Origin of the sequence: Bradyrhizobium algeriense (genome assembly GCF_003062295.1) — a bacterium.
Lineage (GTDB): Bacteria > Pseudomonadota > Alphaproteobacteria > Rhizobiales > Xanthobacteraceae > Bradyrhizobium > Bradyrhizobium algeriense.
This window is the reverse complement of the sequence record NZ_PYCN01000003.1, coordinates 456,123-686,808: the sequence shown is the minus strand read 5'-3', so window position 1 is coordinate 686,808 and position 230,686 is coordinate 456,123. Positions and strand designations below refer to the sequence as shown.

Here is a 230,686-nt window from a genome sequence, read left to right as displayed (position 1 = left end):
AACAATGTGAAGGTGCGACGTGCCGTGCTTGCGGCGCTGAGCCAGGAAGACTACATGCGCGCGCTGGTCGGTGACGATACCGCGCTCTGGAAGCCGCTGCCGGGGTTCTTCACGCCGGACACCCCGCTGTACACGGAGGAGGGTGGCGAGATCCTGAAGGGTAAGCGCGATCTCGCAATGGCCAAGAAGCTGCTGGCCGAGAGCGGCTATTCAGGCCAGCCGGTCACCTGCGTTGTGGCGCAGGATCAACCGATCACCAAGGCGCAGGGCGATGTCACCGCCGATCTGTTGAAGCAAATCGGAATGAATGTTGACTTCGTTGCGACCGATTGGGGCACGGTGGGCTCCCGCCGCGCGCAGAAAACGCCGCCGGGCCAGGGCGGCTGGGGGATGTTTCATACCTGGCACGCCGGCGCGGACTGCATCAGTCCCGCCGCCTACAACGCCATTCGCGGCACTGGCGACAAGGCGTGGTTTGGCTGGCCCACGAGCGAGGCCGTGGAAAAGGAAGTCACGGCATGGTTCGATGCCAAAAATCTCGATGAGGAGAAGACCGCGGTCAAGCGCCTCAACAAGGCGGCGATGGAGGACGTGGTCTACGCGCCGACCGGCTTCTTCCTGAGCTACACGGCGTGGCGCAAAAACGTCTCCGGTATCGCCAAGGGGCCGCTGCCCTTCTTCTGGGGCGTGTCGAAGACCGCATGACGGCGCAGTAAACCCACATGGTCTCGTATATCCTTCGGCGCGTTCTCTCGACCTTGCCCGTGATGGGGATCGTCGCGCTGTTCGTCTTCAGTCTGCTCTACATCGCGCCGGGCGATCCGGCCGCGGTGATTGCAGGCGACCAGGCGAGCCCGGCCGACGTTGAGCGCATACGCCAGGGCCTCGGCCTCGACCGGCCGTTTCTGATCCAGTTCGGGAGCTGGCTCTGGCATATCCTGCATGGCGATCTCGGCACCTCGATCTTCACCAACCTGCCGGTCTCCGCGATGATCGCGCAGCGCATCGAGCCGACATTCTCGCTGATGGCGATTACGCTCGTTCTGACCATCCTTGTCGCGGTGCCGCTCGGCGTGGCGGCGGCGTGGAAGGCGGGAAGCTGGATCGACCGCACTATCATGGCGTTTGCCGTGTTCGCCTTCTCGCTTCCGGTCTTTGTTGTCGGATACGTCCTTGCCTATGTGTTCGCGCTGCAGTTCGAATGGCTTCCCGTGCAAGGCTACACGCCGCTTGCAAGAGGCTTCTGGCCATGGCTGCAGAACCTGATCCTGCCGGCATTTGCCCTCGGCACCGTCTACATCGCGCTGATCGCGCGCATTACCCGGGCCTCTATGCTCGAGGTGCTGCAGCAGGATTATGTCCGCACCGCCCGCGCCAAAGGCCTCGGGCAGCGCAACATCCTGTTCGTTCACGCGCTGAAGAACGCAGCCGTTCCGATCGTGACGGTGATCGGTATCGGCATTGCGCTACTGATCGGCGGCGCGGTGGTGACCGAAAGCGTGTTCGCCATCCCCGGCCTTGGCCGGCTCACGATCGACGCGATCCTGCGCCGCGATTATCCGGTCATCCAGGGCATCGTGCTGCTGTTCAGCTTCCTCTATGTGCTCGTCAACCTGATGGTCGACGTCACCTACACCCTGGTCGATCCGAGGATCCGCTATTGAGCATCTCCACGACAAGCACGGCACCGGTGCCGCCGGGCCTCGTCATTGCGCCGCAACTGCCGGACCTGCTGCTGCAGGTGGCCATCCGGCGCGGTGTGTTCGGCTTCCTGCGCGGTCATCCAACGGTTGCGATCGGCGGCGCCTTGCTGCTCTGTCTCGTCTTGATCGGGATCTTCGCGCCCTGGCTTGGGACCGTCGACCCGACCGCGCTCGCGCCTGCCAAGCGCACGCGCCTGCCTTCCGCCGATTTCTGGTTCGGCACCGACCTGCTCGGCCGCGACATCTATTCACGCGTGCTCTACGGGGCACGGGTCTCGCTCACCGTGGGCTTGTCGGTAGCCATACTGTCCTCACTCGCCGGTCTCGCTATTGGCCTGGTTTCGGGGTTCGTGCGATGGGCGGACAGCATCCTGATGCGGTTCATGGACGGGCTGATGTCGATCCCGCCGATTTTGCTGGCCGTCGCACTGATGGCGCTGACACGCGCGAGTGTCGGCAACGTCATCCTGGCCATCACGATTGCCGAAGTCCCGCGCGTCTCGCGGCTGGTGCGCAGTGTCGTGCTGTCGCTGCGCGAGCAGCCCTATGTGGACGCCGCTACGGCCTCGGGCACGCGAACGCCGATGGTCATCCTGCGCCACATCCTGCCCAACACGCTGGCGCCGATGCTGGTCCAGGCAACCTATATCTGCGCCAGCGCCATGATCGTGGAGTCGATCCTCTCTTTCATCGGCGCCGGCACGCCACCCACCATTCCGTCCTGGGGCAACATCATGGCCGAGGGCAGGGCGCTCTGGCAGGTCAAGCCTTACATCGTGTTCTTTCCCGCCGCGTTCCTGTCCGTCACCGTGCTCGCCGTCAACCTGCTTGGCGATGGCCTGCGTGATGCGCTCGATCCGCGAATGGCCAAGAGTCTCTGATCCGATGGCATTGCTCGAAGTCGAAAATCTGCAGACTCATTTCCGTACCCCCGAGGGCATCAACCGCGCCGTCGACGGCGTCTCCTTCCACGTCAACGAAGGCGAGACGCTGGCCATCGTCGGTGAATCCGGTTGCGGCAAGTCGGTCACTTCGATGTCGCTGATGCGACTGATCGCCGAGCCGCCGGGCAAGATCGCGGGTTCTATCCGCTTCCAGGGCAAGGATCTGCTGCAACTCTCCGAACGCGAGATGCGCGCCATTCGCGGCAACGACATTTCGATGATCTTCCAGGAACCGATGACGAGCCTGAACCCGGTGCTGACGGTCGGCCGTCAGATCGGCGAGACGCTGCGGATGCATCAGGGGCTCGACAAGCAGGCGGCAGAAGCGCGCGCCATCGAGATGCTGACATTGGTCGGCATCCCGGAGCCGGTGCGGCGCGTGCGCGAATACCCGCATCAGCTTTCCGGCGGCATGCGGCAGCGCGTAATGATCGCCATGGCGCTCGCCTGCAACCCAAAACTCCTGATCGCCGACGAGCCGACCACGGCGCTTGACGTCACGATCCAGGCGCAAATCCTGCAGCTGATGCTCGACCTCAAGCGCCGCGTTGGCGCGGCGATCGTCCTGATCACCCACGATCTCGGCGTGGTCGCTGAAATCGCCGAGCGCGTCATGGTGATGTATGCCGGCCGCAAGGTCGAGGAGGCGCCGGTCGCCGAGTTGTTCCGCTCGCCCCGTCATCCCTATACGCAGGGGCTGCTTGGCGCGGTGCCCAAGCTCGGCTCCTCGCTAACAGGCGCGGCGCGGCGGCTCGCCGAAATCCCCGGCCAGGTACCCAGCCTCAAGGGGCGGATCGAGGGCTGCGTCTTTGCCGGCCGATGTTCGCTGGCGACCGATCTTTGCCGGCAGGTCGCCCCGGGCCTCGAAGAGAAAGGGCCCCGCCACATCGCCGCCTGTCATTACGCGCGCAAGGAGGCGGCCGCGGCATGAGCGCCCCACTGCTCCAGGTCAACGACCTCAAGAAGCATTTTCCGGTCCGTGGCGGCCTGTTCAGCCGCAAGTCCAACTGGGTCTATGCCGTGGACGGCGTGTCCTTTGAGGTCGAGCGTGGCGAGACGTTGTCTCTCGTCGGCGAATCCGGCTGCGGCAAGTCGACGGTCGGCCGGGCCATCCTTCGGCTGTTCGACATCACCGCCGGCCAGGTGGTGCTGGATGGCCAGCGGATCGACGATCTTTCACCCGGCGGCTTGCGCAGCATGCGCCGCCGCGTGCAGGTGGTGTTCCAGGATCCGTTCTCCAGCCTCAACCCGCGCATGCGCGTCCGCGACATCCTGGCCGAGCCGATCCGCAATTTCGGCCTCGCGAAATCTTCCGCCGAACTCGAGGCGAAGGTTGCGGCGCTGATGGACACCGTGCGGCTGCCGCGCGACGCGCTGGGCCGCCGGCCTCATGAATTCTCGGGCGGCCAGCGCCAGCGCATCGGCATCGCCCGGGCGCTTGCCGCGGAACCCGAACTGATCGTCTGCGACGAGGCGGTCTCGGCGCTCGACGTCTCCGTCAAGGCGCAAATCGTCAACCTGCTACAGGATCTGCAGCGCGAGTTCGGCCTCGCGCTGCTCTTCATCAGCCACGATCTGGCTGTTGTCGAGCACATGACACACCGCGTTGCCGTCATGTATCTCGGCAAGATCGTCGAGATGGCGCCCAGGCAGCAAATCTTCACCGCGCCGAGGCATCCCTACACCAGGGCGCTGCTATCGGCCGTTCCGGTGCCGGAGCCCGGGGCCATTCGCAACCCGATTATCCTGAAGGGCGACGTGCCAAGCCCGATCAATCCGCCCAGCGGTTGCCGCTTCCACACCAGGTGTCCATACGTGTTCGATCGCTGCCGGACGGAAGAGCCGCAGCTTCGGTCAGTCGAAAGTGGGCAATGGGTAGCGTGTCATCTCAAGATGCTGCCGGAAGCGCCGGGGCCCGCTCACTGATCCCGTGTTGCGATGCTCGCCAACCTACTTCGTGCCATAGGCACGGTCGCCGGCGTCGCCGAGACCCGGCACGATGTAGGCGTTGCCGTCCAGTCCCTGGTCGATCGCCGCGAGCCAGATCGGAACATCCGGGTGAATGCCGCGCATGCGCTCGACGCCTTCCGGCGCGCCGATCAGACATACCAGTCGAATGTCGTTGGCACCACGCTCTTTCAGCCGGTCGACCGCGGCGACGGCGGAGTTCGCCGTTGCCAGCACCGGCGAGATCACGATCACCAGCCGCTCGTGCAGATCGCTCGGCGCCTTGAAGAAGTATTCCACGGCGGTGAAGGTTTCCGGCTCGCGGTAAAGGCCGATATGCGCGATCCGCGCGGTCGGCACCAGATCGAGCATGCCATCCGCAAAGGTCACGCCGGCACGCAGCACCGGCGCGAACACCAGCTTCTTGCCTGCGATCTGCGGCGACTTCATATGCGCAAGCGGCGTTTCGATTTCGATATCGGCCAGCGGCAGATCCCGGGTGACTTCGTAACAAAGCAGCATCCCGATCTCCTTGAGGAGTTCGCGAAACGACTTGGTTGAAATGTCTTTCTTCCGCAGCAGCGTCAGCTTGTGCTGCACCAGTGGATGCCTAACGATTGTAACGCCGTCCATTTTCTCTGACCTCGGATCTAGAAAACCGTACCGTCGCTGATGACTTTCACTGGAGGCGACGCGTCGGGGCGGCGTTCGCGCGCCAGCCGTCGGCCCGCAGCCCACGTGCCGCCTTCCAGAATTTTCGCCAGCGGCATCGACGTGGCATCGCGTCCAAGCCGCTGCCGCAGACCATCGGCCACGCGGTCGAGCAGCGCCACCGTCAGCGCCCGCCATTCCACGACCAACTGTGACGATACCTCGTGTTCTTGCTGGGCTGCTGCTGCATCGCGAAATGCGAGCACGCCGGTATCGATGAACAGTCCGCCGTTGCGATATTCGGCAAGGCCGGTCAGGCCATCGATATCGGTCACGCTGATGCCGGATGTCTGCAGCGGTTCGATGAGAGAGTATGCCAGCCATTGCGAGAGCTTGTGCAGCGGCACCAGGCCATTGGTCGCATCCGCCGTCGTCAACGCTGGATGCCTCCAGCAATCGCCGAGCGCGATCCCGCCCAGCGTCAGCCGCGACGGCCAGATCGGTCCGAGTTGTTGCAGCAGTTCCGTTAAGATCGTCGGGGCGGGCAGGTTTCCACCCTCCGCCAGCATCACAAGCCGGTCGAACAGGCCACCGGGCCGCGGCATGTCGCGGCTGCCGAATATTTCCGGTTTCGAGGCCACCAGCCGGCCCAGGCGACGCAACAGGTCAGCGCGGCCGTCCATCCCGACCAGCGGATTGGCATCCGAGACCTGCATGCCGCGTTCGAGGTCGGCAACGCCAAGATTCGCGAGCACGCCGGCATCGACGCGCAAGGGCTCAAGCGGGGCTGCCGAGAATGCGCCACCCTTGAACATGGCAAGGCTGGCCAGCCCCAAGCCTTCCGAACGGCCGATGGCCGATCCGGTTTTTGGATCGCGATAGCGCCACGATGGACCGGCGCCGGCATCAAGGAAGACGCTGACGATGGCCAGATCGAATTCGGCCCGGGCGCGGGCCGCGCGATCGGACCAGCCGGTCCGGTCGGCGATAGCAGCCCAGCGATTATCCCCATTGGTGACGAAGTGCCGCCAGCGCGAATGAAACGGCACGTCGAACGAAGGGTAGGCGTTGCGCGTCGTTTCCAGCACCAGATCGACCGCGCCGTCCATGCGGTCGAGGTCGATGCGGAAGTTCGGAAGCCTGTCTTCAAGGCCGATGGCGAGCATGCGGTGCGCGCGCTCGCGGACGGCCTTCGCGCTCAACAACGTCAAAGCGGCTGACGTCTCTGAATTTGCCGGGGACAAGGCCGCCGCCTCTCTCAATATTTTTCGAGCGGACGGCCGACCGGATTGTCCGGATCTTGCAACGGCTCGGGCGTGTAGTAACCGGCGGCTTTCTTCGCCGCGATTTCCACATACGCGTCAGCCGGCACGAGATCATCTGGAAGCGCTATGCGCTCCACGATTTCGATGCCCTGGCCGGTCAGCGCGTCGTGCTTCATGTCGCTCATGGAAACGAAGCGGTCGATCCGCTTGAGGCCGAGCCAGTGCACCACGTCCGGCATCAGTTGCTGGAAGCGGGCGTCCTGCACGCCGGCGACGCATTCGGTACGCTCGAAATACTGGGCGGCGGCGTCGCCGCCTTCCTGGCGCTTGCGGGCGTTATAGACGAGAAATTTTGTCACTTCACCGAGCGCGCGGCCTTCCTTGCGATTGTAGATGATGATGCCGAGCCCGCCGCTTTGGCCTGCACGCGCGCATTCCTCGATGCCGTGAATCAGGTAGGGACGGCAGGTGCAGATGTCAGAACCAAACACGTCGGAGCCGTTGCATTCATCATGCACGCGGCAGGTTATCTTGGTGGAGTGGTTCGGCAGTTTGCTGACGTCGCCGAACAGATAGGCTGTGGTGCCGCCGATCGGCGGCAGAAAGACATGCAAATCGGGCCGGGTCACCAGTTCCGGAAACATGCCGGCGGTCTGTTCGAACAGTTGTCGGCGCAGATTGTTCTCGGTGGTTGCGAAGCGCGCCGCCAGGCCGGGCAGATACCAGACCGGGTCGATCGCGATCTTGACCACGGAGACGCTGCCATTCTTGTGCACGACCTCGCCATCCTGCCTGAGCCGTCCAGCCTCGATCGCTGCCTGCAGCTCGGGTAGATCAAGACGGGCACGCGTGATGGCAATACTCGGACGGATGTCGATGCCCTCGGTGATCTCGCTCGCGAAGGTCTCCGCGGCGAGATGTCCCCATGGATCGAGCGAGACGATCCGCTGCGGCTCGGTCCATTGCGGAAACGGCCCGATCGTTTCAGCAGGGTGGGTATTGGTGAGGTCAGGGCGTCGGATCGGGTCGAGGGCGCCGGACGAGACGGCGAGCGCGCGATAGACCGAATAGGAGCCGCCGTGGGTGCCGATCACGTTGCGGTCCTGCGGGCGCGACACCGTGCCGATCACCGGTCCGCGTTCGCGCGCGCTGGTTGCGCCCCAGGCGATCGGGAATTTAAGCTTGGCACCCGGTGCCGGGTGCGACGTAATGCGAATATGATCAATCCGATTGGAACGAGTCATCGCCACGAACCCTGAAACGGCGACGGCCCGCCTAAATAGACGGGCCTGGTCACCAACATCAAAATCTCAGCAGCGGTTGCGGCTGAGACAGTAATATAGTCAGATTTTGAGCAAATACAACGGCGATTTGAAGCCGGTCACGTTAGGATACACCAGCCGTTAACCCCCGCGGTGCGGGAGGGCCGCGCGGCCGGTTCTTGCGCCCGCGGGTCATCGGCTAAAAACGAGATCGGGAATCGGGACTATTCGTCGTGTGCTTGACGTGCGGGATCAAGCACGTTCGCACGGCCCGAACGACAACCTGTCGTTTCGTTGAGCGATCGTCGTCGCATCAAAACTGCCGCTCGCGGTGACAAGCAGAAACGCAGAACTGGCGTGCGTCACGCGGACTGTCTCTGGAATTGACTTCGCGTGAACCAAAACTTTAACTGCCGACGTCGATCGAGCCGGAAAAGATTCCGAGCTCCGCGGACTGCTTCATTTTCATGCAAGCGCCGCCTTAAATGGAAGCATCCAGAAAGTTGTCCATGCGCGTCATCAACGTTGCCGCCGCCCAGTTGGGCCCAATCCAGAAAGCGGAAAGCCGCGAAGCCGTCGTCAAGCGCATGATCGCGCTGATGGACGAAGCCAAGGCGAAGGGCGCCGATCTGATCGTCTATCCGGAGCTCGCGCTCACCACGTTCTTTCCGCGCTGGTACATGGAGGATCGGGCCGAGGTCGACACCTGGTTCGAGCGCGAGATGCCGAATGCGGCGACAAGGCCTTTGTTTGAGCGGGCCGCCCACCACGGGATGGCAATGAATTTTGGCTATGCCGAACTGACGCCGGACGGGCATTATTTCAACACCTGCATCCTCACCGACAAATCCGCGAAAATTGTCGGCAAGTACCGCAAGGTTCATCTGCCCGGCCATTCGGAATTCGACACGAAACGCGCGTTCCAGCATCTGGAGAAGCGCTACTTCGAGCCGGGCGATCTCGGCTTCAACGTCTGGCGCGCGCTCGGCGGCATCTTCGGCATGGCGGTCTGCAACGACCGGCGCTGGCCGGAGACCTATCGCGTGATGGGCCTGCAAGGCGTCGAGATGGTGCTGATCGGCTACAACACGCCATCGGTCAATGCCGAGAAGATCGAGGAGGGGCCAGAGAAGCGGCTGTTCCACAACCGGCTCTCCGCGCAGGCCGGCGCCTACCAGAACTCGACCTGGGTCGTAAGCGTCGCCAAGGCCGGCGTTGAGGACGGCCACCCCTTGATCGGCGGCAGCCTGATCGTCGATCCGGACGGCGAGATCGTTGTCGAGGCCAGGACCGAAGAGGACGAGCTGCTGGTTCACCCCTGCGATCTCGACGCCACCATCTTCGGCAAGAACACGATCTTCAATTTCGCGCTGCACCGCCGCATTGAGCATTACGGCCTGATCACCAGTCGCACCGGCGCGGTGTCGCCTCCGGAAAACTAGATGTCCGGTATCTCCTTCCGCGAACTTGCCCCCCACGACCGGTACAAGCTGCTGTGTGGGGTCGTGGTGCCGCGGCCGATCGCGCTGGTCACGACGCTCGACGAGAACGGCAGCGTCAACGCGGCTCCGTTCAGCTTCTTCAACGTCTTCTCCGAAGATCCGCCGTTGGTGGTGCTCGGCCTGCAGCACAAGGCGGATTTCAGCCCAAAGGACACCACGCGCAACATCCACCGCAGCGGTCAGTTCGTCGTGCATTTGGTGGACGAGGCGCTGGCCACAACCATGAACGACTGCGCGATCGACTTTCCCTCCGGTGACAGCGAAGTAGAGGCGACGGGGCTAAAGACATTGCCGTCGATCGATATCGCGGTGCCGCGATTGGCCGCGGCGCCTTTCGCGCTCGAATGCCGGCAGCATGTCGCGCTCGCTTTCGGGCCCGGCCGTGAGCTTCTCGTCGGTGAGGTGCTGCGCCTGCACGCGCGTGAGGGCCTGATCGACCAGGAAAAGATGTATGTCGATTTCGATGCCTACCAGCCGATCGGCCGCTTGTTCGGCAATCTCTACGCCGCCCAGCGCGATACCTTTACGCTGGCGCGCGAAAGCCACGCGCAATGGCTGTCGCGCAACGGAGCGGCCGAAACGTCCGACCAAAATCAGTGATGCGAGAACTGCACGGTGCCCAGTGCCATGGTCACAGCCGCCTGGGTCGGGTCGATCACGGGAATCCCGAGCGCCTGCTCCAGCGGCCGGCGATGACGCGCCATGCCGGCACAGCCCATCACGATGGCGCCGGATCCGTCTTCGTCCTTGAGCGCGCGTCCAACCTCGATCATCTTCGCGAGCGTTCCTTCGCCCGACGCGGTCTCCGCCACGCTCATGTTGAGCGGCCGTTCTCTGGTCAGGCGATCCATCAGACCCATCTGCCTGAGGTAACGGACATGGCGGCGGATCGAACGCTGCGCGATCGCAATGACGCCGAAGGTTTCAGCGCGCGCGAGCGCCGTCAGCACGCCGCATTCGGCGATGCCGAACACGGGCCGATCGGTGGCTTCTCGGCAGACGTGCAGGCCCGGATCGCTGTAGCAGGCGATGACAAAGGCGGCCGAATGGTTGTCACCTTCGACGAGGCGGCGCAGCGGCATCGCCACGCCATCGACGTCGGCCTGGCTTTCGATCCCGTAGGGGCCTTCAGTCAGCGTCTCGCAGACAATCTCCGGTCCGCCTTCAAAGCCAAGCGGCTTCAAGGCTTGCTCCAGCCCTTGTGTGACGAGCTGGTTGGAGTTGGGATTGATGACGAGAATGCGTGGCCGGGACATGGTATTTTCCTGCGGGATGATGCGTCGGTTGATACCGCGAGACCGGCGCGCAACAAGACGACAATGGAGGCAATGACCATGCCATCCAGTGATGCATGGTCCACTGTCTGCCGCGAAAGCGCAAGGGAGGGTGACGGCACGATCTGTGCTTTTATCCGGTGAATGCAAGACTTGGAATTCAAGACTTAGGATTCAGGACTCAATAGTTGGAGAGTTTGCCATGACCGAGCCGGCCTACGACCTTCTCATTCGCGGCGGACGCGTCGCAACCGCAAGCGACGTATTCGAGGCCGACGTCGCCATTTCCGGTGAAACGATCGTCGCCGTCGGCCGCGGGCTGCCGGGCGCGCGGCGGGAGATCGACGCGCGGGGCAAGCTGGTGCTGCCCGGCGGTGTCGACAGCCACGCCCATATCGAACAGCTTTCGGCTGCGGGCATCGTGAACGCCGACACGTTCGAGAGCGCGACCGTCTCGGCAGCCTTCGGCGGCACCACCACCGTGATTCCGTTTGCGGCCCAGCATGTCGGCATGAAACTGCCCCAGGTGCTGGAGGAGTATCACGCGCTCGCGAGAAAGGGCGCCGTGATCGACTATGCCTTTCACATGATCATCGCCGATCCGACCAGGGAAACGTTGGAAAATGATTTGCCGGCGCTGATCAAGCAGGGCCATGGCTCGATCAAGATCTTCATGACCTATGATCGCCTGAAGATCGACGACGAACCGCTGCTCGACATTCTGCTTGCGGCGCGCGACGGCGGCGCGATGCTGTGTGCGCATGCCGAGAACCACGGGATTATCTCCTGGATGGTGAAGCGGCTGCTGGCGCGCGGCTATACCGATCCAAAATATCACGCCATCAGCCACGCCCGCGTCTCGGAAGCGGAGGCCTTCAACCGGCTGATCGGCATGGCCGCGCTGATCGACCAGCCGATCATGATTTTTCACGTCTCAACGGCGGAAGGCGCCAAGGTGATCCGCGATGCGCGCGGGCAGGGACTGAAGGTGTTCGCGGAGACCTGCCCGCAGTATCTTTTTCTTACCGCCGATGATCTCGACAAGCCCGGCGTGGATGGGGCGAAATGGATGTGTAGCCCGCCGCCGCGGCGCGCCGCCGACCAGGAAGCGCTGTGGCAGGCGCTTGCGCTCGGTGATCTCCAGACTGTTTCATCCGATCACGCGCCGTACCGGTTCGATGAGACTGGCAAACTGCGCGCCGGCCCCAATCCCAATTTCAAGCAAGTAGCGAACGGCCTGCCCGGGCTAGAGGTACGGTTGCCGCTGCTGTTCGACGCCATGGTGTCCGGCGGCCGCCTAGGGCTCGAAAAGTTCGTCGAACTGACCGCGACTGCGCCGGCGAAGATCTACAATCTGCATCCGCGCAAGGGCTCGATCGCGGTTGGCGCCGATGCTGACATCGCGATCTGGGACCCGCAGCGAGAGGTCACGCTGAGCGACGCCATGATGCATGATCTGGCGGGCTATACGCCCTTCGCCGGCCGCAAGCTGCGGGGCTGGCCGGTTACGGTGCTGTCGCGCGGGCGCGTCATCGTGGCAGACGGCAAACGGTCGGTCGAAGCAGGCTCGGGCCGCTTCCTTCCGCGCGCAGGAGGCGAGGCGGCGAAACCGACCGGGCGCCTGATGCCGGACATGGATCCCGAGCAGAATTTCGGCGCGACCCTGCTGTGATCCATCCGCCGCGACGTGTTCGGATTGAGCGATGAGAATCCTTGTCTTCGGCGGCACCGGTTTCGTCGGACTCAATATCGCTTCGGCACTGCTGTCACGCGGTCACGCGGTCACAGTGTTCGACCGCGCCGGCTTGCCGCCTGACGCAAAGAAGGATTTTACCTCTCACGGCAATCGACTGACGGCTATCCAGGGCGACGTCACGGATAGTCAAGCCGTGGAGGGCGTGATCGCCGCGGGTTATGACGCCATCATTCTGGGGGCCGCGATCACCGCCGGACCGGCACGCGAGGCGAGCGATCCCGAGACCATTTTGCGGGTAAACCTGCTGGCTCAGACGCCGATCCTGATCGCGGCGCGAAGCAGCGGTGCTAAACGCATCATCAATCTGTCGTCCGCGGCAGCTTACGGCGCGAGCGCATTCCGGAACGTGCTGCTCGATGAAGAAACTCCCTGCGATCCGGCCTCACTCTATGCCATCACCAAATTCGCTTCCGAGAAGGTCGCGGCGCGCCTGGCCGGGCTCTGGCAACAGGAGATCATCAGCGTGCGGCTGAGCGCTGTGTTCGGGCCGTGGGAGCGAAGCAACGACGTGCGCGACACGCCGAGCCCGCAAGTGCAGATTCTGGCCGCGATGCAAGAGGGATATGAGGCCGTTCTATCGCGTCCGGGCGTCAGGGACTGGATCTATGCCGTGGATGTCGCGGAAGCGGTGACATTGCTGATCGAGGCTGCGAGGCCAAAGCATCAGCTCTACAACATTTCAACCGGCATGGAATGGTCGGCGTTGCAATGGGGCCGGGAGCTTGCCGCGTTGCACCCGGGCTTCATTTGTCGGCTGACGGATGCCGGTGAGGTGGCAACGGTCGACCTGCATAGTCCGGCCGACCGGGCGCCGCTGTCGGTCGCGCGCATGGAAGAGGAGTTCGGCTGGCGCGCGCGGTTCGGCTGCGCTGACTCGGTTGCCGATCTGAGCCGTTGGTGGACCGGGCATCGAGGGGAAATTTGACATGAGACTGGCAGGGCGGACCGCGATTGTGACCGGCGCCGGCTCCGGCATCGGCCGGGCCAGCGCAGTGCTTTTTGCGAACGAAGGCGCCTTTGTTGCGCTGGTCGATCGCGATCGCGCGGGCTTGCAGGAGACGCTGGCGGCGATCGAGGGCGCGAAAGGCGAAGCATCGCTGCATGTCGGCGATGTCGGCGAGGCCGATTTCGCGAAGGATACCGTGGCCGATGTTATGGCGCGGCGTGGCCGGTTGGATGTGCTGATGGCCGCCGCAGGGTTTTCCTGCGGGGGCACGGTGCTGACCACCGACCCCGCCGATTGGGATGCGGTGTTCCGTACCAACGTCGGCGGCACCTGGCTTTGGTCGCGTGCGGCGGTGCCCGAGATGCAGCGGCAGGGCAGCGGCTCGATCATCACGCTCGCATCGCAGCTCGCGATCGCCGGCGGTAAGGGCAACAGCGCCTATATCGCTGCGAAGGGGGCGATCATCAGCCTGACCCGGACAATGGCGCTCGATTTCGCCACGGACGGCATCCGCGTCAATGCGATTGCGCCGGGCGCCATCGACACACCGATGCTGCGGCGCAGTTTTGCCCGTCACGCCGATCCCGAGCCGGTGCGCGAAGCGTCGCGCAACCGCCACGCCATGAAACGGTTTGGAAGGGCCGAGGAGGTGGCCGAGTCCGCGCTGCATCTTGCCAGCGATGCGTCATCCTTTACGACCGGCACCGTGATGGTGGTCGATGGCGGTTGGCTCGCGGCATGAACAGCGCCCTTATCGCTCTCGAAGCCCAGGTTCGCGCCGATCTTGCCAAGACCGCGCATCCGAATGCCGCGTGGCTTACGCCAAAACTCGGGCCGGACGACAGGCCGGCGCTGGACGTGCTCGTGGTGGGCGCTGGACAGTCGGGGCTCGCGACGGCGTTCGGGTTGATGCGCTCGCAAGTAAGCAACATCCTCGTGCTCGACAAATCCGAGGAGGGAAACGAAGGGCCATGGCTGACCTATGCCCGGATGCACACGCTGCGCAGTCCGAAGCATTTCACCGGGCCTGATCTTGATATCCCGAGCCTGACCTACCAGTCCTGGCACGAGGTGCGCTTCGGCGAGCAGGATTGGCGGAATCTCGACCTGATTTCGCGCGAGCTTTGGGCGGAATATCTGCTCTGGTTCAGGCGCGTCTTGGATCTGCCGGTGCGCAATGGTTGCGAGGTCATCGATATCGCGCCGGCGGCCGGTGGATTGCTCGCGGCGAAGGTACAGACCGCTGTTGGCATCGACATTGTCTTTGCGCGCAAGATCGTGCTGGCGACGGGGCAGGAAGGCATGGGCGACTGGACCGTCCCGGAGCCGCTGCGCCATCTGCCGTCGCAGCTTTGCGCGCACGCGGCGCAGCCGATCGACTTCGCGTCATTGCGCGGCAAGCGGGTTGCGGTGATCGGTGCCGGCGCCTCGGCCTTCGACAATGCCGCCGCAGCATTGGAAGCAGGCGCGGCCGGGGTGGATCTGTTCTGCCGCAGGGCGGAGATCCAGGTGATCCAGCCCTACCGTTGGCTCACCTTCCGTGGCTTCCTTCGGCATTTCTGCGATCTGGATGATGCCTGGCGCTGGCGCTTCATGCGCGCCGTTCTGGAGATGCGCGAGGGTTTCCCGCAGGCGACCTACGATCGTTGTGCCCGCCATCCCAATTTTCGCCTGCAGGAGGGCGCGCCGATCGGCGCCGCCAGGGAAACCGCTCATGGCGTCGAATTGCAGACGCCACGGGGCGAGTTCGCAGCCGACTTCGTGATTTGCGGCACCGGGATCGACATGAATTTTGCAGGCCGGCCCGAGCTGCGAAACTGCGCTGCCAACATCGCGACCTGGGCCGACCGCTACCAGCCGCCGCCGGACGAGCGCAGTCCGCGCCTCGGACGCTTTCCCTATCTCGCTGACGACTACGCGCTGATGGAGCGCGCCGCCGGCGAAACACCCTGGATTGCGGACATCCATGTCTTCGCGATTGCCTCCACCATGAGCTTCGGCGCTTCGGGCTCATCGATCAATGCGATGACCACGGCGGTGCCGAAACTCATGCATGGGTTGACACGCGGCCTGTTTCGCGCGGACATCGAGCGGCACTGGGCTTCGTTCAGGGCATATGACGTTCCACAGGCCGTCGTCGCGCGGCGAACACCGGTTGCAGGCGAGGAACGGTGAACGTTTTCGATGTCGCTGAGAAGCTTGGCTCATACCTACCATGCTTGTTTCTCCGGCGGTGTCCGGTTGGCATATCCCTTGCTTTAAGTTGATGTTCTCATTCAGAAAATAAACTCGGAAAAACAGGGAATAAGTTCGATGAGCGTTACAGGATCCAAGCGTCTGCTTACGGTGGTTGCCTCCATCGCGTTCTCACTGGCGGCTGGATCGGTGCAGGCGCAAACACGTTCTGAAACGTTGCGCTACGTGACCGGAGCATCCGTCAATACGCTCGACCCGAATATCCCGGGGTCGACCCGCGAAGCTTTTGCGGTGAGCCTGAGCACCTACGACCGGCTGGTTTCCTTCGGCCGCAAACAACTCAACGGCAAATGGGTGTTTGATCTCGGCAAGATCACAGGCGAGCTTGCGGAATCCTACGAAGTCAGCCCGGACGGGTTGAAGATGACATTTCGCCTGCGCAAGGACGCCAAGTTCCAGGACGGCACGCCGGTGACGGCGGAAGACGTCAAATGGTCGCTTGACCGGGTCGTCACGGCGCCGGTCCTCGGCAAGGCGCAATTGCTCACGGGATCGATGACATCGGCCGACCAGTTCAAGGTGATCGATCCCCTGACCATCGAGGTGACGCTGCCGAAGCCGGACAAGCTTGCGCTTCCCAATCTCGCCACCGTCTATCCCATCATCTTCAACTCCAAGGTCGCCAAGGCCCATGCGACGGCGGACGATCCCTGGGCATTGGCATGGTTGAAGGAGAACACGGCCGGCAGCGGGGCTTACAAGATCGAGACCTTCAAGCCGGGTGAACAGGTCATCATGGCGCGCAACGAGGCCTGGAATCGCGGTACGCCCGATAAGTCGGCGTTCTTCAAGCGCGTCATCGTGCAGTCGGTGCCGGAGCCGGCGACACGCGCCAATCTGGTCGAACGCGGTGACGCCGATATCGTCGTCGACCTGCAGGCAAGTGATGTCCAGTCGCTCGAGGCAAAGGGCAAGCTGAAGGTGATCTCGACGCCACAGTACAATTCCGTCACCTTCGTTTCGATGAACAACCAGATCCCGCCCTTCGACAACGTCAATGTGCGTCGCGCCATCGCCTTTGCATTGCCCTACGACGACATGTTCAAGGCGGCGCTGTTCGGCCGCGGGTCGCCGCTGTTCGGCGCAACATGGGCGGAAGGCAAGCCCACGAGCGGCGCCTATCCGATCGCGCAGCCGGTCAAGCTCGACCTCGAGAAGGCCAAGGAATACCTGAAGGCGGCAGGCATGCCCGACGGCTTCTCGACCACGTTCAGCTTCAATGTCGGCCAGGCCTCGACCGCCGAGCCGATGGCTGCCCTGGTGAAGGAATCGCTCGCCAAGATCGGCATCAAGATCGATATCCAGAAGCTGCCGGACGCGCAGATGTCGACGCAGATCAATGAGAAGAAGCTTCCCTTCTTCACCGAGGGCATCGTCGCCTGGCTGCCGTCGACCGACTATTTCTACCGCAACTTCTACACCGGTAATCAGCGTTGGAATTACTCATCGATCAACAATCCGGAACTGGCGGAGATCGCGCAGAAGGCCCGTTTCGAACCCGATGCCGCCAAGTATGAGGAAGACGGTAAAAAGCTGAACGCCATCCATTTCAGCGAAATACCGCAGATACCGCTCTGGCAGCCCAGCCAGGACGCCGTGATGGCGTCCTCGGTCGAAGGCTACACCTACCAGTTCCACCGCCAGGTCGATTACCGCGATCTCAATCGCAAGTAACGGGGTAGGTCAGATGGCGGCGTTTGGAGCAACGGTGATACGGGCGGGCAGGCGCTTCCTGTCCTCGCTGCCGGCGCTCTTTGGCGTGCTCGTCTTCACCTTCCTCTTGATGCGGGTGCTGCCGGGCGATCCGGCGGTGTTTTTTGCTTCCGGGCCCAATGCCGGCAAGGAGGAGATCGAGGTTATCCGCAAGCAGATGGGGCTCAACAAGCCGGTGCCGGAACAACTGATGCTGTATCTGTATGATGTCGGCAGCGGGAATCTCGGAAGATCGATGATGACCGGGCAGTTGGTCACCAAAGATCTCCGCGAGCGGCTGCCGGCCTCGCTGGAGCTCACCTTCACGGCGCTGCTGATCGCGTTGCTGTCGGCGGTGCCGCTCGGTGTGCTGGCCGCCCTGAGGCCGGGCTCCGTCATCGATCACGGCGTGCGGTTTTTCTGCGCGCTCGGCGTCTGCGTGCCGACGTTCGTTTCGGGCCTGTTGCTGATCTATGTCTTCTATTACTTGCTCGGGCTCGCGCCTGATCCGACCGGCCGGGTCGATATCTTTGCGTCACTGCCGCCAAGGCGGACCGGTTTCCTGCTGATCGACTTCCTGCTCGCAGGCGATTTCGATGGATGGTGGGCCGCTTTCAGGCAACTGATTTTGCCGGCGCTGAGCATGGCGCTGTTCGTGGTGGCACCGCTGGCGCGCATCACGCGGGCCTCGATGCTGGTCTCGCTGGGCAGTGATTTCGTGCGCACCGCGCGTTCCGTGGGGCTTCCGTGGTGGCGGGTCGTCGTTACCTATGCGTTGCGCAACGCCATCCTGCCGGTCATCACTATCGCAGGCATCGTGTTCTCGACCATGCTCGGCGCCAATGTCCTGGTGGAGAAGGTGTTCTCCTGGCCGGGCGTCGCTTCCTACGCGCTCGACGCGCTGCTTTCTTCCGATTATGCGCCGGTACAGGGGTTTGTGCTGCTGATGGCGACCGTGTTCGTGATCGTCAATCTGCTGGTGGATATTCTTTATGGCATCGCCGATCCGCGGGTGACAATCGGATGACCAGTGCGACGCTTCGCCATGCCGGCTGGATTTTGCGCGGCAACCCGCTCACCGCTGTTGCCGCTGCCGGCGTCTTCCTGCTCGCGCTGATCGCCATTTTCGGGCCGTGGATCGTGCCGTACGATCCGATCGTCTCGAACGTGTCGCAGGCCCTGATGCCGCCGAGCGCGGCGCACATCGCCGGCACCGATCAACTCGGCCGCGACGTGTTCAGCCGCCTTATCGTCGCGGCCCGGCTCGATCTCGCCATTGCCCTCTCGGCGGTCGGAATCTCCTTTGCCATCGGCGCCGTCATCGGCGCGATCTGCGGCTATACCGGTGGCCGTCTCGATCGCGGCGTCGGTCGCTTCGTCGACGTCGTGATGGCCTTTCCGCTGTTCGTGCTGGCAATGGCGATGGTCGCCGCACTCGGTAATCGGGTCGAGAATATCGTCATCGCGACCGCCATTATCAATCTGCCGTTCTACATCCGCTTTGCGCGGGCGGAGGTGAATGTCCGTCGCAATGTCGGCTGGGTCGAAGCGGCGCGCGCCTGCGGCGACAGCCACCTTTCGGTCGTGCTGCGCTTCCTGCTGCCGAACGTGCTGCCGGCTATGGCGGTGCAAATATCGCTCAATCTCGGCTGGGCGATCCTCAATGCTGCCGGACTTTCCTTTATCGGCCTCGGCGTCAAACCGCCGACACCGGAATGGGGCATCATGGTTGCGGAAGGCGCGCGCTTCATTTCCACCGGCAAATGGTGGCTGGTCGCCTTTCCAGGCCTGGCGCTGATGCTGACGGTGCTGTGTTTCAATCTCCTCGGCGACGGGGTGCGCGATATTCTCGACCCCCGCATGCGAACATGACCCCATCGCTGCTGGCATTGAGCGACCTGCACGTCACCTTCTCGACGCGGCGAGGCCTTGTCGAGGCGGTACGTGGCGTCACGCTGTCGCTCGGCGAGGGCGAGATGCTCGGTCTCGTCGGCGAGAGCGGCTCGGGCAAGTCCGTCACCGGTTTTGCGATCACGCGGCTGCTTGATACGGCCGGGCGGATCACGGCCGGCAATATCCGGTTTCGCGGACAGGACATCACGAAGATATCGGGCGGTGATTTCCGCCATCTGCACGGCGCGGCGATGGCGATGATCTTCCAGAACCCGCGTGCGGCGCTCAATCCGATCCGTGCCGTCGGGGACCAGATCGCCGATGCGATTACGGCCCATAAACGAATGCCCCGGGATGAAGCGCGCGCGCAGGCGCTGGAGCTGCTGCGTGCCGTACAAATTCGCGATCCCGAAAAGCGGATGGCCGCTTACCCGCACGAACTCTCCGGCGGCATGTGCCAGCGCGTGATGATCGCCATGGCGATTTCCTGTAACCCGGCGCTCTTGATCGCCGACGAGCCGACCACCGGCCTCGACGTCACGACGCAAAAGGTCGTGATGGACCTTCTGACCGGGATTGCGGCCGAGCGCGGCATGGCGACCATCCTGATCACCCATGACCTCGGTCTCGCCGCCCGTTACTGTCGCCGCGTCGTGGTGATGGAGCAGGGCCGGTTGGTCGAGGAGGCCGAGCCGAAGGCTCTCTTTCACGCGCCACAGCACCCTTACTCCAAACGTCTGGTGGCGGCTTCGCCCACCGCGAGTTCGCGGATCGCGGACCTGGTGCCGGAAGAGGAGAGGGGGCGGCAAATTGCGGTGCCCGTCGTGCCCCGGGCGCTGCCGGCGCCGGGTACACCGCCGCTGCTGGAAGTGCAGAAACTCGCCAAGCGGTTCGATGAGGGTGCCGCGGCGGTGGCAGACTTTTCCATGACGATCAGCGCCGGCGAGAGCGTCGGTCTGGTCGGCGAATCCGGTTCCGGCAAGAGCACGACGTCGCGCATCATCTGCCGGCTGATCGATCCGAGCGAGGGGGAGATCGCGTTCGAGGGACAGTCGATCGGCCATATCCCGGCCCGCGATTTTCACCGATCGCCGTTCCGCAAGGATATCCAGATCGTCTTTCAGGATCCGAATGACAGCCTCAATCCGCGGTTCACTGCCTTTGACTGCATCGCCCATCCGCTGCTGCGGCTCGGCGGCATGCGCGCAGGTGACGCCTTGCGGCAGCGGGTGGAGGAGTGCGCGCAGCGCGTCGGACTGGGAATCGAATTGCTGACGCGCTTCCCGCATCAACTCTCGGGCGGCCAGAAGGCCCGCGTCGGCATCGCCCGCGCCATCGCCTGCCGTCCGCGCCTCTTGGTGCTGGACGAGCCGACAGCCGCGCTCGACGTCTCGGTGCAGGCGGTCGTGTTGCAACTGCTCGACCGGTTGCGGCGTGAGGATGACCTGGCCTTCCTCTTTGTCAGCCACGATCTCAACGTCGTTCGCATGATGTGCGATCGCACCATCGTTCTGCAAAACGGCCGCATCGTCGAACAGGGCGAAAGCCGGGCGATGTTCGACAATCCGAAAACCGCCTACACACGCGAGCTGGTCGAAGCCGTGCCGAATATCGAGCCAAAATTAGCTGCGTTCGCAACCTGATATCATTGACGGGCGCGACGGCTGCAATGAGCCGCTTGCGCTCGATCGGTTGCAGTGGCTTTCCGCTGCGTCCAATGGAAGCCAGCGCCAAGTTTCGAATGATTACAAATTATGCAGTCCGAGTTAAAAAGGCGGCAGATGGCACCGTGCTGCTCAATCGAATAGGGCAGTAGCGCTGTCGCGATTGGAGTGCGCCGCGACGATGCGCTGCATCATGTCGACGAATGCGGCTTGCTCCCTTTCACTTAAATTATCGAGCGTGGCGCGGTGCGCGGACCGCGCCGAGGCTTCGATCTTTGCCAGAAGCGCCGCTCCCGCCGGCGTCAATTTACAGAGCCGCGCGCGGCGGTCCTCGTCATCTACGGCTCTCTCGACGAAATTGCGGGCGGCCAGTCGCTTGAGCGCTCCGGTCGTCGTCGTCCTGTCCAGTGCGATATCGGCCGCCAATGTGGTCTGATCGGCGGTTTTTCGCACTGCGAGCGCCGAAAGCAGGCTGTATTGCAGTGGCGTGATCTCGAATTCGCCGCACGCTTCCTGGAACAGCGCGACATGGATCTGATGCAGCCGCCGGATCAGAAATCCCGGCCGTTGTGACAGCGGCCAGGGGCGGTGCTTCGTCTCGCCGCGACGCTTTTTTGCCTTCCGCAATGCACTCTCCCAGCCTCGGAACATCAGCGCGAATAGCTCGATTCGATCGACTTCGCCACGGCTGGATCATGGCATGAAGTTTGCTCTTGTAAAATACGAAGTATGCTTCGTATTCTGATGCGCGCGGTGACCAACTCCGCCGGCGAGGACACAGAGGAGATCTTTCATGGCTATCAGCGCAACCTTCGACCAGCTTCTGCGCGGCGGCCGCGTGATCTGCCCGGCCTCCGGCATCGATGGGATCAGGGACGTCGCCATTCGCAACGGCAAGATCGCCGCCGTGCAACAGGACATCCTGCCGACCAGCGCCAAAGAGGTCATCGACGTGACCGGCAAGCTGGTATTGCCCGGACTCATCGATACGCACGCGCATGTCTATCAGTATGTCACCGGCCGCTTCGGCATGAATGCCGACATGGTGGGCGTTCAGTCCGGTGTGACGACGTTGGTCGATCAGGGTGGTCCGTCCTGCATGACGCTGCCCGGCTTTCGGCATTTCGTCGCCGAGCCCGCGAAGTCGCGCGTTTATGCCTTCCTGTCGGCTTACCTTGTGGGCGGGCTCGAGGGCCATTATTATCCGCAACTCTATAGTCCCGAAGGTGTCGATATCGATGCCACGGTGAAGGCAGCGACGGCCAATCTCGACATTGTTCGCGGCATCAAGGCCCATGCGGAGATCGGCGGCTTCGCGCGTTGGGGCATTCGCGTCATCGAAATGGCGGCCGAGATCGGACGCCGCGCCGATCTGCCGGTCTATGTGCATTTCGGTCAGCTTTGGGGCCTGCCCGAAAGCGGCACCAATGGCGAAGATGTCGACACTATCCTGGAGCGCGTGATCCCCTTGCTGCGGGAGGGCGACGTGCTGGCGCATCCGTTCACGCGCCATCCTGGCGGCTTCGTCAACCGCGAAGGTGAAGTGCATCCCGTGATTCAGGCGGCGCTCGATCGCGGCCTGAAGGTCGACGTCGGTCACGGCAGCCATTTCTCCTATCGTCTCGCGAAGAAGGCGCTCGCCGCCGGCATCGTTCCCACCACGCTCGGCGCGGACATTCACGGTTACAACACCCACGTGCCTGCGCCTGCCGGCACGCCGGAGCAGCACGAGGACGACGAGAACCATCCCTTCGCCGGCCAGGCCAAGTTCAGCCTCGTTCAGGCCATGAGCTCGATGATGGCGCTCGGCCTCACGCTCGAACAGGTCGTGCCGATGGTCACCTCCAATCCAGCCAGGATGCTCGGCCGTGCTGAAGAAATCGGCGCCCTCAGGATTGGCAGCGACGCCGACGTCTCTGTGATCGGAGAGCGAACCGGACGATTTGTTCTTCGCGACAACGAGAACAATGAAGTCGTCGCCGAGCGCCTGCTGCAGCCCGCGTTCTGTCTGCGCGCCGGCACGCGATACGACGCGGTGGCGCCAATTCTGCCGCAGGCCGTTGCGGCGTAGGGAGGTCAGCGTCAGTTCGATCGGGGAGAACGTCACCGTGCGCAATGAGCGCGAGTTTCCTTCAGCAGGCGGACCGGGCGCCGGACAAGGCGTCGGCGCGCGCCTGCCGCGAAAGGAAGACGATCGGCTGATGCGCGGCCGCGGTCAGTTCGTGGCCGATATTCGCCTCGCCGGGCTGCAGGACGTCGCTTTTGTGCGCAGCCCTTTGGCGCATGCGCTGATCCGCGGCATCCATGTGCCCGAGCGCTATCGCGCCAACGTCTTTACCGCGGCGGATCTGGCCGGCGTCAATCCGATCCGTGCGGTATCTGGGCTGCCGGGATTCAAGATTTCCGAGCAACCGGTGCTTGCCACCGGCAAGGTTCGCCAGGTCGGCGAACTCGTCGCCATGTGCGTGGCGCCGACGCGTGCCGAAGCCGAGGACATTGCGGCGGCGGTGACGCTCGATCTCGAAGAGCTTCCTGCCGTCCATGACATGCTGAGAGCGCGGGAGCCGGGTTCGGCTCTGGTGCACGAGCATTGGGGCGATAATGTTTTTCTCGAAACCAATTTCGAGGTCGACATCTCCAGGGCGTTCGATGCGCCGATCAAGGTGTCGCGAGAAATATCGACCGCGCGGCAGTGCATGTCGCCGCTCGAAGGGCGTGGTGTGGTCGCGACCTTCGATTACCGTCTCGATCAGCTCACGCTCTATTCCTCGGCCCAGATGCCGCACATCACGCGCAGCGGGCTTGCCGAGTGCCTCGGCATGGAGCAGGGCCGAATCCGCATTGTTTCGCCTGACGTCGGCGGCGGCTTCGGACACAAGGGCATCCTGCTGCCGGAAGAAGTCTGCCTTTCCTGGCTGACGATGCATCGCGGCCATCCGGTGCGCTGGACCGAGGATCGCCGCGAGCATCTCACCGCCAGCTCCAATTGCCGCGAGCACCACTACAAGATCACCGTCTATGCCGATCGCGACGGACGGCTGCGGGGCATCGACTGCGAAGCGACCGTCGATTCCGGCGCTTACTCGTCCTATCCGTTCTCGGCGTGCCTCGAGGCGGCGCAGGTCGCCAGCATTCTGCCAGGACCTTATTTGATGCCGGCCTATCGCTGCCGGACGTTTTCGGTCGCCACCAACAAGTGTCCGATCCTGCCTTATCGCGGCGTAGCGCGCACCGGCGTCTGTTTTGCACTTGAATTGATGCTCGATCTGGTCGCGGCGGAGGCGGGGCTGGAGCCGGGCGAGGTCCGCCTGCGCAATCTAGTGCAGCCCGAGCAGATGCCGTTCGACAACATCACCAACAAGCACTTCGACAGCGGCAATTATCCGGAGGCGATGCGGCGCGCTCTGGCGTCCGTCGACGTCGATGGCGTGCGTGCGCGTCAGCGCAAGGGCGAAGCAGACGGGCGACGGATCGGCGTCGGCGTCTCGATCTATTGCGAGCAGGCCGCCCATGGCACGTCGGTCTACTCCGGCTGGGGCATTCCGATGGTGCCCGGTCACGAACAGGCCTCCGCACGGCTGACGCCGGACGGCGGCCTTGAACTCCGCGTCGGCGTGCATTCGCACGGGCAGGGCATGGAGACGACGCTGGCGCAGGTCGCCCACGAGATGCTGGGCGTCGACGTCGCCAAGGTGCGCATCATCCTCGGCGACACAGCGATGACGCCGTATTCGACCGGCACCTGGGGCTCGCGTTCGATGGTGATGGCGGGCGGCGCGGTTGCAACAGCATGCCGCGAGCTGGGTGAGCGCGCCAGACGCATCGGTGCCAAGCTGTTGCAGCACGATCCGGCCGCAGTGGTGCTGCAGAACGGCGAAGTGCGCGGCGTCAACGGCAGCGTCGCCTTGAAGGAAATCGCGCACACTTGGTATCGCCGGCCGCAGGATCTGCCTGCTGACGTCGATCCCGGTGGGCTGGAGGTCACGGCAGGCTACAAGCCGCAGCGCGATACCGGAACCTTCAGCTATGCCGCCCATGCCGCGGTCGTTGCGGTCGATGCGGATCTCGGAGAGGTCGAAATCCTCGATTACGTTATCGTCGAAGACGGCGGTGTTCTCGTCAATCCGATGGTGGTGGACGGCCAGATCTATGGCGGCCTGGCCCAGGGCATCGGGACCGCGCTGTACGAGGAGATGCCGTTCGATGCGTCCGGCCAGCCGCTGGCGACGACGCTTGCCGACTATCTGCTGCCCGGACCCACCGAAGTGCCGGCGCCGCGTCTCGATCACATGGAGACGCCGTCTCCCTATACCCAGTTCGGCGTGAAGGGCATCGGCGAGGGCGGCGCCATCGCGCCGCCGGCCGCGATTGCCAACGCCGTCAACGACGCGCTGCGGCCGCTTGGCGTGGAGCTGATGCAGTCGCCGATTACGCCATTTCGCGTCGTCGAGGCGGTTCTGGCCGCGCGCGACGCAGAAAGGCCGGCGGCATGAAACCGGCGCCTTTCGGCTACCAACGTCCACGCGACCTGCAGGCGGCGCTTGCCGTGCTCGGCGAGGCCAAAACTTCCGCCAAGATCATGGCCGGCGGCCAGTCGCTTGGTCCCATGCTCAATCTGCGGCTGGTGGAGCCGCAGTTGATCGTCGACATCACCGGTCTTGCCGAGCTCAAGCAGGTTGAGCGTCGCGGCGACGAACTCGTGCTCGGGGCCTGTGTTACCCACGCCGATATCGAGGACGGACGCATTCCCGACGTCACGCGCGGCGCCATGCAGCGCGTGGCTGCTAATATCGCCTACCGCGCCGTGCGCAATCGTGGCACGGTTGGCGGATCGCTCAGCCACGCCGATCCCGCGGCAGACTGGGTATCGGCGCTGTCGGCGCTGGGAGCACGATTGACGCTGCGAAGCCGCGCGGGTGCGCGCATGGTGGCGATGGAGGATTTCATCGTCGGCGCGCTCGAATCTGCGCTGCGCGATGGCGAGATCGTCGAGACCATTCACGTCCCGGCGATGCCGGCATCGGCGCATTGGGGCTACGCCAAGAGTTGTCGCAAGACAGGCGAATTCGCGCATGCGATCGGGGCGATCCTGATCGATCCGAGCGCCGCATCGGCCCGCGTCGTGATCGGCGCGATCGATTCCGCGCCGATCGTCATAACCAACGCTGCAGAGCTGTTTGGCGGACGCATTGCCGGCGACTACAAGGATCGCTTCGACGTGCGTGTAGCTGACGTCCTCCTGGCAAAGGCCGGCGTATCGAGCGCGGCGCATCGGCATATTCATGTGAGCGTGCTCAAGCGCGCGGTCAGTGAGGCCGCCGCATGAGCATGATCGCACTCACCGTAAATCGGCGCGCCGTGCAGGTATCGGCGGAGCCGCGCACCAATCTCGCGGATTTTGTCCGTGAAAAACTCGACCTGACCGGTACGCATCTCGGTTGCGAACACGGCGTCTGCGGGGCATGCACGGTGCTGCTCGACGGCGTCCCGGCGCGCTCGTGCATCACCTATGCGGTGGCCTGCGAGGGAGCTGAGGTCACCACGATCGAAGGGCTCGACGACGACAGCGTTACGACAGAACTTCGGGCGGCCTTCACCCGCGAGCATGCATTGCAATGCGGCTACTGCACGCCGGGAATGCTGGTTTCGGCGCGTGATCTTGTGCTGCGCCTGCCGCAAGCCGACGAGCGCCTGATCCGTGTCGGATTGAGCGGCAATCTGTGCCGGTGCACCGGCTATGTCGGTATCGTGCGTGCGGTCAAGTCTGTGATCGAAGCGCGGCGCGCCCGCGATATCGCGCCGATGCCGGACGGAGGGCGAAAGATCCTGGGTCCCGTCGGCTCAGATCGAAGCGACGCAGACCGGACCGAACGCATGCGGCCGGTCGAAAGCGAACCAACGTCGCCGGAGGCGGTCGGTTCGGTCGCCTCGATTCCGGATTTCACCCCCGCCACCGTCCTGGAGCAGCAGTTCAGCGTCGCGCACCCGCCCGAGCAAGTGTTTGCGATGTTCGACGACATCGCGGCCGTCGCGGCATGCCTTCCCGGCGCGTCGTTGACGGCGCCGCCGAAGCCGGAGTGCGTCGAGGGCGCCATCCGTGTCAGGATTGGCCCGATCGCCGCGACGTTCCAGGGCGCCGCGCGCGTCGAGCGAAGCCCCACCGATATGTCCGGCCGCATCGTCGGCATCGGCAACGACCGGCGCAGCCGGTCTTCGACGCAGGGCGAAATCCGCTATCGGCTGGTGCCGATCGAGCAGGGGACGCGTGTCGATCTTTCTATCGGATACACGCTGACGGGCATGCTGGCGCAGGTCGGGAGGCCGGGGCTGGTGCGTGACCTCGCGGCGCGATTGATCTCGGAGTTCGCCGGCAATCTCGATCGTCGGCTGTCGGGTGCGTCACCGGGCGACGCCACAGCGGTCGAACTGAATGGAATGGCGCTTGCTTTCGGCCTTTTGCGCGCGCGGCTCGCGAGTTGGGTCGGTCGTTTCTTGTCCAAAAAGGGTGGAGCGACGTGATGGATCGGATTTTCCGCGCGATGCGGAAACGACGAAGTTTGAACTGCGGACAGATGAACAGCGTGAGATTGGAGAACCAAATGACACGGACTTTCAGAATTGTTCCGGCTATTGCGCTGGCGGCTGCCTTGCTGGGTGGTGCGGCCGAGGCTCAGACCATCAAGATCGGCGTGAACGAGCCCCTTACGGGCGCGTTCGCCGCTTCCGGCACCTACGTCGTCAACGGCGCCAAGATCGCTGCCGATGAGATCAACGCAAAGGGTGGCATTCTCGGCAAGAAACTCGAACTCGTGATCGAGGACAACAAGAGCAATCCGACGGAGGCGGCCGCCGTCGCCGAAAAGCTGATCACGAGCGACAAGGTGCCGGTGCTGATGGGGGCGTGGGGTTCGAGCCTGACGCTTGCCGTGATGCCCAAGCTGATGGAATACGAAGTCCCGATGGTGGTCGAGACCTCCTCGTCGGGCAAGATCACCACGACCGGCAATCCCTACATCTTCCGCATCTCGCCGCCGTCGGCGATCGAGGCTGCGGCGTTCAAGGGGATCGTCGACAAGCTTGAATTAAAGAAGGTCGATTTCCTGATCATCAATAACGATTGGGGGCGCGGCACCGCTGAGGATTTCAGCAAGATGATGAAGGAAAAGGGGATTGCGGTCGGGACCGTGGAGACCATGGATCAGGGCGCCCAGGATATGAGTGCGCAGCTTTCCAAGCTGAAGGGGACCGATTCCGAAACCATCATCGTGACTACGGCGGTGGACCAGCTCACGTTGATCTTCAAGCAGGCGGCAGCCCTGGGCCTCAAGAAGCGCATCATCACCACCGGGGGCTCGCAGAATCCGGACCAGATCATCGCGCAGGCGGGGGCCGCCGCCAACGGCACCATGCACCTGACGACCTTCCTGCCCTGGTTCCCCGACAAGACGCCGAACCCGGAGGCGACCAACTACTTCATCGCCGAATGGAAGAAGCGCGGCTTCGACTTTGCCGGCTGCACCGAGAGTTTTCGTGGCTATGACGGCATTCGCACCGCGGCAGCCGCGATCGAGAAGGCGGGCAAAGCGGAGCCTGCAGCGATCAAGGCGGCGCTGTGGGACATCAAGATCAAGGGCCTGAACGGCGACATCGTGTTCCGCAAATCCGGCCCCGAAGGCAAGGAGAGCGGTCAGAGCCAGCCCAATGTCTATCTGATCGAAATCACCGACGGCAAGATCGGCATGAAGACGCTCTGACGTCACGTTACTGATGGCGAGGTCGCGGCGAGCCGCGGACCTCGCCGGCATCAGGATATCTGGGAGCCACCTTGAGCGAATTTCTGCAACATCTGATCAACATGCTGGTGCTCGGCGGCACCTACGCGCTGCTGGGGATCGGGCTGACGCTGATCTTCGGCATCATGAACGTCGTGAACTTCACGCATGGGGTGCTGTATACGTTCGGCGCCTACATCATGTTCATCGTGGTGCATCAGCTCGGAGTTAACTTCTTTCTGGCGTTGCCGCTCGCCGTTGTCGCCGGCTGGCTACTTGGCGCGGCGATCGAGCTGACCTTGCTGCGGCCGCTGCGCGGCTCCGATATCGACACGACCATGCTGGTCATGATCGGCGCCTGGATCGCGATGCAGTCCGGCGCTCTGTGGATCTGGGGCGGCGTGGCGAAATCGGTGACGGCGCCGTTCCCCGAGGCGCCGCTGGTGCTGGGCCCGGTCTCGGTGTCCTGGTTGCGGCTGTTCGTGCTCGCCGCGGCGGCGATGCTGATCGTCGTCACCTATCTCCTGATCAACAGAACAAAACTCGGCTGCGCGATGCGGGCGACGTTCCAGGATCAGGACACCGCCTCGCTGATGGGCGTCAACGTCGATCTGATCTACACCTCGACGTTTGCGATCGGTTCGAGCCTTGCAGCCGCGGCGGGGGCGCTGCTTGGTCCGGTCTACGTCATTTTCCCGCAAATGGGCGATCTCGCCGCCGTCAAGGCATTCGCGATCGTGATCCTCGGCGGGCTCGGCAATATCACCGGCGCGGTCATTGGCGGCTTCATTCTGGCATTGGCGGAGGAACTGGGCGCCGGCTATGTTTCATCGGGATACCGCGACGCCATGGGCTTTTTGATCATTATCGCGGTTCTGATCTTCAAGCCGACCGGACTTTTCGCGCGCTCGGAGCGCGTCGGATGAAGTCAGCGGTCGCCATTCTCGCGGTCGTCGCGTTTGCATCGGTGCCGCTGTGGCTGCGCGATCCGTATCTCATGAACGCGCTGATCACGACCGGGATCTTTATCATCGGCGCGATGAGCCTCAATCTTCTGCTTGGGTTCACCGGCCAGCTCAGCCTCGGTCATATCGCATTCTTCGGCATTGGCGCCTATGTCAGCGCATTGACGTCGCTTGGCTTCGACGCCGGCTTGCCGTTCGGATTCCGCATCGTTCACGAGCCCTGGCCGCCGATCGTCGGTTTTGCACTGGCAATCTTCGTCGCTGGATTGTGCGGATATCTCGTTGGGCTGCTGTCGTTTCGTGTGCGCGGCGCCTATTTCGTGATCGTGACGATTTCCTTTGCCGAAGTGGTCCGCCTGGTGGCGCTGAATTGGGTCGAGCTGACGCAGGGTCCGCTGGCGCTGACCAACATTCCCTCGATTACGATCGGATTGCCGGGTCTCGGAGATCTGACGCTGCGCACCAAGCTGCAGAACTACTATCTCGTGCTTGCCGTCGCGGTTGTCACCTATCTGCTGATCTCGCGTCTGGTCCATTCGCATTTCGGCCGTGCCATGCGCGGGCTGATGGAAAACGAAACGTTGGCGGTATCGGTCGGCATCGACGTGACAAAGACGCTCACGCTGGCAGCGGTGATCTCGGCAGGGATCGCAGGCGCGGCCGGCAGCCTCTACGCACACTATATCCGCATCATCGATCCCGAAGTATTCGCCTTCATCAATACCGTGACGATGGTGATCATGGTCATCACCGGCGGCAAGGGGTCGCTCGCCGGTCCTGTGGTCGGTGGCATGATCTTCGGACTGCTGCCGGTATTCCTGCGCCCGATCATGGCGCCGGAGGCGCAATGGATCGCCTATGGCGGCGTGCTGATCGTCATCCTGTTCGTATTGCCGCGCGGGATCGTGCCATCGCTGGCGCAACGGTTTGCGAAACCGAGGAAACGGATCGAAACGGTTGCCCCGGTCGCTTTCTCCGAACGTGACGCCAAGGAGCATGCGTGATGACAGCTCCAGCGACAGCATTGAGGGTAGAAAAGGTTGCCGTGCACTTCGGGGGACTCGTTGCGCTCTCGGACATGAACTTTACGGTCGGCGAGGGCGAGATCGTCAGCCTGATCGGGCCTAACGGCGCCGGCAAGACGACGGCATTCAACGTCGTTACCGGCTTCCTGGATCCAACCCATGGCGCCGTGAGCTATCGCGGGACGGCGCTCAATGGATTGAAGCCGCATCAGATCGCTGGCCTGGGGCTGATCCGCACCTTCCAGCGCACCAGCGTGTTTCCGAACGACACCGTTTACGACAATCTGCTGGTCGGGCTGCATCGCCAGGGCAGGGTGAGCCTGCTCGAGGCCATTCTGGGCCTGCCGCGCGCCCGGTCGTCGCAGCGGCGTTTGCGCGAACGGGCCAGCGAGCTCGTCGAATGGGTTGGCCTCGAACGCCGCGCCCACGATCTTGCGGGATCACTGTCCTACGGCGAGCAGCGACTTGTCGGCGTGGCGCTGGCGCTGGCAGCGGAGCCGTCGATGCTGCTGCTCGACGAGCCGGTCTCCGGCATGAACGCTTCGGAAACGCACACCTTCGTGCAATTGGTCCGCAACATCCGCGACCGCGGCGTCACCATCCTGCTTGTCGAGCACGACATGCCGATGGTGATGAGCGTCTCGGATCGCATAGTGGTGCTGAACTACGGCCGGATCATTGCCGAGGGCTCGCCGGACGTGATCCGGAACGACCCGGCCGTCATCGAGGCCTATCTCGGGCAGGGAGCGACACGTGCTTGAGATCCGCGACATGGTGTGTGGCTATGGCGGCGTCACGGCGTTGCGCGGCATTTCGCTGGAGGTCAAGGCCGGGCAGCTCGTCGCCCTGATCGGCGCCAACGGCGCCGGCAAAAGCACCACGTTGCGCGCGATCTCCGGGCTGGTCGCGCCGCGTTCCGGATCAATGCTGTTCGAGGGCAAGGACATTGCGGGCGCCAGGCCGCCGCGCGTCGTGGCCAGCGGGATCGCGCATTGTCCGGAAGGACGGCGGGTATTTCCACACATGACGGTCGAGGAAAATCTCGACATGGGTGCCTATCTACGCACCAAATCCGCGGAGATATCGGAGGACCGCGCTCGGATCTACGCCGAGTTTCCACGCCTTGCCGAACGGAGAAAACAGGCTGCCGGCACCTTGTCGGGCGGCGAGCAACAAATGCTGGCGATCGGTCGGGCCCTGATGTCGCGCCCTCGCTTGATCATGTTCGACGAGCCTTCCCTTGGGCTCGCGCCCAACATCGTCGAGCGAACCTTTGCGATCATCCGCGGCATCCGCGATGCCGGGACGACGGTACTGCTGGTGGAGCAGAACGCGTTTGCGGCGCTCGATATGTGCGACTACGCCTATCTGCTGGAAGGCGGCCGCATCGTTCTGTCCGGGCCGGGCGCCGATATGATTGAGAACGAGCACGTGCGGAAGGCCTATCTTGGCGGATGAGCGGCCCGAAACGGCGGCGTTGTCAGGCGACGGGCAATGGATGCCGGTCTGCGGGCTTAGCCAGCTGATTTCGCAAACAATCGTCTGCGTCCGCGTGACCGGCGTCGATTTGATCCTGATCTGGAGCGAAGGACGCGTGGTCGCCTGCGAACGGATCTGCCCGCACGAACAGGCGGACCTCAGTCTCGGACACTTGTCGGGAGGACGCTTGTTCTGTCCCCGTCACGCGGCTTCGTTCGATCTCCGTAATGGCCGGATTTCCTACGGCTGGCCGAGCCGGCCGTTGCGGCTATACCCGGTCCGCATCAGTGACGATCAGATCTGGATCGATGCTGCAGCGATCAAGTCGCCGGCGACCTAGCCGACGAGCTTCCGGGCGATTTCGACAAGCGCGCCGTCAGGCCGCCGCAGTTCGCTGAGGATACTGAAATGGTCCGCGCCTTCGATCGGGAAAAGCTTGCCCGGTGCGTGCGCGGCCACGCGCGCTTCGTGAAGCTTGATTGAATCGAAAACCAGCGCCGGAAGTTCGGCCGTGCCGTAGGCGATGTCGAGCCGCTTGTGGACGGCGGGCAGGCGAAGCGGCGAAAGTCGTGCGATTTCCTGGTCGGTCAGCTTCAGCGCGTTGTTGAGCCCCGTGTCGCGGATGGGTGCAAGATCATACACGCCGGAAATCGCCAGGCCCGCGGTGACGCGCGGATGATCGAGCGCCATTGCGACGAGGTGAGCGCCCGCCGACCAGCCCGAGAGCACGACGGGCCCGGAGATGCCGTATGACGCGCCGTTTTGGGTCAGCCAATCGAGTGACCGGGATATCTCTGTCACGATCTCCGTCAGTGACGTGTCCGGGGCCAGCGAATATCCGGGAATGGCAACCGACCAGCCATGGGCCGCGACGCCTTCGACCAGCATGGCAAACAACTCGCGCGAATTGCGCTGCCAGTAACCGCCGTGCAGGAACACCAGGCAGGGGGCTGTCTTGTCGGCGGCTGGATAGAGATCGATCTTCGTCTTTTCGCGGTCGCCATACGGCATATCCAGAAATGATTTGCGGCTGGCGCGCAGCGCTTCGGACATTTGGTTTCTTTCCGCGATCAGCGCTGCGCTATTCTTTACCGCCGCATTGTTATCATATGCAGCGTCGCGCTCCGCTTGGGAAAGCGTGGCCCAGTTCAGTCGGGGATCGAGCGGTCCATTTTTCGTCGCCGAGATATCAGTCACGCACATCACTCCTGCAGAAACAAAGCGTTCGTTGTCATTCAAGTCGCCAAGCGACGACCACCAGTATATTGGCACTGCCAATCCCCGCAATCGAAAGAAGAACGAACGACCAAGAGCGCCTCCAGGTCTTCGAATAGTTGTGGGCACACGGTAGTCGGGGGAGCTTGCCGCCGGTCGTTCTCCCAAAGTAAAGATCAAATTGTAGATCGGCGTGCTGCCGCATTGGGCAGGCCGCGATTTCCATTAGTCGCCCTTATACGTGGCATTTTAACTTCCGATTTTACAATCCGATTTCTCCGTCGCTACGTTTCATCATCAACACGGCCGCGAAACGAACGAGCCGGTTGGATGAGCAGGCTGGTCCATCAACCCGCGGACGGAGAGAACGATGTCTAGTGATGACAATGGTGACGCGAAAGGCGCTTTGCCCAAGCTTCCGGCGAAGAAGAAAGGCATTTCAAGACGCGCCGTTCTCAAGGCCGGTGCGGCTGTAACTGGCGCAGCAATCGGCTCCGACGCTATCGGCGGCTTTCCGACGATCTGGGCGCAGGAGATCAAGGACATCGAATTGCGGCATGTCGGCGTCTCCTATTCGGTAGTCAAGGCGATCGGGGACCAGGCTGCAAAAGACCTCGGCTTCAAGGTCACGATGCAGAACCTGGACACGTCGGCGGCGATCAACCGTTTCATCAGCCAGCCCGACTCGGTCGACATCGCCGACCTCGAGGGATGGCAGGCCAAGCTCGCCGCCAAGCGCGGCGTGATCCAGGGCATCGAGGTCAAGAAGATCAAGGAATTCGACAACATCCTGCCGATCTTCACCAAAGGCGAGATCGATGGTCACAAAATTCCGCGGCAGGGCATTTCTCCCTATGAGGCGATGTATATCGCAAAGCCCAACGCAACCGAGCTGCATGATGGCGTCACCGAATGGGCGACCTTCCTGCCGCAAGTCTATAACGCGGACTCGATCGGCTATCGCCCCGATCTCGTCGGTCACGAGGTGACCGAGTGGAAGGATTTGATCGACCCGAAATTCAAAGGCAAGGCGGCGATCCTGGATGTCCCGGCGATCGGCATCATGGACGCTGCGCTCTGCTTCGAAAGCGCTGGCCTGATCAAGTACGGCAACAAAGGCAACATGACGAAGGAGGAGATCGATTTCACCTGCAACAAGCTGATCGAGCTGAAAAAGGCGGGCCAGTTCCGCGCGACCTGGACCACTTTCGACCAGTCCGTGCAGTTGATGGCCGCAGGCGAGGTCGTGATCCAGTCGATGTGGTCACCGGCGGTGGCTGCCGTCCGCGTCAAGGAGATCCCTTGCGTCTACGCGCCGGTCAACGTCAAGAACGGCAAGGAAGGCTATCGCGGCTGGTGCAACGGCATGGGCCTGATGAAGCACCTGTCCGGCAAGAAGCTCGACGCCGCCTACGAATATCTCAACTGGTATCTGTCTGGCTGGCAGGGCGGTTTCGTCGGCCGTTACGGTTACTACAGCCCGGTGCCGTCGACGGCCAAGAAGTTCCTGACCGCGGCGGAGTGGGACTTCTGGTACGACGGCAAGCCCGCGCCCTCTGTCATCAACGATCCCTATGGCGTGCCGATGGAGAAGGCCGGCACCAAACGGGACGGCGGTTCGTTCCTCGACCGGGTCAAGAACATCTCCTGCTGGAACACGCTGATGGATGAAGCGGCCTACATGAACAAACGCTGGAACGATTTCAAGATCGCCTGAGGCGAACTGGCCTGCCGGCGCCGGACGGGCGTCGGCAGGCCGCAAAATGCCGTTCCGGGAGATCCAGAATGAAGTCCAGTCAGGCCAGGTGATGCAGCGACCAAATTTGAGTGCATGGCTGTACGTGACGCCGCTGATGCTGGTGCTGGTCCCGTTTTTCCTGCTGCCGACCCTTGTCGTGCTGGTCGCGAGCTTCTTCGAGACCGATGGCTTCGGTGGCTTGTTGCCGACGTTTACGCTTTCGAACTACGTCGACGTGCTCACATCGATGCAGACGTTCCTTTTGTATGTGACGACGCTCAAATTTGCGATCCTGACCTGGCTTTTCACGCTGATCATCGGCTTCCTGGTCGCCTATTTTCTCGTCTTCCACGTCAAGAACCAGCTGCTTGCGATCGGCCTGTTTCTGGTCTGCACGATCCCGTTCTGGACCTCGAACATCATCCGGATGATTTCCTGGATTCCGCTGCTGGGAAAGGAAGGGCTGGTCAACTCGACGCTGCTCGGCATCGGTGTGATCCGGGAGCCCCTTGAAGTGCTGCTCTATTCCGGGCTCGCGGTCGTGATCGCCTATGTGCACCAGCTGACCATCTTCATGGTGGTGCCGATCTTCAATTCGCTGGCGCGCATCGACAAGCGCGTGGTGGAGGCGGCGCTCGACGCCGGCGCCAGCCGGCTCGATGTGATGCGCTACATCATCATTCCGATGTCGAAAAGCGGTATTGCGCTCGGATCGACCTTCGTGATCTCGATCGTGATGGGTGACTTCTTCGTGGTGAAGGTGATGTCCGGCGGCGGGTCCGCCTCGGTAGTCAGCGCGTTTTACGAAAATGTCGGCGTGCTGCAATACCCGATCGCAGCGGCGAGCGCCGTGCTGCTCACCCTCGTTCTCATTGTCATGATGGCCCTGATCCTGCGCGTCGTCGATATCCGCCGGGAGATCACGCAATGACGGTCGCTCTCGGCGAGACGGATATGCCCATGATCAGAACCCGGCGTATTTCCGCGGTCGCGCGCGGCGATCGCCGCCCCTGGACCTTCTACGCGCTCGCGGCTGTTTTCACGCTCTACGTCGCCGCCCTCTACGGCCCGATGGTCTGCATCTACATCCTGTCGTTCCAGGATATCCGTGGCGGGCTGGTGTTTCCGATGAAGGGTCATTCGCTGCACTGGTTCATCGATCTGTTCACGCAGGTGCGCACCGGCGACGTCAAGGGATCGTTCGATCGCTCGATCAAGCTTGCGGCACTGGTCACGGTGATCACGCTCGTGGTCTCGCTGATGGCGGGACTGGCGTTTCGTCGCCGCTTTTTCGGCGACACGGTCGTGTTTTACCTGATGATCGGCAGCCTTGTGGCGCCCGGGCTGGTGCTCGGCCTCGGCGTTGGCCTGTTGTTTCAGTGGGTCGGTATCAGCCCGAGCTGGTACACCTCCGCGCTCGGCGCGCAATTGTCCTGGACGCTGCCGTTTGGAGTGCTTGTGATGTTCGCTGTGATGTCCCGCTTCAACAGCGTGTGGGAGGAGGCGGCGCGGGATCTCGGAGCCACCCGCTGGCAAACCATCAGGCTGGTGGTGATTCCCGTGCTGGCGCCGGGCCTTGTCGCGGTCGCGTTGTTTGGCTTCACGCTGTCTTATGACGAATTCGCCCGCACGCTGCAGACCTCTGGTTCGCTCAATACCCTGCCGCTTGAGATATGGAGCATGACGCTCAACGTGACTTCGCCGTCGCTATACGCGCTCGGCACGGTCACCACGATCGTATCGTTCATCATCATCGGTGCCTGCATCGGCGCCATCATTTTCATCAACAAGCGCCGCGGCGTGCGCGCGACAGGTCATTGAGGTTCTTGGAATGCGCGCGGGCGCCGGCGATATCGAATTGGCAGGTCTCTGCAAGAACTATGACGGCGTCACCAACGTGGTCGACGGCGTCAATCTCAGGATTCCCGACGGCGCCTATTGCTGCTTTCTCGGGCCTTCCGGCTGCGGCAAGACGACGATCCTGCGGATGATTGCCGGCCACGAGGAGCCGACCACGGGCGAGATCGTGATCGGCGGCGAGAATGTCGCAGGAATGGCGCCGGTCGAGCGGCGCACCGCGATGATGTTCCAGTCTTACGCGCTGTTTCCGCACCTCACCGTCCGCGACAACATCGCATTTGCGCTGCGGGTGCGCGGGCAGTCGAAGGCCGAGCGCTACAAGGCCGCCGACCGGATGATGGAAAAGGTGCGCCTGACTGAACTGGCGGACCGGTTGCCGGCCAATCTGTCGGGCGGCCAGCAGCAACGCGTGGCGCTGGCGCGCGCGGCGATCACCGAGCCGCGGGTGCTGCTGCTCGACGAGCCGCTGTCTGCACTGGACGAGCAGCTTCGGGTGCAGATGCGGCAGGAGCTGCGGCGAATGCAGCGCGAGCTTGGGATCACCTTCATTCACGTCACCCACACCCAGCTCGAGGCGATTGCGCTCGCCGACATCGTCGTGGTGATGGAAAAAGGCAAGATCAAGCAATCGGGTCCGGCGCGCGACGTCTACGCCTATCCGCGCGACCGCTATGTTGCGGAGTTCCTGGGCGGGCAGAATGTGTTGTCTGGCAAGGTCGAGAAGGTCGGCGAGGGGCTCGTGGTGCTGTCGCAGCCGAACCGCAGCGGAATTCAGGTCCGGCTGGGTGCCGAGGCCAGGGTAGCCGTCGGCGACCGCATCGATCTGGCGGTGCGGCGCGACGATATCGAACTGGTGCGCGCCGATGCCGGCAGTCCCGGCGATGGCGCGACGGCGCTGCCGAGCCGGGTGACCGCGATCGAATATCAGGGCTCGTTCGTCAAGGTGATGCTCGACACGGTGCCCGACGAGGATTTTGTCGCCTACGTTCCGGAACGAATTTTTTTCCGCGATCCCTTCAATGTCGGCGATGTGCTGCTGGCCACCTGGTCGGCGGGCCGCGCCCGTGTTCTCGCCTGATGTCACTCATGACGGGAGGTCACCCATGATAGTCAGTTTTACGCTCAACGGCCGGTCGCGGACGGTTGACATCGAGCCGTCGACGCTGGTCGCCGATCTGCTGCGCGAGAGCCTGAACCTGACGGGGACCCATGTCGGGTGCGATACCAGCCAATGCGGCGCCTGTGTCGTGCTGTTCAACGGCGAGGCGGTAAAGAGCTGCACCTTGCTCGCGCCGATGCTCGACGGAGGCACGCTGACGACGATCGAAGGCCTGTCAGGGCCGGGCGGTTCGAACGCGCTGCATCCGATGCAGCAAGCGTTTCATCAAAATCATGGCCTGCAATGCGGCTTCTGTACGCCGGGCATGGTGATAACGGCGGTGGCGCTGGCGACGAAAAATCCAACGCCCACCGAAGTCGAGGTTCGCCACGGCCTCGAGGGCAATATCTGCCGCTGCACTGGCTATCAGAACATCGTGGCGTCGGTGCTGGCTGGGGCTGCCGCCATGCATGCGTCGGGAAGCGGAGAATAGCCATGTCGAACGTGATCGGAATTGGGGCTGCACCGCGCCGCAAGGAAGACTTTCGCTTTCTGACCGGCCGCGGCAATTACGTCGCCGACATCAAGCGGGCCGACATGGCGTTCGGTGTGTTCATTCGTTCTCCGCATGGCCATGCGGCGATCCGTGGCATCGACAAGGCGCCCGCACTGGCGCTGCCGGGCGTCGAGGCCGTGTTGACCGGCGACGATGTCGCGTCCGAAGGACTCGGTTCGCTGCCTTGCGGCTGGGGCATTCATGGCTCGGACGGCCTGCCGATGAAGGAGCCGGCGTTTCCGATGCTGGCGCAGGGCAAGGTGCGCTTCGTCGGCGACATGGTCGCCTTTGTGGTTGCCGATACGCTGGAGCTCGCGCGCGCGGCGGCGGAAGCGGTGGTCGTTGATTATGAGGTGCTTCCATCCGTCGTCGGCGTGCTCGAAGCCGTTCGTCCGGGCGCGCCGCAACTGTTCGACGACGTTCCCAACAATCTCTGCTGCGATTGGGAGCTTGGCGACAAGGCCGCCGTCGCGACGGCGTTCAAGAAGGCCGCGCATGTGGCGCGTCTCAGCCTCGTCAACAATCGGCTGATCGGTAATCCGATGGAACCGCGCGCGGCAGTCGCCGAGTACAACGGCGGGACCGGCCATCATACGCTGTGGACCACGAGCCAGTTTCCGCATGTGGTGCGGTTCCTGATGAGCGCCCTGGTGCTCAAGATTCCCGAGCAGAAAATGCGCGTGGTGGCGCCCGATGTGGGCGGCGGCTTTGGCGTCAAGCAATTCCACTACGGCGAGGAGGCCGTGATCACCTGGGCGGCGAAGCGAGTCGGCCGTCCCATCAAATGGGTGGCGGACCGTACCGAGGGCTTCATCTCGGACCGGCACGGCCGGGATCACGTCACCGAGGCCGAACTGGCGCTGGACGAGAATGGAAAATTCCTCGCGCTGAAAGTCGCCACATTGGCCAACATGGGTGGCTATCTCTCCACCTTCGGCCCCAACATCCCGACCAATCTCTATGCGCCATTGTTGAGCGGCGTCTACACGACGCCTGCGATCTATTGCAACGTGAAGGTGGTCTTCACCAACACGGTGCCGGTCGATGCCTATCGCGGCGCCGGGCGGCCGGAAGCGACGTTCGTGGTCGAGCGGCTGGTGGATGTGGCGGCCAAGGAAATGGGCATCGATCGCGTCGAATTGCGTCGGCGCAATATCATTGCCAAGGAATCCTATCCGTATCAGACGCCCGTGCTCGTCGAATATGATTCCGGCGATCCGATGGGCTGCCTCGAAGGCGCGCTCGCGGCAGCGGATGTTGCCGGCTTTGCAGAACGCAAGGCAGCGTCGGAACGTGACGGCAAGTTCCGCGGCCTCGGGTATTCGACCTATGTCGAGGCCTGCGGCCTCGCGCCGTCGCGCTTTGCCGGACGCCTCGGTGCCCGTGGCGGTCTCTACGAAAGCGCCACCGTCCGGGTGCATCCGACCGGGCAGGTGACGGTGCTGATCGGTACCCATAATCACGGGCAGGGGCATGAGACCACCTTCGCGCAGATCGTGTCGGAGAAGCTCGGCGTCGCCTTCGACAATGTCGACATCGTGTTCGGCGATACCGACCGCGTGCAGTTTGGCATGGGTACCTACGGCTCGCGATCGCTGGTCGTCGGCGGCGCCGCGCTCTCGAAGGCGAGTGACAAGGTGGTCCTGAAGGGCAAGAAGATTGCGGCGCACCTGCTCGAGGCCAGCGAGCACGACATTCAGTTCGAGGCCGGGGTGTTTTCGGTTGCGGGCACCGACCGCAGCAAGACATTCCAGGAAATCGCAGGCGCTGCCTATGTGCCGCACGACTATCCGCTCGAAATTCTCGAGCCTGGGCTGGAGGAGCAGGCCTATTACGATCCGGTCAATTTCACCTATCCAGGCGGCTGTCACATCGCCGAAGTTGAAATCGATCCGGAGACGGGGATCGTGACGCTGGAGAAATACACCGCGGTCGACGACGTCGGCACCGTCATTAACCCGATGATTGTCGAAGGCCAGTTGCACGGCGGCATCGTTCAGGGCGTCGGCCAGGCGTTGTACGAAAACGCCGTCTATGACGACGTCTCGGGGCAGCTGCTGTCAGGCTCGCTGATGGATTACACCATGCCGCGCGCCGATCACCTGCCGAATATGACGATCAAGACCCACTCCACACTTTGCACGCACACCCCGATGGGCGTGAAAGGATGTGGCGAGGTCGGCACCATCGGGTCACCGGCGGCCGTTATCAACTCCGTCGTCGACGCGCTGTCGCATCTCGGCGTTCTTCACGTCGACATGCCGGCGACGCCGAACCGGATCTGGCGTGTCATTCAGAACGCCGCGATGCCGCGCGCCGCAGAGTAGGAGGAGGCGAAGATGAGGTCATTTTCATTTCACAGGCCAACCACCCTTTATGAAATGTCGGCGCTGCTAGGCGGTGTTGCCGACAGCACGCCGCTGGCCGGCGGGATGACGTTGCTGCCGACCATCAAGCAGCGGTTGGCGGCGCCGGCGGCGCTGATCGACCTGTCGAAGATCCCGCAGCTATCCGGAATTTCGGCTCAAGGCGACAGCCTGACGATCGGCGCGATGACCCGCCATGTCGATGTTGCGGAGTCGGAATTGGTTCGCAGCAGGATACCGCTGCTTGCCAGCCTCGCGGCCGGCATCGGCGATCCCGCGGTTCGCAACCGCGGCACGATCGGCGGCTCGGTCGCCAATAACGATCCCTCGGCCGATTATCCGGCCGCGGTGCTCGCGCTCGATGCGACGGTTGTGACCGACCGCCGGGAGATCGCCGCCGACGTGTTCTTCCGGGGACTGTTCGAAACGGCACTGGATCCGGGCGAGATCATCACCGCCTTGCGCTTCCCGGTGCCGTCCGCCGGGGGCTATGCCAAATTCAAATCGCCGGCGTCGCGCTATGCGGTGGTCGGCGTGTGTGTCGCGAAGAAGGCCGGAAAGGTCCGGGTCGCAGTAACCGGGGCGGGACCGGGCGTGTTTCGTGTCGCCGCAATGGAAGCCGCGCTGGAGCGCGCGTTTACGCCAGACGCGGTCGCCGCGATCAAGCTGGGTGCTGAAAACCTGAGTTCCGATATCCACGCGGATGCGGAATACCGCGCCCATCTCGTGACCGTCATGGCGAAGAAGGCCGTGGTGTCAGCTCTTCAAGCATCGTGAGGCGCGCGGTGAAAGCAGAAAGCGTCCGCGCCGGCGGTGTCGTTGAGGCGAATGAATTGGCCAGGCTCTCGGCTGTTGAATTGCTGGAGGGTTATCGCACGAGACGGTTCACGCCGCGCGACGTCATCGAGGACGTGATCTCAGCGCTGGATGCGACCCATGCTTCCTGCAATGTGGTCGTGACCCCGGCATACGAACAGGCGCGCGCCGCCGCGGACCGCGCCACGGCGGCCTGGTCCTCCGGACAGCCACAGGGCAAATTGACCGGCGTGCCCGTCAGCATCAAGGATCTCGTCTATGTCGCCGGGCTACCGGCGCTTGGCGGCGCGCCTGCCAACAAGGATCTGGTGCCGAGTGTCGATGCGGCGGCGGTTTCGGCGCTCCAATTGGCGGGCGCGATCGTCACCTGCAAGACCACCACCTGCGAGTCCGGTTACAAATTGACCGCCGACAGCCCGGTGTCCGGCATTACCCGCAACCCCTGGAACCGCGATCGGACCAGCGGCGGATCGAGCGGCGGCGCCGCCGCTTCGATCGCCGCCGGATGCGGCCCGCTTGCGATCGGCACCGATGGTGTCGGCTCGATCCGAGTTCCGTCCGCTTTCTGTGGCGTGGTCGGTATCAAGCCGACCTTCGGACTGGTCCCGAGATCGCCCGGCTTTTCGCCACCGTCATGGGCTTCGTTGGCGCACACCGGCCCAATCGCGCGCACGGTTGCCGACGCAGCCCTTCTTCTGGAGACGGTTGCGATTCACGATCTGCGCGATGCCGCCAGTCTGCCGGTGCCGGCGCGGCGCTTCGACGCGACACCGGCGAAGCTCGACGGGATCAGGATCGCCAGCAGCGCCGACTTCGGCTATGCGGCGGTGGCCCCTGATGTTCGCACGGCATTTCGCTCGGCGGTTGAGGCGCTCGGTTCACTTGGCGCCAGCATCGTTCCCGATTGCGTTCAGTTTGAACCTGATATGCTCGAGCGGATCCTGAAACCGATCGCTTATACCGAGCAGGCGGCGGCCGTCTCGGCCCGCGGTGCCGATGCTCTGGTGGCCTCCGACAGCGACTACCGCGATGTGGTGGCGAAGGGCGCTTCCTATAGCGGCATTGACTATGTCGAGGCCGGCTATCGCCGCAACAGCCTGCGCATGTCGTTCCTGGAAATATTCTCCAAGGTCGATGCGATCGTCACCCCGACGGTCGCGGTGACGGCGTTTCCTGCGGGCGCGCTCGGCGTCGACGCGATCGACGGCGTCACCGTCGACCGCCATCTAGGTTGGTCGCCGTTCTCTTGGCCGATAAATCTGACCGGGCTGCCGGCTGCCACGATTCCCTGCGGCTTCGACGCCGAGGGGCTTCCGATCGGGCTTCAGATTATTGCGCCGTGGCTCGACGAGGGCTTGATTGTGCGTATCGCTGCCGCGTTCGAGTCCGCGCGGCCCTGGAGCCAGTTTCGTCCCCGCATGTCCTGACCGGGGTTCGTCGCTGTCGATGGTGGATAAAGGCAGCTCCTTGCCCAGCAGGACCTCGTCGTCGAGATTGAGATAGTGCGCCAGATAGTCGTGCAGGGCGCTCGCGGCCTTTGACGTCGCCGTCGGCGATTTATACAGCAGAAGATCGACCTTCGGCAGCGGCGGCAGGCCCTCATTGCTGCCGATCTCGCGCATGTTGCGTACCAGCGCGGAGCGGCCGAGGACGGTGACCGCCATGCCGGCGAAAGCGGCGGCCTGCAAACCGCCGACGCTCGGACTGACGCAGGCAATGCGCCATCGCAGCCTTGAGGCTTCCAGCCGCTCGATCGCATGGTCGCGAAAGATATTGCCCGGCGGCAGCAGCGCGAGCGGGATCGGCTTTTCGTTATGCGCCGTGGATTGCTCCCCAGTCATCCAGATCAATTGCTCCTGCCGTACCACCTGTCCGCCGGTGAAATCGTTCATGCGGGTCACCAGCGCGATATCGACCTCGCCGCGTTTCACGCATCCGACAAGTGGTGTCGAGAGTGAGCAGTTCAGCTCCAGTTGAACGCGCGGAAAGGCCTTGCGGAAAATCCTCAGGATCGAGGGAAGCATGAAGGCGGCATAGAGGTCGGGGGTGCCGAGCACGACGTGACCTTCAATGTCCGGAGAAGCGAGTTGCGACAACATTTCGTCGTGAAATCCGACGATCGATCGCGCGTAACTCAGCACCGTCTCGCCTTCCGCCGTCAGAAACAACCGGCGGCCTTCGTGGATGAAGATCGCCTTTCCAGTGAGCTCCTCCAGCCGTTGTAGCTGAAGGGTAATCGCGGGCTGGGTGCGGCCGAGCCGCCGTGCGGTCTCGGTGATACTGCCGGTTTCGACGACCGACATCAGCGAGCGCAGCATGCGTATGTCCAGGTTGATCAGGTTCATGGCGATGCTCGCTATGTAGGCAGAATGGCAACATGCAATTTTTGTGCTTGGAAACGTGAGTACGGCGCCGGTGCCAATAAAAGAGGCGTGGCGTCTGCGCAGCCCGATGCAGCGAGAATAAGTTCTTTCAATCGGCTGGATGCAGGCGCGTGCACTGAGCGGTCAAAGCGGGGACAAGCCTGTTGCAATTTCGGCTAGTTGGGCGTGCGCATGTTGGCGGCTCATCTCATTAAGAGAACAAGATAAATTATTGAAATATCAAGACTATCGTTTTTCCGTCGGCCCCACGATGGATTGAAGCGAGAGTTTAGGTTTTTCAATTAGATAGAAGGCGGCGTGCACGACGTGTGCACCGAGAGATCAAGGAAAATCTCAGTACAGCCAACATGCGCCGGCGCCGGCCTTCGCAGAACCGGCCTGTTTGGCTGGTCGTATGATCGCAGGAAGCCCGACGAGTGATTGGCTGTCGCCGGACCCCTGGGCTCCCTTGCGCAAACGCTTCGCGTTTGTCGCAGGCAATGACGAAGCCTACTTGCCAAACTTCTCGTGCAACAGCGGCCATAGCCGGTCCGGCTTGAACGGGGTTGCCGTAAAGCGGATGTCGGTGGCGTTGGCAATGGCGTTGCCGAGCGCGGCGGCGACCGGGTTGTACGGGCTTTCGCTCATCGATTTGGCGCCCATCGGCCCCAGGGTGTCCGACGTGTCGGCGAAGAGCACTTCGGTGCGGGGAATGTCCGCAAAGGACGGCAGATGATAGTCGCGGAATTTGGGATTGATGACCCGGCCGTTGTCGTCGATCACCATTTCCTCGTAGAGCGTCGCACCCAGCGATTGAGCGACCCCGCCCTCGACCTGGCCGCGGCACTGCATCGGATTGGCGACACGGCCGGCATCGGCGGCCTGCACGCTCTTCAGGATCTTGAGTTCGCCGGTGTATTTATTCACGGCGACGCGAAAGCCCTGTACATTGAAGGCAACGGAACGCGGCGTGCCTGACGAATTGCCGCTGGCACTGAGGACCTTGCCACGCGAGTGCGCGGAGGCAGCGAGCTGGGCAAAAGGAGTGCGGCGTCCGGCACAGACAGTGGCATGGCTGTCGAGGGTGCACGTATCAGGGTTTTCGCCCGACAACGACGCCGCGAATTGCTTCAGCTGGCCGGCCAGCGCTTCGGCCGCAGCCTGTGTCGCGCGCCCGGCGACGAAGGTCCCGGCGCTGCCATAGGCGCCGGTGTCGTGGCCGCCGTGTGCGGTGTCGGATTGCAAGAGACGGATACGATCGACGGTCGTCGCCAGCGCGGACGCGGCGATCTGGCGATGCACGGTGCTGGTGCCATTGCCGAATTCGGCGGTGCCGACCGTGAGGTCGAAGCCGCCGTCATCCCGCAGCGAGATGCTGCAATCGGCGAAATGACCGGCCGGCGGCACGGTGTCGATCATGGTCAGCGCGATGCCGTCCCCGGTCAACCAGTCCGCGGAGAGCGAAGGCGGCGGCGCCTCGGCGGCCATCGCGCGCTCGACCAGATCGAGGCATTGATCGAGGCCGTAGCTGCCATAGAGCACATCGTGATACTCGGATTCCGGCGGCGACAACGTGGGATCGCCGGGTTTGACGACATTGCGGCGCCGCATCTCGAACGGACTGATGCGGAGCTGCTTTGCCAGTTCGTCGATCGCGGCCTCGACCGCGATCAGGGTTTGCGGCAGGCCATAGCCGCGAAAGGCTCCCGCGGGTACGGTGTTGGTATAGGCGGCGACGCCGTCGACCTTCTTGTTCGGGCAGTTATAGACGCCGATGCATTTGCCGACCGAATGAAACAGCACCGGGCCGGCGTGGTTGCCATAGGCCCCGGTGTTCGAGAGGACGTCGAGCTGCAGCGCCGTCAGTTTGCCGTCCTTGTCAGCACCCGCCTTCACGGTGACCTGCATCGGATGCCGCGTCGAGGTCGCGATGAATTGTTCTTCCCGCGTCAGTTCGAATTTGACGAGGCGGCCGGTCTTGAGCGCTGCGAGCGCAAGAATGTCCTCGACGAACATTTCCTGCTTGCCGCCGAACCCGCCGCCGACGCGTTCACAGAACACCCGCACCTTGTCGGGCGGGAGACGGAAGAGGTCGGCCAGCGTACGCCGCGTCAGGAATGGTACCTGCGTGCTGGAGCGGACATTGAGGATTCCATCGGCATCGACCCAGGCAAGGCCGCCATGGGTTTCCAGCGCCGCATGCTGGACCCGCTGGGTCGTGAAAGTACCTTCATAGGTGACAGCGGCCTGCGCAAGCGCGCCCGCGACATCGCCAAATTCGCCATGGATTTCCGCCACGATATTGCGGCCTGCGTTCGCGACGCGGTTTGCCGGCGTCTTGTCGCCGTGAATCACAGGGGCGCCCGGCGTGATGGCGGCTGTGGGATTGATCACCGCCGGCAGGATTTCGTATGCGACGTCGAGTTGCCGGCAGCCTTCCTCCGCGGCGGCTTCGGTCTCGGCGATCACGGCGGCGACCTTCTGCCCGATAAAGCGGACCACATTATCGAGCACATGGGTGTCGTCCGGATCCATCCAGTCCCACTCGTGCCGCGCGGTCGAGAACAGGCGGTCCGGCGCGTCTTCAAACGTCAGTACCGAGTGCACGCCGGGAACGTCGAGCGACGCACGCTTGTCGATCGAGATGATCTTCGCGTGCGGATGCGGCGAACGCAGAATCTTGATGTGCAGCAGTCCTTCCGGCGCAACATCGAACGTATAGCGCGCTGCGCCGTGCACCACCTGCGGTCCGGCGGGGGCAGGGAGGCTGCGGCCGAATGCGGTGCCTGCGGCGGCGTCTTCGATGTTGTTCCTGCCGTTCAGCGCATCCTCGATCGAGCGATAGCCGGTGCAACGACAGATATTGCCTTTCAGCGAAGCACCGAGGTCCTGCCGCTGCGCCTGGTTCAGGGATGCGCAGGTCAGGATCATGCCGGATGTGCAGAACCCGCATTGAAACCCCTGCGCATCCAGAAACGCCTGTTGCATCGGATGGGTGCCGCCATCCGGCGCAAAGCCTTCGATCGTCGTCACGGCGTGACCGTCGGCGCGGAAGGCCGGGATCAGGCAACTATGCACCGGCTCGCCGTCGATCAGCACGGTGCAGGCGCCGCAGTCGCCGGCGTCGCAGCCCTTCTTGACGCCGAAATGGCCGAGTTCGCGCAGGAACGTGCGCAGGCATTGGCCGGGTTGCGGCGCTTGCGAAAACTCCTTGCCGTTGATCTGGAACGTCATGCTTATGCCGTGCCCTGCAATTCGACGCGGATCTCTTCCGCGAGCCGCAGCGTCATATGCTTGCGCCATAATGGCTTGCCGTGAACGTCGCTATGGTAGAGGTCGTCGGCAATGCGCTGCAAAATCGTTTCGCGCAATTCCTTGCCGTTCGGGATTCCCGCGAAGGACAATCGAACAGGCCGCTTGGTCGATGCCGTAATCGTCAGCGCCAATCCGCCGTCGCTGGTCACGCCGCCGATCAGCAGCGCCGCCGAGCGGCCCACCGGCGTCAGCGAAATCTGGCGGAACGCCGAACGCCGCCTCAAGGCCGCGAGCGGGATATCAATCTGCCGCAACAGATCACCCGGCGCGAGCACGTTGCGCTGGTCGCCGGTGACGAATTCGGCGACGGGAATTTTCCACTCGCCGCCACTGGCCTGCCAGACCATGCAGACACCGTCGAGCGCCGAGGTCAGCGAGATCATCGGTCCCGCCGGCAGCGACATGCAGATGTTGCCGCCGATGGTGGCCGTCTTCCAGATCTTGAAGGAGGCGAGAAACGCGCGGCAGCACTGGTTGATCAGCGGCGAGGCGATCCATTCCGGCGGAGAGGCTAGCGCATCGAGCTGCGCCACCGTGCAGGTCGCCGCGATTGAAAGCTGGGTCTCGCCGATGGTCAGCGCCGGCCATTTCAGGTCGGTCAGATCGATCAGCCGCTTCAGATGGGTCTGCGGTTCCGAGAACAACCAGGTTCCGCCGGCGAGCCAAGCATCGCCTGCCGTCCAAACGGGCAATTGATCCCGCGTCGTCGGATGGGCAACCTCCGCAATGGTGTTCAGGTCCATGGATACGGTAACGCTTTCAAGTAGATGCATCTCCGACTATGAAGTCTTGCAAGTCCAGCGCCAAATTGCCATTCGGGTTGGGACGGTCCTTGCAAGATAGTCCTTGCAAGAGGATGGCATTCGCAACCGCGCCTTCGCAAATCAGGTGGCATTATGGACCAAACGCAGGCGATCTGGATCAGGGATCCCCTTTCCATTCTCGCTGACGGTGCCGAGCGCGGTCTCGTGGTCCGCGGCGGCAGGATCATCGAACTGGTGCCGCGCGGCCGGGAGCCGGTGACGGCAGATGCCGTCGCCTACGACGCCGGTACCCATGTCGTACTGCCGGGGTTGATCAATACCCACCATCATTTCTACCAGACGCTGACGCGGGCACTTCCGGCGGCGCTCGACCGCGAGCTGTTCCCGTGGTTACAGGCACTCTATCCGGTCTGGGCGCGGCTGACGCCGGAATCGCTCCATTTGGGTGCCACCGTAGCGATGTCGGAACTGCTGCTGTCGGGCTGCACCACCACGACCGATCACCATTATGTGTTTCCGGCCGGGCTTGAGGACGCCGTCGACATCGAGGTCGCCGCCGCGCAGCGGCTCGGCATCCGCGTGCTGCTGACGCGCGGCTCGATGAACCGCTCGCGGAAGGATGGCGGGCTGCCGCCCGACAGCGTGGTGCAGGACGAGGACACGATTTTGGCTGACAGCGAACGCGTGGTGGCAAAACACCACCAGCGCGGCGAGGATGCGATGACGCAGATCGCGCTGGCGCCGTGCTCGCCGTTCTCAGTGACGACCTCGCTGATGTGCGCGACCGCTACACTTGCCGACAAGCTCGATGTCCGCTTGCATACGCATCTGGCCGAGACCGAGGACGAAAACAGGTTCTGCGAGCAGATGCATGGCTGCCGCCCGCTGGATTATCTCGAACAATGCGGCTGGCTAAACGCACGAACCTGGCTTGCCCACGGCATCTTCTTCAATTCCGACGAGATGAAGCGGCTCGGCAAGGCCAAGACCGCTATCAGCCATTGCGCCTGCAGCAACCAGATCCTGGCGTCGGGCTGCTGCCCGGTCTGCGAGATGGAGGAGGCGGGGGTTTCGATCGGGCTCGGCGTTGACGGCTCGGCGTCGAACGATGAGTCCAACCTGATGCAGGAAGTCCGCGCTGCCTTCCTGCTGCAACGGGCACGCTACGGCGTCGGACGTGTCAGCCACAAGGACGCGCTGCGCTGGGCCACCAGGGGCTCGGCGGCCTGCATCGGGCGGCCCGAGCTCGGCGAAATCGCGGTCGGGAAGGCCGCCGATCTCGCGCTGTTCAAGCTCGACGAACTGCGTTTCTCCGGCCATGGCGACCCCTTGGCCGCACTGGTGCTATCCGGTGCGCATCGTGCCGATCGGGTGATGGTCGGCGGACGCTGGGTGGTGGCGGATGGAGCGATCCCAGGTCTCGACCTGTCAGACCTGATCCGCCGCCACAGCGCCGCCGCGCGCGCGATGCATCAGGGGTAAGGATTCCCCGATGTGCCATTGCACATCTGAGGCCTGCCCCAAAAGGCGCATCCGGGAATGACGAGCAGAGATTTGCGACGGTCGATTTCCAACTAGATCTTGCGTTTTCGGATGGAGCGAGGCCCCATTCCTACTTTGCATGGGGTTGTTTTCGTAATTTTTCTGTCCGTCGAAGCGATCCGACCTCTCCCCGCAAAAGGGCGGAGAGAGGTAAGAGCGACGGGCCGTCCTACTTCCCGGGAATCTTCTCGTCGATGCCCTTCACGTAAAAATTCATGCCGAGCACCTGGCCGTCGTCGAGATGAGTGCCGCCCTTGCATTCGACTTCCTTGCCGTCCTGGCCGACGATCGGGCATTTGAACGGCTGCAGCTTGCCTTCGATGATGGCAGCTTCGGTCTCCATCGCCAGCTTCTTCACGTCGTCGGGCATGTTGGTGTAGGGCGCCATCACGACGAGCTTGCTCTTCAGGCCGCCCCAGAAATCTTCCGACTTCCAGGTGCCGTCGAGCTCAGCCTTGACGCGCTGGATGTAGTAGGGGCCCCAATTGTTCATGGTCGAGGTGAGCTGCGCCTTCGGTCCGAACTTGATCATTTCAGAATCCTGGCCGAACGCCAGCTTGCCGCGCTCGGCGGCGACCTGCATCGCGGCAGGGCTGTCGGTGTGCTGCATGATGATGTCGGCGCCCTGGTCGATCAGCGCTTTGGCGGCGTCGGCCTCCTTGCCGGGATCGAACCAGGTGTTGGCCCATATGATTTTGACCTTGATGTTGGGGTTGATCGTCTGTGCGCCGAGCATGGTGGCGTTGATGCCGGAGATCACCTCGGGAATCGGGAACGAGGCGATATAGCCGAGCACGCCGGACTTCGACATCTTGGCGGCGATGATGCCCTGGATGTAGCGGCCCTCATAGAATCGCCCCGAATAGGTCGACATGTTCTTGTCGCGCTTGTAGCCGGTGGCGTGCTCGAAATGCACGTTCGGATACTTCTTGGCGACCTTCAGCGTCGGCTCCATGTAGCCGAACGACGTGGTGAAGATCAGCTTGTTGCCGGCGCGTGCCAGTTGCTCGATCGAACGCTCGGAGTCCGGGCCTTCGCTGACGTTCTCGAGGAACGTGGTTTCGACCTTGTCGCCGAACTCCTTGAGCATCTCAAGGCGTCCAAGGTCGTGCTGGTAGGTCCAGCCGAGATCGCCGACCGGTCCGATATAGATGAATCCAACCTTGAGTTTGTCGGCGGCAGAAGCGCCGAACAGGCTTGCCCCGGTAACGAGCATCGCTGCGGTCGCCGCGATGAGAATCTTTTTCATGGAACTCTCCGTTTTACTGACGGGTGGACAGGTCTCTCCGATGCGCGGCGCCCCGTCGCGCGCGCTTCGGGCATGTTACCGGTCGGGCACGAACACGGTCCCGAGCGCCGCAGGCGCGGTCGAGCCACCGGTTCGTGCACGTGAAATCAGGACAAGGACAATGACGGTCGCCAGATACGGCAATGCCGACATCAATTGCGAGGGAACGCCGACGCCCCAGCCTTGCGCATGAAGCTGCAGGATCGTCACCGCGCCGAACAGATAGGCACCGATTACCAAGCGGCCCGGCAGCCATGACGCGAACACGACCAGCGCCAGCGCAATCCATCCGCGCCCGGCCGTCATGCCTGGAATGAAGAACGGGGTGTAGGCGAGCGGCAGATAGGCGCCGGCGAGGCCTGCGCAAGCGCCGCCGAACATCACCGCGAACATCCGGATCCTGAGCACGGGATAACCGAGCGCGTGCGCGGAAGCGTGATTGTCGCCTGCGGCCCGCAGGATCAGGCCGGCCCGTGTCCTGTAAAGGAAGAACCAGACGCCGGCGACCAGTGCCAGCGAGAGGTATACGAAGGCGTCCTCGCCGAACAAGATACGCCCGATCAGCGGGATATCGGTGAGGCCGGGAATATAAAGATGCGGCGCCAGCGAAATCTTTTCGCCGACGAAGCGGGAGCCGATCAGGCCGGAAAGGCCGATGCCGAGAATGGTCAGTGCCAAGCCGGTGGCGACCTGGTTGACCGCCAGTCCCAACGTCATCAGCGCGAAGATCAGCGACATCAGCACGCCAGCGACGATGCCGCACAGCGCGCCGATGATGACCGAGCCGGAGAGCCAGGCGCCGCCGAAGCCGCAGGCCGCGCCGACGATCATCATGCCCTCGACGCCGAGGTTGAGCACGCCGGAGCGTTCGGTCACGAGCTCGCCGGTCGCAGCCAGCAGCAGCGGCGTGGAGGCCGCCAGCACCGCAAGGATGATGGCCTCAATGAGCCCCACTGGACACCTTTGGCGACGCGAAAATGAGCTTGAACCGGTAGAGGATGAGGGAATCGCAGGCGAGTACGTAGAACAGCAGAATGCCCTGGAAGACCTTGGTGACATCCAACGGAATTTTCATTGCGATCTGCGCCTGCTCGCCGCCGATGAAGGTGAGCGCCAGGAAAAGTCCTGCAATTAGTATTCCAGCCGGGTTCAGCCGTCCCAGGAACGCGACGATGATCGCGGTGAAACCGTAGCCGGGCGAGATCCCGGGCTGCAGATGCCCGACGGGACCTGCGACCTCGATGATCCCGGCAAGGCCTGCCAGCGCGCCTGAAATCGCGAAGGTCAGCAGGATCAACTGGTTGGAGTTGAAACCACCGAAGCGCGCGGCGCGCGGGGCGGCGCCGACGACGCGGATTTCAAAGCCCTTGATGGTTTTGCCGAGCAGCACCGCACCTGCGGCGACCACCACGAGCGCGATGACGCCGCCAAGATGCAGCCGGCCGCCCTCGATCAGCAGCGGCACGGTGGCGACCGGATCGAACTCGGCAGTGGTCGGGAAGTTGAAGCCTTTCGGGTCGCGCCACGGACCGCGCACGAGGTAGTCGAGCAAGAGATCGGCGACATAGACCAGCATCAGGCTGGTGAGGATTTCGCTGGCGCCGAACCTGACCTTGCAGATCGCCGGTATCAGGGCGTAGAGCGCGCCGCCGATCGCCGCCAGCAGCATCATCGCCGGCAATACCCACGGGCCGGCGTCGGTGCCTTGCGTCTTCACCGCGAGCCAGCTTCCGGCGACGGCACCGATCAGGAATTGTCCTTCGGCGCCGATGTTCCAGGCGTTGGCGAGGTAGCAGAGTGAGAGGCCGATCGCGATCATCACCAGCGGTGTGGCCTTCACCGCGATCTCCTGCAGCGAATAGCTGTCGGTCAGGGGATCGATGAAGTAGACGCCGAGCGCGGAAATCGGGTTTTTGCCGAGGATCGCAAACAGGATGCTCATGGTCACGAGCGTCAGGCCGATCGCGATCAGCGGCGATATCAGCGCGATCGTGTTCGACCGCTCGGCGCGTTTTTCAAGCACCAACTGCATGCGCCGCTTCCTTCTGCTCCAGAGTGCTTCCCCCCATCAGCAGGCCCAGTTTCTCGCGGCTCGCATCTTGAGTTGCCATGGGCTCCGACAGATGGCCATGGAACATCACGGCGATGCGGTCGGTGATTTCAGCGAGTTCATCGAGGTCCTGGCTCGTCACCAGCAGCGCGGCGCCGCTGGCGGCGAGATCCAGCAGGGCCTGCCGGATCACGGCGGCGGCGCCCGCGTCGACGCCCCAGGTCGGCTGGCTCACGACGAGCACCACCGGGTTGCGCAGGATTTCGCGGCCGACGATGAATTTCTGCAGATTGCCGCCGGAGAGGCTGGCGGCTTCCGGGTCGCGTTTGGCCTTGCGCACGTCGAAGGTTTCGGTGGCGCGGTCGACAGTCTTCAGGGCCGCGGCGGTATTGACGAAGCCGTGCAGGACCATGCCGCTCGCGGCGTGGCCGGTCAGCAGCGCGTTCTCCGAAAGCTTCATGCGCGGCGCCGTACCGTGACCAAGCCGCTCCTCGGGAACGAAGGCCGCCCCAAGCTTGCGCCGCTGCGTGATCGAAAGGTGCCCCGCGGCATGCCCGTCTATGACAATTGTGCCGGGGTCTTGTGCCAGCCGCTCTCCCGACAAGGCGGCAAAAAGCTCGTCCTGACCGTTGCCGGCGACACCGGCGATGCCCAGGATTTCGCCACCCTTGAGCTCGAACGAGATGTTCCGAAGCCGCACACCGTGCGGATCGTCCGGCTCGAGGCTGAGGTCGTTGACGACTAGCCGCGGTACGGTGGTTTTCCGGTTGGCGGGCGCCCTCACTTCCTTGATCTCGCCGCCGACCATCATCCGCGCGAGCGAAGCCGCGGTCTCCGCCTTGGGATTGCAGGTCGAAACCTTTTTGCCGCCGCGCAGGATGGTGGCGGTGTCGCAAAGCCGCTTCACCTCTTCCAGCTTGTGGCTGATGTAGAGGATCGCGCGGCCCTCGGCTTTGAGGCGATTGAGCACGACGAAGAGCTGGTCGGCTTCCTGCGGCGTCAACACCGCGGTCGGTTCGTCGAGGATCAGGAATTTCGGATTTTGCATCAGCGCCCGCACGATCTCGATGCGCTGGCGTTCGCCTACGGACAATTGCCAGACCTCGCGTTTGGGATCGAGCGGAAGCCCGTAAACACGGGACACTTGCTCAAGGCGGGCCGACATGTCCTTGAAAGATTCCTTGCCGTCGAGCCCGAGCGCAACGTTTTCCGCCACCGTAAGATTGTCGAACAGCGAGAAGTGCTGGAACACCATGCCGATGCCGCGGCTGCGTGCTTCCGACGGTCCGGAGAGAACCATCTTTTCGCCCCGCCAGCGCATTTCGCCTTCGCTCGGCTGGATCAATCCGTAAATGGTTTTGACGAGCGTCGATTTGCCCGCGCCGTTTTCGCCGAGCAGTGCGTGTATCTGCTGCGGCCAGATATCGATATCGATCGCCTCATTGGCGAGGAAGCTGCCATAGCGCTTGGTCAGGCCAACCGTCCGGAGTAGCGGCGTGGCACCGGTGTTCTGCTCGGCAGGCGTCGAATCCAGCATTCGTGATCACGCGTCCCAGGGAATGGTGCCTCAATATTGAGCTAGTTTCGGGGCGCGCGTAAGTGGAGAAAAAGCGCCAGCCCTTGCTCAACTCTTTTGCAGGCAAAGCGCCTTCCTGCTTCTTGATGGCTTGGCTTTATGAGGCGTTTCCGGATCGCAGCGCGCTTTCCAGATCGAGCGAACGTGCCTGACCGATGTTGCAGATTTGTAACGGTCCAGACCAATTCGAAACTGCCTAGTCAGTCCTGACGCGAAGTTGAGCAGTTTTATTGTCGCTGTGTACGAGCTGCCGGAAGCGAAGCACACGCCGTGCGTGCGTTGTTCGCCCTGCGCCAGATCGTCGCAGAAAGCCAACAGATACAGGCTTAAGTCGAAGAATCCGGTTCCACCGAAGATTGATCCTTCCGTCTCTCCACTCCGCCGATGCGTCGCGCAAGATGCTGATACGCCAATCGTTCTTGATGAAACTTGCACCAAGCCATGGGGAAAGTTGAGGCTTCTCACTTTATTCGATGCACGCAAGGCTTGCTTCCAAGGGCCTCGATCATTCGATCGTCAACTTGGGGGTAATTGGGATGTCTAGTCTTCGCAGAACAGTGACAGCAGCGGCGCTGTCACTCGCTACGCTCGTACCGGCCGGCTATGCCGGCGCCGCCGACATGGCGGTCAAGGCGCTCAAGCCGGTCGCCGAGGTGCCGTTTTTCCTGGTGATTGACAACCGCGTGTCGTTCTCGTGGATGCCCAAGGGCACCGATCCCGGCATGTTCTCCGTGAACCCGAACGGCTCGATCAACGGCACCACCGCCAAGCAGGTCTATTCGTTCACTCACTTCGATGCGTGGGCCTACGGCACCAACTTCTTCACCATCTCGATGTTCAAGTCGGGTCATAACGATCCCGCTTCGCCCTGCGTCGCGCCCGGCGTCACCATCACGGGCGGCTTGGCAGACTGTGCCGGCGCCACCGAAATCTACGGCCTGTTCCGCTCGACCTTCGGCTTCAACGAGATATTCAACACCAAGGCCTTCACGATGGGGCCGCTGCGCAACGTCTCGTTCGAAGTCGGTATGGACGCCAACACCGAAAACAACTTCCTGGCGCCCGCCAAGCGTGACGTCGTCGCCGGTCTGCAATTCGCCTTCGACCTGCCTTACAAGGGCTATATCAACGTCGCCCCGTTGATGTATTGGGAATTCTCCAACCACAACGCGTTCACCCAGTGCGGCCTGTTCGGCCCCGGCATTCCCGGAACCACCTGCAACTCCGACGGCAATGTCTCGTACCGGCCGACATGGGCGGTCGAGATCAATTACTATATGGATCTCGGCTTCCTGCCGCCGAACATGCAGTACTTCTCGATCAGCGGTCGCGCCGGCTGGTATGGACCGAAGGGCGATTCCAACGGCCGGCCTGCGCTTTCGGGCATCGGCCGGTTCTCGACCGCCTCCAAGACCGAGCTCAACAGCGAACCGATTCGTCTGACGTTCGACGCCAGCAAGGCTTTCATGGGCCCGAAGTATTCGCACTTCGTCGACCTCTGGGTCGCCTATCGCTACTGGCAGAACAAGTTCGGCCTCGACCACAATGCGATGGCCGGCGTCTGCACGCTCGCCGCAAACGGCCAGAGCACCAACTCCTGCACCGAATCGACCGTCTATGGTGGTGTCACGGTAAAGTTCTAACCGCGTGGCCGTTCCTCCAGGTTACAAGCGATGGCGCCGCGATATTTCCCGCAGCGCCATTTCTCGTGAGCGGACTCCGGATTGCGTGGGCCCGCAGCTCGGGGGCTACTTGCTCCAGACCCCGGCGTGAACCGCCGCGGCCTCGTCCTCAAGCAGCGGGCCTACCACCTCTGTCGCGCGCTGCCCGCTGGCGAACACCTCGCGGCAGGGCAGGTCGAGGGTCGGATTCTCCGGATGGTTGCCGGTGAGATCCCGCAGCCGATGTTCGCTCAGGCCGTAAACCAGTCGGCCGATGCCGGCCCAGTAGATCGCGCCGGCGCACATCGCGCAGGGCTCGGCGGACGAGTAGAGCGTAGCGCTGCGCAGCGTGCCCGGATCGAGCGTGGTGCAGGCCTGCGTCGCGAGCAGCCGCTCCGCATGCGCCGTGCCGTCATGGGAGGGCATGTAGCCGTTCTCGGCCTCCAGCAGCAAATTGCCTTCCCGGTCGACAAGAACAGCCCCAAAGGGATGGTTGCCGTGGGCCACGGCGCGGCGCGCGACCTCGAACGACAGCCGCAGGAAATGCGCGTCGCGCTCTGACGGGCTGAGTGCTGAAAGGTTCGCCATCAATGGGTTCCTCCGCGACTCCGCGCCGCGGTGGTGTTCGGGCTGACGATCAGACGACACATGAGGCTGGTTCTACACCATTCCCTTGCCCGCGTCCGACCCGTGACGCCGTTGTCGCGCCTGGAGCACAAGAATGACGATCAGGGCCGAAAAGATGACGAGAAAGGATACGGCGCTCGTCAACGTTCCAAGCGCATAGATATCCGGCTTCGTCACCGTCGTCGTCAGGCCTTGCAACTCAAGCGGTAGGGTGTTGACGGACCCGATCGCCTGGCTGGAGCGCGCGAGTTCGTCCCAAGACAAGGTAAAGCCGAACAGACCAATGCCCACGACGGACGGCAATATAATTGGCAGCACCACATGGCGAAATGTTTGCCATGGTGTTGCACCGAGGTCGCGCGCCGCCTCTTCAAGCCGGCCATCGAACCGGTTGAAAATCGCAAACATGATCAAAAGGCCAAACGGCAGGGTCCAGGTAAGGTGCGCACCAAGGCCTGAGGTAAAAAGCCCCATTGCCGTCGTCCAGCTCTCGGCGCCGCTTTTGATGATGAAATCATCAAGCAACCGGAATTCCAGTGCGATGCCGAGCGAAGTGATGATCGACGGCATGATCAGGCTTGCGATGGCGACATAAAACAGGAAGGTCGCGCCGCGGAACGATTTGCGAAAGGCCATGCCCGCCGAAACCGAAAGCACGACCGTCAGGACCATGACGACGAGGCCGAGCTTGAGCGACCGCTGGAAGGCCGCACCGATGTCGACGATGCCGGCCCCGGCGAACACCTTGCCGAACCACACCAGCGAAACGCCGTTCATTGGAAAGGTCAGGCCGCCGTCGGGGCCCTGGAACGAGAGGATGTAGATCGCAATCATCGGTCCGTAAAGAAACAGCACATAGGCCGCGAAGAACGCTGCCAGAACATAAAAGGATCGCGACCGCTTGTCGCCCATCTCACAGCTCCTTGCGGATATCGACGATCCGCGTCAGCGCCGAAATGATCATGATCGTGATGCCGAGCAGGATGACGGCGTTGGCTGCGGCCGCGGGAAATTGCAACGCATTGAGGCGCGCCTCGATGATCTTGCCCGCGGAAGCGATCTGCTGGCCGCCCATCACGCCGATCGTGACAAAATCACCCATAACGATCGTGATCACGAAAATCGAGCCGATCACGATCCCCGGTTTTGCCAAGGGAATGATGATATTCACGAGGGTCTGCCACCCGGTAGCTCCAGCATCATAGGCGGCCTCGATCAACCGCTTGTCGATCCGGATCATCGAATTGAAGATCGGCACCACCATGAAGAATGTGAAGAGGTGGACGAGGGCCAGCACGACAGAGAACTCGGAGAACAGTAGCCATTCCAGCGGCTGCTGGATCAAACCCGAGCCCTGGAGCCCCTTGTTCACCAGTCCATTGCGGCCAAGAAGTGGAATCCACGCGATCATGCGGATCACATTCGAGGTCCAGAACGGAATCGTGCAAAGCAGGGAGAGTACGATCTGCCAGGTTTTGGATCGGACGTGGAACGCGAGAAAATAGGCAACCGTGAATCCGATCAGCAGCGTCAGAACCCAGGTCAGCAGGCACAGTTTCAGGGTCTTCAGGTAGGTTTTCAGGATCGTGCATAGGCCGGGCAGTTCGGCGATGCACCCTTCGAACGTATCGGTGTAACCGCGGAGACTGAAGGCGGGGAGCATTTCGTATTCATTATAGTCCCACGCACTGACGATCGTCACAAGCACCAGCGGCAACATAAAAAACAGCGCGAAGATCAGCATCATCGGCGCGGCTTGAAGCCACGCGACAAAGGATTTGCGGTCTTGAAGCATTTGGAGGCCGATCTCAATCAAACCGGAGCGGGTCTTGCCGGGCGCGTTGGCCCGGCAACTCCCGGCGCGGCATCAAGCGGCGATGAATTCGTTCCACTTGCGCACCATGTAATCGTTCTCGTCCATGACGGCGTTCCAGCAGGCGACGCCGCCCATGCGGTCGTCGTAGGAGCCTCCGTCACGCTTGGAGCCGGCTTTCTCCAGGATGGTGCCGTCGGGCGCCTTGATATCGCCGACAGCCGCCTTGCCCTCCATCCAGTAGCCCCATTCGTCCGCCGTCATGTTGGCCTTGGCGGTGGACAGAACGGCCGAATAATAGCCCTGGCGATTGAGATAGGCGCCAGCCCATCCCGATAGATACCAGTTCACGAATTCATAGGCCCAGTCGAGCTTCGGTCCCGAGACCGCCTTCGACACGCAGAACCCTGACGCCCACGAGCGATAGCCTTCCTTGAGCGGTTGGAACGTGCAGGCGATTCCCATCGAGCGCACCTTGGTGACCGCGGGAGACCACATCGACTGAATGACGGTTTCACCTGCGGCCATCAGGTTGACGGACTCGTTGAAATCCTTCCAGAAGGCGCGGAACTGACCGGCCTTCTTTGCCTCGGTCATGATCTTCATCGTCAGATCGATCTCGGCCTTGGTCATGTTGCCCTTGTCGGCATACTTGTGCTGGCCGGTGGCCTCCACCACCATCGCTGCATCCATGATGCCGATCGACGGGATGTTGAGGATTGACGCCTTGCCCTTGAATTCGGGATTGAGCAGTTCGCTCCAGGATGAAATCGGCCGCTTGATCAGATCCGGCCGGATGCCGAGCGTATCGGCATTGTAGACCGTCGGGATCAGCGTCACGAATTCGGTGGGTGTTGTCGAGAATTTCTTGGAATTGGCTCCCTCGAGGTAAAGCACCTTCCACGGCGCGGTGCCCTGGTCGCCGATCTTCTTGCCGTTGGGCAACTGACCCTTGGTGAACACCGGCGTGATGTTGTCGAATTGCTTGATCTTCTTGGCATCGAGCGCGAAAATATTGCCCGACGGCACCAGCTTCTTCAGCGAGAAATATTCCGTATCGAGCACATCGAACGAGTTCGGCTGGGTGATGACACGCTTGGTCACATCGTCGGTCGTTACGGTGATGTACTCAATTTTGATGCCGGTATCTGCCAGGCATTTCTTCGATATCTCGTCTCCCGCGTTCACCGCGGTCCCGAGGTAACGCAACACTTTCGGGTCGGCCGAGTGGACATAAGGAAATCCGGTGATGGCGCCCGAACCTGCCGCCAAGCCCACCGCACCGGCCGCGCCCTTCAGCACGGCGCGACGGCTGACGCCACGATTGAATTTCGAAGATATGCTCATGATCATCTCCCTAAGATGTCAAGCCGCCTTATCGGGCGGCGGGACGGTTACAGAACGACTGGTCATCAATGGACTTGCCTGCGCCGGGTCCCAGGTGGCGAGAACACGCTCACCGACGGCGTAGTTGGCCGCGTCGAATTGATCTTCGTTGAGTTGGACCGAGATATCGGTTCCGCCTTCGGCGGCAATCGCGATACGGATATAGGTCCCCTGGTATTCGACCTCGCTGACGGTGCCAGCGATCGACGGACCGTCGAAGGCTCCGCCCGGTCTTCTCAGCTTGAGGCGATCTTCGCGAACCGCAAAAGTTTCGTTGCCGATGGCGATGACGTTGTGGCTGCCGATGAATTTCGCCGTGAACTCGGTCCGGGGGTGGTTGAATATTTCACGCGGCGAACCCTGCTGCTCGATCCGGCCGCCATTCATCAGAACCACGATATCGGCGAGCGCCATCGCCTCGTCCTGACCGTGCGTCACATGAATGAAGGAAATTCCAAGTTCGCGCTGCAGCTTTTTCAGTTCAGTTCGCATCCGCAGCCGCAAAAACGGATCGAGCGCCGAAAGCGGCTCGTCCAGCAGCAGGATCTGAGGCGAGGTAATCAGCGCGCGCGCCAGCGCCACGCGCTGCTGCTGGCCCCCGGAAAGCTGCGCCGGCAGCCTCGCCGCATAGGCCTGCATATCGACGAGTTCCAGCAACTTTTTTGCTTCGGCATGGCGCTCCGCCTTGGCAACGCCTTTCATCTTCAAGGCAAAGGCAACGTTGTCGATGACGGAGAGATGCGGGAACAGGGCATAGGACTGGAACATCATCGCCGTGCTTCGGCCGGCAGGCGGCAGATCCGTCACATTCTTCGGCCCGACAAGGATGTCGCCTGAAGTCGCCGATTCATGGCCAGCCACCATGCGCAAGGTGGATGTCTTGCCGCAGCCGGACGGCCCAAGCAGGCAACAATAGGAGCCGGCGGGAATCTTGAGGTTGATGGCGTCAACGGCGGTGACGCCGCCGTACTTCTTCGTCAATTGCACCAGTTCGAGCGCTGCCGTGGTCGTCATCCGCACCATTCCGCACTGTCTTGCCCAGGACCCGGCGACCTTGGCGCCGGGAACGCTATCCGGAATTGGATGCAACAGATGTGCCAAAAATTGCGACAGATGAGACAAAAAGTGGGCAATCGGGAATGTTCATGAAGGCGACCGCGTTTCCCTAGTCCGAGTCAGGGAGGAAGAGGGATCAATTGGAGGCGCCGGTAGCCGTTACGGCTTGCCATATCTTTTCGCCGGCCCGAAGATGCCCAAGGGGAAGAGCATGCGCACAACATCGGTCAACGTCGTTCGCATTGCCACCAAAGGCCCCGGTGATGTCTCCGGCCTGCTGGGCTTGATCGAGCAAGGCAAGATCGATCCAAAGTCGATCGTCGCGATACTGGGAAAAACCGAAGGCAATGGCGGCGTCAACGATTTCACGCGGGAATACGCCGTTTCCGCGCTCAGCGCTGCCCTGGCGCCCTTTATTGATCTGCCACCGCACCGCGTGGAGCAGCGGATCGCGTTCGTGATGTCGGGTGGTACGGAAGGCGTGCTTAGTCCGCATATCACCGTCTTCACGCGTGAGAGCGTTGCAAATCGCGTTTCCCCAGACATTTCCGGAAAACGCCTCAGCATTGGGATGGCGCACACGCGGGATTTTTTGCCCGAGGAGATCGGGCGCAGCGTGCAGATCAGGGAAACGGCAAGGGCGGTGGCCGCGGCCATGGCCGAAGCTGCCATCGTCGATCCGCAGGATGTCCATTTTGTGCAGATCAAGTGTCCGCTCTTGACTAGCGACCGCGTCGAAGCGGCAGCTGCCCGTGGGAACAAGACCGTTACAAACAGTGCATACGGTTCGATGGCGTATTCGCGCGGGGCATCGGCGCTGGGAGTAGCGTTCGCCCTTGGCGAGATCGAGGGCGAGATTGACGACGAGCATGTCCTTCGGCGGTTCGATCTGTTTTCGTCCGTAGCGTCCACGTCGGCCGGCATCGAGCTGATGCACAATGTGGTCATTGTCCTGGGCAATTCGACATCGTCGGCCGCCCCGTTCGAGATCGGACACGCCGTGATGCGCGACGCAATTGATTCCACAGCCGTGATCAAGGCGTTGAAAAGCGTGGGACTGCACATCGAAGACGGGTCCGGGCCGCCGATGGCGAGCCGCCAACTTGTCAACATCTTCGCCAAGGCGGAAGCCTCGCCAAACGGTAGCATCCGCGGATTTCGTCACATCATGCTTGAGGATACGGACATCAGCTCAACCCGGCACGCCCGCGCTGCTGTCGGCGGATTGATCAGCGGCTTGTCGGGAACCGGCGCCGTCTATGTTTCTGGCGGGGCCGAACATCAGGGCCCGCCTGGCGGCGGACCCGTAGCCGCAATCGCCCGGCTATCACCAAAATAATTCCGACTGAGTATTGGGCTTCTCTTGCAGTAAGGAGCGGTCAATTTCGTCTTATTGCTGCTGCAGGGCAAAAGCAACGCCGCGCACGCTTACTTGGTGCCGAACATTCTGTCTCCGGCATCGCCCAAGCCGGGCACGATATAGCCGTGATCATTCAGCCTCTCGTCGACAGCAGCGGTCCAGATCGGGACGTCAGGACACTCAGTCTGAAATCGGGCAATCCCTTCGGGGGCCGCGAGCAAGCAGACGAACCTGATGTCTCGGGCACCTCGCGATTTGAGCAGGCTGACCGCGGCGCAAGCTGAATTTCCCGTCGCCAGCATTGGATCCAATAGAATCACGATGCGATCTGACAGATCCTGTGGCGCCTTGAAGAAGTATTCCACAGCTTGAAGAGTTTCCGGATTCCGGTAGAGGCCGATATGCGCGACGCGCGCTGACGGAACGAGCGCCAGCATGCCGTCGAGAAATCCGACACCCGCCCGCAATATCGGAGCGAGTGTGAGTTTCTTGCCCGCGATTTTTGGCGCCTTCATTGCAGCGAGCGGCGTATCGATGTCGACCATTTCCAAAGGCAATTCCCGGGTGACCTCATAGCAGAGGAGCATGCCTATCTCGTTCAGAAGCTCGCGAAAGCCCTTGGTCGAGAGATCCTTGTCGCGCATCAGCGAGAGCTTGTGCTGGACCAGGGGATGGCTGATGCGATTTACGGTTTTGGATGTCATAGGATCGCTTTGTAATTGACCATCGGCCCTGACCGTCAGTGGCCCGCCATGTGTCGCCCGATTTCGGTGAGATTGGCTTCGCTGGCGCGGGCCTCGTGGACAAATTCACCGTGGAACATCACGACCAGACGATCCGACAATTCGAGCAGTTCGTCGAGATCCTCGCTGACCAAAAACACCGCGGCGCCGCGATTGCGGGCAGCCATGATCTCGGCGTGGATCTGGGCGACGGCGGCGAAATCGAGCCCGAAGCAGGGATTGGCGGCGATCAGCACCTCGACCTCGCCGCCGAGTTCGCGCGCCAATACCGCGCGCTGCACATTGCCGCCCGAGAGTGCCGAGATTGGCGTGTCCGGCGTGCGGGTCTTGATCTTGTACAGCCCGATCTTGCGCTCGGCATCCTTGCGGAAGGCTGACCGGTTCAGCCACCAGCCGCTTTTGGCAAATGGCGCACGGTCGAATTCACGGAACGCGATGTTGTCGGCGACGCTCATGCCGCCGACGCAGGCGTTCTTCAAGGGCTCCTCGGGAAGCAGCGACATCTTGTGCCGGCGCATCTCTTCGCGGCGTGCATGATAGAGATCGCCGCGGACGCGGACCTCGCCGCTTTCGGCCTCGCGCTGGCCGGCCAAAACTTCGACAAGCTGCCGCTGGCCGTTGCCGGAGACGCCCGCAATGCCGACGATCTCGCCGCCGCGCACGGTAAGCGATACGCCGCGGACGGCGATGGCCCCGGCATCGTCGAGCGCGGTGAGGTTGCTGAGTTCAAGCCGGGCTTCCCCGACTTCGCCAACCCGTGGCGGCTGGACCGTCAACTGTTCAGCGCCGATCATGGTGCGAGCCATGTCGTCAGGCGTGAGTTCGGCGACCTTGCCGTGTCCAGCCAGTTTGCCCCGGCGCAGGATCGTCACGTCGTCGGCAAACGCCATCACCTCACGGAATTTGTGCGTGATCATCAGGATGGTCAAGTCGCCCGCCACGACCATGGCGCGTAGCATGCCCAGCACCTCGTCGGCCTCGCCCGGCGTCAGCACGGAGGTCGGCTCGTCCAGGATGAGAAAGCGCCGCTTCAGGTAGAGCTGCTTGAGGATCTCGCACTTTTGGCGCTCACCAGCCGAGATGTCGGACACCTTTGCGTTGAGCGGCACCTTGAACGGCATCCGCGCCAAAAACGCTTCCAGCGCCTTCTTTTCCTTTGACCAGTCGACGACCGCCGGCACGTCGTCGCGCGCCAGCACCAGATTTTCGGCGACCGTCATCGCCGGCACCAGCGTGAAGTGCTGGTAGACCATGCCGAGCCCGAGCGCATGCGCTTCCTTGGGATTGGCGATCGCCTGTTCGCGGCCGCCGACCAGTACGTCGCCTTTGGTCGCGCGGTAATAGCCCATGATGCATTTCACCAGCGTGCTCTTGCCGGCGCCGTTCTCGCCGAGCAGCGCATGGAACGAGCCCGGCCGCACCTTGAGTTCGACGTTATCGAGGGCGACAAAGTCGCCGAACCGCATGGTCATGGCGATGGCGTCGACGCCGAGCGCCCCGCTGGGTAACGGCGTCTCGCCGATGATCATGACAGCGCTCCGATCAGCGCCGTCGAAGTCGCGACCGCACCGAACACGCCGCCCTGCATCTTGACCATTTTCAGCGCGTGGTCGTGGTTGCTCTTGTCGGTCGCGGCACAGCAATCCTCGATCAGGACGCATTCGAAGCCGCGATCATTGGCCTCCCGCATCGTGGTGTGGACGCAGACGTCGGTGGTGATGCCGGTCAGCACGATGTTCTCGATGCCGCGCAGCCGCAGCATCAGCTCGAGGTCGGTGGCGCAGAACGATCCCTTGCCGGGCTTGTCGATGATGGGCTCACCCGGCAGCGGCGCCAGGTCAGAAATGATCTCCCAGCCGGGCTCGCCGCGCACCAGCACGCGGCCGCACGGGCCGGGGTCGCCGATCCCGGCCCCGATCTGCCGAGAGCGCCACTGCTTGTTGGCCGGCAGGTCGGTGAGATCAGGACGGTGTCCCTCGCGGGTGTGGATGATGTGAAAACCTTGCCCGCGCATCACCGCGAGCAGCTTCTTGATCGGCTCGATCGGCGCGCGGGTCAGCGATAGGTCGTATCCCATCTTGTCGACATAGCCGCCGACGCCGCAGAAATCGGTCTGCATGTCGATGATGATGAGCGCGGTGTTTTGCGGGCGCAGATCGCCATTATAGGGCCACGCATAGGGTTCGGATTTGATGTAGCGCTCGGCCATGGCTTGCTCTCGCTTATCGGGTGATGGACAATTCGGCCGGCGCGCCGGTCAACGTGCGCTTCGGCGAACAGGTGATGATCATGATCGCGAGCGTCAGGATGTACGGCGCGGCGTTGAACAGATGATAGCCGGAGGTTACGCCGACCGATTGCAGCGCCGGTCCCAGTGCCGCCGCTCCGCCAAAGGCCAATGAGGCCCACAGGCACAGCATCGGGTCCCAGCGGGCGAAGATCACCAGCGCCACCGCCGTGATGCCCTGACCTGAGGAGAGGCCCTCGTTCCAGCTGCCGGGATAAAACAGCGACAGGAACGAGCCGCCAATCCCGGCGAGAAAGCCGCCGACCATGGTGGCGCGCAACCGGATCCAGAGCACGGAATAACCCATCGCGCGTGCGGCATCCGAACTTTCGCCCGCGGTCCGGATCAACAGACCCCAGCGCGTGGTTCGAAACGCCCAAAACAAAATCGGCGCGATCGCCACCCCGATCAGGAACAGCACATTGATCCGGAGCGCCGCCCGCACCTGGGGGATGTCGCTCCACCAGCCGAAATCAATCGCCGGCAGGCGCGCCGCGGTCGGTTCGATCAGCGGTTTGCCGAGATAGAACGCCAGGCCTGTTCCGAACAGCATCAGCGCGATGCCGACGGCAATGTCGTTCACCCGCGGCAGCGAGCAAATGCCGGCATGAAGCGCGCCGAGCAGGGCACCCGTGATGCCGGCCGCCAGCACGCCAAGCCAGGGCGAACCCGAGAGATAGGAGATGCCATAGGCGCTCATCGCACCCATGATCAGCGTGCCTTCAAGGCCGAGATTGATGCGCCCCGAGCGCTCGGTGATGCATTCGCCCAGGCTGACGAACAAAAATGGCGTCGAGACGCGGATGGCGCCGCCGAACACGGCCAGGGGAACGGTCCAGAGTCCGATCGATCCGTCCGCCATATCAAGGTTTTCCTTTCAGGAAGCCGATCCGCCCGTACAGCGCGTCGCTGGCCAGGACAAAGACGAAGATGATCCCCTGCAGCACCAGCACGGAGGCGTCCGGTAGGCCCAGTCGCCGTTGCAGCAGCCCACCGCTGGCGCTGATCCCGCCGAGCAGGATCGCGACGGGAATGACGGCCAGCGGATTTTGCCGCGCCAGAAAAGCGACGAGGATGCCGGTGAAGCCATAGCCCGCGGCGAGGTTGGCGTTGGTACGGCCCTGCACGGCCGCGACCTCGATCATGCCCGCTAGGCCGGCCGCGCCGCCTGCAAGGAAGCAAATCGTCAGGATCAGTTTGCTGACGCCGAGGCCGACAATTTTGGCCGCACGGATGTTGCCGCCGGCGACCCGCGCGGCGAAGCCGAACACGGTGTGATAGATCAGGATATAGGACGCCAGGGCCGCGACCAGGCCGAACGCCAGCCCCCAATGCACGTCAGTGCCGGGAATGCTGGCGATCATGTTGGCGGCGCCGATTTCGCGGGTCGAGGGCTTGTTGAGACTGGACGGATCGCGCATCACGCCCTCGACCAGATGGTTGAGGACAGCAAGGCCGATATAGACCAGCAGCAGGCTCGAGATCGTCTCGTTGACGCCGCGGTATTGCCGGAGCGCACCAGCAAGCATGATCCAGAGCCCGCCGCCCGCGACGCCGGCGCAAACCATTGCAATTTGTACCACCAGCGGCGGTGCCCACGGCATGGCCAGAGCGATTGAGGTCGCAGACAAGGCGCCGATCAGCAGCGCGCCTTCGCCGCCGATGATGACCATGCCGAGCTGTGCGGGCAGGGCGGTGCATAGCGCCGTCAGGATCAGGGGTGCGGCGCGAGTCAGCGTGTTCTGCCAGGAGAACCAGGTGCCGAACGCACCCTGGTACATGTAGAAATACAGATCGAGCGGGTTCTTGCCGAACAGGGCCACGAATATGCCGAACACCGCGAGCGCGCCGACCAGCGCCGCGCCGGGTATCAGGATGTATTCGATGGTCGCGCCGTAGCGTTGCAGGAAGCCGGCATCGGCGGCCGGAGCAACTCCGACCGCCTCCACCGGATCCGCCGCGTCGGTGGTCACGAAGTCGCTCCGAGCACGCCCTCGACCAGATAGTCCATCTTCTCTAGCTCAGGATCCTTCTGGCCGCGATCAGTGCCGGCGACAATGACCGCCTTGCCCTTGTTGTCCATGATCGGACCCTTGAAGATGGTGTAGCCTTCGGCGGACAAGAACTTGGCCTTGATGTCGTCGGCGTGCTTGCGAGCTTCCGCCGAGACCGCCTCGCCATAGGGCGAGCATTTCACGATCTCTTCCTTCAAGCCGCCGCGATAAAAGTTCGGGATCGCTTCGCCGGCGGCGATCATCTTGACGAATTTCGGATACAGCGCCTCCCAGTTCCACTCCGCGCCGGTGAGATAGGCCTTCGGGGCCAGCGGCGACTGGTTGACGTGATAGCCGCAGACCATCGCGCCGCGGCGGGCGGCGTTCTCGACCATGGTCTTCGGACCATCGACGTGACAGGTGAGGACATCGACGCCCTGGTCGATCAGACTGTTGGTGGCTTCGGCTTCCTTGACCGGCATCGACCAGTCGCCGGTGAAGATCACCTGCGTGGTCGCCTTCGGGTTGGCAAGCCTGGCGCCTAGCGTGAAGGCGTTGATATTGCGCAGCACCTGAGGGATCGGTTTTGCGGCGACGAAGCCGAGTTTGCCGCTCTTGGTCGAATAGCCGGCGACAATGCCCGAAATGTACTGGGCTTCGTCGATATAGCCAAAATAGCTGCCGGCGTTCGTGGGATCCTTGTCGCTCCACAACCCGCCGCAATGTTCGAAGCGCAGTTTTGGAAACTTCTTGGCCATCTTGATCATGTGCGGGTTGTAGTAACCGAACGAGGTCGGGAACAGCAGCGTTGCACCGTCGAGATTGATCATCGACTCGATCGTCTTTTCGACCGCGTCGGTTTCCGGGACTTTCTCTTCCTCGACCACCTTGAGGCCGGGCAGCTTCTTCAGCGCCGCAGCACCTTGCGCATGCGCCTGGTTGTAGCCGTAGTCGTCGCGCGATCCGACATAGATGAAGCCGATGGTGGTGTCGGCCGCCAGCGCCGAGCGCGCACCAAATGCCGAACCCAGCGTCAGCGCCGCGCCGCCTTGCAACAAATGCCGTCGTGAAATCCTGCCAAAATCCATTGCCTGCTCCCTCTGGGGCGAGCGGGTCGCCCTTCATTGCGCAGCCGCGCCGAAACGGCGGAGCTCAGGAGGGATGTCGCAATGTTCGTGCCAGAGATTTCTCGATGAGCGTTTTGTCGTAACTATTTGAAAATAATTGGATATGACCGCTCGACCGAATCTTGTGCAGTAGGTTATCTGCCTAAATTTACGGCATAATCCGCATATTGTATGCAACGTAGCTGAGCAATCGCAGCTCGATCCGGTTGCCGGTTGGCCGCGCTCAAAGCTAAGTCCTTCGTCTATGGAAAAATCCCGTTCCCAAAAGAAGCGCGTGTCGATCGCCGGCGTGCATATCGATCGTGCGTCAGCGGTTCCGATTTATCTGCAGATCGCGGCGCATCTCCGGAACGGAATTCTGCAGGGGGCGCTTCCGGCCGGCACGCAGTTTCTCGGTTCGCGGGAGATCGCGCGCGAACTCGGTTGTTCACGAACGGTGATTCTGACCGCGTGGGATTTGCTTTATGCAGAGGGTTACCTGGAATCGACGCCGCGCGGAGGTGTCACCGTGGCGTCGGTCAAGCAGGCGGAGGTGAACCCGGCGCCTGCTGCGTTCGTCTCGGAGGCTGCTTCAACGGCGACCGAGATTGGCCCCGTCTCCGATCGCTGGCGGTCCCTGCTGGCGTTCGAATACGACACCAACTGGAAGTCTGAATTCAGCCCCGGTGCGCCAGACGTCTCCAGCTTTCCGTTCAAGGAATGGGCGAGGCTGCTGCGGCAGGCCTGGCAGAATCCCAGGAATTCCGACTGTCTGGATCTTCCGCCCGAGGGGCATCCGGTGCTGCGGAGCGAAATCGCCAACTTCCTCGGATCGGTTCGCGGTCTCGTCTGTGCGCCGGGCAATGTGGCCGTGACCTCAGGCACGTCAGGCGCGCTGGGTTTTTGCAGCCGGATGATCCTCGATCCGGGCGACGAGGTCTGGGTCGAGGAGCCGGGGTTCGTCGAAGCACGATGGACGCTGACGGCGGCCGGCGCGAAACTCATTCCGGTGCCTGTCGACGACAAGGGGCTCTGCGTCTCCGAGGGGATTCGGCTGGCGCCGAATGCGAAGCTCGTGGTCGTGACGCCGTCGCATCAATATCCGATCGGCGTCAGCATGGGGCTCGAGCGGCGGCTCGAGCTTTTGGACTGGGCGAACAGGAATGATGCCTGGATCATCGAAGACGATTACAATTCGGAGTTCAGGCATCAAGACAGCATGATCGCCTCGCTGCGGTCGCTCGATCGCGACGGACGCGTGATCTATCTCGGGACATTCTCGAAGCTGGTGATGCCTAGCCTGCGTATCGGCTACATGATCGCCGATGAACGCCTGATCAGGGCGTTCTCAAAAGGTCGGGCCCGGATCGATGTCCACACATCTGGGATCGGGCAAGTCGCGCTGGCGGAATTCATGCGGGAAGGACACCTGCTGAGGCACCTGCGGCGAATGCGGAAGGTTTACGCCGAGAGGCGGGCTGCCCTGATTGACGCGATCGCCACGTTGATGCCGGACGACTTGACCGTGTCATCCGCGGCGACCGGGCTGCATCTGGTCGCCTTCTTTACCGAGCGAATGCGGGCGCGGCTGAGCGACACTCAGGCGGCAAAGCTCCTGCTGAAGACGGGTATTCATGTGCAGCCGCTGTCGCAGAACTATCTCGGCGAGCCGACTCGGCAGGGATTGGTGTTCGGGTATGGGCGGCTGCAGACAGAGGATGCGCACCGGCTCATTTCCAAAATGGCCGAATCCTTGAGTGGCCGGACTTCATAGCTGCAATCGGTTGGTTTGGTGTACGGGCGATGCTGCTACTTTCGCAGGCAACGCAGCATGGAAAAGTGCAGAAGTCCCTTGCAGGAGTGAGGCGGCGATTTCGGGTGGCTGGCCTACCTGTTTGCGGCAACTCTGGCTCTATACGGTGCCTCGACCGGTCTGTCACAAATTCGCCCGGGTGGCCTTCACAGGGGAAACAGGGTGATGATGACGGATCGTGGAGTCTCGTTGAAGCTGTTGATCGGCGTGGCCTGTCTTTTGTCGGCGCCGGTCGTTGCGCAGGCGCAGACGCGCGCCGAGACGCTCCGTCAGGTGACCGGCAACAACATCAACACCCTCGATCCTTCGACGCCCGGAGCCACGCGGGAGGCGTTCGGCGTGTCGACCAGCACCTACGATCGCCTCGTGGCATTCGATCGCAAGCGCGAAGCTGGCGTCTGGGTGTTCGATCGTACGAAAATCCGCGGCGAGCTTGCCGAGAGTTACGAAGTCAGCCCGGACGGTCTCAAGATCACCTTCAAGCTGAGAGACACCAAATGGCATGACGGCACGCCGGTCACCGCCGACGATGTCAAATGGTCGCTTGACCGGGCCGTGAGTGCGAAGTCCCTTTCAAAAGGTCAGCTGGGGACCGGTTCGCTGACCATGCCCGAACAGTTTGTCGTCGTCGACGCGCGCACCATTGCGGTCACGCTGCCCAAACCGGACCGGCTTGCGCTTTCCAATCTTGCCACGCCGCTGGCACCGATCTTCAACAGCAAACTGGCCAGGCAGCATGCGACATCAGAAGATCCCTGGGCGCAGGAATGGCTGAAGACCAATACGGCCGGCAGCGGCGCCTACACGATCGAGATCTTCAAGCCGGGCGAGCAAGTGGTGCTGCGGCGGAACGATGACTGGAAGAGCGGTCGCGACGGCCAGTTGCCGTTCTTCAAGCGGGTCATCGAACAGACCGTTCCGGAACCTGCGACCCGCGCCAATCTGATCGAAAAGGGCGATGCCGACATTGCCACCGATCTCCAGGCCAGTGACGTGCTGGCGCTGCAGTCTCGCGGCAAGCTCAGGGTGGATTCGACGCCGCAAAGCAACGGCTTCACGATGGTCGCGTTCAATACCCGGATGGCACCGTTCGACAATGTCAAGGTGAGGCAGGCCATCGCCGCGGCGCTGCCTTATGACTCCATGTTGGAGGCGGCGATTTTCAAGCGAGGCTTTGCCCTGTTCGGCGCATCCTGGACGGGTCCCCCGACCGGAGATTTTCCGCAAGCAATGCCGACCAGGACCGATCTGGCCAAGGCCAAGCAACTGCTTGCCGAGGCGGGTGTCGCCACCGGCTTCAAGACCACGTTCACGATCAACGTCGGCTCGGCGGCGATCACCGAACCTATGGCCGCGCTTATCAAGGAATCGCTGACGAAGATCGGTATCGAAGTCGACATTCAAAAGCTGCCCGACGCACAGATGAGCACCGCCATCACCGACAAGCGGCTGCCGTTCTTTACCGAAGGGTCGACGGCCTGGCTTCCGACCACCGACTATTTCTTCCGTAACTTCTTTACCGGCGATCAGCGCTGGAACTACAGTTCGTGGAACAATGCTGGTGTGACCGAACTGGGGGCCAAGGCGCGCTTTGAACTTGATCCGGCCAAGTACGAAGAGATGAGCAAGCAGATGATCGCCGAATACGTCAAGGAGATGCCGCTGGTTCTGCTTTGGCAGGCGAACCAGGATGCCGTGATGGCACCCAACCTCGACGGCTATACCTACTGGTTTCATCGCCAGCTCGACTTTCGCGACCTGAGCCGCAAGCAGTAACGTGGCTTTCGTCGTCGCGCCCTGCCTTGTTCGATACGCTGTGAAAGAAGGCAATGCCTGAACAAGGAATGAAATGAACGGCTCGGACAGGAAATGGGAAGTCGGAACCGATATCGGGGGCACGTTCACGGATATCATTGCCATCCGTCGTGATCCCGCCGAAACCCGGATCGCCAAGGTTCCGTCGCGTCCGCATGCGCCGGTCGATGCGATGCTCGAAGCCATCGAGGCCGTCGGGCTGCAGAAAGATCAGGTCAAGCGTTTCGTCCACGGCACTACACGGGTGACCAATGCGATCGTCGAGGAGCGTCTGCCGAAGGTCGCGCTGATCGCCACCGCGGGATTCGAGAATGTGCTCGATATCGCCCGCTACCGGCGCCGTGATCTTTACCGCCTCGACATTCCGCCAAAATCTCCATCATTGGTGCCGCGCGAGCTTTGCTTTGGTCTGGTTGAGCGGCTTGATCACGAAGGGAACGTGCTGAAGTCGTTGGAGGATCGCGAGATCGATCGTCTGGTGACCTGGCTCAAGCAAACGGGTGTGCAAAGTGTGGCGGTGGCCTTGCTGCATGCCTACGCCAATCCGGTGCATGAGAGGATGCTGGCTGAGCGCCTGAAGGCGATCGTGCCGCATGTCTCGCTGTCACATGAGGTCAATCCGGAGGCGCGAGAATATGAGCGCACGTCGTCGACGGTGTTCAATGCGGCGGCGATGCCGATTGCTGTCGAATATTTGAGTGAGCTGGAGCAGCGCTTGCCGATTGGGCCCGGCCTGCAGGTGTTCCATTCCGCCGGAGCCATGGTTCCGATTGCCACGGTCAAGCGGCGCCCCCTGGTGATGGCGATGTCCGGGCCGGCGGCTGGTGTATCGGCGTCGGTCAGCATTGCGCGCCAACTCGGCACATCGAGAATGCTCACCTTCGACATGGGTGGTACCACCACCGACGTCTGCCTGATCATCGATGGACAGGCGGAGATGGCGGACGGCCGGATGCTCGGGGATCGACCGCTGCGTCAGCCGATGCTGGCGGTTCACTCGATCGGTGCGGGAGGTGGTTCGATCGTGCGCAATGGGCCGGGCGGCCTGACCGTGGGACCCCAGAGCGCGGGGTCGGAACCCGGCCCGGCCTGCTATGGCCGCGGTGGCACTGCGCCGACGATCACCGATGCCAACGCCGTGCTCGGCTATCTCAACCCTGAGACGCGGCTCGGGGACCGTATCAGCCTCGATATCGAGGCTGCCCGGCGCACCATTGCGCCCATTGCACAGGCGCTGAACCTGAACCTTGAGGAAACTGCACTCGGCATCGTCAAGGTCGCCAACGCCACCATGGCGCGGGCGTTGCGCCGGGTGACGGTGGAACGCGGCATCGATGGGCGAGACTGTACGCTCCTCGCCTTTGGCGGTGGCGGTCCGATGCATGCAGCGGGATTGGCGGATCTCTACGGCATCGGCTCGATCGTGGTGCCCAACGCATCGAGCGCCTTTTCCGCGCTTGGCTGCCTGACGGCCGATTTCAGTTTTCTGCAGCAGCAGACCTTCCGCGTCGCACTGGATGGCATCGATCTCGATCGGGTGTTGAAGCGGATCGAGATCCTGATCGAGCAGGCGTCGGAGCCGTTGATTGCCAACGGGGTTTCGCGCGCAGCGATCGACGTCGATCTGGTCGCATTGATGCGCTATGCCGCGCAGAATGACGCCATTGCGGTCCCATTCTCTCTGCCACTGGACGCTACGTGGCTGCGGGAAGATTTTCTCGCCCGTCACCACCAACTGTTCGGCTATGCGACGGCCGAGAGTTGCGTCATCGAATCGGTGCGCGTGCAGGCGCGGCGGCCATCGACCACCATCGTCGATCGCCCCACGACCGCCATCCGAAAACTGCGCGCGACCTCACGCCGATGCTCGTTCGATGGTGTTCATGACGTGACGACTGAGATCGTAGACCGTGCTTCCATGAAGGAAGCGGTCATTGGGCCCGCGATCATTGAAGATGCGTGGTCCACGGTTGTGATCCCGCCGGGCTGGCAGGCCAAACCGGACACGATCGGTCATCTCTTTCTGACGAAGGTGACGCCATGAGGCTCGATCCGTTTACCGTCGAGGTGATCCGGCATGGCCTGTCGGCCGCGGCCGAGGAGATGAGCCTGGTGATGACGCGCTCGGCGCGTTCGCCACTGCTGCGCGAAGCCGGCGACCTGTCGTCGGCGATCACCGATGCCAGGGGCGATCTGGTCGGCCAGGGCAGGGATATTCCGATCCATCTCGGGGCAATGGCTTACACCGTTCCGGAACTGCTGAAAGTCCTGCCTGTCAGCGGCCTGAACGACGGCGACGTTCTGATCTATAATCTTGGTGCGCTCGGCGGCAACCATCTGAACGACGTCAAGGTGGTTCGGCCGGTCTTCGTCGACGGCGATATCGTCGCATTCGCCATTAGCCTCGCGCATTGGCCCGATATCGGCGGGACATGGCCGGGCAGCTACTTCGCCAAGGCCATTGACACCTTTCAGGAGGCGATGCGCATTCCCCCGGTTCTGATTGCGACAGCGGCAGGCGTGAATACGCCGATCATGCAGCTTCTGAAGGCCAATGTGCGGGATCCCGAAGCGTGCGAGGGCGATCTGCTTGGACAGATCGCGGCAACCAAGGCCGGCGAAAGGCGCATCGTCGAGCTTTGCCGGCAACACGGCAAGGATGTTTTCACCGTGGCGCTGGCGCGTCTGCACGATCTGTCGGAGATCGAGATGCGCGAGGCGATCCGTGAATTGCCCGACGGCGTCTATGAAGGCGAGGACTACCTGGACGATGGGGGCGCGGGCGGCGAACCCGCCCGCATTCACGTCAAGATCACCATCGCCGGAGACGAAGCAACCTTTGATCTGTCTGATAGCGCCGACCGGGCCTCGAATTTCTGCAACACCACGCCATTCATTGCGCGTTCCGCGGTGGCTTATTCGGCGCGCATCATGAGCGGGCGCGAGATGCAGCAAAACGCAGGCGCCTTGCGGCCGCTCACGATCGTCACGCGTCAGGGCTCGATTCTGGAGCCCGGGTGGACGGCGGCCGTCGCGGCTGGAAATCACGAAACCTCAATGCGCATCGTCGATGCAATCTTCCGCGCGATGCAGGACGCAATTCCGGAGCGGCTGTCCGCAGGCGGGACAACGACCGCCAGTGTACTCTTCTTTGCCGAGCCACGGTCGGATGGCTCCTGGAAGATGCTGTACGAGGTCCATGGCGGCGGCGAGGGCGCACGCCATGATCGCGACGGCGTTTCGGCGACGCGCGTACACCTTGCCAATACGTCCAACACGCCGGCCGAAGTAATCGAGGCCAACTACAAGATCCGGGTCGAACAGCAAACCATTCGCCGCGAGTCCGGCGGCGCCGGAAAATACCGCGGCGGGGACGGCGTGGTGCGTTCCTATCGGATTCTCGCGCCGTCCATGCACCTGACCACCTGTATCGAGCGGATGGTGATCCCGCCATTCGGTATGCAGGGCGGTCAACCCGGCGAGACCTGCCGGGTATCGCTGATCAGAAACGGCGCGAATGTCGAAATCGATGGCAAGTCGAATCTGGTGCTGCAGCAAGACGATCTCGTCACCATCGAAAGCTGCGGTGGCGGCGGTTATGGAATGGCGAAAGAGATTTCTCGATGAGCAAACTTTTGCGGACCGGCCTGAACGCGGGTGACAGCGCACCGCTTACCGTCGTCGGGGGCGAGGGTGTCTATTTCCATCTCGAGGATGGCCGGCGCCTGATCGACGGAAGCAATACCGGCGGCGGGCTCGGTCATCGCCATCCGGCGATGGTGGAAGCGATCCGTCGTGCTGCGGAGACGCCCGTCGTGAACGAAGGCTGGACCTGGATCGGGCGCGAGCAAGCTGCCGACGACCTGATCCGGGTAGCGTTCGAGGGTGAAGAGGACTGGGTCGGTGCCGTCCGCTTCTGCATCAGCGGAAGCGAGGCGAACGATATGGCGCTCTCGCTCTGTCAGGCACTGACGCAGCGCACGGCGCTGGCCACCCGCGAGCGCGCCTATCATGGCCTGGTCGGTCTGTCCCGCAGCATGACCGTGCAACCGCAATGGCATGGCGGCCTAGCCGTGCATGCCGGTGGCTCGCAGCTCCCTGCCGCGATGGCGCCGGTTCGTATTCTGCCCGCGCCCGATGGCGCGATCTATGGTGCGCCTCCGAACAATCCATCGGCGAAACAATATCTTGCCGACGCCGCAAGCACGCTGGCAGATACCGCCGCAACGATTATCGACTATACGCAAGGCGGCATTTACTACGACGCAGACTACCAGGACCAGCTGGCGCTGCGCGCCCGCGAGGCTGGATCGATCTGGGTCGCCGACGAAGTGGTGACCGGCGCGGGGCGGGCGGGGCGATGGTTCGCGTTTCAAGGCGCCGAGAGCCGTCCGGACATCGTGACGCTCGGCAAATCGCTGGGGGGCGGCGCTGCTGCGGTCGCGGCGGTCGTGGTGTCGAAAGCCATCGTCGAGCAACTCAGGGGCAAGAGTTGGCAGAACTACGGAACGTTGCGTGGTCACCCGATCAGCATGGCCGCCATCAGCGCCTACCTCCGCGTGATCAGCGGCGAAGATATCCTCTCCCGGGTGCGACAGCTCGAAGGGTTGTTCGCCCAGCGTTTGCTCGAGATCGCCCGGCGGCATCCGAGCGTAAAACGCGTGGCGGGGCAGGGCCTGCATTGGACCATCGAGCTGCATGGACCGGATTGGCGGACGTGGCGCGCCGATACCCTTGAAGATCCCGTCGCCTCCCGCGTGGCGTTGCGTGCATTGGAGGCGGGTGCCGTCATCGGAACCAGCGGCGAACAGACCTCATTGTTCCTTGCGCCGCCTCTGGTGATCTCCGCCGATGAATCCCATCAGCTGCTCGATGCGCTCGATCACGGCCTGCAGATTGCCGACGAGGAGCACGACCGGCATGCCGCGTCGAGCCGCGGCCGATAGGGGGGTGAGCTAAAGTCGTCGATGGGCAGCCAATGAACAGCGTGTCTCCACTCTGGCCGGTTGGCGAACCTTGGCAGCTGCCGATGCCTGGCGGCACGCTCTACCATGCGCTGGCGCGCGCTGCGCAGCAGCGCCCCCGTCATCCGGCGACCGCCTTCTATGGAGCGACGCTGAGCTATGGCGAATTGCGCCAGCGGATCGACGCGATGGCGGGCTTTCTGCAGCATGTCTGCGGCGTCAAACGTGGCGATCGCGTCTTGGTCGCGCTGCAGAACTCGCCGCAATATGTGATTGCGTATTACGCAGTGATGCGGGCGGACGCGGTGATCGTGCCGGTCAATCCGATGAACAAGACCGAGGAAATCGCCTTTCTCGTCGCCGACAGCGGGGCGACGGTGGCGATTGTCGGCACCGAGTTGTGCGAAATATTCGCACCGCTGCTGGGAACGGTGCTCTCGCATGCCGTGGTCGCAAACTATCGCGACGAGGTGCCCACGGACACACCCTACGCCTTGCCAGCCTGCGTGACGCAATCGAACGAACCGCGGCGTTTACCGGGATGGTTCCGCTGGCAGGAGGCGATCGCGCAGGCGCAATCACCGACGCCAATGACCGCAGCGCCGGACGATCTTGTGATCATGCCGTACACATCCGGCACCACAGGCAAACCGAAGGCCTGCATGCACACCCATCGCAGTGCGTTGTTCACCGCGGTACTTCAGGCGCGCTGGTACAGGCTCGGCCACGACGATGTCATGACCGGATTCATGCCGTTGTTCCACGTCGCGGGAATGCAGGGATCGATGAATGCCGCCATCGTCGCGGGCGCTACGCTCGTACTGATGGCCCGATGGGACAAGGATCTGATCCCGGATCTGTTCGAGGCGCACGGCGTGACGTTCTGGAACGCCGCGCCGACGATGATCGTCGACGTTCTGGCCAGTGCGGGGTTCCGTGACGGCAGTTTCGCGCGGCTGAAGGTTCTGACCGGCGGCGGCGCAACCATGCCCGCCGCGGTCGCCGAGCGACTGAAAACCCGTTTCAACCTCGATTACATCGAGGGATACGGCATGACGGAGACGATGTCGCCTACCCATCTCAATCCACTTGCCGCGCCGAAGCGCCAGTGTTTCGGCATTGCCGTGCATGAGACCGATGCGCGGGTGATTGATCCCGATACGCTGGAGGAGCTGGGCGACGGTGCCGTGGGTGAAATCATCGTGCATGGGCCGCAGGTGCTGCGGGGCTATTGGAACAAGCCTGATGCCGACACCTTCATCCAGCTCGACGGCAGGCGCTTTCTGCGGACCGGCGACCTCGGCTATCGCGACGCCGAGGGCTATTTCTTCGCGGTCGACCGGTTGAAGCGGATGATCAACGTCAGCGGCTTCAAGGTCTGGCCGGCCGAGGTGGAGGCGATGATGTACGAGCATCCCGCCATCAGGGAGTGCTGCGTGATCTCTTCGCCTGACAGCTATCGCGGAGAAACCGTGAAGGCATTGGTGGCGGTACACGAGGCCGCGAGGTCGACAATCCGGCCGGAAGATATCCTGTCCTGGTCGCGCGACAGGATGGCGAGCTACAAGGCGCCCCGTTCGGTGGTCTTGGTCGACAGCCTGCCGCGCACCGAGAGCAACAAGATCAGCTGGCGGCTCCTGCAGGATGCAGAGTGGAATCAGTGACGGAGTCTGGCATCGGCCGCAGACGCCAACGAGACTGTCGAAACCTCTAATCTCGCTTGAAGCCGCGGGCCTTCAATGTGCGGCTACATGGCGTGCCGTCTGGGAAGTTCCGCGTCCGCCGGGGGGCGATGCATAGACGAGCGGAAGCTCCGTCGTCGACTTGATCTGTTCCATCGCAAACATCGACGACACGTCGTAGATATCAATCTTTGCGATCAGTCGCTGGTAAAGTTCGTCGTAGGCGCGGATATCGGGCACCACGGCGCGGATCAGATAGTCGACGTCTCCGCTCAACCGAAAGAAATCCACGACTTCCGGAAAACTGGTCACGATCTTCCTGAATCGTTGCGCCCATTCGGCATTGTGCTGGTTGGTCTTGACCGCGATGAAAACGCTGACGCCGACGTTCAGCTTGTCGGCATTGAGCAACGCTACGCGGCCGCGGATATAGCCCAGGCTTTCCAGCTTCTGGATGCGCCGCCAGCACGGCGTCGAACTTAGTCCGACCCGGTCAGCAACCTCCTGTACAGAAAGGCTGCTGTCCACCTGAAGCGTCGCCAGGATTTTGCGGTCAAACTCGTCGAGCACGTTGATCTCCAATTCAGATGAACATGAGTGATTTTTCTTACCGTTGACGATGCTAGGGGCAATATTATTGCCGGCTTTTGGCTATCGCGAGCATGAATATCCGTCATCGCGCCCAAACTTGCGGCAAGAAGCAAGCAAACTGCGGGTCTTCCTCCCTATGGTTCATCAGGTCGGCCAAGGGGAATGACGGTCGCTAGAGGTGCTTGATGACGCGGCCTTGTCGCAAATGGGTGAATGCCTCGATCGGCCGGATCGAAATGGAGCGTATGCGTTCCGCCGAAACCCATTTGCTCAGGATCGATCTGCCGGCCTTGCCCGGGCTGACGCTCTATTTGAAAGACGAAACGACGCATTTGACCGGAAGCCTCAAGCACCGTCTCGCGCGCTCGCTGTTCCTTTATGCCTTGTGTAATGGTCGTATCGGACCGGACTCGACGCTTGTTGAGGCGTCGAGCGGTTCGACCGCAGTCTCTGAAGCGTATTTCGCGCGGCTGTTAGGTCTGCGATTTGTCGCGGTGATGCCACAAACGACGACGCTGGAGAAGCAGGCGGAGATTGTGTCGAACGGCGGCGAGATCCATCTCGTGGACGATCCCGCATCGATCTATGCAACCGCCCGGCGTATCGCTGATGAAGCCGGGGGCTGCTATCTCGATCAATTCACCTTCGCGGAGCGCGCGGTCGATTGGCGTAGCGACAATATCGCGGACTCGATTTTCTCACAGATGGCTGCAGAAGAGCATCGGGTTCCGACATGGCTCGTTTGTGGCGCCGGCACCGGCGGTACCTCGGCGACGATCGGGCGTTATGTTCGCCACCGCGGATTGTCGACGATGCTTTGCCTCGCTGATCCTCTCGAGTCCGTCTACCACCGGCATATGGCCGATCCGCGGATCCGGATCTGGCCAAACCGGCGGTCGGTGATTGAGGGCATAGGCCGCCCTCAAGTCGAGGCTTCCTTCGTTCCAGAACTGATTGACCGGACGATTGCGGTGCCGGATGCCGCGAGCATCGCCGCTGCCCGCGTCATGTCAGAGTTTCTCGGGCGGCGCTGCGGTGGGTCGACGGGCACCAACCTTTGGGCGGCATTTGCGATCTTGAAGGAGATGGCCGCAGTCGGCGAGAAGGGATCGCTGGTGACGATATTGTGCGATTCCGGGGATCGCTATCGCAGCACCTTGTTCGACGACGGATGGTTGGCGGCTCAGGGATTGTCGTGCGCCGACCACGAAGCGCAATTGCGGCAGTTTCTTAGACCGGCCTCGCCAACGAGCAGGGCAAGCATGGATGATGCGCCGTACGGCCGTGTCGTAAACCAATGAGAGGCCTGGCGCGCGCGACACCGTTCGTGTTGCAGGGCGTCTGCCTGGAAAGCTGTTTCTTAAACGGAGCATGCAATGAGAGAACATTCCCTTTGATACCTTGTAGAAAGCGTCAGAGCCACGATTCTGCAGGTTGTCTCGGACCACGGTATACCTGCTCTGATATGACCGTCCTATGATCTCCGCGCCGGCTTGGTAGGTTGTCTCTCATGAAGCGTTTCGCAAATCTGAAAAGATTGGGCTTTTTCACGCGGCTGCTCGATGAGGCGACCCCGGCCGAGCGATATCGTCTGGCGGCAGAGCAGATCAGGCACGCGGAAGCAGCAGGTCTTGATTCCGCATGGATCGCGCAGCACCATTTCCATGAGGCTGAGGGTGGGCTTCCGGCTCCTTTCGCTTTTCTCGGTTTCGTCGCTGCGCAAACGTCCCGCATTCGCCTCGGGACCGGCATCGTCACGCTACCGCTGGAAAACCCCGTGAGGGTGGCGGAGGACGCCGCGGTGCTCGACCTGTTGTCGAGTGGCCGCTTTGAACTCGGTGTCGGGACCGGCGGCAACCCATCGGCCTTTGCCGCCTTTGGACTTGATAGCGCGGAGCGTGCGGACATTTTCGCGCGCAATCTCGATATGGTTCGCAACGCCCTGGCAGGTTTGCCACTCGTCGGCGGCGATGCGCTCTATCCGCCGAGACCGCAATTATGCGGCCGGATCTGGCAAGCGACCTTTTCAGTTGGCGGCGGGACCAGAGCAGGCAGAGCGGGCGACGGTCTGCTGCTGTCAAGGACGCAGCCGCGGTCGAGGGAAGCTCCGCGCGCGTCGCTGGCCGAGATTCAACATCCCATTATCGACGCCTATCTCGACGCATTGCCGCGCGGATGCGAGCCCCGGATCATGGCGTCGCGCAGCGTTTTTGCCGCCGACGATCGTCAGGAAGCGCTGCGGCTGGCCGATATCGGACTACGGCGTCAACGCGATCACTTCGTCGCCGGCGGTCACGCGTCGCCGGGGGACGCATTGGCCGACATGATCACGGCGTTCGACGTTCATGTAGGGACATCTGACGACGTCATCACCTCGCTGCGCGCCGATAGCACGCTTGAGCGGGTGACCGATCTTGTTTTTCAGGCGCATTCGATCGATCCTCCGCATCCATTCATTCTGCGGTCGATCGAGCTGATCGCGGAAAAGGTTGCTCCTGCATTGGGTTGGACAAAAACCACCGCGGCCGATGCCGCGCTGGTGGACTAGTTGGGATGCGAAAATCATCGAACTCAAAAAGGCCGAATGATGGGTACAGAGACAAGTGATATCATCGATATTCTCGCCGGTATCGAACCGGGATCCAGCCTGGACGGCATCCGCGCCCGACGCTTGCAGGCGCGGGAAAACGCTCAGAAGAGCTATATCGCCTTGTTTGAACCGGTCGATTTTGCTGACGTCGCGGCCGCGGAACGGTATGCGGTCGCGGCATTCGTCGCCGGCGTTCATGATGAGCCGGCCGCAGCCGGCTTCTATTTTGCCAGGCTTGCCAAGGCCGCAGACCGATTGGACTGGGTCGATGCGCTCAAGGCTGAAATCGAGCGAGCCAGAACGCAAGGACCGTATGGCGCCTTTCCGGCCGGGCCACTTTCGGTCGAGGACAAGGCGGGCTTGATCTATCGAACTGCCGGAGACGGTCAGCGCGTCCTTGGCGCGAGACTTGCCGCCGCACTTGAACATGCTCATCTGCTGATATTCCGTCCGCGCGACGCTGCTCCAGCTGCCATGCAGGCACTGCTGGATGCCGGCTGGTCAACGACCGCTATCGTAACGTTGTCTCAACTGGTCGCGTTCCTGTCGTTTCAGGTTCGGGCCGTCGCCGGTCTGCGGACGCTTGGCGCGTCACTCGGACACCATGCAGATGCTGCGGCCCAAGCCAGTTAAGGAGCTAAAAAATCATGAGTGATTCAATCGTCGTTCATGCCAACAAGGATGAACCGGTCGTGTTTACCCAGGACGAATTGGGCTGGCTGCCCTGGCTGGATCCGTTTCCCGAGGCAGACTTGACGGAGCGGCATTGGGCTGGCCTGGTTGATCGATCCCGCGCGAAGTCTGATTACTTTCGCCTGCTGGTGCGTGATCCCGAGGTTCTCGAAGCCAGGACCAAGACCGACAAGGATATTTTCTACAACACCGCAGACGGCTTGCCGCGGGCCGAGCGCGAACTCGCGGCCGCGGCGACGTCCCGCTACAATGGATGCATCTACTGCGCGTCCGTGCACGCGCGCTTCGCCACGGTCCATTCCAAGCGCCGCGACGATGTCCAGCGTCTGCTCGACGAGGGCGTGGGCGCCGATCTCGGCGCACGCTGGAACGCTGTTGTCAGGGCTTCTGTTGCACTAGCTTCGACACCCATCGCATTCGGCAAGCAGCACGTCGAGGAATTGCGCAGCGTCGGTCTCGATGATGCCGAGATCGTCGACGTGATCAATAGTGCGGCCTTCTTCAACTGGGCGAACAGATTGATGCTGTCTCTCGGCGAGCCGACAAAGGGCATCGATGCGTGATCGCATTGGTATCCTCTGGCATGAGAATTGCCCCAGCAAGATGGATTTCCAGTTTCAGAACGGATGGAGTCGCAGATGAGAAACATCAGCCGTCGTAGCCTGGTCAAAGGCTCTCTTGCCGCCATCGTAACGGCAATCTCGCGCACCGCTTTCGCGCAATCTTCCGAACCCGTCATGCTCGGTGTCAGCGGCCCGTTGACGGGGCCTAACGCGCAGTATGGCGCGCAATGGAAGCAGGGTTTCGACCTGGCGCTGGATGAAATCCACGCAGCAGGCGGGATCAACGGGCGCAAGCTTGCCTATACCTTTGAAGACAGCCAGAGCGACCCACGCCAATCGGTGGCGATCGCCCAGAAATTCGTCTCGGATCCGAAGATCGTCATGGAACTCGGCGATTTTTCGAGTCCGGCGTCGATGGCTGCATCGCCGATCTATCAGCGGGCAGGCCTGGTGCAGTTCGGCTTCACCAACTCGCATCCGGATTTTACAAAAGGTGGCGACTTCATGTGGAGCACCTCCGTCAGCCAGGCGGACGAGCAGCCGCTGCTGGCGCGCTATGCCGTGACCCATCTTGGCCTCAAGAAGCTCGCCATCCTGCATCTCAACACCGATTGGGGGCGCACCAGCCGCGATCATTTCGCAAGCGCCGCCAAGGAGTTTGGCGCCGAAGTAGTCATCAGCGAGGGATATATCCCGGACGAGCGTGATTTCCGTTCCACGCTCGTGCGCGCCCGCGACGCCAATCCGGACGGCCTCATTCTGATCTCGTACTATTCCGATGGCGCCTTGATTGCCCGGCAGGCGCGACAGGCCGGCCTGAAGCAGAAGATCTGCGCTGCGAGCTCCGTCTATTCGCCAAAATTCCTGGAGCTTGGCGGGGAGGCCGTCGAGGATGTTCATCTCGGCACCCGGTATTTTCCTAACGATCCGCGCCCCGAGGTGCAGAAGTTCGTCTCGGGCTTCAAGGCAAAGTACAATGGGCAGGAGCCTGACGCCTTCAACGCCTATTCTTATGATGCGATGAATGTGGCTGCGGCGGTAGTGAGGATTGGCGGTACCGATCGGCGAGCCGTCCGGGACGCGTTCACGAAAGTCCGTGACGTCTCCACGGTTGTTTTCGGTCCGGCAACTTTCGATGTCGCAAGCCGTCGGGTCAAAGGCGCCATGAATACCGAACTCGTCATTCGAAAGGGTCAGTTCACGCTTTGGGACGGCAAGCCAACCTGAAATTATGTGTCGGCGGCGCGTCTCTCCAATCGCGGCTTCTCTCAATAGGAACTCAGTGTGTCTTCCTGGCTCGACTACACGATCAATGGACTGATCCTCGGTAACGTGTATGCGCTCGTGGCGGTCGGGCTCGCGCTGATCTTTGGCGTCAGCCGGCTGATCAATTTTGCGCAGGGCTCGATCTATCTTGTCGGCGCCTATGTCGGCTGGGTCGCGGTGGTGGCACTGCGGACACCGCTCTTCATCACCATTGTTCTGGTTGCAGCCATTGCGGCGCTGGTCGGGTTGATCATCGAGCGCTTTGGTTTGCGACCTTTGCAGAATTCGGTACGCATTGCGCCACTACTGGCGACGATCGGCATCAGCTTTGTGCTCGATCAGATCGTCATGCTCACTTTTTCGCCCAATCCGCGTGCTCTGCCGAGCCAGTTACCCGATATCCGTTTTCAGATCGGTACGGGAACGATTGGTCCACTCGACATCCTGATTGCCTGTATCGGCGCTACCAGTGCGCTGCTGCTGTTTGTCTTCCTGCGCTATACCAAGCTTGGCTGGGCCGTGCGGGCCACGGCACAGGACCGCGACGCCGCCATGCAGATGGGCGTCGACGTCAACCGCGTCAACCAGACGGTGTTCGGGATTGCCGCCGCGCTTGGCGGCCTTTCCGGCATGTTGGTTGGCATGTACTACAACCAGATCGATACTGCGATGAGCCTTCACGCAACGTTGAAGGGTGTTGTCGCGGAGGTGGTCGGCGGCGCGGGCAATGTGCCGGGTGCCGTGGTTGGCAGTCTCCTGCTGGGGTTGGTGGAAAGCTACGGCGTGGCGGTCTTCGGCACCAGCTACCGCAATCTGTTCGCATTCCTGTTGTTGATTGTGGTCCTTGTGTTCCGGCCGAACGGTTTGTTCGCCAGTGCCAAGCAGGCGCCGCCAGAGCCGCTCACCGGCACCTTCATCGCCCCCAGTCGCCCGGTGCGCATACCGCGTTGGGCATTGTTGGTCGCGTTCGCAGCCTTTGCGCTGTTACCGTTTCTTCCGGTTTCATCCTATGTGCTCCAGACCCTCATCAACGCCTGGCTCTTCGCCATGCTGGCGCTCAGCCTGACGCTTGTCGCCGGCACCATAGGGCAGGTCTCGCTGGGACACGCGGCGCTTCTTGCCATCGGCGCCTATACTTCCGCGCTGCTATCACTGGATTTGTCCGTGCCCGTCAGCATGTCGATCATCTGCGGGGGGCTGATGAGTGCAGCGCTCGGGACACTTCTGATCTCGCCGTCGTTCCGTCTGCGCGGGCATTATGTCTCGATCGCGACACTGGCCATCGGTGAGATCATTTCCCTGGTCATCCTGAACTGGGAAACCGTCACACACGGACCGATCGGGGTTTCGGGTATCCCGCCGCTGTCGCTATTTGGTTTTGAACTTGTCGGCGTGACATCGATCTACTGGTTCAGCTTCGCGGTCATGGTTCTGCTCGCGCTTCTGCAGGTGCGGTTGCTCGGTTCGCATATCGGCCGCAGTTTTCGCGCCATTCGCGATGACGACGTGGCGGCGCGCGCCTATGGTCTCAGCCTCAATCGCTATAAGGCATTGGCCTTCATTTTCGGTGGATTCGCTGCGGGCGTCAGCGGCGGCATCGCCGCCCATCTGTATTCCTACATCAATCACGAGACCTTCAACACGCAGCAGTCGATCCTGGCGCTGACCATCGTGATCCTGGGGGGATTGGGCAACGTCGCCGGCGCGATCGCAGGTTCGGTGGCGTTGGTTGGTCTGCCCGAGGTTTTCCGGATCGCGGCGGAGTACCGCATTCTGATCTATGGCATCGTCCTTTTGCTGCTGGTGCGGTTCCGGCCGCAAGGCCTGTTGGGAACCATCTGATGGGTGTTAAGATCGGTAACAGCACGAACGCGCCAGTCGCCAGCCACGCGTCCTTGCTTTCTCTGCGTGGACTGACACGGCGCTTCGGGGGGCTCACTGCGGTCGACGACATTGATCTTGACCTCGCCAAAGGCGAATTGGTCAGCATCATCGGCCCGAACGGTGCCGGCAAGACCACCTTGTTCAATCTCGTTACAGGGCTCGACAGGCCCGACGGTGGCGAGGTCCGTCTCGATGGCGAGCCCGTCACACACTTTTCGCCCGAGAAACTGGCGGGCCATGGTATCGCGCGCACGTTCCAGCTTGGTCGCGTGTTCGGCAACCTCAGCGTGATGGAGAACGTCTTGATCGGCGCGCACACGCGGCTGCGTGCCGTCAAGCCGGCCACACCGCTGATCGGGCCCTTGCTGGAGCTGGGACTGGCGCTGTTGCGACCCGCTGCGGTAAGGGCCGAGGAGGAGCGGTTGCGTGAAGAGGTGAGGGGGATCCTGGCGCGGTTTGGCGAGCGTCTCCTGCCACGCATCGATCAGCCGGCATATAGCCTGTCCTACGCCAATCGTCGCCGTGTCGAGATCGCGCGCGCGCTGGCGCTCAAGCCGCGTCTGTTGCTGCTCGACGAGCCCACGGCCGGCATGAACCCGACCGAGACCACCGAAATGCAAGGGCTGGTCGCCGAACTGAAAGCCGAGGGACTGACGATTCTGCTGATCGAACACAAGCTCGACATGGTCATGCGCCTCTCCGACCGCGTCGTCGTCATGGACGAAGGCAAAAAGATTGCCGAAGGCGCCGGCGAGGATGTACGGAACGACGCCAAGGTCATCGAGGCCTATCTCGGCCACGGATTGTCGCAACGGGCGGCCGATGCGCGGGAGACAGCGGCATGAATGGCACAGCACATTCCGCCGGCCCGCTCTTGCGGCTGTCCAACATCAATACTTTCTACGGTCAGGCACAGGTGCATTTCGACCTCTCGATCGATGTGCAGCGTGGTCATATCGTGTGTCTGTTGGGCGGCAATGCCAGCGGCAAATCGACGACGATGAAGATCATTCTCGGCCTGGTGAGACCGCGCTCGGGCGAACTGACTTTCGACGGTGCCTCGACGCTCGGTCTGACGACGCCGCAGATCGTTCGGCGCGGCATCGCGTCCGTGCCGGAGGCGCGCCGGCTGTTCGCGGACATGAGCGTGAGGGAAAATATCCTGATGGGCGCCTTCGTGCGCAACGACAGCGCCGAAGTCGCAAACGATCTCGAACGGATGCTGGCGCTATTTCCCAAACTCGGGCAACGGCTTTCACAACGCGCCGGCTCGCTCTCGGGCGGCGAGCAACAGATGGTCGCCATGGCCCGCGCCCTGATGAGCCGGCCGCGGATGATCGTGATGGACGAGCCGACCATGGGCCTTTCTCCGCTCTTCGTCGATCGCGTACTGGACTTGATCAGAACCATCAACAAAGAGGGCGTATCGATCTTCATGGTCGAACAGAATGCCAGCCTGGCATTGGAAATCGCCCATGAGGCCTACGTCCTGCAGACCGGCCGTATCGTGCTTTCCGGTTCGGCCCGCGCGCTAAAGGACGATCCTCGGGTGCGCGACGCCTATCTTGGCGGCGCGGAGGTCGCTTGAATATCTCCAGTTCTTGCGGGCTGTTCAGCTTCGTTCGGATTCAGGAACGAAGAAGGGTGTGCCGGCAAGTTCGGGCTCATTGTAAGCTTCGACCTTGCGGCGCATGTGATCGATATCTTCGCGGAAGAGCGAGGTCACGATAGCACCGGCGACCCGCTCGGCCGCGATATTGACGCCGGGGATATCGCTGGCGATGCCGGCATGGCTTGCATGGGCGCCGAAATTGACCAGATGGATCTGGCCGAGGGTTGGCTCGCTGCCCGGTGCCTTCTCGGTCAACTCGAAACCGGGACCCAGATAGGGAAACTGCTCCAGATCGCGGCGGCGGAGATCAGGAGCGGGCTGATAGCGATCGTACCAGGTGGCGATGTTGGAGGCGTAGCTGGCGAGCTCCGGGATCAGCGCCGGGTCGACATTGAAGCCAGTGCCCACGATCAGAAAATCATGCGTCCTGGTTTCATCCCGGTCCGCGATCTTCATCGCAACTTTCCCATCCGCACGGGAGGCCGTTTCGATGCCTGTGCGAAAATGGATATGGAAGTTGCTCAGGCTGGTGGTGCGGTTGACGGTCTCGTGCGGCACCGGTGCCTGAAGATCGTTCAGATAGACCATCGTCGCCCAGCGTTCGGCATCGGGCAGGGACGACCAGCCGTGCAGAAAGCCGGGAAAAGCCGAGCCACGCCCCTTGTTGACCTGCGGCAAGTAAGGGCGGCGCACATACATGTCGACGCGCGCAGCACCCCGTTCAAGTGCGGTTGCTGCATTGTCCCAGGCGGAGGCGCCGCCGCCGAGGATGGCGATGGATTTGCCGCGAAGCGCTGCGAAATCGATGTCATCATTGGTATGGGCGGCAAGATCGGGCACCAGTCCCCGATCGATGAAATCCGGCCAGAAAACGCCACCGGCTCCGGCACGGCCGGTCGCCAGAACGACCCGTCGCGCCAATAAATTTCGACGTACCCCGCCTTCATTCAGCATGGCCCGCACGAAGGGCCCGGCAGGTTCGAGGGCTTCCAGCGCAGCCCCATGCCTGACCGGCAAAGCCAGCACTTTCTGCAACCAGGACAGATACTCTACCCAGGTCCGATTATGAATCTTGTAAAGGGTTTCCCAGGCATTGAGGCCGTATTTCGCCTCATACCAGGCACGAAACGTGAGAGAGGGAACGCCGAGGGCGGGGCCCGTCAACGTTTTGGGCGAGCGCAGCGTGTCCATCCGCGCGAAGGTCAGCCAAGGCCCTTCCCGACCCGGCCTTGAGCGCTCGACCACAGCGATATTGCATATTCCTTTGAACATCAGGCTGCCGGCGGCGGCGATGCCGTTCATGCCGGCGCCGACAACCAGGACATCCAGGACCGGTTGGCCGGTGGCATCCTCGATTTTGGCCGGCCAATTCGCCGCCGGTACACCCAGAATTTCCAGGTCTCGCGCGACGGCACGCTCGTGCAGTGCGATCCCCGCCAAATCGATGCGATCAACCTTACCCAAATGTCTGGCCCCATAGTCCACGGTTCGAACGAAGTTCAGAACGCAAGAAGCGGATTTTTTCGTTCGGCTGCCTTCAGAAACAGGCCGGAAATGTACCCGATGATTCCGGAAGGTGTCTGGCTAAATTCGCGGTGGGATCGCAGTTTCATCGCATAAATTTGCTCATTTGCACACCGATCTTGGAATGGCCGTGGCGGACTTGCTGAGCTCTTCAAGTGGGGTAAATGGAGGCATGCGCGCGGAGGAGTTCGATGTGGCTTGCCAGCGGTGTCAGGCATCAACCGCAACCACGGCTTTGCCGACGATACAATGCTTTAGCCCAAAGCGAAGGCAGACTGCGGCAGGAAGTGGCAATGCAGGGCGCAAATTTCACCGGCGCTTGCGGCTCAGCGCACGTCGTTCTGCAAAAATATGCACTGCCCACGCCCGAGGGGTCCACCTTACACTTCTCCCGACACAGAGGAGTGGAGTGGTCATGAAATTTAAATCCGGTTGTTGCTGTTGTTGGCTCTCGCCGCGCCGTTCCCTTCCGCGGTGCTTGCCAAGGATACCGTGAAGCTCGCGTTCATCGGCCCGTTGTCGGGCGGCAATTCCGCACCGGGCCTCGGCGGCCGTAATTCCGCGCAGCTTGCGGTTCAGCTGCGCAATGCCGATCCGGCGGCGAAATACACCTATGAACTCATTACGTTTGACGATGAGTGCAAGCCCAATGTCGGCATTCAGGTCGCAACCAAGGCGGCTTCCGACAACTCCATCATCGCCGGCATCACGCATTACTGTTCCGCCGTCGGCATTGCCACCGTCGATACTTATTCGCGTTTCGGTCTTCCTGTCGTGGTATGGGGTGCGATCCTGCCCGAAATCACCTACGGCAACGATTACCGCGAAATCCATCGCGTCAACGGCACAATGATCAACGAGGGAAGGCTGGCCGCGGATTTCCTCACCAAGCAGGGCTACAAGAAATTTGTCGTCGTCCATGACACCACGGACTACGGCAAGGGCCAGAACAAGTATTTCACTGAATATCTCAAGCCGACCGGCGGCGAAATCGTTGCTACATTTCCGGTCAGTCCTGACCAGCAGGACTTTACGGCGGAGCTTACCAGGATCAAGGAGCTCAAACCCGACCTCATTCTGATCGGCGGATTGACGCCGCTCGGCGTTCGCCTGCGCGCGCAGATGGATCGCGTCGGCGTCACGGCCCAGCTTGCCGGTGTGTCCGGCATCATGACGGCCGGTTTCCTCGAGGGCGCAGGCGCGGCCGGCGAGGGCACGATCTCGTTCCACAACGGCGCACCGATCAGCAAATATCCGCAAGGCCAGGCCTTTCTCGACGCCTACGCCAAGGCCGGTTTCCGCGAGGACCCCGACGCCTACGGCCCGTTCGCCTATTCCGCCACCAATCTGGTGATGGACGCGATCGAAAAGACCGGCCCCGATCGCAAGAAGATGAAGGAGGTGCTCAACGGCACCAAGGGCTACAAGGCGCTGGTCGGCGAGATCAACTTCGATGATCACCGCCAGAACATCGTCAACGCCAATGTCTACGTGGCCCAGGACGGAAAGTGGGTCTATTGGCCGGATAGCGACTATGCCGCCGGCAAGAAGAGGCTGGCCAGGAACTAGCTCCATCGCGGCGAGCTTCGGCTCGCCGCTCCCTTCGCTCTTCGAATTTCTTTGCCACCAGGACTCCGCGATGGATATCGGCATTCTTGCCCAGCAGCTTTTCAACGGCCTGATGCTGGGCGTGATCTATGCGATGATCGCGGTCGGCTTCTCGCTGTTCTTCGGCGTGCTCGACGTCATCAAGTTCTCGCACGGCGATGTCGTGACTGTCGGCGCATTCTCCAGCCTCGGCGCGGCCGGGATTGCGGGAGGTCTGGTTGCGCTGCCGCCCGTGCTGGCGCTGGCCTCGGGAATAGCTGCGGCGGTGGTGATAGGCGCGCTGGCCGGCGTCATCATCGGGCGCGTTCTTGTGCTGCCGCTGCGCCATGCACCCGGCGTCAACGTGCTGCTGGCCACCTTGATGGCGGGCACCGTGCTACGCGAAGCCATCAGGCTCGGCGTGCCCAACGGCGGCAATCCAAAGCCGTTTCCGGCGCTGCTGCCGGGCGGCGCCATCAAAGCCGGTTCGTTCAGTGTCGGCATCGACAGCGTGATGATCCTCGCCGCCGGCCTGCTGCTGGTGCTGGGGACGCACCTTCTGATCACCCGCACGCGATTCGGTCTCGCCATTCGCGCGGTGGCCCAGGATGGCGAGGTGGCAAGGCTTTCGGGGATCGATTTCCACGCGGTGGTTCTGGGGACGTTTGCGCTGGGCTCCGCGCTCGCGGCGTTCGCGGGCTGCATGCTCGGGCTGTACTACCGCGAGATCAATTTCAACATGGGCGTCCTTCTCGGCATTATCGGCTTCGCTTCGGCTGTCGTCGGCGGGCTCGGCAGCATGCTCGGTCCGATCATTGGTGGTTTCCTGTTTGCCGGAGTACAGACCCTGGTCGTAGTCGCTCTGCCGATTTCGAGCGCGTACAAGGACGTGATCGCTTTCGCGGTGATCATCATCCTGATCGCGATCTTCCCGACCGGTCTGATCGCCGAGCGCCGAAGCGAGCGGGTATGATGAGCAGCATTCCTTCGCCGATCCCCGTCTTGTCGCCGCTTCGGATACAGCGTCATCCGCGCGCCGTGGTCGTGCTTACGGTGGCTTTGCTGTTTGCAGGCGGTGGCCTGATGATGCATGCGGAGTCGCAGATTCAGGTGCTCGGCCTGCTCGCGGCCTTCCTGGTGGTGTTTGCGATCGCCGATCGCACGCCGCTCGGTCAGGACGTCTCTGCCATCTGCAGCGACTACAGCGGATTCGCCAACGCCGTCGCTTTCGTCTGCGCACTGGGCCTGATCGTCGTCTTTCACGGCGAGCACTACACGCTCCTGATGCTGGCGACCGTGGCGCTGTTTGCCACGGCCTGCATCGCGCTAAACCTTCAACTGGCGTTCGCAGGAATTGCCAATTTCGCCGGCGCGGCGTTCTTTGTACTCGGTTCGTATACGGCTGCCGTAATGACGGCGTATGCCGGGATTCCGCATCTGATGATCCTCGTTGTCAGCGGCATCGTGACCGGCGCGATCGGAGTTATTCTGTTGCTGCCGGTGCTGAGGACCCGCGGGCACTATGCAGCACTTGTGACCATCGCATTCGGCCTGCTGCTGCGCAGCCTGCTGGAGGTGAACGACACACTGGGCGGCCCGCAGGGTATGAAGATCAAGGGTCTTTCGATCTTCGGCCTCGACTTCAACCGGATATCGTCGATCGGTCCGTGGGACGTGTCATTCTATCTGCCCTATGCAGTGCTTTCGATCTGCATTTTCGCGATGGCCTTCACGCTGATCCGCCGCATCGAGCGGTCCTGGATCGGGATCGCGCTGGACTCCGTGCGCAGCGATGAGACCGCGGCCTCGGTGTTCGGCCTGTCGATTGCCCGCTGGAAGGTCGTAGCCTTCCTGATCGGCAACGCAGTGATCGGTGTTGCCGGGGCGGTCTACGGCATGATGAACGGGTTCGTGACGCCGAACGGGTCCGGGCTCGGCGACTCTCTGTTGATGTTGTCGATCATCGTGCTCGGCGGGCTCGGCAATTTCTGGGGTGCCGTGGTCGCCGCCATGGTGATCCTCGTCATCCCCGAAAAACTGCAGGCTATTCAGGAATTCCGGCTGCTGATCTTTGCGTTGCTGGTGCTGGGTATCCTGCTGTTCCGCCCGTCGGGCATTTTGCCGCGTCCGATCCGCGATCTGTCACGCTTCATCGGGCGGCCGGGAGCGGACGCATGAGCGCTCCCTTGCTGGCCTGCGGCGGCCTCACGATGCGCTTCGACGGTCTGGTCACGCTTGACGGTCTCGATATCGAGGTCGACAAGGGCGAAACTGTCGGGCTGGTCGGTCCAAACGGATCAGGCAAGACCACGTTCTTCAATGTGGTGACCGGGCTTTACAAGCCATCGGCCGGATCGGTGCGCCTGGATGCGCGCGATCTGTTCGCCAAGCCGCCGCAAATGATCGGCAGGGCAGGCGTCGCGCGAACCTTCCAGCGTTCGCGGCTGATGTTGGACCAAAGCGTCTTTGACAATATCGCGGTCGGCGCCTTGTGCCGGCTCGATCTGGGGCTGTTTACCAACCTGTTTCGCCGCCGCCGCTGGCGCGGCGAGCTGAGCGGGATGGTCGATCGCGCCCGCGCGCTGGCGCATCGCTTCAATCCCGTCATTGCTGACCGGCTGTTTCAACCTGCCGGCTCGTTCACGATGATCGACCGCCGGCGGATTGAAATCTGCCGCGCACTGATCGGTGCACCACGGCTTCTGTTGCTGGATGAACCGTCGGCGGGCATGACGCATGAAGAGACGCGCCAGTTGATGGACGATCTGCTGGCGTTTCGCCAGGAGATGCCGGATCTGGCAGTGATCCTGGTTGAGCACGAAATGGATGTGATCCGCCGCGTCTCGGACCGCTGTGTTGTGCTGAATTTCGGCCGCAAGATTTTCGAGGGCACGTTCGATGCGCTGATCGCCAATCCCGATGTCCAAACTGCCTATTTGGGGGTGAGCCAATGATCGCCGGCGGCACTGCAACGCGCAAACTCTCGGCAATCGGCATCACAGCCGGGTATGATCGCGCCGATGTGCTGAAAGGTGTCACGGTCGAGGTAAGGCCGGGCACGGTGACCTGCATTCTCGGTGCCAACGGTGCCGGGAAGAGCACGCTGATCCGCACCATTCTCGGCCTCAACCGCGTCCGCAAGGGCGAGGTGTATTTCGGCGGCGCTGCGATAGCGAATATGCCGACCCACAAAATCGCAGCGCTCGGTATCGCTACGGTGCCCGAGGGCAACCGTGTACTGCCGCGCATGACCGTGCTCGACAATCTGAAAGTCGGCGGTCTCCTGATGCGGGACTCCCGGCGTGTGGCCGCGCGCATGGAAGAACTGTTCGAGACATTTCCGCGGCTGAGGGAGCGGCGAGGTCAGTTGGCCGGCACGCTCTCTGGCGGCGAGCGGTCAATGCTGTCGATTGCACGCGGGCTGATGACCGATCCCGAGCTGGTGGTATTCGACGAGCCGTCGCTTGGCCTGTCGCCGCTGTTCGTCTCCGAGGTATTCGGAATTGTGCGGCGCCTGAAGGCGGCCGGGCTGTCGATCCTGCTGGTCGAACAGAATGTGCGGCAGACGCTCGACGTCGCCGACTACGGCTATGTGCTGGTGCAGGGCCAGGTCGTGGCAGAGGGCGATGCGGATTCGCTGAAGCAGAATGCCGAGCTCCACAAGGCATACTTCGGCGTTCACTAACAAAGAAAGTAAGGGGAGCGAAATGGGACTTCAGGTTTTCGATCGCGTCAATCCGCTGCGCAAGCCAAAGGGCTTTGAGCCCGTGGTGCAACGATGGTCCGCCGGCTTTGCCAACAAGTGCGAGACGCTGTGCGTGGCGTTTCATGGCATTCAGGGGCGTGACGCCGAGAGCGTCTACGCGTCGCCGTTCTTTCCCTGGATCGAAAAAGCGATCAGTCTGCCGAGCGGGCCGACGGTGCACGACCATGCCTGGTTCATCGACCAGAACGGCCTCTATACCCACATCGTCGCGGCCTACTGGGTAGATCGAGAGCGCCGCGATGACTGGCTGGCCGATCCGCACCTGACGGCCTGGTGGACCGACGCGGCACGTCTTGCCGAGCCGAACGGCTATTTCCGTGAAAGCGTCACCGTGCCGGTGGAGCGGCAGGAAACGCTGTACTGGAAGGATTATCCGGCCGCGCTGAGCCGATCGCCTGAAGTAGCGGTCTATCCGACGCCCTATTGCGGCTATTACGGCGCCATGCGAGATCGGATTCCGCTGGCTGCTGTGGATGCGCTGGCGCCTGCCATGAATGAGTTGCCGACGCCGATTGCCCGCGACACCCGGTCGGCGCGTTGGCGCATCGTCACGCCGCAAAACTTCACCGTTATTCGCTCTGCCGCGTATTGGGGCCGTTGCGATCCGGCGCAGACCGAAGATTATATGCGCGATCTGCGCGCGCCGCTGGAGCGCGGCATGGCCTATTTGCGGGAGAGTCCCCAGGCGACCGGCTGCTGCTCGCTGCGCTTTCAGCAGACCTGCGATGCCGAAGGCAGGCCGGAACTCGAAACCCACGCGCTCGGCTATTTCCTGTCCCTGGAGCACATGGAGAACTGGGCCGAGCGCCATGCGTCGCACGAGGCGATTTTCACCGCCGCGATCGCGCGTTATCGCAAGTTCGGCAAGGCCAATCAGCTCCGCACCTGGCACGAGGTGTTCGTGCTGCCGGAGCAAGGCCAGATCTTCGAATACGTCAACTGTGCGCCCGGCACCGGGTTGTCGGGCTATTTCGTGGGCGAACGCCTGTGATCGCGCAGTGGATATGCCTGCAGGGCACCGAAGCCGGCATGGCAGCGAGCGGCTGCAATCATAAGAAGGGTTCGCGATAATGACGTCATCCGTGAAAGTTGCTGCCGTCCATGCAGCGCCGGTGTTTCTCGATCGCGCGGCGACGGCGGCGAAGGCGATTTCGATCATCCGTGAGGCGGCCCGCGGCGGCGCGCAGCTGATCGCGTTTCCGGAGACCTATATTCCGGCATTTCCGGTCTGGGCGGCGCTGTGGGCGCCGATCGAGAACCACGACCTGTTCGTGCTGATGGCCGAGCAGTCCGTCGCCATCGCGGGACCGGAAATCGCGGCGTTGCGGCGTGAAGCCAGGTCCCTCGGCGTCACGATCTCGATGGGCATCAGCGAGAGCTCGCCGACCAGTGTCGGGCTGATCTGGAACAGCAATGTCCTGATCGGCCCTGATGGCGCCATTCTCAACCATCACCGCAAGCTGGTGCCTACTTTCTACGAGAAGCTGATCTGGGCCGCGGGCGATGGCGCCGGGCTCCGCGTCGTCGACACGCCGGCCGGCCGCGTCGGAAACCTGATCTGCGGCGAGAACACCAATCCGCTGGCGCGCTATGCGCTGATGGCGCAGGCCGAGCAGATCCACATCTCGAGCTGGCCGCCAATGTGGCCGACGCGGCGGCCGAGCGCAGGCGGCAATTTCAACAATGTCGCCGCCAACCGCATCCGCGCCAGCGCGCATTCGTTCGAAGCCAAGGCGTTTGGCATCATCACCGCCGGTTTCATGGATGCGGCGATGCGCGAATTCCTGATCGCGCGCGAACCATCGGTCATCGACGTGATCGACCGCACGCAGCGGGCGGCGAGCTTCTTTGTCGATCCCACGGGAGAAGCGTTCGGAGACGTCCTGCAGGATCAGGAAGGCATCGCCTACGCGGAATGCGACCTGCAGCGCTGCGTCGAACCAAAACAGTTCCATGACGTGGTCGGCTATTACAACCGCTTCGATGTGTTCGATCTCAAGGTCAATCGCAAGCGGCTGGTTCCCGCGACGTTCATCGACGCTGTTTCGACCGATATCGCACCCGTGCTGGCCGAGCAGGGCGCGACGGCTGAGGCCATCTCATTCCACAGCGGCGTCAATCCGGATTCTTGACCCGATCCGAAGACAATTCAAACCGAGAGAAGGCGCGCCAGCAGGTCCTCACCGGCCGTTACGCGAGACTGCCACAACCGCGCAAACGGGCGACGAGTGCCGGATGGTGCCGGTCTCCGTCGTGCCCATGGCGCGATGCACAACTGCGTCATCGTCGGACTGGCGTTCGGAGCGCCGATCTCGCAAGATGGGCCACGCAAGTCCATTGGTTGCCAAGTTGGTTGCTCAATCTGTTAGGACTACTCGTGTTCGATTGGAACGATCTGGTTTATTTTCTTGAACTGGCACGCCAAAGCCGCCTCATGCCAGCCGCACGGCGGCTGAAGGTAGACCATACTACCGTCAGCCGGCGTATTGCCGAGCTGGAGAAGAGTCTCTCGGTCAAGCTGTTTGATCGCAAGCCGGACGGCTTTGTCCTGACCGAACACGGCCATCGCCTGTTCGCGATCGCCGAACGTATAGAACAGGAAGCGTCTTCCGTTCAACAGGCGTTGGGCTCGGACGCGAGCACCGCCACGGGGCGGGTGCGCGTCGCGACCATGGAGGGGATCGCCGCCTTTTTTCTCGCGGAACGCTTCACGGAGCTGGCGGTGGGGAGCCCGGGAATAACGGTCGAGCTTGTGACCGAGCGGCATCTGATCAGCCTGACCAAGCGCGAGGCGGACATCTTTATCAGTTTCGTGCATCCCGACGGGCAGCGGCTCGTTGTCAAGAAGGTCGGATCGTTTCGTCTCGCTCTGTATGCGAGCCGCGCCTATCTCGCCCTTCGCGGGATGCCGGCCAATCGGGCCGAACTCGCGTCTCATACCTTCGTCGACTATGTCGAGGACCTCATCGCTATCCAGCCGGTGCATTGGCTGCTGGATGTGCTTGAGCCGACTAACGTCGCCTTCCGCTCGTCGAGCATGCATGCGCAGCAGAACGCCGTAGCTGCGGGTGCAGGCATCGCGCTGCTGCCGCTGTTCTCTGCCAAGGCGAATCCGACGCTCGTTCCCGTGCTCCCCGATGAGGTCAAGGTCTATCGCGACGTCTTCCTGTCGGTACACCAAGACATCGAATTCATGGCTCGGGTCCGTTCAGTGAACCGGCATATCGCCCACGTCTTCGACCGCGATACGGCTTACCTGAACGAATTCTGAGAGGCAGCCGCATCGCCGGATCATTCACTGATTCGACAAGGAAATGATGCAACAGGCTTGTTCGCACCAAGGTGGGCCGGCCCCGGCGCCAACGGGGCGTTCGGGCAGGATGTCGGATCCGGCTCGCGGGAAGCCTGGGACCGTGTGTACACCCAGAAGTCAAAATGGGATCATTGAAGGTCGTTGTCAGCTTTCGTGGTCGCGTTGCAACGCGTGATGGCGCGGGTCGCGCGAGGCCGGCCGCTCGGACGGGTCGCGGCCAAGCTTGGGCTTCAAATCCAAGAGGTCGATGAAAGCGTCGGCCTGACGCCGAAGTTCATCGGCGATCATCGGAGGATGGCTGGCAATGGTTGAGACGACGGTGACGTGAACCCCTCGACGTTGCATCGCCTCCACCAGCCGGCGGAAGTCGCCGTCGCCCGAGAAAAGAATCATCTGATCGATATGTTGGGCAAGCTCCATGGCATCAACAGCGAGTTCGATGTCCATGCTGCCCTTCAGCTTGCGATGGCCGCTGGCGTCGGTGAATTCCTTGGCCGCCTTGGTGACCACGGTATAGCCGTTGTAGTCGAGCCAATCAATCAAGGGCCGGATCGACGAATATTCCTGATCCTCGATGATCGCGGTGTAGTAGAACGCGCGAAGTATTGTGCCGCGACTTTGGAATTCCTTGAGCAGTCGCTTGTAATCCACATCGAAACCAAGCGCCTTGCTGGTTGCATGAAGGTTGGCGCCGTCGATAAGGAGTGCGATTCTGCTACAGCTCGATGACATTCAGTCAATGGCTCCCAAATCGGATAGCAAGGAATTAGAGGCATCAGTTCACGTCGTGCGTTTGCGCCGCCACGAAAAGCGGGCCGGAGCGGCATCGCGAACATAGAGTGGAGCAGGGACTTGTTGCGGCGTGGAGCGACGCCCGCCGGGGACGAAGAACATCCGCTTGAGCTTGTTGAGGGCGCGGACGGCCAAACCGAGACCGAACGGGTTGGTCTGGCGGAAGAAGGCGACCTTCTTCACATGTCCCTCGACATGCCATTTGGCGTGCGCCCCGTTGCGGAAAAAGATCACGTCACCGATGCCATAGCGCTTCGGCGGCATGCCCTCGCTCTCGAGCACGATCGATCCTTCGAGGATCACGATAGTCTCATCGACATCGTAGTACCAGTTGAACTTGCCTTCGGTGCAGGACCAGATCAGCGTCCTGGCAGCGCTGTCCGCGCTGATCGACAGCGAGCACGAGCGGGCTTCCGGATTGCCTTCAAGAATCCAGGATGGCTCGATCGGCGACGGCTTGAGATCCACGTTGCAATGGCTGGTTTCAATAAGCGCAAGCGGCATCGAGGACCTCACGGGTTGAGTAATTATGCACGGCTTTAAAAAGTATCCCGGTGGCGCTAGCAGCGGCGGTTATTCTTCCGGGTCCCACACAACCAGTCTATCGCAAAAAAATGAAGAAGCCACTCAGCCTCAAGGGCAACGTACCTAACGAGTCGCTCAACGTGGGGTACCTCCAAAGAGGCACCTCAGCCCGTGTCCAAACTTGAGATGAAGCCGCAATGCGAGCTACCGTGACGCTGAGGCATCAGCCAGACGCCGCAACGAGGGATCGATCGATTGTTTGGCGTACATCAGATCGAACTTCGATCACAACGGGGCCGTTGGCCGACATTGCTGCCGCGACGACTTCGGCCACCTGGGCTGCGGTCGTGATCGTATAGCCCTGCGCGCCGAAGGCGCGGGCAAGAGCCGCAAAATCGGGATTGGATAGATCCGTACCCCAAGGGCGGTTCGGAAATGCTCTTTCCTGATGTGAACGGATGGTGCCGTACGATTGGTTATTGGAGATCACGATCGTTATATTAAGCCCGCGGGCAACGGCGGTTGCCAACTCGTTCCCGGTCATCAGGAAGCCGCCGTCGCCGCAAAACGCGATCACCTGACGATCCGGATAGCGAAGGCTCGCGCTCAATGCAGAAGGAACACCACTGCCCATCGCGCCGCAGGCGGAGCCGAGCAGTCGAGCTGACGGCTTGAAGCGGAATATCCGGTGTACCCAGGCGGCGAAGTCGCCGGAGTCGGTCGTCACGATACCATCTGCTTTGAAATGTTTGGCGAAGGCCGCAACCGCATGGCCAAGGACATCAGCGCTGGGGATACGCTGCTCGGGCCATGCGTGCACCGCTTCCCGAGCTTTCGCCGCGGCTTCGATCCACCCACCGCGCTCGCGTACGGCGACCGGCAGGTCGAGCCAGGATCTCAAGAAGGGGTGCGCCGACGAGACGATCGCAACATTCGTATGGAAATGAGCCCCGATGGTATTCGGATCGGGGTAGACGTGAACCAGAGGCTGAGACGTCGGCGATTGTCGCGGAAATCGAAATCCGAGAGAAGACAAGTCGCCGAGCCGGGTTCCGATCGCAACGATCAGATCCGCTTGCTCAAAGAGTCGAACATGAGCTGGCGAGGTGAAGAAGCCAAGGTGCCCAATCCAGAGCCGGTGATCGTTCGGGAATTGATCTTGCATCTTGGTGGTGACTGCCACCGGAACATTCCAGCGCTCGCTCAGTGCGACCAGATCCTTGCGAAATTCCGCCGTCCGACACTCTCCTCCGACCAGCAGAATCGGCCTCTCCGCCTTTCCAAGCAAGGCGGCCGCCTGCTCGACGGCGGCTTGACTGGGCTCGGCTCGCGCGACGCCGTGAACCCTGGCGGTGAGCAGGCCGGCCTCTATCTCGAGAACATCTTGAGGGAGCTCGATCACAACCGGCCCTGGCGTGCCGCTAAGTGCCACGGAAAATGCGCGCGCCACCATCTCGGGTGCCTGGGCCGCTGAATCGATTCTGGTGGACCATTTAATAAGGCCACTGAAGGCCCGCCCGGTGTCGATCTCCTGCACTGCGTCGCGTTTCAGATTCGGCGTGTCGACCTGACCAACCAGCAGTATGAGGGGTATGGCCTCCTGCGAAGCTACATGGAGACCAAGCGCCGCGTTGGATGCGCCCGGTCCGCGGCTTGCCATCACCACACCCGGGCGGCCGGTGAGCTTGGCGTCGGCGACTGCGGCAAGACTGGCGCTTCCCTCGTGGCGGCAAGTCACGAGATCGATCTCGTTGCGTTCGTACAAAGCGTCAAGGAGCGCAAGAAAGCTTTCGCCGGGTACGCCAAATGCCCGGTCGACGCCGTGCGCGATCAGAGAATCAACGATTAGATCGGCAACCCGAGAAGCCATGCCACACCATCTCAATTTGCGTACCGCTCCATCTCACGCCGCAAGCTTTGCCGTGTGCGCGAAATCCCAATACAGCTTCCGCGCACGCGCATAGAAGGGGCCGGGCGTGAGCTGCCGGTCGTCGATACGGATGACCGGCGCGACCTTGGCGAAATTGCCGGTCGAAAAGATCTCGTCAGCGGCGAGGAAATCGACATAGTGCAGCGTGGCCTCTATCACGGTGACGCCTTCGCCGCGCAACAGTTCGATCACCCGCTGCCGGGTGATGCCGTTCAGGAAGGTGCCATTCGGAGCAGGCGTGTAGACAGCACCATCTTTCGCCATGAACACGTTGGAATTGCCGAACTCCGCGACGTTGCCGAGCATGTCCAGCATCAGGCAGTTCTGGAAGCCGCGTGAGGCGGCCTCGATCAGCGCACGCGAACAGTTCGGATAGAGACAGGAGGCCTTGGCGCCGACCGGCGCGCATTCGGCCGTGGGTCTGCGGAACGGCGACAGCGTGATCGCGCTGCCGACAGGCTTCGGGATCGGCGCTTCGTAGATGCACAGGCACCAGTCGGTCGTTTCCGGATCGAACAGCACTCCGCCCCCGACGCCGTTCTGCGGCCAATACATCGGTCGGATGTAGAGCTCGGCACCGGCCGGGAAGCGGGCGATGCCTTCGTGCGCCAGACCCAGCCAGGTGTCGAGATCGACGATGGGCTTGAGTCCGAAGTAGACCGCGGATTGATTGACGCGCGCGCAATGGCGGTCCAGGTCGGGCGTAACGCCTTCGAAAGCGCGTGCACCATCGAACACGGTCGAGCCGAGCCAGAGCCCATGGGTGCGTGGCCCCATGATCGGCACATTGCCCTCGTGCCATTGGCCTTTGAAGAACGTCCATGTCCGCGAGTGGCTGACGGACTTGCTGTTGGGAATCATGACGGTCCTCCGTATAGGCGACTGAGTTACGGTCCATAGATCGCCAGCTCGGTATCCGACAGATCGGCAAGGCGGGGGCACTGCGGACCTTTGAAGTATTTGCGGCCGAGCGGCTCGCGATAGACGCCGACCAGGTCCTTCATGCGGCCATTGGCGTCGAGAGCGACCGAGATCCGGCCGCGCCGGAGCAGGAAGCGGCCGATAGCGCCGGCGCAGGCGACATAGTCGGCCACATCGTGGCAATAGATCAGCTGCATCGCCGGCAGCGCGATCCGGCGCTTACGCATCGGCTGCAGGACGAAGGGAAAGCCGCGGCCATCGGCCGCGCGGCAGGCCAGGCTGAGGCAGCCGTAGGCCGCGTGCCGTGCAAGCAGCGCGACGTCGGCTTTGGACAAGCCGCCGATCGCCTGCGCGTCCTGTTGCACGACCTCGACGCGCATGCCCTTCGCCGAACGCGACAGAGCGGGAAAGGAAAAGAACAAGCCGCCGCAATACGCGCGGAATCCCTGGGCCTCGATGGTCGGCCAGGTCCAGTGCGCCGGGCTGATGTTGATGTAAGTGACATGCTCGTGGCGTTGCGCGACCTTGGTCAGCATCGACGCGTAGTTGCGAAAGGCGGGTTCCACATACCAGCTGGAAACATTGCAGCGGATGCAGGTCTCGCCGCCGTCGTCCCGTGCGGTGTAGATCAACAGCAGAACACCAACGGGCGTCCCCTCATGGTCGAGCATGTAGCCAAAGCGCGGGAATCCTTCGGGCACCTCGCGCACGGACGTGCGCCGGAGCCCCTCCATCCAGTAGTCGCGCGAGCGGCCCTCAAAGCCGCGCGTCAAGAGATCGGCGACGGCGGCGAGATCGGCTCTTACTATCTCGCGGCATCGGATCATGGTCCGAACTCCGTCATACGATCCGCTCCCGCTTCTGCGTCAGCAGGTCGGCGAGCGGATCGCGGCCGTCGTCCGGCGCGGGAATCTCCGGACGGGCGGCGTCCTGCTTGCGTCTGTGGCGACGAGCCGGAATTCCGGTTACGGAGCGAACTCCCTTCTTGCGCCTCCTACCGTTACCCATGGTGCCCGAATGCGCGGTATCCGCCGCGGTCCTGGACCGGCTTCGTTCGGCTCCTTCCGTTAAGCGCCAGCGGCCTTGAGCGTGCGGCTCGCTGCGACGCCATGTACAGCAGCCAGTTGCGGTAAATGCGCCTGGCCGGCAGATGCCAGGCGTTTCTCAGATTTTTTGCCAAGTGATCGGCCGGGAAATCGGCGAAAAATTCCGGACGTCTGTCCGAAAGGGCTTTTCGCCGGAAGGTGGTCAGGATCTCTTCCGCCTTCGCGCCAAAATAACCTTTCGGTATCGTCGGACAGATTTCGTTCTCTCCCCGGAGGAACCGGCCCATGTCCCTTCTATATTCGCCCAACAGGCTCTGGGTATCGTATTCCGGATGGCCCTGGAAATGGACGAAAAGGCTCTTTTTATGCTGCTTGACGAAGCAATCGATCCCGGCCTCCGCCGACTTTGTGAGAACGGAATATCCGCAGGTCGCGATAGCTTCCTCCTGCACCTCGTTCCACCGGGCGTGTGGAATTCTGAAGATCGCGGGAATGTCGTGCATCAAGGCATGATCTCTCGTCTTCGTTTGAGCGAAGACGCCGATGCATTTGGCAGGCAGCTTCTGGCGTTCCACGCCATCCATGTGCAGAACGGCCGCATGGACGGCGAGACAGGAATACACCGACGAGATCGTATTCTCCCTGGCCCAGTCCATGACCTGGGCGAGGGTGGTCCAATATGGCTCTTCCGTCAGGCGGGCAGCTCTCGGTTCGGCGCCGGTGACGATTATTCCGTCCAGGCTGCCGATCACCAGATCGTTGGTGCTGCGGTAGTATCGACGCACGTAATCGCGCCCCCATTCCGAACGGGGCGTCCTCTCCATCGTGTAGAAGTGCAGCCTGACGAGGAGCCTTCCGGCCGCCGCGCCGAGCAGGTCAAACAGCTGGCGCTCGGTGGACATCAAGGCGGCGTCCGGCATGTTGTTGATCAGCCCGATATCGAGACACTCCGCCCGGTTTTCCAGTGACGCCTTTGCGGCGGCGCTTCCGCTCGGTGCTCTCGAGAAGAGGTGGTGGTCGTAGGCGTCTATGTCGACTAGGACAGGCATTGGAATGCCTTCATGGCTGTGTGGGTTCAATCCGCGGCATGGAGCGCCTGATCGAGGTCGGCGATGATGTCGTCGACGTGCTCGATTCCGACGCTCAGCCTGATCATCTCGGGCCGCACGCCGGCCTTTTTCTGCTCTTCCTGCGACATTTGCCGGTGCGTGGTTGATGCGGGATGGCAGGCGAGCGATTTCGCGTCGCCAATGTTGACCAGCCGCTTGAATAGTTTGAGCGCATCGTAGAACCGCTTGCCGGCCTCGAACCCTCCGGCCACGCCAAAGGTCAGCAACGAACACGCCCGGCCGCCCAGATACTTCTGCGTCAGTGCGTGATAGGGGCTGTCCTGGAAGCCCGCGTAGTTCACCCATCCGACGCGGCGATCGTTGCGCAGAAAGCGCGCGACCTTCTCGGCATTCTCGACGTGGCGCTCGATCCGCAACGCGACGGTCTCGATGCCCTGGAGTAACAGGAAGGCGTTCAGCGGCGCCAGGATGGAGCCGGTGTTCCTCAAGGAGACGGCGCGGCAGCGCGCGATGTAGGCGGCGGCCCCGTAACGTTCGGTAAAGACCAGCCCGTGGTACGATTTCTCCGGCTCGTTCATCATCGCAAAGCGCCGGCCATGCTCCGCCCACGGGAAGTTGCCGCCGTCGACGATGATTCCGCCGAGCGTGGTGCCATGCCCACCCATGAACTTGGTCAACGACTCCACCACGACATCAGCACCATATTCGATCGGTCTTAGCAGGATCGGGGTGGCCACCGTGTTGTCGACGATCAGCGGCACGCCGTGCCTGTGGGCGACCTCTGCCATCGCTTCGATGTCGCAGACGTTTCCGGCCGGATTTCCAACGCTTTCGCAGAACACCGCCCGCGTGTCGTCGTCGATCAATCCTTCCATGCTCGCCGGACGGTCGTCTTCCGAGAACCGGACCGTGATGCCCTGCCGCGGCAGGATATGCGCGAACAGCGTATGCGTGGTGCCGTAGAGTTGCGGGACCGAGACGATGTTGGTGCCCATCTCAGCGATGTTGGTCACCGCATAGTTCACCGCGGCCTGGCCGCACGCCACGCTGAGCGCCTCGATGCCTCCTTCCATGGCGGCAACGCGTTTCTCCAGCACCGCGTTGGTCGGATTGCCGATCCGGGTGTAGCGAAAGCCATCCACTTCAAGGTTGAAGAGCGCGGCCCCATGGTCGGCGCTATCGAAGGCGTACGAGGCCGTCTGGTAGATCGGCACGGCGACGGCCTTGGTGGCCGGATCGTTGTCGAACCCGCCGTGGACGGCGATGGTCTCTCTTTTCAGAGAGGTCGGCGCTCCGGCGCTTCGGTCGCGGGCTACCTCGGGATTTCGTTGGAGCATCGGAGTTCCTCGAATGCCAAAATCGTCTAGCGATCGTCCCGCGCGAAGCCGAGCAGATCCCGCACTGCGATCGGCCATCTGGCGACGTTGCTGCCGTGGGTTTGGAACATGGCGATGGCGAGACGGTCCATTCCGAAGGCCACGCAGGCAGTATGGGCCGGCTCCCCCGAGGCATCCGTGATGCCCCAGGCGGTGCCGAAGTGATCGCGGTGGTAATTGAAGCTCATGCAGGCGGTCGGTTGCTCATCGGAGCGCAGAGGCACCAGCAGTTCGAACTTCAGCGCCTGCTGTTGCTGGCTCACTGCCTTCATCCGTCCGACGCGGCCGAAGAACGGATCGCTGGCGTAGTCGATCCTGAAGGTCAGCCCAAGATCGCTGGCGATCTCCTGAGCAAGCATCATCCAACGCTCCCGGAACTTCGAGACGTGGTCGGGACTGCCGATGCAGACGTACTCGCGCATCCTGAAGGACTGCAGCCGGTCGAGATGGCGCGAGGGCTCGCGACGGAAGCAATCGGCGGCGACGTCGAAAAGCCAGCCGCCCGGCGGCACCGGACCGCGACTTGCCGCGATCGGATAGAGCGGATAGCAGGCGGCCGGCGACAGCACGAGGTCGGCCGGCGACAGCGCCGCGGTCCAGTCTCCCCCGGCATCGAAGCGGTCGACCGCTACGTCGATTTCGCTTTCCGTGCCGTGCAGGCCGCAAACGCAGCCGAGCAGGTTCGGGAAGCTCTTCAGATAGCCCGACCGCTCGAGCTGTCCGCGGTTCATGACGGGAGGGAAGCGCATCACCTCGGCGTCCGGCTCGCGATGCCGCGTGATCAGTGCCGCAAGTCGCTCCACGACGTCTTCATAGAGCGCAGTGCGGCCATAGACCCCGGGAGAGCCCATCCGGTGGAACAGCACGTCAGTGAGATGGTCCAGCGGATCGGTGGTTTCCACCGGTGCGGCGGCAAACATGGCCACGTTCATGTCGAGCCCCATTCCTTTGAGGAGAAAATCAATCGCGCAGGGACACCGGGACGGCGCTCATCAGCGTGGCGGTACCCATGCTGGCGAGAATGCGGTCATTGTTGATCATGATTGGAGCTGAAAGCACGTCGCGGAGGTGGCGGCCAACGCTGACGTCGGTGTCGTTGCGGTAGCCGGACAGGCCGCAGGCGCGCATCGCGTGCAGCACGGCCGCGACGGCGAGTTCGGAAGCCTCCACCTTGAGAAGGTTGATCGAAGACTGAAAGTCGATGGACGACAGCGCGCGCTCGTCCTGTTCACGGGCCGCATAGGACTCGAGATTCGCGGTGATGATGGCGCGTAGTTTCGTCAGCGTCATCCTGGCGGCGGTAAAATGTGACGCGGCGGGAGGCATGTTGCCGCCGGCTCCGCGGGCGGCCTTGCGGATGAACAGTTGCGCGCGGTCGACCGCGGCGGCCGCAATTCCCGCCCAGACCGACGACCAGCACAGGTGGGCGACCGGCGTCATCGTCTGCGCATGGATCCTGTCGTAAGGCACGGGGAATATCTGTTCCGCGGTGCCCTTGAAGTTCAGCTTGAAGCCGGCGCTGCAAGTCCCGCGCATGCCGAGCGTTTCCCATGCGACCGTGGGCTCCAGCGTATAGTCGTCCCGGGTGATGGCCAGCATCACCTGGTCGGATCCGGCGGCCTCGTCCGCGCGGCGTGCGATGGTGACGATGCCGTCTGCCTCGGCGCCATAGGAAATCACCGTCGCGTCGCGCAGCAGCGAGATCTCGGTGCCGGCGTGCTCAACCGCCGCCGAGCTGAAGCGGATGTTCCCGCCGTTCTGGCCTTCCGTGGTCGACGACGCCAACAGCAGCTGTTCGGTCGCTACGCGGCGCATCAGCTTTTCGTGCCAAGTGCTGCCCCCGCCATGGCGGACAAGACACGCGACCTTGGTCTGATGCATCGCGAAGATCATCCCGGCCGATGCGCAGGCGCGGCCGAGCGCGTAACACATGTCGGTTACGTCAGATATCGATGCGCCGTCTCCGCCGAATTCGATCGGGATCTGGGTGCCCAGAAGCCTCTGCTTGCGTGCCGCGTCGATGGCCTTCCGCGGGAAGCGCGCCTCACGGTCCACCGCTTCGACCTCCGTCGCCGCCGCCTCTGCGACGACAGCCGTCCGCTGCTGGAACGAGGCGCGGTCGGAACTGAATTGTACTCGGCTGGTTTCCGGGGCGAAGTTGCGGAACTGAACTTCCTGCACGTTCATGGCCCAAAGCCTCCCACCTAATGGTCGGACGACCCGCCCCTGATGGTTGGACGACCCGCACCGCGTTGAGATGATTTCCGCGCGAATTCGAGGGCGGCAATCTAACCGAGGGCGGCAATCTAACCGACCGTGGCTGCGGAGTCGGCGGCGCAAAGGTGGATATCGATGAGCAATGCGCTTCCGAGGGAGGTACCTCCGAAGTAGAGCTATTGACCTGGGTTGCAGTCAGCTATCTTCGCATCGACGACGATCGTGCCATTTCACGCGATGTATGGGGTTGAAATGCAATACTTAAGCGCCAGCGTTCAGGACCGTGTTCTTTTTGTCGTCAGGAGCGTCCTTGAGCAGAACTCGATCATCGCGGATGTCCATCCGGAGTCGCGGCTGGTAGATATCGGACTGGACTCGATGGATATGGTCGCGCTGATGCTCAGGGTCGAAGCCGAGTTCGATCTCACCCTTCCTCAACCCGAGATTACGCCCGAGAATTTCCAATCGGTGAAGACGCTGGAGCAGCTGATCCTCAACCAGCTCGGACCCGGAGCGGGATAACGCGCCTCGGGAGGCTGTCCGCGCGGACATCGATCAAACTCATCTGCATGGTCAGGTCATGGAAGCAGGGGTGATCCAGCGGGCGACTGGAAGTGGCGCTCCGCGGCGCAGGCCCTCCGTCGCCAAAACCTGGCTGAAGGCCATCGAATTGATCTCGCAGATCGAGGCCGAGCCGCATCGACTGTTCGCTGACGTCGTGGAAGACTGGGCGCAGCGGCAACCCGGGCGCCCCGCGTTGCTCTCGGATGGCCAATCCTTCACCTACGGGGAACTCGCCGCGCGGGTCAACCGATATGCGCGCTGGGCACTGAGCCTCGGCATCCGTACCGGCTGCACCGTCTGCCTTCTGATGCCGAACCGGCCGGACTATCTCGCCTGCTGGCTCGGTATCAGCAGGGTCGGCAGCACGGTGGCGCTGATCAACACCAGGCTGGTCGGACCGTCGCTCGCCCACTGCATCGATCTCGCACGCGCCGATCATATCATCCTTGCCGCCGAGTGCGTGGATGCGTTCGAGACCGCACGTCCGCATCTGGATCGTGTGCCGCCAACCTGGAACCTCGGTACCGGCGGCGCAGGCGCCGATCTGGATACAGTGCTCGTGGCCACGGACGCCCACCCGCTTTCCTCCGCCGAACGCGGCCACGTCACGATCGATGAACGCGCGCTTCTCATCTTCACCTCAGGCACCACGGGGCTGCCGAAGGCGGCGAACGTCAGTCATCGCCGCATTCTCAGCTGGGGAGGCTGGTTTGCCGGGCTCACTGACGCTTCCGTGCACGACCGTCTCTACGACTGCCTGCCGCTCCATCATTCCGTGGGCGGTGTCGCCGCGCCCTGCAGCATGCTTCGCGCGGGCGCTTCGGTCGTGATCGCGGAGAAATTCTCCGCAACGAACTTCTGGGACGACATCGCGCGTTTCGACTGCACCGTCTTCCAATATATCGGCGAGCTCTGCCGCTACTTGCTGAAGGCGCCGCCGTCCGGGCCAAGAGCAAGACACAGGCTGCGGCTGGCCGTCGGCAACGGATTGCGCGGCGACATCTGGGAGGCGTTTGCCGGGCGGTTCGCGATTCCTCATATCCTCGAATTCTACGCCGCGACGGACGGCAATTTTTCGCTGTTCAACGTCGAAGGAAAACCCGGCGCGATCGGCCGGATCCCGCCGCTGCTGGCGCATCGCTTTCCCGCCTCGATCGTGAAGCTCGATGCCGACAGCGGCAGCCCGGTCCGCGGCGAGGATGGGCTCTGCATCGCCTGCGCCCACGGCGAGATCGGCGAGGCGGTCGGGCGTATCGGCACAGCAGATCGGGGCGGCGGCCCCTTCGAGGGCTACACCGACCCGGCCGAGGCCGAGAAGAAGGTGCTGCGCGACGTCTTTGCCGAAGGCGATGCCTGGTTCCGCACGGGCGATCTCATGCTTCGCGACGAACAAGGCTACTTCCATTTTGTCGACCGGGTCGGCGACACGTTCCGCTGGAAGGGCGAGAACGTCGCGACCAGCGAGGTGAACGACGCGATCAGGGACTGCTGCCCCGGCGTTCTCGATGCCTCGACCTACGGGGTCGCTATTCCCGGTGCCGATGGCCGCGCCGGCATGGTGGCTTTGGTAGTAGACCAAGGGTTCGATTTCAGGATCTTCGCGGAACATTTGGCGCGCCGGCTTCCGGTCTATTCGCACCCGGTCTTCGTCAGGTTCTGCCGCGCGCTCGACGCCACCGAGTCCTTCAAACAGAACAAGCAGCGGCTGATCCGCGAGGGATTTGATCCCTCGGTCGTGGACGATCCGCTGTTCCTGCGTGATCCGGCGACCGGCGGCTATTGTCCGATCAACCGCGCCGTCTACGCACGTATCGTGGAGGGCGGAGTCAGGTTTTAACGTCGGCTCGCAAGCCGTTTTTCTTGAGAGGTGAGGTGTTCCATGTCAGTGAGGTCAAGGATTTTCTCGGCGATGCAGCAGATCGCCGAAGAACAGAAGGTCACGCTCCCGCCGCTGCAGGACGATCTATCGCTCCACGACACCGGCTTCGATTCGCTGGCGTTCGCTATCCTGGTCGCGCGGCTGGAGGACGATCTCGGGATCGATCCGTTCACCATTGCCGAGGATGCCGCCTTCCCATCGACTGTCGGCGAATTCGTCAGAGTGTACGAGAATGTCCCCGCCTGAGACCTTCGCATTGCGCGAATATCTCGGCCCGGAGCTGAAGGGCCGCACGATTTCCGATGCCCGGCACAGCGTATCGCTGACCGACATTCTCGGGCACAGCTGTCTGATCGGCAGGTCCCGCGAACTGTCCGGCCGATCGGTGCTGCTTGCGGCGTCGGGGCAGCTGCAGTCCGCGCTCGCCATGATCGAGCTCGACGGTGTCGCCCGCCGCATGCTCCTGTGCCCGCCCGACCTCGATCCGGATCACATCCAGGCGCTGCTTGCGGATGCCGAGATCGACGCCATCGTCACCGACCGGCCGGACCGATGCGATGCTGGCAAATATTTGGTCGTCGGCGTCGGTCTGCCCGAACCTGCGGTGGTGCCATGGAAGACCGAACGCGCGACAGAATGGCTGATGCTGACCTCGGGCACATCAGGGCCGCCCAAGATCGTCGGACATACGCTCGACGGGCTGGCCGGCGCAATCATTGCCGAAGGGGCTGCGCGCCACCCGAACGCGGCCTGGGCGACGTTCTACGACATCCGCCGCTACGGCGGCCTGCAGATATTGCTGCGCGCCGTGATCGGCGGCGGATCAATGGTGCTGTCGGAGCCCGGAGAAGCCATTGCGGATTACGTGGCACGGCTGCGCGCAGGCGGCGTCACGCACATCTCCGGGACGCCGTCGCACTGGCGCAAGCTCCTGATGAGCGGTGCTGCAGCGAACTTCTCGCCGCGCTATGTCCGTCTGTCAGGCGAGATCGCCGACCAGGCGGTGCTCGATGGACTGGCCCGTGCCTTTCCGCACGCGTCGATCGGCCATGCCTATGCTTCCACCGAGGCCGGCGTGGGCTTCGCGGTTGACGATGGGCGCGAGGGTTTTCCCGCCGATTTTGTCGGGCGGAACCGCGACGGCGTCGAGATGAAGGTCGTCGACGGCTCACTCCGGATCCGATCCCGTCGCACGGCGCACGCCTATATCGGCGCCGTCGCGCCACCGCTCGCCGATGCCGAGGGCTTCATCGACACCGGCGATATGGTCGAACTGCGCGGCGAGCGTTACCACTTCGTCGGCCGGCGCGGCGGCATCATCAACATCGGCGGGCTGAAGGTCCATCCCGAGGAGGTCGAGGCCGTGATCAACCAACACGAGGCGGTGCGGATGTCGCGCGCGCGGTCGCGCAAGAGCCCGATCACCGGCGCCATCGTGGTCGCCGACATCGTCCTCGCTGACGACGCTGATGCGGGTCGCCAGGAAACGATCCGCACGGAGATTCTCGGCCGGTGCAAGGAATCGCTGGCGGCATACAAGGTGCCTGCGGTGATCCGGTTCGTCGAACGCCTCGACGTCACCGCAGCGGGAAAATTGGCGCGGGCCGATGCGTAACGTTCTCGTCACCGGCGGCAGCCGCGGCATCGGGCTTGCGATTGCGCGCAGGCTCGTCGCATCCGGCGACTACAAGGTGATCGCGGTCGCGCGCCGCGAGAGCGAGGATCTGGAACGGGCCATCCGCGAGGCGGGCGCGGACCGCCTGCACTTCAGGGCGTTCGATCTCGGCCAGACAGACAAGATTCCCGCCTTCGTGAAGGAACTGCGCGACGCCTTCGGCGCGATCTACGGCCTTGTCAACAATGCCGGGATCGGCACCGAAGGACTGTTGGCCAACATGCGCAATTCCGAGATCGAGGCGTTGATCCGTCTGAACGTGCTGTCGCCGATCGTTCTGACCAAATACGTGGTGCGCCATATGATGGCCGATGGTGCCGGGCGCATCGTCAACATCTCCTCCATCATTGGCTCGACCGGCTACAACGGCCTGTCCGTCTACGCCGCGTCCAAGGCCGCGGCCGGCGGCTTCACCCGTTCGCTGGCCCGCGAAGTCGGCAAGCTCGGCATCACCGTAAACGCGATCGCGCCCGGCTTCGTCGACACCGAATTGACCAAGTCCCTGGACGACGACGGCCGTCGGCGTATCGCCGGCCGCAGCGCGTTGCGTCGCTTGCCCGAAGCCGATGACATCGCTTCCATGGTCGAATATCTCCTGGGAGAAGGCGGCCGGAACATCACCGGCACCGTTCTGACCGTGGACGCCGGCAACACCGCCTGACGCCGCGACGGCAGGCATGCGCTCTCGCGGCGCACCGCATTTCGTGCCCCTTTGAATGGAAGCCAGTTATCGAAAACTCGTGCAGCCTCCCGCGCAGCAAAGAATACGGGAATTGGGAAACGACAGGTTCAATCGAAAACGTTCCGGATTTTCTCGTGCAGGGGGCTACGTCTTACTGTGCGCTTTCCAGCCGACCTACGGTGGTTACTGAAGTCAAGCTCTCGATCTGGTTGGCCATCGCGTCGCCTGATGCTGGAAGCCGCTTCCTTGGATGTACCCCTTAAGAGTTTCCCAGCAGCGGGCAAGCGAAGCGCATAAGGTGCGTGATGACGCATTGAAAAGGCCATCTCACCGTGCGGCGGTTGATGGCTGATGGGTCGCCCAATGAAAAACAGGTCAATCCTAGGCAAGGATGACGTAGCTGCCGCCTACGAGATCTCGGGCACGTCGCGCGTCGATTCGGACAGGACGCTATTTGCCCGGAACACAATGATACGCCTGCAAGCGGAGGGACGAGCGGCGCCCGTGTGGACCGCTGCCGCTGCCGCGGTCGTCGTGATGACGTGGGCGTCCCAACCGCAGGCTTTCCCGGATCAGGCGCGATACGCGGCGGCGGATGAGCAACGCGCGACGAAGGCTCGGATGGAGGCGCTACATCCGTAGCACAGGGTAGCGCCTTCAAAGCTTGGAAAGGAAGGGGCTGATGAACTGGTCTTTTGGTTTAGCTCCGCGACTTGTGCTCATGGCATTGGCCTCGTCGCCCGTAACTATTCAGCCGTTCGCTGCGGACGCCCAGACTCAAAACGCCCGGATGCAAGGCGTTCGCCCGTTGCCTCGCGAGGTGCCGCGGCAAAAGCCGCAAGTGGCGATGAACGCCTGGACGGTCGGTGTTGCAGGAGGCCTTCTCGAGGGAGCGCCAATCCGCCTGGCGGCGGAGATGGCCCGTGTCGTCGATGACGGAAACAATCTGCACGTTCTGCCGGTCGTGACGCGCGGCGCTACGGAAAATGTGAATTCACTGCTCTATTTGCGCGGCATCGATGCCGCGATCATCAATTCGGACGTCCTGGAGGAATATAAGAGCCAGGTGCCCGATATTCAGCAGCGGCTTGCCTACATCCTGAATCTATTCCCATCCGAACTTCATATCTTCGTTCGTCCCGAGATTCAGGGTCTGAACGATCTCGTCGGTAAGAAAGTCAACTTCAATACCCAGGGTACCGCAGCGGCCTATTCGGGCCCACTGATCTTCAGTCGGCTCGGCCTCGACGTGGAAAAGACATTCATCCCGCATCAGGTCGCGCTCGAGCAGATGCGTAAGGGCGAGATAGCGGCGGTCGTCTTCATTACCTCGAAGCCGGTAGATGCTTTCGTGCGCGGTCGTTGGGAGCAGGGGTTCAAGTTCCTGCCGATCCCCTATAACAGCAAGTTCGAGGACTATTATCTGCCCGCGGCGCTCAATGCCACGGACTATCCCAATCTGATCAAGCCGGGCGAACGTGTAACCACGATTGCCGTTCCGACCGCTCTTGTCGCCTTCAATTTTTCAGCCAGATCGAACCGCTTTCAGCGCATCGCGCGTTTCGTCGATCATCTGTTCTCGCGGATCGGTAAGCTGCAGGAGCCCGGCTTCGATCCCAAGTGGAAATCGATCAATCTCGCGGCGACGGTTCCTGGCCTCGTGCGCTTCCCGGCGGCGCAAGCCTGGTTGGAACGTCAACAGCGCGCAGCGCATGCATCGCAATGAGAGGCGCGGCCATCCCAATTGTAGTTGGAATCGCGCTCACAAGCGGGATTGCCTGGACGCAAGGGGCCGTAGATCCGGCGGCGCAGCTTCGCGACTGCAACTCGCTGGAGCGCGCCGAAGGGCCGGACTGCCCCGGCCAGACGTCTGGGCCGATTGCTGCTGCGCATCAGATGGCCTCCCAAGGAGACAACTGGATCGTCAGCCAAACAACCTCGCCAGTTGACTATTCACCGTTGATGACCGCGACGATCGCGTCGGGCAATGGAGCAGCCGAAACTGAAATGAAGCTTTCAATTCGTTGCCGCGGAGGGCGGACCGAATTGGTCGTCGCGGGGTCCGGCATCGCCGGCCGCGGCGGCGACTACGCGATTTCCTATCGTGTTAACGATGGTCAGCAGGTGCGGGCCGCGGCAGCGCTGCCGGCGTCCGGAGCCGGGGTCGCGTTCGGAGGGGACGTGATTGCCTTGCTGCAATCCCTTCCAGACGTGGGAAGCCTCAGCGTCCACCTTGTACCTCGCACGGGAGGCGCGCTGGACGGAACGTTTTCGCTCAGGGGGTGGGAGGCGGTGCGCGCGAAGATGACTGTTGCATGCAAATGGCCACACCCGGTCGCGAAGCCGAGCAGGTGATGGTGTCCGATGAAGTTTGTGCATAGGAGAGCCCCATGAACATGTTTCAACATATTGCAAGCGTAACCACCATAGGAGCCACAGCAGTCCTGTTCGCGCCGTCGTTCGCTGCGGCGGAGCAAGGCGGACGGTACTGGGTACCGACAACGACGAATCCTGCTATGTACCAGCCGCGCATTGCAGCAAGAGCGGAAGTAGCGCGTAAAGCCACCAGACCTGGTAAAGTCACCACACATAAAAGGGAACGATCCCCTCTCGCCGCCAACGCTCGGCTTGCACCCGACTCCAAGGCGCATCTTTTAGTTTTGCAGGTGAACACGAACGACGCCGCCGCGATGAATCTCGCGCTCAACAACGCAACGAACGTTGCGCAATACTACAAGGATCTCGGCGAGAACGTGAAAATCGAGGTGGTCACGTTTGGGCCCGGCCTGCATATGCTGCGCGATGACACGTCGCCGGTAAAGGCCCGTATCGAGGAGATGGCGCTGAGTAGGCCGGAGGTGTCGTTCAAGGCTTGTGGCAACACCCAGGAAAGAATGCATAAGGCTGAGAACAAGGATATCCCAATTGTCGCTCAGGCGGAGGTGGTGAAATCAGGCGTCGTGCGCGTGATGGAACTGCAGGAGAAAGGGTGGTCATACGTGAAGCCATGAGCCAGGCGGCCGCCCGTGACGAATAGTGACCCACGCCGTCCGTCAGGATGAAGAGGGGCGGGTCGCAGCTCCGCCGGCGCAAGCTAGCGGAAGCAGAGACGGCCAGGTCGGTTAGCTGGCCGGAGCCGTCTCCAGTTACCCGCAATGCTCATCGATGCTTCGTCTATCGCTCCCGCAGAGATTCCTGCTTGTACCTTGCCAGCGGCGAGAGGAGGTAGCTGATCATGGTGCGCGAGCCTGTCTTGACCTCGACCGTCACGGCCATTCCGGGCCCAAGCTTGACGAGCTTCTCGTCTACCTGCATTGCCGCGCGGTCGAGCGAGACACGAGCGGCATACTCCAGCTCCTGACCTTTCGGCTCGCTGCTGTTCGTCGTCGCGCCCATAGCCCGGTCATTCGAAGTGCCCTGTTGCCTGTCGCGCGTGATAGCGTCGGACGAAACGCTGAGAACTTCGCCATGAAGGAGCCCGTAGCGCGTGAAGTTAAATGTGTCGACCTTGATCTCCGCTTTTTGTCCCGGATGCACGAACCCGATGTCGCGGTTGGAAAGCATGGCCTCGATCTCGAGCTGGCTTTCGCTCGGAACCACCACGGCGAGCGCCTGAGCAGGCGTCACCACGCCTCCCACGGTATGAACGGCGAGCTGTTGCACGACGCCGTCGACGGGCGCGGCCAAACGCTGGAGTTTCGTGCGCCGTTCTGCCTTGATCACCTCCTGCGCAGCGCTCGCAGTTTTCTGCTCGGCTTTCGCGAGCGCGTCATAGGTCGAGCGCCGATACTCCGCGGCGGTCTTTTCCCTCGTTTCCTTCAGCAACGCTATGGCTGCATCGGCTTCGCGCAGCCGGCTCTGCTGCAGCAGGAGGTCCTGCTGAAGGCCGACCAGCTCCTGGTATTCGGAGAGATAGACGACCTTCGAAGCCAGTGCCTTGTCGACCAGGTTCTTGCGGATGTCCACGCGCTCCTGCAGCACCGGTATCGTCGCCTGCAGCTTCGCGACGCTCGCCGAAGTCGTCGCCCGCTCCGCTTCCTTCTGGCCCTGCTGGCGTTCGATCTCGGCGAGCTTGGCATTCTGTTCGGCGCGCTGGCTGATCAGGAACTGACGATGCATCTCGATCTCCGCGGCGCTTGCGCTCTGCGGTGGCCGGAAGGCGGCAAGCGGATCCTCTGCGAGCCCGGCGCGCAGCCGGGCAGCGTCGAGTTCGGCCGCTAGGAGATCGCTCTTCTGGCGTTCGTTGTCGGCTTCCGTCATCGTCGGATCGAGTTCGATAAGAACGTCGCCGACCTTTACGGTCTGCCCGTCGCGGACGTGGATGGCGCGGACGACACCCGTCTCGAACGGCTGGATCAGCTTGGTGCGCCCGCCCGGCACGATCTTGCCGGTCGCGGTGGCGACGATGTCGACGCTGCCGAATGACGCCCACGCCACCGCGAAGCAGAAGACCGCGATGATGCTCGCACCGATCGCGCGCCCGATCGGCGACGGTGGCGTTTCAGTGATCTCGAGCGCCGCTGGCAGGAACGCGATTTCCTGCTCGCGGCGGCGAGCCGGAGCCGGGGTTTTCGGAAACGGGACGATGTTTCGGCTAGCGGACGTCATGGATACCGGCCTGCAGATAATGGAGGTTTGCGTAACGCCCGTTCGAACGGATCAGCTCATCATGGCTGCCGTCCTCGACGATGCGGCCATGCTCGAGCGTGATGATCCGGTTCGCATTGCGCACGGTCGAGAGCCGATGGGCGATGACGAACACGGTCCGGCCGGCGGCAATTCGCTTCATGTTCTGCTGGATGGCACGCTCGCTTTCGTAATCGAGCGCGCTGGTCGCCTCGTCGAGGATGAGGATGCGCGGGTCGGTAATGAGCGCGCGCGCGATCGCAACACGTTGGCGCTGCCCGCCCGACAGGCTGCTGCCGCGTTCGCCGACGATGGTGTCGTAACCCTCGGGCAGTTCCAGGATGAAGTCATGAGCGCCGGCGAGCGATGCCGCCTCGATGACGCGTTCCATCGACATGGTCGGATCGGCCAGCGCGATGTTCTCGCGAATCGAGCGGTTGAACAGCACGTTCTCCTGGAGAACGACGCCAATCTGGCGCCGCAGCCAGGTCAGATCGACCATCGCGAGATCGACGCCGTCGACCAGCACGCGTCCGCTCTCCGGCACATAGAGACGCTGGATCAGCTTGGTGATGGTGCTCTTGCCCGAGCCGGACGAGCCGACGATGCCGACGACCTGGCCGGGTTGGACGCTGAATGACACGTTATGCAGCACCTCGGGGCCGTCGATGCGGTAGCGGAACGTCGCGTGATCGAACGTGATCTGCCCGCGGATCGGCGGTAATGCGGCGCGGCCGGGACTGAAGCTCGGCTCCGGGATGGTGTTGAGGATGTCACCGAGGCGATCGACTGACAGACGGGCCTGATGGAAATCCTGCCACATCTGGGCGAGACGCAGCACCGGCGTGCTCACACGTGCGGCCAGCATGTTGAACGCGACGAGCTCGCCGACGGTGAGATCACCACCGATCACAAGTCTGGCGCCGAAGTAAAGCGTTGCCGCGACGACCAGCTTGTTGATCATCTGGACCGCCTGGCTTGCCGTATTGTTCAGGCTAAGCACGCGGAAGCTGGCGCTTACGTAGCCGGCGAGCTGCTCCTCCCATCGGCGCTGCATCTGCGGCTCGACCGCCATAGCCTTCAGCGTCTCGACGCCCGTGACGCTCTCGACCAGGAAGGCCTGGTTCTCGGAGCCCCGATTGAACTTCTCATCGAGGCGCCGGCGAAACAGCGGCGCCGCGAACACGGAAATGCCGATGTAGAACGGGAATGACGCCAGAACGATAAGCGTCAATGTCGTCGAGTAGTAGAACATCACTGCAAGGAAGACGACGGTGAACAACAGATCGATGACGAGCGTAAGCGCCGAGCTCGTCAGGAACTGGCGGATATTCTCCAGTTCGCGGACGCGCGCGACCGAATCGCCGACCCGGCGGGCCTGGAAATACGCGATAGGTAGCGCCATCAGGTGACGAAACAGCCGGGCGCCGAGTTCGACATCGATGCGGTTCGTGGTGTGCGCGAACAGATAGACGCGCAGCGTTTCGAGAATGGCCTCGAACACGGTCAGCGCGACAAGGCCTATGATCAGAACGTCGAGCGTACTCATGCTTCGATGCACGAGCACCTTGTCGATGACCACCTGGAAAAACAGCGGTGAGATAAGGGCAAAGAACTGAAGGAAGAACGACGCGACTAGCACTTCGCCGAGAAGACGGCGATACTTGTGGACCGCGCCGACAAACCAGCCGATATCGAAGCGACTGGAAAGATCGGTCAGGGACGCGCGCCGCGTCATCAGGATGATGTCGCCGTCCCAGATTGCCTCGAGCTCGGCCTGCGTCATTGTTTCGGGCCGGGGAGACAATGGGCGCTGAACCATAAGCTTGTCGTCGACGACCTGGCCGAGGATCAGGAAGCCGCCGTCGCGCAGCAGGGCGATGCCCGGCAGCGGTGTGACCGCAAGTCTGCTCCAGTTCGACTTCTGTGCACGAGCCTTGAGCCCGAATTCCTTGGCGCAGCGCAGAATTTCCGTAACACCCAACTTCGCCGCACCCATGCGATGCCGGATCTGTTCGGGATCGGCCGCAATGCCATGGCATCGTAACAGGATTGCCACTGCCACGAGCCCAGACTCGTCCTCGCTCTGAGGCACGATGCTCACAGCCTCGAGGTCGGATCTGGCCGCCTGAAGGGCCATATCGGTTCGTTCGCCGAAGCACGCACGCATCAATGAATCGCGGGCGCGCATTACGGTATCGCGAGCGCGCGTTACGGGGGCGACGGCGCGGCGCGCCAGACCACGCACGGTGACACTCATGTCAGCGAGAGCATGGAGCACGCGATTGATGACGTTCTGCGATCCCGTCAGGATCAAGCGGCCGTCCCAGATTTCCTCGAATTCGGCGCGCGTCATCAGCTCCGGACGCGACGCGGTCGGGTGCAGCACGAGTGCCCCTTTGTCGTCGACCTTGCCGAGAAGCAGAAACCCGCCATCACGCAGCGATGCGATCCCAGGGAGCTGGAGGCTCGCAAGTCGCGTCCAATGCGTTGTTCGCGAACGGACCTTGACTCCAAACTGGCGCGCGCAACGAAGCAGGGCGCGGATGCTTATCGTGCTGCTTCCGCAGCGATCGCGGAGCTGGTCGGGCTCGGCGTGGACGCCATGAAGGCGCAAAAACAGAGCCAAGGCTCGAAGCCCGTGGTCTGCGGCGTGGGCATTCCCATTCTGGATCGCCATTATTTTTTAACTCAACCCTTCGCGGCTACCGGCCGCGTTTGATGTTCCTTCTCTGCATTCCAAACTTTGATGGTGCCGCACCCGGGGTGCTGATGCGCCCGGGTGCGGAAGTAGTGGATCAGTGCGGTCTGGTCAGGATAGCGTCCTGCGCCCAACCGGTCGCTTGCGACACGGCTGACACGATCTGCCCGGAGTCGACCCGACCAGTGTTACCGGCCAGATACTGGTTCAGCAGCGCAAAGCTCTGGCTTGCCAGGGACGCCGTGGTCGTACCCGTCGCGAGCTGAGGATCCGTCACGAACGCCTGCGGCCTACCGGTTGCCAGCGTGCTGGTGAACGACTCCACATGTTGCTGCAGCCGCTCAAAGCCCTGGTTCGTCAGGAATCCTGCGCTCGCGGCAGTCGCCAGCGCTTGATCCGTACCGGTGATCGGCCGCTGCGCGGTGGGCGCTGCGGTGCTGGTGACGGGGTCCACGTGCTGCTGCACAGAGCTTTGGCCCCGCAAGTTCGAACCCGTCGAGACCGAGGACACGGTGCTGGTCTGCGGCGCCGTTGTGGTCGTCGTAGTCGTCGGTCGCGGATCCGTCACGATGATGGTCTGCGGCACGGACGACGCCACAGCGCCGGTGACCGGGTCCTGCGCGCGTGCGGTCAGCATGAGCTCTGCGACGGGATGACCTCCACCCCTGTAGGTCGATGTCAGCGTCAGTCCGCTTTCGACCTGCGCGGCCGTCAAGGTGATGTCCCGTCCCCTGAACGTCTGACCATCGAGCGCGGAGGTGATCGACTCGTACTTTGGCAACCCCGTAATGTTAACGGTCACGCGGTCATTGGTATCGATCGTTGTCACGCCGACTCCCAGGTCGACCGTACCGCCTCTGCCGTACACCTTGAGCGAATCGTCCGCGATGGTGAGGACCGGCCTCGTGACGGGTGACGTAGGGGTGGTTGGCGTGGTTGGGGACGTCGGCGTGGTTGGGGACGTTGGCGCCGTCGGGGTCGCATCAATTTGAAGACCGGTGAACGTCTTCGCCGCGCCCGAAAGATTCGCCGCAAGACCGGAAGCATCCTTGATGCTGGCGCCGCTCGCAAGATTGACCCCGGTGATCGCGAGCGCCGACGTGTCCTTGTCAGTCGGTGCGACGGTCGTTTTGAAGGTGAGCGCACTCGTCCCGGACCCGCCCACATAGGTGGCGGTCGCGCCATCGTTGAGCGACAGCGTTGGCGTGCCGGTGACGGTCACGGCCTCACTGAAGCCGAGCGTCATTGTGATGGTATCACCGTTATCTGCGATTCCCGTTCCCGGTGAAGCGGTGGCCTGGGTCACGGTCGGCGCGACGTTGGTCGGGGTCGTTGGCGACGTGGACGTGTCGCCCACTCCCTGCCAGCCGATTGCCGTCGACCCAGTGACCAGCGTCAAATTGCGAAAGTTGGCGGTCACGGTCTCTGTAGGACCTGCATTCCGATAGAGGCCTTCTTCCCAATAGGTCTGCGAGCCATAGCCCAGCGGGCCGGAATAGTTCACGACCTGCTGGCCGTCGACCGACAGCTTGAGATAGCCGCCGCCGCTGTTCGAGACGTTGGTCTGGATGTTGATGTCGTAATATTGCCCCGGAACAATCGGGTTCGGGTCGGTCCATAGAACCATATTATGCAGATCGGAGGAGCCCTGGGCGGGATTCCCGCCAGGCAGGACATAGCGCGCGACAAGCTGCAGATGGTCGCCGTTGAGCTCAATTGCGAATGGCGGCGAGGTTCCAGACACAGTGCCGCCATCATGCATTTCTGCGGTAACAAAGAACCATGCGTTGTTGACGAATGTGTTGTTTGGCCCGTTGGGCTGCACCGCAAACTGGTAGTCGATGGCGATGGGAGTCCCCGGTTGAATATAGTTAGCCAACATTATTTCAGAGCGATCGACACCTGATCCATCGAACCAGGCGCGATCGCCAGGTTGAATTGAAAATTGCAGAGTCTGGGGGTCCGGATTGGTCATGCTGTAGCTCTTGCCCGGGGTCTGAACGTAGTAGCTGTCCCCCCCAATGCTAAGGTACGTTTTCGGCGCAGCCGAAAATGACGTGATCGTGCCGGTGGTATCCAATTCAGGCCTCCTTCGAGTTACGGAAGTTGTTTCTCTTTGACGTTGACGAGGAATTTCCACTGCCGCGCATCACGATGGCGCGCAACATACCGCATGCTCGCAGCGACTGGCTTCGCGAACACATTTCAACGCATCGCAGCCTCAGACCGCGAGCGGATTTCATTGCATCGCAGTCTCGGACCGCGAGCACATTTCAAAGCAGTGGGATTGGTGCCCCCCGACTGCTGGGGTGGGGTTAATAAGCAAAAATGGCGAAAAAACTTTCAAAGTATGATTTATACCAATGTATGTCGGCCTAATACATGCCCATATCGCCTTGATTCAAGGCGCAGGTGCGATTTTCCCGTCAGATTGCTTCGCCGTCAGCGTTGCCGAAGATCGAAAGCGACCGGAGCCAGCCGACGCGAACGCACGTAAGTGCAATTTGCCGCGTGTTGCGCGGGTGCTTCGTACACGCTTAGTCGGTGTCGCGGATCGTCAAAATCTGGACCGCGCGACCAGTCGCCAGAGCTCCGTCTCACAACCATCCGCTGATCCGCGCTCTTTCGCGGAAAGAGGTCGTGTGCGCAGGGAAGCTTAATCACGCCGATGCGGTACAGTGATCGCATTGGAGGCTCAAACGAAACAGGGAAGCAACGCGACTTCATCGCTCATGAGGTCGCTCGGTTTATTGCTTCCTTAGTTCTGAGCCGTGGCAGCAAGGAGAAACCTCTTCTCGAGCCGCCGATGGGTCTCTCAACCTGGGCCGGTCGAAGCGCAGGATGCGCTTCAGACGTGCGAACAGCATCTCGATCTTCTTCCGTTCGCGCCGCGACTTCATAGGAATCCGACTTGGCGATAAAGCGGTGTCGTCCCATCATTCACGAGAGCGCCGGGAAGCGTGGCGGCGCTGCACCGCGCGATCCGCCGGCGCTTGATGGATATGACCCGTCGCTAGAACCTGCAAATCAGGCGGGAAGGGCAGCGCTGACCTGCAGGTTCGCCCTCGCGGGGAGAGCCGGTTTGCGGATGATAAAGATGATGTCGTTGTGATCGGAGCTCAGGCGGCCGAGGGACAGGACCTGAAGCGTCTTCTTGTAGGCTTCCACCAGCTTCAGCTTGAGGCTGTTGTTGTTCAGGCCGTGGCTGCTAGGCATCCCGTATTCGGCGGCCAGGACCAGTCCTTTCTCTCCGCAGAACGCCCGAATGCCTTGGCGCGACACCACTTGGTCGTAGGTGACCTTGTAGGGGCCGTAGCCTGGCTTGCCGGCGTTCTTCCATCCGAGGATCAGGCGATAGAAGAGCACGTGAATCCAGTGCGGCGTCATCCTGGCGGTGAAGCCGTACGCCGAATAGGGGTCGGGGATCACGATGATGATCAGCCCGCCCGGTTTCACCCATCTGTTGAAGTTCTCCAGGACCTGCTGCGCCCCCGGCACGTGCTCCAGGACGAAGGAGTTGAAGATGACGTCGAAGGTCCGCTGACCGAAATCGGCCGTGCGCAGATCCCCGACGATGCATTCGTGCAGGTCCTTCGTTTCGTCGCGCCGGATGCGAAGGGCTTCGGGGTCGAGGTCGATGCCAGTCAGCACATAGCCGCCAGCGCCGATGTCGAGATCCCACTTCTGGCCGCAACCAGCTTCGAGGATCTCAAGAACCTTGCCAGGATCCTTGATCGAGCGAATCGCGCGGGACATCACCTCCATCGAGTGATCCCAACCGTTCGTCAGCGGAATCCGGGTTCGTGCTTTCATCGACTTGGCTCCCTTGGCGCAGGCTGACTTTCCGTCCGGTCGGCCTCTCCGATGCGGCGCACTCAGCAGGGGCGTTCAGCCCTGGCGACCTGGGCAACGGTGTGCGAAAGGTCCACGGTAACGTGGTTATACGCACGTATCCTACGGTCAAATTCGCCTCAAGTGCCGGCCCTTTCGGATTACCCCGTCGGCTTCCCTTGCTGAAGAAGCTTCTGGCCGAGCAGAGCTCGATGCGGCTGCCCTTCGCGAGCTGCTTTCAAAAATTGGTAGGGCCGGCCAGGAATCAGCAGCTTGTCGCCGAACAAATACTGGTTGTCGACCACTCCAGGAGCGTCTGGGACGTGTCCTCAGCGACGTGTCGCGATGAGCTGGATTCCGAGCATGCGGCGCAGTATCGGCAGGTTCGAAACGCGCCATCCGAGGCTCCGCGGCAGCCAGCCGACGGCGGTTTCGAGCGCGATCACGACGCCCAGCGGCAGCGTCGTCTGGAATTTGCGGATGCGCACGAAAGCCTGCACCCGCGCGAAACCCACGGAGCGGAACAGGCCCGCTAGCTCACGATTGGTATACTCGCGCAAGTGAAAGCCCCGCGCCACTTCATCGATGCCGCCCGAGACGTCGTGCGGACCGTTCATGCGGTTAGGCGTGATGCAGAAGTATTTTCCGCCCGGCTCCAGCGCGGCGAACACGTTGGCGAGCTGGTCGCGGGCGTCTTCCGGATGGAGGTGCTCCATCAGCTGGTTCGAGAAGATCAGCGTCGCCTTTACTGGAATGCTGATGCCGTCGGAGAGCACGACTTCAAGGCTCGGTGCGTTCGCGCCGCGCGTCACCGTCTCGGAGACATCGATCGCGTAGGCTTTCCGCACGTGCGGCGCGACGAGCATCGTGAGCGCGCAGTCGCCAGCTCCGATCTCCGCATAGACCGTGTCAGGATTCAGGAACGGACGGAGCGTCTCGAACAGCTCCTGCAACTCGGCCCGCTTCACCGCCCCCTGGCTCTTAAGCACGAGCAGCGGGTGGTACGGCACCTCGCGAAACAGCTCTTCGTACACCGAGCTGTAAAGATGCTTGCGCTCCGCGCGCGAAGAATTGCGCAACCGATCCGCGAGCCCGATTTCCACCTTGTAGTGGTGCGCGCGCTTCGGGTCCATCAGGAATTGGGAGGTCATTCCTTACGATACCACCCGTCCACGACACCGGCCAATACTCAAAATGGGGTAGCCACAACGCGAGCACCGGTTGAACTCAATCGAAGTGCGTTATTCGTAGCCTCTAGCTAAACTTGTATCGAAGTTGTGCCCTGAGCGTCGGTGTCGCTAGGGCTGAACGGATCACCACTGCGGAGGTGCCTTCAATTGAAGCGGCAGCTTAAAGACCTTGTATTTCATGCAATCGGGAGCGTCGGATTTTTTCCGGTCTTTCGCAGGATCTTCGCTGGTAGGGCGGCGATCGTAATGTTTCACGAAATTCAGCGGGATTGTCGGTCGGAATTAATGACCGGAACTTCTGTTGAACTATTCGAATACTCGCTCAGTTGGCTCCAACAAGAGGGATGGGCGATTGTCAGCCTCGAGGAGTGCCTTGAGCGGCTGGCCAGAAATGACCAATCGCGCCGCTACGCGGTCCTCACTTTCGATGACGGGTACCGGGACAATGTCTCGGTGGCGCTTCCAATCCTTGAGCGCAACAACGCTCCATTCATGATTTACGTGCCGACCGCTGCGCTAACGCGGACCATGCAGTCCTGGTGGTTAGGATTGCGCGAGCTGTTTCGCTCAAGAGATGACATCACAATCGATGCAATGGGCATTCGGTTTCATTGTCCTGACTTCGAGAGCAAGCGGTTCGCCTTGACAAGAGTCGACCAGTGGGTTCACCAGGATTACAAACGTGCCGAAATGCTTGCGCCGACCTTCAACAACGCTGGTATTTCGATATCGACGTTGAACAACCAATACTTCCTAGACGAGGGCGCGCTTCAAGAGTTATCGCGTCATCCTCTCGCATCAATTGGCGGGCACACTACCTCACACGCAGCGCTGGCGACCATTGACGCGACCGTAGCGCGAGCCGAATTGGCCGATAACCGCAACTATCTGGAGAACTTACTTCAGATGCCTGTCCGGCATCACGCTTATCCGTATGGGGCGTGCGGTGTGCGTGAAGAGCATCTCGCCAAAGAGGTGGGTTATTTGAGCGCCGTAACAACACGACATGGTCAGCTGGGCAACGATCGTCTCAACCAATTCGCGCTTCCCCGCATTGGGGTGAGCAGTGCGTTTGACTCGGAAGTTTCGTTCGCGGCGCGAATGAATGGGGTGCAGTTGGCAGCGCAAACGCTACTTGTGAAACGATCCCATCGGCAGCACTTGGAAGAGATGCTTCGGGCCTGGGCCGGGCGACGGTGAGCTGAGAACACCGCAACTCTCCGGGAGGCGCGCCCGTGAACTGCAGCTCGCCACCATTGAGACGATCGCCGCTGCAGACACCGCAGTAACGGGGGGCAAATCTGCACGAAGCTACGACTCGCGGTTGCCAAAAGTCCCTTTCTAAGAAGCCAAATAGGGGCGGCGTCAAGCACGTGTCTCCGGCTCTCGACACCGTGCGGCCTTTCGCCAGATCGATACCAGTCGCTTTATGTAGGTGTTGATTTCATATCGTTCCGCATGGTCGCGGCGGGCGGCGTCGCCCAGGCGGCGCATCAACGCTCTATCTTCGAGCAATCGGTTAAACGCATTGGCAAGCGCCTCAGCGTCCCCCACAGGCACCAGGAGCCCGTTGCGTTCATGAGCAACGACTTCGGGAACCGCACCAACAGGTGTTGCGACCACAGCTACACCGTAAGCGAAGGCTTCGATGACCGCCATTGGCAGAGATTCGACAAAAGATGGGAGCGCGAGAACATCGGTCTGCTGGAGCAGCGCCGCGGTTTCTGAAGGGCCGAGCCAGCCTGGGAAATCCACGCGATCGGCGATTTTGAGCCGTTGAGCCTGATCGCGGGTTTGCTCTATTTCTCCGCTTCCAGCTAGAGTCGCGGTCCAGTCAGTGCGGCATGCCAGTTTTCCGAGGGCATCAACGAGTTGTGGCACACCCTTATCTGGTTCAAGGAAACCGAGAAAGGTAATGCGAATTTGCCCGGATTCCGATCGGCCCAGGTTTGGTTGGCTCGGGGACGTGCTTGCGTTCGGAAGAATCGTTATTTTATCGCGAAGGCTGGGAAGCCGATCGAGAATGACGCGCGCACCATAGTCGCCTAGCACAATAATCGCCGCACTATCCACGAACAATCGATTGATGCTTCGACGCAAATATGTCCCGGCTCTTGCCCAGAATTGATCAAACTGGCCGGCGTGAAGATGAACGACATAGGGCACCCCAAAATAGCGCGCTATAGCCGCGATGATCAGCTTGCGGTACGCGCTCCCGCGCCATGCAAGCTGAAAATGGATTAGGTCAACCTTCCCGCGTCCCGCGGCGACACAGAATTGAATCAGTGCCCGCGCAAAGACCACCACTCCCCAACATTTGCTCTTCTGTCCCCTGGTTACCAGTCGCTCGGCCTTGACGCCAAGATCTCCGCGTTGGTCGATTGTATCGATGATGAGATCCGTAAGGCGATCAATTCCTCCTCGGCCATGCAGGCCGTAGGGCGTGGCCACGATCAACCGAAGGGTGTCCTGGGTCGTACTCATCAAATACACCGAAGTCCGTCAATAAGCTCCGGCGGAGCCATCCTTGGCAATTCCCGCCTAACAGTGCGGGCTTTAACGGCGAAGATCAATCCGACGCTCTTCTGAGAACGCTGCGCAGCGATGCGCGATAATATCCTTGGTACCCAACCAGCCTGAAGATCCTAAGGCTCTCTCTATGACCTTACTACTTTTAGTGGCTTACTCACAAGCGTGGTGTCCAGCTGGCGAGACCGGCTTCTAATCCAATGTGGAGCGCTAAATGAAAGATGATCCTGCTTGATTGGACGACGTAGGGAGGACAGACCCGCGGCCTGCCTTATAGCGACAGTCCGATAGAACGCGAATTTCGCAGCCTTCCAACGATTCACCCGGACGTTTGCCGTAGTGAGACGACGTTCGCTCCAATAGTTGCGTTACTGAACGTCCTAACCGCTTCGTCGAAATTTGTGATGTCGGGCTTCCCCGACGCCAAGGGTAGTATGCAACACGGGGTAATGTTCGTGCTACCTTCGCGCCACACCAGGTAGCAGCTGGGTAGAAACTTGCATCCACTACCTAATGGCGCCGCCTGATTCCAATCCGTTTTCAATGCGCATCGGCTCGGCTCGATGTTCAGCTTGCGGCCTTACGTAGACGGCAGCTGGGTACTCACAACTGGGTAGCCACTCAGCCCCCGTAACAACCCTTTTGCTCGCACTAGCTCGGCACGCCCGAATGCTATTGTAGTGGGATGAATCTTGAGGTGTTCAGACTTGGCTAGCGGCCGCGGGGGTGGAGATGCGTGCGTCACTTCTAGGGTGCCCCATTGATGTCCTGACGATGGCCGATACGGTCGAACTCGCACGCAAGGCGATGCATAGCCAGCAGCGCTTGCAACACGTTGCGCTCAACGTCAACAAGTTCGTCAGCATGCGCTTTGATCCGGTGCTCGCTGCCGATGTCGCTAGTAGCGATGTGATCAGCATCGATGGCATGGGCATCGTGTGGGGCGCGCGGGCACTCGGCCTGCCGGTCAAGTCGCGGGTAACCGGCATCGATCTGCTCACCGAGCTTCTCGCACTCTGTGCAAGCGAGGGCTTCAAACCGTATTTTCTCGGGGCGACGCCCGGCGTGTTGCAACAGGCCGCGCAGCGAGTCCTCGACAAGCATCCCTCGATCGCGTTCGCAGGCCTCAGGGACGGTTACTTCACGCGCGAGCAGGAGGCCGACGTGGTCTGTGAAATTCGGTCCAGTCGCGCCGACTGCCTTTTTATCGGCATGCCGACGCCGCGCAAAGAGCACTTCCTTGCGTCCCATCGCGATGCGCTCGGCGTTCCCTTTATCATGGGGGTCGGTGGGGCGTTCGATATTCTTGCCGGCGCAGTACGGCGGGCGCCGGTTCGCATGCAGCACCTTGGGCTCGAATGGCTGTACCGCGTCTATCAGGAGCCGGGGCGCATGTGGTGGCGATATGCCAAGACCAATACGTTGTTCGCCGGAATTCTGGCCCAAGCTATTGTACGCCGGAGCCTGGGCATGGCACCGCGAGCGAGCAGCGCGCTGCCGCCTGGAACGAGCCAGGCGGGCGGGTGAGGCGTGCAGAAGCACTTTCTAGTTCTGTCAGGTACCTATCCGGAAGCGATCAAGCTGCTTCCGGTGATCAGCCGTCTCAAGGCCGAAAGGGGTATCGCCATCACCGCCTGCGGCAATGGCGCAGCTGGTTCGTTTTAGTTGATAGCTTGATCGCAGCGTCCCCAGAAGGAGCACAGTGGTCCAGATAAGGCGTCTAGCATGTGTGGGATATTTGGATGGGTTCTTGGGGCCGCGACGCATCAGGATCGCAAGACTCTTGTCAGCCTTACCGATTTGTTGGCTCATCGGGGGCCGGACGGCTCGGGCTACCGGCTTTACAAGACGACTGATGAGCGATTTCAAATCGGTCTCGGCCACCGCCGGCTCTCGATCATTGACATCGGTGGCGGCGCGCAACCAATGTCGAGTGAGGATGGCCGCTTCACCTTAATCCTCAACGGCGAAATCTATAATTACCTCGAACTGCGAGAGGAACTCGTTGCCCTTGGCCATCGTTTTCGCACGAACTCTGACACGGAGGTGCTTATCGAAGCATATCGCGCCTGGCAGCTCCACGCAGTACGCAGATTGCGCGGCATGTTCGGCTTTGCGTTGTGGGATGAAGCAGAGCAGCGACTAGTACTTGCACGCGACGCCTTCGGCAAAAAACCACTGTTTCTCGCCGAACTGCAGGGTGTTCTTCTCTTCGGCTCGGAAATTGAGCCGCTCGTTCAGTTTCCGGGCTTTAACCGAGCGTTCGATTCCGAAGCGCTGGGCCACTATCTTCTTAATCGTTATGTTCCGGGACCTTCCACTTTTTTCCGCACGGTGAAGAAGCTGCAGCCTGGTCACTATGCCGTATGGCAGGGCGGAACGCTGAGAACGACACGCTATTTCACGCCACCGTTTGCGACAACAGTGCCGGACGTTAAGTCCTTCGACGATGCAATTCGCCTGTTCGAAGGGGCATTCGATGAGGCTGTTCGCATTCGCATGCGTAGCGACGCGCCGTTTGGCGCTTATCTCTCGGGGGGCATTGACTCGTCGGCGGTCGTGGCAACCATGGTTAGGCATAGCGCGGAGCCCGTGCGAACTTTCTCAGTAGGCTTTCGGGAGGCGGAATATTCGGAGCTCGATCATGCGCGCGTCGTTTCAGGTCAGTTCGGTACGATTCACAATGAACTATTCGTCGAACCCGACTCCTTCATGGAACATTGGTCAACCGCCGTCTTGCGCCGTGGTGCTCCGGTCAGCGAGACATCTGACATCCCGATCTTCATGCTTTCGGAGATGGCCTCTAGCAGCGTGAAGATGGTACTCACGGGAGAAGGCGCCGATGAGTTGATGGGTGGATATCCGAAGCATCGGGCTGAGCAATGGATAGGTCTGTACCAATGGCTGATGCCCCGGCTGTTGCACGAGCGGCTGATCTATCCGCTGGTGCGTTCATTGCCCTATGGGATGAGGCGCATAAAGATTCTTGCGTTGGCCGCGGGCGAGCGCGACCTTGTGAACCGAATGCGAGTGTGGTTCGGCGGCACTACGGTTGCTGAAGTTGAGGCGATGCTAGGCCGGCCCCTGTCGGCAACGCCGCCAGACGTCTATCCGTACTCGTCTGGGCTCAAATCTAGTCTGCGTCGTACACTATTCTTCGATCAGACGTCCTGGCTTCCAGATGATCTGTTGGAACGAGGCGATCGAATGATGATGGCGGGGTCGATCGAGGGCCGGATGCCATTTATGGACACGATACTGGCCGGCGTCGTGGCCCGCTTTCCGGACCAATTTCTGACGGGAGGCAAGGGCGGCAAGACTGTGCTGCGCGCGGCAATGGACAAGATCCTTCCACCGGAGATCGTACGGCGGAAAAAGATAGGATTCCGTGTGCCGATCGGAGAATGGTTTAGAGGCCCTTACCGTGATTTCGTGCAGGACATGCTGGTGAGCGAAACCTCCAGTTTAGCGCAAATGATAAGCGGCCCTGGGCTCCGTAGGCTTGTGACAGAGCACCTTAGCGGTCGACAGAACCACGAGAAGAATCTTTGGTCATTGATAAATCTCGAGATCTTCTTGCGTACATTCAAGTGCACATGAAAATGACCGGCTCGCTTTTTGACTCCGTCTGCGGAGTCCGGGCGATCGAACTATTTTGACTGTAGATCGCAGCCGCGCGCCGGCCGCTCTCATCGGAGCGTAGCTCGCGTTTCGGCGGCATTGTTCGACATGCCCAGGCGCCATCATCAAGAGAGCGGATGGCTGCATTCCAGCGGCTGAGGCAGTAATTGATTGGCTTGGTCGTATCGCTGTTCTTGGAGAGCTTGGCGCGCTGTTCACACAACCACGCCTCCAACTCGACGATCAAGGGTTGGCTACGCTCCTGGCGCACGCGCAAACACTCCTGCGGCGCGAGGCCGTTGATCTCGAGTTCGACGCTAAACTGGAAGCTCGGCTCACCAGCATGTCCTGTACGAAATCACGGTAAGGGCCTCTAAACCATTCTGCGACCAGCACACGGAATCCGACCGTTTTCCGCCGCACGACTTCGGCGGAAGGATCTTGTCCATTGCCGCGGCGCAGATTGCCTATGAAGCTTGTTGAACATCTGTCTCTGAACGAGGTCGTCCATCATTGATACGCCGCGATTGAGTTCGGATACGGCTTCTCCTAGCCCGGATTGCCACGGTTCGCCGGTCCTGGGTCACCTCGGCGTTGATCAACTTTTCAAACGAAAGCAGCGGGGATCCGAATTTCCTGGATGCGTAGACCGTATGATTCGAAAGAATGACCAGCACGTCCGCCCAGCCATCGACTTCTTCGATGGGGAAGAGGTCGAGATCCCAATCTTTCACGAAGGGATCGTGGCAGCGGATTTCGTATCTTTTCGATAGAAGCCTTGCGACCTCCAAAGCCGGAGTTTCGCGAGCATCGTCAACATCCGGCTTGTAACTCACTCCCAAAATTCCGATTTTCCTGGCGGACGAGGCGATCTTGTTTTGAATTCGCTCGGCGGTGCGCTTCGGCATTTCGTCATTCAGTTCGCGCGCCGTTCTTATAAGATTCAAATCACCGCCGATGTCTTCGGTCAAGAACCACGGATCGATGGCGATGCAGTGGCCCCCGACGCCTATTCCCGGTTGCAAAATGTCGACGCGCGGATGTTTGTTCGCAAGCTGAATCGCAGCCGAGATGTCGAACCTGAATCTATCGGCAATCAGGGAAAACTCGTTCGCGAGAGCGATATTGACGTCGCGGAAAGTATTTTCCATGAGCTTTACGCACTCCGCCGTCACGAGGTTTGTCTGGTGAATCGCACCCTTCGCGAATGTCGAATAAAGGCGCGCCGCTCTCTGGGCTGGTTCCGGCGACATGGCACCGATGATGCGATCATTGTGCACAATCTCATGGAGCGTGTTGCCGGGAATCGCTCGCTCCGGACAATGCGCGACTTCGACTTTCAAATGTTTCGATTGGAGGATTGGAAGTACGATATCTTCACAGGTCTTCGGCTTGATCGTCGATTCGATGATAAGGAGATTTCCGTCTTTCATAACGGGAAGCAGGCTGGTCACGGCCGAAAGAACGAAGGACAAATCGCATTTCTTATTTTCGTGCGGGGTCGGTACTGCCACAACGAAAACGTCCGCTGCCGCAGGCTTCGTTTGAGCTTTGAAGTTTCCCGTCTTCAAGGCCGCCGTCAACAATTCCGGAATGCCGGTTTCTTCGAACGGGCAGTGGCCGCTGTTGATCTCATTCACTTTCTTCTCGCTGAGATCAAAGCCGGCGACCTTTATGCCCGCGTTCGCAAACAAGAGGGACGTCGGAAGTCCCATGTAGCCAAGGCCCACAACGCAAACGGTATCCTGCTTTTGCGGCACCGGCTGCACATGTTGGTCCATGACGATGTTGAGAATTCTCTCGGCGGTGTGGCCGTCTCCAAACGGATTCGTCCAAGGGGTCATCGGGCGATTGAGAGCCGCGACCATCGCCTCCGCATCTCGGTGTACCAAAACATTCGCGCCGACGTCGACGGTTTCAGGCCGTTCCGTGTTATCGCGAATCGTCACGCAAGGTACGCCGAGGATACAAGCTTCTTCCTGGACACCGCCGGAATCAGTAATAACGGCGGTGCAATTCGAAAGCAAATTCAGGAAATCCGAATAGCCGACTGGGTCGGTCCAGGTCAGATTCCCAGGCAAATCAATCTTGTTTTCCTTGAGAACCTTCTGTGTGCGATAGTGGATCGGCCAGCACACTTGGCCGGGGATTTTCGCAATCAGTTGGATGATTTCCTTCAGCGCATCCGGATCATCGACGTTCGCGGCCCGGTGGGACGTAAGGAGGTAATATCCCTTCGTTTGTAATTTCAGTTCAGAAAGAATCTGACTCGTTTTCTCCGCGCGGACCCGGTGAGAAAGTAAAGCGTCGACGATCGTGTTACCGACCTTGAAGATTTTCGAATCCGGAAGACCTTCTTTTTTAAGGTAACCGACCTGCAAGTCGGTGACAGCAAAAAGATAATCCGAAATATGATCGGCGATGATTCGGTTGCTTTCTTCCGGCATCGTTTGGTCAAACGAGCGCAATCCGGCCTCGATATGCCCGACCTTGATATGAAGTTTGCGCGCCGCGAGTGCGCCTGCCACCACGGTGTTCGTATCTCCTTGAACGAGCAATACATCGGGCTTCTCCGACATCAGGATCGGCTCAAGCGCGATCAATATGCGGCCCGTTTGGTTCGCGTGACCGCCGGAGCCGACATTCAAATTGTACTTCGGTGCGGGAAGATCGAGTTCCGAGAAAAAGATCCCGTCGAGTCTCTCGGAGTAATGTTGCTTCGAATGGATGATGAGGTAATCGAGTTTTCGCTTCTGGCATTCGCGGATAACCGGCGCCATTTTGATGATTTCCGGGCGAGTTCCAACCAGAATGGCGATTTTCATCGGTCCTCCATGAGAGGCTTCTCAACCAAATGTCACTACGCTTTGCCCGCGGTGGCTCAGGGCTTTGCGTATCGCACAGCTGCGCCCGTTCAAGGTGTTTGCGGGCTGAGTAATTGCCGGTACAAAATGCCGGAGAGTTTGCGCATCCTTGAAAAAGCCGGGCAAGCATAGTCCCTTGGACCGGTTCGTGGCTCGGACCCATTCGGATTACCCATTCTCGATCGACGAGAAGCCGAGACCAGCCCGTCGGCGAATGGTAGAGACGCCCCACCGTGATTGCGCAAAGAAAAAAGCAATGAAGTCGGCGCCAAGTATCCGACGCTCGGCATGTTCAATCTCAAGGTGAGATCGCGCCAGTCATGGGATAAATGATGATCGTACCGGGAAGGTAGAAACAGTCGGCGGCCACGGTACATCAAGCCAAGCGCGAGGCAAAAAAGGAACGCCACCTGTAGCTTACTATTTTTAGTCTCTGATTACCCTTCCTTCGTAACAGTCAGTTCGGGTCCGGAAATCACATATGCCAGCAGACCGATAAGCACCTTCGAGGCAGCTCGCATATCTGCGGATCTGCGTTCGACCGTGTTAGATCTCGCATCGACGGCTTTCCACCAAAAGCCCAGTCAAAAAATCCCTGTAACTCTCGAGCATGGGGCCGGCTGCAAAATTTTCGGTCACAAATTTGGATGCAGCACGTCCAACGGTTTCTCGCTTAAGCGGGTCGCTCAGCGTCTGGAGAAAGTTTACCAAGGACATCGTATCTCCGGGCGGGAATAGAAAGCCGGTCTCCCCAGGAAGTACCATTTCGGCAGCATTGCCGACGTTGCTGAGAATGACCGGCAGACCCATTGCCATCATTTCCAAAGCGACAAGAGACGCCGCTTCGGAGATACTACACAGAACGCCAACGTCAAAAGCGCTTGTGTAAGGTCGCACGTCCTGCTGGAAGCCGGCGAAGACAATGTGCTCCGACACCCCGCTTTCGCTGGCATACTGCTCGATACCTGCTTGCGTAGGGCCACCTCCTACGAGCAGGGCCTTGGCCGGATGCCCTTGACTTCGAAGTATTCGTATGGCGTCAATCAACTGACGATGATTTTTCTGCGGATAAAAGCGAGCGCACAAGCCGATTACATAATCGCCTGGTCCCAATCCCAGCATTGAGCGGGTCCGGTCTCTCCATTCAGTGATTGAATGGGTTGAGAATCGACGCAGGTCCACACCATTCCGAATGACGGTGGAGGTCGGAGGTAGATATCCTCGATCTTCCCATAGCTTGCGCTGATCCTGGGCAACGTAGATCATTGCGTCCGCCCGTGCGACAACATAGCGGTAAATGGGTTGGAGTACCCGATCCCTCGCGGTTAGAATGTCAGGGTTATGCAGGATCAAAACGAGTTTAGTATTTGAGCCTGCCAATCGCCGTGAAATAGTCGCGAACAGCAATGGCCGCTCGTCTACCGCGACAATTACTTCGGGGGCGTGGGTGCGGATCATTCGCGACACGCCTAATGCTGTGCGAATGTCGTAAATCCGATTGCCATTAAGCATCTCAACGGAGCTTTGGCTGAGATTTGCCTGCTTGATAGAGCTTTGGCTGAGATGTGCCGGCTTGATAGATTTTTGGCCTAGATCTGCCGCCGAATAGCTGCTTGTGAGGCCCACGATCGTGCAGATGTCGCCGTGGGCCGCCAGCGCATTCGCAAGCTGATATGTATGACGCTCAGCACCTCCCGTTCCAAGACAGTTAAGCACAAACATCACTCGCATAAAGTCACCCTCCGTCTTGATCCCTGGAGGAATAGAAAAAAGGTACGCCGACAACGCTCCGGGTTCTAGGATGGCGTCGCGCGCCTGGCGGAGCATTGTATGACATGCATACCGCCAACGACGCGGCAGTTTCAGGACGCGCAATCCGAACGGGTCGCTTCCGGATAGGTTTGCTTTCGGGCATGCCGCTCGTGGATTTGCTTAGGCCGACCGCATCATAGCCTGCACTGCCTTCCGCTGCGGACTTTCTCGTGGATTGCGGACAGCGAATATTGGGTAACCCGAAAGGTCGAGCAGCGGACCGGCTCAATGGATTTATGGTTCCCGTTAATCAACGGGACTCTTCATGGCAGGAAAATCAGAGCGCAGTTCCTACATCGATGCCTTCCGCGGCTTTGCGATTCTCGCCGTGCTGTTCCACCATTTCTTCTACCGGCAGATCGCTGCGGCATACCCGTTCGATGCGTCCCGGTTGCTGTCTCCGGCAGCAATCAATCACGGACATCTCGGTGTCGGCCTGTTCTTCATTCTTAGCGGGATGGTTTTCTATCGACCCAACATCGCTGATGACTGGGGAAAAGTGCTGCGGTTCTACTTCCAGCGAGCACTTCGCTTATGGCCTCTCTACATCCTGACAATTTTGCTCCTGGGCTACCTCAAGCAGTACGACCTCTTCACCTTCGCCAAGAGTTTCGCACTGCTGCTGACCGGCATTCACGACTTCATTCCTAAATATTGGGAACCATCCTGGGCGCTTTGGGTGCTGTGGTCGCTTGGCGTAGAGATCATCTTTTCAATCTCGTTGCCGGGGCTTCTGCTCGCCGAGCGACGGCTCGGCCTTGCCCGCGTTCTCATTCTGGCGGTCGTATTTTGCTTCGTCTATCGCATCGTCGGCGACCACGTCTGGATGACCCGGCACCCTGATTACCCCAATCCTTTCATAAATCCCCTCAAGGACAATTTCATCGGGCGACTTGACGATTTCCTGTTCGGAATGGCCGCGATGCGAGCGGTCCGCAACGGCGTCACGATCAGATCGGCCTGCGGCTGGCTGGCTCTCCCCGGACTACTGCTTGTCGGCTATTCCTGGTCATATCTCGAAGCCGTCCCGCGCGGCTGGCCGCAGTCGGTGCTTGCGTCAGCAAACCATACCGGGTTCGCGATCTGCAGCGTAACGCTGATCTTGGCGGTTCGGCGCTCGAAAATCTGGGATAGCTGGGCCTCCCAGCCCTTCGTCTTTGCCGGCACCGTCTGCTATTCGGCTTATGTCATCCACGCTCTTCTCCTCAGCAACATGGACTGGCCGAAGGGGCTCGATCTCGAAACACTGCTGGCCTTCGGTCGCTTCGCGTTTGGCACCTTGCTGCTGTCAGCTATTTCCTTCGCGACGATCGAAGCAATCGGCATTCGACATCTCCCAGCTTGGGCGCAGTGGACGAGACTCTTCCGCGGCGGCTCCTCAGTCCTCAATCTAGCGATCTGGCACAAATGCAATCCGATATTTCCCCGCCGCACCATCGACGGGAATTGGACCGGTCTTGCGCAGACGTGGCGTCGCCAGCGCAAAGACGGAAAGTGGGAATACCGCCGCGACGAGCCGACGGTCGATGACTGGTCCAACAGACAGTACTAGAAGCCGACAATTGGAGCCCTGTCGATGAGCCCGAGAGTGCCATACCCGAAGAGCCTGTAACGTTGCCCGTCTATGCAGAAGGCGGACATCCAACTTCACATGCTATCAACGCGCTCGGCTGATCAGCGAAACCTTGCTTGTACGGGCCATGAAGCGGGTAAAAGGTACATCGGTCGCATACTACGATTCTTTCGATGACTTCATGACCCGCCACAATGTGGCACCCCCGTCGCCCCTTTTGCCTTCGATATTCCTGATACGCCAAACAAGGTGCAAAAGGAATCCGATCGATGGTGAACGAAAACAAGAAACGAGGCCACCTCGGTTGGCGGCTTCTTTCATTCGAGGACGGCCTCGTGCGCAAAGGCCATGCTTTCGGGATCGTTTTGCTCGAACCAGATTCCACGGCGTCCGGGCTGGCGAAGACCGTGACGTGCTCGGGCGTCGCCAACCTGCTTGCCGAGTTGAGCTCTCCGATGCTTCATGGATGTTTGGACGATGAACCTCCGGGTTCGCACATGAGAAACACGAAGCCGATGTGGGTAATCCCAAAGGGTCCACACATGGCGCGAGTTTTGAATTATGCGAAAGAGCGTCGAGTCACCGGAACTTGAGATATGCCGTGCACAAGATTGTCAAGCTCGCGACCGCAAGCATAGTCCTTTGCCTACTACTCGCGTGTGCGGCCGAGGCTGTTTTCCTATTTTCAAGCATTTTCATGATGGGGCGCTTCCCCATGCACGATGAATTCGTAACCCGCGATTTTTCACAATGGAACCGCTTGGCAAAACAAATTTGCTGCAGTGGCTCGGCAATAGTTGTTGACGCGCCCAACTGGAATTCCAAGAGCGCCGTGAGATTCACGATAGGCTTCTATGATCCCCTCGTTAAGGGGAGTCATCGATCCGAGTTCCGATTGAAAGCGACAGAGTTTCACCGGCTGTACGAATATGGATTGAAGATTTTCGTGCCACCTGATTGGCAGTCCGATAATAATCAGGTCATAGTGACGCAGATGCACAACGTGCCAGACAATTGGAAAGGTGAGCCGGGGCTCCAGCCTCCGCTAGAATTGAGCTTAGCCAATGACAGCTGGGTTATCCGGACAGCTTGGGGGCGAGCTCCAACGTGGCTCGACCCAAAAGGAGACACTCGTCGTGACATTCCATGGTCGCAGCCGTTTGAACGTGGAAAGTGGACCACCTGGACTTTTCGTACCAAGTGGTCGCTTGATGAGGATGGAATTATCGAGGTGGAAAAAGACGGTAATGCAGTTCTTCAGAAGCGCGGCGCGAACTGTTACGACAATTTGCTGGCTCCCTACCTTAAATTTGGAGCCTATGCTCCTGGTTGGATCAACTTAAGCGCACCTCCTGAAATTAAGACCAGAGAGATTTTTTTTACGGACGTTTCTGCGCGGGAGGTTTTGATGGCGCCGACTGGACATATTGTTGAGCGATAGGCTGTGATTTTTCGGATTCTCGAAATCTGGGAGATCACGATTGCTAGGGCTGATCCCTTCCGCTGAAGGCCGCATTGTCAGGTGAGGCGCGGTATTGGAGAACGTGATAAGGTCAGCGCCGAAGTCGGGCGGCTCGAGGCGGTTGAAACGGATCGTCGGCGACGCTGTTCCGAGGACGAGAAGCTCAGGATCGTTCTGGAGAGCTTGCAGGCCCCGCGCCAGGTCGCGGCGACGGCGCGACGATATTCGCGCTCGTTGCTGCGTAAGCATCCGGCGAGGCTTTCAATTACCTAATTTGAGCACTCGGGCTGATCCCGCTGATCGCCCGAAATCTTGCGTCGAACGAATCATTTGTGGTTCCTTGCTGAGCAGGAGATCAACGACAATCAGGATGAGACAACGCCGATGGAATCAGGTGCGTGAGAAAGTGCTAGGCTTCCTTCCTCCGCACAGGCGAGATCCTTGAGAGGGGGGCACATGCGACGGCGCGATCTTCTTACCGGATTGTTGGCCACCACAACGGCGAGCGCCATGCAGACGGCCGCCGGGCTATCATGGCCCGCCATCAACGATGAGACCAATGCGCTCGCTTCTGTCATCTCGCCTGCACCGAGCAGCACTTGGCTGCAGCAGGTCGATATCTTGATTACTACACTCAAGCAGAGCGGCATCTGGGCGACGCTCGATCTGTTCTATTGCTTCGCCGCACCATCCCAGAGTGCTTGCAGCTACAACTGGGTCGACACAGCCACAGGCCGCCTCACTGCTAGTGGTGCCATTGCTTATAATGCCAACAGTTACCTGGCAGGCGATGGCTCAACAGGCTGGTTCTCGACCAACTTCCAGGTCAACAGCGGCAAGGCTACCGATGGCAATTCCGCATTTGGGCACTTTTGTCTAAATGAGTGCACAGCCGACGATGTTAGTCCGTTCCAGTGCAGCGGCGAGAAACTGTTTATCGGTCACAAGGCCAATGGCTCTGTAATTAGTAACATCATAGCGGGCCTCAATACTTCGGATGGAATTTCCCTCAGCAGCATCTACGGCTCGACCGTTGGACATTGGGCGATACAACAGAATGACACGACGGCGCAGATTCAGGTCTTTCTCGATGGCTCATCGATCGGCACCGGCACCGCAACCCACGCTGCGAGCGTCGGCACCGTTCAGATCCTCAAAAGCGCGCGTGGTCATTGCACGTCGCGTCAGGTTGCCTTCGTGCATTATGGATCGAAGCTGACAGCGCAGCAGCAGCTCGATTTCAGCAAGGCACTCTATAGCTTCCTGACCGCGATGGATGTCAGGCCGAAGATCGGCGGTCTTGGCTTAAGTACGGGGCCGACCAATGTCGCGCCCTATAAACATCTCCCGACCGGGAGCGGAAACAACCTAATTTATCCGGTCACGACGTCGACTAGTGCTCTTAATGGGTCCTTGCAGGGTCGTGCCGGGGCTTATCCCTATTGTCTGATCAAGGTGAACGATCCAAATTATCTCAATCTATATCGCTTCGAGGTGCATAAAGGTGATCCTGCCCCATTCGATGGTGCCAGCATCGATCGGATTCAATTCAATACCGCTCATCTCTTGATTCCGTGGCAAGTGACCGGCGACATCTCGTTTGCATTCTTCATAGAGCCTGGCTCGACCTTCGACTGCACCTTCTGTGATCTTCCCGATCTTCACGATCAGACTGGCGGCGTCAATTCCGGACCGACCCATGCGCTCTATCCTCGTAACGGGAATTATGGCGTCTGGGTCCATATCAATCCGACGACCTGGAGTTCTCCCTATGTCAGTTGCGCGACTGGCCGTTGGCATTTCGTGAGGACAACATTCCGAATGGATAATTCTCCCAATGGGTTTGTGCAGACTTGGCTCGATGGCAATCAGCTCTGGAATCGGAGCGGCGTGCAAGTCGGCACGCAAGCCAGGGCACCATTCTGGTGGAATCTGGCGTTGTATCGAGGGAATAACCTAAATGGCCTGCCGTTGGCCGTTTGGTATGCGAACATCGAAATAGATGCATCGGGCTCGCTGCCGTTTGCATCGCGCATCAACAATCCGCTGCCGGTGCCACCGCTGACATGATCGCTCTGGCCCTCGTCGCGGACCAGAGCGAACGTCAAGCCGGACTAAGCGCGTGGGGCAAGGTCAGATATAATCGAACACCATCACGCTTGCTTCGCAACGATGTCCCGGCCTTTGAATCGTCTTGGAGTTCACGTCAGACCAATTTGGTCGGACTGGATCAACGGTGATAGGCATCCAGATCGCGCAACCGCGCCAGGTTGATCATCATCGCAATGATCGGAAATGCGTACATGTTTTCAATTGTTGGAAGGATGTCACACTCAGTCGCCATGCTAATTCCACAACCAAAGATGCACGCGAACAGAGCCCAATACAGGTCACTATTCAGCCTTCGCCCAACTCGCCAGGCAGTAGCTGTTCCAAACATAAGGAAAATGAGAAGCACACCGGTTAAGATCACCCCGCAATCAAGAAAGAAGTTGATAATTGCATTGTGCGCATGGGTGACCGGCATCAGGGTTCCTGATTCCCAAAGTGAGCTCGTCCCCGTTCCATAGCGACCAGCGCCAAACAGGAACAGGCCGGTATCGGTCGTCCATTCATTTAGCAGCGGAACCCAAACGGAAGCGACACGGCCCGTGAACAAGGCATCGGCCGAGACGTCGGAACCGCTATCAAACCCGATCGAAAGAAGAGCTTGAACGGTTGGTCCGATCCACAGGAGCGATGTGAGGCCAGCCGCCGCAGCACCGACGACCAAAATGACAAACCTGCGCCGCAGGATCAAGAATAGGGAACACGAAGCTGCTACTGTGACAAGCGCGCTGCGTGACTGGAGAAGGAGAATTGCCACGAGCGCTAGACCGAGCGGTACGATCCAAAAAGCGCTCCGCGTAAGAGCTCTATAGAGCAACAGCGGTATAGTACAAATGTATATGGTTCCAATTGTATTGTAATGGACTCCAAAATACGTGACGCAGAACTTGGCCCATTCGTCCCGGTTAGCTGGAACAAGGTCATCCATTCCGCTTCGCTCACCTGAAAGCAGAACGGACGGATTCATCAGGACGAGAGCGACGAAAGCAATTGATAGCAAAAGTATCGAAAGGCAGATGACCGTCGTGATCCTCTCGAGCTCCTGAAAGGAGCACATGCGCTTAAGGATAAAGAGGAAGGGTAGAAGATAAAAGCTCGGCACAATGCACGATAGTAAAAAGTCAAAGTAGGATTCTGGAAATGAATCAGGGAAGCGGCTGTGCAAAAGGGGCGCGTTTGGAATCGATCTAATGAGGGCGATGGCAAAGGTGGCGAAGTACAGGAGAAGAAGTCTGATGGATGTTCGTTCGAGTTTGTCGGTCGCGTGCAGGGGCGCAGTGTGGAACACCACATAAGCCAAGACGACTGCTGATAACAAGTTAAATGGCTTAAGCCCTTGGATGCCGAACAAATTGTCCGTCATTCGCTGGAAGGGCAACATGAAGACGAACAAGAGAAAGAAAAAGGTGCCAGCTCGCGCGACCGAATGCGGCAACGTGAGATGATAAGGCGCTCGGCCGCTATGGCTCAAAGATGCACTCATCGACCTATCGAAATTGGTTGATCTACTCTAACCGTCGCTTAATCGTCTCGCCATCTAGTCAGGTCGCCGTGAGGAAACTGGGTGTTTTGACTTAGCGACAAGAGGGGTCAAAGCCGCAATCAACTCGCGAGCTTTTGCCGTCGGCGAGTGATTGGCCTTAACATAGGTCTGACATCGTCGAGTGAGCGCGTTGTATTCATTCGCGTCCATGTCCCAGAATGCCTTCACGGATTTGGTAAGTGCCAACTCGTCCTCGGCCGATGCGCCAAGGGTATGACGCACGACGATCGAGTCCGGATCGACTTGCCGGCGCGTCATGACAGGCGTGCCCACGGCAAAAGCCTCGAGGAACACGTTCGAAAAGCCCTCGAAATCTGATGTGCAGAGAAGCATCGTCGCTTCTGACAGAAATCGTTGAACGTCTGCCCGCCGGATATAGCCAATCAGTTCCACGTTTGGCAGATGGCGCAGGCCATTCACGGCGTCCAGCGTCGCTTGATCAACAACTCGGTCTGGCATCCCTGCCACGCGGAATTTGACGGTCGGGAGTTCCTGGGCGATCCGAAAAAGCAATGGCAGGTTCTTTCCATAGCGGAAGACGCCAAGCCAGGCGACATATCTGCGTTCTGCGCGGGGCAAAGGAGCGGCCGCGTCCTCTGCTACGACAACGGCATTATGAAGGACGTGAACAGGCTTGCCTGGAAAAAGCGCTGCCAATTTTCCGCGCTGATACTCATTTTGACAGAGAAATGCAGTTGTTCGATTCCGAGCCCACGAATATGCCAACCATTCATAAGATCGAAGACCGATTTTGCATCGTTCATCGACGTCCTTGTCGTTGACGACGCGGTGAACGAACGGAATCCCGAGTTGGCCGGCGACGAAAGCCATGATGGCGGTATGAACCCCACATACGCCTTGGATCATAATATCTGGACGATAGGCGCGGGCGGCTGCCAATATTTTTGGGATATATGAGTAGAAGTACTTCGCAACCCGCACCCCATGCGCGGGATCATAGGTTTCGATAAGCTTGATTTGCTGGCCCGAACCGACATGGGCCAAGGCACCCTTCCAGGTAAGGAGAGCGGCGTCGTGACCGGCGTTTTCAAGCGCGCGAAGCCATATTGAAAGTTGGACGGCCCAGCCGCCGATCGGATGGTCATCATCCTTCAGTAGATAGGGAATGGAAAAATCTATCGAGAGAATTCGCACCTGACACCCCGAGTTTAATGGGACCGCAATATCAACATGGCACCCAAACTCACACCCTAGCACCATAGTATTTTGAACCGGTCCGCGGCTCGACCCTTTCGGAGTACCCATTCTCGATCACAGGAGAAGCCCAGACCAGCAGATCGCGGAATGGGGTAAGCGCTAAGCCGGGAAGTCAACCGGAATGGAGAGCTTTGGATCGCCGAGCGAGGGAAGTGGTTCTCCGCCGAACGGCCCCGCAGCTCGTGCCGAGTCGCGTGTTCGCCAAGGAACACGAGCGAGCGGCCAAGCTGAGCGCCCTTGGGAATGCAGTCGATCCACGCGATCGAATAGGTTGAACTGTCGCCGGCGTCGAAGGCCGCCATGGGCGCCGCGGGATCGCGCGCCACAACGATTGTCTGGCGAATCCAGCTGGTCTCGTCCCAGCGGAGCTGAATTGTCGCTTCGAGGATCTTGCCTGTCAGCCCATGCCGCCGATAGTGGCGCAGAGGAGCTGTGCGTTGTCCTCTGGCGAGGCGCGCATGATGTCGCCGGCGCCCGTCGGCAGGGTGAGGCCCGCTACATATTCCCGCCTATGGTGGTTCTTGCCCTGAACGTCGGAGGCGATCGCACCGCGTATCTCGTACCGGGGATAACGTCGGCCAGGAGCACTCCCGCTTGAGAACTGGATAAAAGTGGGGGCAAGGTCACTCGGCCTCACGGCGGCGCCGACGAACTTTCGCCGTGGCCGTCAGCTACTCGTTAAGGTCCAGTGCTTTTCAAAGCGTAGTTGACGGAGACTCTTAGGCAGGTGCCCGCGTGCGAGCCAATACATCAAAATACGACAGGCCAGCCGTAGCGCGTCTCCAACAGGGAAGCGTGAAAGCATCCTTTGATTGGCGCGATCATCTCGCAATAAACTCCGTATCCGCTGCCCCCGTACCTCACCTGGGACGGCTGGGCGTTGAGAGCGACCGGTTTTGGCTTGCCGCGCGCAATTGCGCTCCGTCCGCGTCAGGCGACAACACGATATCCTCAATCTCGCTCCCGTCCCGCATCCTGGCCACGATCTCAAATTTGTTCGCCTCGCTAAGCTGGAAGATAGTGCCGTTATTGTTGCCGTCTGCGTGCGTTCGGTTCACAATCAGGAACGAACCGGCACCCATTAGCCGATCCTTGAGATTGTCCACGGCGCGGCGTAACTGCGCCTCGTCGAAATAGCCACGATTAAGCAGATTTGCCACGCGGATTGCGTTGAACCGACCGCGTAGATGCTCCGGGTTCGGCGCCAGTATGTCGTCCTCGGCAAAACTCAGCCGGGCGTTGTCGCGCGCATCCGGGTTCACCAGCAGTACATCCTTCCCTCTTCGCCTCCCATTGGTCAACAGCAACAGTGTGCTTGCAAACGCATTGAGCGCGGCGACCAGGAATCCGGTACCCCTGAAGAAATCCCGCGGCCCATCCAAGGACCATCGTACCGGACGATTGCCGAGAATGTGCTGAATCACCTTGCCGTCGCGGTCGAGAAGAACCTCATATGCCGGCAATAGGGGCACGAGGCTCGCGTGCATGCACAGGTCAGTTGCGACGATTTTCGCATCGATGCCAGCGCGGGCTAGAGCGTCCGCCCATTCGAGCGAGGAAATCCCCGAGGATACACCTACGTCCATGATCTCGCGCGGCTTACGGTCGAGTTTCTGCCACTCGCCGATAACCAGCAAATTGAGATCATCGAGCCGATGGTGGTCGGTGGTCTTGAAGGTGCCGTTGCGCAGGCGAATCGAAGCAAAGAATGCCGCCTCCTGCCTTTGCGTAAACGTATGACCTGCTGTCAAAAAACTCCTTGCATTCAAGATCATGCCGGCCTCCAAAAATCTCGCAATGCGCAAATCCCAGACTTGCCTTTAGATCAAATCATAAATGCGAAAGAGCGCCACTTCGGGTCGAAGTGCGGGCAGTCGATCCAGAACTTGGCTACCAGCGACGTGAAACAATGCTAAGAGGTTTTGTTGGCGCATGGTCACTCGAGATCCAGGAGGCCAACTCCCCAACGGGACGAGATGTATTAGCTAATGCATTTCCTTCTCTTCGCATCTCAGCAAGTGTTCGATAATACCCTGTCACAAACAAGATAGCAGCATAAGTCGCCAAAACGGCAGCAGGCCCGACCGTCGCAGCAATTGGCGCCGACGGGTTCAGCACGTCGACCGACAAACGTACCGCGATTGCGCACGCCGCAGATACGCTCAAAATTTTTCCAAGATTCTTCCAATCCTGCACCCTTGCGATCGGAACGCTCATTACTTTTGAGAGTCGTCTAAGGCAGAGCGCATACACTACGAAGGTGGCCAGTACCGATCCCACAGCCGCGCCCGGCAAGCCGCAATACCAAACACCGACCAAGCTGGTTATTACGGCAAAGGGCAAGATCGAGGCTTCATAACGCATGTTAGCCGACCCTTGTCCGAACACGCTCAGCAGGGTGGTAATTTCAGCCGATATCAACGTCTGAACCAGATAAATGCGCAGTACCGGCGAGCCGCTGACGTACTCGTTTGTAAATAGAAGCTGGATGACTTCATAAGAAAAGGCGAATAACGCCGCAATAGCGGGAAACATAATCGCGCTAATTATCACATTGCCTTGGTTGTTCAGCAGCATTAGCTCTTCGTGGCGGCCAACTGAATGAAGATGGCTCATCTTGGGCAAAAGCAAATTCGCCAGTACGCCTCTCAGGACTTCAAAGGGCATGAGGAGCGTAGTTGCAACTGAAAATATTCCGAACACCCCTGATGAAAAGACCGTGGCCACGATCCATTGCTCGGCTTGTTTTCGCATGTTCCATAGCAAACCAGCCACGCCAAATGGAAGAGCATAACGAAGCTGCGTGCGGAATTGCTGCTTGTCCAGCGGGAACAGTCGAATACCGCAATAGCGTGCAATGAAATAACCCAAAAGCCCGAGTCGGATGCAGGCAGCAAGCGATGTGGCGACCAGCACCTCTTCAAGCCGCCGAAAGATTACTGCTGCGGAAATTATGAGCGCGGCCCTGAGCACGGATGTGGCCGCGATAGCTTGTGCCTGCCATCGAATCTGCCCTGCGGCGTTGGGTAACACGTCGAGTAACAAGCCCAAATTCGAGGCAAGCAGGAAAACCGCAATCAAAAACCCATGCTGGCGCAGCAGGTCTCTCATGGCCGAGGGCAGGGCATTACCAAAGACAAAGACGAGGAGCGCCGCAACCATCGTTGTGGCAAGCAAGAACAGCGCCGTCTGCCCGACATAAAGCCGGCGTCCCTCTGAATCCAAACGGACAAAGAAGAAAAGCAAACTGCGGGGCAGTTCAAAGGCGAACAACAGAGCCACGGTATTTACAAGTAGCCAGAACAGCCGATATTCGCCGAACGCTGCGGGGTCGATCGTTCGCACTAGAACGACCGGCGTCAACAGCATGATGGCCTGTTCGATATAGCGCGCAGCGGAGAGTGCAATGCCTTGACGTGATATTGATGCCATGGAATCAGCGACCTAGACGCTAGCGGCGATGGCGCCGATGAAAACGAAGTTGGCAGGGACGTCGGCCCGCCCCGAGGCTCGACCGCAAAGAAGGTCAAAACTGACCGTGCTCCTTCGGGCAGCAAACAAAGCCCTAAAAACTCACGTGTTCGTTGTGTGACCATCGCCGAGGGCGAGATTTGAGCAAGTGTAAGCAGAACGGTTGAGAATAAAAAGCACTCGATCAAATTCACCGGAGGCTGAGTGGCTACCCAATTGTAAGTACTCCGTAATGCGCTAATTCTCGATCGTTGCACCCAACATAATGGTCTTGCCCTGAGCGAACTTTGTTCGTAAGCGCAGGGTACGCGATGGCGCGCTACCTTCTCGCTGCCGTACGAAAAATTGATCTCGCGTTTTGGGCGCTCAATACGCCGTCGCTCACGCCAAGCTCGGGCCGCATACCGGTCTGAACGAGGAGCAGGCGCGGGTGATCTATGCCGATATCCAAGTCAAGCGGCGCACTACCGCGTATCTGCACGCGAGGCTGCCCGGCGCGCGTCGCTTCGCTACCGAAGCGTGGCGTGTATGTCGTACCAACCGGACAAGGTGCCAGTCGCCTTCGCCCGGCGCCACCGTGACAGGCTCTTATCTGCAGAGTACCACTTGCCGTCACTCTCCCAGGGGCCGGGTCCGGAACTGTGTCCGGAGACGAAAAAGCGCCCGGCGCGCCTGATTTGGCGGCAGTCGGCATAGCCGAGCTCTCGCACGAAGCGCTGTATGATCCGGTCGTAGAGACAGTCCTGGTTGGCGAGCTCGCGGAACGACGTCTGACTGACAATCTTGAATTTGCCGAAGCCGATTTTTCGCGCGTGCTCGACCAGTTCTTCGACGTCGTCCCCGACTTCGAACGACAGGTATTCTGGGCGGTTTTCCGAATTGAGGGAGAGCACGCATATCCGATCCGCCCCTTCGATATCGACCTTGACATAGAACGGCGCACCATAGCGGGAGAGCAGGTCCTGCATTATCATGCTAGGCACCGTGATTGAACCGATCGGGAGCTTGTGCGCCACGCGGTCGCCGAACACGGAACTCGAGCCGGGGTCGGCGCCGCTCAGCACCAGCTCAACGGGATCGCGACTCGTCGAGATCGCTGCGTTGACGCATATCATTTGTCCCGACGCGATCTCGGCGGCGAACTTCTCGGTGGCGCGTTGCGCCAGTTCCGGATTGGCCTCCACCGCGACTACCCGATATCCGGACTGCAAGTAGTACGCGCTGTCCGCTCCGTCGTACATGCCGATATCGAAAACGGTACGCATCTGTGTTTCTCCGTTTCAAATTCGTCGTCTGAGGCTACCTGGCTGCCCCAAGTCGTTGCCGCCTCGAATGCACCGATATCGACGCCTTTGCCCTGGGGCCGCGGCGTTCCATCGTAATCGAATTTCGAGGCGTCTTGAACTTGCCCCTTGGGTCTAATCCAGTTTGAAGTTCGCTCTGGCCCAAGACAAGGACCAGAGCATGACGCGCAACCGCTTTTCGGCAGATCATCGGGATTTTGAAGGAGCACGAGGCCGGCGTTTCCGTCGCCGAGCTGTGCCGCAAGCACGGCGTTAGCGACGCGAGCATCTACAAGTGGAAGGCCGGGTTCGGCGGGATGGAGGTCTCGGAAGCCAAGCGGCTGAAGACGCTGGAGGATGAGAACACGCGGCTGAAGCGGCTTTTGGCCGGCGCCATGCTGGACAACGCAGCCTTGAAAGATCTCTTGGGAAAGAAATGGTGACGCCCCCGGCCAAGCGGAAAGCTGTCGCGCATCTGCGGGAATCCTTCGGGATGAGCGAACGGCGGGCGTGTAAAGCCATCGGCTGTTGCCGCATGACCATGAGATACCGGACGGCCAGGTCGGACGATGCCGGCCTTCGCCAACGGATGCAAGCGATCGCCCAGGAGCGCCGCCGCTTCGGCTATCGTCGCCTGCGCGTGCTGCTCGAGCGGGAGGGATACCTGGTCAACCACAAGAAGCTGTTCCGGCTCTACCGGGAAGAGAGGCTCGCGGTGCGTCGCCGTGGCGGCCGCAAGCGGGCGATCGGGACGCGGGCGCCGATGACGTTGCCGCAGGCACCGAACGACCGCTGGTCGCTCGATTTCGTCTCCGATCAGGCTCACCGAGGGCCGACGCTTCCGCATCCTGACCGTCGTCGACGATTGCACCCGCGAGTGTCTGGCTCTGGTGGCCGACACCTCGCTCTCAGGCATCCGCGTGGCGCGGGAACTAGACCGGCTGATCATCGAGCGCGGCAAGCCCAAAAAGGGTGGTCAGCGACAACGGCACCGAACTCACCAGCAACGCCATCCTGACCCGGGCCGATCAGAGCCGCGTCGTCTGGCACTACATCGCGCCCGGCAAGCCCATGCAGAACGCCTTCATCGAGAGCTTCAATGGTCGGCTGCGGGATCAATTGTTGAACGAGACGCTGTTCACGTCGCTGGCCCAGGCCCGCGTCACGGTCGGATGCTGGCGTGCCGACTACAACGATACGCGACCACACTCGCAGCTCAGATGGAAGGCCCCCTCCGAGTTCGCCGTCACCTGCCATCCGCGCCGGGATCTGGCGCTGCGCTATGCCGAAGGCTCCGCGCCAGCTCCCGTCGCTACCACCGCCCAATCGGTCGAACCCAGCCGACAGGCGAACTCGGGATTGGATAAAACTTGGGGACAAGGTCAGTCTGTGGTTTGATTCAAATCGGGGGTCAATAGCGGGGCTGTTCGGACGCAGCCTGAAGTCCCCGTTCGCGGCACCACGAACTGCAGAGCGTTTCACCGCATGTTTATTGGGAACGGGCTGCTGTTCGTTGGTAGCCCTAATACAGCTTGGCATCTACGGTGAGCTGAGTCGGTTTTGCGCCATGGACGGTTGTCACGTAGGGCGAGACGCCGTCGGGATAAAAAATGTTGCTCATGGCGACCTCGGTCGCCTGGGCGCCGCTTGGGAGATCGGCCGCGGTCGGACGGTGTTGTAGTCTTGTTTCCAGAGCGACAGAACCTCGCTGACATGCACGGGAGAGCTGAACAGCGTTTCGTTCAACAGCTCATCGCGCAACCGACCGTTGAAGCTTTCGATGAAGGCATTCTGCTGCGGATTGCCGGGCACAATGTAGATGTGCATCCGGGTTACGGTCGCCTCGTCCGGCGTTCACAACGAGCACAAAAGTGCATCCAAATCGCCAGCAACCTTGCTCCAAGTGTAGTGCTCCAACACGACTTTTCGAGCACTCTCGATCATAGAGAGCCGAAGGCATTCATCTTCGATAAGCAACTTGATCGCAGACGCTGTCTTCTCGGGTTCATCAGCTCGCATGTAGTCGATGCCTTCGCGTGCCATGCTAACGGCTTCAACGCCTAGTCCGGTTGAAACCACAGCCAATCCCATGGCGAACGCCTCAAGCACTTTATTCTTCAATCCACTGCCAATTCGCATTGGATTCACCATGATGGGGTATTCAGCCAGTACTGAGCAAATATTGTCAACGAACCCAGTGAGACGAATACCATGGTCTCGCTTTGCCTCCTCTACAAGCCAACGTTCCGCATCCCTGCCCACCACGCACCACTCAATTCCGGCCGGTGCCAAGTACGGTCGATAGACATTCTCGTAGAAGAAGCGAACCGCGTCGCTGTTCGGTTTGAAGGAAAGATTTCCCCAAAAAGCCACCCCCCTCCGTTTTGCGACGTGACCATTTGCGTCAAATGTCTCCGCAAGGTCGGTCGAAACTCCGTTCGGTATTGTGCTAATGTTTGTACTAGTACCGGACAATCTACAGACGGTATGAGAATCCGCATCATTGATTGTTGTTACGTGGTTGAACCAATGAGGCAAACACGCTTCCGCCTTGGCAAGGCGGGCGCGCATTAGATGCGCCTTTAGACGTGTTTTTAGCTGCAGGGGCCAAGGTGGAAAAAACTGTATTTCTCTGGTCAGTGTTAGAACTTCACTGTCCATGAGATCGAAGAGTATCTTCTTGTTGCTCGAAAACGGCCTGACGAATTCCGCAAGGAAAAGGCCAAAGACAATCATATGGCTGATACTGTTCTGTTGACAGATGTCGGCTATGGCTTCGGTAACCTTTGAAAAATGATGCGGGTAGGAAAGTGAATAGTAATTTGAATCATTTCGACGGTAGTGCCGTTTCAGCGAGGGCCTGGTTGTAGGAAGATTCGGTGCGTTGCTGATCTTTTTAAAGACATCGGCCAAACCGGCCAGACCGTCATTGCAGCTATCGAGCGAACTGAGATTAAGCATCAAAAGGTACAGCTCATGCTGCTTCGCTAATTCGCGGCACAGGTGCCATACGCGAAGATCATGGCCGTTGCGTAGGTTAGCGAGCCGTTTATGAGTTATCACCAGGATGCGCATCACGAGGACTCATTGATTGTCAATTGGGCGGAATCACACACGGCGCGATGCTCGCTGACCAGGCCTTTGACTCGGCCTGTGTTGATTGGAGCCCAGTTGGCTCGTTGACGCAACGGGAGGCGGCGCTCCCCAGTGCAGCGCAGCGTTTCGCCCCGTTGCTCTTCGTGAGTAATACTTTGGCATCGGCGTCTGGCGTGAACCGACAAAGACCGCTATGGCGCGACTTCAGCGGCTGCTGCGCGATGGCTCGGGCCTCGTGCTAGACGTCAATACTCGTGCCGCAAAGCCCGCCGTCATTCGACTGTGGCGGCTCTGATCCGGAGATAAGATGCCGAACGACAAGGTGCTGGTGATTCATTGGTTTTCACGTTGCTCGACGGCTTTTGGCTAATGGTCGCGAAATGGTCGGCGCTGACAGTGTCAATGCCTACTACGATCCCAAGTTGAAAGAAGCGCGCATCGAGCTTCTCAAGCGTGATCCGAAGTTCCCGACCGACGCCAAGCTCGTCCATGCGGCGATCAAGGAGGGCTCAAGCCTGGCCGCCAGCACAGCCTTAAGCTGCGGCAATCGTATCTGCGCATCCTCAAACGCGCCGCGACAACCTTCGCCTCGTCCTCGCCTGGCTGAGGATGCCATTGCGCCTAATCCCGCCCGCCCTATGGCGCCTGCACGCCTTCGTGTTCAGCACGAACCGACCGGCCGGGCGGATGCCGATCGTCGGTGAAGATGGCACTCTTCACCCCGAACCCGTGAGGCGTACTGACGTTGCCTTTGCCGATGCTTCGGATTGATGATCCGGTCGAACCGCGTCCGGAAGCGGTCGCTCGATCCTGCCCTTCTCTGTGCTTAGACGATGTTCCAGCCCGCTCGCGCGGATGCCTCGATCTAAGAGATCGCGCAGCATTGCGATAGCGATGCCAAGAAGTAACCCTCCACCGATCGCTATTCCAAGCACGTTTCTAGGTTTTGGCGAACTTGCCCTCAAAGGAGGCGACGCCCCGGCGACGATACTCGCCTCAAACACCGGCGAGGATTGTTGTTGCGTCGCTTCTGTCTTACGCAGCACGCGGCGAAAATTATCATAGGCGTTTTTTGATGATTCCGCAGCGGCTGCCAATTTATCGATGGTAGCAGCTGAATCCGCTGGCTCTTTCCGATTCTTGCTATAATCCTCCAATGCCTTTTGGGCAGCTAATGCTTGAGTGCTCAATTCGATCAGTCGATCCTTAACCCATTTCTCGTCTTGCAAGCCGGCCTTGTCCATTTGACGGGTAACATATTTTTCTGCAACGGCGTTTAGGATCTGCGCCGCTCGATCCGGATCTCTGGAATCGAAGGTAATCTCGACAAGATACGTAGGGCCGACACGCTTGGCCGAAAGCTTGCGTTCGAACCGTTCCACGGCATAGCGCGCAGCGCTAGCTTCCGTCTCCGGTTTACTCCAGCCGAGCAGCCGGGATATCATGCCGCTACCTTGGCCGGTCGCAAATTCCGGGTCTTGAGCAAGGCCGAGCTTCTCGATCACGGCGCTGGCGATGCTCTCAGACTTCATGATTCCGATCTGGCTTTCCACGACCGTTGACACCGCCGCAGCGTCCCCAAGGCTCCCTTTCGAGTTTACGATCAGTAGCGCCTTGGCGGTGAACGTCGGTACCGCGGTGAAGAGGTAAAGTGTAGCAACGCCAAGCACCGCGAAACCTGTCAGCGATATGATCGGTACATGTCGTCGTATGAATGCCAGCACGGCCAAGACGTCTGCCGGCGACACGACCGGCCCTGGACGAAATTCAGGCGGCCTATCGTCGCGATCTATCCAATTATCGGTCCTGTTGTTCTGCAACATTTTCCTACCAGCCTGATAGTGGATGCTCAAACACACTGCGGCAAGTCGCGTGGCTTTCGGCTTACGCAGCACGTGGCGAAAATTATCATAGGCGTTCTTGGACGATTCCGCAGCGGCTACCAAGCTAAATCAAAGGTCGATTAGTAGAAGGTGTGCAGCAGACGGAAAGTCGTCAATAGGCGTTCCAATACACCTTTCTGGAAAAGAGGGTCATGATCATGATCTTGATATCGAGAAGGAGTGACCAGTTGTCGATATAGTATAGATCGTGCTCCACACGCCGCTGCATCTTCTCGAGGGTATCGGTGTCGCCACGGTAGCCGTTGACTTGGGCCCAACCGGTAATGCCAGGCTTGACGTTGTGGCGACGGGAAAACAACGAAATCAACTCAGCGAACGCCTCGTTTTGCGAGGTCGCGTGCGGACGGGGCCCGACGAGCGACATGTCGCCGACCAGGACGTTGTATAACTGCGGAAGCTCATCGATATTGCTCTGGCGCAGGAGGTGTCCCAGACGAGTCACACGTGGATCGTGTCTGGTGACAGGTTTGAAATTGTCGCCATCCTCCATCACTGTCATCGTTCTGAATTTCAGCACGCGAATGGGCTCGTTGTTATAGCCGTGCCGCGCCTGGCGAAATAGCACCGGCCCACGAGAATCGAGCTTGATTGCCAGCGCAACCATGACGAAAAGGGGGCTGGCCACAATAAGTCCAGCGATTGCAGCGGCAACATCGAATGCTCGCTTGATTGCTCGGTTGAAAGGATTGAGGGGGCATTGGAAGATCCGCATTGTCACCATGTTGCCGAACTGAGTGATCCGCGACACGGCCATGAGATCGATAGCACCAACAGGGACGACGTGAACGTCAACCGGCAGCTCTGATAGGGCGCTGGCAAGCGCGAGGGCGGCAGGAACATCCGACTCCGAAATCAAAATGACAATGTCATCCGCTCGGGCGGGCCGGCAATCCGCGACCAGCTGGCGGGCATGAGGGAGCACTTGGATCGCGGCCGGTACTGAAGAGTCGGCGCGAAACGTCGGAAGGTCGAACGAGCGGATGGTCCGAATACCGGTGGCAATTGCTCGAGCGGAAAAATTCAGGCAGTGGCTCGGCTCTCCTATAAGAATGACGCGTCTGGCGTCGATAAGCCCGGATGCAATGGCAGGCTGTAGCAATGAGAACCATATTGCCCGTGTGCAGACCACCGTAAGGAGGACGCTCACAGCTTGAGCTATGACAGTAGCGCGCGAGTAGCCTTCCGAAACCTTCAGAACGAATATCGCCGAGATGAAGAAGGAGAATACGAAGAAGACGCTGCTGGCGCCGCTCCATAGGAACACGTGCCGGGGCTTTGTCTGGATCCGGGAATATTGCCGGAGCCCCAGGGAAGCGAGCAACTGCAATGTGGAAATCAGAAGGGATTCCGGGATGTACTTGGAGGCATCCGGCGTGTCCTGCAGGATCAGATGATAGAGGACGGCTGCGGAATATGCCGCCAAGGCTACCAGTAGGAATTCGGTACTTGCTACCAATACTAATAGGGCAGCCAATCGGCGCCTTCCGACGCCTGCTGGGATCGCTCTTCCGGCATCGATGGAACGTGCCGGAGGCTTGGTGGAGGCCGGCAAATTGGAAAAGGACGCATAAGTCATAGCACTCTGCCACCCGGCCAATCACTCCGACTTCTAAGAAGTCAGTAGCATTCGGACCACTGGGTGGAAATTGCCTATAAATGGGTAGCGTGAGGAGTAACTACGATGGTCGATTGAGCTGCGCCGGTGCGGGACTAAATTGTCGGAATCGATCTCAATAGTCAGTAGAAGACAAATCAAACGAACATGGCGAACAAGGCACTGAGCGGCCCCTCGCCAGTGAGGAAATAGAACGATGAGTTTGCGGTCGTCCGTCGACGGTTCTTCGACGGTAGCGATGTCGACGCGCTGCTGTCGGCGGACGGACTTGAAGGATTTCACCGGATGAGGAAGGATTTCGCCGGATGAGCACGTTGGTGCAGAGAGTTGCCGTCTTACCGAACTCGATGTTGCGCAATCGGTTCCATACCGATGTGTTCGGCAGTAACCTGGGCCGCTGCATCAAATGGGGCTTGGTGGCTTTTGGCCTGACAATTTCCGTCACTCAAGCTAAAGCCGAATATCGAATAAGCATCGGAGACGTGCTAGAGGTCGCGGTGGCGGGCGTGCCGGAGCTACGGCATCGTGCTCCCGTCCAAATGGACGGGAATATTTCGTTGCCACTGGTCGGAATGCTTCCCGTAGCCGGCCTGCCTTTGCCGCAGATCCGAGCCCAAATCGGGGCCGCACTGGCGAGCAAGGTGTTTCGACAGAGGACTTCGGATGGTCGCGAGGCCGTCATCGTGATCGACGCGGGTGAGGTCACGACGATCGTGGCGGAATACAGGCCGGTCTACATAAACGGGGACGTGTCTAAGCCGGGCGAGTACCCTTATCGTCCCGCCACCACCGTACGCCAACTCGTCGCTGTGGCGGGCGGCTACGACATCATGCGCATCAGAATGAATAATCCCTATCTCGAGTCAGCGGACTTGAGAAGTGAGTACGCATCGCTTTGGACAGAACTCGCCAAAGAACAGGCGCGTATGTGGCGCATCAAGAATGAGCTCGGAGAGGCGACGCAGCTCAATCCAGGCATTCCGACGGACGTACCCATAGCTCGATCGGCGATTTCGGAAATCGTCAATGCAGAAACGGAATACTTGAAGACGAAGCAGAGTGATTTTCAGCAGGAAAAGGCGTTCCTTCAGGGCGGCGTCCGACAGGGAGAGGCTCAGGTCCGCGTGCTCTCAGAGCAGCAGAAGAAAGAGGAAGAGGGATTTCAGTCAGATCTCGAAGAACTGCAGAAAGCGTCCGACCTCTTTGCCAAGGGTTCCGTGATCGGCCCTCGCGTTACAGATGCGCGGCGCGCGGTGCTGCTGTCTTCAACACGGAAGCTGCAGACCGCTGCGCTACTAATGCAGGTCAAGAGGCAACAGGACGAGCTCTCTAGAAAGCTTGTAAAGCTCGACGATCAGCGGAGGCTTGACCTGCTCCGTGAGCTGCAAGACACGAGCTTAAAGCTCAACCAAATTCGCGAGAAGCTGCAGAGCGTCGGAGAGAAGCTTCAGTACACTGCGATGGTTCGGTCGCAACTCGCACGAGGAGCCGGCAGCAAACCGGACATTGCCATCATTAGAAAAGGCGAGAAAGGGCCGGAACGGATTATCGCGAGCGAAGATACCGAGTTGCAGCCGGGTGACGCCGTCGAGGTCACCCTGCGATACCAGGACGGTTCTGACGCGCCTCTCCGAAGGCAAAGCAGTTCAAATCTCCCAACAGGGACGGGCTGGACCGACTTAACCGCAGCCGATTCGCCGCGCGTCGGCACCAGGTGACGAGGGCTGCCGCAACTCCGGAACGTAAGTCACGTGACGATATAAATCCTCCGCCGCTGTCGGCGGGGATTTTCCGGTTCAGAAACCAGCCTCGACTGCGCGTCGCTCAATGACCTGGAATCATAATGGAACTTTGAGTAGTTCACGCTTCCGTAAACAATGCCCCGCATCCAAGCAAAGGGCGGGTCGGAGGGCGTCTCAGCGCTGAGCTCAGCCCCAGCTATTCCATCGGCAACAGCGCGAAGCTGATGGCGCCGGACTTGGAGCGCTTGGCGCGTACGCCGTGTCCAGCCGCCTCTCTGGCATCCTCGGGCACCAGCGCCTTTAGCTCGCTCTTGGCCCGCTCATGCTCAATTCGATCTAACGGAGATAAGGATGTTGAGGGCCGCTTGGATCCAACGTGCCTAAATCTTCGGTTTCACAGAACGCCCGGGCCAGGATCCTGATGACTTAAAAACAATGCTGGCTTCACCGAATTGGCGCGAGCTTTTCAGCCCGCGAATAACAATGCCCCCACCTGGACCCGAACGCTTGGCAGAGGCCATTCGCCGTGCGTTGCCCGAGACAGCCAAGCTTCAAAGGTATGAAGCTCGAGCTATCGCGTGCCGCGATCGAGCAATTTGCGAGTTGATTTCACTCAGCCTGAAGAAATGAGGAGGACGGATTTTCGCAGAACGAACCCAATTTTCTTTAGGAAAATCAGTGCGCTTGCGTCGCCCTAGCCGAACCAAGGTGCTGGTGCTGCTAGTTTGGCGCCAGAACAGCATCAGCCTGGCGGCTGTCTTTCCTGACAATGACAATTGCGCCATTGCGAATGGCAAATCGGGCGCCGAGCAGTTTGGGCACTTTGTCGGTGAGAGAAGGGAATCGTGCCCCCGGGGACGGGATCGCCGACACTAACGGCGGGTGCTGCTTAGCCCGCAAACGGCGCCGGCTTGATGTAATCACGGATTAACTGAACTTCTTCGCGCGAAAACGTGAGCGGCGCCTGTTGCGACAGATTTTGCGCCAAGGCCTTGGCCTTTTCGGCGGCGGCGTTGATCTCCGCCTCCTTGGCCTTCTCCGGCCGATCAAATCTCGCCAGCCGTTCCCTCAGGGAAAGCAATTCGCGTTGGAGCGGGTCGATTTCGCTTTTCAGGGATTTGATCTGAGTGAGTGCGACCACCGGCGCAGATGGTGATGACGAGTAAGGTCAGGGGCGCAAACGTTCCGCCGCCAATCCCCGCGATTCTGCGCGGGGCTGTTGTGTTCGGTGCATCCCGCACCAGATGACCGCGCCAGATGCGCCCGAGCGCCTTTTGGCGCGTAGCCGGACTCCTGCGCCGCACGCGCGCGGAGGCGATGATGGCCACGCGCATCGGGGGGCCAGTTGATGGCGTAGGCTCCTCTTGTTGTTCGGGAGATCCTTGACCTCTGCCAGGATTTTGTGTCTGCCTGTTTTGCCAAGGAACTGCCTGACATCGACTATTGCGAAGACCCCTACGCTTGCGTCCGCGGCGCCGATGCGCTCGTAATTATCACGGAATGGGCGCAGTTCTGCGCACGTGATTTGAAGCGCCCGAAGCGCCCGAAGCGCGAAATGGCGCAGTCTGTGATCGTCGATCTGCACAACATCTATCGACCCGACAATATGGCTGCTCTCGGCTTCACTTACGAGAGTATTGGGCGGCGCCGAATGAGCCCGATTAACTTAGTAGAGGGCGGCCGAACTAAATTGGCACCACAAGTCAGGCGACGACACTACGTTTGACGTTAATGTACTCCCGGATGTGTTGGCGGCATTTGAGACACACTTAGTTGACCAAGCATCGCCCGGTCCGCAATTCGCGATTAAGAGGATCTCGCGGTACGGCCCCCGCTGTTCTTGATCATTCAGTCGGGCGCCGAGCGTCGGGTTGCTCAAGGAAACCCGCGGTTCCCGGTATCGGCATGCGGACGCAGCGCTCGGTACCCTAATCCCGAAGAGGTAGGAAGGCTCCTCCTTGCGAGCTATAGGATTCGCGTCGGCTGGGCGCATAATGACGCATCGCAACAGGCCTTGTCAGCATGCGACGGGATTTCCTATGGGGCGCGCCATCATTCTCAACGAGAAAGTAAAGACCGCCTGCGACGTCGCGGGTGCCTCACGCAGCGAATCGGGCGAGGCGCCCCTTGCGCAGAAGGCAATGAAGCAGCTGCCTACGCAGGGTCGATGCGCGGCATGGATAGCCGCGACCATGCTCGCTATGACATGGGCGTCGGAAACCCAGTCCTACCCCGATCACGCCCGGCGCCTGGCGGATGCGCAACACGCGATGGCTGCCCGCAGTTTCGCTTCCGATGGAATAGCGGGTTATGGCGACTTCGAGCCCTTGTCGCCGGGCCGGGGCAGCAACGACAAATCGGTGCAGGTTGCGCAAGCAACAACCGGCGATGCAGGACACCCTCCGGAACGGGAACACCACTGGGCGGAGACACAGCTACTTGAGCTCACGATTGCAAGACGCGACATCGAATTGCTGCAACGTCTCGTGCAGGAGCACGATCGAGCCGAGGGGCTGGAGCAGGCTCTTGCGGCGGCGCGGCGCGAGGTCGAAACGCAGACCGCGCTGGCGGCGAAGGCAAGCGAGGAAGCGTCCCGGCTGAAACAGGTGGGGGAGAGTGGCACGGCGGAGGTGCAAACGCCTTCGCAACAGGAGCGCGAGCGGTCCGCGCGGCAGGAACAGGATCTCGCGGCAGCGCGGCGTGATGTCGAGACCCAAACGGCACTAGCGGCGAAAGCAAGCGAGGAAGCGTCCCGGCTGAAACAGGCGAGCGAGAGCAGCGAAGCGGAGCTGCAAGAGCCCCTGCAGCAGGAGCGCGCGCGGTCCGCGCGGCTGGAGCAGGATCTTGCGGCGGCGCGGCGCGACGTCGAAACCCAGACGGCATTGGCTGCAAAAGCAACCGAGGAAGCTTCCCGGCTGAAACAAGCAGGCGAGAGCAGCGAAGCGGAGCTGCAGAAGCCCCTGCAGCAGGAGCGCGAGCGGTCCATGCGGCTGGAGCAGGATCTTGCGGCGGCGCGGCGCGATGTCGAAACTCAGACGGCACTGGCGGCCAAAGCAACCGAAGAAGCGTCCCGGCTGAAACAGGCAAGCGAGAGCAGCGAAGCGAAGCTGCAAGAGCCCCTGCAGCAGGAGCGCGGGCGGTCCGCGCGGCTGGAGCAGGATCTTGCGGCGGCGCGGCGCGATGTCGAAACTCAGACGGCACTGGCGGCCAAAGCAACCGAAGAAGCATCCTGGCTGAAACAGGCAAGGGAGAGCAGCGAAGCCGAGCTGAAGAAGTCCCTGCAACAGGCGCGCGAGCGGTCCACGCGGCTGGATCAGGATCTCGCGGCGGCGCTGCGCGACGTCGAGACCCAAACGGCATTGGCGGCGAAAGCAAGCGAGGAAGCTTCCCGGCTGAAACAGGCAAGCGAGAGCAGCGAAGCCGAGCTGAAGAAGTCCCTGCAGCAGGCGCGTGAGCGGCCCGCGCGGCTGGAGCAGGATCTTACGGCGGCGCGGCGCGACGCCGAAACCCAGACGGCCCTGGCGGCAAAGGTAACCGAGGCAGTTATGCGGGCGAAGGGGGCTGCGGAAGCAGATGCTGCCGAACTCAGGAAATCGATGCAGAAGGAGCGCGAAAGGGCCGAGGCACTTGCGCAAGGCCTCTCGATGACGCGTAGCGCACTCTATGCATATGAGGCCCGCGCCCGCAAACTTGAAGACGAGACGGCCGAACTCAAAAAGGCGGCTGCAAACGGCGCGCCGTCGCTTCGCAAATCCGCACAGGAAGAGCGCGATCGGGCGGCGCGCCTGGAGCAGGATCTCGTAATCGCACGTCGCGATCTCGATACGCAGGCTGCCTTGGTGGCCAAGGTGAACGAGGAGGTCACGCAGGCGAGGCAGACGGCGGAGCGCGATACCGCCTCGTTGCGCAGCTCACTGCAGCAGGAGCGGGTTCGGGCAGAACAGCTCGAGCGGGATCTCGCGCTTGCGAAGCAGGTTGCGCCCACGGTTGGTTCGAGCGCGCGGGACAAGCCCACGGAAAACGCGAAGTCAGTCGCCGACCGGTCACCAGCGGCTCGCGTTCGGAGTGATGGCCAGCCCAATTCCAAGAACTCCGCAGTGGAGGCAGCGTTGCTTGCGCGCGCGACCGCGCTGCTTGGGCAGGGAGACATAGGCGCGGCGCGGATTGTGCTGGAGCGCGCCGTCGAGATGGGTAGCGTCCAGGCAAGCTTCACGCTCGCAGAAACTTATGATCCCTTGATCCTTGCCAAATGGGGAACTCTTGGAACGCGCGGCGATGCAGTCAGAGCGCAAGACCTCTATGCGAAAGCCGACGCCGCAGGAATCAAGGAGGCGAAAGCGCGGCTTGAGGCGCTGCGCCGGTAGCATCAATTTGAGCGATACGGAAAGTGTCCGATATGATCTTATTAACCGGAGGCGCCGGCTACATTGGTTCCCATGTGTCTGTCGCGTTACTTGATGCCGGGCTCGATGTCGTCGCAGTCGACAATCTCTCCAACAGCAACAGGGCCTCGCTCGAACGGGTGCAATCGATCAGCGGGCGGTCGCTCGCCTTTTGGCACGCCGACATCCGCAATGAAGAGGCGATATACAAGATACTGCGTGATTGCGAAGTGACGGCGGTTATCCATCTGGCGGGGCTGAAGGCCGTGGGTGAATCCAACGCGGAGCCGATGACCTATTACGAGAACAACGTCCTGGGAACGATGCGGCTTTTGTCAGCCATGAAGAGAGCAAGTGTGAAGACGCTTGTCTTTAGTTCGTCCGCAACTGTCTACGGGATTCCCGCGTACCTGCCGCTCGATGAGAAACATCCCCTCGGACCGACAAATCCATACGGTCGCACGAAGTTCTTTATCGAGGAGATGCTGAGAGATATTTACAGGTCCGACGCCGACTGGCGGGTTGGTATCCTGCGGTACTTCAATCCGGTTGGCGCGCACGAAAGTGGGCTCATCGGAGAAGACCCAGTGGGCATTCCGAACAATCTGTTGCCACTTGTGGCACAAGTGGCCGTTGGAAAGCGTGAGAAAGTACTGATTTGCGGAAACGACTATGACACTCCAGATGGCACCGGCATCCGCGACTTCATTCATGTCGTCGATCTTGCATCCGGTCATCTAAGTGTTTTGAACCACCTGAAACAGTCCGGGGTGCTCACGGTCAACCTTGGAACAGGCAACGGCCACAGCGTTTTGGAAGTGATCCGGACATTTGAGGCCGTGAGCGGGAGGTCCGTTCCATATCAGATAGGCGAACGCCGGGCGGGGGATGTCGCCGCCTGTTATGCTGACCCGACATTTGCGGAAAAAGCGCTGGGTTGGAATTCAGTGCGATCGTTGGCGCAAATGTGCGCGGATCATTGGCGTTGGCAATCGAACAATCCGGATGGCTATCGCGGTACGCAGCCGTTGCAGTACCAGGCGAATAAACTGAAACTCAAGGTCGGGTAGGGCCGCGGCTTCGAAAGCTCGCTGGCGACTACCAGCACCGCTCGAAAGCATTTCGATTGGCACGCCTCGATCCGCGCGCTGACGCACGCGTCCGAGATCGCCGGCTCCTGCTCCGCCTATTTGCCGAGTCGCAGCAATCCGTTGGACCTTCGGTGGATGTTCTTGCGCATCAGGCTGATACCAGGAACCTCCACGTGACTTGTTTGGTGGTTCACTTCCATTCGCTCGGGTCCATCGATTTGCTTGATGTTTGAGGCCATTTCGATCGAATTTGGAAGTTGTTCGCTTGTACTAGAGTCGTCACTTATCGGTCGCACCAGTGAACCGTTGTTCATGCCCCAAATCGCCGCTTGAGTCCGGTTCTGGACCCGGATCTTGCGAAGGATCGCCTTGACGTGGACCTTCACGGTCGCCTCAGCGATATCGATCTTGCGCGCTATGCACTTGTTGGAATCGCCTGCGATCAGGCATTGCATGATTGATTTTTCCCGGGGGGACAGTTGTTGCGTAATGCTGCGCTCCGGCGTGAAGGGGATCGCCCGCGCATTGTCGTTGCGCGGTTCTGCCTTGGCGAAGTGGTCGTTTTCGGAATGGAGAATGGATGCCATGAATGCCGGCGGGAAGATTGTTTCGCCCATCATCACCAGTTCAATGGATTTGACGAATACGTCGCACGTCATGACGTCGATGAAATAGCCGCTGGCGCCCGCCCGAAATGCGGAAACCATCTCGTCTAGCCGGTAGTGATCGGCTACCACCGCAATGCGTGCTTTTGGATTCCGCTCCCGCAAGAGCTCGATCTGTTCAACCGCGGCTTCGAAATCATCGCCCGCGTGAACAAGGAGAACCAGCAATGGGTGCGATTGGAGTTTGCTCGGCGACAAATCGTCAGCACATGACACCGAGGCAAGGGTGCGAAAATTTGCCGCGCTTAGAATTCTAGCAATTCCCTCTCTGATTAGAACGCTTTTCCCGACGATGAACGTTGCAAAAGATTGCCGCTTCGGCATTTTACTCTCCCAGCCATTACGCAAATTGACAATATCAACACTTCCGAAGACACTGTAATTTCGAAATTGGAATTAGCGCTTTTCCGAATGATTGAGTCTTTTTCTCCGTCGTCTTGTTTCTGGAATTTGGCAGCTTCAGTCGGGTGGAATTTTTCTCCTCTCACAACATCGGGTTGGTATATTTTGAGCGCCCAAAACTAATAAGCGTTTGTGAATGTTAGATTCGAATTGCCGCTATCCCTATATACCTTTGGTAATAGTCCCTGCGTACGCGCGGAGGCATGTCATTCATAGTAGCAAGCCGGGTTCGCGACACTCTCTGAGCGAGTTAATAGTGCGAAGTCCATCGAGCGTTGCAGAAATTCGATTGAAGCTACCACTTGCCAGAACTTAATCCGCGCGATTGAGGGGTGAAAAAGGCCTCTCGCGCTAACCAATCCCGCAACTCGCTAACTAATCCCGCAGTTCTACGGGTGCTTTCGTCGTCCAGGAATGTGTAGAGTCTTAATGAAGCGCCGGCAGGGGGGAAGCCAACCTCTCTGCCTTCGTCTTTTGCGATGTGGCATTAGCCATGCTGTCCTGGTCGATATATTATGTATTGGGGTATCGAGCAGGGGGAGATGAACAAAGGCTGGGGGGCGGGGTTTAACATTGGGGACAGGCTGAGGACTGCCCAATGCGTCGTATCACCGTCGTTATTGCGGATCGGCATCCCGTCGTGTTGCAGGGTTTGAGCAATGTGCTTGGGGCCCATTCCGATTTCAACATTGTTGCATCTTGCACCGATGGTGCGGGCTGCATCGAAGCAATTCGGAATCTGGCACCGGACATAGCTATTCTCGACGGCTCGATGCCTGGCGTGACCGGGCCGGAGATCCTCTCCATTAAAAATGCCGAGAATCCTTCAACGCGGTTCGTCTTTTTCACCGCATCCGAGGTGGAACGTGAGATGGTCATGCTAGCCGCGGCCGACGGTTACAGCTACATCTCGAAGGATGTGGCGCCCGAAATTCTCGTGCGGTCCTTGCGTCAGGTTGCGGGAGGTCGGCGGCTGTTGCCGCTGCCCACAGCCGATCAGGCCGTTTGTCGGGAGCAAAGCGTGATTACGGAGAACGCACTGGCTGTGCTGACAGACCGGGAGCGCCAGATCATGCGGTTGGTGTCCGAAGGGCTGTCGAACAAGGAAATTGGCCGGCGCCTGAACATTACCGACGGCACCATCAAGGTGCATCTTCATCACATCTTTCAGAAGCTTGAAATCAGCAACCGGACGGTACTCGCGGCCATGGCGATCTCGCAGGATGACGGTGCCGGTATCGTTCCGGAACATGAATCATCGCGGATTCGTCGTGAACGTACGTAGAGCGAGATTGGAATCTCGCAACGCGAATGGGAATTGCCTCGATCACAGGCAGTGTGATCTGCGCTTGTCAGCCAGGATGGGCACGCCGCGTGGCGCGCTAAAAACGACAGAATGCCGAATCGCTTGATCGCGTGGCTGTCAAATCATGAAGAGTCCCGAGCCGGATGCGCGGTTTAAAAATTTGACGCGGCTCCCACCGCTGACACTGCATGATTCAATTTCGCCAGTTCCCTCACGTTTTGATCCCGCGTCAGGTGAGTCCCGACCATGGTCGCTGCAGCGGATGCGCCGAGCAATGAGGCCACGCCTCACTTTTCTTGATGGAATGCTCGGAGAAATTTCAATAAGTGGAGCTTACTAGTAAAGCCTCGATCGGTACGCCTCCTCCATGGTCTTCTCAGCCACGTCTACTGACACGGCCGCCGTCTGCTCGGAGATGATGCGGCCGAGGGTCGGGAAGCTGTGGCGCTCAACTTGCACCTTGGGATCCCACAGCTTCGAGCGCATCAGCGCCTTGCCGCAATGGAAATAGCACTCATCGACATGCACCTTGAGGCCGATCGTCGGCGCGACGTTCTGTACAACTAACGGCGTCAGCAGCGCCGTATCCTGCGTGATCTCCGCTCTTCCGTTGACGCGCAGCGTCTCATTGATGCCCGGCACCAGGAAGATCAGTCCAACACCGGGCGAGGCCAGGATGTTGCCGAACGTATCGACCCGGTTGTTACCGCGCCGGTCCGGGATCAACAGCGACTTGTCGTCGAGCACCGCGACAAAGCCCGGCCCGTCACCGCGCGGGCTTGCATCGGCATTGCCCTTCCCATCGCTCGATGCGAGGACGAGGAAGGGGGAGAGCGCGATGAAGTCGCGGCAGAACTTGTCGAGATGGTGCAGGATCTTCTTCTCGACGAGCGGGGCCTGCGGTCCAAAATGCGCACGCAGGTCATCTTGCGTCCTGACCAGGGGCTTGCCGCCGGCGCCGTTGCTCTCCATCGTCTCCTCCTGTTTGTTGTGTGCTCACGTCACCTCGACGCCGCACCAGCCGGCAACGAACAGGGCCAGCGTCTTGGTGGTTTTCTTCAGCGAGTCGATTTCCACCCGCTCGTCGAAGCCGTGCGCATTTTCCATTCTGGCGCCGAAGCAGAATGCGGGAACGCCGTAATCGAGCCCGTAGAAGCGCGTGTCGGTGAGGCCGGTGAAGCTGGCGTCCTCAAGCGGACCACCGAACACGGCCTCATACGCCGCAGCAAGCACCGCTTCGCTCTCCTGCGCGCCGGTCACCTCGTAGCCGGGTGATAGAAAGCCGGACCATACGACCTCGGGCGCGTTCTCGGCGAGGAACGGATGGGTCTTGGCGGCCTTCTCGACGCAGGCGACGATCTCGGCTTGGCAATCGGCAATCGTCCAGCCGGGCAGGATGCCGATGCGACAATCGACGTCGCACCAGGCCGGGACGCTTGAGGCCCAGTCTCCGCCTTTGATGATGCCGGGGTTGAAATTGAGCGGGTGCTTGACCTTTCCAAAGAAGCGATGGGTCTTCGCGCGCTCGTTCCATTCGGCCTCCAGCTCCTCAAGGCCCAGGATCAGGTGATAGGCGGCCTTGATGGCATTCGAGCCCGTGCCGGCGCGCGAGACGTGGACCGGCAGTCCCCGAACCTTCAGGCGGAACCAGATCACGCCGACCTGGGCACGCATCAGCTTTCCGTCGGTGGGTTCGGGGATCAGGCAGGCATCGGCGCGATAGCCGCGCTGGAGCGTCGAGAGGGCACCGAGTCCGGTGCTTTCCTCCTCGATCACCGACTGCAGATGGATGCGGCCTTTCAACGCCAGCCCGGCCGCCTTCAGCGCATCGAGGGCGTAGAGCGCCGCGATGGTGCCGGACTTCATATCGCCGGCGCCGCGGCCGTAGAGCCAGCCGTCCTCGACGACAGGCCGGAACGGTGGCCGCTGCCACATGTCGAGCGGGCCGGTTGGCACGACGTCGCAATGGCCCTGAAGGATCAGCGAGCGCCCGGTTTCCTGCGCCGGCCGATAGGTGCCGACGACCGTGCGGGCGCGCGAGAAATCGGTCTCGACCGGTCCATAGCCGGGCAGGGCCTTCAGGTCGTCCTGATTGATGATCCAGTCGTCGACCTCGTAGCCGCGCTCGCGCAGCAGGCGTGCGAACATATCCTGGCACGGTCCTTCCTGGCCGCGGGTGCTCGGAATCGCCGAGAAGGCAATCGTCGTCGCGATCTGTGTCTCGAAGGCGGCTTCGACCGCCGCTTCGATGCGCTCGCGGGCGCCGGCGGGAAGGGGGATGATGTTGCTTTGAGACACGGATCGGTCCTTCAGGGTTCCATAGCGGAGAAATGGTCGGCGGCGCGTCTCGAGATCAAGCTGAGCGTCCGCGTCATGCGAGCACCTCGCGTTGCCGCGCGAAGCTCGGCTGCTCGAAGAAACGGCGGCCCGGGATCGCGTCAAGCAGGTCGCGCGTATAGGCCTCGCGCGGATTGGTGAACACGGCTGCGGTCGGTCCTTCCTCGACAATGCGGCCGTGCTGCAGAACGATGACGCGATCGGCGATCTCGGCCGCGATACGCAGGTCATGCGTGATGAAGATCATCGCAAGGCGCATCTCGCGCCGCAGCTCGGCGAGCAGCGCAAGGACCTGAGCCTGGACCGAAACGTCGAGCGCCGACACGGCTTCGTCCGCGATCAGGACCTTCGGCCGCAGCGCGAGTGCGCGCGCAATACAGATGCGTTGGCGCTGGCCGCCGGAGAACTCGTGCGGGTAGCGATCGGCCGCCGAGGCTGTCAGCCCGACGCGCGCGAGCAGTTGCTTTGCCTGCGCCATCGCCTCGGCGCGGGTGGTGCCATAGGCCATCGGGCCGCGCGCCACGGCGTCGCCCACCTTCTGGCGCGGGTCGAGGCTGGAGAAGGGGTCCTGGAATATGATCTGGAGTCCCCGGCGCGCCTGGCGCAGAGCCTCGCCGCGGAGTCGCCGCAGGTCCTGGTCGCCGAGCCGGATAGCGCCGGAATCGGGCTCCGTCAGCCGCATGATCATGCGGCCGAGGGTCGACTTGCCGGAGCCGGACTCGCCAACTACCGCCAGCGTCTCGCCTTCATGCAGTGTGAGCGAGATGCCGTCGGCCGCGAGCACCTCCCGGGGCGGCTGCAACCAGCCGCGCTTGACGCGGAAAGTCTTGCGCAGATCCACGACGTCGAGCAGCGGTGCGGCGCGCGCTGCGCTCTCGCGGTGCTTCACGCGCGCCTTCGGAACCGCGTCGATCAGCTCGCGCGTGTAGGGCTCGCGCGGGTTGCGCAACACTTCCTCGACTGTGCCGTGCTCGACCACCTTGCCGTGGCGCAACACGACGACGCGATCGGCGACGTCGGCCACGACGCCGAAATCGTGGGTGATGAGCAACACGCCCATGCCGCGCTCGCGCCTGAGATCGTCGATCAGGCGGAGGATCTGGCGCTGGGTGGTGACATCGAGCGCGGTCGTCGGCTCGTCCGCGATCAGGAGTGCAGGCTGGTTCGCCGTGGCCATCGCGATCATGACGCGCTGGCGTTGACCCCCGGAGAGTTCGAACGGATAGCTGTTGGCAAGAAGGGACGGGTTTGGCAGGCCGACCTGGGTCAGGAGTACTTGCACCTTCGCCTTGATGTCGTCTGCGGACGGTACGGGGCGCTGGTGCGTGAGGATCGTCTCCTCGACCTGCTCGCCGACGCGCTTTAGCGGATTCAGCGAGGATAGTGGCTCCTGGAAGATCATGGCGGCTTGACCACCGCGCAGACGGCGCAGGGCGCGCCTGTCGAGTGCCGCCGTATCCTGCCCGACGACCTTCACAGCGCCCGACACGATGTCGACGCCTTTCGGCAGCAGCGAGAGGATCGCATGCGCGATCATCGATTTGCCGGAACCGGATTCGCCGACGAGACACACCACTTCGTTGCGACCGATCGCAAACGACACGTCCTCGACTGCGAACGGCCGGTCGCCGCCTTCGGGCAACGCGATCGAGAGGTTTTCGACCGAGAGCACGGATGCCCGGTCCTGCACGCCTGCGCTCGTCATGCCCGGCGCCTCGATACACGCGGATTGAGGACGTCCGATAGCCCCTCGCCGAAGAGGTTGATGGCAAGCACCGTGATCAGGATCGCAAGGCCCGGAAACACGCTCATCCACCAGGCCTGCCGGATGACGGTGCGCCCGGCGCCGATCATGAAGCCCCAGGACATCAGGTTCGGATCGCCGAGTCCCATGAAGGAGAGCGCACTCTCCAGCAGGATCGCGGTCGCGACCGTCAGCGAAACGACGACGAGGATCGGCGAGATCGCGTTCGGCAGGATGTGACCGAGCACGATGCGGGTCGTGCTCTCGCCCTGGCACAGCGCGGCTTCGACGAACTCGCGCCCGCGCAGCCGCAGGAATTCGGCGCGTGTCAGCCGCGCGAGCGGCGGCCAGCTCACCGCGCCGATCGTGATAATGATGGTGAGCAGCGACGGGCTGAAGGTCGCAACCAGCAGGATCGCCAGGATGAAGGCCGGGACCGTCTGGAACAGCTCCGTCACCCGCATCAGCACGAGATCGACCTTGCCGCCGAAATAGCCTGAAATGGCGCCGATCACGACGCCGATCGTCATGGCGGCAAGGGCGGATGCGATGCCGATCAGCAGCGAGACCCGGGCGCCGTGCGCTACGCCCGCTGCTACATCGCGCCCGAGCGTATCGCCGCCGAGCCACATCCCGTCCTCGCCGGGGGCCGTGAAGGGCGCGCCGATCATCTCCCACGGCGAGACCGGGAAGATAATTGGCGCCGTGATCGCGACGACGAGTACGATGATGAGCAGCACTAGCCCCGCCACTCCGCTCGGGTGCCGCAGAAAAGCCCGGACCGCGTCCATCAGGCTGCTCCCGTCGTCATGCGCGGATCGATCAGGCTGTAGATCAAATCGGTCACGAGGTTGAGAGCAATCACGATGATGGACAGGATCAGGAAGATGCCGAGAAGCACTGGATAGTCGCGCTGGAGCACGGCCTCGAAGGTGAGCCGGCCGAGGCCGGGCCAGGCGAACACCGTCTCGATCACGACCGCACCGCCGACGAGCGCACCGGCCTGCATGCCGGCGACGGTCACGACCGGCACCAGCGCGTTGCGCAGCATGTGGCCGACGACGATGCGTGGGCCGGCGAGGCCCTTGGCGCGCGCGGTCTTGATGAAATCCTGGTGCGAGACCTCGATGATCGAGGAGCGCATCAGGCGGGCGTAGATCGCGAGATAGATCGCGGCGAGCGATGTGACCGGCATGATCATGTGCTTCATGATGTCGAGGACGCGTTCGATCGCCGTCATCTTTGCGTTGATCGTCTCGTAGCCGAAAGGCGGTAGCCAGCCGAGCGTCACCGAGAAGACGAGGACGAGCATCAGCCCGAGCCAGAACACCGGCGTGGCGTAAAGCAGCAGCGAGAGCACCGTGAATAGCGTGTCGACGATGCTTCCGGCCGCCAGACCCGCGAGTGCTCCGAGCGTCGTGCCGATCAGGAGCGCGAGACAGAATGCCGTGAGCGTGAGCAGCAGTGTCGCCGGCAGGCGCTCGAGGATGAGGTCGAGGACCGGCCGGCGCTGGCGATAGGAATAGCCGAGATCCAAGGTGAGCACGCGCCCGAGATGCGTGCCGAGCTGCACCAGGTACGGCTTGTCTAACCCGTATTCCCTGCGCAGATCGTCGAGGATCTTGGGATCGGCCGCACCCGATTGCCCTGCCATGACCATGGCCGGATCGCCTGGCGCCGCGCGGACGAGCACGAAGTTGAAGGTCGCGATCACCAGGATCACGGCCACGAGCCGCATCGCCCAGGTGATCACCAAGAGCCCGATCCTTGCGGCGCTCCCGGTGCCGGTCACGATTTGTAAACCGCGCCGAAGGTCTCGTGAGACCCGATCCCCGTCGTCACGACGTTCTTGAACGCCTTGTCGTATATGATGGGGTACTCGAGCTCCAGCGTCCAGGCGACGGGAACTTCCTCGACGAGGATCTGCTGGACCTTGGAATAGAGTTCCTGCCGCTTGGCCTCGTCGAGCGCGACGGCCGCTTCCTCGAACAATTTGTCCACCTCGGGGTTCGAATAGCCCTGGGTGTTCGAAAACAGGATGCCCTTCTTGATGTTCGACGAGATGTAGGTGCGGGCGACGCCGAGTGCGGGATCGCCGAGCTGATAGAGCAGGTTCTGGGTCATCTCGTAGTCCCAGTTGCCGACCTTCTCGGCCCAACCCGCCATGTCGGTGCCGACAAGAACGAGATCGATGCCGGCCTTGGAGAAACTCTGGCGGAAGAACTCGCCGGCGCGCTGATAGACCTCGCCATAAGGCGGCACGATGTATTTGATCTCGGCCCGCTTGCCGTTGGCGCCGGGCTTCAGGCCCATTTCGTCGAGCAGCGCCGTGGCCTTTTCGACCGAGAACTCGTAGCGCTTAACCTTGCTGTCATAGAAGCGGGTTTTTGACGAAATCGGGCCGGTCGCGATCTTGGCGTTGCCGAAATAGACGCGCTTGTTGAGCGCGTCGCGATCGATCAGATGCATTATCGCTTGCCGAAACCGCTTGTCGTTCATCGGCGCGACGCGATTGTTCATCTCGAGCCACTGATGCGGCGCGAAATACTCGTAGCCCTTGGTGGTGTATTCGAGGTTCTTTTGCGACTTGAAGCGCTGCACGTCGAAGAACTCGACGTCGGACCATTGCACAAGCTGCACCGTGCCGTTCTCCAGTGCCAGCGCCCGCGAGGCGCTGTCCGGGATGATGCGGTAGATGATCTCGTCGAGATGCGGCTCATCCTTGCGGTAGTAGCCGTCGTGCCGCACGAGATGGACATGCGAGCCGCGCACCCATTCCTTCAGCTTGAAGGGACCGGTGCCGATCGCCTTGTCGTTCATCGGGTTCTTGCGGAAGTCGGTGCCCTCATAGATGTGCTTGGGCACGATCGGGGCGGAGGTGCAGTCGAAGCAGCCAAGGAAGGGCGCAAACGGCTGCTTCAGCTTGAAGACGACGGTCAGCGGATCGGGCGCCTCGGCGGACGCGACGCGGGCGAAGTTCTGGCGTGCGCGCGGATGGGTCTCCGTCAGCACCTTCATGCAGCTGAAGACGACGTCCTCGGACGTCATCGGCTTGCCGTCGTGGAAGGTGATGCCCGGGAACAGCTTGAACGTGTAGGTGAGGCCGTCCGGCGAGACCTCCCACGATTGCGCCATGCCCGGCATCGGCTTCAAATCGGCGCCGTATTTCAGGAGGCTTTCGTAGATCTTGCCGCCGAGCGTGAGGGTCGGCTGCTGCTGGTTGAACGCCGTCACGAGGATCGGCGGCTCGGGCTGGATGATCGTGTTGAGCGTGCCGCCCTTCGCCTGACCGGCTGCTCTGGTGATGCCGAGCGGGATGGCCGCGCTGGCGGCCAGCATTGCAGCAGTGAATTCGCGCCTGTTCATGGGCCTACCCCTTGGTTCTGGATTTGCCCATCGTGACGGAGCCCCATGTTCCGTGCTACACGGAAGGGGACAGCAATCATCGCGATCGGGCCATCTGGCCCGGAAGATGCATGGGGCTGTGAGGAAATCAGGCACCTCACATCACGAGTCCAGATGAACATAAATGTAAGAGTCGGCACGGCACCGACCGAGGGCGATGGTCTCGAGCGCCCGTGTCATAAGCGATGCGGACCGATAGCCGCGGCGAATTATGCTGGTCACTTGCAGACGCAGAAGCGACCGGTCGTCGCCATGGCAGCGACCTACCCTTCCGAGAGCATGAGCACACGGCACGCGCACCGGCGGGGGCAGTTCATCCTCCAGACCGTCGGCGTCACCTCGATGATGACGGATCGCGGTAATTTCGTCATCCCGCCGGGGCATGGCCTCTGGATTCCCGCCGGAATCGTGCATCAATCGCGCGCCTGGGGCGATGTCGAGGCCCAAACCATCTATATCGAGCCGGATCACGTGCCGCGCTATCCTGCGACCTGCCGCGTGATCCGCGCCTCGATGCTGCTCGAGGCGCTCATGGATGAAGCCGTCCGGATGCCGGTGCACTACGACGAGGACGGGCGCGACGGGCAGCTGGTCGATCTCCTGCTCGGCGAGATCGGCCGCATGCCCGAAGTATCGCTGCACGTGCCGATTCCGCTGGACCCACGGCTCGCCCGAATCTGCGAAGCGGTCCTCGCCGATACCAGCTCCGACCTTACCCTCGACGATTGGGCTGATCGCAGCGGCATGAGCCGGCGCACTTTGACGCGCCTGTTCCGTCGTGAGACCGGGCAGAGCTTTTCGGCCTGGCGCCAGCGCGTCCGCTTGCTGGAAGCGCTCGCGCGCCTCGGCGCCGGCGAATCCGTAACCAATGTCGCACTTGATGTCGGCTATGACAGCCCAAGCGCCTTTACGGCGATGTTCAGGCGCGAACTCGGCGCTGCGCCGCGCCGCTATCTACGTTGGGCCGACCAGGAGATCGTGTTGCGGTAGGCGGGTCAGATGGGATTCTGGCCGTTCGGGGATCCGACCGAAGCCGCCGCCAATCAAGCGCGTTTGCTCGCATCAATCCCGATGGGACGGTTGTGCAAGGCAGAGGAAGTCGCCCATGCCGTGTTGTGGCTGGCGTCTGACGATGCCTCGTTTGCAACTGTTATCGCTCTTCCGGTTGATCGAGGCTTCCCCGCGGGCCAATCGAACCGCCGGTCGATTGCGCGGCCTTTCGCGAGGCCGCTTCGCGTGATACGCGACACAATTCGACTTGCTTCGCGGCATGATCCACAACGAACGACAAAGGCCATCAAAGGAGACCCACCAGCTCATGGCACATTGGCGAGATCGAACCACCAGCACGTTTGATTGCGAGAAGACGCCGGTCTCCGCATCGCGCGGCATGGCCGTAACCAATCATCCGCTGGCTTCCGCTACCGCGTTGGAAATCATGGCACAAGGCGGCAATGCCATTGACGCCACGGTCGCCGCGCTGTTCACGCTGACCGTCGTCGAACCGATGATGGTCGGCATCTTCGGCGGCGGTACGGCGGTGATAAGACTTGCCGATGGCCGCGAACTGGTAATCGATGGTCTCGCCACGGCGCCGGCGATGACGCGACCGGACAGCTATACGCCGGTCTCCGATAAATGGCCGGACTACATGGAGACCGAGGGCCGCGCCAATCGCGTCGGCGCCAAGGCCATCGCGGTGCCCGGCAATCTGATGGCGTGGTGCGAGATCGCGGAGCGCTTCGGCAAGCTCGATTTGCCGATGCTGATGGAACCGGCCATTCGCCACGCCGCGCGAGGCTTTGAGGTTACGCCCTATCTGGCCACCTGCATCGAGGAAACCGCGGCGGATCTGGCGCTTGATCCGGCCATATCAGCGATATTTCTGCCGAGCGGCACCCCGCTTCGGGCAGGCAGCAGGCTAATTCAATCCGACTATGCCGCAACGTTGCGCACGATCGCGCAATCCGGTCCCGGCGTCATGTACGGCGGCGAACTTGGTCGCGCCATCGCCGGTAAGCTCGAGCAAGCCGGATCGTTCATCCGGCTGGAGGATCTGGCCAACTACCGGACCATTGAGCGTGAGCCGGTGCGCGGCACTTATCGCGGCGTCGAGATCATCGGTCCGCCGCCGCCGTGTTCGGGTGGTGTGCATACCATTCAGATTCTCAACATACTGGAAGCCTACGATATCGGCGCATCCGGCTTCGGTACGCCGCAAACGCTGCATCTGGTACTCGAGGCGCTGAAGATCGCCGCTGCCGATCGCCGCGCCGCCACCGCCGACCCGGCATTTGTCGATGTCCCGATCGAAAGGCTGATTTCCAAGGGTTATGCGAAACAGCGCCGTGCGGAAATCGATCTGCAGCGGGCAGGCGCCTACACGTCGAAAGTGTTGTCGAACGAATCCGCCAACACGACGCATGTCACGATCGCCGATGGCGACGGCAACATCGTCACGTCGACGCAGACGATCAACAGCCTGTTCGGTTCACGTCTCGTGATCCCGGGAACCGGCATCATTCCCAACAACTACATGTTCCTGTTCGATCCGCATCCCGGCCTGGCGCTGTCGTTGATGCCGGGCAAGCGCATCACCAGCGGCATCTCGGCGCTGATCGGCAAGAAGGACGGCAAACCCTTGTTCGCGCTTGGGCTCCCCGGTGCACACCGGATCCCGTCATGCGTGCTGCAGGCGGTGCTCAACATCGTCGACCACGGCATGAGCGTGCAGGAGGTCGTCGAGGCGCCGCGCGTTTTCAGCTGGGGTCTCGAAGCCGAAGTCGAGCGCGGATTTCCGGAAAGCGTGCGCGCTGAGCTCGCCGCGCGAGGGCATGATGTGGTTCCCGTCGATCATGTCGCCGGTGGCATGTGCGCCATCGCCTTTGCTCCAGACGGCACGATGACAGGCGCGGGGTGCTGGCGTGCTGATGGCGTAGCGGCCGGGATCGGCGGTGGTCTGGCGCGCGCTAACACGTCGTTCTGGCCGGATCCGCGCCGACCCAAGCCGAAGTGATTGCCGGCCGATCGGCCTGTTTGCGCTGACGTCAAGGGTGGGCGCTGACCCCCGGAAGCGTCGCCGAAGAGGTACTCAATCGCGTGGAAAGTCCTGTAACGGCGAGGCGCCCGTCGTTCGGACAGTTTCGAGGCATTCAAATTACTAAACGCAGCCGACAGCTTGATGGCAATTACGTCAGGGCGTATCGGTCCTTGGCGTCGACGGGCGATCGCGCAGAGTGAGCGCATTGTGGCCTCTGCGGCCGCCCGCCAGGCGCGAACAGGAAAGAGGACGCGAGCAGTCATGCAGCCAGATACTGACAGTGAATCTGCCGGCGCAGAGATGCATCGGTCCATCATGACAGCTTTCTGCGATGTCCTTCGTACCACCCAGCTTCCGCCCATGACGGTGATGGGTCTCGCCGCGTCGGCTCTCGGAGCCGTCTACAGGGAAGTCGCCGATCAGCATCGTTCCGAAGGCGGTTGTCCCTGCGGCTGGCAGCCGAATCTGCGTGCGGATGTCGAGGCTCTGCAGGCAGCGCTGGCAGCGACAATACAAGCTGTCCCGTCTGTCGACTTGCGTGTTATGCAGGCTGTCGGACGTGCATGAGCCATGACGTGCGCGATCCCCGCCGACCTCGCGCATAGCGGTTGGGTTCGGCGCCGCCGTCCAGGTTGATCCCGCCGCATAAGCGCATTTCTGAAGCCAGATCGCAATCTCATGCGATCATTCGCTCGGCCGATTTTGAGTGTTTCTAATTTCGCCTGCTGCAGAAGCATAAGTGCAGTCATGGCACGTAGAACAGGCGCAAGTGCCCCGCGATCATATGGCCGCCGTTCAAAAATAGTGCGGCTCCCGGTGGGAAAAACATCGTCGTCAAACGTCTTAACTTGGAGGCGCTGTAGGGCCACCGCTGGTTTGACGGGATCGTTCATACGACAGCAAGCCAAGTACGGCGCGAGGCGCTTGGGCGCCTCATGACGTGGGCTGGCGAACGAAGATGAAAGATTGAAACGATGACGTGTGTGATGACGAAACTGGCCGGAGCCCTGGTGGCAGGACGCCGGGTTGCGTGGATCGTGTTGACGGCGCTTGTCGTGTCGGCTGGTGTTGCCGGCCCGGTAGTGGCCCAGCAGGCGGAGCCATCGGCTCAGGCGCAACCCGCACCGCCGCTGCCGTCCTCTGCTGCATCTTCCGCGCCCGGCGCGGAGCGGCCAGCGGCACCGTCATCATCAACTGCATCTGTAGGCGCTGACGCTTCGGTATCCGCGGCGCCGATGCCGCAAGCGCCGCCGGCACTGGCCGAACCCTCGGCCGCCGCGCCGGTATCTCCGAGTGCGCCAGCCGCCGCTCAGGCAGCCGGCCCCGCGACGCTTCCGCACGATCTGTCGCCGTGGAGCATGTTCATGCAGGCGGACATGGTCGTGAAGGCGGTTATGGTAGGCCTTGCCTTCGCGTCGTTATTGACCTGGACGGTGTGGCTGGCCAAGGGCATCGAACTCACAGGCGCCAAGCGCAACGCACGTAGCGCCACGCGCAAGCTGAATGACGCCGAAAGCCTTGCGGACGCGTCACGGCAGATCAATGCCGCGTGGACGAGGAATGGCCGCGTCGCTGATCTTGTCAACGCTGCACTTGCGGAATTGCAGCGCTCGACCGACTTGTCCGCCGAGGGGATCAAGGAACGTCTCGCGATCGCGTTGTCCCGCATCGAAGCGAAAGCGGGCCGCGACATGGCGCGGGGCACCGGGCTTCTCGCGACGATCGGCGCGACGGCGCCGTTCGTCGGCCTGTTCGGCACCGTGTGGGGTATCATGAATTCGTTCATTGGCATCTCGCAATCGAAGACGACGAACCTCGCCGTCGTTGCGCCCGGCATCGCCGAAGCACTGCTCGCCACCGCGATCGGCCTTGTCGCGGCTATTCCGGCTGTCATCATCTACAACGTATTTGCCCGCGCCATAACCGGTTACCGCGCATTGCTGTCGGACGCTTCGGGTGAAGTCCTGCAGCACATGTCGCGCGATCTGGAATGGCAGGAGAAAGGCGTTGCGCCCGCAAGAGCCATCCGTATCGTTCCGAGTATGAGCACTGTCGCATCGGCGGCGGAGTGAGCGATCATGGCAGTCTCGCTCAGGGACCCGCAGGACGGCGACCTCGCCGAACTCTCCGAGATCAACGTCACGCCCTTTATCGACGTCATGCTCGTCCTTCTCATCATCTTCATGGTGGCGGCTCCCTTGTCGACCGTCGATGTCGCGGTGGATTTACCGGTTTCCAGCGCGCCGACGCACGCACGGCCGGACAAGCCGATCTTTCTCAGCGTCAAACCGGACCTCACGCTTGCGCTCGGCAACGATGATGTGCCGCGTGGAGCGCTGCAGGCAACGCTCGACAGGCAGACGAGCAGCGATCGCCAGCAGCGGATATTCCTGCGCGCTGACGGCGTGGTCGCCTATCGCGATTTGATGGGCGTGATGAATCTGCTGCGCGGCGCGGGTTATCTCAAGGTCGCGCTGGTCGGGCTGGAAGATACCGGGCAGGGCAGCGCAATCGGCGGACAGTTACCCGGCGCATCATCGGCGGCGCAACAGGCCGGGCCGGCGACGCAGCCATGAGATTTGGCTGGCGTGATCCCGACGCGCGGCCGGACGGCGTCGCGTTGCGTTCCGTGCTGCGATGGACGCTGGCGGGTGCCGCAGTCGCAGGGCTGCATGCGGGCGGGATATGGCTGGCGCTCAACCGCGAAGAAGCCACCGCTGCGGGTGAGCCGCCAGCCGCTGTGATGATGGAGTTGGCGCCGCTGGCCGTTGCGCCCGAAGCGCCGCCGGATCAGCTGCCACCCGATGAACGGATGACCGAAGCGCAGCTTTCCCCGATGGAGGAGAAGAACGACAAGCCTGTTGAACGGCCGGAGGAGAAGCCCGAGCCGGTCGTCGCGGAGGCGAAGAAGCCCGTTGAGGACGTTCCCTTGCCGCAGACGCCGCCGCCGGAAATCGAGACGCCGAAGCTGCCGGAAGTGGCGAACGCGGAAGTCACCTTGACGCCGCCACCGCCGGAGCCAAAGGCCGCCACGAAGCCACCGCCAAAAAAGAAGGCAGAGCGCAAGAAGCCGGAAGATCGGACAGTGGATCGCACCACGGCCCCGCTGGCCACGTCAAATCCCCGCGCGGATCGGGCGGCCGCGCCGTCGTCGAGTTCGGCCTTTAATCCCTCGACATCACCCGCCACATGGCGGAGCAGCGTCAACGCTCACCTCAATCGGTACAAAGGTGGAAGCTCGAATGGGGCATTGGGCACGGCCGTGGTGGCTTTCATTATCAATCGTTCGGGCGGCGTGGTGAGTTCGCGTCTCGTCCGAAGCTCCGGAAATCCGGTGCTGGACGCGAAGGCTGTTTCGACGCCCGGTCGCGCCAGTCCAGTGCCGGCTCCCCCGCCGGATGTCGCAGAAAGTGCCCTCACGATCACCGTTCCCATCCGATACGACCCGTGAAGCGGGACGATGGCGTAAAATCAACAGATCGATCTCAGGATTTCCGGGAAGCAACGCATGAAACGGCCTGCGCTGCTTGGAGCCTATCTAAACATCCGCAGTTGTGAAACGCCTGAGGCACTATTAGAGAGAAAGCGGGTTGGGGCCTCGCGGTAGCTGCCTGTCGAATAGTCCAGGCTTTGACGTCCGGGCAGGGATGAGAGGGACCAGCATTTATTGTGACGACCGCGCGTGCGACGAAATTCGCAAGTGGGGAATGTGATTTGCGCGACCTTTTCGTAATCCTGCGATCGGCCCGCGCCAGTCGTCCGGTGGAGCGCTTGACGTGAAGGGGAACGACGCCCGAAGCGTAATTTTTCTCGCACATCGTGCAGCTCTCATCGAATATGCGACACCAATTCTCGGCTCGCGCGAGACCGCCGAGGACATCGTGCAGGAAGCATTCCTGAAATTCGTGCCGCCTCGGCCGGCAGCCGACGCGCCCGAGCAGCCCGCAGCCTATCTCTACCGCATCGTCCGCAATCTCTCGCTCGATCTCCTGCGACGCAAAAAACTCGAAAGCCGGGATCCACTCGACGAAACGTCCTATTGGGCGGTGCCGCGCCCCGAGGCTTCGCCGGAACAGAGCGCGTTGTTGCGCGACGACATCCGCCAGATCGCTGCGATGCTCGCTGAAATGCCGACAGAGACCAGGATCGCGGTCGAAATGCACCGCTTTGGAGGGCACAAGCTGCAGGACATTGCGGTGCATCTTGGACTCTCGGTCGCAACGGTGCACCGGATGATCCAAACGGCTCTGGTGGACATCGCAAAGCGGACCGGTCGCGAGCAAACGTGACATAATTCTCCCGGTGTGAAAAAAAATTCCGACCTATTCGTCTATTCAAAGCAGGCGAGACATGAATCGCGTGCTCTGGGGATGGGGCTCGGGACGAGGATCACGGGATGTCGCTGAACAGGAATGGAGGCAAGCCCGAAGCCCTGCTGGACGAAGCGGCGCGCTGGCTGTTGCATCTTCGGGAAGCGGCAGGCGACCCGCGCGTGCAGGATGACTTCAGCGCCTGGCTTTCGCGCTCCAGCGAGCACCGCGCTGCGTGGCACCGGGTTCGGGAAAGCTGGCATCTGCTGGGCGAGGGTAAGCCAGTGTACGAGCATGTCTGGCGGCCACAGTCGCTGCAGACACCGTCAACTGGCGTCGGCAAAGGACCCCGCGTCCAGCCTGGAGGTCATTCGCGTGCGGCGCGGCGGCGATGGCGGTGGGCGGCGACTACTTCAGCCATTGGTCTCGCTGCCTGTCTGCTTGTCGTTGCCGTCCCTTCGCTTCTCTTGCGGCTGGAAGCGGATTATCTCACCACGACCGCACAAAGCCGGCTGGTAACGCTCGAAGATGGAACGACCGTCTATCTCGCCGCTGACAGCGCCATCAAGACGGACTTTTCGGCAAGCCGGCGGCAGGTCCGTTTGCTCGCGGGGGAGGCGTTCTTTGATGTGATCCGCAATCCGGGGCGGCCGTTCGTCGTCGATGCGAGCGGCGTGAAGGTCGAGGTGACGGGCACGGCGTTTGATGTCCGTCTTTCATCGTCGGCAACGCATGTGGAGCTCGCGCGGGGCGCAGTCGGTGTCTCCTTCGACGCGGCCCAGCACACGCCCCTCGCCAGGCTGGCTCCGGGCCAGATGCTGGTCGTCGATCGCAAGTCGGGTGCAATGACGAAGAGCGATATCGCGCCAGAGGACATTGGCGCCTGGCGCGAGGGGAGATTGTTCGTCAACGATGCAACGATCGGCGCCGTCGTCGAACAGATACAGCGCTATCACGCTGCATGGATCGCCGTTCCCGACGTCACGCTGGCGCAGCAGACGGTCACCGGCCTGTATGATCTGCGCGACCCCGACCGTGCGCTGCGTGCGCTGGTGCAACCGCATGGCGGCAAGGTTCACGAAGTCTCCCGCTTCGCTCGCATCGTTTCGCGACTTTAAGTCGAATCTAAACTGCGAAGCCGTTTCTCGCGCCGGATGCGCGACAATCCTGAAAAAAAGTATCGAGCCGATCGTCTTTAGTCGGGAAGCGCATTCGAAAAGAAAATGCGCGGCGGCAGACTGGAGTACGGGGCTGTAATGTGCGTTTCGAAGAAGACTATTTTCAATGAAATCAACGAAAAGATTGCGAACGTCGCACACATTGCGTGCCTTGTTGCGGCGCTGGTCGCGGCGGACAGTGCCTCGCGTGCATTCGCGCAGACGGTGCCCGGTTCTGGAATAGTTCAAGTTCAGGGTGGTGACGCGGCGGCGCCGCGCAACTTCAACATTCCGGCGCAGCCACTGGGTCTTGCGCTCAATGCCTTCGGCCGCCAGTCCGGATTGCAGGTGACATTGTCCGCCGCAACGTCGCGCGGGCTGACGTCCAATGCTGTCAACGGCAGCTTTACACCGGAGCAAGCGCTGGCGCTGATGTTGCGAAACACGGGTATCGCATTTCGCGTCACGGCCGACCGTACAGCTGTTATCGGGGCGACGACCTCGCCGGCCGCGGAGGTGTATGTCCCCGGCGCAACCCAGCTCGATCCACTGGTTATATCGGGCGGCCGGAATGCCATTTCGGGGTCCGGTTACCAGGGTACGCCGGACTGGGTCTATGAGGCACCGGCGGCCGTCAGCGTGATTTCGCGCGAGGCGATCGAGAACAGTCCGACCCGCAACGCCCGCGACCTGCTCGACAACGTCGCCGGTGTCTATGCCAACCGCTCGGAAGCGCAGAACCCGGGCATCAGCGTCAATATCCGTGGCCTTCAGGACCAGGATCGCATCGCCACCATGATCGATGGTGCACGGCAAAGCTTTCAGCGCAGTGCGCATGGCTCCACGCAGCGCACTTATATCGACACGGCCTTTATTCGCGCCATCGACATCGAGAAAAGCACGACATCGGGCGTCGGCAGCGCCGGTGCGCTGGGCGGTTCTGTCAATTACCGAACCCTTCTGGCTGAGGACCTGATAGCGCCGGGCAAGCAGTACGGCGGTCAGGTCAACCTCACCACGGGGACCAACCAGTTCAATTTCGACGGGTCGACGGCGGCCGCGGTGCGTCTGTCCGACCGATTTTCCGTTCTCGGCGGCATCAGCTACAAGAACATCGGCGCCTATGACATCGGCAAGAACGGCACCATCAATAGCGCGGCAACCTATGCCGGGGATGTGTTGCTGTTCTCCGGCCAGGAAGTTCGCTCCACCATTCTGAAAGCCGAAGGCCAGGTTACGGAAGACGTCAAGGTCACGCTTGGCTGGGTGCGGAACGATTCCAGGTTCAACACCGGAAACTACGACTCCCCAGGGAGCCAAGGCAACCTGCAGAAGGCGACGGAAGGCGTTGTCAATAACACCTTCACCTCTGCACTCGACTGGAAGCCCGACAACGAGCTGATCGATCTGAAGGCCCGCCTCTACTACAACAACATCAGGAACAACAAGGTCGAGGAAGGCTCGATCCTTTCGACGGGACCGTCGAACTACGTTATGGGGACACTCGGCGGCAGCGTCGAGAACACCAGCCGCTTCGATACGCTTCTGGGAGCTCTCGCCCTCAACTACGGCATGGAAGCCTTCAGCGACGACGGCAAGACCGCTCTCACCCGTGGCTATGTAGCAGACGACGGCGTCGATTACTCAAGCACGCTTTCGGGCGGCACACCGAGTGGCAAGCGCGAGATCGTCAGTGGTTTCGGCAACGCGAAGTATACGCCCACAGACTGGCTGACCGTTTCAGGCGGCTTGCGTTACGACTGGTACCATGCGGAGGGCACAACGACGATCTACGGCAACAAGACGAAGGACATCATAGGTTACGTTGTTATTCCTGCTGTGCCGCCTACGCCGCGGGTCTGCTGGCCTTCACCGCCGTTCCCTCCCAATTTCCGATGCACCGGTCCCACTCCTGGCATTCCCGCTCGAACCGAGCCGATATACGGGCCGGAATACTACAAGAGGCATGACGTCAAGGTCGATAACTCCGGCGGAGCGTTGCTGCCGACAATGACCATCGCGGTGAAGCCCGTCGATTGGCTTCAGCCGTTCGTCAAATACTCGAAGAGCTACCGGCCGCCGACCATCATGGAGTCGTTTCTAAACGGTGGGCACGGCGGGCCCGCCGTCAATGGCTATGCGCCGAATCCGTATCTCAGGCCGGAACGCGGCGACACTTATGAGCTCGGCGCCAACATTCTTCGCAATGGAATATTTTCGGAGCGCGACACCTTCCGTTTCAAGGCTGTCGGCTTCTATCGTGAGATCACGGACTACATCAGTTTCGGCTACATCTACAATTCGGCGGCCCAGCACCAGTATACTTCATACGTGAATCTCGATGGCGTGACGCGAATGAAGGGTCTTGAGATCGAGGGCAACTACGACGCCCGGATGATTTACATCGGGGGCACGCTGACGCGCATCGATACCGAATTTGCCGATAGCTTTACCTCGCCTTCAGGAAACAGCATCCCGATCAACCGCGGCAGGGGCGCCGCCGTGATCTTCGAACAACCCAAGCTGCGGGTCACGCTTGATGCGGGTGTGCGCCTGTTCGAAGAAAAGCTGACGTTGGGCGGACGGGTCACCGACGTATCGAAGACGGAGCCGGCGCTGGGCTCCCTTCGGACCGGCTACGAAATGGCCGGCTACCGGGTTTACGACATCTACGGATCCTATGCCTTCGATCCGAACACGAAGCTGCGCTTCGCGGTCACCAATCTCACGGACGTAGCTTACGCTCCGGCCCTTGGCGCCAACTTTTTCGCCGCGCCCGGACGAACGGCAACGGTATCGCTCAATTACAAATTCTAGGAATTCCACAGTCGCAGGCTGTGGATGCGAGGTTCGTCGTGGGGCGAACAGATGAAACAGGCAAAGGGAAACAAGAAATGACACTGTTGATTGAGCTGACCGCAGCGAGCAGCAACCTTCCATCCTACCTGGCGGCCTATGACACGAACTTCTCCTACAACGGTAACGGTTGGTTCTCCCGGTCATTCTCCACCGGCCAGGATCAGTGGTCCGCCGGTGTCGATACCGAAGGCGTCGACAACAACATTCCCTCGGTCATCATGGAGATCGACGACTACAGTTATTCACCGGGCCTGTTCAACGGCGATGTCACTTCGCTCACGCTCGGCCGAAACCTCGAGTATGATGCAGGCCAGGATCTGTGGGTGCAGGATCAAGAGCTCATCATCACCAATGTGAGCGGCTACATGCCGGATACGACCACGTTCGCCTATGCGATCTACAGCCTGTCGCACGGCGGAGCCGTTGACGGTCTGGGGACCTTCCCAGGTCTGACGGACTACTTTGCCGAGCAGGGCACAATGCAGGTCGGGAATCTGGGCCTCGACGATACGCTGCTCGGTTTCGGCGGTCAGGATACTTTCGTATTCCAGGACGGCTCCTCGTTCGACACCGTCAACAGCTTCGATCTGGCTGCCGATATCCTCGACGTCTCGGCGTGGGGTGCAACGGGATTGGGAGACCTGTTTATTTCCACGATCGGAACTGACACCGTCATCAGCAGCGCCGATTTTACGGACGGTATCACGATCACCGGCGTAACGGGGCTGACGGCCGCGAACTTTGAGTTTGCGTGAGAGACATCCCGACTTTTGCAAAGGCGCGCCGCGTTCGTCTGTGAACGCGGCGGAAGCCTGCAACAATTCCGATTATCGTCATCAAGAAAATCCGAGGAGTTAGAGAATGGCATTGGTACTGAACTACTCAAGCGCGAGCAGCAACCTTCCGGTCTTCCTGGACAACTGGATCGACAATTTCGAGTATCGCGGCACTGGCGGCTTCAACGCCGTCAGGAACGTGTCGGACCAGTGGTATGCTGGGACGCGCATCGTCGGCGGCGTGGACAATGACAAGTCGTCCGTGATCGTGAACGGAACCGATTTCAGCTATACGCCCGGCGTTGTCGATGGCACGGTCTCCACGCTCACGCTCGGCAGCAATCTCGCTTATGTGTCGTCCACCGATCAGTGGGTGCAGGATGAAGGCCTGTCGGTCAGTTTCGGCGCCGCGACGCTGACGCCGGCTTTCGATGCTGCGATTGCCGATCTATCGCAGAACGGCAGCCTGGATGGCCTCTACGGCTATTTTGCCGAGCAGGGGACTATCCAGAACGGCACCGTGGGCAACGATGTCATGCTGAGTTTTGCCGGCGATGACACGTTCACCGGCAATCTCGGCGACGATACGTTCACCTTTGCTGACGGCTGGGCCAACGACGTCATCGCCGATTTGGGTACCGATACCGGAAATGACGATGTCATCGATCTGCAGGCGGTGACGGGCATTTCGAACTATGTCGATCTGGTCTTCAACCACAGCAACTGGTGGGACAACACCGGCGTTCTCACCATCACCGACGGCGCGAACACACTCCAGTTGGATGGTTATGTCGGGACCGACATTGCCAACCTGATTCTCTGCGGCAATATCCTGGTCTGAGAACGGCCCGTGCTGAAAATCCCGCATCGCAAACCGTCGCAGCCTTTGGCTGCGGCGGTCGTGTCGTCGCTGGCGCCGGTGTTCGCCGGAATTGCGGTGGTCAGCGGCGCGGTCAATATCCTGGCGCTGACGTCGCCGCTGTTCATGCTGCAGGTCTATGACCGCGTGTTGGCCAGCCGCAGTGTTTCCACGCTGGTCGGGCTTGCGGTGCTGGCCGTGGTTCTATTTGCGTTTCAATCGATGCTGGATGTGATCCGGGCGCGCGTACTGCTGCGGATCGGTGAGACCTTCGATCGCAAATTGTCCGGTCGCGTGCATGAGGCGATCGTCTCTTTGCCACTCAAGGCCCGGATGCCGGGCGACGGCCTGCAGCCGCTGCGAGACCTCGACAATGTTCGCGGCTTCCTGTCCGGGCAGGGGCCCACGGCACTGTTCGATCTGCCATGGATGCCGCTCTATCTCGGCATCTGCTTCCTGTTCCATTTCTGGATCGGGATCACGGCGCTTGTCGGCGCGATCGTGCTGGTGGCGCTCACGGTCGTTACAGACGCCCTGTCGCGTGGACCGACGCGCGCGGCGATGCAACACGGCATGGCGCGCAACGCACTGATGGAGGCCGGTCGGCGAAACGCTGAAGCGGTCCGCGCCATGGGGCTTGGCGGTCGTGTGGCGGAACGCTGGCAAAAGGCGAATACGGACTATCTCGCCGCAAACCGGCGCACCGGCGATATCGCCGGTGGCCTCGGCGGCGTGTCCAGATCGCTGCGCATGATCCTGCAATCGGCCATGCTGGCGGTCGGTGCCTATCTGGTCATCAGGCAGGAGACGAGCGCCGGCGTCATGATCGCGAGTTCGATCATGATGGGCCGCGCGCTGGCGCCGGTCGATCTCGCGATTGCCAGCTGGAAGCCGTTCCTGATGGCGCGGCAGAGCTGGGGCCGGCTCGGGGAACTGTTCGCGCTGCTGCCTGAGACGCGTGCGATCATGGCGCTGCCGAAGCCGGAGCGCGAGTTGCGCGCGGAGGCGGTGAGCATCGCGCCTCCCGGCGAGAAGAAGCCCACCCTTACAGGAGCCAATTTTGTTTTGCCGGCGGGAAGTGCGCTTGGCATTATCGGTCCGAGCGGCAGTGGAAAATCCACACTTGCGCGCGGGCTGGTCGGCGTCTGGACTCCGACAAGCGGCAAGGTGCGCATCGATGGCGCGGGTTTCGATCAATGGAACCGGGAAGAACTGGGACGCCACGTCGGCTATTTGCCGCAGGGTGTCGAACTGTTCGACGGCACCATTGCAGAGAACATCTCCCGTTTCGAAGCGGATGCTGATGCCGACGCCATCGTCGCTGCGGCCCGGGCGGCGGGCGCGCACGATCTCATTCTTCGCTTTGACAGCGGCTACGAGACCCGGATTGGCGAGGCGGGCTCGGCCCTTTCGGCGGGGCAGCGCCAGCGCATCGGTCTCGCTCGCGCGCTTTATCGTGATCCGTTTCTCGTCGTGCTCGACGAACCCAACGCGAACCTCGATGCGGAAGGCGAGAAGGCCGTCGTCCAGGCAATGACGTCGGTGCGCGAACGCAAGGGCATCGTCGTGGTGGTCGCGCATCGCCCCAGCGCGCTCGCGGTGGTGGACCTCGTGGCCGTCATCGAGGCAGGAAGAATGAAGGCATTCGGACCGCGCGACGAGGTGCTGTCGCGCACCCTCAAAGGTGCAAATTCGCCGCCGGCCACCATGACGACAGCCGCAGGCTACTCGACCGGGTTCCGCGCTACCGCGCCGTTCCGCGTTGTCGCGACGGCTGCCACGGAACCGGATCCAGGCAGATCGCCGGACCAGCATACGGATGAAGTCGATGTCGAACGCTGACCACGACCTCTCTCTCGCGCGCTCGATCCGGCGCCATCTCCTCGTCGGTGGTCTTGCGAGTCTGTTTCTCGTGGCAGGCATCGGCGGATGGGCGGCGGCGACAAATCTAGCCGGCGCTGTGGTCGCGACCGGGCATTTCGTCGTCGATTCCTACGTGAAGAAGGTGCAGCATCCAACTGGCGGTGTGGTTGGTGAAATTCTGGCGCGCGAGGGCCAGCGCGTTACCGCGGGTGACGTCGTGATGCGGCTGGATGCGACGCAAACGCGTTCCAGCCTCGCTATCGTCACCAAGCGGCTGGACGAATTCGCAGTGCGGCGCGCGCGACTGGAAGCGGAGCGCGATGAAGCGCCAACGATCGCATTTCCCGCGGCGCTGATGACGCGCGCAGGCGACAGCGATGTTGCGCAGCTACTGGCGGGGGAACGCAAACTATTCGAGCTTCGCCGCGAAGCGCGATTCGGGCAGAAGGCGCAGTTGCGCGAACGCATCCTTCAATACGAGAAAGAAGTACGCGGCCTGGTCTCCCAGGAAGACGCGAAGGTGCGGGGCATCGCTTTGATCGAACGGGAACTCAAAGGGGTGCGCGAACTCTGGGAGCAGGGTCTCGTGCCGATCCAGCGCATGATGGCGCTGGAGCGCGAAGGCACCAATCTGGACGGCGAGCGCGGCCGGCTCGCCGCGGCGCAGGCCCAGTCCGGCGGCAAGATCGCGGAGACTCAGCTGCAGATCATCCAGGTCGATCAGGATCTTCGCAGCGAGGTGGCCAACAGCCTGCGCGAGATTGAAGCGCAAACGGCGGAGTACGTCGAACGCAAGGTTGCGGCAGAGGATCAGTTGAAGCGCATCGATCTCGTGGCGCCGCAAAGCGGTCTGGTGCACGAGCTTGCGGTTCATACGGTGGGCGGCGTAATTTCACCGGCCGATACGATCATGTTGATCGTGCCTGATAGCGACAGGCTGGCGTTGGAGGCGCAGATCCAGCCGCAGGATATCGACCAGATCCGGTTGGGCCAGCGGACGGTTTTGCGCATGTCGGCCTTCAATCAGCGAACCACGCCGGAACTGAACGGCGAAGTCAGCCGCATTGCCGCCGATCTGACGCAGGATCAAAGGAGTGGACTATCCTACTATGTTGTTCGCATCGCCGTGCCGCCAAAGGAGCTTGCGCGTCTCGGCAAGCTCGCGCTGGTGCCCGGGATGCCGGCCGAAGCATTCATTCAGACCGGCGAGCGAACAGTCATATCCTATCTGGTCAAGCCGCTGAAGGATCAGATCAACCGCGCGTTTCGCGAGGAATAGTATCGGTCTATCGCATTCTGTGAGCGGGCTGCGACGACGTTGAGGATACGGTGCTGCTCCCATTGCTGTTGCGACGAATTGAAGGTTACGGCTTTACCTGCCCTTGATGACGCAAGGCCAACGACGGGAGACACTTTCCATGTCGACCCTGGTTATCGCACCATCGATCGACTTTTCCGGGGCATGGCGGATCTGAGATACAAAAAGACTAGTGAAATGAATGAGCGGTTATGGAGTGACCCATACTGGCCTGTATTGACGCCCTGACAGATCAACAGTCCGTGCGGTTGCCGGTCGTGCAGCGACAGCGCGCCTCCGTGCGCGAGCACGATCGCATTGGCGATAGAAAGACCGAGGAGGTTACCTGACGGCATTTTTTCGTGATCTGCGGCGTCAAGGTAAACGGGCGCGCACGACTCGAATCTCTAGTATCTTGAGGCGGTTGTCCCGCATCAACGCCACGGAACGGGGGCAAAGAACACAACCTCGTCTAGAAAATTGTTTGCGCCGATCTCTTGACGAATTTTAAATCTTCTGCGCATAGGAGATTTCACAACGACCCTTCGCCGGAATTCGCCGGCGCTCTTAAGGACCGAAGCCATGTTGAGCCTGCGCTCACATATCGTCGCGAAAGCCGCCAGCGCGCTGCCGTTTATTCGGCCGTGCGATTGGTCGCGCATGTGCGTGGCGAAGCAAGGTTCGAGCTATCTGGCACCCGAAAATCTCGGGACGATCGGAACAGCAAGAGCGTAAATCGGCAGTGGGAATCTACCCTCTGCCTCCAGGCAGAGAGCGAAGATGACCCGCAACACCACCACCACACTCGAGAACCGTGGCCGCCAGAGGATTTTCTCCTCGCCGGTAGCGCGTGCCTTCGTGCGTATCGTGACGCAGCGCCGCGGGATTTCCGAGGCTCAGGCCGAGCAGATCTATCTCGACTACATCAACCGAACTCGCCCGGCGGACACCTGCCGGCGTCGTGAGGTCGCGTGATGACGTGAAGTGATTTCGAATTCAGGATGGCCGTCCCTGCAAGGACATAAGATGGCCCGCTGATCCGGTACTGGTCCCCTTTGGTGGGGCGGCAAACGGTGGTTTCAGGGCAGCGCAGAATTTCTATTGGCCGGGTTTTCCGGCCGTTTGTGAATTTCAACGCTGGCGTAGCTCAGATGGAGAGCAACGGTTTTGTAAACCGAAGCGCGGAGACTCGAGCCCTCCCGTCAGCACCAATCGTCGTGTGTGATCTTCAATACGTAACGCGAGCGTGGCGAAACTGGTAGACGCACCGCACTCAGACTGCGACGGGCTTGCCCGTGGGCGTTCAATTCCCTCCGCTCGCACCATCACGCTCCCGTAGCCAAGCGGTAAGGCATCGGTTTTACATACCGAGATACGCTCGTTCGATCCGAGCCGGGGGTACCAATCATGCGCCTTTAGCTCAGAGGTAGAGTACCGCCGCGACATGGCGGTTGTCCGCGGTTCGATTCCGTGAAAGCGCACCAATTCACGCTCTTGTAGCACAATGGCAGTGCGACCGCTCGATAAGCGGTTGATGCAGGTTCGATTCCTGACTGGAGCACCAACCGAAAGGAGGCCGACATGACCATCGCTGTCACGACTTTGACGGAAAGGAGCGATGCCATCAAGGCACGCCCTACGAAACCGGCGCGGCTTGCCGCCGCAACCATCAAGACGATGGATCCGGAGCGTTAAACCTGACTGGAGATGGAGCGGCCTTTTAAGCCGTGCGCAAGTGGTTCGAAACCACCCGGATCCTCCAATCATGGACCAGTGCCCCCAGCGGCCAAGGGAGCGGATTCTTAATCCGTCGACGCAAGTCACCGTCGGTTCGAGTCCGACCTGGTCCTCCAATTCGAGCGATGTCCTGCGGAAAGTCGGGACCTCGAAAAAGACGATTCCGCGGCCGTGGTGGAACGGTAGACACCCGCGCTTGAGGGGCGCGCGCCTTGTGCATCCGAGTTCGACTCTCGGCGGCCGCACCACTTTGCAGAATTCAAATTGCTCCTGGACCCAGCTGGCGACGGGGCTCGACTGTCGATCGAGTTGCGGCGAGTTCGATTCTCGTCAGGGGCGCCAATTTCAGTCGAGAGAATTCTCGCGAAGGAGGTCGTCATGTTTAAGAACTGCCCCGCGCTGGTGCTCAACGCGGATTTCCAACCGCTTAGCTATTTCCCACTCAGCCTGTTCGGCTGGGAGGATGCCGTCAAGGCGGTGGTGAAGGGATCGCACGTCATCGTGGCCGAGTACGACCAGGTGGTGCGCAGCCCGTCGACCGCGATGCGGCTGCCGTCGGTGATTGCACTACGCGAGTACGTGCGACCGCCGCCCCGGGTTGCCTTCACACGGTTCAACGTCTTCCTGCGCGATCACTTCGTGTGCCAGTATTGCTCCATCCAGCACCGCCCGAACGATCTCACCTTCGACCATGTCCTGCCGCGCGCCGCAGGAGGCGTGACATCGTGGGAGAATATCGCGACGGCGTGCAGCCCCTGCAATATGCGCAAGGACACGAGGCTGGAGAAACCTCGCCGGAAACCGTCCGAGCCAACGGTGCATCAGCTGATGGCCGCGCAGCGGCACTTCCCGCCGAACTTTTTGCACGAGACATGGCGCGACTTCTTGTACTGGGACGTCGAACTCGAGAAATAAGCCGCCGGCTTCGGCCGGCGGTGATAACCACGTAGAGTGTAACCCTTCGAAGGTCGACGACATAGGTTCGAGGCCTTTCCTGGCGGCCAAGCTTGATGGTCGAAAACTGCAGTCCCGCCGGGCCAGCGAGGCTCTCCGCCCGACGGGGGGCAAAACATTTAGGGTAACGCCAAGTCTGGTGACTGAGTGGGCCTGTAAAGCCTGCGCCTATGCGCATGCGCGGTTCAATTCCGCGGTTACCCACCATCCTCCTGCAGATTTGCGATAGCGACCGAAATTCGCAAATGGCCGTCAAAATTCGCGGATCTGGTATATTGGGAGTGCCGTGCGCTGCCCGCGCATTGATAGCGGTTCGATTCCGCTGGTCCGCGCCAAATTGCGAAGTAGCGCATTTGCGCAACTCGCCGTCCAGGAAGCTAATCCAGTGAAAGCATCGGTTTGAAAAGCCGAGGAGGTCAGGGCGGCACTGACTCTGGACACCATTACGGGGAGTGCACAAGGGTGCAGTTGATCCTTGCAAGATCGACGCGGCCGGGGCGGTACCGGCACTCTCCACCATCTCATTCCCGTCGAGCCATCTCGGTGAGGGCGCCCGGCTGTTAACCGGGGTAGCGCGGTTCGAAACCGTGGGCGGGAGCCAATTCACTTTCAGTGCTGATGTTTTCCTTAGATCTTCGAAATGGAAGCATCCGCCGTTCGGGCGGTTGAAACCGCTTCGGATCAGCCTCGCATTGTCAGTTCATCTTCCGGTAGCTCAATTGGATGAGCAGCGCGCTACGGACGCGAAGGTATGCAGGTTCGAATCCTGTCCGGAAGGCCAATCATCAGCGTGTGGGGGAGCCCGGTCGTCCCTACCTGCCTTGGAAGCAGGGGATCGTGTGTCCAAATCACACCACGCTGACCATCGTTATTGACCCGTGGCGAAACAGGAACGCGGCGGTCTGCAAAACCGTCATGAGCCGGGGCAGCACCGGCCGGGTCATCCAAGACAAACAGATCGCCGGATTGCGGAAGGAAACTACAGAGTTGTTTCACGTGCTCGTGGACCAACTGGATGGTCAGCGGATTTCTACTCCGCCTTATGCTGGCTTGAGTCCAGTCGAGCGCACCGATATTTCAACTCGGTTCTGTCGGCGAACGCTATTTCTCTGTTCAAACGCAGACGTCGCGAATCGCTGTCCTGAGCGAGCACGTCATGGATTTGGTTTTCAGGTAGGTGATGTTCACACATCATCTTTCGCGGGCTTGGGTCATAGGCTGATCACTTGGCTTCCAACCAGGCAAAGTCGGTTCGATTCCGGCAGCCCGCACCATATTTGCACCCTTCGTCTATCGGCAAGGATATCTGTTTTTCAGATAGAGGAGGCGAGTTCAATTCTCGCAGGGTGCGCCATGTTGGGCGGGTTCGTTCAGTGGCATGACGGCGCGTTTTGAGCGCGCATACGAAGGTTCGATTCCTTCATCCGCTACCAGCCGCTCGGCCTCTCGGAGAGGAGTTGCTGCTCATAACGGCAAACAGGACGGTTCGAAACCGTTACGAGCGACCAATCTATTTCCGACCTCGTCTATCAGCTAGGACGCTTGTTTGTGGAGCAGGAAAACACGGGGCAGGACCAGTTTTCGGAGTGAAGCTCAAGTGGACGAGCGCTGGTCTCCAAAACCAGAGGCTCCAGGTTCGAGGCCTGGCTCTCCGGCCAGTTTCTGGTGTCACAGGTGCGAAGAAGCCGTTTCATTTGATCTCTTGCCTGGAGGATACGGCTGTTGTGCATGCGGGCGCGGGAGTTTGTCGAGCGTGATGTCCGGCTCGGCTACGTGAGTGCCGCGGCCGCAAAGGGTAGTTACGGGCAGAGCATTTGAGCTATGTATCCCGCGGTTTTGAAGCGTTGCTGCACCCTGGATCAGTTCTATCCGGCTGTGCCATGCGGTCGTACCAGATTTTCGCCCCAGGCCTCTGCGATGTGGGGGAAGCTGAGGTCACTCTTGCGGTCGAGCAGAAGTTCGAGCACCCGCGACGGCGTCAGCGGCAGTTCCTGGACACGCTTTCCCGTTGCGTTCGCCACGGCGCAGGCGACGGTCGCCCCGACGTTCAGGATCGGCACCTCACCTGCACCTTTGGTGCCGAGCGGACCCATCGACGGTGCGCCTTCGTATAGGTTCGTCTCGACCGGCACGACATCCAGCGCCAGTGGTACGCGGTAGGTCTCGAAGCTATTCTGACATACTCGGCCATTCGTGCCGATCGTCACTTCCTCGTGCAAGGCGTAGCCCAGCCCCTGGACGACCCCGCCCTGAATTTGATTGCGAATGGCGCGCGGGTTCAGCGCACGGCCGACGTCCTGAACGACTTGGTAGCTCAGCACCTCGACATGCCCGGTCTCCGAGTCGACGGCCACCTCACAGTCATGTACCGCGAAAACCGGGATGTCGATCGCGTCAATGAAATGACCGGCGACGCATCCCGGCATGGCCGGCACGCCGCTTCCCGTGAACGCGCCGGTGCCCGAGACCGGGCCGACTTGTGCCTGAGCGAGGGTGGCGACCTCGGTAATCGAACGGCCGGAGCCGGGCGCTCCCGCGATTTCTATGCGCCCGTTGCGCATGACCAGGTCATCAGGCGATGCCTCGATCATCTCCGAGGCGACGTTCAGCAGCTTCTTCCGCACCTCCTGCGCCGCCGCAAGGCTGGCCGCGCCAAGCGACACGGTCGTTCGACCGCCACCGACTCCGACATCGTAGCCGGCGGCGTCTGTGTCGGCCGCGCGCACAACCACATCCTCGGGAGCGATACCGAGCGTAGCCGAGACGATCTGGGGAAGTGCCTGCATCATCGAGCCGGAACCGATCTCGACGCCGGATGTGACGAGCGTGGCTGTTCCGTCGGCGTTCATGTTGACGGTCGCCGCCGATGGCCCCACGAAGACAAACCAGGTGCCGACCGTGGTCGCGCGGCCGTAGAGCCGGCCGTCGGCGCGCGCGGGCGGCTTTGCGGTCGCCTCGCGCATCGTATCCATGCGGTCGAGCATCGGGCCGAGCACGTCACCTTCGAACACCTGACCGGTTGCGCCGAGATCGCCGTTGCCGAGCACATTGCGGCGGCGGAAGAGGAGGGGATCCATGCCGATTTTCGCGGCGATCTCATCCGTATGCCGTTCGAGCGCGAAGGTATTGTAGACGCCGTTGCAGCACCGGAAAGCGCCGTTCGGGGCGGTGTTGGTGTAGATCGCCCGCGACACCAGCCTCACTGAACCGAGCCGGTAGTTTCCGCCAAGCGTATGTGCAGTCATGGTGGTCAGGAAAACCTGCTCGCCGCCATAAGCGCCGCAATCCATCAAAACGACCGCTTCGCGGCCGACGATCTCGCCTTCGCGTGTCACGGCCGAGCGAATGCGGATTTCGGCGTTCTCGCGGAAGAGGCAAGTCAGCATTTCCTCCTCGCGCGAATTGACGAGGCGTACCGGCCGTCCACTTGCGCGGGCGAGCAGGGCGGCGAAGGGCTCGATGGCGATGTCGAACTTGAGTCCGAAGCCCCCGCCGACGGGCGGCACCGTGACCCGTACTTGCGAGGCGGGAACGCCCAGGAGGCGGGCTGTCGCGTTCCGGACGGTCCATGGCGCCTGCGTCGATGTTTCGATATGGAAGCGTCCGTCCTCGTAGCTTGCAACAACGGCGCGCGCTTCGAAGGCGACATGGTTCTGGCGGCCGACGCGGAACGTGCTGTCGACGATCATAGCATCCGATCGGGCAAAAGCGCTATCGACGTCACCGCGGACCACAGTCGCCTCCCAGGCGACGTTGCCTTCGCGGGCCTCGCCTGCGAGCAGAATCTCGTGCTCGCGCCAGTCGGGATGAACGAGTGGCGCTGTCGGCGCGAGCGCCTCTGCCATGGTGAGCACAGCCGGCAGCGGCTCGATCTCGACGTCGATCGCCGCAAGCGCGGCGTTGGCCTCGACCAGCGTATCGGCTGCGATCGCCGCGAGCGGCTCGCCGTCGTAGCGGATCAGGTCACGGGCGAACAGCGGGTGGTCGGCGATGCCGATTCCGATCTTGCCGGGTGCATCCGCAGCCGTCGCGATCGCGCGCACACCGGGCATACGTGCAGCCTTGGAGACGTCGAGACGGACGATGCGTCCGGAAGGTACGCTGGCGCGGAGCACAACTGCGTGCAGCATGCCCGGCAAATAGCGATCGATGGTATAGCGCGTGCGACCACACAGCTTGTCCCGGGCATCGCGCCGGCGAAAGTCCGTCGCAGCGAAATCTTCGGACATCATGCATCTCCGATCATTTGCCAGCGGCAGCGATCAATGCCGCTTCGACAATACGTTCATATCCAGTGCAACGACAGATGTTGCCAGTCAGCGCAGCGCGGATATCTTCGCGCGTCGCACCGGGCTTGGTCGTCATTAGATGGGTGAGGGTCACCACCATGCCGGGAAAGCACATGCCGCATTGGACCGCGTCGCAGGCCTCGAGGGCGGCCTGGATCGGTGTAAGCGTGCCGTCGACGGCCAGGCTCTCTACAGTGCGGATCTCGCAACCGGCGGCGAGTGCCGCCGGCATCAGGCACGACAGCGTGGGCAGGCCGTCGACCAGCACCATGCAGGCGCCGCAGAAGCCTTCGCGGCATACCGGCTTGGCGCCGGTCAGGTGGAAGTCCTCGCGCAGGACGTCGATAAGCGGGGTGATGGGATCGGAGGGTGATGAAAGGCGATCGCCGTTGACGGTGAGGCTGAGGACCATGTCAACTCTCCATTTTCGCGTCGAGCGCGGCGACGGCCGCACGACGTACGAGGCTGGGCAAGACGCTGACGCGATACCAGGCGGGTAACTCCACGCTGTCGCGACCTGAAAATTCGTTGGCCAGTTCGACTGCGGCCTCCGCTGCCTGCGCCGGATCCAGCGGGCGGCCAACCAGCGCCGCTTCGAGCCGTTCCCATCGGCGCGCAACCGGCTCGACCGAGCCGACCGCGATGCGCGCTGCCTGAACGCGGGCCGCCGCGTCGAAGCTCACCGCGAGACTGACGATGGCGGCCGGATAATCTCCGGACTTTCGCAGCGGCAGGCGCGCATGGGCGGTCTTGCGACCCCTCCGGGGCAGGATGATCCGGGTGAGCAGCCGGCCCGGCTCAAGTGTCGGTCTGATCTGGAGGAAACGCTCCAGGCCGATCCTCGTCTGATCGCCCCGGCTGGAGATCTCGACTTCGGCCTCCAGGCAGAGCAGCGCGGGCACGCAGTCTGCCGCAGCGAATCCCGATGTCGAGAGATTGCCGCCGACGGTCGCCATCGCGCGGATCGCCGGATTGGCGGAGCGGCCGGCTGCCATCGCAAGGACGTTGAATTCGGGGAGGTCCGCCAGCGCTGCCGCGAGCGCGGCGTGAGTGACGGCCGCGCCGATCTCGACAACGTCGGCATCGATCCTGATCGCCGTCAGCTCCGCGATCCTTCCGATCGCGACGTAATGGGGCTTATGTGGTTCATGCCGGATCGGCGATCGCATGATCCAGGTGCCACCGGCGAATGGGGCGCCAGCGGCGCCGCATTCGTTGAGCGCATCGATTGCGACCGGGAGCGAACGAGCAACGTAGATCGATCGCGCAGAGGGCGTATTCATGGCACCAGTACCTTCGATTCGATCGGCACGGAGATTGGGATGGGTTGGCATCAACTCTGCTCCTGCCGCAGGCGATCGAGCAGCACGCCGACGATGACGATGGCGCCTAGCACGACCATCTGCACGTAACCGTCGATGCGGGTAAGATTCATGCCGTTTGAGAGGATCGTGACGAATAGCGCGCCCAGTACGGCGGTACCGACCCCGCCGCGGCCGCCCGCGAGGCTCGTTCCGCCCACCACGGCGCCGGCGATCGCCTGCAGCGAAAGCGAGCCGCCGAGGTTCGGCTCGCCCGAACCCGTGCGTGCCGTCATCATGATAGCGCAGAGCGCGGCAAGCGCCGAGCAGAGCACATAGGTCGCGACCAGGATTCGTTTCACCGGCAGGCCAGCCACCGCCGCGGCGCGCGGATTGGTGCCGATGATGTAGAGCGAACGGCCGAAGACGGTACGAGCCAGCATCAGTTGCAGGCCGGCGCCGATCATGACCGTGATCACGATGGCCGCCGGCACGCCGAAGACACTGCCGCCGTAGAAGATCTGCGAGAATAAGTCAGGTACGCCTTGCACGGGGCGCCCGGAGGAAAGGGTGGTCGCGACGCCAATCGCGATGTTGTAGCTGCCGAGCGTCGCGACAAAGGGACTGACCCCCAGGACTGCGATGACCACGCCGTTGAAGAGCCCGCAAGCGATACCAAGGCCGAAGCCGGCGCCGAGGCCTGCGAGCAGCACTACGGTCGTATCATGACCGGCTGCCGTGGCGCCGGCCATGGCGAGCGCCGTGCCGACGCTGACCATCGATACTGCCGGGCCAAGGGCAAGGTCGAAGCCGCGCGTCAGGATGACCACCGTCTGCGCCATGGCGAAGAGAGCGAGGTAGCTCGTCTGTTGTGCGATATTGAGCAGATTGGCCGGCGAGAGCACGCCACGGTCGACGGCTGAGAAGCCGAACAGGATGACGAGCAGCGCGATCGGCAACACTGCGCGCCAGAGCCACTGGGTCGGCAGCAGCCTCATGTATCCCCTGTCCTTGGCGGTGACGGAGAACTCGACGTCAGACACGGGATCTTCTCCGCTGACTGAGTTCGTCCAGCGCCACGGCCGCTACCATGATCACACCGAGAAAGACTGGCTGGAGACGGGAGTTGATATGCAGGAGATTGAGCGCATTGCCGAGGATGGTCAGGAACAGTGCGCTAATGGTGACGATCTCGACCCGGCCAACGCCGCCACGCAGGCTTACGCCGCCGATCACCGCAGCGGCGATCGACTGCAGCATCATGCGGTCGCCGCCGAAACTCGCCTGACCGGAACCAACCTGCGCCGTCAGCAGGATGCCGGTCAGAGCTGCCAACACGCTGGAGACAACATAGGTGCCGACTATATGTCGCTGGATCGACACGCCGGACACGACGGCCGCGTCCACGTTGCCGCCGATCGCGTAGACATAGCGGCCAAAGAGCGTCCGTCGCTGGATGAACATCATCACGAGAATCACGGCGAGCGCGACATAGACCGCCGTCGGCAGGCCGAAGACCTGGGCGCGCCCAAAACCTTTCACGAACACCTCGGGCATGCCGTAGACCGGGATCCCGCTCGTGATCATGAGTCCGACGCCGGCAGTCGCAGACATCGTGCCCAAGGTCACCACGAAGCCTGAGACTTTCAATTTGGCCACGCAGAATCCATTGACGAGCCCGACCGCGAGCCCGCTGCCAAGCCCGGCAGCAACGCCGCTCGCGATGATGACGGCATTGTTGCCGGGAAAGGCGGCCGACGCGGCCGCCATGGTCTTGGCGGTCACCACGCTCGCCAGCGCCACGACTGCGCCGACGGAGAGATCGAAGCCGCCGGCAATGATCACCAGCGCCTGACCGCAGGCGACGATGGCCAGGAACGAGGCATTCCGCAGGATGTTGAGGAGGTTGATGACACCGTAGAACTGCGAGTCGATTACCGACATGCCGACGATGAGCGCCACCAGCAAGGCTGGCAGGAAGCCGATCCGTCCGGCGATCAATCTGCCGAGGCTGGTGGCTGTGTGGGGCTGGGAGGCGGCGAGGGCGGTGCTCATGCGACCTCCGCTGTGAGATGGTCCTTGAAGAAGCTTGCGAGCACGTTCTGCTCGGTCTTCTCCACGCCCTTGAGCTCGGTGGCGATGCGCCCGTGGTGCATGACGTAGAGCCGATTCGAAAGGGCAAGCACTTCCGGCAGTTCGGACGACACGACGATCACCGCGGCACCGGCCTCCACGAGCCGCTTCATGAATTCGTAGACCTCCAGCTTGGCGCCGACGTCGATGCCGACGCTCGGCTCATCGAACAGGAAGACCGTCAGATCGCGTGTGAGCGCGCGGCCGAGCATCACTTTCTGGCGATTGCCACCGGACAGCGCGCCCGCGGTGCGCTCGATATTTGGGGGCCTTAGCTGCAGCCGCTCCATGATGGTCATGATCGTTGCGCGTTCCGCGCCCTGGCGCAGTACGCCGAAACGGGCGAAGGACGGGAGGTCGAGCACGGTCATCGAGACGTTTTCGCGGATGGGACGCGACAGCGCGAGCCCTTCCACGATCCGGTTGGCGGGGAAATAGGCGACACCGTGCTTCAGACTTCGGCGTGGTGCCGGGAATTCGTAGGGCGTCCCGTCGACGCGAATGACGCCTCGAGCGATTGGCTCGAGCCCGTAGATCGCGCGGATCAGCTCCGATTTGCCGCAGCCGACGAGGCCCGCGATGCCGGTGATTTCGCCGGCCCGGGCGTGGAAGTTCACGTCGCGAACGCTGCCGTCGACCAGCGTGAGGTTCTCGACGTCGACCAGGACCTTGCTCGCCTTGTGCTGGATCGTTGGAAAGAGCAGGTCGATCTTGCGACCGGTCATCAGTTCGACCAGTTCACTGTCGGTCGACATGGCGGCATCGAGGGTGCGGATGTGGCGGCCGTCGCGCAGCACGGTCACGCGGTCCGCGAGCGCGCGGATCTCGCGCATGCGGTGCGAGACATAGATGAGGCCGACGTTCTGTCCCTTCAGCCGGGCGATCAGCTCGAACAGCCGGCCAGTCTCGCGCTCGGTCAGCGAGGCGGTCGGCTCGTCGAGGATCAGCAGGCGCACCTGGCCAAGCAGGGCCTTCGCGATCTCGGCCATCTGCTGGTGCGCGCGTGAGAGGTCGTCGACGCGCTTCGAAGGATTGAGGTCAAAGCCGAGTTCTTCGATGAGCGCTTTCGCGCGCTTTCGCATCTCGCGCCCGCGCAGAACACCCTTGCTTGAGATCTCCCGGCCGAGAAACAGGTTTTCCTCCACCGTGAGACTCGGGACCAGCGAGAATTCCTGGAACACAGGACTAATCCCGATCGTGCGCGCCTGCTGCGGAGTGAGATGGCGGATCTCCTCGCCGCCGAACCGGAACGTGCCTTCGTCTGGCGGGAAAGTCCCCGCGATCACGTTGATCAAGGTCGACTTGCCGGCACCGTTCTCGCCGAACAGGACATGCAATTCACCGGCTCTGACATCGAGGTCGACCCGGTCCAGAGCCTGGACACCCGTGAACCGTTTCGAAATGCCCCTCAATTCGAGCAGGGGCTCGGTCCGCTTCAGGCCCGTGTTGGTGTCCATCTCCTTCTCCCTACGCGATCGGCAATCAGGCGGGAGAAATCATTTCTCGCGCGCCTGATATGGGGGCGCCTACTTGGCCTTGACCGAGTAGACTGGGGTCCAGCTTCCGGGCGCGAGGACGAGGCCCATTTGCAGTTTCGGCACGGTTGTCTTGTCGACCGCCGAAGCCAGCGGCTGTGCCAGGCTCATGACGGGCTTTTTCTCAATGAGGCGCACGGCCTGGTCGACCGAGACGGCGCCTTCGCCGACCGGGTACTGGGTCGCGAAGGCCAGGACGTCGCCGCGGTTCAGCGCGTCGAGCATGGCCTGGTTCTCGTAGGAGGACATGATCTTCATGTCGGCTCGTCCGGCTTCCGCGACGGCACCGACTGCAGCTTCAGCGGTCGGGGCGGTACCCCAGATCACGTTCATGCTCGGGTAGGCCTGCAGCGCGTCCTGGATCAGTTGGAGCTGGACCGCGACGCCGGAGTCGCCGAATTTCTCGGCGAGGACCTTGGCGTTCGGATTCTTTGCGACCGCCTTCTTGAAGCCCTCGTTGAACGACTCCGCCCAGCCTGATCCGGCTGGACCCGGAAAGGTCACGATGTTGAGCTTGTCACCGGGCTTGGCCTGCGCCAGCAGACCCTCGCCGGTCACCGCGCCCATGGCGACAAAATCGACGTAAATGGCGGCGGGCAGGGCGTTTGGCGGCAGCGGGTTGGCGACGCCGACGGCCGGCACGCCCTTGGCCTTGGCTTCTTCGAACTTCTTGCTGAGGCCAGCGCCGGAGATGGCGCCGACAATGATGGCATCGGGATTGCTCGCCATGCAATCGTCGAACTGCGAGAGCTGCTTGGGCAGGTTCTCGTAGCCGCCGGCTTCGTAGAGCGTCATGTTGACGTTCATTGCCTCGGCCTGCTTCACGATGCCGTAGGCGACTGCCACCCAGAAGCTGTCTTTCATATGCGGAAAGAGGACGCAGAGCTTGTGCGGCTTCTCGGCCTTGGCGAGCGGCGTGTACTCAGCCGGCTTGGGCGTACCGGATGAGGCGTCGTAGACTTTCATCGGAAACCAGGGCGTCTCCGCCGCGGCCGGCGCGATCGCGGCGGCGAGGGCGAGACCCGTTACGGCTCCAAGCGTGGAGCGGATCAGTCCGAGTGAAGTGGTGGGAAAGAACGTCGTCCAACTGGTCATGGGTCTATCCTTATGGTTCGAACAAAAGGGCGAGGGCCGATGACTTCGGATCCTCACTGCATGCACGCTCCGTGCCGCGGCCGCACGGTTGCCGTCGGGATTAGCCGGCCGCCCACATTGCGACCGAGCGCCGCTCGAATACCTCGCGGAACTGACGTGTGGATTCAGGAAGAAGTGCGCCCGTGCCCCAGTCGAGGATCACGGCGTGCTGGCGGATCACGTCGAGCGTGTCGATGGCGCCGCTGCGATAGCGCTCCGCCACGATCTCCGGATCGAGCCGGACGTTGATGATGCGCTCGGCCCTGATTTTGCCGCGGAGGGCCTCGGTCGCGGGCTTGTCGACCTCGTATTCGCAGAGTTCCGCGTCGATGGTACGCACGACCACGCCGTAGTCCCTGGCGGCGCGCTCGATTGAGACGTAGTCGTCCTTGATGTCCTCGATGACGAGGCTCGGGTCGCGCTCGAGCGGATCGCCGAAACCGCCACCGCCGGCAGTCGGTCGCGAGAACACATCGCCTTCGCCGATCGGAACGTCGGAGAAGATCGATCCGAGCCGCTCCTCGGCGTTGGCGTTGGCACGCTTTAGCGTCAGCCCGTGTGGCATCGAAGGCAAGCCTCCCTCGATGCCCCACACCAAGGCGCGTTCACGGTCGCAGATGTAGGAGATCACGGTCTTTTCCGCCTGCAGCATGCGCGAAGTCTTCATCACCCCGGCGCCACCGCGCCATTTGCCCGGCCCGGGCGAGTCCTTGAGGATCTCGCACTCGGTGGTCAGGATCGGATTGGCGCGCTCCTGGCCTTCGACAGGTTGCGACATGAGGCCCGTGCCGAAGCAGGCTGTCGTGACGTTGCTGCCGTCCTTGCCATTGCGTCCGCCCCAGCCGCCTGGCAGCCAGTCGTAGAACATGAAAATGGGCTTGTCCGGGCTGCGGGCGTCGAGACCCCCGGTGAGCAGGTATTCGAGGTTGAAGGCGCAGGCGAGCGCCCGCTCGGGCATCAACTTCGACCACATCTCGTAGATCGAGTTCATGATCTTCTCGAAGGGCATCAGGAAGCCCGTGACCGCGATCGGCCACTTGGCGTCGACGATCGAGCCCTCGGGTGCGATGATCTCGAAGCAGCGGTAAAAGCCGGAATTGAGCGGCAGGTCGGGGAAGAAGGTCTTCATGCCAGCCGCTACGGCCGAGAAGGTCGCGCCGAAGGCCGAATTGTAGATCGAACCGATGGTCGGATGACTGCCGGTGAAGTCGTAGATCGCTCGGTCGCCCTTGATCGTCATCTTGATCCGGATCGGGATCATTCCTTCGCCGCCGGCTGGGTCGCGGTCGATAAAGTCGACCGTCTCCCACTCGCCATCGGGCAATGCGGCGATGCGCTGGCGTGCCGAACGTTCGACGTAGTCCTGCACGGCGGCTAGTCCGGTCTCGACCGTGTTGCGGCCATACTTGCTGACGAGGCGAAGGATCTCGCGCTCGCAGACCTGGGTGGCCTGCGTTTGGGCCTGAATGTCGCCGATGATCGAGGCCGGATCTCGCGTGTTCGAGGCGATCAGATGAGCGACGTCCTTGCAGAAGCGGCCCTTGTCGAACAGGCGCACCGGCGTGATGCGGAGGCCCTCGCGGAACATCTCGCGGGCGGCGACGTCGAACGAGCCCGGCACGCTGCCGCCGACATCAGACCAATGCCCGTTCGATTGGCTGAAGGCGATGATCTTGCCGTCGGCGAAGATCGGCCGGATTAAGCGCACGTCGGAGAAGTGCGTGCCGCCGGCATAGGGATCGTTGATCGCAAAGACGTCGCCTTCATGCATGTCGCCCTCGAAGTGGCGCATGACATCCTGGCAGGTGAAGTGCAGCGTGCCGACGTGGACGGCGATATCCTGATTGCCTTGCGCGGCGCACTCGCCCTTGGCGTCGTGCAAGGCGCTCGAGAAGTCGTGGTTGTAGATGACGAAGGAGTAGCAGGTGCGAAGCACCTGCTCGCCCATCTGGTCGACGCTCGTAATGAAGGAATTCTTCAAGACCTCGAAGGTCACGGGGTCGAATGTAAGGTCTCCAGCCATCTGGTCACTCCTTCACACGAATGATGATGTTGAGATATTTGTCGACTTCCGCGCTGGCGCCGGGCGGCACGACGGTAGTCGCGTCAACCTGCTCGACGAGCGCGGGACCTTGAAAAATAAAGCCACAGGGCAGGTGGTCGCGCTGGTAGACGGGCGCATCAAGCGCTGTGCCCTCGAACCAGACCTTGCGTCTGTCGACCGGATCGGGAATTGCTCCGGTAGGCTGATGCACGGCCAATTCGGCCTTGGGGACGACGCCGACCGCCTTCAGGTTGAGGCGGAAGAAGCTGACCGGGGCGCTGTCGCGGCGGAAATTGTATTCGCGCTTGTGCTCGGTATGGAAACTTTCGACGAGGTCGGGGATCGCGCCGATCGGGCGCGGCGCATTGACGGCGAGCGAGCGCCACTGGCCGCGATACATCATGTCGATCGACCGCTGCAGGACGATGTCCTTCAGCGCGACGCCTTCGTGCGTCAGCCGATCGAGTGCTTCCTTTTCCAGCGTGGCGAATTGCGCCTCGATGGCGTCGGTATCGGCCTCCTCGGCGCCGACCATGCAGCTCTGCGAGAAGTCGTGCTGCATGTCGACCAGAAGACAGCCGAGCGCCGAGGTGACGCCCGGGTTGGGCGGCACGATCACGACCGGGATCGAAAGTTCTCGGGCGACGTCGACCCCGTGCAGGGCGCCGGCGCCGCCGAAGGCGACGAGCGCGAAGTCGCGCGGATCGTAGCCGCGGCTGATCGAGATCAATCGAACCGCATCCGACATGTTGGCGTTGGCGACCTTCAGGATGGCGTCCGCGGCCTCGTGCAGGCCAAGCTTGAACGGCTTGGCGACGCCTTCCTCGACCGCCTGGCGGGCTAATGCCGCGTCGAGCATCACCTTGCCGCCGGCGAGACTGGTGCCGAGGCGGCCGAGCGTGACGTTGGCGTCGGTATTGGTCGGCTGCGGATTGCCGTTGCCGTAGCATGCCGGGCCCGGATAGGCGCCGGCCGACTGCGGGCCGTTGCGCAGGGAGCCGGCCGGATCGGTCCAGGCCAGCGATCCTCCACCGGCGCCGATGGTGAGCACCTCGATGGACGGGAAACGAATCGGATAGCCGAACTCGATGCACCAGTCTTTGGTGATCCGCGACTGGCCCTCATAGGCCAGCGAGACATCGGTCGAGGTGCCGCCCATGTCGAGGCCGATCGAATTGGGAAAGCCGCACAGGCCGGCGATGTAGCGGCTGGCGATGGCGCCGGCGGCTATACCGGAGCCGGCCAGGCGCGCGGCAAAATCCTTGACGCTCGCCGGCGTCATGACGCCGCCGCCGCTGTGCAGCAGCAAGAGATCGCGGGCATAGCCCTCGCTCGCAAGACGCTCGCCGAGCCGGCTCGTGTAGTCGACGACGACCGGGCTCACGACGGCATTGGCGACCGTCGTAGAGAAGCGCTCGTGCTCGAAGATCTCGGGAAGCACCTGCGAGGAGATCGAGACCGGGATATCAGGCATCTCTTCGAGCAGGACGTCGCGCATCGCGCGCTCGTTCTCGCCGTTGAGATAGGCGTTCATGAAACAGACCGCGACGGCGGCGACGCCCCGGCGCTTCAGGATGCGCGCGACGTCGCGCGCCGTCGTTATGTCGAGCGGCTCGATCACTTGGCCGGCGGCGTCGACGCGTTCGGGTACAGTCAACCGATCGCGCCGCGGCACATACGGCTTGACGACATCCTTGTAGGTGTCCCAGAGGTCTTCCTTGTTGGCTCGCCGGATCTCGATGACGTCGCGAAAGCCCTTGGTCGTCACCACGGCAGTGCGGGGCAGGCGACGCGTGATCAGGGCGTTGGTCGCGACCGTGGTTCCGTGCGAGAACAGCGCGACTTTGGAGAGGTCAATCCCGGCCTTGGAAACGCCACCCATGATTCCATCGATGGGATCGCGCGTCGATGAGGTCTTCTCGATGCGGATAAGGCCGGTCGCCTCGTCCATGATACAGATGTCGGTGAAGGTGCCGCCGACATCGACAGCCACGCGAAGGTTCTGCACGACACGACTTCCTTTCGAACACGCGCTCGCCACGTGGACGTCGAAACGCGTGCGCGGGCTCACCCGGATATGGGATCCGGGTGCCGCGAACAGCTCGTTCGACCGGCGAACTTCCGAGGTAACGCGGAAATCATATGCAGATCGCCGGCGGCGCGCTTGACGCTGAGTGCAGGAAGATTTGTGCCAGAGAGCGTAAGTGGTCCAATTTCCGGACCTGACTGCTATGCCGGTAACGCTTCAGGATGTCGCCGGCCCCGGCCGCCGTGGTAGCCCATTCATGGATTGGGCGCGCGCAGCCGACCGCACGTCGCTCGGTGTGCAGCCGAACCGGCTACGATAGTTCCGGCTGAACTGCGCCTGGTCGCCGAATCCCCATTGATAGGCGATTTCGGAGATGCTCTTCCGGCAGTTCGGATCACGCAGCATGGCGTCGCTCATCAGGAGACGCTGGTTGCGGATGTAGGCACACACAGTGATGCCTTCTCCCTCAAAGATCTGGTGCAGATACCGGAGCGAGATGCCGCAACCGTCTGCCACCATCTGTGGCGCGAGCCGCGTGTCGTCGAGGCGCGCCCGGATGAAGTGTTCGCAGCGAAGCAGGTGTGCGTTGCGGACCGAGGACGAATGGCCCACCAGCACGCGTTCGTCGGACTCGATCGCCATCGCCAGGAGATCGATGAGATGCTTACCGATCATCGCCCGGGCGGGTTCGTCGATTTCCTCGATGCGAGCGCCAGTAAGCCGCAACGTATCGACGAAGAGCGCTCCGACGCTGCGACTGGCATCGAACTGCAGGGTGGCGAGGCGCTCGGGACGGGAGATCCGCGTGCGCAGGACTGCGCGGGGAATCTTCAGCACCCACAGCGCGGCGGGATCACGATGGCTGAATTCGTACGGCAAATGGCTGCGCTCGATCAGGAAGGCGCCAGGACGGCAACGCACGTCCTTGCCGTCCTGCTCGAAGCGGATTTCGGTCAGTTCAGGCACGGTGATCAGGTAACTCTCTTCCCGCTCGTTCTGGAGATGGCGGCCGCGCCGCTTGTAGAGCAGGCCGTCCGAGACATTGCGGGATACCGAAACGGGGCCGAGCGACCAGGCGCCTAGACTGCCGTGGAAGTCACTGCCCCCGGCAAAGGAAAGGTCTAACGGAAAGTAGGTCTTGGAAACGATTTCCTGCCAGAATTGCCGCCGGTTGTGTGGAGCGATGTCGGTGGTCGCGTAGGTGGTTTGCATGTCACGCACTCCGATTTCAGCCGAAACAGGATCGATGCAACTGTCGTGCCGTGCTGTTCGCAGTAGACCGCTGCGCGCAGCGTAATTGTGCCGGCGCGGGATGGGTGGCGGCCCTCCGCGTCGGCCGCCCCCAAAAAATTCCGTCCGGGAATCAGGGTGATAACGTCAAGGACGCGCGGACCCTGGCCACTAGCTCGGCGCGCGCCCGGCGGGCCGCAAGCGCCTCATCCATTTCGACCTTGACGAACTTTACCGGCGTATTGGGCTGTAGCTGGCCGATCAGATCCATATCGGCCGAAATGACCGTGCCGACCATGAAATAGCCACCGCCGGAAACCGCATCGCGATGGAGCACGATCGGCTCGGTGCCTCCGGGCACCTGGATCGAGCCATAGGGATAGCAGGCATCGGTGATGTTGGAGGGATCGGAGCCTGCGCCGAACGGTGGCTCACGCGGCACGAACTCAAGCGGCTTGCCGCCCTTGAAGCGGTAGCCGATCCGGTCAGCTTCCGGAGCGACCTTCCAGGTATCGGCGAAAAATCCTTGGCCCGCGCCATCAGTGATCCGATGCCAGTAAAGCCCGGGCGTGACCCGCAACTCTGTCGGCATCGCTGTCGGCAGACCGCGCAATTCTTCGGCGACCGCGCGGCCCTCCTTGACCGGTGCCGCAACCGCGCCGATCGGAAGCTCGTCGCCTGCCTCGAGCTTTCGACCCTTGAAGCCGCCGAGGGCGCCCAGCGCGTAGGTCGAGCGCGAGCCAAGAACCACAGGCACATCGACGCCGCCTGCGACGGCGATGTAGGCACGCGCGCCCTTTTTCAGGAAATCGAACGAGAGTTTTTGGCCGCGCTTCACCTTGAAGGAGGACCACGTCTCGCGAGGCTCGCCATCGAGTTTGGGTGGCAACTCGGCGCCCGTGACCGCAACCATGGCGTCATCAGTGAACTCGAGCTCGGGTCCCATGAAGACGGCCTCGAGAACGGCAGCTCCCTCCGCATTGCCCACGAGCAGGTTGGCGGCCAAGAGCGCATGCCGGTCCATGCCGCCAGAGAGCGGGATGCCGATGTGATAGTAACCGGGACGCCCGAGGTCCTGAACGGTGGTCGCAAGACCAGGCTTGACAACCTTAATGGGCATGGAGGACCCCCTCGAGCTTGCGATTGTAGCCATCGATGTCGCGGTTGAACTCGGTGAGCGAGAACGACACGTTGCGAATGGTCGGCGCGAAGCGGCCTGCCTCGACATCGGCGACCGCCGCGTCATAGGCTGGCCGGTCGATCGGCTTCCACTTCACGATGTCGCCGGGCTTGAACAGGCACATGAAATCGCGGAGATAGCTGATCTTCTGATTGGGATCGTAGATCGGCATCGGCGTGATGCCGAACATCTGGTAGCCGCCGGCGCCGCGCACCGAGTAGATGCAGCTGAAGCAGCCGCCATGCCCAACCGTGAGCTTGGGTGTATCCGTGCGCGGGCGCAGGTATTTCGGCGCCTGAATCTGTCGCTGGCGCTCGACCATCTGATAGAGAAAGGGCAGGCCGGCGACGAAGCCGACCATCGAGACGAACCAGGGTGCACTTGAATGCGCCTTGATGAACGCATCGATCCCGTCGAGATTGTTGATGCGTGCCGCGTATTCGAGGTCGGTGCCGTCGGGATGCTGATGGCGCTCGCGAAAGCGCATCAGCGTCTCGTGCGTCCAGGGATCGTTGTAAAGCACGGGGATCTCGATGATCCGCGTCGCGATTACCGGTTCGGACTTCTCGGCTGCCGAGTCCAGCCGCTTCAGCTCGGCGAGCATGTCATCGGGCTTGATCAGGTCGGGATCGAACTTCACCTGATAGGAGGCGTTGGCCGGGCAGATCTCGGTCACGCCCTTGATCTTGGCATCGCGCACCGCATTGGTGATGAAGAGGCTTTTGAAGAAAGCCTCGAGCGACATGGAGTTATCCACTTCGGCGAAGATGTGCTCATCGCCGCCAAAGGAAAATCGGGTTTGCATGGGGCTGTAGCCTCCTGTTGCTCACGGAACGGATTCGCTTGGGGTTGTTGGGATGACCTGCGGGGCCGGCACGGTTTCCGCTGCCGCAAGATTTATGGCATTTGATGCCAGCCACGGCTCGAGCCAGGCGGTATGAAAGCGCCCAGCCTGCACATCGGCATCGCGCGCGAGCGCCTGGTGCAGCGGCTTGGTCGTCGCCAACCCCTCGACCACAAGTTCACCGAGGGCGCGATCGATCCGTCGTATCGCGCTCGCTCTATCTTCATCGTGGACGATCAGCTTGCCGAGCAGGCTGTCATAGTATGGCGGCACCGTGTAGCCGGGATAGAGCATGCTGTCGAAGCGCACGCCGTTGCCACCTGGCACGTTGAGTGCGGTGACGGTGCCCGGGTTTGGCATGAAGCCTTTCGCCGGATCCTCGGCGTTGATGCGGACCTCGATCGAGTGACCATTGATGCGTACCTGATCCTGGCGGAAGCGCAGCCGCTCGCCCCCGGCAATCCGGATCATCTCACGCACCAGGTCGATGCCGGTGACCATTTCCGTCACCGGATGCTCGACCTGGATGCGGGTATTCATCTCCAGGAAATAGAACTCGTGGCTGCGATCGTCGTACAGATATTCGATCGTTCCTGCGCCGCGGTAGTGCACCGCCTTGGCGAGCGCGACGGCCGATGAGCAGAGCTTCTCGCGAATGGTTGGTGTCAGCGACGGCGAGGGAGCTTCTTCCCAGACTTTCTGACGGCGGCGCTGCAGCGAACATTCGCGCTCGAAGCAGTGGATGACATCGTGTCCGTCACCCAGCACCTGCACCTCGATATGCCGCGCACCTTCGATCAGTTTCTCGACGTAGAGTCCGCCGTCGCCGAAGGCCGCGAGCGCCTCGGCCTGTGCCTGCGGCATCAGGTGATGAAACTCCTCGGCCGAACGCGCGATGCGGATGCCGCGGCCACCGCCGCCCGCCGCCGCTTTGATCATCACCGGAAAGCCCGTCGTCTCCACCAAGGCGAATGCCGCCGCGGCCGACTCCAGTCGCCCGCGGCTGCCCGGAACCGTGGGAACGCCCGCACTCGCCGCCGCTTCCCGCGCGGCAACCTTGTCCCCCATCAGGCGGATGGCCTGAGCCGTCGGTCCCACGAAAATGAGCCCCGCCACCTCGACGGCGGCGGCAAACTCGGCATTTTCGGCCAGAAATCCATAGCCCGGATGGATGGCGTCGGCGCCCGTCGTCCTGGCCGCTGCAAGAATCGCGTCGCGGTTGAGATATGATTTCGACGCCGCCGGAGGACCTATTTCGACGCACTCGTCAGCGAGCCGCACAGCAAGCGAGTCCTTGTCCGCCTTGCTGTAGGCCTGCACGGTCGCAAGACCCAACTCGCGCGCGGCGCGAACGATGCGCACAGCGATCTCACCACGATTGGCTATGAGGAGCTTGTGGATCGTCATGAATGGCTCGAAGGCCTCAAACCTCTATCTCAGCGATCGGCTGACCGGCCATGACCGGCTCTTCATTCTCGGTGAGGAAGCGTATGATCTTTCCGGCTGCGCCCGCCTTCACCTCGTTGAACGACTTCATGACTTCGACGAGGCCGATCGTGTCCTCTTGCGTGATCGTGTCGCCGTCGGATTTGTAGACCGGCTGGTCCGGCGCCGGCTTGCGGTAGAATATGCCCGGGAGGGGCGAAAAGATTTGCTGTATGGTCATGAGGTCCTCGTGGTTGGATCGTTTCGGCCAGGGTGCGCCTCGCACTAGTGCGCCGTCAGATAGGGACGGACGGCATCGCGAACGGCCTCGGCGATGGCGACGGCATTGGGGGTATCGGAGTGGACGCAGATGGCATCGGATCCGACGGGGATGTCGTTTCCTGCCACCGAACGCGTCTTGCCTTCGGTCAAGGCTCGCAGGCACCGCGCTGCCGCCTCGGTTGGATCCTTGGCGTCGTGTTCGCGCGTGATGATGAGGCCACCTTCGGCATTGTAGTCGAGATCGGCGTAGTATTCGGCGACGAAGCTATGACCGCGGCGCCGATAGACCTTCTCGTGCAGCGTCCCCTTCATGCCCAACAGCGGCACCTTGTAGACATCAGCTGCGTCGGCCACAGCCTCGGCGATGTCCTCCATGCGCGCGGCCATACCATATAACGCGCCATGCGGCTTGATATGATTGAGGACCACGCCTTCGGCATCCAGGAATGCCTTGAGCGCACCGATCTGGTAGAGGAGGCAGTTCGCCAGTTCTTCGCGGTCGATCTTCATCTCCCTGCGTCCGAACCCCTGCAAATCGGGCAGAGACGGATGTGCGCCAACCTTGACGCCATGCTCCTTGGCCAGGCGAACCGTCTGGCGCATGTGATTGAAGTCAGAGCCGTGGAACCCGCAGGCAACGTTGGCGACGTCGATAAGGGGCATCAGGGCTTGGTCGTCGCCCATCTTGTAGAGGCCGAAGGCTTCGCCCATGTCGCAATTAATGATAACCATTCTCTCATTTCCTTCCCAACTGCTGCATTCCGGCGCCGCGTTCGCAAACCGACACCTAAACCCGCTGAATTTGACGCCTACCGATTTCAACAGGCGCCAGGTTCACGGCTATCGACTGATGGAGGCGCCGCTCGCTCTCAACCGGTGGCGACGCGTTGCCGGCCTACTTGGACACCAGATAGTCGACCGGAATCTTTTCCGAAATCGTCCACTGATCGATCACGCTCGGCTTGCCCGCCTCGGTGTTGACGATCAGGTACCGACCCTGGTTCTGATGATGGAGGTTCTTGCTGAAGGTGCGCGGCCCAAACAGCGTGGACTCGTTGTTCATTTTCTCGAGCTCCGCTACCACGGCCGCGGCTTCTGTCGTCTTGGCGCGCTCGACGGCCTTCGCCCAGACGTCGATCAGGACGTATCCCGGATAAACGTACTGGCTGGAAGGGTCACCGCCAGTGACTTCCTTGTACTTCTTGTTGAACTCGGCAACTTTCGGATTGGGATCGTCGCCATAGATCGAGCCCTGTACCGGTACGTAGAAGTTCGACAGGTCGGGAACGGCGTTCAGCCAATAGCTGCCATCCACGCCTGAGCCATTGAGGATCATGGACTTGATGCCGGCGGCGCGGATCTGTTTGATGGCCGAAACGGCCCCCGGCATCATCGTGCAGAGCATGATCGCGTCGGGTTCCTTCGGCAGGCCCTTGATGCGCGTGATCTGAGAGGCGATCGAGGCATCATCGTTCTTGAACGTGTCGCTGCCGGCGAGCGCGGCATCCTTCAGACGCGGCATCATCCAGTCGAAGCCATCGCAGATGCCCTTGTTATAGACGGTCCAACTGTCGAGCAGCCGGTAGAAGCTGCGGGCATTCTTCTTCGTGTAGGCCCATTCGGCCATGGTCGCGCCTTGTACGGCCGCCAGCACCGAGGCGGAGAACGAGTAGGGGCCGACGCCGGGAATGCCTGCCTTGATCGACTCTGCGCACAGGAAGAACGAAACCTTGCCGGCTGACTGTGCCTGCAGGGCGGCCGGCGCGCCGAAGTCGTAGTCGCAGGAGACGATCACTAGTTCCGCGTTTTGATCGAGCACCGCGAGGCCCGCCTTGGCGCCCTCGGCCTGATCGGTCTTGGTGTCCGCAAACACCGGTTTGATCTTCTTGCCGAGCAGACCGCCCGCCTTGTTGATCTCGTCGATGCGGATCAGCGCAGCGTCCTGCGCCGGCTTGTCATAGGCCTGCATAAAGCCAGACGCTGCCGTGGCGAAGCCGACGACGATCTCGTTGGCTGCCAGGGCCGGCGTACACCACAGTGCAGTCGCCGCAGCCAAGGTACCCAGTGTTCTCGTGAAACACATTTAACCACTCCTCTGTCTTGTTGATCGGACTTCAGTTCAATTCCTTCAAAGCCGTCTGCACAGGTCGCGGCAACCGCCGCTCGAGTAGCCATCGTGGCCAGGAGAACTCCCGGTTGCCGGTGAGCCCGGTTGGCAAGTACATCAGGATGACGATTGTGATGATGCCGATGGCGATCTCCTGAACTCCGTTCGGAAGTGCAATAGTCAGATCGCCGAGGCTGACGCCCTTTTCCAGGTTGCGAAACATTTCGATCAGTGCGGAAATCGCCACGACGCCGGCGACGGCTCCGCTGAGGCTGTACATCCCTCCGACCACCAGCATCGACAAGGTGATGAACGTCGTGCGCAGGTAGAACGAGCCCGGATTGACGATGCTCAGGAAGTGCGCGTAGAAGGCGCCGGCGAGACCTATGACGAAGGCGCTAACGACAAAGGCGATCAGTCGCTCGCGGACGATATCGATTCCGGAAGCGCTGGCAGCCACGGCCTCGTCGCGGGTGGCGCGAAGCGCCAAGCCAGAGCGGGAAATTGAGTAGAGATAGGCGATCGCGATCGCGACCGCGGCGCCCAGACATCCGATCCAGACGTTCATGGTGGCCGGCGTACCCACGATAGAGCCCTGACCGCCTGTCACGGAGTCCCAGTTCGAATAGACGTTGTTGACGACGCCAAGAAGCCCGAAGGTGGCGATCGAGGCGGCGATCCCCGACAACCGCATGACGACGCGCCCGACGACAAGCGCGAACAGGGCCGCGAACACGCCCGAGATCGGCGTGGCGATCCACATCGGCAACTGCGTATGCAGGAGCCATGTGGGCAGCCCTTTGAGCGTGATCGACTTCATGACCGGCGGGATAGTCAGCCAGGCGGTCATATAGGCGCCGAGGCACATGAAGCTGATATGGCCGAACGACAACAGGCCGGAATTGCCGACGAAGATGTAGAGGCCGACGACCACCATGATGTTGATGAGCATCTCGACCACGGTGCGATTGAAGGCCCGGCTGCCGAATTGGTAGGTCAAGGCGGCAATGGCGAGCAGCATCACGATCAGGACCACCGGTGTCACAATCGTTCTCACAATGACCGATGGTCGCGGCGACATCTGTCAGACCCTCTGCTTGGCGGATTTGGGTGCGAACAGCCCCTGCGGGCGCACCAGCAGCACCACGATTACGGCTCCATAGACAAAGGCGTCGCGGAACACGCGGGCGTCATGTGGCAGCGTTGCCTGAAACACGACGCTGGCGCCGCCGATCAGGAAGCCGGCGGCAACAGCTCCCGGCACGCTGCCAAGGCCACCGATTACCGTGGCGATGAAGGCGATCAGCATGACATTGGCGCCCATTCCGATGTCCGCCGTCCCGGAGTTGGTCGCCAGGATCAACCCGATTGCCGCCGCCAGCATGCCGCTGATGGCAAAGGCCAGCAGAATGACGCCGTTGGCGCGCACCCCCAGCATGCGGGCCATGGTGAAGTTCTCGGCGGCGGCACGCATCTCCAAACCATAGCGCGTGCGTTTGAGGAACAGCGTAAGGACGGCCAGGACGGCCAAGGTGATGACGATCGTGACGACTTGCAGCATCGGGATGCGGGCACCCAGGAGTTCGACCGGCAATCCGAGACTTGGCCACAGCGTGATCGACTTCGGGCGGCTCGAATAAAGCATCAGCAGAAGATGCCGGATCACGAAGCCGAGGGCGAAGGACGCGATCATCATCGTCGCCGGATTGGCGCTGCGGAAACGGCGGAAAACGATCACCTCCGACAGCACCGACAGCGCGGCCCCGACAAGCAGCAGCAGCGGAATCAGAAGGTAGAATGGCAGGTTGCCGGCGAAGACAATGGCAGCCGCGTTGATCGACGGCCACAGCATTGCGAAAACGCAGAAGGCGATGAAATCGCCATGGGCGAAGTTTACCAGCCGCATCACGCCGAAGATCAGCGCGATACCCAGTGCGCCCAGGGCATAGAGGCTGCCCAGGCTCAGCGCGTCGAAGACGATTTGCAGGACTGCCGTCATGCTCAATGGTCTCCGAAGCCGAAATAGGCCTGCTTCAGGCGCTCGTCCTTGACCATATCGCCGGCTTTTCCCTCGAGCACGATGCGTCCGCCGCGCATGAGGATCATTCGTCCGCCGGTCATCATGGCGCGCGTTGAACTTTGCTCGACAATCAACAATGTCAGCTTGCGCTGCGCCCGCAGTCGCGCCAGGATTTCGTACACTTGATCGATGATCTTGGGTGCAAGTCCGAGCGACGGCTCGTCGATTGCCATGAGCCGGGGCGAGGTCATCAGGGCCCGGCCGATCACGAGCATCTGCTGTTGGCCACCCGAAAGCATGCCGGCTGCTTTGTGGCGACGCTCGGCCAGCATCGGGAACTCACGATAGACGGATTCAAGATCGTCGGCGATCTTGTGCCGGTCGGCCCGCATGCCGGCACCGACCTTCAAATTTTCCTCGATGGTCAGCGCACCAAAGACGTTGCGCCCTTCGGGCACGAGCGAAAATCCCCGTCGGGCGATCGACTCTGGCGAGACCCCTGTCACCTCCGCGCCATCCAACGTGATAGCACCCGAGGCCAGCGGGACGACGCCGGCAATCGCATTCAGCAAGGTCGACTTTCCGGCGCCATTGGGACCGGTTACGAACAGGATTTCACCTTCGGCGATCTTCAGGGTGATGCTGCGCAATGCCGTCAAGCGGCCGTAGCGCACCGTGATGTCGTCGACGGCCAGCAATGTCATGACGCGATCGCTACGGCAGCCGCAGGTGCGGGAATGACTTCGTCCCGCTGCGTACCCATATAGGCGTGCCGGACCGCATCGCTGTTGCGGATCTGGTCCGGCGGACCGACCTCGATGATCTCGCCGGAGTCGAGCACGTAGATGCGTTCGCACAGTTCGAGAACGAGGCCGATATTGTGCTCGATCAGCAGCACGCCGGATCCGAGTTCTCCAGCGATCCGTTTGATGATGGCCGCCAGATCGTGGCTTTCGTGCTCGGACATGCCTGCGGCAGGCTCGTCGAGCAATAGATAGCGTGGATTGCCCATGATAGCCCGGCCGATGGCGACCCGCCGCTCGTCGGTGTAGGGCAGGGCGCCGGCAATGGCACTGGCCAGATGTGAGATGCCCAGCCAATCCATCACGCGCTCGGCTTCTGCGATCGCGTCGCGCCGGGTTTGGCCGAGGCCGACACCGGTGACCTCAAGGTTGTCCACGACCGGCAAGTCGCGGAACAGGCGTCCCGATTGAAACGTGCGGGCCATGCCCTTGCGTCGCAGCTTGTGAGCCGCGATGCCGTTGACCGGTTCACCCTCCATCTCCACGGTCCCTGCACCAACGCGCTGAAATCCAGTCAAGACATTGATGAGTGTGGTTTTTCCGGCGCCGTTGGGTCCGATCAGTCCGGTGATGCGTCCCCGCGGCACCGCCAGCGTAACCCCGGACAAGGCTTTCAAGCCCTCGAACCGGACGCTGACATCGCGCGCGGTCAAGTCGAGGTCAGCGGAAGTCATCTAAACGCCTCTTCAAACGCCAACGAGTGGGAAGCGCTTGATTTTTGTGTTGCAGCAAGCAATTGTAAAATTCGAAAAAACGTTCGCTGATATCGGAATTTTTTATGGCTCTGACTTTTCGTCAGGTGCGCCACTTCATCGCCACAGCCGAAATCGGACGTGTTTCGGCGGCTGCGGCCGGTCTTAACGTGACGCAATCGGCCGTTACCGCGTCGATCAAGGCCCTTGAAGCCGAACTCGGACGAAAACTGTTCGACCGCCACTCGAACGGCGTCACCCTCACATTCGACGGCCAGCAATTCTTGCAGCGAGCCCGCGCCATCGAGGCCAGCATCGCAGATGCGACGCGCGGCCCACATCGCTGGGGAACCCAGGTCGATGGCACCGTCGACGTAGCTGTCAGCTACACGGTAGCCGGCTATTTCTTGCCGCCTCTTCTGTCGCGCTTCTGGCGGGCCTTTCCGGGCATCACGGTGCGACTCCACGAATACCAGCGAGATGCTATCGAACAAAGCCTCGTGAGCGGCAGCGTCGACGTCGCTGTCATGCTCGTCTCCAACCTGCACGATCGAGGCTCCATCCGCTCGCGTCTCTTGTTACGTTCGCAGCGTCGCCTGTGGACCTGTGCAAATCACCCGCTATTGCACAAGGCCAGCGTTCGATTGGCCGATCTTGCCAGCGAGCCATTTCTGATGCTGACCGTTGACGAGGCCGAACGCTCTGCCATGCGCTACTGGCAACGTACGCCGCATGTCCCCAACATCATCTTCCGTACACTGTCGGTTGAAGCCGTTCGCAGCATGGTGGCTACCGGCATGGGCATCACCATTCTGTCCGATATGGTCTATCGGCCGTGGTCTCTCGAAGGACATCGGATCGATCTCAAAACGCTGGATGACGAGGTTCACACCATGGACGTGGGCCTTGCCTGGAAGAGCAAAGCCAGGCTTTCCCCTGCTGCCCGCGCTTTCTGCGAGTTCGTCGCTCTCGCTTATCCCGGACCCGATCCGGTTCATTTCGATTGAAGGCGCGGCCGCTCGGCGGCGCGATCCATCTTCATCACGACCGTCACGTTCTATTGAGGCGTTTCCCGAACCATGCCGCTGGATTGCCGGTGAGGGCGGTAGTCAGACCAAACGGGATCGGTGATGCGCAACTCGCCACGTCGGCCTTCGATATGTCGACCTGCGCACCAGCGCTGCGTGTGCCTTCGGCGACTGCTTGCGCCATTTGCTCGATATGGCCATCGAGGAGCAGCTACCAGCGCCAAGAATTTATTGCGTGGCAATGGTGGACACCCTCGGCGCTCAAGCCGTGTCCACGTTTCTCAAAGTTTGAGCACGCAATGCTTAAGCAATAGGCGAGCGTCTATATATCCCTCGGCTTTGCCAGGCAGCGACGCGGCATTCGCGGTGCAGCAGTCGAACCGACATGACGCACAAGTTTGACTGTCCCGATGAACTGCGATGGGATTGAAGGCGCGCGTAAAATGCATGTTCAAACCAGGAGAGATCCGATGTGTGCGGGTGACGACAAGAACTGTCCGGAATTCGAATTGCATCACCGCAAGTTCAAGGAAACGCTCGATCGGGAACGCCGGTCGTTCTTGAGGTCCAGCTTCGCCGCGGCCGGAGGCGCGGCGGCGATGACCGCGGGCGGCATTTCTCTGGTGACGCCGCAGATGGCGGCTGCCGCCGAGCGGAACCAACAAACCAAGCGGTCCTATCACCATTTGCCGGCGAATGCCGACACGGTGCATTGGGGCTATTTCAGCAAGAAGTTGAAACCGCAGGTCGAGATTGATTCCGGCGACTTCATTACCATTGAAGCATTAACCCACCATGCCAACGACGACGCCGAGCGCATGGTGAAGGGCGATCCCGGCGCCGAAAGCGTGTTCCTGTGGACCAAGGAGAAGAAGGGCGTAAACCGACGCGGCGCAGGACCGATGGATGCCTCGCTGTTCGGGCGTGGCGCAGGCGAGGGCCTTGGCGTGCACATCTGCACCGGTCCGGTCTACGTACGCGGCGCCCAGGAGGGGGATGTGATCGAGTTGCGCATTATCGACGTCGCGCCGCGGCCTTGCGCCAATCCGCAATATCCCGGAAAGGCTTTCGGCAGCAACGCGGCCGCATGGTGGGGCTTTCACTACAAGGATCTGCTCACCGAGCCAAAGCCGCGCGAAGTGGTCACGATCTACGAAGTCGACGCCACCGGCGAGCGCAACTGGGCGAAAGCCGTGTATAATTTCCGATGGACTCCGCAGACGGATCCCTCCGGCGTCGTTCACAAAACCATCGACTATCCTGGCGTTCCAGTCGATCACTCTACGATCAAGGAAAACCATGGCATCTTGAAGAATGTGCGCATTCCGATACGCCCGCATTTCGGCGTGATAGGCTTGGCGCCCAAGGAGGCTGATATCGTCGACTCGATTCCGCCGAGCTATACCGGCGGCAACATCGATAACTGGCGGATAGGCAAGGGCGCCACGATGTATTATCCGGTTGCTGTCGAAGGTGGCCTGTTATCGGTTGGGGATTCACATGCTTCCCAGGGAGATTCCGAGCTGTGCGGTACGGCAATCGAATGCTCGCTGAACGGCACCTTCCAGATCATCCTGCACAAGAAAAACGATCTCGTCGGTACGGCTCTTGAAGCTCTGGACTACCCGATGCTGGAAACCAAGGACGAGTGGCTGGTGCACGGTTTCAGCTTCGCCAATTATCTTACCGAATTAGGAGACAAGGCACAGTCGGACATTTACTCGAAATCGTCGGTTGACCTTGCTTTGCGCGATGCATTCCGGAAAATGCGCAAATTCCTGATGACAACGAAGAAGCTGACCGAGGATGAGGCGATCTCTCTGATCACAATTGGCGTCGACTTCGGCATCACCCAGGTGGTTGATGGAAATTGGGGCGTTCACGCGGTTATCAAGAAGGATATATTCGCCGGCGGCGAGGCCTGATCCTTAACACCGACGCGGTCGGCTCTCGCAGGAGCTGGCCGCGCCGCGCCGCATTTCGGGTCAACCGTGTGGAGGTGCAAATCCGGATATCGAAACGCAGAGCAGCCTGACGGCTTCTTGCATGTCATCGCGGGCGCGCTTCCTCTTCCGCGATCCGCTGCCACAGCGCCCTGATCATATCTTTCATTCGCAGCGCGTCTTGCCAGCGATCCGACAATTCTGCGCCGTCAGGCCCGGTGCGACCGCGGCTTCCTGCAGGTCATTGTGGACAACCGAAGCTCTGCGAACTGAAAAGGTCGATCCATGTGCCCGACTCATCAAACGGTCGATTGGAGTTGGTTTGCCGATTGATAGAAGTCCAGGCCTGGTGACTTCTGCGTACTGTCGAAGTCACTCAATATTGAGGTGTTTCGTGACATACGCTGACGTTGGAGTACGCATGACCTCTTCAGTTCGCATTTGATCAACGCGGATTTCGTTGCTGAGTACGCGCGGACTATGTCTGCACTGGGCGATGGTATACTTTGCGTACCCAGTCCCCCGGTGCTACTGTGAGTAGCGTCTCGATGGCAGAGCTATTTTAAAGCCCTGTTGCCTCGGGACTGTTCCGAAGGCTGCCTTGGTATGATTACGGCCTATTTCGATGACAGCGGTACGCACGGCGAACGAGCCGATATTGTTTTAGTTGCGGGCATCTTTGGTACCGAGGCGCGCATGGACAATCTCGACCGCAATTGGAAGCGTCACCTGGATTCCCCGCTTTGCGGTCGCAAAGACCCAATCAAGCGATTCCACGCCTACGATTGCGATAACAGCGTCGGCGAATTTTTGCGCTGGACGCGCACGGAGACTGACTATTTCCGGCTGCAGCTACGAAATGCCATCATCGAATCCGACGTTGCCGCGTATGGACTTGCGTGCCGCAGGAAGGATTGGGAGGAAATAATCACTGGGGACCTTAGGAAAGTCTTGGGTACGCCCGAAGGCTTCTGCATAAACCAATGTTTTGTTCGGTCGGTGCGTTGGGTGAAGGCCAACACCTTCGATCCTCACATGACCTTCGTATTCGACCACCGGCCTGATGGTGTGCAAAGATACACGGGAGCTGTTTACGACGCTTTTGAGCTACACACCAAACCGCCCCCGCAGCTTACGGGCTACGCCTTCCTAAATTCTACCAAAGTGAGGCCGTTGCAGGCGGCCGATCTAGTGGCCTGGGAACTGTACAGGCATGCAAATTCCATCTTCAAGCATGGAGCCAATGTGCTCGCTCAGAAGGAGGTTCTACATCTCCAGCGCAACATGGATTTCGAAGCACAAATTACGGCGCGCGAAAACATCATCGAAATTCGCGACTTTTGGCTGAATCACTTCAAAGAAAATCCCGGCTATCTAGAGCAGTTCGCTAATCACTTTTCTTCTTTCGATCCGAGGTATCCGGACTACGAGAATCTTTCGGATAAACAATCTTCCTGAATAATGATTCGAAGTGTTCGCCACTCATCAACGCCAAGCTCCCGGGCGGTTTCAATGAACCGCTCGGATTGCTCTTTGTCGGTCGGCTTAGGCTTTGGTCTTGGCTTTTTTGGCGTGTCGGTTTTCGCCATACGGTGGCCCTCCGCTAATTAACTGTTCTGTACTTCAACCGCTTGCTCTTCACGCTTCAATGCGCGCTCGGCTCTGGCGCCTGCGGTTGGTACATGTGCACGACCAAAATTTCGAGGGCAGGGGAGACACGCGAGTGCTGACGAGCAGTCTCAGTTGTCGGACGTAGAAAGCGTCACCACAAAAGGTCATTGCCCGCTCTTCTCAACCGCCGCTCGATAGGCGGGGGCGAAGGTTTCTGCCGCGAACGTCTCCAAGGTGGTTTCAGTCGTGTTTCGTGGCGATCTGGTTTCCCTCGCCCAGACCCGACCTTCATTGAACCCCCGCGCAGTCACCATGACGGCGTCGGCAAGGCTTGGCGATGCCCCAGCGCCGATCATCCCGGCCCGGCCTTCCTCATAGGACAGCTGAAAATAGCGGGCATTGGGCAGACCGACGGAGGCACCAAGAATGCTCACCGCCTCTGCCATGCTATAGTCGCGGGGGCCGTGCAGCTCCTGCACGCGGGGGCCGACTTCCGCGGTAACAAGAATTTCGGCTGCGCGAACGCCGATATCTCTGGCTGCAATCATCGGCATCGGTTTACGGCCGGAAAACGCCCACCTGAAGTTACCGGTTTGCGCCATCTGCGGGATGCCCTGTAGCAAGTTCTCCATGAAGAAGGCGGCCCGCAAATGGACCAGCTCTCCGATACTCATGGCGTTGAGGCGCTGCTCCATCATTGCGGCGCCTTTCGCGCTGCCCACAGTCTCCTCACTCAGATGTGCGCTTAGACCGCTTAGCAGCACCACGCGTGGCACGCCGCTCGCCGCGACGGCTTGGGCTAGTGCGTCCCCAATCTCGGCTTCGCGGCGATGCAGATCGGGTGCGCCGAAATCGAACGGAATCATCAGATAGGCGCCGTGTGCGCCAGAAAAGGCTGCGTTGAGCTTCTCCCTGCGCTCGAACGGCATGCCCAAGCCGCGAGCGACAGGCCGGACCTGATGGCCAAGGCTTTCCAGTGTGCTGGCGACGACACGTCCGACGCTGCCGGTCGCGCCCACAACGACGAAAGTCATTTTCCTAGTATCCTTTGTCAAATCGACCTCCTTGGGTTCAGACTGAGATACACCCCGGCCTTGGTATCGCCATTGGACGCCTGCACGAGGCGTGAGGTGTAGGCGATCCCTTTGACCAGCAGCACGCGCCAGGCATAATGGCTTCCGCTGATCCAGAAGACTTCAAGCGCCGGCCCGGTTATTGGCGCCTTCATACGCGTCGTGACGCTTGATCCAGTCCACCATGTTGTGGTGAGGGCCATGCTCGTTTCGGCCCTTCGGCGTGAGGTCGAGATAGTTATAGGCGCCGATCAGCAGATCCCCGCCGCGGGCATAAGACGAGTATGTGTGATAGACCTTTCCGTCGTCGTCCTTGACGAACACGCTAATGCCGGGCACCTCGCCTTCGGTCTGCCGCTCCCGCTTCTCATAGTTGTAGTAACTCGGGCCATGCGTGAGATCGGCGGTTGTGAACGACACGCCAAAGTCATGGTTGAAGGTCGAGTCGAAGGACGAGACCCACTCGAACCTCCAGCCCATCCGGCGCTTGTAGGCCAGCAGCTTCTCGATGGGGGCGCGGGATATTGCGACCAGGGAAACATCGTGATGTCTCAAGTGCAGGTTCGCACCGTCGATATGGTCGGCGAGGAACGAGCAGGAGGCGCATCCCTCGTCCCATTCGGGCGCGAACATGAAATGATAGACGATGAGCTGCGATCGGCCGGCGAACAGATCCGCAAGACGTACGCGGCCGCTCGCGCGTTCGAACGCGTAAGGCGTCTCGATCTTTACCCATGGCAGGGCGCGCCGCTCGGCGCTGATCCGATCTCGGAGCCGTGAAAGCTCCTTCTCCTTCTCAAGCAGCGCCTTCCGAGCAGGCAACCAATCTGCGCGCGACACGATTGCTTCAGGTTTCATCGTCCGGGCTCCCAGTTCGCGGCGGGCGCAGGCGGCCGCCTTATGCTCTCGTTTAGAGACTGGTTGCATTATGCCGATACTGATGTCATAATGCAAGCAGTTTCGTTTTCACATTATTGGGGGAAGCAATGCGGGAAGATCAGCGATCGGCCTGTCCGATAAGCCTGGCGCTCGAGATGTTCGGAGATCGATGGTCGCTGCTGATCATTCGAGACATGATCTTTGCCGGTAAGCGTCACTTCAGAGAATTCCTGGCGTCGGACGAGAAGATCTCGACCAGAATCCTGAGCGACCGGCTTGCGTCGCTGGTCTCCCAGGGAGTCCTGACGAAGACCGACGACCCAACCCACAAGCAGAAGGCGATCTACAGACTGACAGAAAAGGGGATCGCGCTTTTGCCCGTCTTGGCTCAGATCGGCATTTGGGGACGGGAGTACTGCCCTGTCACGGATGGGAGCGCGGCCAATGCCGCTCGCCTAAAGAAGGGCGGTCCAGACTTATTGAAACGGATGATGATCGAATTGCGGAGAGTGCATTTGCAGGCCGGTTCATGAAGGCTTCCCTCAAACCCGGCTCCTAAGCGTACGATCGGAGGCTATATCGCAGGTCTGGGTGTTGTGTGGAAAGGCGATAGCGCTTCCCCGCTACCAACAGCCGCAGGCAAGAGAACCGATGCTGTCGCCAGCCAAAAGTTCACCTACGCTATCGTCGATCAGAGTGTAGCGGCACCGATGCACGTTGTGCGCGAGGCGTGTGCACGACGTGTGCACTGAGAATCCGAAAGCCCGATTTTCACTTCCAATCCGGACCTATATGATAGATCGGATAAAAATCGATCAAGGCAAATTAGTTGAAAAAGTCGAACTTGGTTCAACTACAAATTTGATTCAACCAAACGAATGCCCGACGGTGAAATGGTGCCGCTGATTTGCCCGACATGTCAAATGTGTTCGCGGGATCGCAAAAAACATCCATGTCAGCAAGCACTCGGCTACTGTGCATGGGGTTGTTTTCAATATTTTTAGTTGAGCGTGCTGCCGACCTCCACCGAGCACTCTGGATTTACGGGTTCACGCCCCGGTTGAAAAGAATTGAAAAATCATTAGCTCTACAGGCTCTCGCCGTCTGTCGGCCCAAAACAGCTTACGCGGTGCTACAGTATCCAATGAACACAATATGTTAGACCACCGATTTTCCGTCGCACCCATGATGGATTGGAGCGAGAGTTTAGGTTTTTCAAATAGTTGGAAGGCGGCGTGTGCACGATGTGTGCACCGAGAGATCAAAGAAAATCTAGCAACAACCAACGTGAGCAGGCTGAACTGAGCAGGCCGCGGCGTCAGCGGTGGGCCGATGTTTCGGGAGCGGAGTGATCTCGTTCGGCAAGCCGACATTTGCGCCGAGCCTGCGCGGAGGCTTAATTCGCGGAATGTTGCATCTGGAATACTCGCCAATAGGTGAGGGAGTCTTGCGCGGAACCGCCATACGGTCCGTTCAGCGCTCGATCCGGGCTGTTAGAGAGATGCGCAAACGCGTTGCGCAGGATAGATGACGTCGGCGTGTTAAAATTGAGCTGGTTGGGCGGGACGGGCGATTCGAACCACATCCTGTTGATCGCCTCGATCTCCGGGCTTCGGTATAGATCCGCGGATGCTCGATTGGCTATGGCCTTGAACGGCGCATCGTCCCTGCGCAGCATGATCCCGTAGGGTTCGGCCTTCGAAAAAGTCTCGTCGCTGATGATGCAGGCAGATGGATCCTTCGATCTCGCGATCGCGACGGCGAGGCAGCGATATGCCATGCGCTCGCGACGTGGTAGCGCACTGTTGGGCCGCGCAGCTACTCGCATGTGGAGCTTCCGCCGGCCCTATGAGTCGGTGAACTGGATTCATCGGCTAGTGCGTAAAGTCGTTCGTGCTCCTCGCTTCCTTGCGAACGACCTTCAGCCTCTCGAACGCACAAAGTATCTTGGTACGTCTCGCCGGGCGACACAATCCACTTCCTCCCGCGAAGGTGTCCAGGATTCACGGCAAGGCACCACTACCCACGCCCGAACGGGCGTAACCGATATCATGTCAACCATCCGAACGTTTGCGATCCGAATTGACGACTCGGCTTTTGGCTTGCCGCGGTGACATTCTTTCTTGAGTTCGGGAGCGTCCGTCCAGTCGGCGCGAAGCGATTTCGGTAGGGCAGCAGCCATGGGTGTTCGGAGCGTATCGGACGGCGGTGACCTCGGCATCAAGTATCCGCTCGGGTACGATGCACCAGGCTCGTGGTGGCTTTCCGCGAATTCGTGGCCAAACTTCCCGAGCCACACGGGAGACAGCAGCGCCGGCAATGGCGGCAACGGCTATTTTGCCGGGAGCCTGATCGGTAAGAGCTACGCTGCTTTCCAGCCGCTCAACGTGGCACAGGCCGGCTCTCATGCGACAGCCGACGCCTATCAGACGAACATTGCGTATTTTGATCAGTCCGCGACCCAGATCGCCGGAATTGGTGGTGATGGCGGCAATTGGAATGCCGCACTAGGCGGAAAGGTCGGCGCGTTCGGGTCTGCCGGCTCTGGCGCGATCACCACCGGTGACAACAGCGCCGGTAATGGTGGCGATGGCTACTTCTTCGGAGCAATGGTGCATGCTCCCGTCGCGGTCTATGCCCCGATCAACATTGCGGTGGCGGGATACAATTCCATTGCCCACGCCGATCAGACGAACGATGTTGTGTTCGATCAATCCGCGTTTCAGATGGCCGGCGTCGGGGGCGATGGCGGAAACGGCAATGCCGCGATTGGCGGAAATGTGTCTGTCTCCGGAACTAACCACGGGCCCCACCAAACCATCGGCGGGTTAAGCGTGGCGTCCGACCACGGCGGGATTGGCTCCAATGCGATCGCCAGCGGGGATAACCACGCCGGCAACGGCGGAGACGGATACTTTTATGGGGGCATCGTTCACGCGTCCTTTGCGTTATACTATCCGATCAACATCGCGGTGGCGGGATACAATTCCAGTGCCCACGCTGATCAGACGAACAATGTGGTGTTCGATCAATCCGCATTTCAGATGGCCGGCGTCGGGGGTGATGGTGGGAACGGCAATGCCGCGACTGGGGGAACTGCGGACATTTTCTCATCCATCTTCGACTTGATCGGCTCTGACGTCATCGCAACCGACAACAACGGCGCCGGCAACGGCGGCAACGGCCATTTCTCGGGAAGCATGGTCGACATCGACGTGGCGATCTACGCCCCGATCAACATTGCGGTCGCCGGCTACAATTCAACAGCCGATGCTCATCAGAGCAACAACGTCGTGTTCGATCAGAGCGCGATCCAGATTTCCGGAATCGGTGGTGACGGCGGCCACGGCAACACTGCGTTGGGCGGCGATTTCGCCATGCACCTGTTGTCGGACCTTCACTTGCTGGATCATGCCTAGAGTTTTCCGTTCGATCGAATCGAAACGGGGCTTCGGGCTTTTGATTTGACGCGTCTTCCTGGCGCGAACCTCTCCGCTTCACTTGAAGATGCTCGAGCGGCATTGGAGCTGCCCGTATCCCGGTGGCGAGAGGGTAGCATTTCGGGCGTACACCTTCGCTTCGGATGGCACCAGCATTGGCGGCTAGACCGATCCGGTGTCCAAATCCAAGATCGTTGCTGTCCACATTGGGACGCACAGTGTGCAAACCACGTCAGGGAGACTCAGATGGCAAAGGCACCATTTCCTTCAGACACGATCATGTTCAAGGCATCGACCGGCGGCAACAGCGCAGGTAACGGTGGAGACGGTTACAACGAGGGCAATATCATCAGCAACCCGAGTATCAAGTTCGAGCCGACCAACAAGGCGGAAGGCGCCGACGTCCACGTCAAAAACGGCGATGACGTTTACCAGAAGGCATACTGGGACGCCGGGGGCGCGAATGCGAAGGCGGAGAAGTTTTCCAAGGCAGAGGGCGGAAAGGCCGTGTCGAATGGCGACCAGGAATCGGAGAGCGGCCATAACAAATCCGACGTGGATGCCAACACGACGGCCTATCAGGAAAACTGGCTCGCTGCGGACCAAAGTCAGACTGTGATGGCCGGCGTCGGTGGCGACGGCGGAAACAACAACAAGGCGGAAGGCGGAGATATTTACTTCAAGGCCAGCATCGAATCCGCGAACTTGAACGATGTGCTTAACGATTCCAAGTACTTCCATATCGACGATTCAGGCATGTTCAGCTGATCGATGCCTGTGAGGGGTGAGACCGGCGGCGAAATGCCGCCGGTTCTCAATTCGTCGCGGGGTCGACGAGGAACGGGCGGAAGGTTCGGACTTCAGATCTGGCGGGACCGCAATGCTGATGCCACCGCTCCGGCTGCAGACGATGCCACCACCGCGGACGCCGTTGAAGTCGGCGTTGTGGGCCTGTGCAGGGTCGCTCGGACTCGTTTTCGCGTATAGCTGCAGCTACAATCTCCTTCTTCTCGCGCCTTCCATCTATCTGCTTCAGATCTATGATCGCGTGCTGTCGAGCCGCAGCGGCGATACGCTCCTGATGCTGACTCTCATCGTTGCGTTTGCCGTCGTGGTTGGCGGAGTGCTTGATGCACTGCGCCGCGCTGCATTGGGCCGGATGGGCGAGTGGCTTGAAGAAGAACTCCATCCGGCAGCGCTCTCCGCGTGCTTCAAATGCGCCCATGCCGATCGGGCGCGGGCATCGGAGGCATATCGCGATCTTGCGATCCTGCGTCAGTTCGCTCAGTCCGGAGCCTGCTCGACCTTGTTTGACGCGCTCTGGACACCGCTCTTCCTCGGCGTTCTCTTCCTCGTGCATCCCTTGCTCGGAATGATAGGCGCGCTCAGCGTGCTTTTCCTGCTGGGTCTGGGGCTTGTCGAAGACTGGCTCACGGAAGCACCGCTGGCGCGGTCAGCCGGCGCGCTGACGAGGAGCCAGGGATGGTTCGGCATGGCCGTCGGAAACCTCCACGTGATCAGGGCGATGGGAATGCTCGACGGCGCCGCTCGCCTGATCCGCCAGGCTGCGCAGGATGCCAGGAGTGAGCAAGAGGTGGTCCAACGCCGCCACGAAACCATCACGATGATCTCTAAACCCGTGCGGGCGCTGGCGCAGGTACTGATCATGGGCACTGCCGCCTGGCTCGTCCTGGAACAAAGCAGAAGTCCCGCTATCATATTTGCCACGACCCTGTTGTTCGGACGCGCGCTCGCGCCCGTTGAAGGGGCAGTTGCAGGCTGGAAGGCATTCGCGATGGCCTTGGCCGCCTACCGCCGGCTCAACGACATCATGTCCGCTGTCACCACGGTTGCAAACGTCAGGGTTCTCCCGGAGAGCCCGAAGGGCGGCCTCATCGTCAACAATGTTGGCGTCGCCGTGCCGGGATCGGACCATTGGATGCTGAAGGATGTGTCATTCAGTCTCGCACCCGGTGAATGCCTGGGCATCATTGGTCCATCAGGCTCCGGCAAATCCACGCTCGGCAGGATCATCACTGGAATCTCCGCACCGACCGCAGGCTCGGTCCTGCTCGATGGCATCGACATTCTAGCCCTGCACGATTCGGGCGGCGGCGGGCGCCTCGGATATATGCCGCAGGATATCGATCTCTTCGGAGAAACGGTAAGGGACATCATTGCACGGCTGGACGACGGCGATCTGCAGAAGGTCATTGAGGCAGCAAAGCTGGCCGGCCTTCACGAGACGATCATCCGGCTGCCGCAGGCGTACGATACCGTCGTCAATGCTGGAGCGGCCAATCTCCCGCGTGGGTTTCGCCAGCGCCTCGGCCTTGCACGGGCGTTTTTTGGCGACCCGCACCTCGTGGTCCTCGACGAGCCGAACTCCAGCCTGGACGCTCTCGGCGAGCGGATGCTCTTCGATGCGATTGAACGGATGAAGGCGGCCAATACAACTGTCATCATCATCACCCACCGGATAGGGATCCTCGGCGCAACGAACAAGCTTGCCATCATGCAGGGTGGTGCGGTCAGCGCATTCGGTGACAGCAGGGAAGTTTTCGAAAGGTGTGTGGCAAGACCCCAAGTTACTTCGCGCGAGCCTGTCTCATGAAGATTTCATTCGCTCACGTCGACGTCCGGGAGGTTCCGCGGTGGCTGAGATCGGCGGCGCCAGAGCTCCGTGACCGGCTTCGCCGTGTCAGCTGGATCAGCATTAAGCGTTTTCACCGTAGCTTGACCCGACGGGGATGGGCTCGTCTGAAAATTGCATTCGCTCAGGTCGAGATTTGGGAGGTCCCACGGTGGTTGAGATCGGCGCCGCCGGCGCTCCGCGACCGACTTCGCGGCGTCACCTGGACTGGAAACCTGCTGGTTTGGGGTTTTGTCGTTGGTCTCGGCACCTGGTCAACCTATGCCCCCCTTGAGAGCGCCGCGATTGCGATCGGCACCGTCGAATCCGAGTCGAGCCGCAAGACGATTCAGCACCTCGAGGGTGGCATCATCAGGGAAATTCTGGTCGCGGACGGCGACGTTGTCCGCGCCGGACAAACGCTGATCTCGCTGGAGGACACCAAGGCGCGCGCCGAAGCGCAGGGCCTCCAAGGCCAGTTGTGGGAGGCGACGGCACGAGAAGCACGGCTGCAGGCGGAACAGCATGGAGAGGAACAAGTGTTGTTTTCGGCCAGCTTGGAGATGGCGCAGTATGCTAGTTCGTCGGTCGCAGATGTCCTTGCGGGGCAGCAAGCCATCTTCGAAACGCGTCGGCAGGTCTTTCAATCGCAAGCGGCCGTAAATCGGGAGAAAAGGTCGCAGGTGGAGAAAGAGATCGAGGGCCTCAGGGCGCAGGAAAGCGCGGCCTCAAGGCGCATCGAAATCGTCCGCGAGGAGGCGGCGACCGTCGCGATGCTCGTTAACAAGGGACTTGAGCGGCGTCCGCGCCTTCTGAACCTCGAGCGGGAGATGGCTGACATCGAGGGGCGGCGGGGTGAGATTGTCGCGCAGATATCGCGCGCCGGGCAGGTTATCAACGAATCGCAGGCGACTCTTCTCAAGCTCGAGAACGACCGTCAGAACGAGATCGCGCAGTCGCTGCGCGAGGTGCAAAACCAGATTTTTCAAGTACGCGAGCGACTGCAGGCGGCGGACGACCAACTGTCCCGAACGGCGGTCAAGGCGCCCCAGGACGGCGTGGTAACCGACCTGAAGGTCCATACCCCAGGCGGCGTCATTGGCGCCGGCGCACCTCTTATGGATCTGGTTCCCCGGCAGGATCGGCTCATCGTGATTGCGCGCGTCAGGCCCGAGGACATCGATGTGGTCCGTCCCGGACTGAGCGCAGATGTGAATCTCCTGCCCTACAATCAGCGCCGCGTGCCACGGCTCCATGGGACTGTGACGCACGTTTCTGCCGACCGTCTGGTCGACAAGCGCACGGATCAGCCCTACTACGCAACGAAGATTCGAGTTCAGGATCCGGCAGGCGCGGGGATCGATGGTGTCCAGATTATTCCGGGAATGCCGGCCCAGGTGTTCATCAAGACGGGTCGCGGCACCGTGGCGCTCTACGCTCTCAGGCCTCTGCTCGACAGCTTCCACGGCGCGTTCCGCGAGGATTAAGCTGCGACCAGAACCGCGAGCTCAGGCGGCTCTCATGACCGCACGCGTGAGGGCTGCGCGTGACCGTTAGGTCGCCGGCTCCAGCGAATGACCGCCTCGGTGCGGTTATGCGCGGAGCATTTTCGCATGATGCGTTGAATGTGCATTTTTACGGTGTTTTCCGAAAGGTTGAGCCTGACGGCAATCAACTTGTTGGGAAGGCCGAGCTGCAGCGCCTCGAGCACATGTTGTTCGCGTGGCGTAAGGTCGACCAT

The 230,686-nt window shown here is 61.3% G+C and carries 183 protein-coding genes, 19 tRNA genes and 9 pseudogenes (2 of these 211 only partly in view); 122 read left to right on the top strand and 89 right to left on the bottom strand.

Annotated elements, in window-relative coordinates; genetic code table 11:
- The 5 genes in view from C7G61_RS10795 to C7G61_RS10775 are tightly spaced (at most 17 nt apart) and all read left to right on the top strand, a layout consistent with a single transcriptional unit that may run on beyond the window.
- Positions 1-705 carry the 3' end of an ABC transporter substrate-binding protein gene (locus C7G61_RS10795; protein WP_108514031.1) on the top strand. It extends 900 nt beyond the left edge of the window, so only the last 705 of its 1,605 coding nucleotides appear in the window; its start codon lies beyond the left edge, outside the window; its stop codon occupies positions 703-705.
- 17 nt (positions 706-722) lie between these two features.
- The gene (locus tag C7G61_RS10790; RefSeq protein WP_108514030.1) at positions 723-1,664 is read left to right on the top strand and encodes an ABC transporter permease; all 942 of its coding nucleotides are present in this window, start codon (positions 723-725) and stop codon (positions 1,662-1,664) included.
- Positions 1,661-2,584 (top strand): ABC transporter permease, encoded by a 924-nt coding sequence (locus tag C7G61_RS10785; protein ID WP_108514029.1) that lies wholly within the window; start codon positions 1,661-1,663, stop codon positions 2,582-2,584. The genes C7G61_RS10790 and C7G61_RS10785 overlap by 4 nt, the downstream gene beginning before the upstream one ends.
- 4 nt (positions 2,585-2,588) lie before the next feature.
- Complete coding sequence (locus tag C7G61_RS10780; RefSeq protein ID WP_190241758.1) at positions 2,589-3,578, top strand: ABC transporter ATP-binding protein; 990 nt, start codon at positions 2,589-2,591, stop codon at positions 3,576-3,578.
- Positions 3,575-4,573 carry an ABC transporter ATP-binding protein gene (locus tag C7G61_RS10775; RefSeq protein WP_108514027.1) on the top strand — a complete coding sequence of 333 codons (999 nt, stop codon included), beginning with the start codon at positions 3,575-3,577 and terminating at the stop codon, positions 4,571-4,573. Before C7G61_RS10780 ends, C7G61_RS10775 begins: the two co-directional genes overlap by 4 nt.
- Before the next feature lie 24 nt (positions 4,574-4,597).
- Here the strand turns inward: C7G61_RS10775 and upp (C7G61_RS10770) are convergent, their stop codons facing one another.
- Genes upp (C7G61_RS10770) through C7G61_RS10760 form a run of 3 tightly spaced genes read right to left on the bottom strand, consistent with a single transcriptional unit; the run spans position 4,598 to position 7,754 of the window.
- Positions 4,598-5,227, bottom strand: a complete 630-nt coding sequence (gene upp / locus C7G61_RS10770) for a uracil phosphoribosyltransferase (protein WP_108514026.1) — start codon at positions 5,225-5,227, stop codon at positions 4,598-4,600.
- Between the two features lie 17 nt (positions 5,228-5,244).
- On the bottom strand, positions 5,245-6,456 hold the full coding sequence (locus tag C7G61_RS10765; protein ID WP_274542265.1) for a URC4/urg3 family protein: 1,212 nt from the start codon (positions 6,454-6,456) through the stop codon (positions 5,245-5,247).
- 47 nt (positions 6,457-6,503) lie between these two features.
- Positions 6,504-7,754 (bottom strand): GTP cyclohydrolase II, encoded by a 1,251-nt coding sequence (locus tag C7G61_RS10760; protein WP_108514025.1) that lies wholly within the window; start codon positions 7,752-7,754, stop codon positions 6,504-6,506.
- Positions 7,755-8,281: 527 nt separating this feature from the next.
- On the opposite strand from C7G61_RS10760, the gene C7G61_RS10755 reads away from it, so the two are divergent.
- The gene (locus C7G61_RS10755) at positions 8,282-9,214 is read left to right on the top strand and encodes an N-carbamoyl-D-amino-acid hydrolase (RefSeq protein ID WP_108514024.1); all 933 of its coding nucleotides are present in this window, start codon (positions 8,282-8,284) and stop codon (positions 9,212-9,214) included.
- Positions 9,215-9,874, top strand: coding sequence for a flavin reductase family protein (locus C7G61_RS10750; RefSeq protein ID WP_108514023.1), 660 nt, complete (start codon positions 9,215-9,217; stop codon positions 9,872-9,874).
- Here the strand turns inward: C7G61_RS10750 and C7G61_RS10745 are convergent.
- On the bottom strand, positions 9,868-10,530 hold the full coding sequence (locus C7G61_RS10745) for an aspartate/glutamate racemase family protein (RefSeq protein ID WP_028349681.1): 663 nt from the start codon (positions 10,528-10,530) through the stop codon (positions 9,868-9,870). The two genes, C7G61_RS10750 and C7G61_RS10745, sit on opposite strands and share 7 nt — an antisense overlap.
- 220 nt (positions 10,531-10,750) lie before the next feature.
- Between C7G61_RS10745 and hydA the strand changes: the two genes are divergently transcribed.
- The 8 genes from hydA to nikE all read left to right on the top strand — a co-directional run bounded on the left by hydA (position 10,751) and on the right by nikE (position 20,734).
- Positions 10,751-12,220 carry a dihydropyrimidinase gene (hydA, locus tag C7G61_RS10740; protein ID WP_108514022.1) on the top strand — a complete coding sequence of 490 codons (1,470 nt, stop codon included), beginning with the start codon at positions 10,751-10,753 and terminating at the stop codon, positions 12,218-12,220.
- 31 nt (positions 12,221-12,251) lie between these two features.
- Positions 12,252-13,229 (top strand): NAD-dependent epimerase/dehydratase family protein, encoded by a 978-nt coding sequence (locus C7G61_RS10735; protein ID WP_108514021.1) that lies wholly within the window; start codon positions 12,252-12,254, stop codon positions 13,227-13,229.
- Position 13,230: 1 nt separating this feature from the next.
- Positions 13,231-13,992 carry an SDR family oxidoreductase gene (locus tag C7G61_RS10730; RefSeq protein WP_108514020.1) on the top strand — a complete coding sequence of 254 codons (762 nt, stop codon included), beginning with the start codon at positions 13,231-13,233 and terminating at the stop codon, positions 13,990-13,992.
- The gene (locus C7G61_RS10725; RefSeq protein ID WP_108514019.1) at positions 13,989-15,425 is read left to right on the top strand and encodes an NAD(P)-binding domain-containing protein; all 1,437 of its coding nucleotides are present in this window, start codon (positions 13,989-13,991) and stop codon (positions 15,423-15,425) included. The genes C7G61_RS10730 and C7G61_RS10725 overlap by 4 nt, the downstream gene beginning before the upstream one ends.
- Before the next feature lie 138 nt (positions 15,426-15,563).
- On the top strand, positions 15,564-17,180 hold the full coding sequence (locus tag C7G61_RS10720) for an ABC transporter substrate-binding protein (protein WP_108514018.1): 1,617 nt from the start codon (positions 15,564-15,566) through the stop codon (positions 17,178-17,180).
- A 13-nt stretch (positions 17,181-17,193) separates the two neighbouring features.
- Positions 17,194-18,225, top strand: a complete 1,032-nt coding sequence (locus C7G61_RS10715) for an ABC transporter permease (protein WP_108514017.1) — start codon at positions 17,194-17,196, stop codon at positions 18,223-18,225.
- Positions 18,222-19,070, top strand: a complete 849-nt coding sequence (locus C7G61_RS10710) for an ABC transporter permease (protein WP_108514016.1) — start codon at positions 18,222-18,224, stop codon at positions 19,068-19,070. Before C7G61_RS10715 ends, C7G61_RS10710 begins: the two co-directional genes overlap by 4 nt.
- On the top strand, positions 19,067-20,734 hold the full coding sequence (gene nikE, locus C7G61_RS10705; RefSeq protein WP_108514015.1) for a nickel ABC transporter ATP-binding protein NikE: 1,668 nt from the start codon (positions 19,067-19,069) through the stop codon (positions 20,732-20,734). Before C7G61_RS10710 ends, nikE begins: the two co-directional genes overlap by 4 nt.
- Before the next feature lie 153 nt (positions 20,735-20,887).
- On the opposite strand, the gene C7G61_RS10700 is transcribed toward nikE, so the two are convergent.
- Complete coding sequence (locus C7G61_RS10700) at positions 20,888-21,382, bottom strand: MarR family winged helix-turn-helix transcriptional regulator (protein WP_244608239.1); 495 nt, start codon at positions 21,380-21,382, stop codon at positions 20,888-20,890.
- Positions 21,383-21,548: 166 nt separating this feature from the next.
- Here C7G61_RS10700 and C7G61_RS10695 point away from each other — a divergent pair, with 166 nt between their 5' ends.
- The 10 genes from C7G61_RS10695 (at position 21,549) to C7G61_RS10650 (ending at position 32,336) form a co-directional block, all read left to right on the top strand.
- A complete protein-coding gene (locus tag C7G61_RS10695) occupies positions 21,549-22,826 on the top strand; it encodes an amidohydrolase/deacetylase family metallohydrolase (RefSeq protein WP_108514014.1) in 1,278 nt (425 codons plus the stop codon).
- Positions 22,827-22,956: 130 nt separating this feature from the next.
- Positions 22,957-25,248, top strand: coding sequence for a xanthine dehydrogenase family protein molybdopterin-binding subunit (locus C7G61_RS10690; protein WP_244608251.1), 2,292 nt, complete (start codon positions 22,957-22,959; stop codon positions 25,246-25,248).
- On the top strand, positions 25,245-26,081 hold the full coding sequence (locus C7G61_RS10685; RefSeq protein WP_108514013.1) for an FAD binding domain-containing protein: 837 nt from the start codon (positions 25,245-25,247) through the stop codon (positions 26,079-26,081). The genes C7G61_RS10690 and C7G61_RS10685 overlap by 4 nt, the downstream gene beginning before the upstream one ends.
- The gene (locus tag C7G61_RS10680) at positions 26,078-27,274 is read left to right on the top strand and encodes a xanthine dehydrogenase family Fe-S subunit (protein ID WP_108514012.1); all 1,197 of its coding nucleotides are present in this window, start codon (positions 26,078-26,080) and stop codon (positions 27,272-27,274) included. Before C7G61_RS10685 ends, C7G61_RS10680 begins: the two co-directional genes overlap by 4 nt.
- Before the next feature lie 80 nt (positions 27,275-27,354).
- Positions 27,355-28,509: an ABC transporter substrate-binding protein gene (locus tag C7G61_RS10675; protein ID WP_108514011.1), complete on the top strand. Its 1,155-nt coding sequence runs from the start codon at positions 27,355-27,357 to the stop codon at positions 28,507-28,509.
- Between the two features lie 71 nt (positions 28,510-28,580).
- On the top strand, positions 28,581-29,453 hold the full coding sequence (locus C7G61_RS10670; RefSeq protein WP_190241755.1) for a branched-chain amino acid ABC transporter permease: 873 nt from the start codon (positions 28,581-28,583) through the stop codon (positions 29,451-29,453).
- Complete coding sequence (locus tag C7G61_RS10665) at positions 29,450-30,496, top strand: branched-chain amino acid ABC transporter permease (RefSeq protein WP_108514010.1); 1,047 nt, start codon at positions 29,450-29,452, stop codon at positions 30,494-30,496. The genes C7G61_RS10670 and C7G61_RS10665 overlap by 4 nt, the downstream gene beginning before the upstream one ends.
- Positions 30,496-31,278 (top strand): ABC transporter ATP-binding protein, encoded by a 783-nt coding sequence (locus C7G61_RS10660; protein WP_190241754.1) that lies wholly within the window; start codon positions 30,496-30,498, stop codon positions 31,276-31,278. Before C7G61_RS10665 ends, C7G61_RS10660 begins: the two co-directional genes overlap by 1 nt.
- On the top strand, positions 31,271-31,975 hold the full coding sequence (locus C7G61_RS10655; protein WP_190241753.1) for an ABC transporter ATP-binding protein: 705 nt from the start codon (positions 31,271-31,273) through the stop codon (positions 31,973-31,975). Before C7G61_RS10660 ends, C7G61_RS10655 begins: the two co-directional genes overlap by 8 nt.
- On the top strand, positions 31,965-32,336 hold the full coding sequence (locus C7G61_RS10650) for a Rieske (2Fe-2S) protein (RefSeq protein ID WP_244608238.1): 372 nt from the start codon (positions 31,965-31,967) through the stop codon (positions 32,334-32,336). The genes C7G61_RS10655 and C7G61_RS10650 overlap by 11 nt, the downstream gene beginning before the upstream one ends.
- Here C7G61_RS10650 and C7G61_RS10645 read toward each other — a convergent pair.
- The gene (locus tag C7G61_RS10645) at positions 32,333-33,199 is read right to left on the bottom strand and encodes an alpha/beta hydrolase (RefSeq protein WP_108514008.1); all 867 of its coding nucleotides are present in this window, start codon (positions 33,197-33,199) and stop codon (positions 32,333-32,335) included. The genes C7G61_RS10650 and C7G61_RS10645 overlap by 4 nt on opposite strands.
- Before the next feature lie 382 nt (positions 33,200-33,581).
- Here C7G61_RS10645 and C7G61_RS10640 point away from each other — a divergent pair, with 382 nt between their 5' ends.
- From C7G61_RS10640 to C7G61_RS10605, 8 genes are read left to right on the top strand one after another with little or no spacing between them, the layout of a single operon-like run.
- The gene (locus tag C7G61_RS10640; RefSeq protein ID WP_190241752.1) at positions 33,582-34,928 is read left to right on the top strand and encodes an ABC transporter substrate-binding protein; all 1,347 of its coding nucleotides are present in this window, start codon (positions 33,582-33,584) and stop codon (positions 34,926-34,928) included.
- Between the two features lie 46 nt (positions 34,929-34,974).
- Positions 34,975-35,880 carry an ABC transporter permease gene (locus C7G61_RS10635; RefSeq protein WP_244608237.1) on the top strand — a complete coding sequence of 302 codons (906 nt, stop codon included), beginning with the start codon at positions 34,975-34,977 and terminating at the stop codon, positions 35,878-35,880.
- Positions 35,881-35,903: 23 nt separating this feature from the next.
- Positions 35,904-36,770, top strand: a complete 867-nt coding sequence (locus tag C7G61_RS10630) for an ABC transporter permease (protein ID WP_244608250.1) — start codon at positions 35,904-35,906, stop codon at positions 36,768-36,770.
- Between the two features lie 10 nt (positions 36,771-36,780).
- Positions 36,781-37,887 (top strand): ABC transporter ATP-binding protein, encoded by a 1,107-nt coding sequence (locus C7G61_RS10625; RefSeq protein WP_108514006.1) that lies wholly within the window; start codon positions 36,781-36,783, stop codon positions 37,885-37,887.
- Positions 37,888-37,912: 25 nt separating this feature from the next.
- Complete coding sequence (locus C7G61_RS10620; RefSeq protein ID WP_108514005.1) at positions 37,913-38,401, top strand: (2Fe-2S)-binding protein; 489 nt, start codon at positions 37,913-37,915, stop codon at positions 38,399-38,401.
- A gap of 2 nt (positions 38,402-38,403) precedes the next feature.
- The gene (locus C7G61_RS10615) at positions 38,404-40,791 is read left to right on the top strand and encodes a xanthine dehydrogenase family protein molybdopterin-binding subunit (RefSeq protein WP_108514004.1); all 2,388 of its coding nucleotides are present in this window, start codon (positions 38,404-38,406) and stop codon (positions 40,789-40,791) included.
- Positions 40,792-40,803: 12 nt separating this feature from the next.
- Complete coding sequence (locus C7G61_RS10610; protein ID WP_108514003.1) at positions 40,804-41,607, top strand: FAD binding domain-containing protein; 804 nt, start codon at positions 40,804-40,806, stop codon at positions 41,605-41,607.
- Positions 41,608-41,615: 8 nt separating this feature from the next.
- A complete protein-coding gene (locus C7G61_RS10605; RefSeq protein ID WP_244608236.1) occupies positions 41,616-43,073 on the top strand; it encodes an amidase in 1,458 nt (485 codons plus the stop codon).
- 87 nt (positions 43,074-43,160) lie between these two features.
- Here C7G61_RS10605 and C7G61_RS10600 read toward each other — a convergent pair.
- The 3 genes and pseudogenes from C7G61_RS10600 to C7G61_RS10590 form a co-directional block, all read right to left on the bottom strand.
- Positions 43,161-43,964 (bottom strand): annotated as a pseudogene (locus tag C7G61_RS10600) (LysR substrate-binding domain-containing protein); the annotation flags it as partial.
- Between the two features lie 555 nt (positions 43,965-44,519).
- Positions 44,520-47,243, bottom strand: a complete 2,724-nt coding sequence (locus C7G61_RS10595) for a molybdopterin-dependent oxidoreductase (protein WP_108514002.1) — start codon at positions 47,241-47,243, stop codon at positions 44,520-44,522.
- A gap of 2 nt (positions 47,244-47,245) precedes the next feature.
- Positions 47,246-48,067 (bottom strand): FAD binding domain-containing protein, encoded by an 822-nt coding sequence (locus tag C7G61_RS10590; protein ID WP_108514001.1) that lies wholly within the window; start codon positions 48,065-48,067, stop codon positions 47,246-47,248.
- A 153-nt stretch (positions 48,068-48,220) separates the two neighbouring features.
- Between C7G61_RS10590 and C7G61_RS10585 the strand changes: the two genes are divergently transcribed.
- Positions 48,221-49,570: an 8-oxoguanine deaminase gene (locus C7G61_RS10585; RefSeq protein ID WP_108514000.1), complete on the top strand. Its 1,350-nt coding sequence runs from the start codon at positions 48,221-48,223 to the stop codon at positions 49,568-49,570.
- A 229-nt stretch (positions 49,571-49,799) separates the two neighbouring features.
- Here C7G61_RS10585 and C7G61_RS10580 read toward each other — a convergent pair whose 3' ends face one another.
- The 5 genes from C7G61_RS10580 to C7G61_RS43865 all read right to left on the bottom strand — a co-directional run bounded on the left by C7G61_RS10580 (position 49,800) and on the right by C7G61_RS43865 (position 55,027).
- Positions 49,800-50,879 carry a BMP family ABC transporter substrate-binding protein gene (locus C7G61_RS10580; protein ID WP_108513999.1) on the bottom strand — a complete coding sequence of 360 codons (1,080 nt, stop codon included), beginning with the start codon at positions 50,877-50,879 and terminating at the stop codon, positions 49,800-49,802.
- A gap of 75 nt (positions 50,880-50,954) precedes the next feature.
- Positions 50,955-51,872 carry an ABC transporter permease gene (locus C7G61_RS10575; protein ID WP_108513998.1) on the bottom strand — a complete coding sequence of 306 codons (918 nt, stop codon included), beginning with the start codon at positions 51,870-51,872 and terminating at the stop codon, positions 50,955-50,957.
- Positions 51,859-52,950 carry an ABC transporter permease gene (locus tag C7G61_RS10570; protein ID WP_108513997.1) on the bottom strand — a complete coding sequence of 364 codons (1,092 nt, stop codon included), beginning with the start codon at positions 52,948-52,950 and terminating at the stop codon, positions 51,859-51,861. The genes C7G61_RS10575 and C7G61_RS10570 overlap by 14 nt, the downstream gene beginning before the upstream one ends.
- On the bottom strand, positions 52,934-54,505 hold the full coding sequence (locus tag C7G61_RS10565; protein ID WP_108513996.1) for an ABC transporter ATP-binding protein: 1,572 nt from the start codon (positions 54,503-54,505) through the stop codon (positions 52,934-52,936). The genes C7G61_RS10570 and C7G61_RS10565 overlap by 17 nt, the downstream gene beginning before the upstream one ends.
- A gap of 87 nt (positions 54,506-54,592) precedes the next feature.
- Positions 54,593-55,027, bottom strand: a complete 435-nt coding sequence (locus C7G61_RS43865; RefSeq protein ID WP_145963594.1) for a hypothetical protein — start codon at positions 55,025-55,027, stop codon at positions 54,593-54,595.
- A 53-nt stretch (positions 55,028-55,080) separates the two neighbouring features.
- On the opposite strand from C7G61_RS43865, the gene C7G61_RS10560 reads away from it, so the two are divergent.
- On the top strand, positions 55,081-56,187 hold the full coding sequence (locus C7G61_RS10560; RefSeq protein ID WP_108514105.1) for a hypothetical protein: 1,107 nt from the start codon (positions 55,081-55,083) through the stop codon (positions 56,185-56,187).
- Between the two features lie 105 nt (positions 56,188-56,292).
- Here C7G61_RS10560 and C7G61_RS10555 read toward each other — a convergent pair whose 3' ends face one another.
- The 5 genes from C7G61_RS10555 to C7G61_RS10535 all read right to left on the bottom strand — a co-directional run bounded on the left by C7G61_RS10555 (position 56,293) and on the right by C7G61_RS10535 (position 61,045).
- Complete coding sequence (locus C7G61_RS10555; RefSeq protein ID WP_108513995.1) at positions 56,293-56,793, bottom strand: nucleoside deaminase; 501 nt, start codon at positions 56,791-56,793, stop codon at positions 56,293-56,295.
- A 72-nt stretch (positions 56,794-56,865) separates the two neighbouring features.
- The gene (locus tag C7G61_RS10550) at positions 56,866-57,744 is read right to left on the bottom strand and encodes an ABC transporter permease (RefSeq protein ID WP_108513994.1); all 879 of its coding nucleotides are present in this window, start codon (positions 57,742-57,744) and stop codon (positions 56,866-56,868) included.
- 1 nt (position 57,745) lies between these two features.
- The gene (locus C7G61_RS10545; RefSeq protein ID WP_108514104.1) at positions 57,746-58,627 is read right to left on the bottom strand and encodes an ABC transporter permease; all 882 of its coding nucleotides are present in this window, start codon (positions 58,625-58,627) and stop codon (positions 57,746-57,748) included.
- Between the two features lie 72 nt (positions 58,628-58,699).
- Positions 58,700-59,998, bottom strand: a complete 1,299-nt coding sequence (locus C7G61_RS10540; RefSeq protein ID WP_420836747.1) for an ABC transporter substrate-binding protein — start codon at positions 59,996-59,998, stop codon at positions 58,700-58,702.
- Positions 59,999-60,010: 12 nt separating this feature from the next.
- On the bottom strand, positions 60,011-61,045 hold the full coding sequence (locus tag C7G61_RS10535) for an ABC transporter ATP-binding protein (RefSeq protein WP_108513992.1): 1,035 nt from the start codon (positions 61,043-61,045) through the stop codon (positions 60,011-60,013).
- Positions 61,046-61,298: 253 nt separating this feature from the next.
- Between C7G61_RS10535 and atzD the strand changes: the two genes are divergently transcribed.
- A complete protein-coding gene (gene atzD, locus C7G61_RS10530) occupies positions 61,299-62,426 on the top strand; it encodes a cyanuric acid amidohydrolase (protein ID WP_108514103.1) in 1,128 nt (375 codons plus the stop codon).
- An 89-nt stretch (positions 62,427-62,515) separates the two neighbouring features.
- Here atzD and upp (C7G61_RS10525) read toward each other — a convergent pair whose 3' ends face one another.
- From upp (C7G61_RS10525) to C7G61_RS10500, 6 genes are read right to left on the bottom strand one after another with little or no spacing between them, the layout of a single operon-like run.
- Complete coding sequence (upp, locus tag C7G61_RS10525; protein ID WP_108513991.1) at positions 62,516-63,151, bottom strand: uracil phosphoribosyltransferase; 636 nt, start codon at positions 63,149-63,151, stop codon at positions 62,516-62,518.
- A gap of 35 nt (positions 63,152-63,186) precedes the next feature.
- On the bottom strand, positions 63,187-64,719 hold the full coding sequence (locus C7G61_RS10520) for an ABC transporter ATP-binding protein (protein WP_108513990.1): 1,533 nt from the start codon (positions 64,717-64,719) through the stop codon (positions 63,187-63,189).
- Positions 64,716-65,399: a biuret amidohydrolase gene (gene biuH / locus C7G61_RS10515; RefSeq protein ID WP_108513989.1), complete on the bottom strand. Its 684-nt coding sequence runs from the start codon at positions 65,397-65,399 to the stop codon at positions 64,716-64,718. The genes C7G61_RS10520 and biuH overlap by 4 nt, the downstream gene beginning before the upstream one ends.
- 13 nt (positions 65,400-65,412) lie before the next feature.
- The gene (locus tag C7G61_RS10510) at positions 65,413-66,339 is read right to left on the bottom strand and encodes an ABC transporter permease (RefSeq protein WP_108513988.1); all 927 of its coding nucleotides are present in this window, start codon (positions 66,337-66,339) and stop codon (positions 65,413-65,415) included.
- Between the two features lies 1 nt (position 66,340).
- Positions 66,341-67,450: an ABC transporter permease gene (locus C7G61_RS10505; protein WP_108513987.1), complete on the bottom strand. Its 1,110-nt coding sequence runs from the start codon at positions 67,448-67,450 to the stop codon at positions 66,341-66,343.
- On the bottom strand, positions 67,447-68,559 hold the full coding sequence (locus C7G61_RS10500; protein ID WP_108513986.1) for a BMP family ABC transporter substrate-binding protein: 1,113 nt from the start codon (positions 68,557-68,559) through the stop codon (positions 67,447-67,449). The genes C7G61_RS10505 and C7G61_RS10500 overlap by 4 nt, the downstream gene beginning before the upstream one ends.
- Before the next feature lie 283 nt (positions 68,560-68,842).
- Here C7G61_RS10500 and pdxR point away from each other — a divergent pair, with 283 nt between their 5' ends.
- The 6 genes from pdxR (at position 68,843) to C7G61_RS10470 (ending at position 78,833) form a co-directional block, all read left to right on the top strand.
- Positions 68,843-70,351: a MocR-like pyridoxine biosynthesis transcription factor PdxR gene (gene pdxR, locus C7G61_RS10495; protein WP_108513985.1), complete on the top strand. Its 1,509-nt coding sequence runs from the start codon at positions 68,843-68,845 to the stop codon at positions 70,349-70,351.
- Between the two features lie 204 nt (positions 70,352-70,555).
- Positions 70,556-72,166, top strand: coding sequence for an ABC transporter substrate-binding protein (locus tag C7G61_RS10490; RefSeq protein ID WP_108513984.1), 1,611 nt, complete (start codon positions 70,556-70,558; stop codon positions 72,164-72,166).
- A gap of 73 nt (positions 72,167-72,239) precedes the next feature.
- A complete protein-coding gene (locus C7G61_RS10485; RefSeq protein ID WP_108513983.1) occupies positions 72,240-74,249 on the top strand; it encodes a hydantoinase/oxoprolinase family protein in 2,010 nt (669 codons plus the stop codon).
- Positions 74,246-75,832, top strand: a complete 1,587-nt coding sequence (locus C7G61_RS10480) for a hydantoinase B/oxoprolinase family protein (RefSeq protein WP_108513982.1) — start codon at positions 74,246-74,248, stop codon at positions 75,830-75,832. Before C7G61_RS10485 ends, C7G61_RS10480 begins: the two co-directional genes overlap by 4 nt.
- Complete coding sequence (locus C7G61_RS10475; protein ID WP_108513981.1) at positions 75,829-77,151, top strand: aminotransferase class III-fold pyridoxal phosphate-dependent enzyme; 1,323 nt, start codon at positions 75,829-75,831, stop codon at positions 77,149-77,151. The genes C7G61_RS10480 and C7G61_RS10475 overlap by 4 nt, the downstream gene beginning before the upstream one ends.
- Before the next feature lie 32 nt (positions 77,152-77,183).
- Positions 77,184-78,833, top strand: a complete 1,650-nt coding sequence (locus C7G61_RS10470; RefSeq protein WP_108513980.1) for a long-chain-fatty-acid--CoA ligase — start codon at positions 77,184-77,186, stop codon at positions 78,831-78,833.
- Positions 78,834-78,905: 72 nt separating this feature from the next.
- Here C7G61_RS10470 and C7G61_RS10465 read toward each other — a convergent pair whose 3' ends face one another.
- The gene (locus tag C7G61_RS10465; RefSeq protein ID WP_244608249.1) at positions 78,906-79,427 is read right to left on the bottom strand and encodes an Lrp/AsnC family transcriptional regulator; all 522 of its coding nucleotides are present in this window, start codon (positions 79,425-79,427) and stop codon (positions 78,906-78,908) included.
- A gap of 200 nt (positions 79,428-79,627) precedes the next feature.
- Here C7G61_RS10465 and C7G61_RS10460 point away from each other — a divergent pair, with 200 nt between their 5' ends.
- The 8 genes from C7G61_RS10460 to C7G61_RS10425 all read left to right on the top strand — a co-directional run bounded on the left by C7G61_RS10460 (position 79,628) and on the right by C7G61_RS10425 (position 88,026).
- Positions 79,628-80,743, top strand: a complete 1,116-nt coding sequence (locus C7G61_RS10460; protein WP_108513978.1) for a PLP-dependent cysteine synthase family protein — start codon at positions 79,628-79,630, stop codon at positions 80,741-80,743.
- 209 nt (positions 80,744-80,952) lie between these two features.
- Positions 80,953-81,990 carry a putative FMN-dependent luciferase-like monooxygenase gene (locus tag C7G61_RS10455; protein WP_108513977.1) on the top strand — a complete coding sequence of 346 codons (1,038 nt, stop codon included), beginning with the start codon at positions 80,953-80,955 and terminating at the stop codon, positions 81,988-81,990.
- 39 nt (positions 81,991-82,029) lie between these two features.
- A complete protein-coding gene (locus C7G61_RS10450) occupies positions 82,030-82,665 on the top strand; it encodes a CMD domain protein (protein ID WP_420836746.1) in 636 nt (211 codons plus the stop codon).
- Positions 82,666-82,679: 14 nt separating this feature from the next.
- Entirely contained in the window at positions 82,680-83,288 is a 609-nt protein-coding gene (locus C7G61_RS10445) for an alkylhydroperoxidase domain protein (protein WP_108513975.1), read from the top strand.
- A 75-nt stretch (positions 83,289-83,363) separates the two neighbouring features.
- The gene (locus C7G61_RS10440) at positions 83,364-84,515 is read left to right on the top strand and encodes an ABC transporter substrate-binding protein (protein WP_108514102.1); all 1,152 of its coding nucleotides are present in this window, start codon (positions 83,364-83,366) and stop codon (positions 84,513-84,515) included.
- Positions 84,516-84,572: 57 nt separating this feature from the next.
- Entirely contained in the window at positions 84,573-86,396 is a 1,824-nt protein-coding gene (locus tag C7G61_RS10435; RefSeq protein ID WP_108513974.1) for an ABC transporter permease, read from the top strand.
- Positions 86,396-87,283, top strand: coding sequence for an ABC transporter ATP-binding protein (locus tag C7G61_RS10430; protein WP_108513973.1), 888 nt, complete (start codon positions 86,396-86,398; stop codon positions 87,281-87,283). Before C7G61_RS10435 ends, C7G61_RS10430 begins: the two co-directional genes overlap by 1 nt.
- Complete coding sequence (locus tag C7G61_RS10425) at positions 87,280-88,026, top strand: ABC transporter ATP-binding protein (RefSeq protein WP_108513972.1); 747 nt, start codon at positions 87,280-87,282, stop codon at positions 88,024-88,026. The genes C7G61_RS10430 and C7G61_RS10425 overlap by 4 nt, the downstream gene beginning before the upstream one ends.
- A 24-nt stretch (positions 88,027-88,050) precedes the next feature.
- On the opposite strand, the gene C7G61_RS10420 is transcribed toward C7G61_RS10425, so the two are convergent.
- A complete protein-coding gene (locus C7G61_RS10420; RefSeq protein WP_108513971.1) occupies positions 88,051-89,514 on the bottom strand; it encodes an NAD(P)-binding domain-containing protein in 1,464 nt (487 codons plus the stop codon).
- Positions 89,515-90,006: 492 nt separating this feature from the next.
- Between C7G61_RS10420 and C7G61_RS10415 the strand changes: the two genes are divergently transcribed.
- The 8 genes from C7G61_RS10415 (at position 90,007) to C7G61_RS10380 (ending at position 98,198) form a co-directional block, all read left to right on the top strand.
- Positions 90,007-91,143, top strand: a complete 1,137-nt coding sequence (locus C7G61_RS10415) for a branched-chain amino acid ABC transporter substrate-binding protein (RefSeq protein ID WP_244608233.1) — start codon at positions 90,007-90,009, stop codon at positions 91,141-91,143.
- 70 nt (positions 91,144-91,213) lie between these two features.
- Positions 91,214-92,134, top strand: a complete 921-nt coding sequence (locus C7G61_RS10410; RefSeq protein WP_108513969.1) for a branched-chain amino acid ABC transporter permease — start codon at positions 91,214-91,216, stop codon at positions 92,132-92,134.
- Complete coding sequence (locus C7G61_RS10405) at positions 92,134-93,339, top strand: branched-chain amino acid ABC transporter permease (RefSeq protein ID WP_108513968.1); 1,206 nt, start codon at positions 92,134-92,136, stop codon at positions 93,337-93,339. Before C7G61_RS10410 ends, C7G61_RS10405 begins: the two co-directional genes overlap by 1 nt.
- Positions 93,336-94,115 carry an ABC transporter ATP-binding protein gene (locus tag C7G61_RS10400; protein WP_108513967.1) on the top strand — a complete coding sequence of 260 codons (780 nt, stop codon included), beginning with the start codon at positions 93,336-93,338 and terminating at the stop codon, positions 94,113-94,115. Before C7G61_RS10405 ends, C7G61_RS10400 begins: the two co-directional genes overlap by 4 nt.
- The gene (locus tag C7G61_RS10395; protein WP_108513966.1) at positions 94,112-94,846 is read left to right on the top strand and encodes an ABC transporter ATP-binding protein; all 735 of its coding nucleotides are present in this window, start codon (positions 94,112-94,114) and stop codon (positions 94,844-94,846) included. Before C7G61_RS10400 ends, C7G61_RS10395 begins: the two co-directional genes overlap by 4 nt.
- Positions 94,847-94,868: 22 nt before the next feature.
- Positions 94,869-95,918 carry a phenylacetaldoxime dehydratase family protein gene (locus tag C7G61_RS10390; protein WP_108513965.1) on the top strand — a complete coding sequence of 350 codons (1,050 nt, stop codon included), beginning with the start codon at positions 94,869-94,871 and terminating at the stop codon, positions 95,916-95,918.
- Positions 95,919-95,997: 79 nt separating this feature from the next.
- Positions 95,998-97,059, top strand: coding sequence for a carbon-nitrogen hydrolase family protein (locus C7G61_RS10385; RefSeq protein WP_108513964.1), 1,062 nt, complete (start codon positions 95,998-96,000; stop codon positions 97,057-97,059).
- A 245-nt stretch (positions 97,060-97,304) separates the two neighbouring features.
- Positions 97,305-98,198, top strand: a complete 894-nt coding sequence (locus C7G61_RS10380; RefSeq protein ID WP_108514101.1) for a LysR family transcriptional regulator — start codon at positions 97,305-97,307, stop codon at positions 98,196-98,198.
- A gap of 186 nt (positions 98,199-98,384) precedes the next feature.
- On the opposite strand, the gene C7G61_RS10375 is transcribed toward C7G61_RS10380, so the two are convergent.
- From C7G61_RS10375 to C7G61_RS10335, 9 genes are all read right to left on the bottom strand, one after another.
- Positions 98,385-98,972, bottom strand: a complete 588-nt coding sequence (locus C7G61_RS10375) for a LabA-like NYN domain-containing protein (RefSeq protein ID WP_108513963.1) — start codon at positions 98,970-98,972, stop codon at positions 98,385-98,387.
- Positions 98,973-99,020: 48 nt separating this feature from the next.
- The gene (locus tag C7G61_RS10370; RefSeq protein ID WP_108513962.1) at positions 99,021-99,536 is read right to left on the bottom strand and encodes a cupin domain-containing protein; all 516 of its coding nucleotides are present in this window, start codon (positions 99,534-99,536) and stop codon (positions 99,021-99,023) included.
- Positions 99,537-99,780: 244 nt separating this feature from the next.
- Positions 99,781-101,427: a thiamine pyrophosphate-dependent enzyme gene (locus C7G61_RS10365; RefSeq protein WP_108513961.1), complete on the bottom strand. Its 1,647-nt coding sequence runs from the start codon at positions 101,425-101,427 to the stop codon at positions 99,781-99,783.
- Between the two features lie 33 nt (positions 101,428-101,460).
- Entirely contained in the window at positions 101,461-102,348 is an 888-nt protein-coding gene (locus tag C7G61_RS10360) for a branched-chain amino acid aminotransferase (protein WP_108513960.1), read from the bottom strand.
- A 26-nt stretch (positions 102,349-102,374) separates the two neighbouring features.
- Positions 102,375-103,235 carry an acyl-CoA acyltransferase gene (locus C7G61_RS10355; protein ID WP_108513959.1) on the bottom strand — a complete coding sequence of 287 codons (861 nt, stop codon included), beginning with the start codon at positions 103,233-103,235 and terminating at the stop codon, positions 102,375-102,377.
- 173 nt (positions 103,236-103,408) lie between these two features.
- Positions 103,409-104,533, bottom strand: coding sequence for a homoserine O-succinyltransferase MetA (metA, locus tag C7G61_RS10350; RefSeq protein ID WP_244608232.1), 1,125 nt, complete (start codon positions 104,531-104,533; stop codon positions 103,409-103,411).
- Positions 104,530-105,804: an O-acetylhomoserine aminocarboxypropyltransferase/cysteine synthase family protein gene (locus tag C7G61_RS10345; RefSeq protein WP_108514100.1), complete on the bottom strand. Its 1,275-nt coding sequence runs from the start codon at positions 105,802-105,804 to the stop codon at positions 104,530-104,532. Before C7G61_RS10345 ends, metA begins: the two co-directional genes overlap by 4 nt.
- Before the next feature lie 83 nt (positions 105,805-105,887).
- On the bottom strand, positions 105,888-106,832 hold the full coding sequence (locus tag C7G61_RS10340; protein WP_108514099.1) for an amino acid--[acyl-carrier-protein] ligase: 945 nt from the start codon (positions 106,830-106,832) through the stop codon (positions 105,888-105,890).
- A gap of 28 nt (positions 106,833-106,860) precedes the next feature.
- The gene (locus C7G61_RS10335) at positions 106,861-108,087 is read right to left on the bottom strand and encodes an acyl-CoA dehydrogenase family protein (RefSeq protein ID WP_108513957.1); all 1,227 of its coding nucleotides are present in this window, start codon (positions 108,085-108,087) and stop codon (positions 106,861-106,863) included.
- 282 nt (positions 108,088-108,369) lie between these two features.
- Between C7G61_RS10335 and C7G61_RS10330 the strand changes: the two genes are divergently transcribed.
- From C7G61_RS10330 to C7G61_RS10290, 8 genes are all read left to right on the top strand, one after another.
- The gene (locus C7G61_RS10330; protein ID WP_108514098.1) at positions 108,370-108,639 is read left to right on the top strand and encodes an acyl carrier protein; all 270 of its coding nucleotides are present in this window, start codon (positions 108,370-108,372) and stop codon (positions 108,637-108,639) included.
- A 58-nt stretch (positions 108,640-108,697) separates the two neighbouring features.
- Positions 108,698-110,518, top strand: coding sequence for a long-chain-acyl-CoA synthetase (locus C7G61_RS10325; RefSeq protein WP_108513956.1), 1,821 nt, complete (start codon positions 108,698-108,700; stop codon positions 110,516-110,518).
- 42 nt (positions 110,519-110,560) lie between these two features.
- Positions 110,561-110,806 (top strand): acyl carrier protein, encoded by a 246-nt coding sequence (locus C7G61_RS10320; RefSeq protein WP_108513955.1) that lies wholly within the window; start codon positions 110,561-110,563, stop codon positions 110,804-110,806.
- Complete coding sequence (locus tag C7G61_RS10315) at positions 110,793-112,175, top strand: class I adenylate-forming enzyme family protein (protein ID WP_108513954.1); 1,383 nt, start codon at positions 110,793-110,795, stop codon at positions 112,173-112,175. Before C7G61_RS10320 ends, C7G61_RS10315 begins: the two co-directional genes overlap by 14 nt.
- Positions 112,168-112,896: an SDR family NAD(P)-dependent oxidoreductase gene (locus tag C7G61_RS10310; RefSeq protein WP_108513953.1), complete on the top strand. Its 729-nt coding sequence runs from the start codon at positions 112,168-112,170 to the stop codon at positions 112,894-112,896. The genes C7G61_RS10315 and C7G61_RS10310 overlap by 8 nt, the downstream gene beginning before the upstream one ends.
- A 742-nt stretch (positions 112,897-113,638) precedes the next feature.
- Positions 113,639-114,643 carry a TAXI family TRAP transporter solute-binding subunit gene (locus C7G61_RS10300; RefSeq protein ID WP_190241769.1) on the top strand — a complete coding sequence of 335 codons (1,005 nt, stop codon included), beginning with the start codon at positions 113,639-113,641 and terminating at the stop codon, positions 114,641-114,643.
- Positions 114,640-115,272, top strand: a complete 633-nt coding sequence (locus tag C7G61_RS10295; protein ID WP_108513950.1) for a hypothetical protein — start codon at positions 114,640-114,642, stop codon at positions 115,270-115,272. Before C7G61_RS10300 ends, C7G61_RS10295 begins: the two co-directional genes overlap by 4 nt.
- A gap of 35 nt (positions 115,273-115,307) precedes the next feature.
- Positions 115,308-115,928, top strand: a complete 621-nt coding sequence (locus C7G61_RS10290) for a DsrE family protein (protein ID WP_108513949.1) — start codon at positions 115,308-115,310, stop codon at positions 115,926-115,928.
- A gap of 163 nt (positions 115,929-116,091) precedes the next feature.
- On the opposite strand, the gene C7G61_RS10285 is transcribed toward C7G61_RS10290, so the two are convergent.
- From C7G61_RS10285 to C7G61_RS10260, 6 genes and pseudogenes are all read right to left on the bottom strand, one after another.
- A complete protein-coding gene (locus C7G61_RS10285) occupies positions 116,092-117,525 on the bottom strand; it encodes an HlyD family type I secretion periplasmic adaptor subunit (protein WP_108513948.1) in 1,434 nt (477 codons plus the stop codon).
- Positions 117,512-120,223 carry a type I secretion system permease/ATPase gene (locus tag C7G61_RS10280; RefSeq protein WP_108513947.1) on the bottom strand — a complete coding sequence of 904 codons (2,712 nt, stop codon included), beginning with the start codon at positions 120,221-120,223 and terminating at the stop codon, positions 117,512-117,514. The genes C7G61_RS10285 and C7G61_RS10280 overlap by 14 nt, the downstream gene beginning before the upstream one ends.
- Before the next feature lie 118 nt (positions 120,224-120,341).
- Positions 120,342-122,324, bottom strand: coding sequence for a heparin lyase I family protein (locus C7G61_RS10275; protein WP_108513946.1), 1,983 nt, complete (start codon positions 122,322-122,324; stop codon positions 120,342-120,344).
- A 678-nt stretch (positions 122,325-123,002) separates the two neighbouring features.
- Positions 123,003-123,138: pseudogene (locus C7G61_RS45970) on the bottom strand (transposase); the annotation flags it as partial.
- Between the two features lie 133 nt (positions 123,139-123,271).
- Entirely contained in the window at positions 123,272-124,009 is a 738-nt protein-coding gene (locus tag C7G61_RS10265) for a class I SAM-dependent methyltransferase (RefSeq protein ID WP_190241751.1), read from the bottom strand.
- A 395-nt stretch (positions 124,010-124,404) separates the two neighbouring features.
- The gene (locus C7G61_RS10260; RefSeq protein WP_108513944.1) at positions 124,405-125,226 is read right to left on the bottom strand and encodes a class I SAM-dependent methyltransferase; all 822 of its coding nucleotides are present in this window, start codon (positions 125,224-125,226) and stop codon (positions 124,405-124,407) included.
- A gap of 186 nt (positions 125,227-125,412) precedes the next feature.
- Between C7G61_RS10260 and C7G61_RS10255 the strand changes: the two genes are divergently transcribed.
- A complete protein-coding gene (locus tag C7G61_RS10255) occupies positions 125,413-126,465 on the top strand; it encodes a polysaccharide deacetylase family protein (RefSeq protein WP_244608231.1) in 1,053 nt (350 codons plus the stop codon).
- A 165-nt stretch (positions 126,466-126,630) separates the two neighbouring features.
- Here the strand turns inward: C7G61_RS10255 and C7G61_RS10250 are convergent, their stop codons facing one another.
- Positions 126,631-127,749, bottom strand: coding sequence for a glycosyltransferase family 4 protein (locus C7G61_RS10250; protein WP_108513942.1), 1,119 nt, complete (start codon positions 127,747-127,749; stop codon positions 126,631-126,633).
- A gap of 819 nt (positions 127,750-128,568) precedes the next feature.
- Between C7G61_RS10250 and C7G61_RS10245 the strand changes: the two genes are divergently transcribed.
- Genes C7G61_RS10245 through asnB form a run of 3 tightly spaced genes read left to right on the top strand, consistent with a single transcriptional unit; the run spans position 128,569 to position 131,394 of the window.
- A complete protein-coding gene (locus tag C7G61_RS10245; protein WP_244608230.1) occupies positions 128,569-129,321 on the top strand; it encodes a WecB/TagA/CpsF family glycosyltransferase in 753 nt (250 codons plus the stop codon).
- Positions 129,322-129,324: 3 nt separating this feature from the next.
- Positions 129,325-129,459: a hypothetical protein gene (locus C7G61_RS46985; protein WP_274542264.1), complete on the top strand. Its 135-nt coding sequence runs from the start codon at positions 129,325-129,327 to the stop codon at positions 129,457-129,459.
- A gap of 60 nt (positions 129,460-129,519) precedes the next feature.
- Entirely contained in the window at positions 129,520-131,394 is a 1,875-nt protein-coding gene (gene asnB, locus C7G61_RS10240) for an asparagine synthase (glutamine-hydrolyzing) (RefSeq protein ID WP_108513940.1), read from the top strand.
- Here the strand turns inward: asnB and C7G61_RS10235 are convergent.
- The 3 genes and pseudogenes from C7G61_RS10235 to C7G61_RS10225 all read right to left on the bottom strand — a co-directional run.
- Positions 131,381-131,722: pseudogene (locus tag C7G61_RS10235) on the bottom strand (IS66 family transposase); the annotation flags it as partial. The gene asnB and the pseudogene C7G61_RS10235 overlap by 14 nt on opposite strands.
- A gap of 160 nt (positions 131,723-131,882) precedes the next feature.
- A complete protein-coding gene (wecB, locus tag C7G61_RS10230) occupies positions 131,883-134,240 on the bottom strand; it encodes a non-hydrolyzing UDP-N-acetylglucosamine 2-epimerase (protein WP_108513938.1) in 2,358 nt (785 codons plus the stop codon).
- A 585-nt stretch (positions 134,241-134,825) separates the two neighbouring features.
- A complete protein-coding gene (locus tag C7G61_RS10225) occupies positions 134,826-136,106 on the bottom strand; it encodes a glycosyltransferase (protein WP_108513937.1) in 1,281 nt (426 codons plus the stop codon).
- A 250-nt stretch (positions 136,107-136,356) separates the two neighbouring features.
- Between C7G61_RS10225 and C7G61_RS10220 the strand changes: the two genes are divergently transcribed.
- The 3 genes from C7G61_RS10220 to C7G61_RS10200 all read left to right on the top strand — a co-directional run bounded on the left by C7G61_RS10220 (position 136,357) and on the right by C7G61_RS10200 (position 141,196).
- Positions 136,357-137,643 (top strand): acyltransferase family protein, encoded by a 1,287-nt coding sequence (locus C7G61_RS10220; RefSeq protein ID WP_108513936.1) that lies wholly within the window; start codon positions 136,357-136,359, stop codon positions 137,641-137,643.
- Between the two features lie 622 nt (positions 137,644-138,265).
- Positions 138,266-139,105, top strand: coding sequence for a polysaccharide lyase family 20 protein (locus C7G61_RS10210; RefSeq protein WP_108513934.1), 840 nt, complete (start codon positions 138,266-138,268; stop codon positions 139,103-139,105).
- Between the two features lie 477 nt (positions 139,106-139,582).
- Positions 139,583-141,196 (top strand): polysaccharide lyase family protein, encoded by a 1,614-nt coding sequence (locus C7G61_RS10200; RefSeq protein WP_108513933.1) that lies wholly within the window; start codon positions 139,583-139,585, stop codon positions 141,194-141,196.
- A 160-nt stretch (positions 141,197-141,356) separates the two neighbouring features.
- Here C7G61_RS10200 and C7G61_RS10195 read toward each other — a convergent pair whose 3' ends face one another.
- The 6 genes from C7G61_RS10195 to C7G61_RS47370 all read right to left on the bottom strand — a co-directional run bounded on the left by C7G61_RS10195 (position 141,357) and on the right by C7G61_RS47370 (position 148,980).
- Positions 141,357-142,718 (bottom strand): O-antigen ligase family protein, encoded by a 1,362-nt coding sequence (locus C7G61_RS10195; protein WP_108513932.1) that lies wholly within the window; start codon positions 142,716-142,718, stop codon positions 141,357-141,359.
- Between the two features lie 54 nt (positions 142,719-142,772).
- Complete coding sequence (locus C7G61_RS10190) at positions 142,773-143,933, bottom strand: glycosyltransferase family 4 protein (RefSeq protein ID WP_190241750.1); 1,161 nt, start codon at positions 143,931-143,933, stop codon at positions 142,773-142,775.
- 923 nt (positions 143,934-144,856) lie between these two features.
- The gene (locus C7G61_RS10180; RefSeq protein ID WP_108513929.1) at positions 144,857-145,771 is read right to left on the bottom strand and encodes a hypothetical protein; all 915 of its coding nucleotides are present in this window, start codon (positions 145,769-145,771) and stop codon (positions 144,857-144,859) included.
- 115 nt (positions 145,772-145,886) lie between these two features.
- Positions 145,887-147,428, bottom strand: coding sequence for a lipopolysaccharide biosynthesis protein (locus C7G61_RS10175; protein WP_108513928.1), 1,542 nt, complete (start codon positions 147,426-147,428; stop codon positions 145,887-145,889).
- 548 nt (positions 147,429-147,976) lie between these two features.
- Positions 147,977-148,732: an FkbM family methyltransferase gene (locus C7G61_RS10170; protein ID WP_108513927.1), complete on the bottom strand. Its 756-nt coding sequence runs from the start codon at positions 148,730-148,732 to the stop codon at positions 147,977-147,979.
- Positions 148,657-148,980, bottom strand: coding sequence for a choice-of-anchor Q domain-containing protein (locus C7G61_RS47370; protein WP_420836751.1), 324 nt, complete (start codon positions 148,978-148,980; stop codon positions 148,657-148,659). Before C7G61_RS47370 ends, C7G61_RS10170 begins: the two co-directional genes overlap by 76 nt.
- On the opposite strand from C7G61_RS47370, the pseudogene C7G61_RS10165 reads away from it, so the two are divergent.
- A pseudogene (locus C7G61_RS10165) lies at positions 148,957-150,148 on the top strand (IS3 family transposase). The gene C7G61_RS47370 and the pseudogene C7G61_RS10165 sit on opposite strands and share 24 nt — an antisense overlap.
- A 264-nt stretch (positions 150,149-150,412) precedes the next feature.
- On the opposite strand, the pseudogene C7G61_RS45535 reads toward C7G61_RS10165, so the two are convergent.
- Positions 150,413-150,568, bottom strand: a pseudogene (locus C7G61_RS45535) (integrase core domain-containing protein); the annotation flags it as partial.
- A 36-nt stretch (positions 150,569-150,604) separates the two neighbouring features.
- Positions 150,605-151,825 carry a glycosyltransferase gene (locus C7G61_RS10155; RefSeq protein WP_108513926.1) on the bottom strand — a complete coding sequence of 407 codons (1,221 nt, stop codon included), beginning with the start codon at positions 151,823-151,825 and terminating at the stop codon, positions 150,605-150,607.
- 401 nt (positions 151,826-152,226) lie between these two features.
- Here C7G61_RS10155 and C7G61_RS47365 point away from each other — a divergent pair, with 401 nt between their 5' ends.
- Entirely contained in the window at positions 152,227-152,550 is a 324-nt protein-coding gene (locus C7G61_RS47365) for a hypothetical protein (protein WP_190241749.1), read from the top strand.
- 12 nt (positions 152,551-152,562) lie between these two features.
- On the opposite strand, the gene C7G61_RS10145 is transcribed toward C7G61_RS47365, so the two are convergent.
- Together C7G61_RS10145 and C7G61_RS10140 are read right to left on the bottom strand one after the other, a co-directional pair.
- Positions 152,563-153,570, bottom strand: coding sequence for a Wzz/FepE/Etk N-terminal domain-containing protein (locus C7G61_RS10145; protein WP_244608248.1), 1,008 nt, complete (start codon positions 153,568-153,570; stop codon positions 152,563-152,565).
- Positions 153,571-153,841: 271 nt separating this feature from the next.
- Positions 153,842-155,326, bottom strand: coding sequence for an undecaprenyl-phosphate glucose phosphotransferase (locus C7G61_RS10140; RefSeq protein WP_108513924.1), 1,485 nt, complete (start codon positions 155,324-155,326; stop codon positions 153,842-153,844).
- 344 nt (positions 155,327-155,670) lie between these two features.
- On the opposite strand from C7G61_RS10140, the gene C7G61_RS10135 reads away from it, so the two are divergent.
- The gene (locus tag C7G61_RS10135; protein ID WP_108513923.1) at positions 155,671-157,083 is read left to right on the top strand and encodes a polysaccharide biosynthesis/export family protein; all 1,413 of its coding nucleotides are present in this window, start codon (positions 155,671-155,673) and stop codon (positions 157,081-157,083) included.
- Positions 157,084-157,303: 220 nt separating this feature from the next.
- Here C7G61_RS10135 and C7G61_RS45960 read toward each other — a convergent pair.
- Together C7G61_RS45960 and C7G61_RS10125 are read right to left on the bottom strand one after the other, a co-directional pair.
- Positions 157,304-157,438: pseudogene (locus tag C7G61_RS45960) on the bottom strand (YqaJ viral recombinase family protein); the annotation flags it as partial.
- A gap of 558 nt (positions 157,439-157,996) precedes the next feature.
- The gene (locus tag C7G61_RS10125) at positions 157,997-158,248 is read right to left on the bottom strand and encodes a hypothetical protein (RefSeq protein ID WP_108513922.1); all 252 of its coding nucleotides are present in this window, start codon (positions 158,246-158,248) and stop codon (positions 157,997-157,999) included.
- A gap of 282 nt (positions 158,249-158,530) precedes the next feature.
- On the opposite strand from C7G61_RS10125, the pseudogene C7G61_RS10120 reads away from it, so the two are divergent.
- The 3 genes and pseudogenes from C7G61_RS10120 to galE all read left to right on the top strand — a co-directional run.
- Positions 158,531-158,752, top strand: a pseudogene (locus C7G61_RS10120) (UDP binding domain-containing protein); the annotation flags it as partial.
- A 547-nt stretch (positions 158,753-159,299) separates the two neighbouring features.
- A complete protein-coding gene (locus tag C7G61_RS10115; protein WP_145963592.1) occupies positions 159,300-161,471 on the top strand; it encodes a coiled-coil domain-containing protein in 2,172 nt (723 codons plus the stop codon).
- A 32-nt stretch (positions 161,472-161,503) separates the two neighbouring features.
- The gene (gene galE / locus C7G61_RS10110) at positions 161,504-162,559 is read left to right on the top strand and encodes a UDP-glucose 4-epimerase GalE (RefSeq protein WP_190241767.1); all 1,056 of its coding nucleotides are present in this window, start codon (positions 161,504-161,506) and stop codon (positions 162,557-162,559) included.
- Between the two features lie 116 nt (positions 162,560-162,675).
- Here galE and C7G61_RS10105 read toward each other — a convergent pair whose 3' ends face one another.
- Positions 162,676-163,569 carry a LuxR C-terminal-related transcriptional regulator gene (locus tag C7G61_RS10105; RefSeq protein ID WP_108513918.1) on the bottom strand — a complete coding sequence of 298 codons (894 nt, stop codon included), beginning with the start codon at positions 163,567-163,569 and terminating at the stop codon, positions 162,676-162,678.
- 676 nt (positions 163,570-164,245) lie between these two features.
- Here C7G61_RS10105 and C7G61_RS10100 point away from each other — a divergent pair.
- Positions 164,246-164,932 carry a LuxR C-terminal-related transcriptional regulator gene (locus C7G61_RS10100; RefSeq protein ID WP_108513917.1) on the top strand — a complete coding sequence of 229 codons (687 nt, stop codon included), beginning with the start codon at positions 164,246-164,248 and terminating at the stop codon, positions 164,930-164,932.
- Positions 164,933-165,289: 357 nt separating this feature from the next.
- Here C7G61_RS10100 and C7G61_RS10095 read toward each other — a convergent pair whose 3' ends face one another.
- From C7G61_RS10095 to C7G61_RS10070, 6 genes are all read right to left on the bottom strand, one after another.
- Positions 165,290-165,925, bottom strand: coding sequence for a pyridoxamine 5'-phosphate oxidase family protein (locus C7G61_RS10095; protein ID WP_108513916.1), 636 nt, complete (start codon positions 165,923-165,925; stop codon positions 165,290-165,292).
- A 24-nt stretch (positions 165,926-165,949) separates the two neighbouring features.
- A complete protein-coding gene (locus tag C7G61_RS10090; RefSeq protein WP_108513915.1) occupies positions 165,950-167,251 on the bottom strand; it encodes an ArgE/DapE family deacylase in 1,302 nt (433 codons plus the stop codon).
- A gap of 73 nt (positions 167,252-167,324) precedes the next feature.
- On the bottom strand, positions 167,325-168,995 hold the full coding sequence (locus tag C7G61_RS10085) for a dipeptide ABC transporter ATP-binding protein (protein ID WP_108513914.1): 1,671 nt from the start codon (positions 168,993-168,995) through the stop codon (positions 167,325-167,327).
- Entirely contained in the window at positions 168,992-169,825 is an 834-nt protein-coding gene (locus C7G61_RS10080) for an ABC transporter permease (RefSeq protein WP_108513913.1), read from the bottom strand. The genes C7G61_RS10085 and C7G61_RS10080 overlap by 4 nt, the downstream gene beginning before the upstream one ends.
- Complete coding sequence (locus C7G61_RS10075) at positions 169,825-170,772, bottom strand: ABC transporter permease (protein ID WP_190241766.1); 948 nt, start codon at positions 170,770-170,772, stop codon at positions 169,825-169,827. Before C7G61_RS10075 ends, C7G61_RS10080 begins: the two co-directional genes overlap by 1 nt.
- A 50-nt stretch (positions 170,773-170,822) precedes the next feature.
- Positions 170,823-172,400 (bottom strand): ABC transporter substrate-binding protein, encoded by a 1,578-nt coding sequence (locus C7G61_RS10070; protein WP_108513911.1) that lies wholly within the window; start codon positions 172,398-172,400, stop codon positions 170,823-170,825.
- A 291-nt stretch (positions 172,401-172,691) separates the two neighbouring features.
- On the opposite strand from C7G61_RS10070, the gene C7G61_RS10065 reads away from it, so the two are divergent.
- The 34 genes from C7G61_RS10065 to C7G61_RS09920 all read left to right on the top strand — a co-directional run bounded on the left by C7G61_RS10065 (position 172,692) and on the right by C7G61_RS09920 (position 192,949).
- Complete coding sequence (locus C7G61_RS10065; protein WP_244608228.1) at positions 172,692-173,429, top strand: AraC family transcriptional regulator; 738 nt, start codon at positions 172,692-172,694, stop codon at positions 173,427-173,429.
- Positions 173,430-173,438: 9 nt separating this feature from the next.
- The gene (locus tag C7G61_RS10060) at positions 173,439-173,795 is read left to right on the top strand and encodes an SDR family oxidoreductase (protein WP_108513909.1); all 357 of its coding nucleotides are present in this window, start codon (positions 173,439-173,441) and stop codon (positions 173,793-173,795) included.
- The gene (gene ggt / locus C7G61_RS10055; RefSeq protein ID WP_244608227.1) at positions 173,758-175,455 is read left to right on the top strand and encodes a gamma-glutamyltransferase; all 1,698 of its coding nucleotides are present in this window, start codon (positions 173,758-173,760) and stop codon (positions 175,453-175,455) included. The genes C7G61_RS10060 and ggt overlap by 38 nt, the downstream gene beginning before the upstream one ends.
- Positions 175,456-176,465: 1,010 nt before the next feature.
- Positions 176,466-177,551, top strand: a complete 1,086-nt coding sequence (exbB, locus tag C7G61_RS10045) for a tonB-system energizer ExbB (protein WP_244608226.1) — start codon at positions 176,466-176,468, stop codon at positions 177,549-177,551.
- A gap of 6 nt (positions 177,552-177,557) precedes the next feature.
- On the top strand, positions 177,558-178,055 hold the full coding sequence (gene exbD / locus C7G61_RS10040; RefSeq protein ID WP_108513905.1) for a TonB system transport protein ExbD: 498 nt from the start codon (positions 177,558-177,560) through the stop codon (positions 178,053-178,055).
- Positions 178,052-178,930, top strand: coding sequence for an energy transducer TonB family protein (locus C7G61_RS10035; protein ID WP_108513904.1), 879 nt, complete (start codon positions 178,052-178,054; stop codon positions 178,928-178,930). The genes exbD and C7G61_RS10035 overlap by 4 nt, the downstream gene beginning before the upstream one ends.
- Positions 178,931-179,255: 325 nt before the next feature.
- The gene (locus C7G61_RS10030; protein ID WP_190241747.1) at positions 179,256-179,768 is read left to right on the top strand and encodes a sigma-70 family RNA polymerase sigma factor; all 513 of its coding nucleotides are present in this window, start codon (positions 179,256-179,258) and stop codon (positions 179,766-179,768) included.
- Positions 179,769-179,875: 107 nt separating this feature from the next.
- Positions 179,876-180,907, top strand: a complete 1,032-nt coding sequence (locus C7G61_RS10025) for a FecR family protein (RefSeq protein WP_108513903.1) — start codon at positions 179,876-179,878, stop codon at positions 180,905-180,907.
- A 105-nt stretch (positions 180,908-181,012) separates the two neighbouring features.
- On the top strand, positions 181,013-183,763 hold the full coding sequence (locus C7G61_RS10020) for a TonB-dependent receptor (protein WP_244608225.1): 2,751 nt from the start codon (positions 181,013-181,015) through the stop codon (positions 183,761-183,763).
- Between the two features lie 77 nt (positions 183,764-183,840).
- Positions 183,841-184,560 carry a hypothetical protein gene (locus C7G61_RS10015; RefSeq protein WP_108513901.1) on the top strand — a complete coding sequence of 240 codons (720 nt, stop codon included), beginning with the start codon at positions 183,841-183,843 and terminating at the stop codon, positions 184,558-184,560.
- Positions 184,561-184,666: 106 nt separating this feature from the next.
- On the top strand, positions 184,667-185,422 hold the full coding sequence (locus C7G61_RS10010; protein WP_108513900.1) for a hypothetical protein: 756 nt from the start codon (positions 184,667-184,669) through the stop codon (positions 185,420-185,422).
- 9 nt (positions 185,423-185,431) lie between these two features.
- Entirely contained in the window at positions 185,432-187,282 is a 1,851-nt protein-coding gene (locus tag C7G61_RS10005; protein WP_108513899.1) for a type I secretion system permease/ATPase, read from the top strand.
- Complete coding sequence (locus C7G61_RS10000; RefSeq protein ID WP_108513898.1) at positions 187,269-188,582, top strand: HlyD family type I secretion periplasmic adaptor subunit; 1,314 nt, start codon at positions 187,269-187,271, stop codon at positions 188,580-188,582. Before C7G61_RS10005 ends, C7G61_RS10000 begins: the two co-directional genes overlap by 14 nt.
- A gap of 798 nt (positions 188,583-189,380) precedes the next feature.
- Positions 189,381-189,575 carry a hypothetical protein gene (locus tag C7G61_RS09990; protein ID WP_108513896.1) on the top strand — a complete coding sequence of 65 codons (195 nt, stop codon included), beginning with the start codon at positions 189,381-189,383 and terminating at the stop codon, positions 189,573-189,575.
- A gap of 161 nt (positions 189,576-189,736) precedes the next feature.
- Positions 189,737-189,811, top strand: a tRNA-Thr gene (locus C7G61_RS09985).
- 29 nt (positions 189,812-189,840) lie between these two features.
- A tRNA-Leu gene (locus C7G61_RS09980) sits at positions 189,841-189,925 on the top strand.
- A gap of 4 nt (positions 189,926-189,929) precedes the next feature.
- Positions 189,930-190,004 (top strand) — tRNA-Val (locus C7G61_RS09975).
- Between the two features lie 5 nt (positions 190,005-190,009).
- A tRNA-Val gene (locus C7G61_RS09970) sits at positions 190,010-190,084 on the top strand.
- Positions 190,085-190,090: 6 nt separating this feature from the next.
- A tRNA-Ile gene (locus C7G61_RS09965) sits at positions 190,091-190,164 on the top strand.
- Between the two features lie 203 nt (positions 190,165-190,367).
- Positions 190,368-190,453 (top strand) — tRNA-Lys (locus C7G61_RS09960).
- 49 nt (positions 190,454-190,502) lie between these two features.
- Positions 190,503-190,585 (top strand) — tRNA-Leu (locus tag C7G61_RS09955).
- 18 nt (positions 190,586-190,603) lie between these two features.
- A tRNA-Asp gene (locus C7G61_RS09950) sits at positions 190,604-190,679 on the top strand.
- Positions 190,680-190,715: 36 nt separating this feature from the next.
- Positions 190,716-191,252: an HNH endonuclease gene (locus C7G61_RS09945; protein ID WP_108513895.1), complete on the top strand. Its 537-nt coding sequence runs from the start codon at positions 190,716-190,718 to the stop codon at positions 191,250-191,252.
- Positions 191,253-191,413: 161 nt separating this feature from the next.
- A tRNA-Tyr gene (locus C7G61_RS44385) sits at positions 191,414-191,498 on the top strand.
- Between the two features lie 54 nt (positions 191,499-191,552).
- Positions 191,553-191,626 (top strand) — tRNA-Gly (locus tag C7G61_RS44380).
- 190 nt (positions 191,627-191,816) lie between these two features.
- Positions 191,817-191,892: transfer RNA gene (locus tag C7G61_RS44375), tRNA-Asn, on the top strand.
- Between the two features lie 103 nt (positions 191,893-191,995).
- Positions 191,996-192,072, top strand: a tRNA-Arg gene (locus tag C7G61_RS09940).
- A gap of 5 nt (positions 192,073-192,077) precedes the next feature.
- Positions 192,078-192,156 (top strand) — tRNA-Pro (locus tag C7G61_RS44370).
- 7 nt (positions 192,157-192,163) lie between these two features.
- Positions 192,164-192,238 (top strand) — tRNA-Cys (locus C7G61_RS44365).
- Positions 192,239-192,287: 49 nt separating this feature from the next.
- Positions 192,288-192,360: transfer RNA gene (locus C7G61_RS44360), tRNA-Arg, on the top strand.
- 131 nt (positions 192,361-192,491) lie between these two features.
- Positions 192,492-192,565: transfer RNA gene (locus C7G61_RS09935), tRNA-Gly, on the top strand.
- 5 nt (positions 192,566-192,570) lie between these two features.
- A tRNA-Glu gene (locus tag C7G61_RS09930) sits at positions 192,571-192,645 on the top strand.
- Positions 192,646-192,650: 5 nt separating this feature from the next.
- Positions 192,651-192,724 (top strand) — tRNA-Gln (locus tag C7G61_RS09925).
- A 149-nt stretch (positions 192,725-192,873) separates the two neighbouring features.
- Positions 192,874-192,949 (top strand) — tRNA-Trp (locus C7G61_RS09920).
- Between the two features lie 207 nt (positions 192,950-193,156).
- On the opposite strand, the gene C7G61_RS09915 is transcribed toward C7G61_RS09920, so the two are convergent.
- The 20 genes from C7G61_RS09915 to C7G61_RS09820 form a co-directional block, all read right to left on the bottom strand.
- Positions 193,157-195,520, bottom strand: a complete 2,364-nt coding sequence (locus tag C7G61_RS09915) for a xanthine dehydrogenase family protein molybdopterin-binding subunit (RefSeq protein ID WP_108513894.1) — start codon at positions 195,518-195,520, stop codon at positions 193,157-193,159.
- A 13-nt stretch (positions 195,521-195,533) separates the two neighbouring features.
- The gene (locus tag C7G61_RS09910; protein ID WP_108513893.1) at positions 195,534-195,992 is read right to left on the bottom strand and encodes a (2Fe-2S)-binding protein; all 459 of its coding nucleotides are present in this window, start codon (positions 195,990-195,992) and stop codon (positions 195,534-195,536) included.
- A gap of 1 nt (position 195,993) precedes the next feature.
- The gene (locus C7G61_RS09905) at positions 195,994-196,863 is read right to left on the bottom strand and encodes an FAD binding domain-containing protein (RefSeq protein ID WP_108514096.1); all 870 of its coding nucleotides are present in this window, start codon (positions 196,861-196,863) and stop codon (positions 195,994-195,996) included.
- A 50-nt stretch (positions 196,864-196,913) separates the two neighbouring features.
- Complete coding sequence (locus tag C7G61_RS09900) at positions 196,914-197,924, bottom strand: ABC transporter permease (RefSeq protein ID WP_108513892.1); 1,011 nt, start codon at positions 197,922-197,924, stop codon at positions 196,914-196,916.
- Positions 197,917-198,936, bottom strand: coding sequence for an ABC transporter permease (locus tag C7G61_RS09895; RefSeq protein WP_108513891.1), 1,020 nt, complete (start codon positions 198,934-198,936; stop codon positions 197,917-197,919). The genes C7G61_RS09900 and C7G61_RS09895 overlap by 8 nt, the downstream gene beginning before the upstream one ends.
- Positions 198,933-200,471, bottom strand: coding sequence for a sugar ABC transporter ATP-binding protein (locus tag C7G61_RS09890; RefSeq protein WP_108513890.1), 1,539 nt, complete (start codon positions 200,469-200,471; stop codon positions 198,933-198,935). Before C7G61_RS09890 ends, C7G61_RS09895 begins: the two co-directional genes overlap by 4 nt.
- Before the next feature lie 69 nt (positions 200,472-200,540).
- Positions 200,541-201,644: a TMAO reductase system periplasmic protein TorT gene (gene torT, locus C7G61_RS09885; RefSeq protein ID WP_244608224.1), complete on the bottom strand. Its 1,104-nt coding sequence runs from the start codon at positions 201,642-201,644 to the stop codon at positions 200,541-200,543.
- A 100-nt stretch (positions 201,645-201,744) separates the two neighbouring features.
- Positions 201,745-203,706, bottom strand: coding sequence for a hydantoinase B/oxoprolinase family protein (locus tag C7G61_RS09880; RefSeq protein ID WP_108513889.1), 1,962 nt, complete (start codon positions 203,704-203,706; stop codon positions 201,745-201,747).
- A gap of 4 nt (positions 203,707-203,710) precedes the next feature.
- Positions 203,711-205,735: a hydantoinase/oxoprolinase family protein gene (locus tag C7G61_RS09875; RefSeq protein ID WP_108513888.1), complete on the bottom strand. Its 2,025-nt coding sequence runs from the start codon at positions 205,733-205,735 to the stop codon at positions 203,711-203,713.
- Between the two features lie 237 nt (positions 205,736-205,972).
- The gene (locus C7G61_RS09870; protein ID WP_108513887.1) at positions 205,973-206,968 is read right to left on the bottom strand and encodes an AraC-like ligand-binding domain-containing protein; all 996 of its coding nucleotides are present in this window, start codon (positions 206,966-206,968) and stop codon (positions 205,973-205,975) included.
- Positions 206,969-207,119: 151 nt separating this feature from the next.
- Complete coding sequence (locus tag C7G61_RS09865) at positions 207,120-208,106, bottom strand: 5-oxoprolinase subunit C family protein (protein WP_108513886.1); 987 nt, start codon at positions 208,104-208,106, stop codon at positions 207,120-207,122.
- Positions 208,096-208,971: a 5-oxoprolinase subunit B family protein gene (locus tag C7G61_RS09860; RefSeq protein WP_108513885.1), complete on the bottom strand. Its 876-nt coding sequence runs from the start codon at positions 208,969-208,971 to the stop codon at positions 208,096-208,098. The genes C7G61_RS09865 and C7G61_RS09860 overlap by 11 nt, the downstream gene beginning before the upstream one ends.
- Before the next feature lie 21 nt (positions 208,972-208,992).
- A complete protein-coding gene (locus tag C7G61_RS09855; protein WP_108513884.1) occupies positions 208,993-210,417 on the bottom strand; it encodes an acetyl-CoA carboxylase biotin carboxylase subunit in 1,425 nt (474 codons plus the stop codon).
- 16 nt (positions 210,418-210,433) lie between these two features.
- On the bottom strand, positions 210,434-210,676 hold the full coding sequence (locus C7G61_RS09850; protein ID WP_108513883.1) for an acetyl-CoA carboxylase: 243 nt from the start codon (positions 210,674-210,676) through the stop codon (positions 210,434-210,436).
- A gap of 44 nt (positions 210,677-210,720) precedes the next feature.
- On the bottom strand, positions 210,721-211,449 hold the full coding sequence (locus C7G61_RS09845; protein WP_108513882.1) for a LamB/YcsF family protein: 729 nt from the start codon (positions 211,447-211,449) through the stop codon (positions 210,721-210,723).
- Positions 211,450-211,612: 163 nt separating this feature from the next.
- On the bottom strand, positions 211,613-212,800 hold the full coding sequence (locus tag C7G61_RS09840; RefSeq protein WP_108513881.1) for an ABC transporter substrate-binding protein: 1,188 nt from the start codon (positions 212,798-212,800) through the stop codon (positions 211,613-211,615).
- Between the two features lie 31 nt (positions 212,801-212,831).
- Positions 212,832-213,869 carry a branched-chain amino acid ABC transporter permease gene (locus tag C7G61_RS09835; RefSeq protein WP_244608222.1) on the bottom strand — a complete coding sequence of 346 codons (1,038 nt, stop codon included), beginning with the start codon at positions 213,867-213,869 and terminating at the stop codon, positions 212,832-212,834.
- A 39-nt stretch (positions 213,870-213,908) separates the two neighbouring features.
- Positions 213,909-214,823 carry a branched-chain amino acid ABC transporter permease gene (locus C7G61_RS09830; protein ID WP_108513879.1) on the bottom strand — a complete coding sequence of 305 codons (915 nt, stop codon included), beginning with the start codon at positions 214,821-214,823 and terminating at the stop codon, positions 213,909-213,911.
- Positions 214,824-214,825: 2 nt separating this feature from the next.
- Positions 214,826-215,548 (bottom strand): ABC transporter ATP-binding protein, encoded by a 723-nt coding sequence (locus tag C7G61_RS09825; protein WP_108513878.1) that lies wholly within the window; start codon positions 215,546-215,548, stop codon positions 214,826-214,828.
- Positions 215,545-216,300 (bottom strand): ABC transporter ATP-binding protein, encoded by a 756-nt coding sequence (locus C7G61_RS09820; RefSeq protein ID WP_244608221.1) that lies wholly within the window; start codon positions 216,298-216,300, stop codon positions 215,545-215,547. Before C7G61_RS09820 ends, C7G61_RS09825 begins: the two co-directional genes overlap by 4 nt.
- 125 nt (positions 216,301-216,425) lie before the next feature.
- Between C7G61_RS09820 and C7G61_RS09815 the strand changes: the two genes are divergently transcribed.
- The 3 genes from C7G61_RS09815 (at position 216,426) to C7G61_RS09800 (ending at position 220,768) form a co-directional block, all read left to right on the top strand.
- Positions 216,426-217,346 carry a LysR substrate-binding domain-containing protein gene (locus C7G61_RS09815; protein ID WP_108513876.1) on the top strand — a complete coding sequence of 307 codons (921 nt, stop codon included), beginning with the start codon at positions 216,426-216,428 and terminating at the stop codon, positions 217,344-217,346.
- A gap of 491 nt (positions 217,347-217,837) precedes the next feature.
- The gene (locus C7G61_RS09810; protein ID WP_108513875.1) at positions 217,838-219,292 is read left to right on the top strand and encodes an acetamidase/formamidase family protein; all 1,455 of its coding nucleotides are present in this window, start codon (positions 217,838-217,840) and stop codon (positions 219,290-219,292) included.
- Positions 219,293-219,916: 624 nt separating this feature from the next.
- Entirely contained in the window at positions 219,917-220,768 is an 852-nt protein-coding gene (locus tag C7G61_RS09800; protein ID WP_108513874.1) for a DUF3800 domain-containing protein, read from the top strand.
- A gap of 317 nt (positions 220,769-221,085) precedes the next feature.
- Here C7G61_RS09800 and C7G61_RS09795 read toward each other — a convergent pair whose 3' ends face one another.
- Together C7G61_RS09795 and C7G61_RS09790 are read right to left on the bottom strand one after the other, a co-directional pair.
- A complete protein-coding gene (locus tag C7G61_RS09795) occupies positions 221,086-221,955 on the bottom strand; it encodes an NmrA family NAD(P)-binding protein (protein ID WP_108514094.1) in 870 nt (289 codons plus the stop codon).
- A 162-nt stretch (positions 221,956-222,117) separates the two neighbouring features.
- Positions 222,118-222,852 (bottom strand): DUF899 domain-containing protein, encoded by a 735-nt coding sequence (locus tag C7G61_RS09790; RefSeq protein ID WP_108513873.1) that lies wholly within the window; start codon positions 222,850-222,852, stop codon positions 222,118-222,120.
- Positions 222,853-222,980: 128 nt separating this feature from the next.
- On the opposite strand from C7G61_RS09790, the pseudogene C7G61_RS09785 reads away from it, so the two are divergent.
- A pseudogene (locus tag C7G61_RS09785) lies at positions 222,981-223,391 on the top strand (winged helix-turn-helix transcriptional regulator); the annotation flags it as partial.
- 965 nt (positions 223,392-224,356) lie between these two features.
- Here C7G61_RS09785 and C7G61_RS45950 read toward each other — a convergent pair.
- Positions 224,357-224,638, bottom strand: a pseudogene (locus C7G61_RS45950) (amino acid ABC transporter substrate-binding protein); the annotation flags it as partial.
- Between the two features lie 415 nt (positions 224,639-225,053).
- Here C7G61_RS45950 and C7G61_RS09775 point away from each other — a divergent pair.
- The 4 genes from C7G61_RS09775 (at position 225,054) to C7G61_RS09760 (ending at position 230,432) form a co-directional block, all read left to right on the top strand.
- On the top strand, positions 225,054-226,292 hold the full coding sequence (locus C7G61_RS09775; protein WP_108513870.1) for a hypothetical protein: 1,239 nt from the start codon (positions 225,054-225,056) through the stop codon (positions 226,290-226,292).
- A 267-nt stretch (positions 226,293-226,559) separates the two neighbouring features.
- Positions 226,560-227,081 (top strand): hypothetical protein, encoded by a 522-nt coding sequence (locus tag C7G61_RS09770; protein ID WP_244608220.1) that lies wholly within the window; start codon positions 226,560-226,562, stop codon positions 227,079-227,081.
- Between the two features lie 112 nt (positions 227,082-227,193).
- Complete coding sequence (locus tag C7G61_RS09765) at positions 227,194-228,927, top strand: type I secretion system permease/ATPase (RefSeq protein WP_108513869.1); 1,734 nt, start codon at positions 227,194-227,196, stop codon at positions 228,925-228,927.
- 194 nt (positions 228,928-229,121) lie between these two features.
- Positions 229,122-230,432, top strand: coding sequence for an HlyD family type I secretion periplasmic adaptor subunit (locus C7G61_RS09760; protein WP_244608219.1), 1,311 nt, complete (start codon positions 229,122-229,124; stop codon positions 230,430-230,432).
- 32 nt (positions 230,433-230,464) lie between these two features.
- Here the strand turns inward: C7G61_RS09760 and C7G61_RS09755 are convergent, their stop codons facing one another.
- Positions 230,465-230,686, bottom strand: the final stretch of a protein-coding gene (locus tag C7G61_RS09755; protein WP_244608218.1) for a response regulator transcription factor. It continues 549 nt past the right edge of the window; the window shows 222 of its 771 coding nt (coding positions 550-771); its start codon lies beyond the right edge, outside the window; the stop codon is at positions 230,465-230,467.

Excerpts from the sequence above, each read along its gene's own strand:
- C7G61_RS10570 (WP_108513997.1), bottom strand. The coding sequence starts at position 52,950 with ATGCAGTTGGTGCTTGAAAAACGCGCCGAGCGGTCGAACACGATCGCG.
- C7G61_RS10430 (WP_108513973.1), top strand. The coding sequence starts at position 86,396 with ATGGGTGTTAAGATCGGTAACAGCACGAACGCGCCAGTCGCCAGCCAC.
- C7G61_RS10010 (WP_108513900.1), top strand. The coding sequence starts at position 184,667 with ATGGCATTGGTACTGAACTACTCAAGCGCGAGCAGCAACCTTCCGGTC.
- C7G61_RS09890 (WP_108513890.1), bottom strand. The coding sequence starts at position 200,471 with ATGGACACCAACACGGGCCTGAAGCGGACCGAGCCCCTGCTCGAATTG.
- C7G61_RS10735 (WP_108514021.1), top strand. The coding sequence starts at position 12,252 with ATGAGAATCCTTGTCTTCGGCGGCACCGGTTTCGTCGGACTCAATATC.
- C7G61_RS10610 (WP_108514003.1), top strand. The coding sequence starts at position 40,804 with ATGAGGTCATTTTCATTTCACAGGCCAACCACCCTTTATGAAATGTCG.
- C7G61_RS10330 (WP_108514098.1), top strand. The coding sequence starts at position 108,370 with ATGCAATACTTAAGCGCCAGCGTTCAGGACCGTGTTCTTTTTGTCGTC.
- C7G61_RS09855 (WP_108513884.1), bottom strand. The coding sequence starts at position 210,417 with ATGACGATCCACAAGCTCCTCATAGCCAATCGTGGTGAGATCGCTGTG.
- C7G61_RS10355 (WP_108513959.1), bottom strand. The coding sequence starts at position 103,235 with ATGATCCGATGCCGCGAGATAGTAAGAGCCGATCTCGCCGCCGTCGCC.
- C7G61_RS10405 (WP_108513968.1), top strand. The coding sequence starts at position 92,134 with ATGAGCAGCATTCCTTCGCCGATCCCCGTCTTGTCGCCGCTTCGGATA.
- C7G61_RS10725 (WP_108514019.1), top strand. The coding sequence starts at position 13,989 with ATGAACAGCGCCCTTATCGCTCTCGAAGCCCAGGTTCGCGCCGATCTT.
- C7G61_RS10065 (WP_244608228.1), top strand. The coding sequence starts at position 172,692 with ATGGCAGCGACCTACCCTTCCGAGAGCATGAGCACACGGCACGCGCAC.
- C7G61_RS10060 (WP_108513909.1), top strand. The coding sequence starts at position 173,439 with ATGGGATTCTGGCCGTTCGGGGATCCGACCGAAGCCGCCGCCAATCAA.
- C7G61_RS10565 (WP_108513996.1), bottom strand. The coding sequence starts at position 54,505 with ATGCTGGATTCGACGCCTGCCGAGCAGAACACCGGTGCCACGCCGCTA.
- C7G61_RS10105 (WP_108513918.1), bottom strand. The coding sequence starts at position 163,569 with ATGCCGAAGCGGCAATCTTTTGCAACGTTCATCGTCGGGAAAAGCGTT.
- C7G61_RS10000 (WP_108513898.1), top strand. The coding sequence starts at position 187,269 with ATGTCGAACGCTGACCACGACCTCTCTCTCGCGCGCTCGATCCGGCGC.
- C7G61_RS09990 (WP_108513896.1), top strand. The coding sequence starts at position 189,381 with ATGACCCGCAACACCACCACCACACTCGAGAACCGTGGCCGCCAGAGG.
- C7G61_RS10360 (WP_108513960.1), bottom strand. The coding sequence starts at position 102,348 with ATGATTCCCAACAGCAAGTCCGTCAGCCACTCGCGGACATGGACGTTC.
- C7G61_RS10675 (WP_108514011.1), top strand. The coding sequence starts at position 27,355 with ATGACACGGACTTTCAGAATTGTTCCGGCTATTGCGCTGGCGGCTGCC.
- C7G61_RS10080 (WP_108513913.1), bottom strand. The coding sequence starts at position 169,825 with ATGGACGCGGTCCGGGCTTTTCTGCGGCACCCGAGCGGAGTGGCGGGG.
- C7G61_RS10200 (WP_108513933.1), top strand. The coding sequence starts at position 139,583 with ATGCGACGGCGCGATCTTCTTACCGGATTGTTGGCCACCACAACGGCG.
- ggt (WP_244608227.1), top strand. The coding sequence starts at position 173,758 with ATGGCACATTGGCGAGATCGAACCACCAGCACGTTTGATTGCGAGAAG.
- C7G61_RS10790 (WP_108514030.1), top strand. The coding sequence starts at position 723 with ATGGTCTCGTATATCCTTCGGCGCGTTCTCTCGACCTTGCCCGTGATG.
- torT (WP_244608224.1), bottom strand. The coding sequence starts at position 201,644 with ATGACCAGTTGGACGACGTTCTTTCCCACCACTTCACTCGGACTGATC.
- C7G61_RS10410 (WP_108513969.1), top strand. The coding sequence starts at position 91,214 with ATGGATATCGGCATTCTTGCCCAGCAGCTTTTCAACGGCCTGATGCTG.
- galE (WP_190241767.1), top strand. The coding sequence starts at position 161,504 with ATGATCTTATTAACCGGAGGCGCCGGCTACATTGGTTCCCATGTGTCT.
- C7G61_RS09915 (WP_108513894.1), bottom strand. The coding sequence starts at position 195,520 with ATGTCCGAAGATTTCGCTGCGACGGACTTTCGCCGGCGCGATGCCCGG.
- C7G61_RS10555 (WP_108513995.1), bottom strand. The coding sequence starts at position 56,793 with ATGGCGAACCTTTCAGCACTCAGCCCGTCAGAGCGCGACGCGCATTTC.
- C7G61_RS10745 (WP_028349681.1), bottom strand. The coding sequence starts at position 10,530 with ATGTCCCGGCCACGCATTCTCGTCATCAATCCCAACTCCAACCAGCTC.
- C7G61_RS10450 (WP_420836746.1), top strand. The coding sequence starts at position 82,030 with ATGGGTACAGAGACAAGTGATATCATCGATATTCTCGCCGGTATCGAA.
- C7G61_RS10665 (WP_108514010.1), top strand. The coding sequence starts at position 29,450 with ATGAAGTCAGCGGTCGCCATTCTCGCGGTCGTCGCGTTTGCATCGGTG.
- C7G61_RS10560 (WP_108514105.1), top strand. The coding sequence starts at position 55,081 with ATGTCTAGTCTTCGCAGAACAGTGACAGCAGCGGCGCTGTCACTCGCT.
- C7G61_RS10290 (WP_108513949.1), top strand. The coding sequence starts at position 115,308 with ATGAACATGTTTCAACATATTGCAAGCGTAACCACCATAGGAGCCACA.
- C7G61_RS10780 (WP_190241758.1), top strand. The coding sequence starts at position 2,589 with ATGGCATTGCTCGAAGTCGAAAATCTGCAGACTCATTTCCGTACCCCC.
- C7G61_RS10015 (WP_108513901.1), top strand. The coding sequence starts at position 183,841 with ATGACACTGTTGATTGAGCTGACCGCAGCGAGCAGCAACCTTCCATCC.
- C7G61_RS10455 (WP_108513977.1), top strand. The coding sequence starts at position 80,953 with ATGAAGCGTTTCGCAAATCTGAAAAGATTGGGCTTTTTCACGCGGCTG.
- biuH (WP_108513989.1), bottom strand. The coding sequence starts at position 65,399 with ATGGCCGAGCGCTACATCAAATCCGAACCCTATGCGTGGCCCTATAAT.
- C7G61_RS09905 (WP_108514096.1), bottom strand. The coding sequence starts at position 196,863 with ATGAATACGCCCTCTGCGCGATCGATCTACGTTGCTCGTTCGCTCCCG.
- C7G61_RS10335 (WP_108513957.1), bottom strand. The coding sequence starts at position 108,087 with ATGAACGTGCAGGAAGTTCAGTTCCGCAACTTCGCCCCGGAAACCAGC.
- C7G61_RS10470 (WP_108513980.1), top strand. The coding sequence starts at position 77,184 with ATGAACAGCGTGTCTCCACTCTGGCCGGTTGGCGAACCTTGGCAGCTG.
- C7G61_RS10170 (WP_108513927.1), bottom strand. The coding sequence starts at position 148,732 with ATGCGTACCGTTTTCGATATCGGCATGTACGACGGAGCGGACAGCGCG.
- C7G61_RS10390 (WP_108513965.1), top strand. The coding sequence starts at position 94,869 with ATGGGACTTCAGGTTTTCGATCGCGTCAATCCGCTGCGCAAGCCAAAG.
- C7G61_RS09775 (WP_108513870.1), top strand. The coding sequence starts at position 225,054 with ATGGGTGTTCGGAGCGTATCGGACGGCGGTGACCTCGGCATCAAGTAT.
- C7G61_RS10295 (WP_108513950.1), top strand. The coding sequence starts at position 114,640 with ATGAGAGGCGCGGCCATCCCAATTGTAGTTGGAATCGCGCTCACAAGC.
- C7G61_RS10140 (WP_108513924.1), bottom strand. The coding sequence starts at position 155,326 with ATGACTTATGCGTCCTTTTCCAATTTGCCGGCCTCCACCAAGCCTCCG.
- C7G61_RS10750 (WP_108514023.1), top strand. The coding sequence starts at position 9,215 with ATGTCCGGTATCTCCTTCCGCGAACTTGCCCCCCACGACCGGTACAAG.
- C7G61_RS10615 (WP_108514004.1), top strand. The coding sequence starts at position 38,404 with ATGTCGAACGTGATCGGAATTGGGGCTGCACCGCGCCGCAAGGAAGAC.
- C7G61_RS10440 (WP_108514102.1), top strand. The coding sequence starts at position 83,364 with ATGAGAAACATCAGCCGTCGTAGCCTGGTCAAAGGCTCTCTTGCCGCC.
- pdxR (WP_108513985.1), top strand. The coding sequence starts at position 68,843 with ATGGAAAAATCCCGTTCCCAAAAGAAGCGCGTGTCGATCGCCGGCGTG.
- C7G61_RS10155 (WP_108513926.1), bottom strand. The coding sequence starts at position 151,825 with ATGCGCATCCTGGTGATAACTCATAAACGGCTCGCTAACCTACGCAAC.
- C7G61_RS10715 (WP_108514017.1), top strand. The coding sequence starts at position 17,194 with ATGGCGGCGTTTGGAGCAACGGTGATACGGGCGGGCAGGCGCTTCCTG.
- C7G61_RS10300 (WP_190241769.1), top strand. The coding sequence starts at position 113,639 with ATGGCATTGGCCTCGTCGCCCGTAACTATTCAGCCGTTCGCTGCGGAC.
- C7G61_RS10135 (WP_108513923.1), top strand. The coding sequence starts at position 155,671 with ATGAGCACGTTGGTGCAGAGAGTTGCCGTCTTACCGAACTCGATGTTG.
- C7G61_RS10520 (WP_108513990.1), bottom strand. The coding sequence starts at position 64,719 with ATGATCATCGGCGAGACGCCGTTACCCAGCGGGGCGCTCGGCGTCGAC.
- atzD (WP_108514103.1), top strand. The coding sequence starts at position 61,299 with ATGCGCACAACATCGGTCAACGTCGTTCGCATTGCCACCAAAGGCCCC.
- C7G61_RS09880 (WP_108513889.1), bottom strand. The coding sequence starts at position 203,706 with ATGGCTGGAGACCTTACATTCGACCCCGTGACCTTCGAGGTCTTGAAG.
- upp (WP_108513991.1), bottom strand. The coding sequence starts at position 63,151 with ATGACATCCAAAACCGTAAATCGCATCAGCCATCCCCTGGTCCAGCAC.
- C7G61_RS09865 (WP_108513886.1), bottom strand. The coding sequence starts at position 208,106 with ATGCCCATTAAGGTTGTCAAGCCTGGTCTTGCGACCACCGTTCAGGAC.
- hydA (WP_108514022.1), top strand. The coding sequence starts at position 10,751 with ATGACCGAGCCGGCCTACGACCTTCTCATTCGCGGCGGACGCGTCGCA.
- C7G61_RS10690 (WP_244608251.1), top strand. The coding sequence starts at position 22,957 with ATGCGCGGCCGCGGTCAGTTCGTGGCCGATATTCGCCTCGCCGGGCTG.
- C7G61_RS10195 (WP_108513932.1), bottom strand. The coding sequence starts at position 142,718 with ATGAGTGCATCTTTGAGCCATAGCGGCCGAGCGCCTTATCATCTCACG.
- C7G61_RS10475 (WP_108513981.1), top strand. The coding sequence starts at position 75,829 with ATGAGCAAACTTTTGCGGACCGGCCTGAACGCGGGTGACAGCGCACCG.
- C7G61_RS09810 (WP_108513875.1), top strand. The coding sequence starts at position 217,838 with ATGTGTGCGGGTGACGACAAGAACTGTCCGGAATTCGAATTGCATCAC.
- C7G61_RS10500 (WP_108513986.1), bottom strand. The coding sequence starts at position 68,559 with ATGGATTTTGGCAGGATTTCACGACGGCATTTGTTGCAAGGCGGCGCG.
- C7G61_RS10660 (WP_190241754.1), top strand. The coding sequence starts at position 30,496 with ATGACAGCTCCAGCGACAGCATTGAGGGTAGAAAAGGTTGCCGTGCAC.
- C7G61_RS10630 (WP_244608250.1), top strand. The coding sequence starts at position 35,904 with ATGCCCATGATCAGAACCCGGCGTATTTCCGCGGTCGCGCGCGGCGAT.
- C7G61_RS10220 (WP_108513936.1), top strand. The coding sequence starts at position 136,357 with ATGGCAGGAAAATCAGAGCGCAGTTCCTACATCGATGCCTTCCGCGGC.
- nikE (WP_108514015.1), top strand. The coding sequence starts at position 19,067 with ATGACCCCATCGCTGCTGGCATTGAGCGACCTGCACGTCACCTTCTCG.
- C7G61_RS10385 (WP_108513964.1), top strand. The coding sequence starts at position 95,998 with ATGACGTCATCCGTGAAAGTTGCTGCCGTCCATGCAGCGCCGGTGTTT.
- C7G61_RS10100 (WP_108513917.1), top strand. The coding sequence starts at position 164,246 with ATGCGTCGTATCACCGTCGTTATTGCGGATCGGCATCCCGTCGTGTTG.
- C7G61_RS09845 (WP_108513882.1), bottom strand. The coding sequence starts at position 211,449 with ATGGTTATCATTAATTGCGACATGGGCGAAGCCTTCGGCCTCTACAAG.
- C7G61_RS10775 (WP_108514027.1), top strand. The coding sequence starts at position 3,575 with ATGAGCGCCCCACTGCTCCAGGTCAACGACCTCAAGAAGCATTTTCCG.
- exbB (WP_244608226.1), top strand. The coding sequence starts at position 176,466 with ATGACGAAACTGGCCGGAGCCCTGGTGGCAGGACGCCGGGTTGCGTGG.
- C7G61_RS10545 (WP_108514104.1), bottom strand. The coding sequence starts at position 58,627 with ATGCTTCAAGACCGCAAATCCTTTGTCGCGTGGCTTCAAGCCGCGCCG.
- C7G61_RS10645 (WP_108514008.1), bottom strand. The coding sequence starts at position 33,199 with ATGTGCGTGACTGATATCTCGGCGACGAAAAATGGACCGCTCGATCCC.
- C7G61_RS10365 (WP_108513961.1), bottom strand. The coding sequence starts at position 101,427 with ATGGCTTCTCGGGTTGCCGATCTAATCGTTGATTCTCTGATCGCGCAC.
- C7G61_RS10625 (WP_108514006.1), top strand. The coding sequence starts at position 36,781 with ATGCGCGCGGGCGCCGGCGATATCGAATTGGCAGGTCTCTGCAAGAAC.
- asnB (WP_108513940.1), top strand. The coding sequence starts at position 129,520 with ATGTGTGGGATATTTGGATGGGTTCTTGGGGCCGCGACGCATCAGGAT.
- C7G61_RS10085 (WP_108513914.1), bottom strand. The coding sequence starts at position 168,995 with ATGACGAGCGCAGGCGTGCAGGACCGGGCATCCGTGCTCTCGGTCGAA.
- C7G61_RS10375 (WP_108513963.1), bottom strand. The coding sequence starts at position 98,972 with ATGTCATCGAGCTGTAGCAGAATCGCACTCCTTATCGACGGCGCCAAC.
- C7G61_RS10395 (WP_108513966.1), top strand. The coding sequence starts at position 94,112 with ATGATCGCCGGCGGCACTGCAACGCGCAAACTCTCGGCAATCGGCATC.
- C7G61_RS09800 (WP_108513874.1), top strand. The coding sequence starts at position 219,917 with ATGATTACGGCCTATTTCGATGACAGCGGTACGCACGGCGAACGAGCC.
- C7G61_RS10485 (WP_108513983.1), top strand. The coding sequence starts at position 72,240 with ATGAACGGCTCGGACAGGAAATGGGAAGTCGGAACCGATATCGGGGGC.
- C7G61_RS10245 (WP_244608230.1), top strand. The coding sequence starts at position 128,569 with ATGGCCGATACGGTCGAACTCGCACGCAAGGCGATGCATAGCCAGCAG.
- C7G61_RS10285 (WP_108513948.1), bottom strand. The coding sequence starts at position 117,525 with ATGACGTCCGCTAGCCGAAACATCGTCCCGTTTCCGAAAACCCCGGCT.
- C7G61_RS10310 (WP_108513953.1), top strand. The coding sequence starts at position 112,168 with ATGCGTAACGTTCTCGTCACCGGCGGCAGCCGCGGCATCGGGCTTGCG.
- C7G61_RS10550 (WP_108513994.1), bottom strand. The coding sequence starts at position 57,744 with ATGGGCGACAAGCGGTCGCGATCCTTTTATGTTCTGGCAGCGTTCTTC.
- C7G61_RS10760 (WP_108514025.1), bottom strand. The coding sequence starts at position 7,754 with ATGACTCGTTCCAATCGGATTGATCATATTCGCATTACGTCGCACCCG.
- C7G61_RS10580 (WP_108513999.1), bottom strand. The coding sequence starts at position 50,879 with ATGAAAAAGATTCTCATCGCGGCGACCGCAGCGATGCTCGTTACCGGG.
- C7G61_RS10180 (WP_108513929.1), bottom strand. The coding sequence starts at position 145,771 with ATGATCTTGAATGCAAGGAGTTTTTTGACAGCAGGTCATACGTTTACG.
- C7G61_RS10095 (WP_108513916.1), bottom strand. The coding sequence starts at position 165,925 with ATGGAGAGCAACGGCGCCGGCGGCAAGCCCCTGGTCAGGACGCAAGAT.
- upp (WP_108514026.1), bottom strand. The coding sequence starts at position 5,227 with ATGGACGGCGTTACAATCGTTAGGCATCCACTGGTGCAGCACAAGCTG.
- C7G61_RS10075 (WP_190241766.1), bottom strand. The coding sequence starts at position 170,772 with ATGCGGCTCGTGGCCGTGATCCTGGTGATCGCGACCTTCAACTTCGTG.
- C7G61_RS10265 (WP_190241751.1), bottom strand. The coding sequence starts at position 124,009 with ATGGAGGTGATGTCCCGCGCGATTCGCTCGATCAAGGATCCTGGCAAG.
- C7G61_RS10710 (WP_108514016.1), top strand. The coding sequence starts at position 18,222 with ATGACCAGTGCGACGCTTCGCCATGCCGGCTGGATTTTGCGCGGCAAC.
- wecB (WP_108513938.1), bottom strand. The coding sequence starts at position 134,240 with ATGAAAATCGCCATTCTGGTTGGAACTCGCCCGGAAATCATCAAAATG.
- C7G61_RS09790 (WP_108513873.1), bottom strand. The coding sequence starts at position 222,852 with ATGAAACCTGAAGCAATCGTGTCGCGCGCAGATTGGTTGCCTGCTCGG.
- C7G61_RS10325 (WP_108513956.1), top strand. The coding sequence starts at position 108,698 with ATGGAAGCAGGGGTGATCCAGCGGGCGACTGGAAGTGGCGCTCCGCGG.
- C7G61_RS09910 (WP_108513893.1), bottom strand. The coding sequence starts at position 195,992 with ATGGTCCTCAGCCTCACCGTCAACGGCGATCGCCTTTCATCACCCTCC.
- C7G61_RS10225 (WP_108513937.1), bottom strand. The coding sequence starts at position 136,106 with ATGCTCCGCCAGGCGCGCGACGCCATCCTAGAACCCGGAGCGTTGTCG.
- C7G61_RS09795 (WP_108514094.1), bottom strand. The coding sequence starts at position 221,955 with ATGACTTTCGTCGTTGTGGGCGCGACCGGCAGCGTCGGACGTGTCGTC.
- C7G61_RS09825 (WP_108513878.1), bottom strand. The coding sequence starts at position 215,548 with ATGACATTGCTGGCCGTCGACGACATCACGGTGCGCTACGGCCGCTTG.
- C7G61_RS10340 (WP_108514099.1), bottom strand. The coding sequence starts at position 106,832 with ATGAACGTGGCCATGTTTGCCGCCGCACCGGTGGAAACCACCGATCCG.
- C7G61_RS10445 (WP_108513975.1), top strand. The coding sequence starts at position 82,680 with ATGAGTGATTCAATCGTCGTTCATGCCAACAAGGATGAACCGGTCGTG.
- C7G61_RS10035 (WP_108513904.1), top strand. The coding sequence starts at position 178,052 with ATGAGATTTGGCTGGCGTGATCCCGACGCGCGGCCGGACGGCGTCGCG.
- C7G61_RS09895 (WP_108513891.1), bottom strand. The coding sequence starts at position 198,936 with ATGAGCACCGCCCTCGCCGCCTCCCAGCCCCACACAGCCACCAGCCTC.
- C7G61_RS10585 (WP_108514000.1), top strand. The coding sequence starts at position 48,221 with ATGGACCAAACGCAGGCGATCTGGATCAGGGATCCCCTTTCCATTCTC.
- C7G61_RS10535 (WP_108513992.1), bottom strand. The coding sequence starts at position 61,045 with ATGACGACCACGGCAGCGCTCGAACTGGTGCAATTGACGAAGAAGTAC.
- C7G61_RS10510 (WP_108513988.1), bottom strand. The coding sequence starts at position 66,339 with ATGGCGGACGGATCGATCGGACTCTGGACCGTTCCCCTGGCCGTGTTC.
- exbD (WP_108513905.1), top strand. The coding sequence starts at position 177,558 with ATGGCAGTCTCGCTCAGGGACCCGCAGGACGGCGACCTCGCCGAACTC.
- C7G61_RS10025 (WP_108513903.1), top strand. The coding sequence starts at position 179,876 with ATGTCGCTGAACAGGAATGGAGGCAAGCCCGAAGCCCTGCTGGACGAA.
- C7G61_RS10460 (WP_108513978.1), top strand. The coding sequence starts at position 79,628 with ATGACGCGGCCTTGTCGCAAATGGGTGAATGCCTCGATCGGCCGGATC.
- C7G61_RS09830 (WP_108513879.1), bottom strand. The coding sequence starts at position 214,823 with ATGACGGCAGTCCTGCAAATCGTCTTCGACGCGCTGAGCCTGGGCAGC.
- C7G61_RS10620 (WP_108514005.1), top strand. The coding sequence starts at position 37,913 with ATGATAGTCAGTTTTACGCTCAACGGCCGGTCGCGGACGGTTGACATC.
- C7G61_RS10755 (WP_108514024.1), top strand. The coding sequence starts at position 8,282 with ATGCGCGTCATCAACGTTGCCGCCGCCCAGTTGGGCCCAATCCAGAAA.
- C7G61_RS09770 (WP_244608220.1), top strand. The coding sequence starts at position 226,560 with ATGGCAAAGGCACCATTTCCTTCAGACACGATCATGTTCAAGGCATCG.
- C7G61_RS09815 (WP_108513876.1), top strand. The coding sequence starts at position 216,426 with ATGGCTCTGACTTTTCGTCAGGTGCGCCACTTCATCGCCACAGCCGAA.
- C7G61_RS09840 (WP_108513881.1), bottom strand. The coding sequence starts at position 212,800 with ATGTGTTTCACGAGAACACTGGGTACCTTGGCTGCGGCGACTGCACTG.
- C7G61_RS09860 (WP_108513885.1), bottom strand. The coding sequence starts at position 208,971 with ATGCAAACCCGATTTTCCTTTGGCGGCGATGAGCACATCTTCGCCGAA.
- C7G61_RS09945 (WP_108513895.1), top strand. The coding sequence starts at position 190,716 with ATGTTTAAGAACTGCCCCGCGCTGGTGCTCAACGCGGATTTCCAACCG.
- C7G61_RS10400 (WP_108513967.1), top strand. The coding sequence starts at position 93,336 with ATGAGCGCTCCCTTGCTGGCCTGCGGCGGCCTCACGATGCGCTTCGAC.
- C7G61_RS10070 (WP_108513911.1), bottom strand. The coding sequence starts at position 172,400 with ATGAACAGGCGCGAATTCACTGCTGCAATGCTGGCCGCCAGCGCGGCC.
- C7G61_RS10595 (WP_108514002.1), bottom strand. The coding sequence starts at position 47,243 with ATGACGTTCCAGATCAACGGCAAGGAGTTTTCGCAAGCGCCGCAACCC.
- C7G61_RS10280 (WP_108513947.1), bottom strand. The coding sequence starts at position 120,223 with ATGGCGATCCAGAATGGGAATGCCCACGCCGCAGACCACGGGCTTCGA.
- C7G61_RS10730 (WP_108514020.1), top strand. The coding sequence starts at position 13,231 with ATGAGACTGGCAGGGCGGACCGCGATTGTGACCGGCGCCGGCTCCGGC.
- C7G61_RS10320 (WP_108513955.1), top strand. The coding sequence starts at position 110,561 with ATGTCAGTGAGGTCAAGGATTTTCTCGGCGATGCAGCAGATCGCCGAA.
- C7G61_RS10720 (WP_108514018.1), top strand. The coding sequence starts at position 15,564 with ATGAGCGTTACAGGATCCAAGCGTCTGCTTACGGTGGTTGCCTCCATC.
- C7G61_RS10640 (WP_190241752.1), top strand. The coding sequence starts at position 33,582 with ATGTCTAGTGATGACAATGGTGACGCGAAAGGCGCTTTGCCCAAGCTT.
- C7G61_RS10315 (WP_108513954.1), top strand. The coding sequence starts at position 110,793 with ATGTCCCCGCCTGAGACCTTCGCATTGCGCGAATATCTCGGCCCGGAG.
- C7G61_RS10685 (WP_108514013.1), top strand. The coding sequence starts at position 25,245 with ATGAAACCGGCGCCTTTCGGCTACCAACGTCCACGCGACCTGCAGGCG.
- C7G61_RS10260 (WP_108513944.1), bottom strand. The coding sequence starts at position 125,226 with ATGACCTCCCAATTCCTGATGGACCCGAAGCGCGCGCACCACTACAAG.
- C7G61_RS10175 (WP_108513928.1), bottom strand. The coding sequence starts at position 147,428 with ATGGCATCAATATCACGTCAAGGCATTGCACTCTCCGCTGCGCGCTAT.
- C7G61_RS10115 (WP_145963592.1), top strand. The coding sequence starts at position 159,300 with ATGCTCGCTATGACATGGGCGTCGGAAACCCAGTCCTACCCCGATCAC.
- C7G61_RS09765 (WP_108513869.1), top strand. The coding sequence starts at position 227,194 with ATGCTGATGCCACCGCTCCGGCTGCAGACGATGCCACCACCGCGGACG.
- C7G61_RS10480 (WP_108513982.1), top strand. The coding sequence starts at position 74,246 with ATGAGGCTCGATCCGTTTACCGTCGAGGTGATCCGGCATGGCCTGTCG.
- C7G61_RS10490 (WP_108513984.1), top strand. The coding sequence starts at position 70,556 with ATGATGACGGATCGTGGAGTCTCGTTGAAGCTGTTGATCGGCGTGGCC.
- C7G61_RS09870 (WP_108513887.1), bottom strand. The coding sequence starts at position 206,968 with ATGCAAACCACCTACGCGACCACCGACATCGCTCCACACAACCGGCGG.
- C7G61_RS10250 (WP_108513942.1), bottom strand. The coding sequence starts at position 127,749 with ATGAGTACGACCCAGGACACCCTTCGGTTGATCGTGGCCACGCCCTAC.
- C7G61_RS09850 (WP_108513883.1), bottom strand. The coding sequence starts at position 210,676 with ATGACCATACAGCAAATCTTTTCGCCCCTCCCGGGCATATTCTACCGC.
- C7G61_RS10695 (WP_108514014.1), top strand. The coding sequence starts at position 21,549 with ATGGCTATCAGCGCAACCTTCGACCAGCTTCTGCGCGGCGGCCGCGTG.
- C7G61_RS10680 (WP_108514012.1), top strand. The coding sequence starts at position 26,078 with ATGAGCATGATCGCACTCACCGTAAATCGGCGCGCCGTGCAGGTATCG.
- C7G61_RS10425 (WP_108513972.1), top strand. The coding sequence starts at position 87,280 with ATGAATGGCACAGCACATTCCGCCGGCCCGCTCTTGCGGCTGTCCAAC.
- C7G61_RS10590 (WP_108514001.1), bottom strand. The coding sequence starts at position 48,067 with ATGGACCTGAACACCATTGCGGAGGTTGCCCATCCGACGACGCGGGAT.
- C7G61_RS10540 (WP_420836747.1), bottom strand. The coding sequence starts at position 59,998 with ATGATCATGAGCATATCTTCGAAATTCAATCGTGGCGTCAGCCGTCGC.
- C7G61_RS10635 (WP_244608237.1), top strand. The coding sequence starts at position 34,975 with ATGCCGTTCCGGGAGATCCAGAATGAAGTCCAGTCAGGCCAGGTGATG.
- C7G61_RS47365 (WP_190241749.1), top strand. The coding sequence starts at position 152,227 with ATGGTCGGCGCTGACAGTGTCAATGCCTACTACGATCCCAAGTTGAAA.
- C7G61_RS10370 (WP_108513962.1), bottom strand. The coding sequence starts at position 99,536 with ATGCCGCTTGCGCTTATTGAAACCAGCCATTGCAACGTGGATCTCAAG.
- C7G61_RS10020 (WP_244608225.1), top strand. The coding sequence starts at position 181,013 with ATGCGCGGCGGCAGACTGGAGTACGGGGCTGTAATGTGCGTTTCGAAG.